Below are 178,035 nucleotides of genomic sequence, written 5' to 3' on the forward strand. Positions count from 1 at the left end.
GCTAACTATTACTATTGGAAAACGACGCACCAAACGAAGTTATTCTAACAAACCGCCGTATACCGAACGGTACGTACGGTGGTGTGAGGAGACAGCAGGGAAACTAATTCCCTGCTTCTTACTCGATATTTTTTTTGGTAATTGTTTGTTTATCAGTTATTTGTTAGTTTTGTTGTCAAATTTGGTGTTTATAAGCCTACCAATTGTGGAAAAAAACGATTTAGGGGGGCATCTTTTTATTCTTCTAAAATTTTTTTATTTCGTTAAACCCTTTAAATTAGATAATTAAATCTAAAACTTTAAAAAAAACATAGGAGTAATCAAAAAATGAAAAAATTCGAAGAGGTAAAAAGTTTAGTGGCGGCTTTAGAAGCTGATGCAGACAAATTTTATAACAAGGGCAATAGCGCGGCAGGAACCCGTGTACGTAAGGGTATGCAGGATCTTAAAAACTTAGCTCAGGCCATCCGGTTAGAAGTTCAGGAAACCAAAAACAAAGCGTAAGCGATTTTAAAATAGATATTATTCCAGATGGCCTCTTTATGTGAAGAGGCCATTGTTTTTAATAGACAAAATTAGATCATCCCGATTCCCTTATCCTTACCATGAAAAAAATAATTCTACTAGTGTTGCTTGGTTGTACGCAATTGATGTATGCCCAGGAAAATTTAAATTTTGGCCGTCAGAAAGAAATAATATCACCGCAGATGAATACTGATGGTACTGTAACTTTTCGGCTTAAAGCACCAAATGCCAGGAAGGTAGAAATACAGGGGGATTTTTTGGTTTCGAACGGAAACATGCCGCCCACGCGGGAAATGAAATTAGGAACAGATAGTGTTTGGTCATATACATCGGTGGTTTTACCCTCAGAACTTTACAGCTACAGTTTTATTGTTGATGGTTTGAAGATCCGGGATCCAAACAATGTTTATCTGATCAGAGATGTATCATCTGTTGTCAATGTGTTCTTGGTGGGAAATGGCAAGGCAGATTTATATACGGTTAAAGATGTACCGCATGGAACAGTGGCAAAACGTTGGTATCAATCTGCTGGGCTCAAAACGAGTCGCCGACTTACTGTTTATACACCTCCGGGTTATGAGGCATCAAAAGGAAGTTATCCTGTTTTATACCTCTTACATGGCGTTGGGGGAGATGAAGAAGCCTGGATGCAACTCGGCAGAGCTTCTCAGATTTTAGATAACCTCATCGCTTCCAATAAAGCCAGGCCGATGATTGTGGTAATGGCCAATGGCCACACCAGTAACACCGCTGCACCGGGAGAATCATCAAAAGGACTCTATAAACCGATTATGATGACGCCCGATGTTTTTAATGGTGATATGGAATCCTATTTTAAAGAAATTATCGATTTTACAGAGAAAAACTATCGTGCCGGTAAAGAGCAGCATGATCGGGCTATTGCGGGTTTATCAATGGGAGGATTTCACTCCCTCTATATATCGGCCAATTATCCTAAAACTTTTGGTTATGTCGGTTTATTTTCTCCGGCGATATTGCCGCCGGCCAGTGCTGCAAGTCCTATCTACAAAGATTTAGATTTGAAGCTTGAAGCGCAAAAGAAAAATGGCTACGACTTATATTGGATTGCGATAGGCAAAACGGATTTCTTATATAAAACTGTAAGTGAGTTCAGAAAGAAGCTCGATGGAATCGGCCTCAAATATGATTATAAAGAAAGTGAAGGTGGGCATACCTGGGTTAACTGGAGGGACTACTTATCAGAATTTATACCGTTGTTGTTTAAATAATTCCTATCAAAGTAAAAAGGCTTCCAAATTTTAAATTTGAAAGCCTTTTTGATCATCTGATCATGCGATTAAACCGTTTGATTTATTTTATCAAGTTCAGCATTAATCGCTTTTTCTAACATTGAAGAAGCTTTAACCAATGGTAACCTAACCGTATCGCCACAAACACCTAAATGTTTTAGTGCCGCTTTTATCCCAGCCGGATTACCTTCTGCAAAAGCCAAACGGGTGAATTCTATTAATGCTAAATGAGCAGGCAGGGCTGTTCTGTAGTCGCCGGCTAAACAAAGGTTTACCATATCAGAGAATTGCTTAGGTAAAGCGTTTCCGATCACTGAAATAATACCTGCAGCACCTAATGCGATCATCGGCAAAGTAACCGGATCATCTCCTGAAATTAAATGAAAATCTGCAGGCTTGTCTCTCATAATCTGGTTAAATTGATCAAAACTTCCTGACGCTTCTTTAGTTGCAATAATGTTTTTAAAATCGTGAGCCAGTCTGCATGTGGTTTCCGGACTCATATTACTTCCTGTACGTCCTGGTACATTGTATAAGATTAAATCTAAAGGAGAAACTTCAGCCAAATGTTTATAGTGCTGATAAATGCCTTCCTGAGTAGGTTTGTTGTAATAAGGACTTACGGATAAAATAGCGCTATAACCGGCATTATCAAATGATTTAATGTCTTCAGCAACAGCTAACGTATCATTTCCGCCAATGCCGGCAACCAATGGTAACCTGTTATTGTTAATTTCAGCAGTATAAGCCCACACCTTCTTCTTCTCGTCCTTGGTCATTGTAGCGGTTTCGCCGGTTGTACCTAAAGAAACGAGGTAATCTATCCCTCCTTCTGTCAAATGATTAATCAGGTTTTTTAAGCCATTATAATCAACTGATCCATCTGTGTTGAAAGGCGTAACCAACGCTACACCAGTACCCTGAAATTTGTTCATTATATATTTAATTATTATTCTCCAATCACGAAGCCGCAACGGAACGAAGTATTTTTATTTTTGGTTATAAATAGCCATTTATTACCCGTTTAATTCCATCTTTTATGTTTGCCACCTTAAAATTGATTTACAATCTGATAATTTTAAATAGGTAATGGTTTGTGCCAGATGTATCTCATTTAAAGCTTACTGCTTTAATTTCTACCACGACTTTTTGCTCTGCTAAAATATCAATCCTGTAATTACAGTTAGTTAATACCCCGGTATATACGGGAAGTTTTAATTGCCGTAAAACCTGCATTCCTGCATTTTCCTATTCATAAATCAAACCTTGTGGTCAATTTTATTTTATCATTTCCAATAGCTCAGCGTCGCTGATGATGGGAATGTTTAATTTGTTCGCTTTTTCCAATTTAGATGGCCCCATGTTATCGCCTGCTACCAGGTAATTCAATTTCCCTGAAATGCCGCTCAGCATCTTTCCTCCATTGGCTTCAATCATATCTTTGAGCTCATCGCGGCTAAAGTTTTCAAAAACGCCCGAAATTACGAATGTTTTTCCAATAAGTCTATCACTGGCCAGCGTAATTATCTTTTCTTCAATTTCAAACTGCAATCCTGCTGATTTTAATAATTCAACCTGCTTTAAGTGCGCTTCTTTTTCAAAATACTCAACAATGCTCTCTGCAATGCGTTGCCCGATCTCATCAATGGCAATTAATTCCTCTACCGAAGCCTTAGCGAGGTTGTCGATATTTTTTACACCAGCAGCAGTTTTTCTTGCTACAGTTTCACCAACATAACGGATACCCAAGCCAAAAAGCACCTTTTCGAAGGGCATTTCTTTCGATTTTTCGATGCCCTTGAGCATGTTTTCGATTGAACGTTCCCCGAAACGGTCTAAGGTTTTAAGCTGATCTGATTTTTCATGTAGTGTATATAAATCGCTAATGTGCCTTACGAGACCATGCCTGTAAAAAGTTTCGATCGTTTCGTCACCAAGTCCATCAATATTCATGGCCTTGCGCGAAATAAAGTGCTGGATTTTTCCGACTATCTGCGGCGGACAGCCTTCATCATTCGGACAATAGTGTACTGCTTCTCCTTCTTTTCTGATCAGTTCCGTTCCACATTCAGGGCATTTATCCAGGTAGTGTATTTTTGCTGCCCCAGACAACCGTTTAGCTAAATTTACCTTGATGATTTTCGGGATAATTTCGCCACCTTTTTCAACATAAACGGTATCACCTTCATGCAGATCTAAACGTTCGATCTCGTTAGCGTTATGCAAAGTAGCACGTTTAACGGTAGTTCCGGCCAGCAAAACAGGTTTCAGGTTGGCAACAGGTGTAACCGCTCCGGTTCTGCCCACCTGATAGGTTACTTTTTCCAGGACCGTCTCAACCTCTGCGGCTTTATACTTATATGAAATAGCCCAACGTGGAGATTTTGAAGTAAAACCCAATTCCTGTTGTTGTGCGTAACTGTTTACCTTAATTACAATGCCGTCAATATCATAACTCAGTTTAAAACGTTCGTTTTCCCAATGATGGATAAAGTCAAGCACTGCATCAATATCTGGGACCAGTTTATTGTGTTCGCAAACGTGAAAGCCCCATTCTTTTACAGCATTTAAGCTATCCCAGTGTGTTTTAAATTCATTTTTATCGGTGTACAAGAAGTAGATAAAGCCATCTAAAGGCCGTTTGGCTACTTCCTTGCTATCCTGCATTTTAATCGTTCCAGAGGCAAAGTTCCGTGGATTGGCGTAAGGGATTTCACCAAGTTCTTCCCGGTAAGCATTTAAGCGTAAAAAAGCCGCTTTGTGCATAAAAATCTCCCCACGGATTTCGAAATGTTCAGGTGCCACCGCTGATTTGATTTGGTGTGGAATAGTATGAATGGTTTTTACATTATTGGTTACGTCATCACCTTGAGTTCCGTCGCCACGGGTAACCGCACGTAAAAGTTTGCCATTTTCGTAAGTAAGGCTGATGGACAGGCCATCAAACTTTAATTCACATACATATTGGAAATTATCGCCAATGGCCTTGCGGATGCGCTCATCAAAATCGCGGAGATCTTGTTCATTATAGGTATTCCCCAAAGACAACATGGGGTATTTGTGTTTTACCGTAACGAAATTTTTGGTGATATCGCCACCAACCCGCTGGGTGGGCGAATTCGGATCCGCCAAATCAGGATTTGCCTGTTCAAGCTCAGCGAGGTGCTTTAACTTTTTATCAAACTCATAATCGCCGATGGTAGGCATAGCCAGCACATAGTAGTTATAATTATGCTGGTTTAATTCGGCCACCAGGGCATCCATTTCTTCTTTTATTGCAGTTAGCGACATAAGGCAAATATAGAAAAAGGATAAAGTGGTTTTATAGATTGGAAGACAAAAATTGACTTTGGCAATTTTTGTCGGACATGTTATTGATGCTTGGTAAATTAAGTTAAATCACGCTGTTAATACATAAAACCAAAAAGCCAAACAGGAATTATATTACCAAATCCTATTTCAATGCTGTCTTTTGCAACATAAGCATTTTCCACGCCTGTTATTTGCTTTTTTGTTTTATTTTTTCCCCCGATCTCAAACGTATAAGTTTTGTCAACTATAAAATCGGCAACTTTCGAATGGTTTATTTCATGTAGACTTCTGAATTGATTTAAAAAAAATGTCTCTCTCACATTCCCGATATTAATGTTTTCTTTGGCCAGGGCATACATTAAGTTGCTATTGTTAAGATAGAGTTTTTCTGGTTTAGTTAACACACCAATACATGATGTATCTTTGTATAGTTCATTAACCAATCCGGCGTGTTCAAGAATTTTTATGCCCTGAACCAGGGTATTGCGAGAAAGCCCTATTTTTTCGCTCAGTTTAGTGATGTTGGGCGTAAACGGTGCGCTCGAAGCTACGCTGATTAGTAATTTTTTAAGTTTTACCAAGGTTTCATAATTCAAATCTTCAACCGCATTGATGTCTATTTCGATAATGAGATTTATGGTGTTTTGGAGTTTCTGGATATAAAGATCCTCATTTTCCTTATAGTATGGGTATACGCCTACTTTTAGGTATTTTTCAAATAAAGGCAATGGCTTTATATCTTTTAAAAGTTCTGCCGCAATGGTATTGTGGTTTTTTAAAATTTCAGAAAGCGAATAAGCCGGATATGCTATTTTGGATTCAAAAGTGATAAATTCTCTAAAAGACAATTCTTTCAAATAATAAGTGATTGCTCTTCTGCTTAAATCAGATTCCGATTTATAGATTTCCAGCATCGAAGACGAAGTAAAGATGATATTAAGTTCAGGAAAATTATCGTAAATCAATTTGATCTCTCTCGACCAATTGGGATATTTGTGAACTTCATCCAGCAGTAAGTTTGTACCTCCAAATTGAACAAATTGTTTGGCCAGATTATAAAGTTTATGATCAAAAAAATAGATATGATCTAAACTTACATAAAGTGTTGATTTACGAGGTAGATACAATTTCGCAATTTGCAAAAGCAAAGTAGTTTTTCCTGCTCCTCTTGCCCCTTTAATTGCGATCAGGCGATTATTGAAATCTATCTTGCCAATAAGATAACGCTGCAAATCCAAAGACACACGTGTTAAACTTGCTTGAAACTCCAATAGTAATTCTTCCATTTTGCTTTTTGTGATAAGCAAATTTAGTTAATTTTGTTAAATTAAAAAAGCAATTTTTTTAATTATTGCTTTGTATAAAAAGCAATTTTAACATTTGTGTCAACAAAATGATAGATAGCAGTTACCTGGAGCTTGAGTATAAGGTAATGAATTAAATCATAGCTTTATCTCAATCTCCTCAAAGATCTCCATAAAATCTTTTTGTAAAACCGCTTTGAAAATGCCCAGTTCTAAAGTGAGCAGATTTAACTGCCTTTCACTTAATGTTTCTGGCCAAACACGCATACAGATTCTGTTTAGGGCATAACTGATATTCTCAAGTTTTTGATAACTCAACAGGTATTTACTGCTGATGAATTTTGTTAAAAAATCAAAAAATATTTCCTGATCTTTTATTTTACAGTGTTCCAGAAAATCGCTTAATGATTCTTTTTTTACCTTTTCAAGCTTATGATAAAAATGGTTTACCTGGATGAGGTTCTGTTCAACCAGTAAATGGTCTAGCAATAACTCCAGGCCTATATGGGCAAGAAAAGATGGGCGCACTGCTGTGTCTTCTACAATCGGTTTAATGAGTTGCTTAAGTGCGGTGGTTTTTTCCAGGAAAAACGCAGAAGAATGAAAGAGCAGGTCGACAGCTAAATGCCTTTTCCAGCCCAGAAGCAGACTTTCTTCGTCAGGATTGCCTTTAAACAGGAATTCATTTTTCTGTGGATATAAATTTGCTTCTTTTGAAGCATTTTTAATCAGATCAGGTAAAACCGTTCCCATTACCACATAGGCATCATCACTTGTCCGGTCGAAATAATAATGGGATAAAAAGTTCATTTCGCAAGGTAATGTTTTCCGGCAGGCTTGTAAAGAGCAGATAGTAAAATGTTGGTCAGGATACGGTGCTGCAAAAATCATTGGCGATAACTCGTTTACAAAACCAACTAATTTGCTTTAAACTAAGCTAAAATTTTATCTTTGCACGCACATTATTAAAGTGTTTGTACAATGACGAATTTTGTTGAAGAGTTAAGATGGCGTGGCATGCTGCATGATATTATGCCGAATACGGAGGAAAAGTTAAACGAAGGTATGACTTCTGGTTATATCGGTTTCGACCCTACTGCAGATTCGTTGCACGTTGGCCACTTAACACAGATCATGACACTGATTCATTTTCAAAATGCCGGGCACAAGCCATTTGCTTTAGTTGGTGGTGCTACTGGTATGGTGGGCGATCCATCAGGTAAGTCTGATGAACGTAATCTTCAAACACCTGAGATGATTGAGCATAACCTGAAAGGGATGAAAAAGCAATTGGCTAAATTCTTAAAATTTGAAGAAGGCGGAAACGGTGCGGTAATGGTTAACAATGCCGATTGGTTTAAGGATATGAACCTTTTTACCTTTATCAGGGATGTAGGTAAACACATTACCGTAAACTACATGATGGCGAAAGATAGCGTGAAAAGACGTTTGGAAGGCGATTCAGGGCTGTCTTTTACCGAGTTTTGCTACCAGTTGATTCAAGGGTACGATTTCTATCATTTATGGAAAAACGAAAACTGTCTGGTACAGATGGGGGGCTCTGACCAATGGGGAAACATTGTTACCGGTACAGAGTTGATCAGAAGAAAAGATGGCGGAACTGCTTATGCCATTACTACACAATTAATTAAAAAAGCCGATGGAACTAAGTTTGGTAAAACTGAAAGTGGTGCCGTTTGGCTGGATCCGGAGAAAACTTCTCCATATAAATTTTACCAGTTTTGGTTAAATGCATCAGATGATGATGTGAAAAAATGGATCCGGATTTTTACGCTCAAAAATAAGGAGGAAATAGAAGCCTTAGAGAAAGAACATGATGCGGCGCCACATTTGCGTATCCTTCAAAAAGCTTTGGCCGAAGATATTACGATCAAAACTCACTCTGCAGAAGCTTTGGAAACAGCTATTAAAACATCTGAATTTTTGTTTGGTAACGGATCATTGGAATTTTTGAAAACATTGACCGAAAATCAGGTATTGGAAATGTTTGAGGGTATTCCACAATTTAATATATCAAAATCTGATTTAGCTGAAGGCATTGATGCAGCTACTTTACTTGCGGAAAAAACCAATGTATTCCCTTCTAAAGGCGAAACCAAGAAACTGATCCAGGGCGGAGGTGTTTCTGTAAATAAAGAAAAAGTAGCGGATGTAATGCAGGTGTTTGATACAGCAAACCTGATCAATGATAAATTTATTGTGGTACAAAAGGGAAAGAAAAATTATTTTCTTTTAATCGCCGGATAATATTTACAAGCCCAATGAAACTGATCATAAAAGATCGTTCATTGGGCTTGAATTTAAATTGAAAAGACGACTGGCCCCAGAGCGCTTCTGTTAAGCCAATTTGTTCTTGAATTAATAACAATGACTATGACGTTTTTGATTATTAATTGAATACCATCAATCTCAGCATGCCGTTGCTATTTATAATACAAACCGGCGAGGGCGGTTAGATCGCTAATTAAATACGTGAAATTTATTTAAACATTTAAAGCATACATAACGTTTAACGGGCAACCATGGCGTCAGTGTTTTAAATATAAAACTCCTGGGTATCCTGTAGGTCTCGGGATTTTTGCATTTTTTACAGGGCGGGCAGTTTAAAGCATCAGATAATTCTTTAGGCGATGTCATAATACGAATAGTTGTTTGGGAACTCAAATTTACCAAATAAAAAGCATTTTGTATTATAAGACTGATAATTTTATTCTTTTAAGGAATGTTTACGGGTGTTGAAAAAGTACATTCTCAAATGGGTTCGTAAAACCATTGCCTGCCTGGTACTCTTTAATTTCACTGTCATTTAACACACAGGTACTTAACGATTTTTTCAATTCTTCACTATCCATTTCCTGCCCGATAAAAACCAGTTCGTTTTTACGGTCTCCAAAATCTTTATCCCATTCAGCATCAATATCCATTTTGTTTTCCAGGTAGTCCGCGTATTGCTCACGCTCATGCTGTTGCATACTTGCCCACCAAACCCCAGCCAGATCGATGCGTAAAGAGCCACCTGCTTGCGAGAAATTAATAGCCTGATTGGGCATGGCCGCTAAATAGAAAATTCCCTTTGAACGGATAATATTCTGTGGAAATCCCTTGTTAAGATAATGCCATAACCTTTCAGGGTGAAAAGGTTTTTTAGAACGGAATACAGTCGAACTTATCCCGTATTCTTCAGTTTCCGGTTGATGGATTTCTTCCAGTTCTTTTTTCCATCCAGCTCCATCTGAAGCCGATTCGAAATCAAATAAACCAGTATTCAAAATTAAAGCCGGGTTTATTTCTCCAAAAAGGGTGTGGTATATTTTAGCCGTTGGGTTAAGTTTTGCAATTAATGCCTTTAATACTTTAAGGTCGGTGTCGCTTACCAGATCGATTTTATTTAATAAAATTACATTGGCAAATTCAATCTGGTCGGTAAGCAGATTTACAATAGTACGTTTGTCTGCTAAGTCATCCACCATCTTCCGGTCGGTAAGTTTGTCTGCCGAACCAAAATCCCGATAAAAATTAAAAGCGTCCACAACCGTTACCATCGTATCCAACCGGCTAAATCTGCTGAGGTCTATACCTGAAGCTTCATCAATAAATGAAAACGTTTGCGCTACCGGGATGGGTTCGGATATTCCGGTGCTTTCAATCAGCAGGTAATCGAACCGGTTTTCTTTTGCCAATCTCTCTACTTCAATCATCAGGTCTTCACGCAGGGTGCAGCAGATACAGCCATTGCTCATCTCTACCAGTTTTTCATCCGTTTTAGACAAAGTGTGCTGATTTTTAACCAAAGCGGCGTCAACGTTTACCTCACTCATATCATTTACGATAACGGCTACCTTTAAATCCTGCTTATTTCTCAATATGGCGTTAAGAAGCGTCGTTTTTCCGCTGCCTAAAAAACCGCTCAATACGGTTACGGGTAATTTCTTTATCATTTTAATGCAATTATGTTGCAAATATAATATGTATAATTTCAAATGCAACTAAATTGCTTTTATATTTGACCATAAATTTTTATGGAATGAAACAAAGGAGCTACAAAATCAACCTCGACCGTATCGGCATTACAGCCTCAACATTGTGTGCCATACATTGTGCTGCATTACCGTTTTTAATTACCATTTTACCTTTATGGGGCATGGGTTTTTTGGCTAATGAAGCCGTGGAGATTACTATGATTGCATTTTCATTAATCATCGGTATTTGGAGTTTAAGTGCTGCATATCGCAAACAGCATTGCCGCATAACACCAATTCTGGTATTGATTACCGGCTTTGCCTGTATCGCTTTTGGGCATTTTTCGGGTATTGAATTGTTAGAACCCGTCTTGATCCCTATTGGTGGCCTAACCGTCGCCGCTGCCCATTACATTAATTTACGAATGCTTAAATCCTGTCCATTGGGGCATCGATAATCAATTATACCATGAGATATAAAATCTTCTTTGTCACTGCATTATTCTTTATTTCAGTGTTAAGCCCTGCCTGTAAACATGGCACAAACGATGGGATAGAACTTTACAGGCGTTATGCGATAAAAAATCTGGTTATTAAAAAAGTGCAAAAAGTAGTTCGCCATGATTAGGATCAGTTCATTAGTGCATGTTTATGATCAGGGGAGGAGTTTGAAGTTTCCGGATTGGGAAATCGGCGATATGGAGCAATGGCTGTTATTAGGTGCATCAGGCAGTGGCAAGAGTACACTTCTTAATATTATTGCCGGTCTTTTAAAGCCGGGACAGGGTGAAGTTTTAATTAACGGGACCGATTTGTATGCTCTGTCTGCACGTGAGCGCGATAGTTTCCGGGGGAAGCATATTGGCATTGTTTTTCAAAAACCACATCTTATCCGTTCTTTAGACGTACTTGATAACCTGGAGCTTGCTGCTGTAATGGCCGGTTTGCCGGTAGATCATGAACGAAACCTTTCGCTTTTAGCTGATCTGGGTATTAGCGAGCTGGCAAAAAATTATCCTGATCACTTAAGTCAGGGCCAGCTACAAAGGGTTTCGGTAGCACGTGCATTGGTAAATAAACCCGATCTCCTGATCGCTGATGAGCCAACTTCCAGTTTAGATGACGAAAACGCCAGTCAGGTAATCAGGATGTTGGCTATTCGGGCTAAAGACAATGGTGCGGCGCTGCTCATCGCTACCCACGATGCAAGGGTTCGGGATCACTTTACTAAAACCTATCTACTCTAATGAATATCTTTAAAATCAGCGGCAAAAATCTCATCAGGAATAAGTTAACCACCATTCTGAATATTATTTTAGTGGCTTTTGGTGTGGGCATCCTTTCTGTTCTTTTTCTCGCTTCTGCACAGATAAACAATAAACTGGAGAAAAATGCAAAGGATATTGATCTGGTTGTGGGCGCAAAAGGAAGTCCGTTGCAATTAATATTAAGCAGTATTTACCATATTGATAACCCAACCGGAAATATTCCAGCCAAAGATGCCTACAAATTGATGCACAACCCCATGGTAAAAAGGGCTGTTCCATTGGCATTAGGCGATAATTATAAGGGTTACCGCATTGTAGGTACCGATACCACTTTCAGCCACCTTTATGGTTTAGCTGTTCAGCAGGGAAATTTCTGGCAAAAAGATTTGGAGGTAACCATCGGCAGTGCAGTAGCTTCTGAATCGAAACTGAAAGTTGGCGATTCGTTTTTCGGAGCGCACGGATTAACGGGCAATGGCGATATCCATAAGCAGCACGCATACCTGGTTAAGGGAATCTTGAAACCACAGGGTAACATAACTGATAACCTGATTCTTACCAATATTGGCAGTGTGTACAAAATGCATGAAGCGAAGCATGACGAAAACCATAACCATACAACAACAGAAGAGGCCAGAGAAATTAGCGATAAACAGATTACAGCATTGTTGATCCAGTATAAATCACCAATGTCAGTAATTGTTTTCCCTCGGATGGTTAACCAGAGTACCAATATGCAGGCAGCCTCTCCGGCAATGGAAAGTGCAAGGCTATTTTCGCTTATCGGGGTTGGAATTGATACCTTAAAATGGTTTGCCATTTTTATTATGGGAGTTGCGGCGCTGAGCATTTTTATCGGCCTTTATAATGCGATGAAAGAACGGAAATACGACCTGGCCATTATGCGTTGTTTAGGTGCATCAAAATTTAAAGTATTCTTCCTGGTCCTGTTTGAAGGGATTCTGGTGACATTTATCGGTACCTGTTTGGGTTTGTTCATCGGGCATGTCGCCCTGGAGGTGATTGGGGCCTGTCAGGGAGCTTCTCAGGCCAGATTAACAGGATTTAGTGCTTTCCCTCAAGAGATATACCTGATCTGGACCGGTCTTTTTATCGGCGCTTTGGCTTCGCTTATTCCGGCCATGCAGATTTACAAAGTTGATATAGCGGAAACATTAACGAAAGACCGTTAAATGATTAAGACATTGATTTTTTTAGTTTTCTTATGTTTAGGTTACCAGAAATTGGCTGCGCAGGTTAAGGTACATACCGACATGCGCACGCCAACCTGGAATTTAATCGGGCTGAGGTACGATGCCGAAATTGCGCCCCGTAAATGGGGGAGTGTTTTTCCGCCAGCATTGAAAGCACTAAACAATAAGATAATTGAATTGCCCGGTTACATCATCCCAACAAAGGTGGGATCGAAATTCAGCGAGTTCATGCTCTCCATAGTGCCTATTGCTTCCTGTCCATATTGTGGTTCAGGTGATATTCCGTCAATGGTGCAGGTAAAAATGCTAAATGCGATACCTATTACCGAAAAACCCATTAAACTTAAGGGAATCTTCGTCATCAACGATTCAGGCGATGACAGGAGTGAATTCTTTCTCTTAAACGCAAAACAGTTATAAACCCGATTTGTGATGAAGAAATACATGCTGTTACTCTTTTTTTTAATTTCCAATACTACGTTTGCTCAGGTACCTGTTCATCGTGAAACACGGACCGCTACCTGGAATCTTATCGGTCTGAAATACGATAAGCAGGTAAAACCCCTTGTTTGGCAGGCTGTTTTTCCACCCGCACTAAAGGCTATACATAATAAGATAATTGAGCTTCCGGGGTACATTATTCCTACTAAGGTTGGTAATAGCTTTAATGAATTTATGTTTTCTATGGTTCCGGTTGCTTCTTGTCCTTATTGTGGCACGGGTGATATACCCTCAATGATAGAAGTGAAAACTTTAAAACCCATCAACTGGACTGAGACACCCATTACCCTTCGTGGTAAATTTATAATCAATGATTCGGGCGATAGCCGGTCTACGTTTTTTCTTTTAGATGCAGTAAAAAAATGAAGTATTTATATGTTGTTATAATTCTGTTTTTAGTTTGCTCAGCTCAGGCACAAACGAAAAAGCATAACCCGAATGACCAGTTACGCTCTTTAAACTGGGACGTGATTGGCTCGGTAAAGTTTGAACTGACTGATAAGAATGAAATTCTCCCTCTTTTTACAGAAACAATCAGGCGTTTTGAAAACAGGGAATTTGATTTAAACGGTTACCTGATTCCTATCAAAAGCGGACAGAAACAGCAGAAATTTCTTTTGGCCACCTTGCCTATTAATCAATGTTATTTTTGCGGACAAAATGGTGTTCCGGTGATGATTATGATTGAAATGACTGATGCGGTTCCTTATTCTGAAAAGCCCATCCATGTACAGGGCATTTTAAAATTAGAAGAAAAGGATGCGAGCTATAAGCCACCAATAACCATCAAAAATGCCAAACTCATTGATTAATTGCTTATTTTTGTATTGCTATGGAAGATAATACTGCACGTTTTGAAAAACTTTTGGTTAAAAACGGACTAAAAAGAACCGCCCCGCGTTTGCAGGTGCTGGAAATTTTGAGTGGGAGGGATTCTGCCACATCTCAACCGTATTTAGAGCAGGTGATGGGAAAGGATGCAGACCGTGTTACCCTTTACCGTGTTTTGCAGGCTTTTGAAGAGAAGGGAATTATCCATAAGGTTTTAGACCAGCAGGGCACGGCCAATTATGCCATTTGTTCGGATGGTTGCAGTGCGCACGAGCATCATGATGAGCATGTGCATTTTAACTGCGATAACTGCCATAAAATTTACTGTTTGGATACCGTTAAAATTCCGGCATTAAAAGTTCCCGCAGGATTTAAGGTAAATCATCTTAATCTGATTGCCACAGGCTTATGCGCCAGTTGTGCTGATAAGGTGAACTAGAATTACTGTACCAAAAGATTACATCCCCTGATATCGGAATGATCAAACCGGCCCAGTACTTCAAAACTTTGATCGGGATTGATTCTGCCCAGGTCCTGAGTGGCAATAAATGAACAGGAATTGATATTGGCCAGGTCGATTACATTGATGCCACCGGTCCTGCCGGTTTCCATTAAGCTTAAAGGATCATTGGTGTCTCGGATCAAAATCTGCATCCAGCCAGGGCAATTGAAAATGCCTTCACCCAAAGAATAAGCCTGAGAAAGCAATTCGGTCATTCCATATTCGCTATGGATATTTTTTACACCAAATCCTTTGGTCAGCTGCTCATGAAGCTCTTCGCGTACCATTTCCTTACGTTTTCCCTTCATTCCGCCGGTTTCCATTACGATGAGCTCAGGAAACTCGATATCATATTGTTCTATAAAATCAAGCAACGCATAGGTTACGCCAATTAAAACTGTTTTCTGTTTTTTGATCTTCAGATCGAGCAGCGTTTGTAACAGCTCTTCATGGTTATATAAAAAGTAACCACTTTGCGGATGACCGCTTTTTTCGATCAGGTCGTTTACCATGTAGATTAACGACGAACCCGACCTTTGTTGATAGGAAGGTAACAATGCCAGGAAGCAATAGTCGGTAATGTTACCATAAAACCGGGCAAATGCCTGCAGGTAACTCTGTTCATATAACATAACATCGGTTACATGATGACTGCTTTGGATCATACCCGTTGTACCTGAGCTGCTAAAGGTAATTTCAACGGGTTCATTGCTGCTGAGAACAGCATGGCTTTTAAAAAAGCTGATGGGTAAAAACGGAATAGCTGAAATGTCGGTTACCAACTCGGCATCAATACCAAGGTGAAATATATATTCGCGGTAAATATTACAATTTTGGGCCTGTAACTTAAAAATATTTAAAGCAAGGGCATTAAATGCATTACTGTCTTTTACAGAGAAAATCTCGTTAGCGGTTAAATTCACAAGGCAAAAATACAAAGCATTATGCTATTTTCTCGTCAGTTTTTTTAGCCAGCATAGCCATTCTGAACTGATAGCCGCAATAACCACTAATTCCTGCTACCAAGCCACTTAAAATTCCGGTAAGCAATAGCAATGCCCACCATATTTTTATGCCCGTCATTACGGCTACACGGCCGGCAAGTACATTGTCATTAGGCAGGCTTTTAAATAAAGAGTAGCCGATCCAAAGCAAAAAAATGGCAAAAAATGATTGCCAAAAGGCTATTTTTCCTGTTTTGCCAATAATACCACAGGTAGCAAAAGAAATGACGATGATGACCCACCACGGGGCAATCATTTGTAAAAGGAAACAAATAATTAATATAACGATGAAAACCATTTTAAACTATTTAGATATTTTTAAACGAGAAATAACTGTGCCCGATTTATCATCAGGATTTTGCATGTAAAACAGATCGTATAATTTGCCATTTGCCCAGGTATCGATCATATTATCATAAAATTTGCTTCCCGGGTTACCCGACTGTCCACCCGGATAAACACCATGGCCTTTTGGTGTTTTGCCCAGCTCAATCACCATCCGCCAGGAAGGTCCGTTGGTTTCGCTCAAAGCGTTAATGGTGCTTTTGGCACCACCAATCTGTAAAACTTTCGAACCAAATCCCGGTATTTTGGCCAGGTGCGGTACGTTGGTCTGTTTTACATTTGCCCAGGCCCAATCTTTGTTTATAGGGCCAAAACGCCTTTCTAAACTATCGCAGCTAAATTTAAAAGCTTCGTTAACCAGATCAGATAACGTCTCTTTTTTGCTGGTGTTGATGTTATCGTACCAGGTTGCGTTGGGTTCTTTTAAGATCATCTCTACCGTACGGTCTCTTGAAGGGTAACGCATCGGGATGCCTTTCACTTCAAATTCGTCTGCCCAGATATCATACGATAAGCGTTTAGTCCAGATTTCAAATACGCTGGCTGCAATTTCATGGGCATCATAACGTTTGTTCCATTTGCGCAGGTAAGCCAATGCTTCTTTTTGCGTGGCATTTAACTGTTCATTATTCAGTAAAGGCAATAAAGCTGGAACCAGGTTCTGCGCCATGATGCTGTAATTATCGGTTTGCATGAGGCGGATACTGTCTAAATTAGCCTTCTTCATTACCGATAAACGGTCGTTAATACGTTTGCCTCGCTCATAGGGTGCAAATTCCCAGTTGATGTAGTATGGATAGGTGTTGTCGGTAGAAGACTGGTTGGCTGAACTCACAAAACCACGCGGCGGATTTTTAACCGTTGGATTCTGTGCATTTGGGATCCAGCCCTGCCAATCGTAAGCAGGATCGGTACCATCCAGAATAAATTTACCCTGGTCTTTCCATTTTAAAGGGAATTTACCATTTGGCGTAATGGCGATATCATTATCTATACTGGCGAAAACAAAATTCTGCGCAGGAGCGGTATAAAAAGTTAACGCTTTGCGGTAATCGTTATAATTTTTACCCCGGTTAAGGTAATAAAAAGTCATGAGTTCATTTGATTCATCATGTGCGATCCACCTGAGTGCATCGCCAACAGGCACATTGTCGGCCCTGCCATATTTTGGTTTCTGGAAATAAACAACCGGGCCGTGATGGGTGTAATAAACGGTATCTACTTCATCTTTTCCGCCACGTACTTTAATGGTTTCGAGTCTTTTGCTGGTAGCGTTCCATTTATTGTTATACCAATATTCATGATGGGTCGAATCCTTAAATTTGATCTGATAAAAATCGAGTACATCAGCAGCAACATTGGTTACTCCCCAGGCTATTTTTTGGTTAAAGCCGATGATTACCCCAGGGGCACCAGGTAAAGAAACCCCATAGGTGTTTACCCCAGGCGCATGTAACTGAATCTGATACCAGATTGATGGAAGTGTTAAATCCAAATGGGGGTCGTTTGCTAAGATCGGATATCCTGATGCAGTTTTTGTACCGGATAATGCCCAGTTATTACTGCCAATACCTTCTACTTTTTGAGCGGTCTTCACTTCGCCGGTTTGTGCCTGCGTGAAGCTTTCTGGCGTTTTAGGTATTGGTAAAGGAGAGAAATTCCATTTCGTGCCAACGGGGATAATGGGATCTTCGCGAAAAGGATAATCCGGAAAAAGGTTTTTAGTCACCTCAGGGCCAAATTTTTTGAGGATATTGGTCATGTAAAATTCATCTGAACCCATTGCTAATACGGCCGACATCTGCTTCAGCAACAAAGCACATTTTACAGGTGTCCAATTTTCGGGTTTAAAATCCAGAATTTTATATTCTATCGGATAATTTGCTTTAGAAAGTGTTTTAATGTAGGCATTAATTCCTTCGGTATAGGCTAAAATCATTTCTTTAGCTTTTGGATCGGCCATCATCCCCTTCAATGAACGTTCTGCGCCATAAACCATGCCCATCCGGCGTTGATACCGGTCTACCTCTATCGCTTTATCGCCCACCACTTCACTAATTCTTCCGGCGGCAAAACGGGTCTGGAAATCCATTTGCCAAAGGCGGTGCATAGCTGTAACATAACCTTGTGCCAAATACAGATCGTGATCATTCTGCGCAAAAATATGCGGGATCATGCGATCGTCGAAAACGATTTCAATTTTATCAATCGCTCCTTTTATTTTCGCTTTATGGTTAAACATAAAATGATTGTTCTCTGCATTTTGCCAGAAACCCATAAAAGGGTTTAGAAATTTTAACAATGGAGGCATGTTGCCTAATTTGGTGTTAAATAAAAAAGCTAATGCGATCGGGATTACGATGCAGAACAGGGCTTTAACTTTATTCATAATGGCTAGCTAACAAGTCTTTTGCTAAGATAGGGCAAAATGACGGTTTATGTCTAATGCAAAATACAACAAACTGTATATCAATCAAAATTATAATTTGTTTTGAAAATATTATGCTTACATAATTTGTTTAATTCAAAAAAAGAAATTAAGTTTATATAACTAATAATACAAATAACCAAATTAACAATCGCATATGAGCAGAATTTTTACACAGATTTTCTATGTGTTCTTATTTGTGTTTGCTGGTAATATGGCGGCACGGGCACAGGGTATTACGGTAAGCGGAACCGTAAAAGACAAGCAGACTAAAGAAGGATTGGCTGGAGTTAGTTTAACCATAAAGGGCCAGTCAGGCGGTACGGCATCTACAGCCAATGGAACTTTCAATTTTAGTACAACGGCAAAATTACCTTTTACTTTAGTGGCATCTTATGTAGGTTATGGTACGGTTGAGCAGCAAATTACAGGGAGTACTTCAGGTATTAATCTCGAAATGGAAACCGCAATTGTATTAGGCGGGGATGTGGTGGTTTCTGCTTCGCGTACACCGGAACGTATTTTAGAATCGCCGGTTTCTATCGAACGGATGAGTGCAGCCACAATCAGGGAGATCGCTGCACCGTCGTTTTACGATGCCTTGAACAATATGAAAGGGGTAGAGAGCAGCATGCAGAGTTTAACTTTCAAGTCGATCAATACCCGCGGTTTTAATTCAAATGGTAATACGCGCTTTAACCAATATATAGATGGAATGGATAACCAGGCTCCCGGATTAAATTTCTCGGTAGGTAACATTGTGGGTATTACCGAACTTGATGTGGATAATGTGGAACTTTTGCCAGGTGCTTCATCTGCACTTTACGGAGCGGGCGGCATCAGCGGTACCTTATTAATGACTTCAAAAGATCCTTTCAAATATCCTGGTGCTAGTTTTCAATACAAAACCGGTGTTAACCATGTTAATGATAATAACAGTACGGTACAGCCTTTCAATCAATTGGATGTACGCATGGCAAAATCATGGAACAATAAATTTGGGGTGAAAGCTGCGTTTTCATTTCTTCAGGCCAAAGACTGGTTTGGAAATAACTATTCAAATTTCGACAGGATTGCCAGGACCGCTAAAGCTGGCGACCGCAACAGCGACACCAATTACGATGGGATAAATGTTTATGGAGATGAGGTAAGCCAGAATATGCGAAATGTGGCGCTAAGCGTTCAAAATGCCACCATTTCAGGAATTAATGCAGGTTCGGGTGGTTTAATCCCTAACATCAAAGCCGCTATGGACGGCGCTTTCGGGGCAACTATTCCAAATACGGCGCAACAGGCTGGTTTTCTTGCCGGTCTGCCTGCAGCATTACGTCCGGCAGTACAAAATTATCTGCCCTTTTATGTGGGCTTAAAGGCTAACTTAATTCCTGATCAAAATGTATCAAGAACGGGCTATAATGAAGAAAATCTTGTTGATTATGGCACTAAATCACTAAAAGCTTCCGGGGCATTATATTACAATATCAGCAATACAGTGCAGGCAGTAGCGCAAGCCAATTGGGGTACAGGAACTTCAGTTTATACCGGCTCTGATCGTTACTCGTTACGTAATTTTAATATTGGCCAGTATAAATTGGAAATAAAGGGCGAAGATTTCTTTGTTAAAGCATATACTACTCAGGAGCGCTCGGGCGATTCTTATATTTCATCTATTTTAGGTAGTTATATTAATGAACTTTCAAAACCATCTACCACATGGTTTCCACAATATATCGGCAATTATGTAGGTGCCAGGGCTGCCGGACAAAGTGATGCAGCCGCACATGCTTTAGCCAGAACGGCCGCTAACCAGGGCCGTTTTGAGCCAGGTTCGCCTCAGTTTAATCAGGCAAAAGATCAGATTATGAATACCACCATCAGTGCTTCTGATCCATCCAAAGGTATTTATGGTGCTAAATTCGATGATAAATCCAATTTATACCACTACGAAGGAATGTACAACTTTACCAATCTTTTTGATAATGTGGTAGAATTTCAGGTTGGTGCCTCTTACCGTCTTTATGATTTAAATTCGGCAGGAACCATTTTCAATGACTTAATTAATTCCATCGACATTAAAGAATATGGTGCATTTGGACAGATCGGTAAAAAGTTCTTTAATGATAAGGTTAAATTTACCTTCGCCGGCCGTTATGATAAAAGCCAGAACTTTGAAGGCCGTTTTACACCAAGAGTAACCGGAGTATTTACAGTTGCCAAAAATAACAACATCAGGGTTTCCTATCAAACCGGTTATCGTAACCCAACTACGCAAAACCAATATATAGATCTATCTGTTGGTGGTGGTTCGCAGCGCTTAATTGGTGGTTTGCCACAAATTATCTTCGACAAATACCACTTAGATGCCAACAAACCTTATACTGATGTGAGCTACCGTGCATTTCTGGCATCGGCTGCGGCTACGGGAACGCCAAATCCGGCGCTTTTGCAACAATATAATTTTGACGCCAAAGGTGTACGTCCTGAAAGTGTACAGTCTTATGAGTTGGGCTATAAAGGTTTGATCTTGCCTAATTTATTGATTGATGCTTATGGTTATTACAATATTTATAAAGATTTTATCACAGCTGTCGACTTTTATCAGAATGTAAACGGAAGTTTTGTGAAATTCGGTGTTCCAGTTAATGCCGAAGGAGAAGTGACTTCTTACGGCGCTGCTTTAGGTCTTGATTACCTGGTAGGCAAATGGAACATGAGCGGTAACGTTTCTTACAACCAGATCGGGGATTTGCCGGTTAACTACATTAACGATTTCAATACGCCGAAAATCCGTTATAATCTGGGCCTGGGTAATAAAGAGATTATTAAAAATTTTGGTTTCAATGTTGCTTACCGTTGGCAAGATCAATTCTATTGGAATTCATCTTTTGCTTCTGGTCAGGTACCTGCCTACAGTTCTCTGGATGCCCAGGTCAGCTTAAGGATTCCTTCGGTGCAATCAGTTGTTAAATTGGGTGGTTCTAACGTGTTGAATAAATATTATATCACTTCTTATGGTAACCCTATGGCAGGTGCAATCTACTATGTTGGGTTGACTTTTAATCCGTAATTAACTTATTGATTTTTAAGCCCGCTGTATACCAACTCAGCGGGCTTTTTTGTTTAAAATGAATTTGAGTTTATCAGATCGCTCTCATACAATCAAAATGATATGCAATCGGATATAATTTTGCTTTTTATCTAATTTTTATATTCGATCGCATATAGTTTTAGTTTTTTTGTTATTTTTTATATCCGATCGAATATATTTTAAACTAAAATTATTATTTTTATATTCGATAGTATATAATATGAAACCAATAAGGACTTTTGTAAAAGCGAAACGGAAAGAATTGGGTTTAACCCAGGAAGATTTAGCTTTAAATGCAGGTGTCGGATTAAATTTCGTTCGAGATTTAGAGCAGGGTAAGAAAACCCTTCGATTAGATAAGGTAAATGATGTTTTGGCCTTATTTGGTAAGGAAGTTGGTATTGTTAACCGTACTGATGAAAATGATTAGAAAAGCGAAAATATATTATCAAAATCAGTTGGCCGGACATCTTTCAGAAACAGATGATGGATACGCATTTCAATATGATCTGGAGTATTTAAAAAGTGAAAATGCTTTTGCAATTAGTCTGACATTACCTCTTGCTGAGCATCAATACCGTAATAAAGTATTATTCCCTTTTTTTGATGGGCTGATACCAGAAGGCTGGTTGTTGGATATTGGTGAAAAATATTGGAAACTTAACCCGAATGATCGCTTCGAGCTATTGATAAATTTATGTAGAGATACAATTGGAGCGGTTTCCGTGTATCCAATGGAGGAAGAAGAAAATGGCTAATTGTTTGTTTTGCTATCAAGCACTTGAAACAGGGGAATATCATGTGGCCTGCTCAAAAAAGTTTTTTGGAACAGCAGAAGTGCCAAAACTAGAATTGGATAAGGAAAAGTTAAGACAATTGGCGCAATTTACTGTAAATGAAAGATTGGCAGTTACAGGAGTTCAGCCTAAAATATCATTGAGTTTAACAGGAGAGAAGGCTAACAAAAGGTTAACTTTAGTTGGGTTGTGGGGCGATTTCATATTGAAGCCACAATCAACAGATTTTAAATTTATGCCAGAAGTAGAAGATCTGACAATGCACCTGGCCAGGCTTTTTAAAATTGAAACTGCACAACATGCTTTAATCAAAACTTCAACAAATGAACTTGCTTATATAACAAAAAGATTTGACCGTGTTGAGGATAGGAAAGTTCATGTAGAAGATTTGTGCCAGCTTTCTGAATTATTAACTGAACAAAAATATAAAAGCTCCTATGAACGTGTAGGAAAGGTCATTAAACATTACGCATCAAATTCAGGACTGGATGTAATTAAATTTTTTCGATTGGTACTATTTTCATTTTTAACAGGAAATAATGATATGCATCTTAAAAACTTTTCCCTTTTGCATACTGATCGGGGAATTCTGTTTTCGCCAGCTTATGATTTGCTGAATGTTAATTTGATTTACCCAAAAGATCAGGAAGATTTAGCCTTGACATTAGGGGGCAGAAAACGAAAAATAAAGAAGGCTGACTTTGATCAATTTACGGTTAGTTTAGGGATTTCAAATAAGGTTAGGGACAACATCTATAAGGAATTTTCAAAGCAATTTGACAATGTTCGGGACTTGATTGAAAGGAGCTTTTTAACAGAAGAGTATAAACAGGGTTATTCGAAAATATTTCAAAATAAGATGAGGCAAATAAACCTGCTCATCCAATAGTGATACCATAAACTATGTTTCTTAGTGTAAATAATACACTTTACTAAACAGGCCTTGAAAAAAAGCTTGATCCCTTTTAATAAAATATTTGTATTATAGTGCTTTCTTAAACGAATCCCGGTTTTGGGACTGTTTGTTAGATTATAGATACAAAAGGATGGAAGCGCAAAACGATAAAAGCAACGAAACAAATGATTTGATTGATAAGGAGCAGGAAATACAGCACCTGAACAATCCGGTAGATATATCTGTAAAGCCAATTGTTAAACAATACCTTGGTGAAGTAAAAAAAGTTAAGAAAGAAGGTAATCGTTTTTATTTCTCAGACGGTGATGCGAGGGTAGAAATACGGGTGGTAAGTGATGAGATGATTAGGGTCCGTCTGGCGCCCCATGGTGTCTTTTTAGATGATTTTTCTTACGCGGTACCCGAAGTAGATCAAAAAGTTTCGGTATTCAAAATGCAGGAACATGATGATCATTATACGATTTCTACCCACTCTGTAACCTGCAAAATAGAAAAAGCCAATTTCCATATTTCTTTCCATGATAATATTACCAATGTGATGATGGTTGATGAAGCCAACTCAATGCACTGGGAAGAAAATGTAGATTTTGGTGGTTATTATATCTATGCAACAAAAAAATGCCATCCGGAGGAAAATTTCTTCGGTTTGGGTGATAAATCGGGTAATTTCAACCTTCGTGGCCGTCGTTTCGAAAACTGGAATACCGATGCTTATTCTTATGGCTGGAACCAGGATCCGCTGTACCGTACCATACCATTCTATATTGGTTTGCATAACCAGGCTGCATACGGTATCTTCTTCGATAATACTTTTAAATCGTACTTCGATTTCGGATCTGAAGATGTAAATAAAACCAGTTTCTGGGCCGATGGTGGTGAATTGCAGTATTACTATATCCACGGACCACATATCATGGATGTAGTTAAACGTTATGCTACCTTGACAGGTACGCATCCAATGCCACCAAAATGGACTTTAGGCTATCAGCAATGCCGCTGGAGCTACTATCCGGAAACTAAAGTTAAAGAAATCGCCAGGCAGTTTCGGGAACGTAAAATTCCTTGCGACGCCATTTACCTGGATATCGATTATATGGATGGCTACCGCTGTTTTACCTGGAATAAAAAGTACTTTCCGGATCCGCAGAGGATGATAAAGGAACTTTCTGATGATGGTTTTAAAACCGTGGTGATGATTGATCCGGGGATCAAAGTTGATGATGATTACTGGGTGTTCAAAGAAGGTAAAGAAAAAAGGTTTTTCTGCCGCCGCAGCGATGATTATTATATGGAAGGGCATGTTTGGCCCGGCCGTTGCCAGTTTCCTGATTTTACCAACCCAAAGGTGCGTACCTGGTGGGGCAATTTATACAAAGAACTGGTAGATATGGGCGTTGCAGGTTTCTGGAACGACATGAATGAGCCTGCGGTATTTGGCTCGGGTACCTTCCCGAACGATGTACGCCACAATTACGACGGCTATCGCGGCTCTCATCGCAAAGCACACAATGTTTATGGTATGCAGATGGTTCGTTCTACTTACGAAGGGCTTAAAAAACTTATGCGTAATAAACGCCCCTTTACCATTACAAGGGCTGGCTATTCGGGCATGCAGCGTTACGCAAGTGTGTGGACTGGCGATAATATTGCCACCTGGGAACACCTAAAGATCGGAAACATCCAATGTCAGCGTTTATCGGTGTCGGGTGTGCCTTTCTGCGGAACGGACATCGGTGGATTTAGTGGTGAGCCTGATGGCGAGTTGTTTACCCGATGGATTCAGCTGGGTACTTTCTCACCGTTTATGCGTGCGCACTCTGCTGGTGATACTGCCGAGCGGGAGCCCTGGAGCTTTGGTGAGTTTTTTGAAAACATTAACCGCAAATTTATTGAGTTAAGGTACCGTTTAATGCCTTATCTATATTCAGTATTCTGGGAGCACCACCGTTATGGCTTTCCGATTTTAAGGCCATTGGTTATGCTTGAGCAGGAAAACATCAGCAACAGCTTCCGTCAGGATGAGTTTTGCTATGGCGATAAACTTCTGATCTGTCCCGTATTGGAGCAGGGAGCCATTTCGCGTAAAGTTTACCTGCCTAAAGGCACCTGGTATAATTTCTGGACCAATGAGACTTTAGAAGGCGGTAACGAATATACCGTTGATGCCAAGATAGACAGCATGCCAATGTTTGTGCGTGCAGGTTCTGCTTTACCAGAATATCCGGTAATGCAATATGTAGATGAAAAATCGATTACAGAAGTAATTTTGAATATCTATCATAGTGATTATGAGGTGAATTCATATATGTACGAGGACCATGGAGACACCTTTGCGTATGAACAGGATATTTACCTCGAAAAAAAGTTTACCGTAAAAGGTGATACACAAGCTATAAAGATAAATCAGCGTATTGAAGGCTTGTATACGCCGAATTATGAGTTTTATGTATGTAACGTTATTGGTGTAAAATTCCAGGTGAGAAAAATTATTATCGATAATAAAGAAGTCACTGATTTTTATACGGATGACAAGCAAGTACTGCATTTCAAATGCAATAAAAATTTCTCTGAGATACAGATTTTAAGTCTGTAAATCTTTTAGCCCCAAATGTTGTTTAGCATTTGGGGCTAAATTTATCTAGCCAAAAAACAGCTATGCCATCAGCAAAAAAAGTTACTGCAAAAAAAGCAGTTTTAGCCAAAACCGATCATACAAAAGCGGTTTGGGTACACAGTTTATTTACCGATTACGATATTGATCTTTTTCTGGTTGGAAAGCATTTCAGGCTTTATGAGAAAATGGGTTCTCACCTCATTTCGGTTAATGGTACAGCAGGGGTTTATTTTTCGGTATGGGCGCCTAATGCTACTGCTGTGAGCGTTGTGGGTAACTTTAACAGTTGGACCAATACCTCACATGGCCTGAACAAAAGGTGGGATAGGTCAGGTATTTGGGAAGGTTTTATTCCAGGTATAGCAAAAGGTGAAGTTTATAAATATTTTGTAAAAGGCTTTGATGAATCTGAACATTTAAAAGGCGATCCTTATGCGCGCAGGTGGGAACATCCGCCGCAAACCGCTTCTATTGTTTGGGACACCGATTATACATGGAAAGACAAGAGCTGGTTAATTAAGAGAGCAAAGCTGAATACTTTAGACCAACCGATATCGGTATATGAAATACATTTAGGCTCATGGGAGCGCGATCCGGATAATCCGAAACGTGTTTTAACCTGCAGGGAAGTGGCCGGCAGGCTAGTGCCTTATGTAAAGGAGATGGGTTTTACGCATGTAGAGCTAATGCCTGTAATGGAGTTTCCATTTTTCCCAAGCTGGGGCTACCAGATAACCGGCTATTTTGGGGCAAGCTCACGCTACGGCTCTCCACAGGATTTGATGTACCTTATCGATGCATTGCATAAAGCCAATATTGCGGTAATATTGGATTGGGTGCCTTCTCATTTTCCTGGTGATCGACATGGTTTATATGAGTTTGATGGCACCCATCTTTACGAACATGCTGATATGCGCAAAGGATTCCATCCGGACTGGAAATCATACATTTTTAATTACGACAGGAATGAAGTCAGATCTTTTCTGATCAGCAATGCCGTATTCTGGCTGGATCAGTATCATGCCGACGGATTAAGGGTGGATGCGGTGGCTTCGATGTTGTATTTTACTTTTTCCCGGGAGGAAGGAGAATCTGCAACCAATGAATATGGTGGAAGTGAAAACCTGGGAGCAATACAGTTTTTGCAAGATCTGAACATTGCTGTTTATGGAAATTTTGAAGGCGTACAAACTATTGCAGAAGAAAGCAGTACTTACCCTGGTGTTACGCATCCGGTACATGCTGGTGGATTGGGTTTTGGTATGAAATGGATGATGGGATGGATGAACGATACTTTAAAGTATTTCAAGGTAGATACATTAAATAGAAAACACCATCATAATCAGTTGAGTTTTAGCATGACTTATGCATTTACCGAAAACTTTATGCTTCCGTTTTCTCACGATGAAGTGGTGCATGGTAAGTCGCCGATGCTTTATAAAATGCCTGGTGATGATTGGCAGAAGTTCGCCAACTTAAGGGCACTTTATGGTTATATGTTTACACATCCCGGAGCAAAACTGTTATTTATGGGTAATGAGTTTGCTCAAACCAAAGAGTGGAATTTTACACAATCACTGGATTGGCATTTATTACAGTATGCTCCCCATAAAGGCATGCAGGAAACAGTCAAAGCCTTAAATTTTTTATACCGCAAAGAGCCTGCATTATATCATTTCAACTTTAGTTATGAAGGTTTTCAATGGATTGATGCCGATAATGCAAACGAATCTGTATTTGTGTATATGCGCAAAGGACCGAAAGCTAAAGATACTTTGATTATTGCAATAAATTTAACCCCGGTAGTTCGGGAAAATTATCGGATTGGCGTGCCGTTTAAAACGAAATGGAAAGAGATTTTTAATACTGATGATATTGGCTTTTATGGTGGCGGTATCAACAACAGGGGAGATATTGTTCCCGATCTGAAAGACTATAATGGGCAAAAATATTCAATTGTCGTCGATTTACCACCCTTAGCGGTAGTGATTTTTAAAAGCAAATAAAGTATTACCTGCTTTATCCCTTCCAAACCTTGTAATTCGGTTTGGAAGGGTAACCAATTACTTTAAATAAGAAAAGCTTCCCATTGCTGGAAAGCTTTCTTAAACTCCGGACTGGAAGCTTCCAGAGTGGGTGCAAAGATACAATAAACACCGTCTCTTGCAATATTATTTTTTAAATACTAGGAAGCTAAAATATTGCTATCATAATCTCCTCTATATAGATTACAAGGTCTAATTTTTTTTTATTCTGGTACCCCATTAATTGGTTTGATGCCAGGCGCTATAAAGCACTCATCAAAGCCACTTTGCCGACCAAATTTGCCTGCTGTGGTAAATGCAGCGTTAAGTGCTATAAAGTAACCCGATACGGATAATTCTGATATAAGCTGATCAATTGGATAGCATGAAACCAAAGCGTTTGATACGGATATCAAATTTCTTTTGCTGAAAGCAAATACAGCATTACCTTAAGGTTCCTGTTTTTCGATGATGGTATCAGCTGGTTACGCTCTTACTTTTTGATAAATGATTTAATGAATAAAGTGAACGGATAATGTAGCGTTTGTCAGTAGTATGTTTGTACTGGCAAACAGACAAATTTATTTTTCACATTATTTCAAACTCACATTGAAAAGGCGCTCTTGTCAATTTTTCTTGGTATTTCTGTTATTTTTTATGCCTGCGTATTTATATGCACAGTGTGAAAATACGGGGCGCACATACGCAAACTTTCAGGGGGCCTACCTCGATGGATTGAGTGTTTTAGGTGGAAATTTATACGGTAACATCGCCAATGCTTCAAATGCTGTAAATGGGCAAGTTAAAGATGCATCAACCTTATCAGTTCCAATTGGAGTGCTTGGGCTTACAGGTTCTGCCACACAATTTCTGGAATTTACCAATGATGGTACCAATGCTGGTAAACGCACAATTGCCGCAAATACGACAGTAACAGTTAAACTAGCGCTACCCAAAGAACTTCTCGGGCTCCTGAGCAATTTTGAAATTGGAAGTTTTACGGATCTACATCCCGTTTCAGCAAGTAAGCCTTTGGTAGGTTATGGATACGATTCTGGATATGATGCGACAAAGAACCCGATTTATGCAGCTGCAAATATTGCCGGGTTGATTGGCGGGGCGGGAGAGATGGAAATTACGGTTACCCCTACACAAGCCTTTAATGGGATATATATTAAGATTGTGGGTGCGGTAGCTTCTACAGCTTTATCAATAAAAATTTTCCATGCGTATATTTTGGAACTCAATACAGGTTCAGTCAATTGTGATGAGGCAATTGATGTATTATCGGGAGTGAAACCAACTTCTTTAGGCGGTATTGCAAATCTAACAGGAAATGTTACTAACCCTTTCAATGCCATTGATGCTGATCTAAATAGCTTTGCACTGATCGATGTGGGTACTTCCGTACTCAATCAGGTATATCTGACAGCTGTATTCAATAAACCCTCGCAACCAGCAGATTCGGTTAGTATTATACTTGAAAATCCTGGTGGTGGACTGTTGGATCTCAGTCTTGTAACAGGTTTTACCATACAGCCTTATCTGAATGGAGTTAAAGCCGGGTCAGCATTTGCAAACACAAGTACGTTTTTAGACCTTAAATTACTTCCTGGATCAAGCAGTAAATATAGCTTAAAGTTTGTGGTAGCTAGTGTTTACGATCGCCTTGAGATTTCGATGGGCGGACTTACTGGCGCTTTCAGCCGTTTAAGGATATATGATATTAAACGTAAGCTGGTAAAACCGCGCACATTGGCCGATCCTTCATCTACAGACGAAAAAATGGTTTGTCAGGGGCAAACGGCAACATTTGCTGTTCAGAACGCACAAACCTGCACCGAATACAAATGGTACGATGCTGAAACGGGGGGTAATTTGATACATACCGGCCTAACTTTCGCTCCGCCAAATACGCTTACACCAGGCGATTATAACTATTATGTTCAGGCAAACAGAACCTATTGCGTTACCTCCGTTTCTGAACGTTTAAGGGTAAAATTCAAGGTGAATGCGTTGCCTGTGGTTACCGTACCAGGCACGATAATCTGTAGTGGTTCTTCTGCTACACTTTCAGTTACGGCACCTGATGCGGGTTACACTTATAATTGGTATTCTTCGTCCTCTGGCGTTACGCCATTTTATACGGGTACTACATACACTACACCCCTTTTAACTGCAAGTACTATTTATTATGTAGAAGCGGTTAATACAGCAACAGGATGTAAAAATGCCGGTGGCGCTCAAGCTGTAGAAGTCAAAGTAAAACAATATGCCCCTGTCCCCGCAATAAGTGGTGCAACTGTTATGTGCGCAGGAACAAGTACAACATTTACCAATGTTTATCCAAATGGAGTTTGGAGTACAACTGATGCTGGAACTGCAACGATAGATGCCGCCGGTAAGGTTACTGCAATAGCTGCTGGTAATGCCGTAATAAGTTATACCGTTGCTGAAGATGCGACTTATTGTGCCAAAAAAGTAGATATCCCATTAGCTGTAAATCCCCAGCCAAATTTAACATTGGGTTCGGAAATAAGTATTTGTGAAGGGTTAGCCGCAACCAAAATTACTTACTCCAATGCCGTTTTTAACCCCGTAAATTATAGTATTTCTTGGACAGGTGATTTATTGCCTGCCGTCTTAAATCAGGCTTTACCGGCAAATGAAATTACCATTAACATACCGCCAACTACTCCTGTTGCGGTGTACCAGGGAGTTTTAAACATTAAAAATGAAAATGGCTGTGAACGCGCTATCCCTTTTAGTTTGAGGGTTAAGCTGGTGCCACATAAACCAACAGTATCCATTAACTAAAAAGAAAATAAATTATTCACTCAAACCATTTAAAATTATGACAAAAAGAACTAAAAAACGTAACCTGAAAATCTTTGTATTTTTAATTTGCTTATTGCCGGTAAGTGCTCTTGCACAAAGCCCAAGTGTATATCTGTGCGGAACGAATACCGTGAAATTGAATCCTGCTTTCCCTGGGTATACACCAGCTAACGGCGATAGAATTGTATGGACGGTTGACGGAACTGCGGAAGCTCCGGTAGTCTATAACGGTTCAAATGCTTTCTATCAGATTGCTGCCGGCCTGGCTGTCGGAAGCCATACGTATTCAGTTCAGGTTATACCGGCTGATGCAAATCTTTGTCCCAGCGATGCTTCTGATAATACCGTTGTGGAAAAATTGCCTGCACCTGTTATCGCTGTAGCAGCGCCTGGAAGTACTTATTGTACCGACCAAACAGCGACCACTGTAATTACAGCAAGCAAGGATGCTTCAATAACACTACCGGCCGGGGTAACCATGACCTATACCTGGTCAGCAACGCTAGGCGGTACCGCGGTAACCGATATTAGCACTTTGGGTACAGCATCTGGTTCAGGAGATACTTTTACGCTTAAAGCTGGCGTGGCTCCGGGTGATTATGTTTTCGCTGCTGTTGGAAGTTATGCTACTGGTACTGTCCCGATTGTAGATGCAGCAACTTGTACGGCAACTGCAAGTAAAGCCATAACGGTTACTGCTAAACCAGGTAAAGCAACAATTTCTGTAGCACCATAGGTATTACTGCTGAGTTGTTTTCATTATCGTGATGTTTAACAGAATTGGAATAATTGCGTTCAGTGTGCCGCTGCTTTATGCAACGGCATGCTTTGCGCAATCGCCTGATCCGAACAGATTAAACCTTAAACCAGGTGCTACTGTTAAACTCAGGGCCAACGGTACAGGTGCTGCATCTTATCAATGGTTTAGAAATGGAGAAGCTATTTTAGGTGCTACTTTGCAAGATTATGTGGTAAATGCAGCCGGAAAATACACCGTTATTACCTTTAGTTCAGGTGGATGTAGTTCCGACCGCTCTGAAGAGATGGAAGTGATTATGGAACCAAGGGTGTTAGCCGATGTTTCCATTATTAAAAGATCTGAAAGCAGGCAGGTAATGAATACGGAAGTATTTAAATACAATCTATTGGTTCGCAATAACGGACTGGGCATGGCAACTAACCTGCAGGTTAAAGACGAGCTTCCGGAAAATCTAATCTTTGTTAGTGTTGATCCTGCTATTATTGGTGCCGTTAATTATAATCAGCAAACCAAAACGTTATTCTGGACTATACCATCTCTTGCTAATGGCAGTTTTGTTGAGCTGATCATTAATGTAAGATCAGTTAAACCTGGTAAAGTGATTAATCGTGCTTCGGTTACCATTAATGAAACCGATCCGGATCTATCAAACAACGTATCTGTAGATAATAAGGACGTTATCGGACTTAAAATCCCAAATGTATTTACACCAAATGGTGATGGAAAGAATGAAACCTTTTTTATTGAGGGTTTGGATCTTTATAACGAAAATCAGCTTACCATTATTAACCGCTGGGGAAGCACTGTTTATGAAAAGAAGGGCTATCTAAACGATTGGACTGCAGATGGTTTGACAGATGGGACTTATTTTTATGTGATTAGGGTGAAAACTGCAAATACGCAATGGCAGGAATTTAAAGGTTACGTAACCGTAATGAGATAAATGAAAGTTAAAAGGTGAGGATATGAAAAAGATATTTTTAACAATATTGTTTAATTTGCTTTGTCTCTGTCTGTTCGCGCAGCAGAATGCCCAGTTTGGACAATATATGTTCAATGGTCTTTATATCAATCCGGCTTATGCCGGCTATAAAGAAGAGCTTTATATGCAGGCCTTTGTCCGGTCGCAATGGGCAGGTATTCAGGGGGCACCACAAACGCTTTCTTTATCTGTAGATGCTGCGGTTAAAGAAGAAAGTTTAGGGTTGGGTTTATTGGTGTCCAAAGATAAAATCGGCGCGCAGAATTCCCTGAATTTATCAGGTAATTTTGCATACCGGATTAAACTGGACCATACTGCAACCAATATCCTGGCATTTGGTGTTGGCATTGGCATAGTACAAATGGGGTTGAACGGCAGTTTATTGAATCCTACAGAAACTGGCGATAACCGGATTCCAACCGGATATGAAAGCAGAACTGTACCAGATATCAGGGCAGGGGTGCATTATTCGAACCAGAAATTATTTGTGGGGTTTTCTGCCAATAACCTGCTTACGCAGTATCTTCCAGTTTTTAGGAATAATAATCTCCTTAGTATTGCCGCAAAGCCACATTTTTATTTAACGGCCGGCATGTTATTTCCCATGGATAATGACTTTACATTCAAACCCACTTTTTTAATTAAAGACGATTTAAACGGGCCAACCTCATTAGATCTGAATGCTTTTTTATTGATCAGGGAAAAGTTTTGGTTAGGTGCCGCGTATCGAACCTCCGTAAAACTTTATCCTAAACCAGCATTGTCAAATGATTTACGTGCAAGAAGTGCCGTTGGACTGATTACCGAATTCTTTGTCCGCAACAACCTCAGGGTTGGTTACGGTTACGATTATAGTTTAAATAAGCTGGGTAACTATGATTATGGCTCTCACGAGATATCTATTGGTTATTACCTGCAAACAGCAAAAAGCAGAAAGCCAAAGTGTTATTTTTGATGCCCTGGTTTTTATAATATCATTGTCTATAGTCGTTTACATCGCTGAGCATATAGGGCAAGCCCCCTGTTTATTCTGAAGAAATATCAGGGAGTCAATCTTCATGACTTTATTTTCGGAAGCTGTACGTTTCTTACTCCATTCGGTTGTTTGATTTTGTTCCCTTGCATAAACAAACAGAATGTCGATGTGTTATTATCCCATATCAAATTACTCATGCAACCGTTATATAAAAGAAATACCCATCAAGAAGTAAATGTTGGCGGTAACGCTGATTTATCAGATGATCAATTCTTTTTTACGACACTACAGCCCTATGACGGTGCTGCATTCAAAGCGCTCTATCAGAAATATTCTGCCGCTATTTATGGGAATATTATCAGGCATGTAGATAATGAAGAAAAAGCTAAACTAATTTTACAGCAAACATTTTGTGAAGTTTGGGAAGCTTTTCCGCAATTTGATCAAACTAAATTCAGAATTTTTACCTGGATAAATCAATTTGCCCTTCAAGCCATCAAGAAGTTTACGCTTTAAAAAGCGGTTTATAATCTGTAACATTTTTATATTCCATTCGAAATTGCTATAATTAAGGGTCTAAAGTCTAACCCAATTTGTATGCTCGAATCTCAAAAGGTGTTTTTGGTAAACGCTGTGTTAAACTATTTCAGCCAGTTGTCTCCGATATCATCAGAATTTATCCAGGAAATAGAAAAAAATGTGGAGCCTCTTCTTATTAAGAAGAATAAACACATTCTATCGCCTATTGATAATAATAATTGCGTTTTTTTTGTGGTATCAGGCTTAGTAAGAGGTTTTATTAGAGAAGGCAATAAAGAAATTACCACCTGGATTAGCGCAGGCAATGAATTTGTTGGTGCCATTCAGCATCCGGGTGCTCCTCCCAAACCTTCTATTGAATATATACAGGCCTTGGCGAAATCAGAATTAGTTGCAATTCCATACTTATTAATTGATGAGCTTTATTCAAATTATCCGGAAACAAACATCATATGGCGAAAAATACTCCAATTCCAGTACCATGCAGCTTCAGAACGATCAATGCTGGCACGTATCCCGTCTGCCGAAAGGCGTTACGAGAAATTTATGGAGCTAAATTCTGTTGATGCATCCAGGGTTCCTTTGCGCTGTATGGCTACTTACCTAGGTATGCGCCTCGAAACCTTGAGCAGAATACGGAGTAAAATGGTCAGGCAGGTAGTATAATAGATCTAGTTGCAGAAAAATACAACGCAGATGGCATTAGCATTAATTTTTAAAAATAATTGATCAAAAATACATTTCTTCATCAAATCTTAATCTTTCTACCGTAATATTGTAGGCATAAGGGGTGAGAGCCTTATACAACTTCATAAGTTGAGAGCGTTAATTTAGATAAGGATGTAGCCAACTGGTTACATCCTTTTTTCTTGGCTAGGGTATTTGGGGCGTATACGTTATTTCAATCACTTTTTTCCGGTAATAACATGTGTCATTTATATTGTCAGGTCCCTGAAGTTGAAGGCTGTCCCAGCGGGAAACCGAATCCGTTGATGTAGTGGCCAATTGATCAGTATTGATGGCTACTTCCGTATCCTGCGAAGCGAATCTGGGTCGAACTCACTGAATAAAAGGTGAAATAAAATGGAAAGGAATTTTATGCTAATCCGTAATGGGTAAGCTTTCTTGTTTTGGCAGGGAAATAAAAAAGGAACTGCCTAAATTTTTACCGGCGCTGCTTGCCCATACTTTACCGCCATGCAGTTGCACCAGTGTTTTAACGATATATAGCCCAATGCCGTTAGAGCGTTCTTTTGCAGTCGGTACCGATGAGAGCCTGGCAAATTTCGTAAACAACTTGGTAATGTCTTCCCTGGTCAGGCCTAAACCGTTGTCTTTAAATTCGAATATAATACTATTGGCTTCCTCGCTGCAGATAATCTCTATGGTTGCTCCTTCATGCGAATATTTAATTGCATTACTCAATAGGTTATTTAAAACGTCATTTATACGTTCCTGATCTACCTGGATATAGCCATCCGTTTGGCAGCTGATTTTAAGCGTTTGCTGTTTTTCTTTTAATGTGGAATCAAAAGTTGCAGCCGCTGCATTGATCAGGTCGATTACTTCAACCGTTTCGAATCTGAGATCTATGGCAGCATTCTCATTTTTAGCTTCATTCAGCAGATTGTTCATCGTTTGTTCGATGTTCCGGCCGGTTTGCTCAATTTTTTTACCTAGTGAAACAAGTTTTTCCTGAGAGAGCAAGCCTTTATCTAAAAGTTGTCCGTAAGCAATCAGCGATGTGGCCGGGTTTTTCATGTCGTGTGCCAGTCGGTGCAAACGGTCATCGTAAGCGCGTACCGAAATACGGTTAATTAGTCGAGATTCCAATTTTTCCAGGGTGATCCTGGCCAGCCATTTCAGTACCAACAGTTGGTCTTGTTCAATGTCATGCCTTGGCTTTTCGTCTATTACGCTTACGGTTCCAATTATAAAGCCTTCCATGGTGATTATTGGTACGGCAGCATAAAATCTGATTCCATTGTTCATTTTAACGTAAGCATTATTGCAGATTTCAGGATAGGAATGGGTGTCCTCAATTAGGGTAATCTCCGTCGCTTGTGAAGCTACTGCGCATAAGCTATCTTCTTTTTCAATAACTGAGATCGGTATCGGGCTGGTATTTGCCTTAAAATATACTTTTGCTTCATCAATAAATGAAATAAATGATCCCGATGCTTTAAAAGTAGTCTTCGCTATTTCTGCAATCAGATCAAAGAGAAGTTCTGGAGGCGAATCAATAATGTCATACCGCCTAAGTTTGTTTAGACGCTGTAATTCATATTCTGTTGTGTTATCTGAGGGTTTGCTAAACTTACTCATTAATGGAGGTTGTTTTAAAATTGTTAGATGGCCAAGGTTTCTAACAAATATAAACCAAAGAAGTTTTATTCTGTAATTTAGCTTAGCCAGATCAGGAATGTTTTAAATGGTTAATTGTAATCGTAAATATTTAGGTTGAGGTAAAAGGGGAGGAAGCATTTTATTTATTTTGAAGCAATTGTAATGTTGGGTCGTCCCTTAATGATTTGGCTTGATGAGGTGTGATTAAACGGGCTAATAAATCAAAACTCTGTATAAAAGAAAAGAGATACTCCATCCAGACGTATCTCTTTTTTCTAACCAAATATAAACCTGTTATGAGCCAGGCTTTGTCTTTAACTTTCTTTCTAAACCTGGGTTTATCCGGAAAGTGATTTTTATCTATTTCTATTGATAACAAACATCGTTCCGTTTATTATGATACAAATATAGTAAAAAAAATGATAGTGTAAAAAATACACTAAGAAAATTTTAAGTATTTTTTTTGTCATTTTTTATTTCCTGTTCTTTTTTCAGAAGATTTCCGGAATTAAAATCATGATACAGCAAAGATAATGTTAAAATGTGTTAATAAATTGTTAAATATGCTTGAATTGGATGTTTTATTTTTGAATTTTACGTCTCTTTTGCTTTAAAACAGATTTAAAACATATTTTTGACGTATGCTTTTACTTTTTTAGTTTAATTAGTGAAATAACAAGCTGCGTTTTTTTGCTAATTAAATTTTTTTGTATGTTTTCAGGACGCACTTTTATTGGTGAAACGTGTTTTCAAAATAAAAAGGCAACATTATTTAATTAATGTTGCCTTTTATGATGTTGAAATTGCTTAAAGCAATTTTTTTGTTATAAACTAGCGTAGTATTCTACAAATTTAGCTAGTGCAGAAGAGTAACCCCATTCGTTATCGTACCAAGATACCACTTTAACGAAGTTATCATTTAATGAAATACCAGCTTTAGCATCAAAAATCGAAGCGTGGTCATCGCCAATAAAGTCAGAAGAAACAACTTCGTCTTCAGTATAAGCCAATACACCTTTTAATTCACCTTCAGAAGCTGCTTTCATAGCGGCTTTAATTTGCTCGTAAGTAGCTGGTTTTTCTAAACGCGCAGTTAAATCTACTACTGAAACATCAGCAACAGGAACGCGGAAAGACATACCTGTTAATTTACCTTTTAACTCAGGTAATACCATGCCTACTGCTTTAGCAGCACCGGTAGAAGAAGGGATGATGTTAGAAAAACCACCACGTCCACCTCTCCAGTCTTTAGCAGAAGGACCATCAACTGTTTTTTGAGTTGCTGTTACCGCGTGGATCGTGCTCATTAAACCTTCAACAATACCAAAGTTATCGTTTAAAACTTTAGCAATTGGTGCTAAACAGTTTGTAGTACAAGATGCGTTAGAAACAATTGTTTGATCTGCAGTTAATTTATCGTGGTTAACACCCATTACATAAGTAGGGATGTCGCTATCTTTAGCTGGAGCTGAGAAAACTACTTTTTTGGCACCTGCAGCAATGTGTTTTTCAGCGTCAACGCGGGTTAAGAATAAACCTGTTGATTCGATCACGACTTCAACACCTACAGCATCCCATTTTAAATCAGCAGGATTTCTTTCTGCAGTTACGCGGATGGTTTTACCGTTAACAACTAAGTTACCGTCAACAACATCAATAGTACCATCAAATTTGCCATGTGTAGTATCATATTTTAACATGTATGCCATATAATCAGGCTCGATCAAATCGTTAATCGCTACAATATCCAATCCTCTTTTTAATGCGGCTCTGAAAACCAGTCTGCCAATACGGCCAAAGCCGTTTATTCCAATTTTGCTCATTGTTTGTTAATTAATGTAATGTTTTAATAAATTTTGTATTGGTTCTTTAATGATGCTTTTAATGTTCAGGTCATACTTGCTGGCCGCCAACCTTAACCGGTCTTCGAGTTCGGCAGCTACCTTGCCTACAATATGCAGTTCACTATCTTTATGTTTCAGCCATGTAGGTAAAATATATATTTCGAAATATTTTTCAAACCCCTCATCAATCAATTTACAGATATACTCATGTTTACTGTTATGGGTAATAAAATCGAAAAACGAAGTCAGAAATATATTGGCCTGCGGCTTATTATAAATACGTTCTAAGATCTGAGGACGATCCAGATTGTAGGTCAGTATAAATTTTGCTTCAATATCCTTTGGCATTTTCTTGCTTAAAAATTCTTTCAGGAGTATTTTTCCGAAATAATTTGATGAGCCTTCATCTCCCAGGATATAGCCTAAGCCAAAATTGTTATTCAGTGGTTTTTTTCCATCGAAATAGGCGCAATGTGCACCGCTGCCCAGCATACCAACAATACCCGGCTGATTATAACAGGCGGCTTTAGCTGCACCGAATAAATCATTTTCGACTACAATTTTGCTGTATCTGAAAAATGACGCCAGGGTTTTGGCCAGTACCTCTTTTCTATCTGATGATGATGCCCCGGCTGCGAAAAAATAGATTTTTTTGATATTTTCTGCATGGTTAACGAGGACGACCTTTTTATTTAGTATCTGTAAAATTGTTTTCGGATCAACAAAGCAGGGGTTTAAGCCTGTAGTATTGCAATGGGCTACTACCTGTCCATTTCGGGTTATTTTCCAAAATGCTGTTTTTGATCCGCTATAAACAACTGCTACCATATTATATTGAAAGTACCTCTGTCATTTCCATTAAATCGGGTTCGAGTTTAAAGGAATGAGCCGTTAACGCCTCTCTTATGCTGGTTAATTTTATCTCGTTTCCTTTTAAACCTACCATTTGCTCCGTTTCGCCTGCAATTAACGCATTTACTGCCGCAAAACCTAAACGACTGCCCAAAATTCTGTCGAAACTGCTGGGGCTTCCGCCTCTTTGAAGGTGGCCCAGAATCGTTACTTTGGTATCATAATGATCAAAGGTTTCTTTTACCTTTTTGGCAATATCGTAAGCACCGCCCTGTTTATGGCCTTCAGCTACGATGACAATGCTCGATGATTTTTTTGTTGCCGCACCTACAGCCAGTTTATCAATTAATTCATGAACACTGGTTTCTCTTTCCGGCAATAATACCGCTTCTGCACCACTTGCAATCGAACTTCTTAGGGCAATACAGCCAGAATCACGGCCCATTACTTCTATAAAAAACAAACGGTCGTGTGCATCGGCAGTATCCCTGATTTTGTCAATGGCTTCAATTACGGTATTAATAGCAGTATCATAACCTAACGTAAAGTCAGATCCTACTAAATCGTTATCAATTGTTCCCGGTATACCAATTACCTTAACCCCAAAAGTTTCTGAAAAACGTTTAGCTCCGGTAAATGTCCCGTCTCCACCAATAACCACCAGGCCATCAATGTCATTTTTCTTTAAATTGTTGTAGGCAATTTGCTGGCCTTCGTCTGTTTTAAATTCTAAACAGCGCGCAGTTTTTAAAATCGTACCACCCAGGTGTAAAATATTACTTACAGAACGGGCATCCATTGGTTTTATGTTGTCGGTTATTAAACCCTGGTAACCTTGCATTACCCCAAACATGTTAATGCCGTGGTAAATTCCGGTACGAACAACAGCTCTGATTGCTGCATTCATCCCAGGGGCATCGCCTCCAGAAGTTAGTACAGCTATATTTTTTATATTTGGCTTCATCTTTATAATACGAATATAGTGTGTATTTTTTACACTAAGTAATTTATTTTATTTTTTTTACTTAATATTGAAAGTTATACCTTTATCTGCTTAAAATAACTAATTTTTACTTTGGAACAAATTTTACCTCATTTAGATTCCGTATTCTCGATAGATTGCGTTTTGTTCGGATTTGATGGTAAGGAATTAAAAATCCTGCTAATCGAAAGGAATGAAGAACCGTTTAAAGATTGGTGGGCATTGCCCGGTAATATTGTTGGTCCTGATGAAAGTTTAGATCAATCAGCCTCCAGGATTTTGTATGAACTTACCGGTTTGCGTGGTATTTACATGGAGCAGTATTATGCTTTTGGTGATCCGAACAGGCACCCGCAAGGGCGGGTAATCACTTTGGCCTACTATGCCTTGATCCGTTTGGGCGGAGACAAGGAATTACGCCCGATCAGCACTTATGCCAAGCGGGCCAATTGGCTGCCGATTACCGATCTGCCTAAATTGGCTTTTGATCACCAGAAAATTTACGATAAAGGATTAGAAAAAATAAAACGGCGGATCAAACACCAACCTATTGCGTTTGAACTCTTGCCAGAGAAATTCACCCTAACACAATTGCAGCACGTTTACGAACTGGTGCTGGGTAAAAAACTTGATAAAAGGAATTTTAGAAAGAAAATTGTAAGCTTTGGTGTGCTCAAAGAACTTGATGAAAAACAAAAAGGAGTTTCCTATCGTGCAGCTACCCTATATCGTTTTGATAAGCGGAAATATGCAAAACTTTTTGGCAAGGAGATTTCGTTCTAGCGGGTTAGATTTGAGGGGTTAGATTTGAGGGGTTAGATTTGAGATGTTAGATTTGAGATGTTAGATTTGAGATGTGAGATTTGAGATGTGAGGTGGAAGGGTGCCAAAAGATAAAAACGAAAGCAGCATCGTCTGTTATGACCAAAAAAATCCCGGTTTGAATTTCAAACCGGGATTTTTTTGCTTGTATAATATGTTTTATAGGAATCTGGACTAAGGACTCCAGACTTAGGACTAAAGACTAAGCCTTAGGTGCCAACTCTAAATGGTAATGTACCAAGTCATCTATAGGCGAACGGATAATTTTGCCTACACCCATTTCGTAACGGTCGGCTACAATACTTAAAATATCGCGGAAACTATAACCTACAGAACCCACACAGTTTAATTTGTGATCTTTATAGTTTGGATAGTGGATAACCAAAGCTTCAAAAAATGCGGTAAATGCATAATCGATCGTGCTGAAAGCATAATCTTCATAGTTATCTTTAAAATCGTATAAAAATTTACTAAAGCTTGCGCAGAAACGGTTCGGCAACGGCTTATTGTAAATATTATCGAAAATATCTTCGTTGGTTAAGGCATAATTATCATAAAAAGCTTCACGTAATCCTTTTGGCATATAACCTTTCATGTAATCGCTTAAAATGCGTTTACCAATATAAGAACCACTACCCTCATCGCCAAGGAAATAACCCAGAGAATCGATGTTCATGGTAATTTCAGTTCCATCGTAAAGGCATGAATTTGTACCTGTGCCTAAAATAGCGGCAAATCCTGGTTCATTTCTAAGCAATGCTCTGCAGGAAGCAAGTAAATCATGGCCCACAAAGATATTTGCATTGGTGAAAATCTGTTGCATGGCATCGGATACTATCTTAACATTTGCAGGTGTAGAACAACCGGCACCGTAGTAATAAACCGCTGTCAATTTTTCTCTTTCCAAGTGGTCTGGAAGAGTCTCATTCAAAGACTTTACAATGTACTCTCCTTTTGAAAAATATGGATTGTAACCTTCGGTGTTAAAGTAAATTTTTCTGCCGGCCTCGTTAATCAAACACCAATTTGTTTTGGTAGATCCGCCGTCTGCAATTACTATCATTTTTATTTATTTTTGGTTTTAGCACGATAAAAGTATAAAAAGTCTTATATTTTGTATCCTTTTTTTTAATAAATTTTTAACAATTTGTTGTTGCTGAAAATTAAGTGTGTAAAAAATACACTATATAAGGCGTTTAATCGCCGAAAAACCTTAAGATTATACCAGAAAGGGCAGTGGTCTTTTTTTTAACGTCAACAATATTTTACAATAAGATAGCCAGATGAACAAGCGTTTTTTAGATTTTAGGAGTGATACGGTGACCAGGCCAACTGCCGGAATGTTGGATGCCATGATGAATGCAAAAGTAGGCGATGACGTTTTTGGTGAAGATGAAACGGTGCATGCTTTGGAGACGAAATTGGCCTCGATTTTTAATATGGAAGCCGGGCTTTTCTGCCCATCCGGAACGATGACCAACCAGATTGCCATCAAGTGTTTTACACAGCCGATGGATGAGGTCATTTGTGATCAGACTGCACATGTTTACCGCTATGAAATCGGAGGCATTGCTTTTCACTCTGGCGCATCGGTCAGGCTACTTTACGGTGAACGTGGAATTCTGACACCGGAGCTGATCGAGCCTGAAATTAATGAAGACAATATCCATTATCCTACATCCAGTTTGGTTGTTTTGGAAAATACAGTAAATAAAGGTGGCGGAAGTTGTTATACCTTATCGCAAATTGCACCCATTCATCACCTCTGTAACATAAAAGGATTAAAGCTACATTTGGATGGTGCCCGTGTTTTTAATGCACTCATGGCTACCGGCGATCAGGCCAGCGAATACGGTAAATATTTTGACGGGATTTCAGTTTGTTTATCTAAAGGACTCGGTGCACCAGTGGGTTCGGTATTGTTAGGTACTAAACAAATGATCCATAAAGCGCGAAAAATCAGGAAGGCTTTTGGTGGGGGCATGCGCCAGGCGGGTTTTCTAGCGGCAGCAGGTATTTATGCACTCGATCATCATGTAACACGGTTAAAAGAGGATCATGCCCATGCGCAGGCCTTGGCCAATGCACTGGCCTGCGCAAAATATGTAAAATCGGTAATGCCTGTTGAAACCAATATCGTTATTTTTGAAGTCGGAAAGGGATCGGCAGAGAAGGTTGTTCACCAATTAAAGGAAAAAGGGTTATATTGCAATACCACCAGCGACAGTACCATCCGTTTGGTTACTCACCTTGATCTGACTCCGGAAATGATTGATCAGGCAATTGAAATAATATTACATTTGTCTTAGATAGCGTCCTAAGTCGCAAGTATTCAGTCCTGAGTCAATATGTCTAATGAAATGCTAACCCAAATGTCCGAAAACTCCAAACTTCAAACCCCAATCTCCAAACTTCTAATCGCTAACCGTGGCGAAATCGCTTTGCGTATTATGCGTTCGGCAAAGGAAATGGGAGTTAAAACAGTAGCTGTTTATTCTGAAGCAGACCGGAATGCGCTGCATGTGCGTTATGCCGATGAGGCCGTATGTATTGGCCCTGCGCCCTCTAACCAGAGTTATTTGGTGGGGGAAAAGATTATAGACGCCTGTAAACTAACCGGCGCTGAGGCCATCCATCCGGGTTATGGGTTTTTATCAGAAAATGCCAGTTTTGCACAAATGGTTGCTGATGCCGGCCTTGTTCTGGTTGGTCCTTCGCCGCAGGCTATGGAAACCATGGGCAATAAATTAGCTGCAAAAGCCGCAGCATTAAAATATAATATCCCGATGGTTCCCGGAACGGAAGAGGCCGTTCAGGAGGTAGATGAGGCAAAGCAACGTGCCATAGAAGTTGGTTTTCCGATCTTAATCAAAGCAGCTGCAGGAGGCGGCGGTAAGGGAATGCGCATTGTGGAGCGGGCTGAAGATTTTGAAGAACAGATGCAGCTTGCCGTAAGCGAAGCTACTTCGGCATTTGGCGATGGCGCAGTTTTTATCGAACGTTATGTTACCTCTCCGAGGCACATTGAAATACAGGTTTTAGGCGATAGCCATGGTAATATTGTTCATTTATTTGAGCGGGAGTGTTCTGTGCAGCGCCGACACCAGAAGGTAGTAGAAGAAGCCCCCTCATCTGTGTTAACTGAAGAAATCAGGCAAAAAATGGGGCAATGTGCGGTAGATGTTGCCCGTTCTGTAAATTATACCGGAGCGGGTACAGTCGAATTTATTCTTGATGAAAACCTCGACTTCTTTTTCCTCGAAATGAATACCCGCTTGCAGGTAGAACATCCGGTAACGGAGCTGATTACAGGCATAGATCTGGTAAAAGAGCAGATCAAAATTGCTTCAGGAGAAAAAATGAGTTTTAGTCAGGATGACTTAAAAATCAGCGGACATGCCATCGAACTGAGGGTTTATGCTGAAGATCCGGCCAATAATTTCCTTCCTGATATCGGAACTTTGCAAACTTATAATACACCCAAAGGGAACGGGGTAAGGGTAGATGATGGCTTTGAGCAGGGAATGGAAATCCCTATTTATTATGATCCGATGATTGCCAAACTGGTTACTTACGGCAAAGATAGAGGAGAAGCAATGGAGCGGATGATTAGGGCTATTGAAGAATATGATATTACCGGGATAGAGACTACTTTGGGTTTTGGTAAATTTGTAATGCAACACGAGGCTTTCAGAACAGGTAATTTTGACACACACTTTGTAGGTAAATACTTTAAAGCAGAAAGTTTAAAAAAACAGGATGAAACAGAAGCACTGATTGCCGCTGTAATCGCTGCAAAACTGTTTGCTGAAAAAGAAGTGGGGTTAGGAGGTACAGCAGTTAAAAATAGCTCCGATTGGAGAAAAAATAGATTAAAATATTAAATAGACGAATCGTCATTGCGAGAAGGCTTTTTCAGCCGACGAAGCAATCTTACACCTCTAGCTGGTAGCGAACGCATTAAGATTGCTTCGTACCTCGCAATGACGACCTTTGTTATTGTAATATGTCAACGGCAGTGAAGTGTAATGCAGTGGAGAAATTTATCCAGGTAGATCTCTCTCCCGAACGTTCGGGACTGCGCTCCAGTCGAGATGACGAACAGTTGCGCGGGAATAACGGACTTTAAATAAATAACAAAATGTTCACAGGAATTATAGAAACACTTGGCGAGGTTACTGCCATTAAAAACGATCATACCAATATCCACTTTACCATATCATCGGCAATTAGCCATGAACTGAAAATTGACCAGAGCGTAGCCCATAACGGGGTATGTTTAACCGTTGTGGCTTTACATGATGGAACGCATACGGTTACCGCAATTGATGAAACCCTTAACAAAACCAATTTAGGTGGTTTGAAAGTGGGTAGTAAAGTGAACCTTGAGCGTTGTATGCAGATGAATGCCCGCTTAGATGGCCATATTGTGCAGGGCCACGTAGACCAGACTGCGGTTTGTGTGAAACGCGAAGAACTTGATGGCAGCTGGGAGTACCGTTTTAAATATGATGCCGGCGCCGGAAATGTAACTGTAGAAAAAGGTTCAGCATGTGTAAACGGGATCAGCTTAACTGTTGTAAATTCAGCTGATAACGAATTTTCAGTATTTATCATCCCTTATACTTTCGAACATACCAATTTACAGGAAGTTTATGTAGGCGATACGGTAAATTTGGAGTTTGATATTATCGGCAAGTATGTGGCCAGGTTGATGAATCGGTAAGCTGTTTATTTTCAGTTTTTAAAATTCGTTCTGTCAATTTATTGACGTTGTGCCGGCGTTTATTTTCATAACAGTGCAGGATGGTTAGTTTAAAAATATTGCTGATTATCGCATTGTTAAGATTGAAAATTAACGCTAACCAATATGAACAAAAACTTATTTGTACCCTTTGCCAGTCTTATCTTGTTGTTTTTATTTACAACGGATACCTTCAGTCAGAAAGTTTCGGTAAAAGATTTAACGGTAGAGCATTTAATAAATCCTTTAAGTGTTGATCATCCAAAACCCAGATTCAGCTGGAAAATAATTTCGGACATCAAAAATACCAAACAGCGTAATTATGAAATCAGGCTGGGCACAACGGCCACTATTGGTAAAGTTTTATGGAAAGCAGGGGTAAGCAGTGACCAGTCTGTGCTGGTTGCCTATGACGGCCCAAAACTGTCATCGAAAACCAGATATTACTGGCAGGTTAGGGTAAAAGATAATCACGGAAGCACATCCGCATGGTCGCCGGTACAATATTTTCAAACCGGTTTAAAACCTGAAGATTGGCAGGCGAAATGGATCTCTGTAGCCGGAAAAGATACTTCGTTAGCGAGCCCATTGTTCAGAAAAGAAATTAACCTTAAAAAACGGGTAAAATCTGCATTGGTTTACATTACCGCCAAAGGCTTATATGAGGCGAGTATTAACGGCAATCGGGTTGGTAATGCGTATTTTGCCCCAGGCTGGACCAGTTATAAAGATCATATTCAATATCAGGTTTATGATGTTAAACAATCGCTGAAGACAGGTGGCAATGTAATTGGTGTTTCGCTGGGCGATGGCTGGTACAAAGGGCGTATCGGATTTAATCATCAGAAGCAATTTTATGGCGACACCAGGGCTTTGTTAATGCAGCTGGAAGTAGAATTTGCTGATGGGAGCAAAGAAACCATCGTAACAGATAATACCTGGAAAACAAGTTACGGACCCATTTTAGCCGCTAATATTTATGACGGTGAAACTTATGACGCCCGTTTGGAACGCCAAGGCTGGAATAATACAGGTTTTAAAGAAGACCTGAACTGGGAGCCGGTACAGGAATTAGCCTTTGGCCCTGAAAAACTGGTTGGAATGAGCGGACCACAGGTAACCAAACATGAAGAATTTAAAGCCTTAAAAATATTTAAAACACCCAAAGGTGAAACTGTTGTTGATTTTGGTCAGAATTTAGTAGGCTGGGTAATGCTGAAAGCGAAAGGCCCGGCGGGGACAAAAATCTCCATCAGCCATGCTGAAGTATTAACCAAAGAAGGGAATTTTTATACAACTAACCTGAGAACAGCAAGGCAACAGCATAATTATATCTTAAAGGGCGGAACTGAGCAGACATTCGAACCGCATTTTTCCTTTCAGGGCTTTAGGTATGTTAAAGTAGATGGATACCCTGGCGAACTGAGATTAGACGACCTTACTGCGGTAGCGGTGTATTCAGACATGAAAACCACTGGAAAATTCAGCACATCCAGTCCTTTGCTAAACCAGTTGCAGCACAACATTACCTGGGGGCAGAAAGGGAATTTTGTTGATTTGCCAACAGATTGTCCGCAGAGAGACGAACGTTTAGGCTGGACCGGCGATGCCCAGGCGTTTGCTTTAACTGCCGCATATAATATGGATGTATCGGGCTTTTTTACCAAATGGCTAAAAGATGTTGCTGCAGATCAGCTCCCCAATGGTAGTGTACCTTTTGTGATACCAAATGTATTGACACAGAATGATGCCGGTTCTGCCGGATGGGCTGATGTAGCCACCATTGTTCCATGGGATATGTATGTATCATATGGCGACAAAGGAATACTGGAAACACAGTACAACAGCATGAAAAAATGGGTAGATTATATTTCTTCAGTAGCAAAAAATAACCTCTGGAATACGGGCTTCCACTTTGGTGATTGGTTATTTTACCGGCCTAATGATGATAACGATGGTCGTGCAGCAGTGACTGATAAGTATATGATAGCCCAAACATTTTACGCACATTCAACCCAGTTGCTGATTAATGCTGCAAAGGTATTAGGTAGAACGGAAGATGTAGTGAAGTACCAGGCACTTTTAGATCAGGTTAAAGCGGCTTACCTCAAAGAAAATATGACACCAAGCGGCAAATTGGTTTCTGCTACGCAAACAGCATATGTTTTAGCGTTGCAATTCGATATGCTGCCCGAAAACTTACGCGCACAGGCTGCGCAAAGATTGGTGGATAATGTAAAAGATTACGGCAACCACCTCACCACGGGTTTTTTAGGTACCCCATACCTGTGCCATGTACTGAGCCGTTTTGGGCATGAAGACGTAGCTTATGACTTATTATTGCAGGAAAGTTATCCTTCCTGGTTATATCCGGTTAAAATGGGAGCTACCACCATCTGGGAACGTTGGGATGGTATTAAACCGGATGGCTCATTTCAAACCGCAGATATGAACTCTTTTAACCATTATGCTTATGGCGCCATTGGCGATTGGATGTATAAAAACATAGCAGGCATCAACCCGGTTGTTACAAGGCCTGGCTATAAAGATATTTTGATTGCGCCCAGACCTGGAGGTAAGTTAACCAGTGCTTCAGCAGCGCTGGAAACGGTGTATGGAACGATAAAATCTTCCTGGACTTTAACTAATGGAAACTTTAAGCTGGACGTAACAGTTCCCGCCAATGCCTCCGCAACCGTTGTACTGCCTGGTGCCCTAAAAAGAGAAGAGATCGGCTCCGGGACTTACCATTTTGAAAGTAAATATTAATCGCTAATATTGCAGCTTTGTAAGGAGACATCGTGAATATTTTTTTACAGGAAGTCGTCATTCCCAACTTGAGTGGGAATCCTAATGCATTTGCTTTAAGATTCCGCCTGCGCGGGAATGACGATTTAGGTTAACGATGATAAGGCCTTTATCAGATGCTAAAAAAATAAATGTACAGTAAAGAGGAATCAGCGAAATTACGTCAACAGTTTTGGATCAGTTTTGGGCAATACATGAAGCCTGTGCCATCAGCGAGCGGTTCGACAGTAAACTGGACCAACTATAAAACCGGTGTGAAGAACATTTTCTTTAAGATGGATGTTGATGGCAAAAAAGCCTTCATCAGCATTCAGCTTTCTCATCCTGATCCCGATATCAGGCATCTTATTTTCGAACAGTTTGAAGAATTTAAACGTTTATTTACCAACACATTGAACGAGGAATGGGAATGGATTAAAGACGCAACCGATGATTTCGGTAAAACGGTATCTAAGATTTCCATCAGCATCGCTGGGGTGAGCATCTTTAATCAACAACATTGGCCAACCTTAATTTCCTTTTTTAAACCACGAATAATCGCCCTGGACGAATTTTGGGATAACGTAAAACCTGTGTTCGAAGATCTGGTTTAATTGGTCAGTTTGAGTTGTTCAATCCTGCTTTTTGAAAATTTAATCTCTTCTTTATCATCCGTTGGACTGGGCTTGCTTTTTATATAAAGATTATAGTAGTTGAGTGCATTTTTGCCTTGTTTTAAACTGGTGTCATAGAATACGGCCAGGCGATAATACAATGTGGGAGTTGCTTTAAATTGCAACCCTTTTTTATAAGCCGCGCCTGCCAGCGCAAATTGTTTATTTTCTTCATAAACCAATCCTAATAAGGCATAATAACTGGAGGTATTGGGCGAGATGGCCGCATCGATGGTTTTCTGGGAATAAAGTGCTGACTGGTGATAATCTTTTAAAGCCCGGTAACTTAATGATGTGTAGTATAAGGTAGCTTCGTTCTCCATCTTTATCTCTTCCAGCTGTTTAAAAAGCGTTATCGCTTTTTGATACTTTTTGGTATAGTAATAGGCTTTTGCGGTGTCCTTTATTACTCCTGCATCTGCATTATCTTTCAATAATTTCTCACCTGATGCAATCACTTCACCATATTTTTTCAGCTGGTTGGCAATAGGCAGTTTTGCTCTTTGAAGTACCAGGTTATCACTATCACCGTTAATGGCAATATTGAGCACCTGATAAGCTTTTTCGTATTGCTGATAGCTGGTATGCATTTCAGCAAGGTCAGCGGCAACATCGCCTTCCAGTGGATTAATAAAGTTAGCTTTTAAAAGGTAGTTGAGTTTGAGCGAGTCATCTTGCGGAGAATTGTAAAGATTGGCCAATAGTTTATATACATTGAAATTACTGCTGTCTATCTTTACAATTTCGCCATAATACAGTTTGGCTTTTTCGGTATTGCCTCTTTTAGTATTAATGTTACCAAGACTAAAAAGAATGGATAGGTTCTGCGGCTGTACGGTATTGGCCTTGCTATAAAATTTTTCTGCTTCTGCATTATTACCAGCCATTAAAAAACAATAACCCATTTGGCTTAGGATTTTAAAATCATTTACTTCATCTCCATAAGTATTTTTCAGGTACTGCGCTGCATCTGCATAGCGTTGGTTTTGATAAAGGTCGAAGAGCTTCTCCTTATCTACCGTTTTTGCATCCTGTGCATAACTTGTTAAAGCTAAAATGAATAAGACCAATAGCGTAAATGGGTTTTTCATGACTGATGATTTTTAACTAAATTATTAGTTATTTTTGTTAGTTCCAAATCGGCGAGTAAAAAATCGAGAAATAAAACAAAAACTATACAAAGGGGTTTATAAGGAATAGTTTAACTAAAATAAGAACCTATGAATACTTTAAAGAAGTTTGAATTAATGGAGAAGATCGTGCGTGAATTGGAAGATTTGCAAAATTCTAAGCAGGCACTTATTCAGAAAATTGCGAAGATTGAAGTAGATAATATTGAATTGGGCGATAGCCGTCTGGAAAAAGATTTGCCGGAAATTCATCAAAACTTAGCTGATAACTTAGAAACTATTTCGGGAATTTTAGATTATTTTGCAGGTAAAACCCAAAACTTTGGTGATAAAAATAATATTGATTCTTTAAAAGAACAGGAAGCCATTAACAATGCCACCAGCTAAATTTAATTGTATATGAAATTTTTATCATTAACTGTTGCCTTTTTACTGGTTGGCTTATTTGCCAGCGCACAGGTACTGCCATCGTTCCAGCTGGGTGTTAAAGCTGGTGCAAATTTTTCGAAATTTGATAGTGAAAACACTTTTAACAGCAACAACCGTACTGGTTTTTATGGCGGCCTTTGGGCCAGGGTAGGTGCTGCAGGCGTTTATTTTCAACCTGAGCTTTACCTGTCAGGAAAAAAAGCCGATTTGGTAAGTGATGCAACAGGAGAGGTAAACAAAGTGCGCTTTACCAGCTTAGATGTGCCGTTATTGGTAGGTACAAAGTTTGGTGCAGCTGGTGTAGGACTTCGTTTAAACACGGGGCCCATGTTCTCGCTGATATTAGATGAAAACCAAAGCTTTGGTCAGGCGGCAGGAAATGTTTTCCGTGCCGACTTTAAAAATCAGGCCCTGGCCTGGCAATTTGGAGCAGGTTTAGATCTTAAAAAGCTGAGTTTTGATGCCCGTTACGAGTTGGGACTGTCTAAAATTAATAAGGCTGGTTATCCAGGTACTAAACTGAATTTATTTACAATCGGTTTAGGTTATAGAATTTTATAAAAAATCAATCTAAAAAAATGGAAGGTGTTTATTTCTAATAAACACCTTTTTTATGCCTGATACTTTTTTCTTCGATCCCCAATAGAAGCCCATATCAGTTTCCTGGAATAATTTGCTTTTTTTAAAATAGTTGTTTATATTTGTATCGTAAGCGATATAATCGTTTGCGATTAAAATCAAAAAGATAATATGAAAAAGTTATATGAAACAAGCGCTACGGTAACTGGCGGACGTAATGGAAAAATAACAAGTGAAAACGGAGTTCTGGAACTTGAAGTGAGAATGCCAAAAGAGCTGGGTGGTAATGGCGGGGAATATACCAATCCGGAACAGCTTTTTGCTGCGGGTTATGCCGCTTGCTTTGATAGTGCATTAAACTTAGTGATGCATCAGGAAAAAGTTAAGCCTGAACAACCATCTTCAGTTAAAGCAAGTGTTTCGCTACATCCTGATGAAAAAGGTGGCTTCAAATTAGGCGTTTCGTTGCAAGTGCAGATTCCGGGAATAGAAACTACACAGGCTCAACAATTGGTAGAGAAAGCACATAAAATATGTCCGTACTCTAATGCAACGCGTGGTAATATTGATGTTAAACTGGAAGTGATTTAATTATTGACTCCAGCATGGAACAAGTGTTAGGTGGAGTGTCATTCCAACTACAGTGTTCCAAAGCAAATTTTTTAACCTGAGCTCGATTAATAATCTGTTCTGAAGATGTTTATGGGCGTTTTTATTTTCTGGTCGTCACCCTGAATTTATTTCAGGGTCTATCTCGTATAAAAGATGCTGAAATAAATTCAGCATGACGATATCGTCATTATAAACATTTAAAAATAGACTATTTATATTAAGCAAATAATCGAACTCAGGTTTTTAGGATGAGAGAAAATGATTTACTTAGCTGAAGATTTTATTATTAAAGAAAATAAGTGATGGATATAGATGAGTTTTTAAAACTGGAGAATCAGTTGTGTTTTCCGCTTTATGCTGCCTCGAGGTTAGTAACCAAATGTTACCAGCCTGTGCTGGATACCTTAGGTATAACCTATCCGCAATACCTGGTTTTAATGGTATTGTGGGAAAATGACGCTGTTAACTTAAGCTTGCTTTCAGAAAAATTAATGCTGCAATCAAATACCTTAACCCCGTTGCTTAAGCGGATGCAGGAAACTGGTCTTGTAGCGCGTGTCAGATCTTTAAAGGATGAGAGAAGCATCGTTATATCGCTCACAGAAAAGGGAATAGCGTTGAAAGAAAAAGCACCAGCTTTACGCGCTCAACTTGGAGAGCAGTTGGGGATTAGCTTAGAAGAAAGTATTCAACTCAAAAGCCTGCTTGATAAACTGATTCAAAATCTGGTTGTATAATGGTATTTAATGTTCCTTTTTCAATCCAACCTCGGTCAGCTCATAGGCGAAAGACCCGTTTTTTGGTACAATAGGGGTGGCGCGTCCAACACTTAATGCTTTTATAAATGAAGCCCCAAAATAGAATATCAGGGAAGAGTAGAATACAAAAAGCATAATAACAATAATCGATCCCGCCGACCCGTAAATATTACTGATGTTGCTTAGCGGCAATAAAATCCTTAAGATATACTTTCCGGCGGTGAACAGGCATCCGGTTAACAAGCCTCCTGAGATAGCCGCCCGCCAGGTAGGTCTACCATTGGTTAAATACCTGAAAAGGATGGTAAACCAGGTAGTTACGATAATTACAAAAACCAATTGATTAATAATTGAGGTTAAAATTAATCCAAAAGATGGCGCTCCATTTTTAAGAAAAGCACCTATGTAGGCCTGCACACTATCAGCCAACAGGCCTATAAAAAATAATATTCCGGCCAACAAAATAATGGTAACGGATATGGCTCTCGATTTAAGGGTATTAATAATTCCCTTTTTATCTTTCTGACCAATGTTCCAGATTTGTTCCAGGGAGTTTTTGATCACATTAAATAATGTGGTGGCTACAAAAAGAAAAAATATAAAACTAAACAAGGTAACATACCAGGCCTGATCAATCCCCCGGATATTTTTTAGGGTGTTTCGGATCTGTAATATGCTTTCATTGTCCAGGATATTCGCCAAACGTTCAAAAAGGTGTGTAGCCAGTAACCTCCTATCGGTAAACATGCCGAAAAGCCTGATCAGGATGATCAATATTGGGGGTAAAGCGAAATTGGTAAAAAATGCAGTCGCGCCGGCCAATCGCAAGGGATCATTCTGCTGAAATAAATTAAATGCTTTTCTTATGGTAGAGAAAAAAAACTTCAGATCTAGTATCATCAATGGCATTGCTCCTGCGTTAAACTCAAAAGGCCGAAAATAGTAAAAATACTTTATTCAGCCTTTTTATCATTGTAAAGATTCTAGTTGGTTTTGGTGAAAACCGTTAGCGTTTTATCACCATTTAACAACTGTAGCTTATCATCAGTTATTTTGGCGTTATTCACCTGGTTAAGGGCATGTAAGTAAGCACGTTCAGCAGCGTCAGTTTCCTGGCAGAACATTTTTGTGCTAAAAACATTTTTAACGTTTATTTTATGATCAGTAATTTCGCCTTGTCCGCCATAACTGTTGCAAAATGATTTTCCGCTAAATTTAAGGCTGTCTGCAAAGTTGAGTGTTGCTTTTGCGTTTGAAGGCAAAGTTAATCCTGGCAGCGAGATTAATTCCCATTTGGTATTGGTGAATTTTGCCGGATCTAATTTTTCTTTGCAAGAACTAAGTAATAAGATCAAAATGCCGCAGTAAATAAGGTTTTTCATAACAAAAAGTTTATATCATTTACTTTTTATCATCAAAAACTAAACCAATAAAAGATAAAATCATCTTTTAATCAAGCCAGGCTGATTTTCAATTTTCATCCAGACGTGTTTTGTACCATCATAATCGAAAACAGATACGCGCTTTAAACCAACTTTTTCGAGCACATAGATAGATCCCAGGTTATTAATGTCTGCAATACCAATAATCTCATTCAATTTTAGTTCAGTAAATCCATAGTCTATCACGGCCATTGCTGTTTCTGTGGCATATCCCTTTCCCCAAAACCGTTTGCTGAACCGATAGCCCAGATCGTAATAATTGATATGGTTGTTTGTAGTTTCTGTAATCAGTTTTAAGCCTGACCACCCTAGAAAATTGCCCGATGTTTTTTCGATAACAGCCCATCTCCCAATACCATTTTCTACATATTGTTTTCTGATAAACTCAATTTCTGCTATACTTTGCTCAATTGACGTTACGGGTTTATTACCGAGATACCGGTGAACGTCAGGGTCGCTGTTCAATTCAAACATACCTTCAGCATCGGCAGGCATGAGTTCGCGTAAAATTAAACGTTCGGTTTCGGCAAAAATCTTCATACTGTAGATCTCAATTGATCAAAATTAACATAAAGTATTTAAGTTTAATATGATAAGATTTAATATGGAAGAGGGATGATGGAATAGATCTGCGTTAATTTGCTAAATCGGCGTGGTATATGTGTGTGATGGTCCCGCGGATGTAAAACGAAGAGGGCAGAAGGTAACGCTCGTCTAAACCGCCTGGGTTTTCACCGTGTTGATTGGCTTTTTTCTCAGTATTAATGCGGCCACCAGTGAAGTCAGCACCCCGACAGGCAATATTTCCATATAGGTAAAGAGTACAACCATAACCGGATTTTTATACATTTCCTGATTAAAAGCCAATTCTTTGCTCAATTTTGCTAATTCTAATGCCGATGCACCATTAGTTTTGGCTTCCCTTAATGCTTGAGCAACATATTTAGCCATAAAATCAGGCATAAATAAATAATAATCAACAAGCCAAACAACAACGTATATAGTTGAGGCTATTAAACTGATCAGCGCACCTATTTTAAAGGCTTTGCCGAAAGTAATCAACCCGTCGTTGCACTTATCCCGGTAGTTTTTGATTCCAACAAAAATAAAAGAGAAAGCCAACAACATCGAAGCATAACCGATGAGCATGCTGTGCTCCAGGTTAGGGTCGTTATAACATCTCATCATCGAGAGTACCATTAACACCGATACAATTACGCCTGCAACTAATCCGAATACCATTACATTTTTTTTCATGTTTCAATTATTATGGGTTTATGCCACAAAATTGGCCCAAATAGTTGTTCCCGCCTTCATACTTTAGGGTGATTTTCAAATCAACATAATTTTTCATGCCAAAGTATTAACGGGATTGTGGGATAAGGCCGAGTTTTTTAGCTATTTCTATAGCCTGGGTTCTGCGTTTTACTTCTAGTTTTCCAAAAAGCCTGGCATTATGTGCTTTAATGGTATTCAATGAAACAAAAAGGCGCTCTGCTATTTCCTGATTGCTCAATCCCTCCGACATCAATTGTAAAACTTCCAGTTCTCTTTTGCTGATATTTAGCCTGATTATTTCTTTTTCATTAATGACAAATGTTTCCGGTTTTTCAGACAAGACTTCTTTTTCGATCAGAATGGTTTTAGGTTTTGTTAATTTTAACGCCAGCCAAATGCCTAAGCCTGTAAAAATAACTGCAATAGCGCCTGCATAGATTTCAAAGGCATGATTGATCACGATAAACCTAAGCTCCAACCATTTTAATAAACAGAGCATTATAGCCAAAAATAACCCATATAGTATGACACTTTTATTTTTGGTTAGAAAATTTGTTGAGCCGCGCATTGGTTAATAATCGTTTATCTAAAGTAGGAAATTTAGTTTTAACTAGGCAGGTGAAAGTGTGTTAGATTAAAGAGGGGGATGGAAGAGGTGATCAGGATAATGTATTAATCTGCAGTGTTTTTACGAAATTGGTGGGATACTGCCAGCCATTTGCTCCTCAGATCATGTTGTTTTTTGATCCTAACGCCATTTCCTGGTTAGCGGCTGGAAGGTCTGACAACAATTACAATACCGAGCCAGTAGTTGAACCAGGTAATTTTCTGGTGATTTTGTAATAGAAAGCAATAAAGGTTTTAAATTAGCGCAAAATATAAATAGTTAAACCATGAAAATTACGCTTTATGCACTCTTATTATCCGTTGTTTTATTCGGCTGCGGAGGAAATTCTGAAAAAATCTTTAAAGCACGCGCATTTGCGGCAAGTGATGATTTTAATGTATTCCCGAAATCAAAAACAGACATATTAACCATCGTAAAAACTGACTCCGGAAAACTAGCCACTGACGATCGTTTCAGCATCAAATCTAAAGATACAGCTATCATTGTAGATGATGCGCCAAACGCTGAAGTAAAGAAATTTAAGGTTGCATCTTTTATCAATACGCAAAGAACAGCGGTATTGGTTCAGAGTGATAATGGAAAGGATAAAATGAATCCTTTTTATGTCATTTATGTAAATGGCGGAAAAACAGAGGTGGTGAGCCTGGACAAGCCATCAAAAGGTGCTGAAGATAAAAAATATACTAAAGGCCTGGAAGAATTAACCAGAAGCAATTGGTTGGTGAACAACGATTTTTTTATCACCACCATTAATTCAAGGGTTTACCCGATCAAGCGTCAAAAAGAGGATGAGCGAATCCAGGGTAAATTCTTTATGTACTCGAGCGATAAAACAACGTTGGTGTTTTTAACCGCTAATTCTCTGTACCAGGTAAATACAGCAACTGGAGAAACTTTTAATCTGCCTTTGCCAGCAGCGTTGACAAACCAACCTGAAACCCTTGTTGGCAATATCCAGAGCGATTATACCTGGGTGAAAAATGCTAACGGAACATCGTTTTTAAAGAAAAATGCCGATGATGACCGTATTGTAGATATTAGTGAGTTTAAACGTTAAGATTTTATAGATTATTAACAATTATTATAAATGTACTTTTAACTCCAATCGAAAAATTGTTATTGGGGCCTTTTGAACAATTTTTCCGCTGGAATAAAAACCTTTTATTATACACTTGCTATTGATCAATCTATAATAAAAATAGTCATTGCGAGGAGGAACGACGAAGCAATCTCTATCATAGAGATTGCTTCTCTTATTATATATCAATCTTTTTGCTGTAAGTTTTTGTTTTTTACAGGCTAATTGTCATGCTGATCAGATAGCTGTCAGATTCATTTTACAAGCAGTGCTTCCGTTTTCAATTGCCTCATAGCTACTACCTGGTCAACATATTTTCTATATAACGTTGCCCTGAAATAAATTCAGGGCGACATTCAGAAAATAAAAAGTAAAAAAAATCTCAAGATCAGATGATTAATTCAAGTGAGGTTGTATTCCTAAACCACCATTGTTCTAAAAGTGAGGTTTATCCTCGGCTTATATACCTTCTTGCTTGTCGGTAATCTGTGTAGCCATTTCGTCTGCGTTTCATCCTTCATCACCAGTAAACTTCCGTTTTCTAAAAACAGGGTTACCTTTTCGTTAGTGGTTTTGTGTTTAAATAGAAATCTTCGCTCTGCACCAAAACTTAGTGATGCAATGGCAGAATCTTTTGCCAAGGCCTTTTCGTCATCACTATGGTAAGCCATGCCTTCATCGCCGTTATGGTATAAATTCAGTAAGCATGAGTTAAATGTTGTGCCAGCTTGTTCTTCTGAAATCTTTTTCAATTGCAGTAATTCCTTTGTCCATGGTAAGGCGGTTTTCGATTTATTTGAGTAGGTGTAAGAATACGCCTCATCTCCGTACCAGGCTACTTTCCGTTTGGTAACGATGTGTTTGCCCATAATAAAGGCTTCGTCGTTTTTCCACTCAATCGTTTTCATCAGCACATCAAAATAATGATCCGCTTCTGATTGCTGGAATAATTTGCCGTAATAATTTACTGTTCCGTCATGCGGGAGCAGGTTTTGGCTACGATCTGGTGTGCTGTTGAATAAATCCATTGTTTATAAGCTGTTTTTAGGCAATGTCCGCAGGGGCGATAGCCGTGCTGAAATGCTTCTTCTTTAGAACGAAAAAAAACACGGTTTTCTTTTTTTATTCGCTTTCCGGAACTGCATTTAAGCAGTCCGTAAATTTTCAATCGGGCATTTCCACCGAAGCAGATTTCTCTGTTTTTGAATTTTTTTTTAAATTCTTCAGTTGAAATATTGATGTGTTTAATCATACCGTTTGGTTATTGGTTTTAGCGGCTTCCCAACCAATCATGGCTGTTTTTCGGTTCACTCCCCAATGATAGCCGCCCAATGCACCGCTTGATTGTATTACCCGGTGGCAGGGAATGAGAAAAGCCACCGGATTATCGCCAATGGCAGTGCCCACCGCTCTTGATGCCTTTGGGTTTTCCAGTTGTTTCGCAATCTTACCATAAGTTGCTAATTTGCCCATTGGGATTTTTAATAAAGCTTCCCAAACTTTTAACTGGAAGTCGGATCCTTTTAAATGCAATTTAATCTTTTGTAATTTGCTCCAGTCGTGACCAAAAATAGCTAAAGCATTTTGCTGTTCCTTGTCCATTATCTGTTGATACTGAGCAGACGGAAATTGGCGTTGCAAATTCATCAAAGCCATGTTTTCATCGTCATAAAAGGCAATATGGCAAATTCCTTTTGAAGTACTGGCTACAATAATGTTCCCAAATGGACTTTCTGCAAAGCTGTAATTGATGATAAGGTTTTCGCCCCCGTTCTTATATTCGCCTGGTGTCATTCCTTCAATGTTTACAAAAAGATCGTGTAGCCTGCTGGTTCCCGACAAGCCGGTTGCTAATGCGGTATCGAATAAACTTTCGTTTTCTTTCAACATTTCTTTAGCGTAACCAATGCTGATATATTGCAGAAAACGTTTTGGGGTAGTGCCTGCCCACTCGCTAAATAATCTTTGGAAATGAAAAGGGCTTAAGTTTACTTTTTCTGCAATTTCTTCTAAACCGGGCTGTGTTTTGAAATTCGTTTTGATATAACTGATGGCTTCAGCTATGCGGTTAAAATTGATTTTTTCCTGTACTTTCATGGTCTTGAATAATTCACATCCAAAGTAGTTGTTAAAGAAAAGGCAAACTACCCGAAACTTGCTAAGTTTAACCAGATCTGATAACTTGTTTATTTTATTTCGTCACCAATTAGTTTCCCTGCTTTTGCAAGGTCGGTACTTCCATTGATATCGATCTGAAGGAAATAAGTCACTTGCCACTTTTGGGTTTTCGCGGCCTGTTTATTTGCTGCTACATCCCAGGGTGCATAAACCCTGATCCCCCTTTTACCTGCTATTCCGTTTGCAGTGATTATTTTATGGTGTGCCAAAATTGCTTTTGGAAAAATAAATTGTCCGGATCGTTCAGCATCATTAACAGATATGATCAATAGATCAAATTCATCCTGATCAGTATAGGGAGTCGTAATTCCAGCTTCATTCCTCTTCCATAAGCTTACAAATCGACCCGTTTTGGTTGGGGTGACTTTAGCAGTCCGGTGTTTGATTTTCAGGGTGTTTAATTTAAAAGTACAGGCGTCGTATTCCCGACTTTCATCCTCGATCTGCAAGTTATACATTTGATAACCCATCGGACTGTAAACTAAATCCAATGCAGTTTGTAATACAGATAAAATACGACCAGTGAGATTTTTTAACAGCATATTGGACTTATCAACCGGGAAAGAATTTATTGTTCGTCAATAATAGATTGCCCTTTCGATTGATCTCCTGATGTCCATTGCCAGGTTTCATGAAGTCTGATTTTGCCATTGGCCAATAGTTCAGGTTTTGAGCTACAGGTTCCAGTCATTAATTCGCCTTCCTGGTTTATTTGGTGATAGCGCATTTCGATGTTTCCTTCATGGTCTACCAAGCCAAGCAAATGGCCATAAACAATTTTTCCACCCTCGTATTCGGCGGTCAGGATATTTTCCCTTTGTTTATATTTGAAGATGGTTTCATTTGATGTTTCGCTATTTTCTGTAGTGTTTACAGGTTTAAAAAGCTTGTCATTATAATTGATCATAAGTCGATAAAACTAATCATCTCCGGTCGAATAAAAAAATACATATGCTTTCACCCGCCGCGCTAATTCTTGGTGAAAATTAAGATTTCAAACAGACTTAACCCAGGCTTTCTTCTCTTTTTACCAGGAGGTAGCTATCTTCATTTAGGGCTAAATAACCATATTCATAACAGAAGGTATAGGTATTGCCATTTTGGGTTTCGTAACTGGAGGTATGGAATTCAAACTTAAAGCCAGCCGAAACCAGCTTTTTACCGGAAACCTTTGTTTTACCGTTTGGATTTAGCGTAGCGAGAATAGCACGATTCTTTTTGAGTATATTATTTACCCGTTTAATCACGAGGTTATCCTCAGTATTTAAGCGATTGTTGTAATTGCTGCGGCAAGAATCATCGCAATATTTTTTGTCGGCCCTGCCTCTTATCGGGCTTCCGCAGTCTAAGCATAAACGTTCCATAATAATTGCTTTTTTTATTATGGGATGATGACCTAATTTATAAAATAAAATAGTGAATAAAAAATAAATAGCTTTAATGATGCTTAAAAGTACATTATCCGTTTATAAACGTTTATAAACGGCTATAAATGTTTACCATCCGACTAATTTTTGACGCTGTTTGCAATTTTGTCCTGTCGGTTGTCGAGGTGATGACTGTTCGTTAAACATTTAGAAACTTAAATTTAAAAATTATGGAAAGTGCAGTTAACAAAGTGGTATTAAGCGGATTTGCAGGAGCAGATGCAGAGGTTAAAAATTTTGGAAGTCAAAAATTAGCTAAGGTTAATCTGGCAATAAACGAAAACTACAGAAATTCATCCGGAGAGGAAGTAAAAAGAGTACAATGGTTTAATTTAATTTTTTGGAATGCGAAAGCCGAACTTGCTGAAGCGCAGGTTAAAAAGGGGACGGCTTTAACCATTGAAGGTAGATTGCAAACCAATAGTTATGATGGGGCAGACGGAAAGAAACGCTATGCAATCGAAATCGTTGTTGGCGATGTCGTGATTAAGGAAAAAGAAAAGAAAGAAATGTTTTAGTTTATAGTAAAATCGCATCATATAGACAGATCATTTATATGATGCGATTTAGCAATTACAATTTGACAGCAAGGCCTGTATAAAAATTAATGCCTGGGGCTGTGTTAAAATACCTTCCGTTTGCCGCGTTTAAATCGTTGCCTAAACTGTATTGTACGTTCAGCAGGTTATTTACTCCTGCAAAAAGTCCTAAACGGATTTTGTTTATCTTTAAATTTCTGACACCAAATTTGCCTTCAACCAAATGATATCTGTTCGCAAAGACGGTATTGGCATCATTCAAAGGGATTGAAGAGGTATAATTATGTTGCACAAAAAGGTAAATTGCTTTTGGAAAGTCAAATTCTAAACTATTGATTAAGACGTTTTCTGGAACTCCTGTAAGTTTATTGCCATCAAAAACATTCATACCACTTGTAAAATTTTCGAATCTAAAATGGTTATAAGTGTAATTGGCTCTCCATTGTAAGCCGGTTAAAAATGATGGGTTATTTCTGATTATCCAAATGGCAGTTTCCAGTTCAAATCCTTGTTGCCTGGTTCCGCCGGCATTGGTAAAGTATTCCGTGTCGTTTTGATTTAACCTTCTGACAATAGCATCTTTCAAATGATAAGTGAATAGGTTAGCACTGGCGTAAAAGCGGTTGTTTTTGGCTTTATAACGTAAACCCAATTCATAGTTCCAGCCAAGCTCGGCCTGCAGGTCATTATTGATATTATTATCTGACGCCCTTACTTCCGCAATAGTTGGTGGCGAATAGCCCTTACTGACCGAAGCCCTGGCTGAAAAATCATAAGTGATCAGATAAGATACTGCTGCCTTTGGCATAAACTGGGCATTGAATTTTCTTTGCTTAGCGGCCACAACATTGGGAAAATAACTCTCGTAATGGTATCTGTAAAAGTTTAAACTCGACGCAAGTTCGATCAGAAGTTTGTTATTAATATCGAAATTTAACCTCAGATAAGCAAAATCCTGTCCTGCCTTTAACCGATCAGAAGCTTGTAGAGCAGCAGCTTCTCCGCCATTATTATTAAAGTTTTTGATCTGGCTTTTAGTGCCTGAACTTTCTAACCCGATCTGTGCATTAAGCCTTATGTTTTCTTTAACCTGTGCATAATCCAGAAATGTCCTTAAACCGAGTGTACTTTCATAGCGTTTTTCGTAATTGGTAATAAAAGGATTTTTAAAGTCGGTATAAGAAGTAAATAAAGCAATTACATGTTTCAAGCGCTTGCTGATCTGATAGGCGTTGGATATTCCCCCAAAAATGGTTTTGTTGTAGATAGCAGCTTGCTGAGAAAGGGCGCCAGGTAAAGTAGCGGTTGCCGGACGTGCCAGTCTAGGATTTTGATCTAACTGCGAAGCCGTTAATCCTCCTGGTGTCTGGTAGGTTAAATCGCTATAAAAAGCAAAAGCCTTTAAACTCCCCGCATTGCTATAATCCCATTGCTGCAAGGTTTGAAAATATTTTCTATCCATTGCACTGTTTTGCCGATAGCCATCACTTCGCTGATAGCCTTCATTAACACTAAAGCTGTATTTTTTATACTGCTGCCTGATTGATGCATTTTGATGGAAGAGGCCATAAGAACCACCAGTGGCCGACACATTTATCTCATTGTTATTGATGGTAAAAGGGTTAATTAAAATGGCGCCACCGGTATTTGCTCCAAAGATATTGGCTTCCGGACCCTTATAAATTTCCATTGTACCTATTGCGGAAGCATCTAGTGCATTCAAGTAAGTATTTCCTCCTGCATCAGTTAATGGAAAATCATCAATATAAATTTTTACATTTCTTATGCCGAAAGGGGAGCGAAGTAAACTGCCCCGAAGTGACAGGCGATAGCTCCCCGGTGAGCGTTCCTCCATGCGTACTCCTGGTACGGTGTTTAACATACTCACTAATGAGCTGTTCGGTTGATTTTTTATCAAACTGCTATCTATCAGGTTTACAGCTGATACTGATCTGAGTAAAGTTTGGTGGTTATAATAGCCTTTTACGGTAACTTCTTCGAGTTTTTTGATCGAATCGGGTTTGATGTGCTGCGCTAAGGCAGTAGAAAAGAATAGGGTAAACAGTAGGGTAAAGTTCGATTTCAAATTGGGAAAAGTTAGTGTTAAGCCACAGATTAGCGAATAAATTTACTGCATATTCTGATAATCTGTGGCTAATTTTAAATTATTTTGCAGCTACTTTCCAAATTACACCGCTCACATCGTCTGCCACCAATAAAGCACCGTCAGGCGTTAAGGTAATGCCAACCGGACGGCCATAAACTTCTGCCTTTTCCTTGTCAGCGATAAAACCGGTTAAAAAATCTTCCAGTTTTCCAATTGGTTTTCCATTTTTGCAAGGTACGAAAGCTACTTTATAACCAGAAATAGCTGATCGGTTCCATGAACCATGCTGGCCTATAAACGCACCTCCCTGATATTTCTGCGGGAATTTTTTGTCCTTGTAGAAAGCCAGCCCTAATGATGCCGTATGTGCACCAACCGCAACATCCGGAGCAATTGCTTTTTTAACCATTTCCGGGTTCTGTCCTTTTAAGCGGGGATCTTCATTCTGACCATAATAGGAATATGGCCAACCGTAAAATGCACCTTGTTTAACACTTGTGATGTAATCTGGAACGAGATCGTCGCCTAATCCATCGCGTTCGTTGACCGCTGTCCACAGCATATTGGTTTCCGGTGCCCAATCTATCCCGACAGGATTCCGCAAACCGCTGGCATAAATCTTTTCACCGGTTCCATCAGGATTAATTTCTAAGATATTGGCCCTTCTTACCTCATTTTCCATTCCATTTTCACCTATATTGCTGCCCGATCCAACAGTTACATAAATCTTGCTTTTATCTGCATTGGCAATCAGATTCCTTGTCCAGTGGTTATTATAACCACCAGCAGGAAGGCTCAAAATCTTTTTACCTGTGGCAGTTATTTTGGTATCGCCTGGTTTATAAGGATATTGCCAGATGCCATCGGTATTAGCGACATAAAATGAATTGCCGATAATCAGCATGCCGAAAGGCTGGTTCAGGCCATTTAAAAAAGTTGTCACCAATTCGGGTTTACCATCCTTATTTTCATCACGATAGAGAAGGATGGTATTGGCGCTTTTTCCTGGTACTTCTGACTTTGCTTTGCCCGTTACCTTATTGGCCACCGCTTCGACGGTACTTCTCTCTGAGTTGGAAAGTGCTACCAATACATCGCCATTTGGTGTGATGTAGGTGTTGCGTGGGCTTTTAATGTTGGCTGCAAATTTCGTAACCACAAAGCCTTCAGGCGCAACAGGTGTTTTCCCGTCAGGCCAGCCAATTACTTTGCTGAATTTGTTTTTGGCCGCATTGGTATCTGGCGCAGGCAAATCTACCGCTCCGATTTTGGTAGTTACCGTAGTATCTTCTCCTTGTTTTTGCGAATTCGAATTGGATTGACATCCAAACAGGAAGGCAGTAGAAAGTACTGATGCGTAAAAAATATTATTTTTCATGTTAACCGGTTTTTGATTAAGGTTTTTATCTTAAAAAGATAACATCGAAAAAGGGGAGAAGTTTTTAGCGCAAGCATAATTGCCAAGGCTTAAATAATAAAAGGAAAGCACCCGAGAGCACCTTCCTGGAGAGCGCATATTATTTTCCCTGTTAATAACGGCAGGAAAGTACTTTCATGGCATACATTTAAATTGAAATCGTTGTTTGGTGTACAAGAACGGACAACAAAAAAGGCGTTATTTTTAGCTTAAGGCATTAAACATTAGGTTCTGGTTATTCATTTGAAAGCGATTAATAAAAACCAAATTACGAACATTAACCTAATGTTTTAGTTAAATTTTGTTAAATTCAAGGTTGATTTTTTTTAGCCTTATTTCATGTTAACTTAACTATGTATTTCTTCGTGTTGATGTATGACTAGCCCACCTGGCATAAAACATCTTGTAAGTAGTCTATCTTTTTTAGTTTAGTAAGGTTGATTTATCGCCCAATTGTTATGTGTCTCCAAACTGCAATTACGTTAGTGTCTGCGTAGTGTTCTTCCGGGTTGTTTTCTAACAGCCTTTTTTTTATATCATATGCTTTTTTAAAGTCGTAAATAAGTCCTTTGTCGGTTAGATCGGTTGGTTGAAATGTTTCGTCAAAACCGCCACAGTTTGTTAAAGCACTAATGTTAAAGTCCTGATCTAACAGATCATAGCCAACAAATTCATAATTTTCGATTTTTATATCTTTACAATCTATGTTTGGCTCTACGACAACCATTAATAAATTGAATTTGTCCTTGTGTATCATTCTCTTAAAAACATATTCAGGTGTTGTGAAAAAATCTGTCTGATATTGCCCAATAGTCTGAATATAATTCCAATCATCGGGGTTTTCGTAGTCCGGTTCAACCAATATTTCATTTAACATTCCGTCAAGCGAAACAAGTTCTGTTAAATGTCAGTTTAGACCATTCAATATAATGGATCCAAGACATTCCGGTTTCTTCATAAGTTTTGTCGTATGATCCCCGGGCGGTATATAAAAATGTCATCTCCTTTATTGTATTTAACTGATTAGTTAATGGGATTTAATATTATATGTTTGGTAATCAATAAATTATAGTAAAAATCTTAGATAAATTCCAACTAATTTATCTAATTGATGTTACCCCTGTTGGCGCGGCAATCTCTACGTTATTTTAGTATTTACTGCTTTGGTATTCTTGTTATTTGGGGGGCGAATTTCTTTCCAATATTCTTCCCTTACATCATTTGCTCATCCGCCCTTAGTAAATTCCTGGTACCAAGTGGTTAATCTTCTAACAGTTTTCTATATCTTTCTACTTTACAACCTTCTGTTACCATAATATTTTTTTCATAGTCGAAAAAAGGTTCAAGTTGCCAGTCTTCACATCCTGCAAATCCAATACTTGAATAGAAGTCAAGAAAATTCCATAAGTTGTCACCAAGGGTTTTGCCATGCATAATATCCCCTTCATGAGAAAAATATACGATCTCAGAGGGATTATTTCCAATAGCGATTATATCCCCATTGGAAACATCCATTAAAGGCAATTTATCATGCCACAGTTTTTCTGTGATTTCAATTGCTTCTCTGTCGTTATATTCTGGATTAAGGGATGCTTTTATCCATTTTTGAAAATTAGCGTATTGTTTTGCAAGAGAATTTAAATTCCAATAAATTTCACCAGAAAAATTCTGTCTAAACTCTTCTGAAAGAGTTTCGTCGAATTGATAGCTGAATTCTAAATGTCTGGAAAAAAGAAATAACTTTCTCAAGTCGTCAGGTATAGCCTTACCAATCTGCTTTTCAACGGAATCTATTTCTGCCACAGTCGCAGGATTGTCGATGAAAGGCTTAAGTTTAATTTTCCAGTTTTTTCGCTTAGCAATGTCTAATATCCAATCGATTTTGCTTATTACTTGTTTGTATATCTTTATTTCTTTCATTATAACAACCCATAATATTTGGGGCTTTGCGTTCGCCCCAAATTACAGCGCTTTAATTTGCAATATCAGCCCGTCTTAAAAATTTTAGCAATCAAAGATTATCTAACCAAATTTTCCTGTAATTTTTGCTCAATATCTTTGGCATTTAAAATCAGCGCAGAAAATTGCGGATCTGATTTCACCAGTAGAAATTTTCCGTTAGGAAGGATAATAGCTGAAGTTCCGCAGGTAGTAACCTCTTTAAATAATAATTTTCTAAGGAAGCCCGAATCAGTTTCAATTTCTAAACCCTTCGATTTAATCGGGCTGAAACTTTCTCCCGGTTCCCGGTATTGATAAATAGCAACTTTTGGCCTGGCCTCCGCTTTTTCCTGAATGTTTTTTTGAAAGGCCCACCTCACATTGTTCAGGAATTCTGCGTTTTGGTAGCTTAGGTCATTCCAACAAACGTCTTTATTGAAATCGTATTTAATAATGATGGTATCTTTTAGACTGAGCCTTTCGTTTTGTTTTAAGAAAGTATGCAGCGAATCGATTTGTGTTTCAGATAATGTACCCGCCTGATAACGTTTACTTTCGTCAACATACAATTTCGGAGAACAGGCGTATATAAAGATGGAGAGTAGAAGAAGGCTAATTAATGGTGATCTGATTTTAGTAAGATTTTTCATTTGTGTGAGCATTATATTGTCGAATAAATTTAGAACTAAAAATTTATCCGACAATACCTTTCAATAGAAATTTTAAACCTTGCTAGGCGCAGCGAAATGCCCGCCTGTACAGGCCGGGAGAAATTCACATTTATAGATCCCTCGACTACGTTGCTCTCCGCTCGAGGACGGCTTCTATGGGAGTAATCTTTACAAATTTAACTCGTTTATATTTTTTATGAAATAAATTAAACCCAAATTGATGACTGCGGGATTAACTTAACCTTTCAAAATCTTCGCTTTCTCTGCATCAAATTCTTCCTGTGATAAAATTCCGGCGTCCAATAATTCTTTTAAATCCAATAAGGCTTGCTTTTTAGTTGCCATATCGTTTTTCGGAACTTCAACAGCATTTTCTGCAGATTTTATATTTGAAGCCTGAACCTGTGGATTGGCGGCAGGGCCGTATTTTAAAAGGAGCTCCGTAATTTCATTAAAGCCTTTAATATTCGAATAATCAATGGCTTTTTGCTCTTTCACATTTACAATAGATGGATCCGCAGATTTTTCGAGCAAAAACTTAACGGCATCCTTTTTACCATTTGCTGCGGCATAATGTAGTGCTGTGTTCCCGCTTTCATCCTGGATATTTACGTTTGCACCTTTCTCTATCAGCAGCTTTAACATGCTCAAATGTCCACTTTTCGCGGCTACATGTAACATGCTTTCGCCTCCGTAGTTGTAATTGTTATCAAAAGAGAAACTGGCCGAAATGGATATGTTGTTAGCTGTTTCTACCCACTCCAGATACGAATACATGGAATCATCGTTGCCAGAAAGAGGCTTGGCGTAATTTACATCCACACCGTTGGCCAAAAATAAATCAACAATCTCTTTTTGGTTGTTGGCACAGGCATACCAGATCGGCGACAAGCCATTTTTTGAAGATACAAAAACATCTGCGCCTTTTTCTACCAATGTTTTGGTTAACATCCGGTTGGCATCGTAACAGGCCAGCAACAGTGCTGATTCACCAGCATGGTTAATATGGTTGATGTTGGCGCCCTTATCAATCAACAGCTCAACCATAGGAACATTTTTAGATTTAACTGCAAAAATCAGTGGCGAATCGCCATTTTTATTGGTGGTATTAATATTGGCACTAAAATCCAATAGTTTTTGTACAACTTCTTTGTTTCTCCAGGCTGATGCAATAAGCAGGGGCGTTTCTGCCTCGTTATTTTCATTGTCAACATCAAGTCCCTTATCAAGCAACTTTTCTGAAACTTCAATCTGTCCGTTTTGGGCAGTTAAATGCAATAAACTATTTCCTTTAAGGTCTTTAATGTCAACCCTTGCTCCTTTATCTAATAGGTATAGCGCGGTTTGTTTCTGTTTTTGCAGACAGGCAAAATAAAAAGGTGTTTCCCCATCGTGGTCTTCGTAATCTAAATCTGCGCCGCGTTCGATTAAAATTTTTACCAGATCTGAGTAGCCATGATGTGCAGCGTAATGCAGTGCAGTTCGGCCTTTCTCATCCGTATAACCTACTTCTACTTCATTATTGGTCAATAAAAGTTCGGCGATTTTCCGTTTGCCGCTTTCGCAGGCAATAATAAATGACATCGACATATTAAGATTGTTTCATGAGTAATTCAACAGTTTTTATTTTCAGGTTATCATCCGATGCCAGCATTAAAGCTGTTTGATCCTTATCATTGCTCAGGTTGGTATCAGCGCCATTTTCGATCAGGAGTTTCACTTTCCGGTAAGTTTCTTTTGCTTTTTCAGGCTCATAGTTTACATTATATGCGCAAACTTTGTGCAGCAAGGTATTGCCCTGGTCATCGGTTCTGTTAATATCTACCTGTCCGCTTTCTAAAACGGCTTCCAAAATACCGGCTTGTTTTTCGGCGATTACATCCAGAGGGGTTTTATCCGCGCTGTACCAGGTACTGGGTTGATATAAATCGGCACCATCATTCAGCAGCTTTTTGAGGAAGTTAATGCTGCTTTCACTGTCAGACATCATACGCACGTATTCAAACAACAGGGTTTCCCCTTTTTTATTTACCTGATCAAATGCCGGGGAGTCAAAATTCCGAAGGATGTCGTACATGCTTTCGCTTTGGGCATGTGCCACCGCATAGAAAAAAGCTGAATTACCATCGCGGTCGATATGGTTTGGATCTGCACCCTTTTCGAGCAAGTATCCGATTAAATTTTTCTTGTTAAACTTTATTGCAATAATTAAAGGGGTTTCCTGTACAATATTTCCTTCATTGATATCAACACCATCATTAATAAGGATGTCGATATATCCTTTTAATAAATCGGTAGTTTGTTCTTCATTCAGGTTATACCGGCGCAAATTGCTTTTTACTACCTGGTGGATATAGTTTTCTTCTGCATTGTTTTTAAAATTTACATTGCATCCGGCGGCGATACAGGCTTTGATTACACCTAAATCAACACCATTTTCTAAAAGATAACCCAATAAGGTTTTTGCATTCACTTCATCGTTCAGGTTATCGAAATGGCCAATAAATTCGTTGAAGAAACTGATATCTTCCTCTTCATTGCCGAGATTGCGGACAATACTCTGGAAAATGCTTTTATCAAAATTGTCGAATTCATAAATGTCGGTTTCGATGGTTTTATCTTTCACCATCATATTCAGGATTTCGTACTGTTTCTCTTTAAGAAGGTTGTCGAAAATGGATGACTTCTGATAGTCCTGCAGGTTTTTGGAGAGTTTTTCGCCGTTTTGCATGAAGCTTTTGGCTTCGTCAAATTTCCGGACATTTAATAGTTGATCTAAGGTAGTTTCGCTCATTTCAATTAAAATATTTAAAATAGATAGTTACTGGCAGTTTCTGCTACAAAAGTTTAGCCAAAGAATTTGAGTAATTTAAAATAGTTGAGAATGTTGCAGTAAATCAGAATGATAAATAATTGATGTTAGTTGCTTTTTTGGAAAGCAATTGCAGCATTCCATAGGTTAATATCGTCCTGCTCTACCTTCTGCCATGAAAAATGGCATTCGTCCGATCAGGTTTAGCCTGGTTGTTTTTCTGCTGCTATGCTAGTTTTCCGTGCCACAGGCCTAAGTTTATAGCCCTGATCTTAGCGGCATCCTGGCTTTTCGCCGGGATATAGCGGAGAGCAGGAGTAACTTTAAAAAAAGCGAATGACGTTGCGCTCCAAATACAGACCATCTTAAATTTATGATTTCTGTTTTTAGAAAAGCAATTGCAGTATTCCATTGGTTATTTTCTTCCTGCTCTACCTCCTGCCATGAAAAATGGCATCCGTTCGATCAGGTTTAGCCTGGTTGTTTTTCTGCTACTATGCCAGATTTCCGTGCCAGAAACCTAAGTTTATAGCCCTGATCGCAGCGGGCATCCCGGCTTTTCGCCGGGATAAAGCAGAGAGCAAGAATAACATTAAAAAATGCGAATGACCCTGCGCTCCAAAAAAAGATATCATCTTTTTACGCTATAGTGGATTATGGATTTTTAATAAATGAATTGCACATCCAAACCATAAATAACATTACTATGTTCCTTAATTCATTCGATTATTTTATCTTTAGGCGATTTTAAAAAGATTGGTTTGCAATGCAATTAACCGATCGAATAATTAAACGTAATAAGCAAAATCAATATAATATGTCAAATACATCAAAAATTATCTACACCAAAACCGATGAGGCGCCAATGCTGGCAACCTACTCACTTTTACCTATCGTACAAGCTTTCACTGCGTCAGCGGGTATTGATGTAGAAACCAGAGATATTTCTTTAGCAGGAAGAATTTTGGCCAACTTTCCGGAGTATTTAAAAGACGATCAAAAAATTGGTGATGCACTGGCAGAGCTTGGTACATTAGCAACCACGCCAGAAGCAAACATTATCAAATTACCAAATATTTCTGCTTCTATCCCACAATTGGTAGGTGCAATAACCGAACTTCAGTCGCAGGGCTTTGCTCTTCCAAATTATCCTGATAATGCACAAAGCGATGAAGAAAAAGCAATAAAAGCTAAATATGCCAAAGTTTTAGGATCGGCTGTAAACCCGGTTTTACGTGAAGGTAACTCCGATCGCAGAGCGCCTAAAGCGGTTAAAAATTACGCTAAACAAAACCCGCACTCCATGGGTAAATGGTCTGCAGATTCGAAAACCAAAGTAGCCAGCATGACTGAAGGCGATTTTTATGGTTCAGAAAAGTCGGCTACTGTTGCTGAAGCGAGTCAGTTTAAAATAGAATTTGTAGCTGCTGATGGTACGGTAACCGAATTAAAAGGTTTATCGCCATTAAAAGCAGGAGAAGTGATTGATAGCTCGGCATTGAGCTTATCGGCTTTAAAAACTTTTGTAGCTAAAGAAATTGCTGAAGCCAGGGCCGCTGGCGTGTTATTATCTGCACACTTAAAGGCAACCATGATGAAGGTTTCTGATCCGATTATTTTCGGAGCCATTGTTGAGGTTTATTTTGCAGATGTTTTTGCTAAATATGCCGATCTTTTTAAAGAATTAAATATTGATACCCGCAACGGTTTAGGTGATGTTTATGCAAAAATTGCAGGCAACCCAAAACAGGCTGAAGTAGAAGCTGCATTAGCGCAGGCTATTGAAAACGGTCCCGCTTTGGCTATGGTTAATTCTGATAAAGGAATTACGAATTTACATGTGCCCAGTGATGTGATTGTTGATGCTTCTATGCCGGCTATGATCCGTACTTCAGGACAAATGTGGAATAAGGAAGGTAAACTTCAGGATACTATCGCTTTGATTCCAGATCGTTGTTATGCCGGTGTTTATACCGCAACCATCGATGACTGTAAGGCCCATGGCGCGTTCGACGTAACTACGATAGGTTCGGTACCAAATGTTGGTTTAATGGCACAGAAAGCTGAAGAATACGGTTCGCACGATAAAACTTTCCAGGCTACCGGCGCAGGAACTATCCGTGTTACTGATGCTGATGGTAAGGTGTTTTTTGATCAGAAAGTAGAAAAAGGCGATATCTTCCGCATGTGCCAAACTAAGGATGCGCCGATCCAGGATTGGGTAAAATTAGCCGTAAACAGGGCGCGTTTGTCAGAAACGCCGGCAGTTTTCTGGTTAGATGAGCAAAGAGCACACGACAGAGAGATTATTGCTAAAGTAAATACTTATTTAAAAGATCACGATACCACAGGTTTAGATATCCGCATTTTAGCTCCTATCGAAGCTACTAAATTTACTTTGGAGCGTATCCGCAAAGGTTTAGATACCATTTCGGTTACCGGTAACGTACTGCGTGATTATCTGACAGATTTATTCCCGATTTTAGAATTAGGAACGTCTGCTAAAATGTTATCTATCGTTCCTTTGATGAACGGTGGCGGTTTGTTCGAAACCGGTGCCGGTGGTTCTGCGCCAAAACATATTGAGCAGTTTATTGAGGAAGGTTATTTGCGTTGGGATTCGTTAGGCGAGTTCCTGGCGCTTCAGGCTTCTTTAGAGCATTTATCGCAAACCCAAAATAATGCAAAAGCGCAGGTTTTGGCCGATGCTTTAGATGAGGCTAATGCGAAATTTTTGGCAACTGATAAATCGCCGGGCAGAAAGTTAGGTACCATCGATAACCGTGGTTCTCATTTCTATTTGGCATTATATTGGGCCGAAGCTTTGGCTGCACAAAGTAAAGATGCTGATTTACAAGCTAGATTTGCCCCATTGGCAAAAGCTTTGTTAGAAAATGAAGCAAAAATTAATGAAGAACTGATTGGTGCACAGGGTAAACCTCAAAACATTGGCGGTTACTATAACCCTGATGATGAATTAGCCAGCAAAGCGATGCGTCCAAGTGAAACATTAAATACGGCTTTGGCAAGTTTGTAAACCCAATTGTCAGCTTAACAGGCTTCCAGCATGGAAGTTGGCAACTCCTGAAATATTTAGCGTCCTGATGTAAAAATCGGGACGCTTTTTTGTGAGTTGTCAACTTTAATATGCCTTTTGTATGGAAGTTGACAACTCTTTTATATTGTTTCTTCCTGCGAGGCATGAACCGATAGAATAATGAGTTGGTTTTATCTCATACGTTCTTGAGCTTCGATTTGTTCATCATACCAAAATTTTTGAGTTGTAAAGTCAAGGGGCCAATCTTGTTGAGCCTTGGCTTTTATTGAATTATTTTCGATAGTTAACATATATTCATAAGCATTAATTTGCTCATTAATCCAAAATTCCTGTGTGGTATAATCATCAGGCCAATCTTTTCTCGCTTTTGCCTTTAATTTTTGGATAATTTCTTCTTTTGCTACGTCAATCACGTCCTTTTCGGTATTTTTAACTGTTTCAGCTTTTATAGAAGGATTTGGTTGTTCTTTTTCAACTCTATTTTGAGTTTCCGTTTGGGGTTTAGCTTTATCACCTAAATTTGATAATACAATCGACGATATTATTATAGTTATTCCAATTTTCCATCCTTTAGATATAGATGAGTTTTTCCATAAGGCATAAAGGCCCACAGGGAAAAAGATTATACATAAAATTATTGTTAACCAGGTTTTTTCGTACCAGGGATTTGAATTGCCGGGACGTGTAAAGTTTGGATTTAACTTTGTCTGGAAATCATCTGTTTGAAAAGACAATAAATTTGTTTCATGTATTTTTGGTTGATTTTCAGATGATAATATTCTGGAGGTACTTGAAAGAATATTTTCAATGTTTTTCCTGTTTTTCCCCCTGTCGAATGCTCCACCAAACATAATCCCTGTTTTAGGCGATGAGGTAATTTGAACTTTGGTTCTGTTTTCTGCAATCTCACTTAGTTGTATGGGTATATTTTCGCCCCAACTGTATAAGCTAACTCCTGCCTTTACCATAAACCGACCTTGTAGTTTATCTGCGTTTTCGATCTGTAATCCTTTAATTGTTGGAACTGCAATTAACATTGCTTCAAAAACTTTGTCTTTCGACATTGGAAATTCACTTTCCCCATTGTGATCTAAAAATGCCATAGTTTGTTTTTTGTTATTATATTCAAAACTATATACTTGATAATGATATATTTTACGGTTTTCCTTAGCAAAGGGCAGGTTTGGTTTAGCAGAAATGTGATAGATATTGTTTTTATAAAGTATAAAATTGTTATTGCTCTCTGAAATCATCTATACAGATCCCTCCATTTCGCTGTGCTCCAGTCGGGATGACGACCGGTGGGTAACAATTATTAGAGAAATAAAACGTGATTAAGATATATCAATCTCTATTATTTAACCGACTTATAAATCGCATTTTCCATGCGTGAGGGATAGCAACGGAAAGCCCACAGCCATGAGGAACGAATGGCGAGGACTTGTAGTGTATAGCCCGACCCTTGCGCAGCTTGGGGCACGCCCAAATAATAACAGAATTTACGGTTAAAGAAAAACCATATCTATACCGCTTTGTTATACAGTATAAATTAAAGGAAACTTATATCATGGAAATTAACGAAAATAAAGGATCGCAGGATAAAATACACAGCACCACAGAAAATAGCGAAATTAATAAAGAAAATCTTGCTTATGATGAAACTAAGCATAGTTACGAACTCGATGTAAAGGGAACAGATAAAGAATACGATCATCCGATGGGGTATGAGACTGTTGCAGCAGGTGCCAGAGATGATGATTCTACCTATGATGAGGCTAACCCTTATGTTGGCGATGAGTATGCGCGAAATGAGGAGATTGCTGAAGATAATTTAGAGGAACTCGGCATGCACGTAGATAACGGGGAAAGTGTAAAACTTAGTCCTGAAGATGAAATTCTTGCCCGTACACCAGAAGATAACCGTGACGATTTAGATGAAGAAGGTTATCCGGTTAATGATGCTGAGCAATAATTAACAGTATACAGTTTACAGTGGGCATCTTAAGGTTAAGTTTATCTAAAAGCTGCCCACTGTAAACTGACTAAGGGTTAATGTCTAAATTAAATCTCCGACGTAATTCGTCCAGCTTAGGATTTTTGTTTACCAGATAATCATACTTCTCCCGATTACCATAAAGCCTGTTTTCTATTTTACGTTCTACCAGTTTATAGGTAACCTCTATACCAAAGTTCCGGAGTTCGTTCCGTAAAAAATTTAAAAGCTCAACAGATTCCTGTTGAACAAGATGCTCCTGCGTTTTACTCTCCACCGAAATCTCAATCAGTTCGGGATTTAGCAGGGTAGGGGCAAAATTGTTTAAAATGGTAAAAAGGTTAATTTTATCAGCAGCTTTAAGTTTTTGTGTATATATGCTCCAGATTTCCAGTAGGCGGTCATAGCTAAAAACCTCGCGGGCTTCACCGGTTGCTTTTTTTGGTCCTTTATCTTCTTCCTCCTGCGCAATGCGGTCGAAATCGTTTAAAGATGGGATTAACATGCCCGTTGCTTTAGCCTTTGGGATATTGATGCTGATGGAAGTTGCAGAGGGCGGGGGAATGCTTCCTCCCAGGCTTTCTTTCGCTTTTCCTTCTATAGTTATATTCGGCTTAACAGGGATATTAACAGCAGGTGTCGGCGAAGCAATAGTTTTTTCGCTTTCAGCTTTCAGCTTTGGACTTTCAGCTTGTTCAGCTACGACATTAGTTTTTTTTTTATCCTGATCTGCGTCAGTTGCTGTGTTACTAGTGTTTAAAGGCTGTTGTACTAAATTGACGACCGATCGGATATGGCACATTTTAATGAGTGCCAACTCTACCTGTAAGCGCTGATTTTTAGAGTTCTTATAATTTAAATCGCAGGTATTGGCTAAATTCAATGCGGTTAACAGAAATGATAATTCGGTTTGCCTGCACTGCTCAAGATATTTTTGTTTAATATTTTCGCTAACTTCTAACAATTTAATGGTAGCGGCATCTTTACCTACTAATAAATTACGGAAGTGGCTGGCCAATCCATTGATGAAGTTGTTGCCATCAAAACCATTGTTCAGAATTTCGTCAAACAAGAGCAGTGTCTGACTCACTTCTGCTGCGGTTAAATAAGAGGTAAGCTTGAAAAAATAGTCGTAATCTAAAATATTGAGGTTGTCAATTACCGCTTTATAGGTAATGTTCTTGTTTGCATAACTGGCAATCTGATCGAACATGGAAAGGGCATCACGTAATCCTCCATCAGCTTTTTGCGCGATAATGTGTAAACCATCGCTCTCGAAAGCAATATTTTCACGCTGTGCTATTTTTGACAGGTGATTCGCAATATCTTCTACCTGGATACGGTTGAAATCAAAAATCTGACAACGTGATAAGATAGTTGGCAGGATTTTATGTTTTTCGGTTGTAGCCAGGATAAAAATAGCATAAGATGGTGGCTCTTCCAAAGTTTTCAGAAAGGCATTAAATGCGCTTTGCGATAACATGTGGACCTCATCAATGATATAGATTTTGTATTTTCCCGCTTGTGGCGGTATTCTGACCTGCTCAATTAAACTACGGATATCATCAACAGAGTTGTTGGAGGCTGCATCTAATTCGTGTACATTAAATGAATGTCCGTTCTGAAAAGATTGGCAATTGTCGCATTGGCCACAAGCTTCCATATCGGCTGTAGGGTTGGTACAGTTAATGGTTTTCGCGAGGATCCGTGCACAGGTAGTTTTACCGACTCCGCGCGGTCCGCAAAATAAAAATGCCTGGGCAAGCTGGTTATTTTTAATGGCGTTTTTTAACGTGCCGGTAATATGCTGCTGACCAACAACGGTTTCGAAGGTGGCTGGGCGGTATTTACGGGCAGAAACGATAAAATTTTCCATCGGCACGAAAATAGGAAAAATTTAGGTGTTGTAAGATTGAAAAGTTGGAATGTGGAAAAGTTGAAATATTGAAATAGTTTATAAAAGATTACGTAACATTTAATAAGAGGTTTTATCTAACCGTAAAGTTTTATATATGAGAATATTAATTTTTATTAGCGCGATAGTATTATCTTTTTCAGGCACTTCGAAGGCACAGGTTGATACTGTAAATGCACAAAACCATAAACTGGTCATGAGCAATCTGAAAGAGGGAAAAAACAGTTATTTGGTTTATATGACCGATTCTCTTGAAACAAAACGGACTGTCGGAGATATATGGGAAAGGACAACCACCTTTACAAAAAGGGATAAAAATGAAGTTGTAGAATTTGGTTGGAAATGGCTTCACAACGATTCACTTTTCGCTACAATAACAAATATATGCGACCGCAAAACGATGTCTCCGATTTATCATTATGCCAATTATAAACGCAGGGGCATTTTGGCATATGATTATAAAAATGGCTTGATGCAGCCATCTGACACCGTAAAAAATAATGAGGCAACAAAAAGAGGTTCGGTTAAATTGGATATTCCGGTCATTTCATGGGAGCTGGATTTGGAAACCTATGCCTTATTGCCAATTAAAAAAGTTGGTCAGCAGTTTGACATTTCCTTTTTCGATACCAACGAAAAGGTAGCCACCTACCATCGTTACGAAGTGGTCGGTAAAGATGATCTGAAATTGAATGCAGATTTAACAGCTAAGTGCTGGCTGCTAAAAATTAATTATAGCCCGGATAGTTATGCCGTTTTCTGGCTAACCGAGAAATCAAAAGAGGTAATTAAAATGAAGGAATATTATAAAGGTAGCTATCGTATAAAAGTGAAGCAATATTAGTATTTTAACAATTTAGGTTATAAAACTGTTTATATCTTTCTTCAAACTTGTCAAAACTGCCAAAAACTAAATCTATCTTTGAAAAAATAATCTTTATGAAACGCCAAACGCTCATCCCTTTCATTTTATCCTGCTTATTGTTAATTGTATGTTCCTGTAAAAAGGAGCCGGTAGATGATTTTAAAAGTAAAATTATTGGCGATTGGAAATATGAAAAATTGGTGGAGAAAAACTATGATTATATGGGTAAATTGCTAAATGAAACGACTACGTTGGCAAAAAGAGGTGAGTATTACCACTTTAACAAGGATGGGACAGCAATTCAATATTTTGATCAGATTTCTAACAATACTTATACCATCATTTCAGAAAGCAGATTTGAACTAAAAACAGGTTTAGTAAACCCATGCAGATTAGTAAGTATCGATAAAAATACTTTTGTCTTCGTTGTTGAAGGGCCTAAGCGAGATCAGTTGGATTATAAAGAATACACCCATTATTTGAAGAAATAATCACTATTTGATTACCGCTTTCAATTCATTTCTGTATTCCGAAGCGCTTTTGCCCGTAAACTCTTTAAATAATTTATTAAAATGGCTAAAGTTATTGAATCCGCTTTCGTAAGAAATATTGGCAATGCTGGTTTGCTTTTCGGCCAAAAGTTTAGAGGCATGCACCACACGGTATTCGTTTACGAAATGGGTAAATGTTTTCTTCGTAATCTTTTTAAAATAACGGCAAAAGGATGGAACGGTCATGCTCGACATTTCGGCAACATGCTGTAAACTGATCTGCTCCTGAAAATGATCTTTTACAAAATTAAAAATCATATTAATACGGTCGTTATCCTGCACCTGCATTTCCATCGAAAAACCATCGGCGTTTAATATTTTATAATCTTTAGCCAGTTCAAGTTCTTTTAAGACACTCAATAAGGTTAAAAGTCGCTCGAAAGGTAACTGCTCGTCCATCATTTCTATCCGGTGGCCAACTGCCAGCATGGTTTCCCTGCCAAAAGCTATCCCTGCCTTTGCTTTATCAAACAGCTCTTGTATGCCTCTGATTTCCTGCAGCCCCAAAAAAATACTGCCCAAAAAATCGGGTTTCATCTGGATGACGGTTTCGTTTTTGTTTCCGGTATTGGTGTCGGTGAAGCCGCAATGGGGCAGGTTGCTGCCAATTAAAATCAGGTCGCCTTCGGTATAATAGGAAACGTGACTTCCGATCTGTCTTTTTCCGGCACCGCCATTAACAAACACCATTTCAATTTCAGGATGGTAATGCCAGAGATGCGCCATATTATTAGCATTCTCCACATATTTTGAATAATAAAACGAACTTCCGAAAGAAGGTTCAACAACCTCAAAGCTTGGCTTCATGTTTTGCTGGATTACGTTTCTAAAATAGATAAAAAATATGCTTTATTATAGGTTTTGTTAAAATAACAGGTAATGGAGGGTAATATAGCATAGATATTGGAAAATATGCAGTCACCTATCTTTCAACTGCCTCCGTACCTTAGTGGTGTCATATAATGATTAACTCTTTAAAAATATTGGTTATGAAAAAGTTCTTAAAAATCGGTTTAATAGCAGCGCTAATTTTTACTGCTACGGGTGTACACGCTAACGATGGTGATTTTACATTGAAGATAAAAGGTGAAAAGGAAAAATTCATCCGTTTCTCTGTAGACAAAGCAGAAAATATCAATTTATCACTAATTGATGCATACGATGAGGTTTTGTTTGAAGAAAGTATCCATGCTCCGGCGGCATCCAGCAAAATCTATGACCTGAATGAACTTCCTGATGGAAAGTATACGTTAAAGGCAGAATCGGATGTAAAGGTTGCTAAATATAATATTGTGATTAAAAATGGTGAAGCAATTGTTTCTGAGCCAAAGATATCTAACGTATTTAAACCTGTTTATACAAAAAATGATCAGGTCATCACGCTTAATCTTGAAAACCTGGAAAACAATCCGGTAGAAGTTAGCGTGTATAACGAATACAATGATGTGGTTTATAATGAAGTGTTCAAGGATAAATCGCAACTGGTAAAAAAATTCAATATCAGCAAAACTGATTCTAAAGAATTAACCTTTGTGGTTAAATATAATGATGATAGTTTTGTAAAAACGATAGAAACGTACTAAAATCTTTACAGCTAATTGATTCAGGGAGATTGTCGGATAGACGAACTCCCTTTTTTATGGAAGATGGGGTATGTAAGATGGATGATGTTGCAAGACTGCCATCGATAGATAAAATTTGATTACCTTTATGTAAGATGAGGGTAGGTAAGATGGATGATGTTATGCGACTTTATTATTTCCATTTTCTTCTCTCAATTCGCTTTCCATCTTCCATTTTACGTCTTCCCTTAACCATTTTCCTTCATCCGTTTTCTTTCATCCGTTTTACCTCAATGTGTTTCAGGATATAAAATCCAATTAATCATTTGATTTTAAGAAATATATTATTACTTTTGCAACCCCGTAATATACCTCGGGATAAAAAATTAAAAACATAATTATAACAATGAATCAGTACGAAACTGTTATCGTTCTAACCCCGTTGTTATCTGAAGAGGCTGCGAAAGAGGCATTAGCTAAATTCAAAGCAGTTCTAACTGATAACGGAGCCGAAATTATCCAGGAAGATAATTGGGGTTTGAGAAAATTAGCGTATCCAATTGCAAAAAAATCAAATGGATTCTTCAACTTAACTGAATACAAAGCTTCAGGAGATTTGATCGCAAAATTAGAGCTTGAATTAAAACGCGATGAGCGTGTGTTACGTTTCTTAACTATCCGTTTAGACAAACACGCTGTTGCTTACAATGAGAAAAAGCGTAGTGGTGCTTTTAACAAAAAAACTAAGGAGGTTGCAGCGTAATGGCAAGAGAACAAATACAATACGTAACTGCCCCTAAAGTAGAGGATAACCGTAAAAAATATTGCCGTTTCAAGAAAAACGGAATTAAATACATCGATTACAAGGATGCAAACTTCTTGTTGAAATTTATTAACGATCAAGGTAAATTGTTACCACGCCGTTTAACCGGTACTTCGTTAAAATTCCAACGTAAAGTGGCTCAGGCTGTTAAACGCGCCCGTCATATCGGTTTGTTACCTTTTGTTGCTGATCAATTAAAATAGGAGGCTAGAGATATGGAAATTATTTTAAAACAAGATATTAAAGGCCTTGGTGAGAAAGATGATGTAGTTACAGTAAAGCCAGGTTTTGGCCGTAACTATTTAATCCCTCAAGGATTTGCTGCATTAGCTACTTCTTCTGCTAAAAAAGTATTGGCAGAAAACTTAAAGCAAGCTGCTTTTAAACAAGATAAAATTAAGAAAGATGCTGAAGGTGTTGCTGAGCGTTTAGCTGAGGTTAAACTTTCAATCGGTGCCAAAGCAGGCGAAAGCGGAAAAATCTTCGGAGCGGTTAACACCATCCAGATTGCTGAAGCATTAAAAGCCCAAGGCTTTGACGTAGATCGTCGCCGTATTACTTTCGAAACTGAACCTAAGTTTGTTGGCGAATATGTTGCTAACTTAAACTTACACAAAGAAGTTAAAGTTCAGGTTCCTTTTGAAGTAATCGCTGAATAAGCATTCTTTAATCAATAAAAAAGGCCTCTTGATCAAATCGAAAGGCCTTTTTTATTGGATGTAAGAATGTAAGATGGATGATGGTGAAGATTAAGTGAGCTATAATTACTGATCTATTAAGTTTTATTCAATAAATTGTTTAAACTTAACTACATCTTCCATTTTCCATCACACATCATCCTTCCTTTTTTATCCTTTCGGTGTAGTAGGTCTGATTTCCACCTTGCTGGGCAGTGTTCTTGCCGGCATGGCCAATAAATCAACAATCAGTTTGCCCATATCCTCTGGCTGGATTTTCCAGGCATCGTTTTCACTGTCAGGCTGATGATCATTAAAGTGGCTCGCAACCGATCCAGGCATAATGGTACTTACCTTAACACCATACTTTCTTAAATCAAGCATCACTGATTGGGTAAAGCCTGTTAAGCCGAATTTACTGGCATTATAAGCAGATCCTCCTGCAAAAAAGTTCGTGCCTGCCAGGCTCGAAATGGTAAATATATGGCCCCTGGTCTTTTTAAGCTCTTCAACTGAAGCTTTGATACTATAGAAAACACCCGTTAAATTAGTATCAATCGTTTCTTTCCACAAATTAATGTCTAATTCGTCAACCGGTGCAAAATGTCCAATACCAGCATTGGCAATCAGTACATCTAATTGTCCCCATTTTTCGAGTATCAGATTTACAGCATCCTGCTGAGATTTAAAATCTACAACATCTGCTTCAATAGCCAATACATCTCCATGTGTTACCAATTGAGATGCAGCCTGATTTGCGCTGGCAATCGTTCTGCTTGTAATGGCTACCTTATAGCCTTCTTTTAAAAGTGATTCGGCAATGCCAAAACCAATTCCTTTGCTTCCGCCTGTAATTAATGCAACTTTCATGTTGTTGTAACGTATGATATTGAAAAATGTTTACTTAGATTTTTTCATATTGTGGTGAGGAAGTTCCATGATCTGGATATCTTTAAAATCGACAGGCTGACCTTCGCTTTGTAAAGCAATAAAACCAGATTGGAGTGCTTTGCCATCTATTTTAATTTTGGGGTCGTAACGGTTAGCCACGTCTCCACCAATTTGGGGTTTGCTATATTGTAACACGGTATCGCCATTGATGATGTGCGTAACCAGCGAATCCCCAAGCACAATCAGTTCAGCAGATACCCACTGGTCGCCATCGTATGTTTTTGATTTAGAATCCAGGCAATGGCCATCATACAATTTACCTTTATAAAAAATATCGGTACCTGGCGAACACATATTTCCTGTCGGGCGCGGCCTACCGTCGCTCAAACCACCTAAAAACTGCATTTCAATCGAAATTGGCCAGTCTTGTTCCTTAGGCATTGTTTTCGGATCCTGCGAATGGAACATTAAACCGCTATTACGTAGCGTATAACTGGGTGCCCCTTTCTGCAACTCACCTACAAAACGGTACTTTAACTTTAAATGGTAATAGGAGAAAGGCGTTTTGTAGTAAAGATGGCCAAACTGATCATTGAAATCACCATATTGGTCGTACCGCACCTGTATTATACCATCAACCACCCTAAAGGTATTTCCAAAATTTACATTGTAATCGTGGTGGTGGATTTTAACATTCCAGTCTTTAATGTCTTTTCCATTAAAAAGTGTTATCCACTTTTCAGGTTTGTTATTGGTGTTTTTAATGGTGCTGCAGCCCCAAAAACAAAGGGCAAGCAATAGGTAGCTTGGTATTTTCATTTATTTAATTATTGGTGGTTCTGCTATCAGGTTTTTGTGGTTTAGTGAATGGAAAATGGTTAATTCACAGTCACGGACTAAAATACATAAACAAACTTATTTATTGGTTATAAGTTAAGTCTGGTATAAAATAATTGCTGTCATGTGCTTTTGCTGATGATTATTATCGGTATAATTAAGACTATTATTAACAATGTCATTTCCGTCTCTTTAGTTACCTTTGTACCCATGGCAAAAACACGGGCAACCAAGACGAAAAGTAAAGCAAAACATCCCCTGCTCAAGAGGATTACTAACGTGGCTACAAAAGTATTTATATATTTTTTATTGGTTTCTGTATTTTGGGTCATTGCCCTTCGCTTCATCAATCCGCCTATTACCCTTTTAATGGTACTTCGGAATATTGAGCGTAAAGCAGATGGAAAACCTTTTAAGACAGAAAAAAAATGGGTAAAATTTGATGATATTTCTGATAATATGAAAAGGGCTGCTGTTTCTGCAGAAGATCAGCTTTTTTTAACCCATATCGGTTTTGATATGAAAGCCATTGAAAAAGCTTTTGCCAGTAATGCCAAAGGGAAGAAGATAAAAGGTGGAAGTACCATTTCGCAGCAAACTGCTAAGAATGTTTTTCTTTGGCCTGGCCGATCGTGGATCAGAAAAGGTTTTGAAGCTTATTTTACGTTATTGATAGAACTGTTCTGGAGCAAAGAGAGAATATTAGAAGTTTACCTGAACGTTATTGAAATGGGCGACGGGATTTATGGTGCCGAAGCTGCCGCCCGGGAGTATTATGGCAAATCGTGCACAAAATTAACCAAAAAACAAGCTGCTTTAATTGCTTCCTGTTTTCCAAACCCCAGAAGATGGACGCCTAAAAACGCAACTCCATACATCAGGCACCGTCAATACCTGATTTTAAGAAATATGAACAGGTTGGGACCGCTTGATTTTTAGTCTGAAGTCGAAAGCCCTGAGTCTTCAGTCCATTTTTCGACTTAGGATTTTGGACTTGAGACTATGGACTAACACTAGTCATGATCTTTGTTCCACCTGATTTTTATTCCGCCTTTTTCGTCGTCAATGGCTTTCAGGTGCAACACGATGCCACGCATACGGGCTTCTCTTCTTTCTGATCTGGTCAGGTTTTCATCTCCCTTTGGATTTCTGAGTGGAATGTCCATCTGAACATTTGTACCGGTACCCAAAGCATAAATACCCTTTACATTAAAGTTTAAAGCACTGGAGTTGATCTGCATCGGACTGATTTCTACCTTGTCGCCACGGATATTAAGGGTTCCATCAAGATTTTTGATCTCCACGTTTGATAGGTTTCTGTTGGCAAAAGCAAATTTACCTACCTTAACCATCGGCTCGAAATTAACCAGGGCAGCATTGTTCAGGTTAAATACCACTTTACCATTGATTGATCGCGGAAGAATTTTTCCTGCGTGCGATATCCTTCCCGAAATGTTAACCAACGATGATAAGTAACCTTTTAAATTTTTATTGGTAATGGTATTTTGACCGAAGTTATCAAACGAATAGAAAAAATCTTTCACGCTTACATGGCTGATCTTTGAGTTGACCTTAAAACTATTTGATGCCGCTTCCTGCATAATATTTCCATTTAGGGATAACTGACCTCCTGCATGCATTACACTGATTTTGTTAAAGAATATGCCTCCGCCACGTAGAGAAATGTTGGCATCAAGATTTTTGGCCAGAAAATGGTCATAAATGGCTTTATCTACCGTTAAGCGGATATCCATTTTAGAAAGTTCCAGCACATTGCTTAGTTCTTTCGAAACAACTTGTTTATTGTTGCCCGATTTTTTCTTAGCCGTTCTCGGACCTAAGAAAGGTAAAAACTCTTTTAGGTAAAGCTGCGGGCTCGACATTTTTAAGTTCACCAATATTTTTTCAGGAGCTGTATAATAGAGGTTGGCAAAATTGGCGATACTACAGCTCACATTCAACTCACTTTTGCCCAGTTGAAAATGCCCATTTTGTATGGATAAATCATTTTGGTTAAAATCGATATTTAAAGCGCTCTTTACTAAATGAAGTTTTCTGGGGATATAAACGATATCGGCGTCGGCAATTCGTATTTTACCGGAAACCACCGGTTTGGTGAACCTGAAATTATCGATATCGGCCTTGCAATAAAGCCTTAAGTCGGCTGTTCCACTTTTAAAATCGAAGTCGTTCGTACCTAATGAATGGTTTAAGTTCGTTAGTGGAAATTGCGAGGTAACCAATCCGGTTGCAATAGGGCGGGAGAGATTGTTAACCGTAAACGTATCGATCTTAAGCGGTGCATTAAAATATTTTGCCGTAAGCCTGTGAAATTTGATGGACGAGTTTTCATCGCCAATAATGCCGCCAACGGTATCGCGGTTGGTGAATGAACCATCGAAATTACACGCCGTTAGTTTACCCGCCGGGATGGAAACCACATTATCCCTCACGGTTATGCCTACATTGATCAAAGGATCTCCATATTTTCCTGATCCGTCATCAACGATATTTCCGCGGATATCAATGGGTTTTTCAATTCCAAATTTTAGCAGTTTGGAAGAAATGTTGGGTGATAAGAGTAAAGCAACATCTCTGAAGAGGATGTCATCAACAGCAATGCTAATGGCAAAAGCAGATTTAGCGAGTTCTATTTTGGCGCCAATTTTAAAAGGGTGACCACCAATGTTAAGGATTTCAGGACTCAGGATTATCGCATCCAGATCTCTGCTATAATGTGCATTTAAAGTGCCTTCCAGGGTTTTATCTTTTAAAAAGCTACCTTTTCGGGTATTAAAGGCAAAACTGTTTACTTTGGTGATCAACTTAATGTTACCCGTCCAGCCGCTATCCGGATATTCCATCCTGCCCTTAATCTGATCAATATTAAAATTAAACAGCTTAAATCTTTTCTTATTATCTAAAACCAAACTCACCTTGTTAAAATCAATTTTTTTCACCTCAAGTGCTGAAGATTTCGTTGGGGATTTTTTATCGGTTTTAGGTTTGCTTTTAAAGATACTGGTATTGCTATAGCCTGTTGAATCAGTATAGATATAAATGGAAGCATTGTTAATGGAAATCTGTCTAATATTGATGTTGCCTGTAATAAGGGAGAGTATGTTTAAAGATACATCAATATCCTGTGCCTTTAACAGGTCGTGTTTGTGCTGCGCCCACAGGCTATCCCTTAACAAAACGCCATTCAAAGAAACAGAAACCCCCGGAAAGCTTTTCAAAAGCGTAGGCTCCATGCTGGTGGCGGTAATCTGTCCGTTTAAGTTTTTATTTAATTGCGATAGGATAGAAGCCAATACTTCTTTTTTAGTTCTGCTGATGTAAAAAGCACCCGCCAGCCAGGTTAATATAATCAGTACAACTAAAACCGATACAATTTTTAAAGAGATTTTAAGCCAGCGCTTCATAAACAAGATTTGATTGAACCAATATAATGTTTTTTGCCAGCTAATTGTTTGGCTAACAATAAAAATAGCTGTAATAGTAGCAGCTCTTATCAATCAGTTAGCCCAGAAGAGATTCCAGATCCGGGTGGTATTGTGATGTGAGGAAATGAGTAATCTTGAAATCGGCCAAACGGTGTTTATAAAAGGGGTCTTCCATCAGGATTTTTTTTAATTCAGTCTCATCTTTGGCAAGTGCCAAAATGATTCCACCGGTTCGGGGCACCTTTCTGCCCGAGGCCACAAAAACGTTCTGTTTATAATATTTTTTAAGGTACCTAACGTGTGCCTCCATATGCTCATCCAGTTCTTCTAAAGGAACAATATATTTCAGATCAACAATAAACATATTACTCATAGCAAGTGCGCAAAAACAGTAGAATGCCAGCTGTTTTTAAAGGGAACTTCCCACTTCGTTTCCAGCTCGGCCAGGTTTTGTACCATATTGTTGAATACGGTAGTTTCTGGGGTAACCTGTTTAATATTTACCAAAGTTTCAAAGTCCTCTTTGTTGTTTACCACTACCTCTCCATTTACTTTATAGGCAATATTGAAACGGTTAAAAAGATCCACATGGTATTCCTGTTCAATTTCTTTCATTAAGCGAACAGAGCTATCAATAGAGCAGCCGGTAACGCCAGCCCTGCTCTCATCAACGATCAGAATGATAAAAAAGCCATAGCGTATTTCTGCCTTGGCTAACAATTCATTTCCATGTGCTTTCCACTGGTTAGTAAAGGCGGTTAGCTTGTTTAAGATCTCAGTTTCTTCGCCTGAAGTAAATTTGCGATCGCTTTGGTATATCCAAACTCTTGATTGTGGAGAAAAACTCATATACAAATTTACGATTTTAATTAAATTGCTGTGTTAAAAACGCTAGCCCGATGAAAAAGTTTACATGCTGCTTGAAAATATCCCTAATTCCGGCTTCTTGTCTGTTTTTATGCTCTTTTTCTGACCCCGAATCCATGGAGCAATGTGCCAGCTATCTTCAAAAAACCTTTACCGACCACTACGATAGCAGCCAGGAAAGTGACCGGATAAAACGCTACGAATTAAATGTTACCAACAACGGCTTTTGCCGGTACAAGCGATATTTTAATAACGGTAAAACGGAGTATTTCGCATTTAAGCTGTCGAAATTTAAAGATATGGACTATTATGGTACAACCACCGCAGGAAAATTATATATCCATACCAGGGGTGATGATGTGATTGTGCAGACTTATAAAGACAGGGGAGGTGATGTAGACTCGATGGCGACACAGATTATTATTCCATTAAAAAATATTGAAGCCGAAGATTTAAACCTGATCCGCGATAACCTGAATAAAATCAATGCAGAGGTTTCAATTCTTCAGAAGCCATAGGTAAAGAATTAACATTGGTGATATTACAATTGCTTTGAAAGAATAAACATGAGTTACATGGCGATGTAAAGATTTTTGATTGTTTTTGGAGCGCAGTGTCATTCGCTTTTTTTAAAGTTATTCCTGCTCTCCGCTTTATCCCCGATGAAGGATCGGGCGATGCACGCTCCGATCAGGGCTATGAACTTGGGCCTGTTGTACGGAAAAACCAACATAGTAGCAAAAAATGAGTAAATTAAACCTGATCGAACGGATGCCATTTTTCATGGCAGGAGGTAGAGCAGGAAGAAATTAGCCTATGGAGAACTGCAATTGCTTTCCTGAAAAGTAAGGAAGCACTAAACCTCTTGTTGGTCAAAAATTAATAAATAAAAATTAGAATTGTTGATCGTTTTTTGGAGCGCAATGTCATTCGCTTTTTTTAAAGTTATTCCTGCTCTCCGCTTTATCCCGGCGAAAAGCCGGGATGCACGCTCCGATCAGGGCTATGAACTTGGGCCTGTTGTACGGAAAAACCAACATAGTAGCAAAAAATGAGTAAATTAAACCTGATTGAACGGATGCCATTTTTCATGGCAGGAGGTAGAGCAGGAAGAAATTAACCTATGGAGAACTGCAATTGCTTTCCTGGAAATAAAGCAGCAGGGGATGATTTTAAGATAATTGTTTGTTTTAGGAGCGCAGTCTCGCTGGGCGTCATTCTTCGCGCAGGCGGGTATCTTAAAACATTTGCATTAAGATTACTCATTAATTTTTTGTTTTGAATTAGTGCTCATGAGTATTACAAGGCTCCAAATTGGGGCAGGAATGACAAAACCTAACCCCCGGGATGACAATTACGCCTAATGATACAGCTTCGTTATGTAGGTTCAACAATGGTTACAGTCCGTTTGCCCTTGCCGTAATCTCCGCAATATCCAACACCTTCACTTCCTGTTCTTTATCTTTTAATTTAACACCATCACTTAGCATCGTCATACAGAATGGACATCCTGCGGCAATAACCTGTGGCCCGGTTTCTAAAGCCTCGTCAATACGTTCTACGTTGATGTCTTTATTTCCCTTTTCTGGTTCTTTAAACATCTGGGCACCGCCGGCACCGCAACATAAGCCATTGCTTTTGCAGCGTTTCATTTCTACCAGCTGCGCATCAAGTACCTCTAAAGCTTTTCTGGGCGCTTCGTAAATTCCATTCCCCCGGCCCAGGTAACATGGATCGTGGTAAGTAATTTTTTTGCCTTTGAAACTTTCACCACCTTCGGCTTTCAGTTTGCCCTCGTTAATTAAATCCTGTATCAATTGCGTATGGTGGATCACTTCGTAAGCGCCACCTAAACCCGGATATTCGTTTTTAATGGTGTTGAAGCAATGCGGGCAGCCTGTAACAATTTTTTTGATGTTATAAGCATTCAATACCTCAATATTGGCCATGGCCTGCATCTGGAAAAGAAATTCATTACCAGCCCTTTTAGCGGGATCACCTGTACAACTCTCTTCTGTTCCTAAAACCGCATATTTAATGCCTACATGATGTAAGATCTTACAAATGTCGCGGGTAATTTTCTGCGCTCTTTCATCATAACTTCCGGCACAGCCTACCCAAAATAATATTTCCGGTTCTTCACCTGCGGCCATTAACTCGGCCATAGTAGGGACTTTAAATTCCATTTGTCTATTATCTAGTATCAAGTATGAAGTATCAGGTATCAAGACTTCATGTAATTATTTAATTTATTGCCAACTGAAAACTGTCAATTGCGAATTGCTAACTGAAAACTGTCAACTGCTAATTGCTAACTCTCCTGCGCCCAGTTAAAACGATCAGCAGGGGAGTATTTCCAAGGGGCCTGGTTATTCTCAATGTTGCCCAGCATCGCATTAATACTTCCTGGTGCCTGCGATTCTTCCATCACAGCAAAACGGCGGAGCTCCATAATAATCTGTAAGGGATCAATATTTACCGGACAGGCTTCAACACAGGCATTGCAGCTGGTGCAGGCCCAAATCTCTTCCCTGCTGATGTAATCGTCCAATAAGGATTTTCCGTCCTGGTGTTCTGCACCGTGTTTATCAATGTTCTGGCCCACTTCAGTAATCCGGTCGCGGGTATCCATCATAATTTTTCTTGGCGATAAAAGTTTGCCCGTAATATTTGCAGGACATACTGAAGTACATCTTCCACATTCAGTGCAGGTATAGGCATTCATCAGGTTTACCCAACTTAAATCAGTTACGTCTTTTGCTCCGAATTTACCTGCTTCTGTTTCTGCCGGTACAAAAGAAGGATCGAGCATTGCTTTTACCTCATTGGTAACCGAAGCCATATTGGTAAACTCCCCCTTAGGTTCCAGATTAGAAAAATAGGTGTTTGGAAAGGCAAAAAGAATATGGAAATGTTTTGAATAGGGCAGGTAATTTAGAAAGGCCAGGATACCTATAATGTGAAACCACCAACAGCTGCGTTCTATCGTGATCAGGGCACTTTCTGATGCTGGCAAAATGCTCATTAAATACTGGCTTACCGGAAATGCACCAGCAGTAACATAATGGCTGGCGCCCATAAGCTGGAGTTTTGCGTCTGCTGCATTCATGAACAGGAAAGCACTCATTAATAAAATTTCGGTAATGAGGATATAGTTGGCATCAGATTTTGGCCAGCTTTTCATCTCTACGCCACTAAAACGTTTGATTTTCAGAATATTCCTTCGTACCAGAAAAATAGCACAGGAAACCCAAACGGTAAAGGCCAGGATTTCGAAAGACCCGATCAGAAAATTATATAAACCACCCAAACCGTTAAAAATACGATGAGTGCCGAATAACCCGTCAATCATGATCTCCAATACTTCGATGTTGATAATGACGAAGCCGATGTAAACAAAAAAATGGAGAAAGGCAGGGATAGGGCGAACAACCATTTTAGACTGCCCAAAAGCAACCCGAAGCATGGTTAATAATCTTTTTTGCGGTTGATCTTGTCGATTTACCGGTTTGCCCAGGCGGATATTGCGAATTATTTTACGCAGGTTAACTGTAAACAGCGCAATTGCTGCAAGTGTAAGTACTAGAAAAATGATCTGTGCTACCATGCAATATTAGATTGTAATGCTAAAATAGGATATTAATCCAAATAAATTACTATGCATGCATAAAAAAATGGTAAAAAATTTTTGTTTGTATTCATTCTAAGCAGAGATGATCTTATAGATTTTGAAAAATTAAAAATTAATTAATTGATAATCAGCTTTACAGTTAAATAATGGAAAAAAAATTTTGCTTTTGAAAAAAGAACACTACATTTGCAATCCCAAACGGATGGTGCCATAGCTCAGTCGGTAGAGCAAAGGACTGAAAATCCTTGTGTCCCTGGTTCGAATCCAGGTGGCACCACTTCCAAAAGCCTTTCAGAAATGAGAGGCTTTTTTGGTTTTTGACGGTTTTTGAAATACGAAATACAGATTCCCTGTCACAAATGATTTTAGGTAAATGAATAAAAATATTTGTAAGATATCTTTCTGCTTATCAAAAAGTTGACGTTTTATCTTTGCGTTTGTATAAAAAAACTGAAATCCTTTTTTGGATTTGAGAAAAAGAACACTACATTTGCAATCCCAAACGGATGGTGCCATAGCTCAGTCGGTAGAGCAAAGGACTGAAAATCCTTGTGTCCCTGGTTCGAATCCAGGTGGCACCACTTCCAAAAGCCTTTCAGTAATGAAAGGCTTTTTTGGTTTTAATATGTTTCGTAAATCTTACCGCTCGGCTATTTCTTTTACTTTTGCTAAGGCTTTTGGCCATGTTTCCTGAAAAAATTCTACCCATTCTTCAACCATATCCATATCGATCAGTAGTTCAGTTTCGCCATTTTTTTCGTTCAAAGTATAATTTTCGAAAGCTTCGCCCCAATTGTGCAACGCTTCTTTGCCATCTTTGATTTCGCCAATATGTTTGATAGACAGGTGTTGATTGGGTATGTTTTCGTGGATCACCGCAAGCATCCCATTTCCTTTGCCATCTCCAAAAATGGCCCGGCTTCCTTTTTTCCAGTCGGTTTCCACTTGCGATCCTTCAGCAAACACAGCGGTCCATTCAGGGTAGGTTTTTAAACCAAAAAGTACCTCCCAAACTTTCGCTCTCGGAGCATTAATCGTGATTTTAAATTGAGTTTTTTCCATAAGTTGTAGTTTAAGTTTTGTGATTCTTTACTAAATTTAATTAAGAATGTATTCAGTATGGTTGACTATTAATTTGTTAGCTCAAATTTGCAACTAAACGGCCTGATTATAGCGGTGCAAAGGCGACAATTTAGGGGGCATAAGGGATAACATTCTTGGTACTTCTTTAAAATATCTTCCTAAATTTAATAATTATCGTTGTGGAAAGTAATTTAATCGGTAGATTTACGTAGTTCATCAATAGCTGGGCATGAGTACACGATATTCTGCATGGGAAGGAACTGTAGATAGATAAAAGTTTGTTTTGGAACAACCCTAACAATGCCTGATCCGTATATTGAACATTATATTATAATAATTTCTATGAGAAATAAGAGATTCCTTCATCTGGCGGTACTAAGTTTTCTAAGCTTTATAGCCGTTAGTGGCTGCAAAAAGAGCAGTACAGTTCCTGAAGAGCCTGAAACACCTCCCGTTGTAACAACGCCTACTGGAACGCGGGATGAATTGACCAAAGATTCTATCTTTTTATACGGAAAGGAACTTTATTACTGGAATACTTCGCTCCCAACCTATGACGTATTTAATCCAAGGAGATTCAGTTCAAATGAAGCTGAACTATACGCCATGACACAGTATTCCTTAGATCCGGCCACAGGTAAGCCATATGAATATGTAAACAATTCTGGGGAACCTAAATATTCGTTTTTCGACTATACTTCAGCTACAACAGGAAAAACAGGGTCACTTAAAGCCGATGTAAATGGCTCGGCAAATGATTATGGTTTTTCTGTTCAGTATAATTATGATAGCACTACAGATTTAAGGGTAAAATATGTATATCCAAACTCGTCAGCGGCATTGCAGGGTTTAACACGGGGTTGTAGGATAACCAGCGTAAACGGAAGAACCGATCTGACCTATCCAGGTGCGGTTAATTTTTTAAACAATGCTATTTTCGGTGCAAACGCTACGGTTACTTTAGCATTTAATGATTTAGCCGGCAATCCGAAGACAGCTGTTGTAACAAGCGGTATATACACGGTTAATCCGATATTGTTTACAAATGTTTATACGGTTGGTACAAAGAAGGTGGGCTACATTGTATTTAATAGTTTCACCAATAATGCCTCTTCAGCCATAAATGCGGTTTTTTCTAATTTTGCTACGCAGGGCGTGAGCGAAGTGGTTGTTGATTTACGCTATAATGGCGGTGGTTATGTTTCTACAGCTATTGAAATGATCAATCTGATGGCGCCAGCGGGAGAAAACGGTAATACGATGTTTACTTCTTATTATAATAACTATTTGCAAAACATTACTACTGCCCAGCGCAAAGCCTCCGTTTTGGCGCACCAACCCCTGTTGGATGATGCAGGTAAATTGCAGACTTTTACCACGGGGGTAAACGGAAAATATGCTACCTATGCTGATTTAAATTACTCGCCAACAGCTGCAGACAATGTTGAAAAATTTGCGAAATCGGGTAGTTTAACGTTGAATAGGGTCTATTTCATCGTAACGGGCGCTACTGCATCTGCCAGCGAACTCACCATTAACAGCTTAAAACCGGTAATGGATGTAAAGTTAATCGGGCGAACAACTTATGGTAAACCAGTGGGTTTCTTTCCCATCAGGATAGATAAAGTAGATATGTATATCCCTGAATTTGAAACCAAAAATAAACTTGGTGAAGGTGGCTATTATAGTGGTCTTACGGTTGATAAAGAATCGCCGGAGGATTTAAGTAAGGCATGGGGCGATGAAACCGAGATTTTGCTGAATTACGCTTTGACTTATGCGAAGAACGGCAATTTTGTGATTACGGCGAAAAAGACATCCAGTTTAAGTACAACCACTACAGCAGTACCCAAATTGTCAATAGCTCAATTAAGGGAGTTGGATGAAAAACTGGATCCAAATGGCTTTAAAGGGATGGTGATGACACCTCACAAGAAATTTTAATGAAGCTTTAATAAAAATGCCCGCTTGACTAAATATGTTAAGCGGGCATTTTTTGTTTAAGATCATATTTACAACAATATTTTACTGCTGATATCTTTGTTAATGGTAATATAACCAGGATATTTAACGGGTGTACTGCCCAGCATAAAAGTCGGTCGTATTTTAATAGTTAACAAGCCTAATTTTTCATCTTTTGATGATGATCCTTTTTGAGCCGCCTTTATTATATCGTTAAAAACATTCCCATTAGAAATCAATCCATAGATGTTGCTCATCAACTGTACCGGAACAGTAACGGTTTGACCTTGTGCAATGCTCACATTTTGATTAACAATGCCTTCTGCCAGATCGGTATTATTAACCAGTATTTTATATTCAAACTGGTTGATGGCTGCTAAATTGCCTGACGGGTTGGTTATTTCCAAATTCAGGTTTGCTTTTAGAGGAATGTCTTTTCTCAACAAGCCTAAGGCCACCCCGGGTAAGCTGGTTAGGCTGAAGCTTTGCTGATCCATTAATTTTTTTACATCTGTTCCTGCTATTGTTACCTGCTTTACTCCGGTAATTTTATAGGTGCAGTCTTCCAGGGCTTTTATCTGTTGCGCCTGCCTGTTTATTCCGCAGCCAAAAATGCTTATGGTCAACAAGAAAAGCAATACTTTATTTTTCATATCATTCATAACGGCAAAATACTAAAACTATTTCAGCCACAAGATGGGTTTAACCAAAATTAACTTAGGCGCTTGGGGTAGCGGTTTCAATGTCATCGCGTTTTTCCTCATCGTCAGTTTTACTTTTTTCAACCGGTTTTTCCGTCATGTCTGCTTTTTTAGCCTGATCATCTGGTTTTGCTTTTTCGTCAACTTCATCTTCTCTGGTTTTTTGCTCTTGTTCATTTGGTTGAACCTTTTCCTTTTCAGTTGAAGGCGTAACGGTTTCTATTTCCAGTTGTACATCATCTGTTGGTTTCGGATGATCACTGTTTGGCGTGATTGCTTTTTTATTTTCCATGGTATAAATCTGTTTTATAGTTATAATGGAATTCAATTGTATTTTGTTTGCTTTTATTTTAAAACAACTGGTCGTTTGTTAATTTTGCACAAAATGATAAGATATGGCCATAACCATTAGGAAGATAACACCAGCAGATAATATTGCTACAGCTTCAATGATCAGAACGGTGTTAAGGGAATTTAAAGTAGACAGGCCAGGCACTGTTTATACCGATCCGACAACCGACGAATTGTCCACACTTTTTGAGCAACCTAAATCGGCTTACTGGCTTGCGGAAGAAGACGGAGCTATTATTGGTGGCTGCGGCATTTATCCAACAGATGGCCTGCCGGATGGTTGTGTTGAACTCGTAAAATTTTATGCCCTTCCAGCTTCACGTGGCAAAGGCATCGGTAGGATGCTGATGGAAAAGAGTATAGAATCTGCCCAGCATTTTGGTTATAATGAGATTTATCTGGAGTCTTTTCCGGAACTGGCCAAAGCCATCACCATGTACGAAAAGGCTGGGTTTAAAAAACTCGCAGGTCCGATGGGTAATTCTGGACACTACGCCTGTAATATTTGGATGTTATTGGTTTTATAACTGGTTTAATTGACGAAATCGGTCAATCGGTTAACTGCAGAAATCCAGCTCAGTTAACCGATTTTATTTTACTTTTATTTTTAATTTTTGCCTACCCTGTTTTCTTCTTCGCCGGTTCCGGTTTGTCTTTTGCGGGCGGTTTTGATTTTCATATTTCCGAATTTATAAGTGAAACTTAGGTTCACCCTCCGACTTTCCCATTCATTTTGCCAGTAGGTTTTAATGTTGTTGTACTCCAGGTTTGCCCTGAATTTACTCGTATTAAAAATATCGTTTACTTTTAGTGCCAGTGTGGCATTTTTATTCCAGAATAATTTTTTAACACCGATATTGAGCTGATAACTTTCTAAGTTACGAAAAAGACCATTAACCGATGGGGAATCGTAAAAGGCATAGGTGGTTAAGCTATAGTTTTTAGGTAAAGTAATGGTATTATCCATAACCACCGACCAGTTCCAGGAGAAAGCATTAAATCCGTTACCTTGTACAGCTGATTGGGTTCGGTTAAATCCCGCCGAAACTTCGGTACTGTTGTTCCACCATTTGGTTATATCGAAAGGATTCCCCGTTGCCATGTAAAAGTTTGTGGTACGGTTCAGGTTTTCTGGTCTGGAAATGCTTTCTTTCGTAATATCGTTCTGATAAACCACCTCCGATATCGAACCATTGTTAACCGAATAACTTAAAGTCAATATCCTGAAGTTTTTAATGGAATAATTCAATTCGAAACTATTTGCGTAAGAGGGCTGTAGTAACGGATTTCCCTGTAGGGCAGTATAGGGATCGGAATAAAATGTAAACGGATTTAAGCTGCTGTATGATGGTCTGTTAATACTCTTACGGTATGCAGCTGTTATCAGGTTGTTTGAGTCGAGTTTTAGGGATACAAAAACTGTTGGAAAAAGCTTCCAGTATTTTCGGTTGATCAGGGTATTGGTACCGGAAGAACTGCCATTGCCTAAAGTCTGTTCTGCACGTAAACCGGCTTTGATCTGTAGATTTTTAAAATTTTGATCAAGGGAAAGATAACCTGCATTAATGTTTTCGTTGTAAGAAAAGGCGTTGGTTCTGCGGGGATCGGTGATCCAGCCAGCGGTTTTGAGTGAATCGAAACGAACATCGCTCTGCGATTCTACCCAGCTGCTTTTCCAGCCGGTTTCCATTTTTAATGTTTTTGAAAAATTTAAGCTATAGTCAGCCTTGATCGAATAGATAGAAACGTTTCCCATCCCTTTGTTACGCAAATCGATTGGATTGCCGATCAGCTGTTCATTTGCATCAAGATAATTATTGGTAAAAGTTTCGTTTTTGCTGTTATCGAACCTCACGTAATCAGCATCAAAGCCCAATTCTCCGCCCAGTGTATCCGTTTTAAAACGGTAGTTCAGGTTAAATGCATGGTTTTTTTCGGTATTGCTTTGTGGGTTGAACATTGATGTACTGCCCATTTTTGCACCAGCCGCATTATAATTTATTGAATTGCTATTAACCTTTGTTTCCTCAGGAGCCGTGAAGCCTTTTACCATCAGCCCTAATGTATGTTTCCCGTTGATGAAATAATCGGCACCGGTAGAATAATTTAAGCTGTTGGTTACCGGATGCCAAAAATTAAGCTGATTATACTGTTCATCGCCTATGGTTCTGTTTAACGTTAGCCTGTTATATGAGTTATAATGTCCGGCGTCTAGGCGCAGATAAGTACTCACCTTGCCGATATTGTAATTCAGGTTGGTACCTCCAAAAGCTTTTTCATAACGCCCATAACCACCGCCCAGATTCATGTTTCCGTTAAATCCCTGCATTTTATTTCTTTTCAGTTTGATATTAATGATGCCTGCTGTACCTGCGGCATCAAAAGAAGATGGGGGATTAGAAATTAATTCTAATTTGCTTAATACAGATCCGGGCAATGATTTTAGGTAAGTGGTCAGTTCCAAGCCCGTCATATAGCTCATCTTACCATCAATCATTATAATAATGCCTTTTTTACCTTTAAGTACGATGTTATCGTCTTTATCCAGTTTTACGCCTGGCGACCTGCTGATTACTTCCAATGCATTATCGCCAGCGGTATTCATCTGTTCTACATTTACAATCACCCGGTCTGCCTTTTGGTCAATTACGGGCATTTTTGATATAATATTTACTTCTTTCAGGTTTTGAGTTTCATCTGACAGTACAATTAATGGGACTTTTACGGCCATAGCTTTTACTTCAAATGGTGCAGACAGGGCTTTTCTATAACCCATCATTACGGCTTTAATAAGATATCTGCCTGGTTTAACATTACTAAATTCGTATAAACCTTGCTGGTTGGTAACCTGTAAAGTAACCGAAGAAGAATCGGGTAAGTGGATTAAGGCTACTGAAGCATAATCAAGGGCTTTATTTCTTTTATCGATAATGGTTCCTGATACCTTAGTGTTTTGAGCAAGAGTAGTTTGAAAATTGAAAATAAATAGAACAAGAAGTAGAGATTTAAAAAAGAGGTTCATCATTGTGTTTGTTTTATATTGATGATTCAAAGATGAAGTGCTGTTAAGTTGTTTGAAATTATATAATCCCAACCCTTTAAAATATTATCCCAATCCAGTTTTGGGGCATAAATGGCATTCATCCTTAATTTACCCGGGTTTGGATAATTATTTGCACGTTTGGAATAAGAAAATAGGCAGTTAAAAAAGCTTTGTCTAGTTTTAGTGCATGAAAACAATCAAAATCATTTCCATTCACATAGTTTGCTGGGTACTTGTTTTAGGATATTTTTACGGCGGAGCAATTATAAAAGGAATTACCTTAAGGCAATCGGCATTCAATATATCCATGAATTTTATCCAGTTGATAGAATTCTATATCTGTTATCTGTGGATTTATCCTAAATATTTAAAAAAGAACAAATTACCCCAGCTAATTGGTGGTATTTTATTTACCATAGCCGTTTTTATATCACTTCGGTATTTAATAGAGGAGATTCTCTATCGAAAATGGTTTGGTTTTCATAATTATGGTGATGGCGTAACGGCATGGAATTATATATCTGATAATATTTATTGGAGTTTAGCTTTTATTGTGGTGCCAGCCGCAGTATATGGAATTGAACAGAGCTTTAAGTCGGAGCAGGTTAACCGGAAATTAAAGGAAGAAGTGGTTAAGGCGGAACTTTCCTTTTTGAAGTCGCAGATCAATCCGCATTTTCTGTACAATACTTTAAATTATGTTTATTCGCTGGCTATTCCTGTTTCAGATCAGCTGGCCAATGCAGTTTTGCGTTTGTCAGACCTGATGCGTTACACCTTGAACGACAGCCCGGATGGTAAAGTAGGTTTAGATAAAGAAGTTGAGTATTTGGAGAGTTATGTGGCGTTGTTCAGGATGCGTTTTGAACCTAATTTTTATGTCGATTTTATTGCAGATGGTATCGCTGATCAAAAAATAGCTTCGCTGATATTGATCCCGTTTGTTGAAAATGCTTTTAAGCATGGCGTGGTTAATGATGCGGCGCAGCCAGTACGCATCAGGCTGAAGGTGCAACAAAAAAGACTAAGTTTTGAAGTGAGCAATAAGATCAGCCATGCGCAGAAAGACCTCTCAAGCGGTGTAGGTATGGTAAATATCCACCGTAGGTTAGATCTGATTTATCCCGATAAGCATGAGTTGTTAATCTCAAACAACGGCAATACTTATAAAAGTACTTTGATCTTAAATCTCTGATGTATAATTTGTATCATTGAAAACTATTCTAATGTTAATTCATGCTAATCGCCAACCCCTAACCGCTAAACCCTAACCCATGATCCGTTGCCTTGCCGTTGATGATGAATCATATGCTTCAGATATTATTGCTGGCTTTATCAGCAAAACCCCATTTTTAGATTTGGTTGGAACCACTACCAATGCTTTTGAAGCACTTAATCTCGTTCAGGAGGGTAAGGTAGACCTTGTTTTCTTAGATATACAGATGCCAGAGTTAACAGGGATCCAGTTTTTGAAGATCTGTGGTGGTAAATGCAAAGTGATTTTAACCACGGCCTACCCCGAGTACGCTTTAGAGGGGTTTGATCTTGATGTGGTAGATTATCTGCTTAAGCCGATTTCCTATGAACGTTTTTATAAGGCTGCTACGAAAGCACAACAGATTTTAATGCCTGTAATGCCTGCTCAGCAGGAAGCTGCTTTAAAGCCGCTAACCCAGGGGAATGATTTTGTTTTTATCAAGGGGGATACTAAAAACAAGTTTATTAAGGTTAATTATGAAGATATTCTTTATATAGAGGGTTTAAAAAACTACGTTTCGGTTTATACCGCCACTCAAAGGGTTGTCACTTACCAGGCACTGCGCGAGCTGGAAACCGAACTGCCTCAGCCACCCTTTTACCGTATCCATAAATCATATATTATTTCTCTTGAAAAAATCAAAATGATAGACGGCAATACAGTTTATATCAACGATCAGGCTATCCCCATTGGTGAAACTTATAAAGAAGAATTTTTTAAAGTGGTGAGGGAAGGGAAGAAGTAGGGTAGTGTGGTTAATTGTATAAATCGGTTAACTGGTTAATTGAGGAATTTAAATATTGTTGAATTGTCAGATTGTTCAATTGCTAGGATTCATCTTTCAATTAACCAGTTTGAACAATTAACCGATTAACCATTCTGAACAGTTTTCAGTTGGCAATTTGCAGTTAATCACTTAGCAATGCAATAATTGAACAATCTTTTAGCAATTCATAATTGCAGTTGGCCAATTTAAACAGTTAGCCGGTTAGCCGACCTGTGTATAAATTCTCCCCAATATTTCTTTGGTTTTTTTTAAGTTTGCTGCATAAAGATCAAATCAATCACCATCATGCAAGAAACCAATTCGCTAAATCAGGTTGCAGAATTTCACACTACGTTTAAACATCCCATTTTGGAAAATCCGATAATTCCTTCAAAGCAGCGGGCAAATTTGCGTATTTCGCTTTTAGCAGAAGAACTGAAAGAATTGCAGGAAGCGGTAGAAAATGACGATCTGGTAGAGGTTGCCGATGCCCTTTGCGATTTGCAATATGTTTTGGCAGGTGCCATCCACGAATTTGGTTTGGGTGGAAAATTTAAAACTTTGTTTGACGAAGTTCACCGTTCTAACATGAGCAAAGCTTGTAAAACAGTAGAAGAGGCTGAGCAAACCATCCGGTTTTATTTAGAAAAAGATGGGACCGAATCTTATTATAAAGAAGTAGACGGACTGTTCCTGGTGTTCAGAAAATCTGATGACAAGACTTTGAAATCGATTAATTATTCGCCAGCTGATTTAAAATCACATTTGGTTTAACTATAGATTAGTTACCGTTGAAAAGGCTAAAACAAATCGTAAATGAGCTTAAACTAACACAGGCCGGGCCTGATGCTGCTTTAATGCGCGAGTTTATTTTTTACTCGCCTAAAATGCCTTTACGCCTGCATCAGGAACAACTTATTGCCGAATCAAAACAATTTAGCCTTCAGGTTTTTGATACCTATTTTACCAAAGCCAACCTAATCATTAAGTGTTTTAGCTGGGGAAATGGAAAACGCAAAGTGTTACTAACACATGGCTGGGCCTCCAAAGCCTTAGATTTTTATGAGCTGATTATTGAACTCCGAAAAATAGAAGACCTGGAAATTATTGCTTTTGATGCTCCTGGTAACGGGAGTTCAATTTCAGAGTTTTCCAACCTGATGTTATATGCAGATTCGGTAAAAGCGATTTCTTTAAACTATGCGAAGCCTGATGTTCTTATCGGGCATTCACTTGGTGGCATGGCTAATGTAATTGCTTTACAGGAATTAGAGATAACTCCTGAATTGCTCGTTAGCATTGCACCATTGATCAGGCTGAAGGAGAACTTTGAACAGAGCTTACATTCGGTAAACGTAGTTGCAAAAGATCAGGAGATTTTTTTTAGCAACTTTGCGAAAGAATTTCCAGTTCCGGCTGAACACTTTAACCTAACGGAACTTTATCAGCCAGGTGCTTATTTAACACACTTGCTGGCTTATGATCCAGCCGATCATATTTCAACCCATCAGTTTCTTAAAGAATTCTTAGATAAAAATCCTGCAATAAATGCTAAATCATTTGAAGAGATAGGACATTATAAAATCCTCAGATCGGTTGACGTGATTGAAGCTATTGTGGAGAGAATAAAAAATGAAAGTCATTTCGAAGCATAGCGGAATGGAGAAATCTTTTAATGCCAAAACAATCATCTGCGCTTATCTTCTTCAATTTGTTAATAACTATAACACCATTTCGGCCCGCAGATTTAAGTAATCAATGCAGACCAAAATCTTCATTTAATTGGAAAATGCAAAGGTTAATTTTTTGCTAACTATTGCTCCCAACCCCTGTCTTTGGACTTATCTAATTCCATCGTCCATCATCCATCCTCCATCTGCCATATTATTTCTCATCCATAACAGTGCATAACAGTTAAAGTTGGTGTATATCCTATTTTTAGAGCAACCAAATATACAATCAGCACATGCAGGCAATTTTAGGCGTAATTTTTCATTTTTTCGGTGGGTTTGCCTCCGGAAGTTTTTATATCCCGTACAAAAAAGTCAGAGGCTGGGCATGGGAGAGTTACTGGATTGTTGGCGGAATTTTCTCCTGGTTAATCGTTCCTCCATTGGCTGCTTTTTTAACCATCCCAAATTTTACAGCAATTATTGCCGGCACTAACGGAAGCATTTTATGGCTGACCTATTTTTTTGGTGTGCTTTGGGGCATTGGTGGCTTAACCTATGGTTTAGGCGTTCGTTATCTGGGCGTGTCGTTGGGCAGTAGCATCATTCTTGGACTATGTATGGTCCTGGGCTCTATTTTACCTTCCATCTATTTTGATTTTTTTCCACAGGCAGGTAAAGATACTTTTACGATGTTTTTGCGTACCGATTGGGGGCGGATGGTGCTGTTGGGGCTTTTAGTGTGCATAGTTGGAATCGTTATCTGCGGTAAAGCAGGTATGATGAAAGAGAAAGAGATAAAATCTGTTGTTGCTGATCCGCATGGTATGGAGGTGAAAACCGAATACAAATTCGGGCTGGGCTTAATTGTAGGGATTGTTTCGGGTATTTTAAGTGCGTGCTTCAACTTTGGTATCGAAGCGGGAAAACCAATGGCTGATGCAGCCAACTCGATTTGGAAAGCGGCAAATCCTGCTGAAAACGGTAATTTTTTATTTCAGAATAATGTTACTTATGTGGTTGTGCTTTGGGGCGGTTTAACCACCAATTTTATCTGGTGTATGGTACTAAACGCCAGGAATAAAACTTTTAGCGATTACACCAATGCAAAGAGTCCGCTGATTAAAAACTATGTTTTTTCCGCACTGGCAGGTACCACCTGGTTTTTGCAGTTTTTTTTCTATGGTATGGGAGAAAGCAAAATGGGTAATGGAGCCAGTTCATGGATATTGCATATGGCCTTTATTATTTTAATTGCAAATGTTTGGGGGCTGATATTAAAAGAGTGGAAAGGTGTATCTCGTAAAACACTGGTAACGATTTTGGCTGGTATTTTAACCATCATCATTTCGGTGTTTATTGTGGGTTATGGTAATTCAATAAAAAATTAAAATTTAAACAAAAATATAAGAATGTCAATCAATACGAAAAGTTATAAACACGTAAGTTATCTGTGGGATGAAGAGGAAGCGACGAAACTGGCTGGCGATGAAGTTGCCCTCTTGATATATCGCTCTAATTTATTGGGTGCAGATTTACGTCTAACCAACTATGGTGGCGGGAATACCTCATGTAAGCTATTGGAAAAGGATCCGCTTACCGGTTTAGAAACAGAAGTAATGTGGGTTAAAGGTTCGGGAGGAGATTTAGGTACCTTAAAGAAAAACGGGCTTGCAGCATTATATGTTGATCGTTTACGTAGCCTGAAAAATATTTACCGTGGTGTAGAACATGAAGATGAAATGGTTGAACTATTTAACCACTGCATTTTCGATTTAAGTTCTAAAGCACCATCAATAGATACACCTTTGCATGGTTTTCTGCCATTTGCGCACATCGATCACCTGCATCCAGATGCGGCTATTGCTATTGCGGCCGCTAAAGATGGTAAACGCATTACTCAGGAATTGTTTAATGGTACGATTGGCTGGGTAGAGTGGAAAAAACCTGGTTTCGAACTGGGCTTGCAGTTAAAGCAGTGTTTAGACGAAAATCCAGGTATCCGTGGTATTATGCTGGGATCGCATGGTTTGTTTACCTGGGGTGATACGGCTTACGAAAGTTACCTGAATACCCTGGAAGTAATCGAAATCTGTTCAGAGTACCTCCATCAGAATTATGGCAAAAAAGGGCCTGTTTTCGGTGGACAGAAAATAGAAAGCGCTGAAGCCGGTAAACGTAAAAAACAAGCGGCTGCAATAGCACCTGTACTAAGGGGGCTGTGTTCTTCAAAACAGCACATGGTTGGTCATTTTACTGATGATACCCGAGTTTTAGAATTCATCAATTCTAATGATTTGGAGCGATTGGCGCCAATGGGTACAAGCTGTCCTGATCACTTTTTACGTACTAAAATAAGCCCCCTGGTTTTAGATTTAGCCAGCGATGCCGATTTATCAGATATTAAGGCATTGAAAGTTAGCTTGATGCCTGCTTTTGAAGCTTACAGGGCGATGTATACTGATTATTATGAAACCTGTAAGCATCCAAACAGTCCGGCTATTCGCGATACCAACCCGGTGGTAATTTTATATCCGGGTATTGGGATGTTTACTTTCTCGAAGGATAAACAAACGGCGAGGGTTGCGGCAGAATTTTACATCAACGCCATAAACGTAATGAAAGGGGCTGAGGCCATTTCAGCATACACTTCTTTGCCCCACCAGGAAGCTTTTAATATCGAATACTGGTTACTGGAAGAGGCAAAATTACAGCGTATGCCCAAACCTAAACCGCTTACAGGTAAAATTGCACTAATTACAGGTAGCGCCGGAGGTATTGGTAAAGCGATTGCTAAAAAGTTTGTGGCAGAAGGTGGCGTAGTGGTTTTAAATGATATGAATGCCGAGCGTTTGGAAGAAGCAGGTAGGGAATTTGAGGGCCTATATGGTAAAGATTCGTACAGTACTGTTATTTTAAATGTAACCAGTGAAGCAGCTATTAAAAATGCATTTGATGCCGCTGCACTGGCATTTGGGGGAGTAGATGTTGTGGTAAATAATGCAGGATTATCCATTTCCAAAACCATTGCCGATCACACTGAAAAAGATTGGGATTTGTTATATGATGTTTTGGTAAAAGGCCAGTTTTTTGTAACCCAGGCTGCAACAAATACGATGCAAAAGCAGGATATTGGTGGCGATATCATTAATATTGTAAGTAAGAATGCTTTGGTAAGTGGACCAAATAATGCAGGTTATGGCAGTGCAAAAGCTGCACAATTACATTTAAGCAGATTAAACGCGGCTGAACTAGGTGCCGATAATATCCGCGTAAATGTGGTTAACCCTGATGCCGTGATTAGCGATAGCAATATATGGGCTGGTGGCTGGGCCGAAGGCCGTGCAAAAGCTTACGGCGTTACGGTTGAAGAACTGCCGGCCTATTATGCAAAACGTACCTTATTAAACCAGATCATATTACCAGATGATATTGCCAATGCCTGTTTCGCTTTTGTAGGTGGTTTGTTGCAAAAATCAACCGGAAATGTACTGAATGTTGATGGCGGTGTGGCCATGGCATTTGTAAGATAACTTAACCCTCGGTCTGTGTCCCCACAGATCGAAAAGAAGATAAGATTAAATGGTCTGTGATGACACAGACCATGGTACCATAGTTTTAAATTCAGTTTTAGTGAGTTATTTCCTAGGTCTGTGCCCCCACAGGCCGAAAAATAACTTTTAAACACATTAAAGAAATAATCATCATCGTTGGTCACAAACAGATTCCTTTGGAATAATGAAGATGAGGCAGAATGGCGATCGTATCACCAAAATAATTAACCTAACTAAACCAAATATTCTCATGAATATCGAGCAGAACCAAATAGAAAAACATAACGATTCTCTTTTAACGGCGCATCAACGCAAATTTGCTTTTTTACAAGAAGAATGGGAGCATGCTGATATCGAAAGCGTAATCAAAAAACTGGTCGATTTTCAGATTGCCATTCCAAGCTGGGCATTAGGTACAGGTGGAACACGCTTCGGGCGTTTTGCCATTGCCGGTGGTGAGCCGCGTAATATCGAAGAAAAAATTGAAGATGTGGGGCTGCTACATGCGCTAAATGGTTCAAGTGGCGCTATTTCACTTCATATTCCTTGGGATATTCCCCAAAATGCAGAACAATTAAGGCAACTGGCTTCGGGTTATGGCCTTAAGTTCGATGCCATGAATTCGAACACCTTTCAAGATCAGGCTGGTTCAGCACATAGTTACAAATTTGGTTCACTGCAAAATGTAAATAAAGATGTCCGTAAGCAGGCCATTGAACACAATATTGAAGTAATTAAGCACGGTATTGCGCTTGGTTCTGACGCATTAACCGTATGGCTTGCAGATGGATCTTGTTTCCCTGGTCAGCTTAATTTTCGCAGGGCTTTTGAGAATACATTAGAGAGCCTGCAAGAAATTTATTCAGCTTTGCCTGAGGATTGGAAAATGTTTGTAGAGTACAAGGCTTTTGAGCCTAACTTTTATTCAACAACAGTTGGTGATTGGGGCCAATCGTTATTATATGCCAGTAAGCTGGGTAAAAAAGCTTACACGCTGGTTGATTTGGGGCACCATCTGCCTAATGCCAACATTGAGCAGATTGTTGCTTTATTGTTGATGGAAGGAAAATTAGGTGGTTTCCATTTCAACGATTCTAAATATGGTGATGATGACCTGACTGCCGGAAGCATTAAACCTTACCAGTTGTTCTTGATTTTTAACGAACTGGTAGAGGGTATGGATGCAAAAGGCATGAACCATGCAAGAGATTTAGGATGGATGATCGATGCTTCACACAATGTGAAAGATCCATTAGAAGATTTATTACAATCAGTTGAAGCCATTATGATTGCCTATGCACAAGCGCTATTGGTTGATAGAAAAGCGTTAAGCGAAGCACAGCAGAATAACGACGTAACCAAAGCACAGGAAATTTTGCAAAATACTTTCCGTAGCGATTTAAGGGCATTAGTGGCCGAAGCCAGGTTAAGAGCAGGTGCAGCTTTATCGCCAATTGGGTTATACCGTGACTTGAATGTACGCAATAGTTTGGTGAATCACCGTGGTAAAACTACTGCTACCGGTTTATAAAAAGAGATAAAAATGCCTAAACCTGTTATTGCGATATTTGACGTTGGGAAAACGAATAAAAAACTCTTTCTGATCGATGAAAATTACCAGATCGTTTACGAGCGTTCTGCGCGTTTTGTAGAAATTGTTGATGAAGATGGAGAACCATGCGAGAATCTTGAGAGCCTGCGTTCTTCTGTTTATGATTCCTTGCATCAGGTTTTGCAGTTAAAAGAGTTTGATGTTAAGGCCGTTAATTTTTCTACCTATGGGGCCAGTTTTGTGTACCTTGATGAAGATGGTGAACCGTTGACTCCACTTTATAACTACTTAAAATCATACCCTGACGCACTTAAAGATTCTTTTTATGTAAAATATGGAGGTGAAGACAAGGTTTCGTTGGAAACCGCTTCGCCGGTTTTAGGTAGCTTAAATTCCGGTATGCAATTGTACCGATTGAAAAATGAAAAGCCCGAAATATTTAACAGAGTGAAGTGGGCTTTACACTTGCCTCAGTATTTAAGTTATTTGATTACAGGCAAGGCTGTAGCCGATATCACCAGCATCGGTTGCCATACCCAGCTTTGGGATTTTAATAAAAACCAATACCACGAGTGGGTTTCTGCAGAAGAGATTGATGGTAAGTTCGGGACCTTTGCGCCTGCCGATTCGAGTCTGAAAACTGATTTTGAAGGAAAAAGTCTTGAGGTTGGAGTAGGCCTGCACGACAGTTCTGCAGCATTGATCCCCTATCTGGCCAATTTTAACGCGCCATTTGTACTTATCTCAACCGGTACCTGGTGCATCAGCTTAAACCCTTTTAATCAGGAACCTTTGACTGCCGAAGAGCTTAAACAGGATTGCCTGTGTTACATGCACTTTAAAGGTAAGGCAATTAAGGCATCGCGAATTTTTGCTGGTTACGAGCATGAGGTTCAGCTTAAGCGCATTGCCGGGCATTTCGATCGTGCGGCTTATTTGTTCAAACATTTGAAGTTTAATCCTGCCGTTATTTTGAGGCTGGCCAATAAAATTCCCGAAAACTCAGTCGAACAGCAAGGGTTTTCGGCAAATTCCGCGTTTCCGGCTCGTGATCTCAGCCTCTTCCAAACTGCAGAGGAAGCCTATCACCAACTGATTTTCGACCTTATCAAACAGCAGGTTTATTCGTTAAAACTTGTTTTAAATACTGGGGTGAAAAGAGTTTTTGTAGATGGCGGCTTCGGTAAAAATGCCATATATATGCATCTTCTGGCTATCGCTATCCCCGAAATTGAGGTTTATGCCTCTTCCGTTTCGCAAGCTACGGCAATCGGTACAGCTTTAGCAATAAATGATGCATGGAACAAAAATCCTGCTCCAACGGATATGATCCAGTTAAAATACTATTCGGCGATACAGCGTGCGACACATGTTTAGGAATTTACTTATCTTAGAATTTGCAATATCCATACCGCCATTTTGAAGCCAGAAGATTTAATCCCCTACCTTAATGTTGACGAATATTCGTCAACCCCAAAATATAAGCAACTAACCAATGCCATTTTTGCCGCCATTGAAAGTGGTAAATTGCTTAAAAATAGTTTGTTGCCCTCTATAAATGAATTGAGTTTTAGCCTGGAAATATCAAGAGATACTGCTGAAAAAGGCTACCGTAACCTGAAGAAACTTGGCATAGTAGATTCTGTACCTGGCAAGGGTTATTTTATTGTCAATACCGATTTTTCCCGTAAATTAAAGGTTTGTCTGCTTTTTAATAAACTCAGCACACACAAAAAGATTATTTACGATTCTTTTACCAAAACCCTGGGTGAGCGCGCTGCCGTTGATTTTTATATCTACAACAATGATTTTGCGCTGTTTAAAAAAATGATTGTGGCCAAACGTGATGATTATTCACACTTCGTAATCATTCCGCATTTTTTGGAGGGAGGAGAAAATGCGCATGAAATTATCAATACTATACCAAAAGAAAAACTCATTATCCTTGATAAACTGTTACCTGGTGTAACGGGCGATTATGCTGCGGCCTATGAAAATTTCGCTCTGGATATTTATGCAGCTTTAGAACAGGCTTTAGACCGCCTTTCGCATTACCGCACCTTGAAAATTATTTTTCCAAAAAACAGTTATTTTCCGCACGAAATACTCACCGGTTTTTACCGGTTTTGCCAGCAGTATGCTTTTGATCATAAGGTAATTCATAACATCAAAGACGAGGAAATTAGTTTAGGTGATGTGTATATTAACTTAATGGAAGATGATCTGGTGACACTGATTGAACGCTTAATTGCACAGCAACTCAGAATCGGAAAAGATGTTGGGGTAATTTCCTATAATGAAACACCTTTAAAGAAGATCATACTGGATGGTATTACCACCATTTCGACTGATTTTAGCGAGCTCGGTGTTCAGGCTGCTGGGTTTGTATTAAGCGGTAAGACTGAAAGGGTAGAGGTTCCTTTCTATCTGAACCTGCGCAAATCGTTGTAACATAGCTAAAATTCTTTAACATAGTACATTAAACTGAAAAAGTTGAAAGTTGTTACCTAATTAGTTAACTTTGTTTTGGCATAATTTGGGTAATGAAAGAAGAATTTATCAGGGATATTCTCTATTTCGAAGCGTATTATTTGGATTTTTATGAAAAGCTAAAGCCGAATGTAAAGAAGAAATTTAACTGGACCTTGCAATTAATTGCTACGCTTGAAAAAATCCCCGAAAATATTTTAAGCATATTACTGGATCTACGGGGCTTTTTGAAATTAGGGTTGAAGTTGGTTCTGATATATACAAGGTGTTCAGTTTTTGTGATAAGGGGCAACTGATCATCCTGGTAAATGGATTTCAGAAGAAAAGTCCAAAAACGCCAAAAGGTGAGATCGAATTAGCAGAGAAACTTAAAAAGAAATATTTCGATGGAAAAGAAAAAGAATAAATTGACATCATTTGCTGATCATCTAGACAGCGAATATGGTAAGCGCGGTACTGAAAGTAGAGAAAATTATGAACAAGAATTCGAAAGTTTTAAACTTGGCGCAATGCTACAGGAGCTCCGAAAGGAAAAAGGTATGACACAGGAGCAACTCGCTGAAAAATGTGGTACTACAAAAACCTATATTTCAAGAATTGAGAATAACGCAAGCGACATTAGACTTTCCACTTTAATGAGAATTATCAAAGTTGGCTTAGGTGGACATTTGGATCTCAGCGTGAGTTTATAAAGTCAATTATCCTATTTTAGTTTAATGAGTGAACAGGTAACAGCACATCCGGTAGCAGAACAAAATCCTTATGACTATATTTTAAAGGATTTCAACCTGAAAGATCTGAGCCAGATTGTGATCCTTAAACATTTGAGTGGAATGGTCCATACCGATGTTAAAGGATTTTATCAGCTTCATCCGGAACAGATTGAGATTGATTTTGCCGCCTTTAGCGATGAAGCTTCTGGACTACCTTTTCCGATTGTCCAGGTTCAGCAAAATGAAAATACTGTAAAACTCTCCTGCAGATGTACTACACCTAAGCATAAACTCTGCGAGCACCAGGCGAGGGTTTTGTATAACATCCTTCAAAGGCAGGAGCTGCTCATTTTTTTCGACAGTAACCTGCGGCAACAAAAGCTTGCCAAAATCGCAATCGATTACGGACTGGAAAAAGAAGCGAATCTTGATCTCCTGTTCAATCTCCGTTATGAAAACGGTCAGGTTGCCATCCGGCCCAAAATGGACTCGCTTCAGCCTTTCAACAAAGAAGTTCAGCAAAATCTACAGGAGCTTTTATTGCCGGTAAGTAAAAACAAGGCAAAAGTCCCAATCAAAAGCGACTCCGATAAAATGATTCTGGTCTTTGGTCAGCATCGCTATTATAATAATTTAATTGTAGAATTATTCGAAGCCAACACCACCAAAAGTGGTAAGGTCAAAAATCCTCTTAGAGGAATTAATCCGGCCGATTTGCTGTTTAAAACCAGTGATCTTGACCAGTTAAAGTTTTATAGTGGCATAACCACTTTTCAACAGCATTATAATCAAGAACAAAGCGAGGTAGAAATTGAAGCGTTGAAATCGATTGTGAAAAATCCACTAAAGATTCCTTTTTATCTACAGAATAGTAAGCAGTCCGGGACGATTCAGGCCAATACCATCAGCGCAGTTGAGGCATATCTGCTGGAAGTGGACTTACATCTTTCGGTGAACCAACGTGATGATTATTATGACATTACGGGCAGGTTAATTATTGAGGGAAAATCATACGAGTTGGATAGCCTGGTATTGGTTCATCAGTATTTTGTAAAACTACACCATCAACTTTATTTAATTGGCAGACTAGATTTTTTGCGGGTAATCGGTTTTTTTAAAAAACAGAGTAACAGGCTTATCCTGCACAAAACAAAATATCTGGAGTTTCAAAAAATTATTCTGGTGCCTTTAGAAGGAAGTATTCGCGTGGATTATTCTTATTTAAAGCCCGCCACCAAAAACCAGATTGAAGAAAAAGGTTTTGATCTCGAAAACGAACAATTGATTTACCTTTCAGAATCTGAAGATTATATTCTCCTTACACCGGTAATGCGTTATGGAAACCTGGAGATTCCCGTACGCTCGAAAAAGCAGATTCAGGCACAGGATAAATTAGGCAATCTCTTTACCTTGCAACGTGATGAAGCGGCCGAGCTGCAGTTTATTGGGAACGTTTTGAAGCAGCATCCGTATTTCTACGAGCAGGAAACCAATGATTCTTTTTATCTGCACCGCAAACGTTTTATGGAAGAAACCTGGTTCCTTAACGCTTTTGAAGAATGGCGGAATAAAGGCATTCATATTTTAGGGTTCAATCAACTCAAAAACAATAAACTGAGTGAATTTAAGGCTGAAATTAATATTGAGGTATTAAGCGGAACTGATTGGTTCGAAACCAAGGTAAAAGTGAAGTTTGGCAAAAAACAGGTGGCACTTAAATACCTCCATAAATCGATTAGAAACAAAAGTAAGTTTGTAACACTTGATGACGGAACCCAAGGCATACTGCCACATGAATGGATAGAGAAATTTGCAGCTTATTTCAGCGCTGGTGAATTAACGGAAGATACCATTCTCACACCAAAAATTAAGTTTGCTTCAATAAATGAGCTTTACGAGGATGCCCTGTTGGATGGGGAAGTTAAGAATGAATTAATACTGTATAAGCAGAAATTTGAAGGAAGCAATTCCATCCAGGAGGTTGAGGTGCCGAAAGGTTTAACCGCAAGCTTACGTCATTACCAGAAAGATGGTTTAAACTGGCTCAACTTTTTAGATGACTTTAACTTTGGTGCCTGTTTGGCCGATGATATGGGATTGGGTAAAACCATTCAGGTTTTGGCCTTCATTTTATCACAGCGTGAAAAAGTTAAACACAATACCAATCTGGTGGTCGTACCCGCCTCTCTGATATTTAATTGGAAAGCAGAAGTAAAGAAGTTTGCACCATCCATAAAAGTGAAAACCATTTATGCTGGCGAAAGGACGAAAACCACGGACACTTTTGATGATTATGAAATTATTTTAACCTCATACGGAACTTTGCTTTCTGATATCCGTTTCCTAAAGGATTATCGCTTTAATTATATCTTTTTGGATGAATCGCAACTGATCAAGAACCCGGATTCGCAGCGTTATAAAGCGGTTAGGATGTTGCAATCCCGTAATAAAGTGGTAATGACGGGAACGCCGATCGAGAATAATACCTTTGATTTATACGGGCAATTGTCATTTGCCTGCCCGGGTTTGTTTGGAAGTAAACAACAGTTTGCCGATTTATATTCTACCCCGATCGATCAGTTTAAAGATAGTAAAAGAGCAGAGGAACTCCAGAAAAAAATAAGGCCGTTTATTCTACGCAGAACGAAAGAACAGGTTGCGAAAGAGCTTCCGGATAAAACTGAAATTGTGCTGTATTGCGAAATGGGTGAGGAGCAGCGCGAAGTATATGAAGCCAATAAAAAGGAAATCCAGGATTACATTTTGGGTAAACAGGAAGATGAACTGCCTAAAAGTTCGATGCATGTATTGAAAAGCATCACCACCTTAAGGCAGATCTGCAATTCGGCAGCTTTACTGGCCGATGGAAAATCTTATGTGCAGGCTTCGTCAAAAATTGATGTGCTGATGGAACAGATCGAAAGTAAGGCCGGAAGACATAAAATTCTTGTTTTTTCTCAGTTTGTAACCATGCTCGATCTGATTAAAAAGCAATTGGAAAATAAAGGGATCAGGTATGAATACCTTACCGGACAAACGCGAAAAAGAGCTGAAGCGGTTGCCTCTTTTCAGGAAAATGCAGATATTCCGGTTTTTCTGATCAGTTTAAAAGCCGGTGGTATCGGGCTGAATCTAACTGAAGCCGATTATGTTTATCTGGTTGACCCCTGGTGGAACCCCGCAGTAGAAAACCAGGCTATCGATAGAGCATACCGGATAGGCCAGCATAAAAATGTTATGGCCGTACGTTTAATCTGTCCTGATACTATTGAAGAAAAGATCATGACACTTCAGGCAACTAAAAAGGATTTGGTTAAGAATCTGATCCGAACAGAGGGTAGTTTCTTTAAAAATTTAACTAAGAAAGAGCTTTTGGGCTTGTTGAGTTAATTACGGGATTCGTCATTGCGAGATGGCCATTTCGGCCGACGAAGCAATCTTTACAGAGCATAGATAGCTAGCAGGACAGATTGCTTCGTCGTTCCTCCTCGCAATGACGTATAAATGTATTTTCAAATCCAAATTCATACCCCAAAAACTCGGGCACATTTATACTCTCCACAATCTTCCAATTTTTCTTTTCGGCAATAAATTCAGGGATAGCTAAGCCCGATGTTTTGGCCGCCTCCACATAGAAATCCATTTTTGCAGGATGGTTTGGAGAGCAGGCATTGTATGTTTGACCGAATGCCTGTTTTTCCAAAAGTTTTACCGCAATGCCTGCAGCATCTGCCTGATGAATCAGGTTTACCGGAGCCAAACCATTCGGAACGTTTGTTTTTCCGGCAAAAAATCTACCTGGGTTACGGTCTGGACCAATCAAACCCGCAAAGCGGATGATCGTGTGATTTTCCGGAAATCGTTCTTTAAATAACATTTCTGCAGCTAAAACAACCTTTCCTGAATCCGTATCCGGAATGGTTTCGCTGTTTTCATTTACTATTTTATCGTCATCAGCATAAACACTGGTCGAACTGATCAATACCACATGTTTTGATTTTTTTTCCGCTGCGGCTAGAATAGAATTGATCTTATTTGGATAGTCAATTAGTTCAGCAGAGTTACGCTTCGGCGGAATACAGATAAACAGCACATCAGCTTCAAAAAAAGTAGCATTGGCAACAACCGATTCTGCCGTAAAATTAACGATAAAGGGTTGTATCTGCTCCGCTTGAAGGATTGCTAATTTCTCCTGACTGGTGGTAGAACCTTTAACGGTATAATTTAATCCGATCAGTTTTTTGGCTAAAGCCAGGCCAAACCAACCGCAGCCCAAAATCGATACGGTTTTAATATTGCTATCCTTTATAATATCTTGAATCATTTGCGCTAAAGATAGGCAGTTAGCGTTATAATTAGCACCTACTTACATTAATTCTGTTTTTTATACATTGTTTTTGATAGTTTTAAAATCCCATCATGATAAGAAGTAGGCTTAAAGTTAAAGGCCTTTTCAAATTTGGTAGAATCGAAATGATAATGGTGATCATACTGGTAATACATTTCTACAGTACCCGCAACTACTTTTTTAAATAAACCGACCAGGCGTAGCATCAGTTTATTAATCCTAAGGTATTGAGGTTTGGTTTCATAAATCTTGGCGGCCATTTCTATAAAAGCTTTTCCTTTCATAGGAGCGGCAGTGGGCAGGTGCCAGATCTGGTTGCCCGAATCAGGAGTTTGTCCCAACAGGAATAAAGCTTTTGCTGCATCTTCAATATAGGTAAAACTGTGTAGGGTACCTGGGTTTCCGATCCATTGCGCTTTTTCTTTTTTGGCAAACTTATCAAGTACCATCATATCAAAAAAGCTGTTCATGGAATCTGCTCCATAAAAATCTGCAGCGCGGGCAATGGTGACGTTTATTTGTCCCATTCTAGCTTCGCTCATTAATTGTTCAGCTAACTTTGCCCTAACTTCTCCTTTTAAACTGCATGGACGGTAAGGCGTATCTTCTGTCATAGGGCCATTTACCAGGCCATACATATAAACATTATCAAAAAAAATTAACCTTGCTCCGGTGTGTTTAGTTAGGTTAATTACATTTTTAATAATAACCGGCCATTGTTGTTGCCATATTTTGATGTCATAAACGAGACCAGCGCAGAGGTAGATTACTTTCGAACCTTCGGCTGCTGCGAAAAGTTCAGTTTCATTTAATAAATCAGCCTTAACCCAGCTTACTTTTGGGTTGTTTGTGGCTACTGGTTTTCGGCTAACTAGTCTAACGGTTTCTTTAGCATGGATTAATTCTTTAGTAAGTGCGTTTGCGATTGGTCCGCCGGCGCCAAGTATCGTATGCATATCTTTGTTTTTTGATTGGTTCAAAGTTATGCGACGTGGAACGATGAAAACGTTAACAAAAGATAAGGATTCTGGATTATTCAGCATTGAGAACTTCTATAGCTCATTTGCTAAAAAGTTGTCCGCGCTTTTATTGCAAAAGTGTTCTTTTACGGATACGGGAAAGCGAGACAGGCGTGATGCCTAAAAAGTTGGCAATAAAATGTTGTGGGATGCGCTGGAAAATGTCTCTGGCTGTTTTTTCAAGGATAATGTAACGCTCTTCAGGTGTTTGCGTAATAAAGGCGGTTACGCGGTCTTCGTAACAGCAGATGTAATATTCAGCAATTAAACGACCAAAACGCTCCATTTTTAAAGCCAATAGCGGGTGATTTAACATTTGCTGAAGATTTTGATAGGAGATCATGACCAATGCTGTTTCTTCAAGTGCCTGAATGTAGTTGGTGTTGGGCGTGCGTTTCAGGAAACTTTTATAAGCACTCATCCACTCATTTTCAAAGCTAAAATATCCGGTAATTTCCTGCCCATCTTTAATATGGTAGTAACGAACGGCGCCACGGGTAATAAAGCACATGTAGTCGCATACTTTTCCTTCAACTGCAAAATGTTCTTTTTTGCCTAAGCCGGAAAAACTAAGGTACCGAGTAAAAGCTTCCCATTCTGTATCGTTAAACGTTACAAATTGGGCAATACCTTTTCTAAATGCTTCCAGTTGAGCTTGTTTGTCCATATCGGTAATTAACTGGCTTAAAGATACGAATTAATCAATTATGGCTAACCTTTGTCAAGATTATAACAGGCCCTGCAGCGTGGCTCGTAACTTTCCTTTTCGCCCAGTAAAACGGTAGCTTCATCAGCAACTGTACGGTAACTATATAGCGCAGGGTTACCACAGCAAACACAAACCGCATTTACTTTGGTTACATGTTCGGCAATGGCCATTAAAGCCGGCATAGGACCAAAAGGCTTGCCTGTAAAATCCATATCCAGGCCGGCAACAATAACGCGTATGCCTTTAAGGGCCAGTTTGTTGCACACCTCAGGCAATTCATTATCAAAAAACTGTGCTTCATCTATACCCACCACCTGGGTATTGGTACCCAATAGTAGAATAGCCGAAGCGCTATCTACGGGAGTAGAGTTGATCGAGTTTAAATCGTGCGAAACCACAGCTGTTTCATGATAGCGGGTATCGGTACGCGGTTTAAAAATTTCGACATTTAGTTTAGCAATCTGTGCCCGCTTTAGCCTCCGGATCAGTTCTTCCGTTTTACCAGAAAACATAGAGCCACATACTACTTCTATACTTCCTGAAAATTCGCCCCTTCTCCTAAAATTTTGTTCGCTAAATAACATGTTGCTTTTTATTTCCCTTAGTCCGTTCTATAATTTTAAACCGAACAAATATGAGAATTATGCATGATTTTTGGCTACTTAGTTACCAACATGATTGGTTAAAATTTTAATTGTTTCCGCAATAAAGATCTGAAATTCTTTTGGGTGAAGTTGGATCAAATTTTAATAATGCTTTTTAAAGAAAAAGGAAATAATGATAAATGCGATAAGGGGTGTAGTAAGTATCCCCAATAGTATGGAGCCTCCAAAACCAAACCAGGTATCTCTTCCATACCTACCCAACGCGTATAAGATAGCGACAGTTATTAAAATAAGTAATATTTCTATTATACCCATAAGCCAAATATAATTATTTATGATTATGGTTAATCATTGGCAAACAATGAAAGATATTATTGGGTTTGTGATATATAATGACCTATTTTAGCAAAAAAGATGTTTATTAAAGGTACTGAAACATCCCACGCAAGGATACCAGGGATAAAATAAATATGAAAATTATATCTTATTTTTGAACACATAGTTACCAACATAAATCGACTAAAAATTCGTTTTAATTTTATGATGAACCAACAAGATATTTTCAGAAAGATCGGTAGTATTTTAACAGAGTTGAATGAACAATACCAGTTTTTGGCTCAAAACCCTCAACAATTAAATGAATTGGAACTGGAACTTTTTTTGGCCAATGCCCATTTCCTTTCTGATCATGTGAACATCGTCAAAAAATTAAATGCCACAACCGAAAATAAGCCGACTGAAAATGTAAAGCATACCTTATTGGCCGAACAAAATACCATTGTATTGCCAGAACCTGAAAAAAGTTATGCAAAAGAAGATGAATCTTTCGATCCGCAGGAGTTGGAAGAAGTGGTAACGGCACAGGAAGAGGAGGAACGGATTGATGTAAAACCTGAGCAGGAAGTGCTTGATGATGAAATGATTGAAGAGGAAAAGGCTGCCTCACTTTTGAATAAGGATTTTTTTAAGCCTGACCAGGACGACCATACTTTCGAATTTGTACTAAATACACATCATAAAAATGATCAGTTTGATTATGAGGCAAATCCGGTTGCGCATGGATCTGTTGACGAAATTTTTGATCGCCCGCTAAGCAAGGAAGAAGCAGAAATTTTGGCACGTAAAAAGATTATTCATGATAAGGAGGCTACCTTAGGGGTTCAAGAGGAGCCATTGCAAACTGAGGAAGATGAAATTGGTCCTGAGCCTTTTTTAATTCCGCATGAAGAAGCAGCCGCTGAAACAATTGCTAAAGAGGGGCCCATCCTGACTGAAAAGGTGGAAGAGCCTGTTGTGGCCGTTAAAGCAGAAGAACCCATCACGGTAGCGACTACCCAGCCAATTGACGCACTAAAGGATGTAAAACTGGATGATCCCGTTATTTCGCCTCCGGTGGAAGAGGAGCGCCCCATATTCACACCTGAAGCTGTTCCTGTAAAACCTATTCCGCAACCTGAGGTGATTAAGCCAGCACTAAGTTTAAACGATTTGCTTGCCAAAACAAACGCAAAAAGCAATGAGCCTGTCAAAGCGCCAATTGCCGATTTAAAACAGGCTATTAATTTAAATGAGAAGTTACTTTTTATTAAAGATCTTTTTAACGGTTACAACTTGGCCTATTCGGAAGTCATTGATATCATTAACAAAATGAGCAGTTTCAAAGCCGCAGATAGTTACCTGCAACATAATTATGCAGCCAAAAATAACTGGGCCAATAAACAGGCAACGGTTGATCAGTTTTACGAACTGTTAAATAGGAGGTTTAGTAAGTAATAGGGAAGAGCGGTTAGCGGCTGGCGTTAAGCGGTTTGGTAAATGATATTAGCCGCTGTTGTCGTCATACTGAGGGATAATTTATTGTATAAAAATCAATATGATTGACGTTTTTTCCTTCGCACAATTCTTGCCTCGGCTCGCCGCCGCCGAAAGGCTCTTACTTTTTGACATCAAAAAGTAACAAAAAATGCCGGCTGAAAATTTTTCTTTTGAAGGCAGTAGTATGGCTGGAACAGTGCAGTCCGAAAAATTTATTAGGCCGGTTTTGAGTAGAACGATGATACGGTGCTATGGCCTAGCTATACGGAAATGAATGATGCCACATTCTACTCATTAATAGGTGATTATAAAGTAACTTCAATGGTAACTTAGTATCTATCATGCTTCGTTTTTTTGTAACATGATAGATAAAGTTTGCATTTGTTTGCCTCATCAGCGCTATTCTCTAGTGATGACATTACTGAAGGAAATCGTCCTCGTTTTTAACGAGGATGTATGAGGTTGGCATTTGTAATGCTGGTTATCTTTCATTATGGAGCATTTTTTCAGGTTCTGAACAAATTTTTGATGAAGGTATTTAACGAGGCACATTGTTCCAAAAAGGATTTCTGTTTTGTCGGGTTTATTTACTGCGGATAGTAGCATAGCATTGCCCCACCAAAACCCGATAAAAGCGAACACAAAGTAAAGCGGTTAGCGGGAGCATACCTTAATCTGATTGCAGGTTTTGCTTTCCAAAAAAAAATCGATATCTCCTGATGTACAATATTTAAATGTCTAAATATCGACTTCAGACTAAAGACTCCGGACGCCAGACTCTTTAAATAAATCCCATCCGGTTAGAATCCAGTTTCAAAAATATAAACAAGAGGATAGTAAAACTCCATAATGAGGAACCGCCATAGCTGATAAAAGGTAAGGGAATCCCGATTACGGGAATGATTCCGATGGTCATTCCGATGTTGATGAATACGTGGAAAAAAAGGATACAGGCCACACTGTAGCCGTAAACCCTTGAGAAAGTAGATCGCTGCCTTTCTGCCAGATTGATCAACCTGAGCAATAAAAACATATACAAGCCGATTACAACCGAACAACCCACAAAACCCCATTCCTCACCAATGGTAGAAAATATAAAGTCGGTACTCTGTGCAGGTACATAACCATATTTGGTCTGCGTACCCTGTAAAAAACCGCGTCCCGTTACCTGACCGGAGCCAATGGCAATCTGCGATTGGATGACGTTATAACCGGCACCCTTATTGTCGGCTTTAAGGCCTAACATAAGCTCAATCCGGCTACGCTGATGCGGTGCTAAAACCTTTTCATAAGCAATTTTAACTATAAATAAATAGGCGATGGCAATAACGGTGACCAATACGGTCGAAATAATAATCTTCTGTTTCCGCCTGTTGTTATAGATAAAAAGTCCGCCGATTGTGGTTAGGATAAGAATTAAGATGTAAGTTGGTACCAGGAAATCCGCTATAAATAGTACAATCATGCCTAGAAAAATCAGCAGGAAATAACCCGATAACCCCTCCCGGTATAATGGGAACATAAAGGCCAGGAAAACCAGCGCAGACCCTGTATCAGGCTGTAACATGATCAGTAAAAGCGGGGCTAACACGATTAAGCCGGCGATAAAGATTGATTTTATATCCCTGAATTTTGGATTAAATGTGCTCACATACCTGGCTAAAAGTAAGGCTGTACCAAACTTGGCGAATTCTGAAGGCTGCAGCCTGAAAGAGCCTATGGGGATCCAGGCCTGGTTTCCACCTACATTTCTCCCTACAAAAAGTACCACAACGAGTAAAAATAAAGTGGCTCCGTAAATAAATGGTGCAAATACATTAAACAACCTGCCGTCAAACAATAAGATTGATAGACCTAATATTAAGCTGGTAATAACAAAAATTAACTGTTTTCCATAACTGCTTCCAAAATCGAATCCCGTTGCTTTATCTGGATTGTAGATAGAAGCATAAACATTGATAAAACCAACTGCACACAAGGCAATATAGATTAAAACAGTAATCCAGTCTACATTAAAAAAGAAACGGTTTCCCTGTTGTTGCATCTTATTTAGGGGTTACAGGTTTATGGTTTATATCGGGTTGATTTACCTTTAGCCTATTAGCAACGGTTTGTTTAAGTAAGGCCGGTTTTACTTTGAGGCTGTCTTTAACTTTTTTTAGTGAATCGGCCCTTTTCAGTTTTAAACTATCCAATCTGGTCGGTTTAAACTTTTTTGTCTTATCAATCAAAGCCGGTAAAAGATTGGTTTCTGCGAATGCTTTTACCGTATAGCCATTGGCACGTGGTTTAATGCTATCGGTTAGATATTTTTCAACAATGAAACTTGATATCGGTGCCGCATAAGAACCTCCATAGCCGCCATTTTCTACAATTACGGCGATGGCAATTTTAGGATTGTTCATAGGCGCGAAACCAATAAAAACAGAATGGTTTTTGCCATGTGGATTTTGCACGGTTCCGGTTTTACCGCACATCAGAATGTTGGGTATCTGCGATTCTTTTGCTGTTCCCCAGGGGCTGTTCACCGCATCCCGCATGCCATCAATTACGATAGGAAAGTATTTTTCATCTACACCCACATAATTTTTAACCACATACTCTTTTTTTACTACATTTTTATCGCCAATACCTTTAATCAAGTGGGGCTTTAAATAATAACCACGGTTGGCGATAGCTGCCATTACATTGGCCATTTGTAATGGGGTAGAGGTAATCTCTCCCTGACCAATGGCCTGCGAAATTACAGTGGTATATCCCCAGCGTTTGCCATAAATCTTATCGTAATGATCAGCCTGATAAAATATACCCTTTTTTTCAAAAGGCATATCAATACCCAATTTCTGGCCAAAACCCCATTTAGAAATCTGCTCATGCCATTTTGCGTATGTCTGACGCTGGTTTTTCATGCCGTTTTTAGTAATGATGTTCTGAAAAACATGGCAGAAATAGGTGTTGCAGGAGCGGGCAATACCACGTTGCATGTTAATGGTACCATCAACGTGTTCGCATTTTACTTTGTGGTTTCCGGCCATGTAATAACCAGGGCAGAAAAAAGTCGTATTTGGATCGATGGCACCATCTTGCAGGGCAACCAGTGCGTCAACCGGTTTAAATGATGAGCCAGGAGAATACTGTCCGGCAATAGGCCTTACAATCTGCGGGCGGTAGGGGTTTGCAATCAGGCTCATGTAGTTTTTTCCCCAATCTTTACCCACTAACTGGTTAGGGTCATAACCCGGGCTGCTCACAAATGCCAGAATTTCTCCTGTTGAAGGCTCAATGGCCACAATAGCCCCTACCTTATTTTTCATTAATTCTTCGCCAAGGCGTTGGATCCTGATGTCTAATGAAGAAATTAATCGGTCACCTGAAACAGCATTTATATCATATTTACCATTGGCATAACTCCCTTGAGCAACATTTTTAGCATCGTACAGTGTATTGATTACGCCTTTCTCACCTCTCAAAAAATCTTCATATGAGCGTTCCAGTCCACTTTTTCCAATAAAATCGCCCGGTTTATAATAACCTTCTGATTTTTCAATATCATCCGGACTCACCTCCTTAACATAGCCAAAAAGCTGTCCGGCAATGCTATCAGGATAATGCCTGATCGTTCGATCCTGCGTTCTGAAGCCTGGAAAACGGTACATGATTTCCTGTAAGCGGGCATAACTCTGTACCGAAATCTGCCTTTCAAAAAATGTAGACTGGTAAGGGGATTGCGCTTTTGCTTTTTTTAACTTTTTACGAACATCCTCTATGGTAATTTCTAAAGCGTTGGCCAGTCCGAGGGTATCAAAAGGTTTAACCTCGTTTGGGATCACCATTAAATCGTAAACAGGTTCATTCTGCACAATCACTTTCATGTTCCGATCGAGGATCGCACCGCGGGCAGGGTATTTGTAAATTTTACGGAGTACGTTACTTTCGGCAGAGCTAAAGGCTTTATCGCTAATAATCTGGATATAGAATAGCTTTCCCAATAAAATCAGGGCTACTACAATAAATAATCCCTGAACGATATATTTTCGATTAAATAACTGATCCATTTAGCGTGGTGTTCTTTTATAGAATATAAACTCTACCAGAAAAATAATAAGCAGTGTAAAGATACAACTTAAGCCGCATCTCATTAAGGTATAACCAATTTCGGTGAGCCTAAATGTTTCCAGAAAAAACAATACCAGGTGGTGTGCTGCAACGCAAAGAAAAGCATAAAGAGAAAACCACTGGAAACCCATATAACTTAAGGACGGCTCAGGGTCGTCAATAGCATCGCGGTTTAAACTGATGGAAATAAAAGAAATCCTTACAAACGCCAAAACTACGCAAGCTGTGGCATGTACGCCCATGGTGTCGTAAAAGGCATCAAGTGCCAATCCGGTTGCAAAGGCCAGTACGTACAATAAAATATTAGGGATGCCAAATGGAAGTAGAAGTAAAAACAGTACGTAGATGAAAGGAGTGGAGAGATCGTAAAAACCCATATTCTTGAGCAGAAAAATCTGCACAAAAAGCAGTAAAAACCACCTGATCACATTTACAATTATGATTCTACTATTCATTCGGTTTAGCCATGCTCTCTAAAGCTTTTTGCTCATCAGCTCTTTTATCTTTAACCACATATACATATTGCAATGTGCTAAAGTCAGTAAACAAATTTAATTCTGCCGATAAAAAATTATCATTTGTAGCCACATTCGCTTTGCTGATTTTTCCAATCAGGACCCCTGCAGGAAAAGAGCCATAACCGGAAGTAATAACAGTATCGCCAACGTACATTTTAATATGGTTGGGTACCTCTTTTACAAATGCCTTTTTAATATCAAAATTCCCGTCGCCCCAAACCAATGAGCCAAGTGCATGGTTCTTTTTCAGGGTTACACTGATCTTGGTATCTTTATGCAGTAAAGACTGAATGGTGGCCAAATGTGCGGAAACATCACGGATAAATCCAACTACTCCACGTTGAGGTGCAATAACGGCCATACCACTTTTAATTCCATCATCCGTGCCTTTGTTAATCGTCATGATGTTATTGCGCAAAGTAACCGAGTTTTTTACCACTTTGGCTGCCAGATAAGTATATTGTTGATTGGTTACCGTATCCACCACTTTAACATCTTTGGCTGTATCTACGGTAGTTAATCCGAGTAACTGACTTTTAAGTTTAGCGTTTTCTGCGGCCAGACTATCGTTAACCATTCCCAGGTTTAAATACCGTTTAAAAACATTTAACCTTTCATACGCGGTACCCACGATCTCATTGCTAGAGTTTAGGGTTACGCTCCGCTGATAAGCATTGTTTTTAACCGTGAGGTAGATGCCAACGAAGAAAAAAATGATAAACAAGAAAAATGCGTTGTATCTGCTGATGAAAATCCAAAGGTTACGCATTTGAGTTTGGAGTTAAAAGTTCGGAGTTAGGAGTTAATCGTTTGGTGTATGAGTGGAAACTCCAAGCTCACAACCCCAAACTCCAAACTGAATGTTATTGCATTAAAAATTTATATCCGCCAATGTTTTTAAGGGCGATGCCGGTGCCGCGCACTACTGCACGAAGTGGATCTTCTGCAACGTGAACAGGTAATTTTGTTTTGGCTGCAACACGCTTATCCAAACCTCTAAGCAATGCACCACCACCGGTTAAATAAATACCTGTTTGGTAAATATCTGCTGAAAGTTCAGGAGGGGTAATTTCTAAAGCTTTTAAAATCGCTTCTTCAATTTTAGAGATTGATTTGTCTAAACAGTGTGCAATTTCAGTGTAAGAAACAGTAATCTGCTTTGGTACACCCGTCATTAAATCGCGGCCCTGAACGGCGAAATCAGCAGGGGCATCCTGTAATTCCGGTAAAGCTGCACCAACTTCAATTTTAATTTTTTCCGCGGTACGGTCTCCAATCATGATATTGTGCTGACGGCGGATATAATTTACGATATCAGAATCGAAGTTATCTCCCGCAACGCGGATAGACTGATCGCAAACAATACCTGATAAAGCAATAACTGCAATTTCGGTAGTACCGCCACCTATGTCAATAATCATGTTACCCATTGGCTCTTCCACATCAATCCCGATACCTACGGCAGCGGCCATTGGTTCGTGGATCAAATAAACTTCTTTTGCACCGGCAATTTCGGCAGAATCGCGCACGGCACGTTTTTCTACTTCAGTAATACCAGATGGAATACAGATTACCATACGTAAAGAAGGAAACATCCAGCCCTTACCGCCGTTAAGCATACGGATCATTCCCTTAATCATCGCTTCAGCAGCATTAAAATCGGCAATTACCCCATCTTTTAATGGACGGACAGTTTTAATATTATCGTGGGTTTTTCCCTCCATTTGCATGGCCTGGCGGCCAATTGCAATAACTTTATTTGTAGTACGATCGAAAGCAACAATAGATGGCTCATCTACCACTACTTTGTCGTTATGTATAATCAGGGTATTCGCGGTGCCTAAGTCAATGGCAACTTCTTGCGTAAACCAGTTAAATAATCCCATGTATAAGGTATGTTTTCTTTATTTGATCAAATCTATACTATTCCTAATGTAAAAATAGGATTTTTATTGTTTTAAGTTTTATTTTCTCCTGTTATTAAATTGTTTTTAAGGCAATTAAAATATTGGGAAAATAAAGCTCATCATTTTTAGTTTCGGATTCTTGTGAAGGTAAGGTATGGATATATAACCTTTCGCCTTCAAAGCCTCAACCTTCTACCTTTTTTAGTGTTTAAAGTGTCTTACCCCGGTGGTTACCATTGCAATACCTTTTTCGTTTGCTTTTGCAACAGAATCTGCATCTTTGATTGATCCACCTGGTTGCAGGACAGCAGTAATTCCGGCATCGGCAGCAATCTCCACACAGTCCGGGAAAGGGAAGAAAGCATCAGAAGCCATTGCGGCACCCTTAACGCTGAAACCGAAAGAAGCCGCTTTTTCAATCGCCTGTCTTAAGGCATCAACACGCGAAGTCTGGCCCACACCACTTGCAATTAACACATCATCCTTAACCAAAACAATGGTATTCGATTTGGTGTGTTTTACAATTTTGTTGGCAAAGAATAAGTCTTTCAGTTCTTGTTCGGTTGGCGCTTTATCGGTAACCGTTGTCATTTGCTCCGGACCTTCAATAATTAAATCTTTATCCTGCTCAATTACACCGTTTAATAAGGTTTTAAATTGTTTTTTGCTCAATTCAACCTCATTGCGCTGTAAAATAACACGGTTTTTCTTTTTGCTGAACAGCTCTACTGCTTCTGCCTGATAAGAAGGCGCAATCAATACCTCAAAAAACAGGTTATTGATTTCTTCTGCGGTTTCAAGGTCAACTTCAACGTTGGTAATCAGTACCCCACCGAAAGCCGAAACCGGGTCACAGGCTAAAGCATCAATCCATGCTTGTTTAACCGTTGGACGTGAGGCAATACCACAGGCATTGGTGTGTTTCAAAATGGCAAAAGTTGGGTCTTCAAATTCGTCGATTAAAGCAACAGCTGCATCTACATCAACCAGGTTGTTGTAAGAAAGTTCTTTACCATTAAGCTTGGTGAACATGGCATCTAAATCGCCATAAAATACCCCACCTTGATGGGGGTTTTCGCCATAACGTAAAGTTTTGGCTTCCGTAACACTCTGTTTAAAAACATCAAGTGGCTCTTCGGTATTAAAATAATTGAAAATGGCAGTATCGTAATGAGAAGAAGTATGGAATGCTTTTTTAGCATATGCCTTACGCTGTGCTAAAGTGGTTTCGCCATTCTGTTCAGCCAATTGAGCTTCTAAAGTAGGATAGTCATTTTTTGATGCGATAATCACCACATCATTGAAATTTTTTGCTGCGGCACGGATCAGTGAAATACCACCGATGTCTATTTTCTCGATAATTTCTTCAGGTGTTCCACCTGCTTTTACAGTTTCTTCAAATGGATATAAGTCAACAATAACCAGGTCAATTTCAGGAATTTCATATTCAGCAATCTGCTCCTGGTCGCCAGTTAACGCCCTACGGTTTAAGATTCCGCCAAATACTTTTGGGTGTAAGGTTTTAACACGTCCGCCTAAAATAGATGGATAACCGGTTAAATCTTCAACCGCCGTAACAGGAAGGTTTAAATCTTTGATGAATTGTTCTGTTCCGCCCGTAGAAAATAATTGTACCCCTTGTGCGGCCAACAATTTTACCAATGGCTCTAAACCATCTTTATAATATACTGAGATTAAAGCGTTTTTGATTTTAATGGATTGACTCATTCTACTGAAAATTTTGAGCCGCAAAGGTAGTAAAATCGGATGGTTTTTTTATTATGTTGGATAGGCAAAAAAACAATAAGGTTTGCCACGGCTGTTTTGGTTTTGTCTAAGGTCGAGTTGATACTAGCTACTTCAAAAACACAGAGAAAGGAACTGATAGATCAAATGTTTAAAGGGTTACGGTAAACCTTTGAGTTAGATCTTTTTTAATAATTGGGAATAGCGGGGCTGTATAGACTTTTTACTAAGAAAAATTAATAAATAGATTGTTGGGTTTTATTATTCTAAAATTAAGGTTTTCCATAGCCTTATTTTTAGTCGAAATGTTCCATTCTATTGATTAATGCTCATTTCTGCCAAATGATAAAATATGATAAACTAATCGATAGGTCATTGGACTTGTGGCGAAAGTATATTGAAAGTATGGCAGTTGTTTTCAAGCTAATGTATATTGCACAGTATTTACCTTTATAAAAATATTTCAGTATATTTTTATCATGCCAAAAAAAGATACTATATTTGTACTAATAGTACTCGCCAAGCTACCCGTCAGAACAGCGTCCCAGGGCGGGTCTTTTGCTTTTATAGCGTTTTCATTCTTTCAAAATGAACTCCCCAATTCGATTTTAAAAACGTTTTTCAGCGGGTTTCTATTTTTGTTGTAAAACTATCTCTCCATGATTTATAATAAAAAAACATTTACCATTGAGGAGCACATTGCACAACTTAAAGAAAGGGGATTGGCCATCGCAGACCATGCCCTAGCTATCCATTACCTGTCGCATGTAAGTTATTATCGTTTAGCAGGCTATTGGTGGCCCATGCAATTGGATAAAGAACAGCATATATTTAAACCAAATAGTAAATTTGAAGATGTTATTCACCTTTATAATTTTGATAGGGAACTACGGATTTTAATTTTTGACGCGATCGAAAAGATTGAGATTAGTTTACGTACAAAGTTAATTTACCACTTGTCTCATGAATTTGATCCCTGGTGGTTCCTAAACATAGCTATATTTAAAGATAGCGGCGCTCTTATAGAAACACTTGCCAGTTTGAAAGAGGAAATAGACCGATCGAAAGACATTTTCATCAAAGAACATAAAAAGAAATATAAAGAAGATTTAAGGTTTCCTCCAGCCTGGAAATCTTTAGAAATGACCAGTTTCGGTTCACTTTCTAAACTGTATGGCAATCTTAAAAATACTGTCGAATCAAAAGATGTTATTGCCGAAGAATTAGGAGCCGTAAACCATACTTACCTTCCCAGTTGGTTACAATCTATTGCACAAATAAGAAATTACTGTGCACATCACAGTAGATTATGGAATAAAAATCTTCCTGGAACTCCTAAAATATTGTCTAAGCCTCCTTTTCATTGGCTGATTGATGTGCCAACAGATACACAAAAGTTGTACCTTCATTTATGTATTATCAGGTACATGCTTAATATCATAGCGCCAGAAAATTCATTTGCGCTAAAAATGAAAGAATTGTTAATCAAATACCCATCGGTAGATCCAAATGCATTAGGCTTTAAGGCAGATTGGAAAAACGAAGCACTTTGGAATTAAATTGCTAAACAAAGCGAGCAAATGTTAGAAGAACAGTTAATTGCCAATCTGCAGAAGTTTGGTTGCGGTTATATTATCATCTTTTTATCTGATCAAAATTTCTACGCTAACTTTGGTATCCCAATAACTTTCTGATTTGGTATAAAAACCGTTCTATTAACCTTAAATCCTGGGTTACAATTTCTGCATTGCCCTTTAATTCTTTGTCAAAAGTAAGGGTTTTATTATACGAGGTGGTTAAACCTTTTGGTAAGTTCACGTCTACATAGTAGTTTCCTTTTTCATTTGGGGTGAAAGAAATGTTCTGCACGCTGCCTTCTAAAATCCCATATTCCTGAAAACGGTAATTGTCCAGTTTGATTAGCACTTTTTCGCCCCGTGTTATTTTACCTGAGTTGGTGGCTGGCACAAGTAGCCTGCCAATGAGCGCCTTTTTATTATCCGGAAGAATGGTTAATATGGCATCGCCTCGTTTTAAAAACTGATTTTCGCCCCAGAATTGCTGGAAACTTGCGATACCGTCTGTTGATGACGTGATTAAATAATTTTGCTGCCATTGCCTCAAAGATTTTTTTAATTGTTCAAATAACTGTAAGGTTTGTAAAGCAAAATTACTCTTGTCTTTCTCATGATTGATGTTTATTCCACTTCTGGTTTTATTAAGGTTTGCGATGGCCTCCTGGGTTTGCGACAGGGAAATTTCTATGTTTTGTATGCTTTGCTCGGCCTGTATAAATTTAATTTTTTCATTTTCGAATTCGGCGGTAGAGATTACTTTTTGATTAACAAGCTGCAACGTTCGCTGATAATTTTTTTTAATCAGTTCAAATTTGGCCAGTTCCAGTTTTTTTTGATTTTTTAGCGCAAGTTCCCTGCTTCTGTTGGCTGTGATATTTTGCTCGGTCGCTTTGTTTTCTGGTTCGTAGGGTTTAAGTGATGCAAATAACTTTTCGTCCTGGAATGCCTTTTCGAAACTGTTATAATCGCTCTGGAGCTCGCCCAATTTAAATGTTGATACCTTATTTACCGGAAAAGACGCCATCTGGGCCGGAGATGTTGAGTCGATTATTTTGCTGAGTTGTAAAATGTCGTCATAGTTTGCAGTCGATTGCAGCACCATTAAAACCTGATTTTTATGAACCCGTTCGTGATCTTTGATCAAAATTTTTTCCAGTTTAGAATCTATTCTCGCTTCAAGCTTTTCTGGCGGGTTTTGTGAGGTTATTACAATGGTAGCAGGTACAAATTCCGGGTATTTGATGAAGTAGCTCATCAGCAAAATCATGAACAGAATACCCAGTATGACGGCATTGCCCCAGCGGAACATCCAATGTGGAGGGTCTGATAATACATCCTGAACAGCTTCAGAACGAAGCTGTATCTCGTCTAGTTTATCTTTTTTAGTTTCCAAGTTCGAGCTGATTTTTGATTAATCGATAATATTCACCTTTTTTTGCCACCAGTTGATGGTGGTTGCCTTCCTCTACCACTATCCCTTTATCCAGCACAATAATCTTATCGGCATGTTTAACTGTTGATAGCCGGTGTGCAATAACTACCGCAGTTTTTCCCTTAAAGAACTGCGCTAAATTTTCAATAATGATTTTTTCATTGTTGGCATCCAATGCACTCGTCGCTTCATCAAAAAAGATATAATCCGGGCTTTTGTAAACTGCCCGGGCAATAAATAATCTTTGTTTTTGGCCACCGCTCATGCCAATACCTTCGTTGCCTATTTTAGTGTTGTAGCTTAAGGGTAAATCTTCAATAAACTCCTTGATATTGGCTATCTCGATCGCTTTTCTCAGTTTTTGCTTATCGATCATATCTTCGCCGATGGCTATATTATTGGCAATGGTATCATTGAACACATAACTTTCCTGCATCACTACGCCGCATTGCTTTCGCCAATGGCTAGGCGATATACTTTTGAGGTCTGCTCCGCCAATCTGAACATCACCTTTTTCCGGATCGTAAAATTTGGTAAGCAGTTTTAATAGCGTGGTTTTGCCGCTGCCGCTGGTGCCCACAATTGCTGTGGTTTTTTGATAAGGGATAATTAGGTTCAAATCCTGGAAAATGAATGTATCTGAGCCAACATATCTAAAGGATACCTTATTTAGTGTAATGTCTTTTTGTGGGATTTCTGTAATATATTGTTCATCAGTGTCTTCTTCGTCTTTTTTATCATGAATTTCACCAAGTCTTTCCAAAGATATTTTGGCATCCTGAGTTTGTTTGATAAAATCGATCAATTGTAACAATGGGCTATTCAACTGACCGATAATGTATTGCACAGAAAGCATCATACCTAGTGTGAGATTTCCATCCAGTACCAGTTTTGCTGAAAGAAAACTTACTAAAATATCTTTAATCTGGTTGATAAAACCACCGCCAACAGATTGCCACTGCTCTAAGGAAAGGGCCTTTATTCTAATTTTAAACAACTTTACCTGTAAAAATTCCCATCCCCATCTTTTTTGCTTCTCCGCATTATGCATTTTTATTTCCTGCATGCCGTTAATAAGCTCAATTACTGTGCTCTGCTCCTGCGAAACCTGTGAGAACATTTTGTAGTCCAGTTCTTTTCTTTTTTTGAGGAAAAAGGTAATCCACGCCACATATAGGATAGCGCCGATTAAATAAACTGCAAAGAGGCGATAATCATACATGAGCAATACAATGCTGAAAATGATCAGGTTAACCATAGAAAACAGTGTGCTTAGCGAAGAGCTTGTCAGCAATTGTTCTATCCTATGGTGGTCGTTGATGCGTTGCATAATGTCTCCCGTCATTCTGGTATCAAAGAAACTGATGGGAAGTTTCATTAACTTGATGAAGAAATCGGAAACGATAGAGATATTTATTCTGGTAGAAAGATGCAGTAAGATCCAGCTACGGATAATATCAATGCCCATTTTACCTATAAAAAGCATTACCTGTGCCAGCAAAACCAGGTAAATAAAATTGATATCCTGATTTTGTATTCCCACATCTACCACACTTTGGGTAAGAAAAGGAAAAATCAGCGATAGCAAACTTCCGGCAAGTAAGCCAAAGGCAAGCTGTATAACGAGCGATTTATACTTTAACAGATATCTGGATAGAAAAGCGAAACTTGTCTTCTTTTCTTCATCTTCAAAGTTATCCTGATAGAATGAGGGGCTGGTTTCCAGAACAAGTGCAATGCCTTCCTCGGTCTCGTCGTTTGCATTTTCACCAATCCAATGTTTAATAAATTCCTCTTTTTTATAAGTAATTAAGCCATAGCTAGGGTCTGAAATATAAACTTTTTCGGCTTTATCAATTTTATAAACCACCGCATAATGATTTTTGTTCCAGTGTACAATGCAAGGTAAAGGCGCATCTGCAACCAGGGTTTTAAAATCTATTTTAACCCCTAAAGTTCTAAAACCTAAATTTTCGGCTGCATTGCTAAGCCCCTGAAGGCCGCTACCTTCTCTGGTTGTTTCAGTAAGTGTTCTCAGATGCTGAAGCGGAATACTTTTATTATAGTGTTTAGCTATAATACGTAAACAAGTAGGGCCACAGTCTTTTGCATCGGGTTGTTTATAAAAAGGGAATTTTTTAGGCATCGTAGTTTAATTGCTGCATGCTGTAACTTTGTATTGCTTTTTGCTTAAGCGGATTTAAGCTCCATTCTTCCCACTGGCTGGTATAGGGGTTGTAACCACATTTTAAGGGTTTTGAAATGTCTAAGCCATCATTATTTTTATGGGTTTGCTCTGTAAAAGCTCTGCAATCTGTGCAGATGTTTCGAAATTCGCAGTCTTTGCAAATCTGAATTCCGGACTTGGTTAGGTTCCAGTATTTTTTAAAATCTTCATGGAGGATGGCTTCTTCTAAAGTGGTCGTGTTGATGTTTCCGAAGCTATTGCACATTGCAGGACAGTTTTTAATATTGCCATTTATATCAATACCTATTTTTTTATGAAGGCAAGAATTATGGTTAATGGCTTCTAAAACCTTCAGCATGTTTGTTTCAAAGTATTTTAGATCTACTTTTCCGCAAGAATTTATTTTTAAATATTGATCGGTAAAAACCAGGTTGAATTTAAAAGTATCTGTAACCTCGAAAGCAGCATTATCACACTTATGGAATATCAAGCTATAGATTCTTACACATTTTTCATCCAGTTTTTTTACGAAATCATCATTTACGTCCTCATGGTACAACGAAAAAATTTCTATGCTTTCTAAGCACGAGTCGTTAAATGTGTCTTCTAATGTCAAAAAATTCATCAATGAAAGTTTGCTTTCACAATAGATTACCAAATGTCTTATTCCTAAATTTTCAATAGATTGCACCAACTGTGGCGAAAACATTAAATCAGCAGTTTCGATAAATATATTAGAGATGGTGCTGCTATCGCTAAAGTCCGTTTGTAATGGTGGAAAGTTTTCGTCCCAACTGTTTTCAGTAATAAAACCGTACTCTTTTTCTACTAAAAAGTTCAGGTATTCCTGTAGCATTTCTTTTGATTCCTGATCATAAAGCGCAAATACATCTTCAATGGAATTCGATTTTAACTCTTCAATTATATTATTCAATTCTAAAGACTGCAACTCAGAATAGTTACGTTGTAAATCAGAAATTAAGATTCTGTTAACGCCTTTTGTGATCAGGATATCACTAAATAAGTTGAAGTACCTCATAATAATCTGCTAATGGGTTTATATGGTTTTACCAGCATAAGGAAGTTGGTTTGATATCGCTTGCACGGGGCATAAAGCACATCATTACCTTTTTGACTATTTTTTTTACCCCTATATTCATCTACAAATTTGAATGTTAGCGGCAGCTTATTTTTATCTTCGATTTTATATCTCATAAATATTCGGCTATAGCTTTCTCTGCACCATAATTACACATGGAGCTGACTCCTAAAAATTGACCAACGGTGTTGACCTCCAAAAAATAAAATTTCTCTTCACTTTTTATGAAATCTATTGAGCCACAGTTTATATCCAGTAACTCCATTAATTGACGGGTTTTCTTTTCAATTTCTATAGGAAGATTGTATCTCACATTTCGGTTGGGTTTTTCAAGATTGTACTTTCTGAAATCGGTTTTGGTTCGCTCATCATTTTGAGAGATTATTGCCGTGGAAAAAAACCTTCCGTTCAGGTAAAAGCTTCTGATTTCGAAATCCTTTTCAATTTTTTCCTGAAAAAAGGTAATAAAGAAGCTATCTTCTTCCTGGCGATCGATAACATGCGTATACATAATGCTTTCCCCATAATTCTGGTAAGCGTCAATCGTTATATTTCCGGTCAATGGCTTTATTATTGTTTTATCCAAAACCACATCACACGTATTCTCCGCAAGGTAATATTCGGGAACATCCAGCCCTGTTTTTTTTGCCTGCTCTAATACAAACAGTTTGTTTACAGCGCTATTGCTTTGTTTATTGATGTGCTTTTTGGATTCAAGTGTTTTGATTACATAATCATGCAGCCAATGTTGGTGCTCCTGCATGTGAATGTTTACCGAATGATTGCCGTAGTGGAAATTTTTAAATTTTAAACCTCCTCTTCTGTACCATACACTACTGATTTCATCGAGGTAAAAACAGTTCCTATCGCTTTCTATATAAATCCTTTTCTCTTTGGTTTTGATCTCAAAAACTTCGTCTTCCTGTACCCGGATAAATTTTTTACCCATTGCCAAAAGCCATTTGATCACTTCATTGGTGGTGGTCTCCTGTTTCTTGGATATAATTAAAATCATCTTTATTTAATTGGCCAGTGAATGATTTTGATAGGGCGCCCCTGTTAAGAAGGCAGCCCGTATCTTTTCATAGGATTTGATTAAATGTAACTTCTGCAGAAGTGATGGCAGAAATTACATTTAAACAATTTTAGTAGTTGTGAACAGGTTCACCGGGTGCAAGACGACGGATTTCCCTGTAAATATATCCACCTGTACCATTCGGTCCCTCATAGTGATCATACTCTATACATCCTTCACCCACAAATACATTGGATTGAATAGAGGTGTAGCCCCCCATTGCTCTTCCGCCGTTGGTTGAAGATAAATCAGTAAGTTTTTTGTTTTCAAGTGAAGAAAAGTCTTTCTTCATTCCTTTTAAGTTTTTCATTTTACTAGTTTTTATTGTGAGCAGAATCCAAAATCCTGTTCTGCAGACTTTGGTACATTTTCCTGTCAAACCTTAGTCGTTTATAAATGACACGAGTTGAGGCTCAACTTAAATTTGCTTAGTTAGCGCCGTTCCAGTTTCCTATGTCAGAACTTGGGGCTGAAACAGCAGATTGACATGTTCTTCCGATATACTTGCCGCCATTGCTTTCGTAAGCGTCATATTCCACAGTTTCACTTGGGTATTGGCCCGGACAGGCAACGTTTGATCTGATAAGGTACAAACCACCTTGTACTGTGCTTAAATCTTGGAGTCTTTTGTTCTCCAAAGAAGAAAGGCTCTTCTGCATTCCTTTTAAGTTTTTCATTTTATACAGTTTTATTGATTAGGTAAACCCGCCATCTCACCCTGGCGTTTGGGCTTTTGCTTACAGGCTTTATTGATATGATTTGTACGTCTACAAAAAATATATACTTAGCCTATTTCATTTTGTGATTTGGAAGCAAGCACGCGTTATTGCTTAACCACATTTAAACTTCTCTAAAAAGGAACACCGATACAAGGGGGAATTGATATATGGTAGAGTTGAACTTACATTCGTTAATGTTTTAAATAAAAGCGCTAAACATTAAAGAGGTGGTGTTTCCAATTTTTAATTGGATTAGTTGATCGGGGTAATTGAATCCATTATCGAAACCCCGCCGTGAAATTTTTCAGCTCTTAGCAAGATTTTTGATTGTTTAAATAGCAGATTGCATCGTTCATGCTTATCTACTCTTTTATAGAAGGTGCGGTAGGATTTGCCGGAAAGAAAGACTCGGTTTTAAATGCGATTGGTCATTAATCGTCTTTTAAGACGACAAACGAAAAGCAATTGTTGCCGGTTGCTGGCACTTACAAATTATAAATTTGAGTATAATTCGCTAAAAGGCGGATGATTAATAAGGCCGGGTAGTTTCCAGAATGTAGGAAACATCTTGCGGCCAATTAATGATGTATCACATTAAAAACAGTGTTAGTTCGGATCTTTTACCAGTACTGTGTTAATGCTTTAGCATCTTAACTATTTGCTGATTTTTTTGACAATGCTTTCCACCACGCGCGGATAATGCAGGTGCTCCAGTTGCTGTCCCTTAAATTTTATCATTTCCAGACTGTCGTTTTTGTCTATCCGGTAGCGGGCCTGGTGAATGTACTCGCCTTCATCGTAATTTTCGTTAACATAATGAATGGTTATTCCGCCTTCAGTTTCGCCAGCAGCCATTACCGCTTGGTGAACATGGTCGCCGTACATGCCCTTTCCCCCAAACTTAGGAAGGATTGCAGGGTGGATATTCACAATTCTGCCTGGATAAGCATGGATCAGGTTTTTAGGGATTAGCCAAAGGAAACCTGCCAGCACGATAAAATCAATTTCAAGATTTTTCAGCAGGTCTACTACCTCATCGGTTTGGTAGAACTCATTTCGATCGAAGATATGGGTGGGAATTTCAAAATTATCAGCTCTTTGCAATACATATGCATCGGCATTGTTCGTTAACACCAAAGATATTTCTATTTCATTGCTCCGCTTAAAATGCTCCATCAGCTTTTGGGCATTAGAGCCGGAACCTGATGCAAAGATGGCTATTCTCTTTTTCACTCAAAATCGTTTTGCCCAAAAATAGTATTTTTAAGACTGTTTTCTCTATGTAAAAGAATTTTTATTCAATCAGGTTAAAGTATTATTAATGAATAATTTTAACTTATTTTTGCTGTTCGAAAACAGCGTTTGGTTTTAATGAAAAAAAAGTTAAAAGTGTTTTGTGATTTAAAAACATTAATCCTATATTTGCAACCCGAATTATAGGAAACGAATAAGAAAAATAAAAGGCTAAATAGAAATGGCAAATCATAAATCTTCATTAAAAAGAATTAGAGCAAACGCAACAAAACGTTTACGTAACAGATATCAGGCAAAAACTACGCGTACTTTCATTAAAAGATTACGTGCTGCAGAAGATAAAAAATCTGCATCGGATTTATTGCCTAAAGTAATCTCTATGTTAGATCGTTTAGCTAAAAAGAACATCATCCACAAAAATAAAGCGGCAAATAACAAATCAAAATTAACGAAATTCGTTAACGGTTTAAAATAAGCCATTTTTTTACGATATTAGGAAGGCATCCCAACGATAAGTTAGGATGCCTTTTTTTATCTTCAAAAATGGAAAACTACGAACAGAAGCTAGGTATAAAGTTATGGGCTGAAGAAGATCGGCCCCGCGAAAAACTTTTGTTGCATGGCAGAAGACATTTAACGGATGCTGAACTCATCGCCATTTTAATTGGCTCAGGTAATAAAAACGAAACCGCTGTTGATTTAAGTAAAAGAATTTTATCTTTTTACGATAACAATTTAACCAAACTGGGTAAGGCTTCCATTCTGGAACTTTCGAGGTTTAAAGGAATCGGAGAAGCCAAAGCATTAACGATTATTGCTGCTTTAGAGCTTGGCTTACGACGGAAAGAAACCACGGAGGAAGTGATTACGCATGTAACGACCTCTAACGATGTATATAAATATTTGCATCAAACCTTTGCCAATCTCAATCATGAAGAATTCTGGATATTACTGTTAAATAGGTCCAACCGCGTGATCGGTAAATTCTTGATCAGCAAAGGCGGACAGGCTGGTACGGTAGCCGATCCGAAAATTATCTTTAAAACGGCTTTAGAAAACAATGCGGCTAATATTGTGTTGGCACATAATCACCCCTCCGGAAATTTAAAGCCCAGCGAGAGTGATGATAAATTGACCAGAGATATGGTCGCTTCAGGTAATTTGTTGAGTTTGTATGTGGTCGATCACCTGATTTTTGCCAATAACCGCTATTATAGTTACAGAGATGAAGATTTAATTTAAAAGATATTTGGATGTTAAGCTGCAATTAAAGTTAAAATAGTATAATAGCGGCTCAGAAATAGGTGGTGCAATTCACCTTATTAATTAAACAGTGAAATTACATTTTATGAATGCTTTAAAAATCATCCCTATTTTTCTTTTATTAACCATTGCGGCTTTTGCTCAGAAAAAAGGCGTTCCAATTAATCTCATTACCTATAATATCCGCTTAAATGTTGCATCAGATGGAATCAATGCCTGGCCAAACCGAAAAGATAATGTCAAAGCACTGGTTAAGTTTCACGATGCCGATATCCTTTGCGTACAGGAAGCCCTGCCTGAACAATTTGATGCCCTGCTGGAAAATTCCAATTTTGATGTAGTGGGTGTTGGACGCGATGACGGCAAAAGAAAAGGAGAATTTTCGGCAGTTTATTTTGATAAAGACCGTTTCACCAGAAAAGATGGTGGAACATTCTGGTTATCAGAAACGCCTGATGTGCCATCAAAAGGGTGGGATGCTGCACTCAACCGCGTGTGTAGCTGGGTGAAACTTTACGATAAGCTGAATAAAAAGGAATTTATCGTTTTCAATACCCATTACGATCATATTGGGGTGAAAGCGAGAATTGAATCAGCTAAATTGTTGAAACAAAAGATACAGCAGATTGCGCCAAATTTACCGGTTGTTTTTACGGGTGATTTGAACGTGACGCCAGAAACAGAGGCCATTGCAACCATCAAATCTTTTCTTATTGATGCAAAAGACGTTTCTGTAGAGCCTCCATATGGGCCAACTGGTACCTTCAATGGTTTTCATTTCGATAGCGACCTTAAAGACAGGATCGATTATATTTTCGTAAACAAAGGTTTTAAAGTGCAAAAGTTTGCCGTGTTAACAGATAGTAAGGATAAAAGGTATTATTCAGATCATTTACCCGTTTTTTGCCGGTTATTCTTTTAATAGATGCTGTTAAAATCTGTATCACCATTTCCTTTTCAATTCGGGCTTTTTGGTCATCAATACCATTATCATTACATTTTTGAAACCCTCGCTTTTATCATCGGCGTGAGGTTATATTACCATTATAAAAAAGGAATTGCAGATCCGATATCTGACGAAAACAGATTATGGATTATGTTAGGGGCCATGCTTGGTGCCCTGGTTGGCTCGCGGGTAGTGGCCGTACTGGAAACGCCGGAAGTAGTCTATCATCTTACGTTTTCGGTTCTTTATCAAAGTAAAACCATTGTTGGTGGTTTACTTGGTGGCTTATTTGGTGTTGAGCTGATTAAAAAGATCATTGGAGTAAATATCGCCTCGGGAGATGTATATGTGGTCCCGATTTTAGTTGCATTGATTATAGGACGGATCGGTTGCTTTTCAATGGGAATCGATGAACCCACTTATGGTATTCCTACCCGCTTTTTTATGGGTATGGATCTTGGTGACGGTATACCCAGACATCCGATCATGCTCTATGAAATGATTTATCTGGTACTTTTGATTTTTCTTTTTAATGGTTTGAAACATAGAGAATTGATTAACGGCGACCGTTTTAAATTATTTATGGTGCTTTATTTCTTATTTAGGTTTTTGATAGAGTTTATAAAGCCTTACCATTCGTTATTTTTAAATTTAAGCAGCATTCATTGGTCTGCATTGTTTATTTTTATTTATTATTATAAATTCATTTTTCGAATTTCTAAAAGAATCTTACCTAACCTGTAACATGATGGCCAATACCAGAGATTACATATATTACGATTATACCAAAAGCCTTTGTCCTGAATGTTTACAGCTTTGCGATGCGAAAATTGTTTTTCAAGATGGTAAGGTGTTTATGCTGAAAAATTGCAGGACACATGGTGATAGTAAAGTGATGATTGCTGATGATGTTGAATATTATAAACAGATCAGGAATTACAATAAACAGTCTGAAATGCCACTTAAGTTTAATACCAAAGTGCATTACGGTTGCCCTTACGATTGTGGTTTGTGTACCGATCATGAACAGCATTCGTGTTTAACGGTAATAGAGGTTACTGATCGGTGCAACCTGGCCTGTCCAACCTGTTATGCCATGTCGTCACCAAATTATGGCAGACACAGAACTTTGGCAGAAATAGAGCGGATGATGGATGTGGTAGTGGCCAACGAAGGCGAACCTGATGTGGTTCAGCTCTCAGGCGGAGAACCAACCGTGCACCCTGAGTTTTTTAAGATTTTAGATCTCGCCAAAACCAAACCTATAAAACATTTAATGGTGAACACCAACGGTATCAGGATTGCCAAGGATATCAATTTTGTGGAAAAGCTGGCCACTTATATGCCCGATTTCGAAATTTACCTGCAGTTTGATAGTTTTAATGCAGATGTATTGACGAGGCTAAGAGGCGAAGACCTTACTGAGGTAAGGAAAAAAGCCATTGATCATTTAAATCAGTTTAATGTATCGACCACCTTGGTTGTTACTTTGCAAAAAGGGCTAAACGATCATGAAATTGGCGATATTTTAGATTATGCGCTCAAACAGAAATGTGTACGTGGGGTTACTTTCCAACCGACCCAGGTTGCCGGAAGAAACGATGATTATAATGATCAGCAGGGAAGGATTACCTTAACCGAGGTGCGCAGAAAGATTTATGAGCAATATCCAACCTTCACCCCGCAGGATTTGATTCCCGTACCCTGCAATCCTGATGCATTATGTATGGCTTATGCTTTAAAAATCGGCGATGAAGTCATCCCGATGACACACCTGATCAACCCTGAAGATTTGCTCAATAATTCGAAAAATACCATCGTGTTCGAACATGATGAAAAGCTGAAAGAACATATGCTCAACTTGTTTAGCACAGGTGTTTCGGTCGATTGTGCCGAAGATACTTTCGGCGAATTGATGTGCTGCCTGCCAAGAGTAAAATCAGATAGTTTGAGTTACGATAATCTATTTCGGATCATTATCATGAATTTTATGGATCCGCTTGATTTTGATGTGCGGGCGGTTAAAAAATCTTGTGTGCACATTGTAAGCGATAAATATAAAATAGTGCCTTTCGAGACCATGAATATTTTTTACCGCGATAATAAAATAGATCTGATCAGGGAAAAATTAAATATGAATTAATATGGATGGTTTATTCGGCCTATTTGTGATTTACATTCTTACTGCAATTGTACTTTTTGTAGTGGGGATCATTCAGATTATCATTAAATCTTCCAGGAACGAACCGGTGAAACCCGGATTGAAACTGCTTATTATTTCGGTAATAATGGCTGTAATCGGTTTTGGTGCTTGTGCCGTATTGCTTTTTAACAGTTAATATCAAAATAAGCATATGGGAATTTTTATTATATATTGGGTAATTGCGGTGTTGTTGTTTGTAATTGGCATCGTGCAGATTATCATAAAAGCTGTAAGAAATCAGCCCGTTAAACCTGGACTTCAGTTAGTTATCGCTTCGGTTATTATGCTGGTAATAGGAGCAGGGGCATGTGCGGTCATTCTATCCAATCTGAAAATCGGCCATTAGTTACTTTTTGGTGTGTTTGCACCATTTTTAGGTTTTGTTATCTCTCACGTCTCACATCTCCTGTCTCAAATCTCAATAATTAACTTCCTCCTTTGACCTTTAAATAATATCTTTGCGTTTTAATAAAATTGATCATCATCCGGGCTTGTCCCGATACTTGATACTCATTACTTGATTCTCTAAAATGAAAATATCATATAACTGGTTAAAGCAATTCGTACAAATTGAAAAAACACCTCAGGAGCTTTCTTTAATTCTTACCAATGTAGGTTTGGAGGTAGAAAGTGTAGAAAAAGTGCAGCCTGTTGTGGGCGGTTTAGAGGGCTTGGTTATTGGCGAAGTATTAACCTGTATTCAGCATCCCAATGCCGATCGGTTACGTATTACCACTGTAAATGTTGGTGGTAAAGAAAATCTTCAGATTGTTTGCGGTGCGCCAAATGTAGGCGCCGGCCAAAAAGTGGTGGTAGCTACCGTGGGTACTACGGTATATCCCTTAGCGGGAGAACCTTTTAAGATAAAAGAATCAAAAATCAGAGGAGAACTTTCGCAGGGAATGATCTGTGCCGAAGATGAAATCGGTTTGGGTAAATCACATGATGGGATTATGATCCTGGCTGAAGATACCGAAGTTGGAATCCGTGCAAAAGATCATTTTAAAATGGATGACGATTTTGTTTTCGAAATCGGATTAACACCTAACCGTGCTGATGCGGCTTCGCATTTGGGCGTGGCGAGAGATGTTGCTGCTTATTTCAGGAGTGAGTATGAAATGCCCGATATTTCCGCATTCAAAACGGACAACGAAAATCTGGTTATTCCGGTTGAAGTAGAAGATTTGGCCGCTTGTCCGCGTTACAGTAGCGTTACCATTTCGGGCGTTACCGTGGCAGAATCGCCTGACTGGTTAAAAGATAAACTAAAGGTAATTGGTGTACGTCCGATTAATAATGTGGTAGACATCACCAATTATGTGCTTCATGGTTTGGGTCAGCCTTTACATGCTTTCGATGCTGATAAAATTACCGGTGGAAAAGTAATCGTTAAAAAAGCGGAAGAAGGAACTCCTTTTGTAACGCTTGATGATGTGGAGCGCAAGTTGAGTGCAGATGATCTGATGATCTGCAATGCTGAAGCACCAATGTGTATTGCAGGGGTGTTTGGTGGCAAATCTTCTGGTGTAGATACGAATACTAAAAATATTTTCCTCGAAAGTGCTTACTTCAATTCTGTTTCTGTGCGTAAAACGTCTAAAAGACATGGTTTAAAAACCGATGCCTCTTTCCGGTACGAGCGTGGTACTGATCCTGAGATTACAGTTACCGCATTAAAATATGCAGCCATGTTGATTAAAGAACTGGCTGGCGGCGAAATTTCCTCACCGGTTGCTGATATTTATCCAAACCACATCAAGCCCTTTGAGTTTGAGGTAAGTTATACCAATATCAATAAATTGATCGGTGCAAATATCCCATCTGCCGAAATCAAACAAATCATAACCGCGTTAGGTATTTCCGCTACCAATACCGCTGACGATACTTTGGCTTTAAGGGTACCATCATTTAAAGTAGACGTAACCCGCGAATGCGACATTACAGAAGAAGTACTGCGTATTTACGGTTATAACAATATTGAAATCCCTTCAAAGGTAAATGCATCACTTTCTTACAGTGTCAAACCTGAAAAGGAAAATACACATAACGTAATTGCAGATATGCTTACCGCGAATGGTTATGCCGAGATTATGTGCAACTCGTTAACCAAATCGGCCTATTCAAAAAAATTAGACGAAGCCGTATTTATTTTAAATCCGTTAAGCAGTGATCTAAATGTAATGCGCCAGAATTTACTGATGCCTGCGCTGGAAAGTGTAGCATACAATCAAAACCGGAAGAACTCGGATGTGAAGTTTTATGAATTTGGTAAAACCTATCATTTGATTAACGAAAAGTATGTTGAGCGGCCAAGGTTGTTATTGTTGATTGCTGGTGCCAGGCAAAGTGAGCAATGGAACCACCAGGCTAAACCGGCAACTTTTTATAATTTAAAATCAGCTGTTGATGCAGTTATATCACGTTTGGGGATTGCCAGTTATCAGTCGGATGTTTTAAACGATGAAAACTTTGCTTATGGAATTAAATATTTCCGTGGAGATAAAACTTTGGTAAGTTTCGGTGCTGTTTCAAAAGCTGATCGTAAAGTAGCTGATGTGAATACTGAAGTATTTTATGCGGATTTTGATTGGGCTGTTTTGTTGGATATTGTAAGGAAAAATAAAATCGTGCACAAAGATGTTGCTAAATATCCGCAGGTACGTCGTGATCTTTCCTTATTAATTGACCAAAATGTAACTTTCGATACCTTAAAAGGGATTGCCTTTAAAACGGATAAAAAGCTGATTAAAGAAGTGGGGGTATTTGATGTGTATGTTGGTGATAAATTGCCGGGAGGGAAAAAATCTTATGCGCTGAATTTCATCCTGCAGGATGAGGAACAAACCCTGACCGATAAGCAGATTGAGCATACCATGCAGAAGCTTATCACGAATTTAACGGCACAAGCTGGTGCAGAAATTAGGAAATAAAATATAAATTCGTATTTTTAGAAATAAATTCATGGCTTCTGTTGCAGATCAATTAGATAAAGTATTACAAAAAACGGCTCGGGTAATTGAGTTATGTAATGCGCTACAGGAAGAAAATGATTTATTAAAGCTTGAAAACCAATCGTTAAAGGTAGCACTTGATACAGCGAAAGAAAAAAATGTAGAACTTGATGAAAAATTGAGGGTTACAAAATTGGCTAAAAGTATCGAGGGGACAAGTGAAAAATCGCTTGACATTAAACAAAAAATTAACGATTTTGTGCGGGAGATTGATAAAAGTATTGCATTATTAAAAAAATAGTGATGCAAGGAAATCAGAAACTAAGCTAACAAATGGGAGAAATCTCGATTAAAATAACCATTTCCGACCGTATTTACCCATTAAAGGTGAACATGGAAGAGGAAGAAATTGTGAGACGGGCAGCGAAAATGATCAATGAGCGCATAAAAGATTACCAGGATAATTATGCGGTTAGAGATAAGCAAGACCTTCTTTCTATGGCCGTATTGCATTATGCAACAGCCGTGTTAAGAACAGAAAACAAAGTACAGAGCCAGGATACTGCTGTTGCCGATAAAGTTGAAGAATTGGATGTTTTACTCAGTAATTTCTTTGCAAAATAAGGTTCGTTCTTTCGGCATTTCATTACGCTGACCTGTTCAGCGCTTAAATAATGCCAATATTTAGCATAAAAACATAGCCGCGGCTGGTTTTTGAGTTTCAAATTTTATAAAACTTAACACTTCAATATCTATAGGGTTAAGAGGGCGTATTTCATTTGCTATTGCACCTGAAAATGGCTTAAACCCTAATTATGCTTAGTTGAGGTTTAAAATGTATGAGACTTTAAAAATTAGTTGCGGTTTTTTTTTACATAAAAAACAAAATGGAAATAGTTGAAATATTAGGATACGTATTTGCCGTGATAGCGGGTATAGCTATCGGAGTAGTAATAGGAAGATTTCTCCTGCGTAACTTGCTTAAACAGCAGGAAATTGCCGCACAGAACAAAGTGAAAAAGATTTTAAAAGATGCAGAAAACAATGCAGAAATTTTAAAAAAGAATAAACTTTTAGAAGCAAAAGAGAAATTTTTACAGTTAAAAGCCGAGCACGAACAAGAAGTTAGTGCCAGAAACAATACCATTAACCAGCGCGAAAATACCATTAAGCAAAAAGAGCAATCGGTAAATCAGCGCATGGAAAATTTTAATAGAAAAGAGCAGGAACTCGAAAAGCATAAAATTAACCTCGAAAAACAGACTGAACTTGCGGTTAAAAAGCAGGAAGAAGTAGAGGTGCTTAAAAACCAGCATTTAAAGCAATTGGAAACCATTGCCGGCCTTTCTGCCGAAGAAGCCAAAGAACAATTGGTAGAAAATCTGAAACAAGAAGCCCGCACCCAGGCCATGATGCAGGTGAAGGATATTGTGGATGAAGCCAAATTAACGGCGAGTAAAGAAGCTAAAAAAGTAGTTATCCAAACCATCCAGCGTACTGCTACAGAGGCGGCAATTGAAAATTCTGTCTCTATTTTCCACATCGAAAGTGACGAGATCAAAGGTCGCGTTATTGGTAGAGAAGGTAGAAATATCCGGGCTTTGGAAGCAGCAACCGGTATCGAAATTATTGTAGACGATACGCCGGAAGCCATCATTTTATCAGGTTTTGACCCGGTAAGAAGAGAGATAGCCCGTTTGGCTTTACATCGTTTGGTAACAGATGGTCGTATCCACCCGGCACGTATTGAAGAAATTGTAGCCAAAACCAAAAAACAGATTGAAGATGAGATTGTAGAGATCGGCGAGCGTACCGTAATCGATTTGGGTATTCACGGCTTGCATCCTGAATTGATCCGTATGGTTGGCCGTATGCGTTACCGTTCATCTTATGGACAAAACTTATTACATCACTCACGTGAAGTAGCTAATTTCTGTGCTACCATGGCCGCAGAATTAGGTCTGAACGCTAAAATGGCTAAACGTGCAGGTTTATTACATGATATTGGTAAAGTGCCTGATGACAATCCTGAATTGCCACACGCCATTTTAGGTATGCAGCTGGCTGAAAAGTATAAAGAACACCCTGAAATTTGTAATGCCATTGGTGCTCACCACGATGAAATTGAGATGACTTCAATGATCTCACCAATTGTACAGGCTTGTGATGCCATTTCTGGCGCCCGTCCGGGTGCACGCCGTGAGGTAGTGGAAAGTTATATTAAACGCCTTAAGGATTTAGAAGAGTTGGCTCTTTCTTATCCAGGTGTTGAGAAAACTTTCGCCATTCAGGCCGGTAGAGAACTACGTGTAATTGTAGAAAGCGAGCGCATTACCGATGCGCAGGCTGAATTGTTAGCAGCTGATATTTCTACCCGTATCCAAACAGAAATGACCTATCCGGGACAGATTAAGGTTACCGTAATCAGGGAAACCCGTTCTGTAGCCTTTGCGAAGTAATATTTTAAGACCTTATAGGTTTCCAAAACCTATAAGGTCTATGAATTAAACAAAATATAAAGCGATGGATATTCCATCGCTTTTTTTATTTTTACATAATGAGCAAGCAAACCATTAAAATTGAACCTAAGAGACCTGTTGATGTACTTTTTGACAAGTACGCCGAAAGTCATCAAAATCCGACTAACAAACTGGTACACTGGATCTGTGTTCCATTAATTGTATTTAGCTTATTGGGTTTGGTATGGCAGATTCCTTTTCCGCATTTGGGCTTTCTAGGCAGTTATAATGGCTTCTTTAACTGGGCTTCCTTTTTATTGGCCTTTAGTCTGTATTATTATTTTACATTGTCTCCGGTATTGTTTTTCATGATGATCTGGGTGGTGGGAATAATGAGTTACGTTATCGTCAAAATTGAACAGGCTGTAGGTTTAGGGAGCGGGACCGCTTATGTCATTTATGCTGCAATATTTGTAGCGGCCTGGGTTGGTCAGTTTATCGGCCATAAAATAGAGGGAAAAAAACCATCTTTCTTAGATGATGTTAAATTCCTGTTAATTGGTCCGATTTGGTTACTGCACTTTATTTGCAAAAAAACAGGCATCCGTTACTGATCAAAAATACTTGTTAATATTTAATTAACTTTAAAGTAAAGTAATCTTAATTAACATCTAACTTACAGTTAACACTGTGGTAATAATTTTGCCCTTATCAAATAAAGGCAAATTGGACTTACTAAACTCTTTTAAAAGGGCGGCACTTACTGTGTTCGCGCTAACGATCAGCATACTTTCGTATGCACAGACCGGAAAAATTTCTGGTAAAATAACGGATAAATCTACGGGGCAAACGTTGGTGGGCCTATCTGTATTGATAGAAGGAACATCAATTGGTACTACCAGTGATGCTGATGGTAATTATATTTTAAATACTGTAAAACCAGGAACTTACCGTGTAAGTTTTTCTTTTATTTCCTTTAAAAAACAGGTAATTCCTAATGTAAAAGTTACTCCAGGAAAAACAACTGTGATAGATGTTGTGATGGAAGATGATCAATCTACCCTTAACGATGTTGTAATTACAGGCGCCAGGAAATCAGGTACTGAAGTATCTCTTTTGGCAGAGCTGAAAAAATCTCAGTCAATCGCAAACGGAGTTTCCGCTCAAACCATTCAGCGATCCGGTGATACAGATGCTGCGCAAGTAGTAAAACGTGTTCCCGGTATTACGATTGTAGACAATCGTTTTATTAATATCCGTGGTCTGGCAGAACGTTATAATAATGTTCAGTTAAACAATGTAACCGCACCCAGCTTAGAAACGGATGTTCGGTCTTTTTCATTTGATTTAATACCAAGCAATCAAATTGATCGTGTATTGGTTTATAAAAGTCCTTCGGCTGATATTCCCGCAGATTTTGCAGGAGGTGTTGTTAAGGTTTTTCTTAAAAGCATACCTGATGATGATCGATTAACAATCGATTATGGAACTAGTTACCGTCAAAATGCTACTTTTAAAGATTTCAAAAGAACTAATACTGGAAGCTTATATTTTACTGGCTTTAATACAGGTGAAAATGATTTACCTGTTAATTTCCCTTCAAATTTAAACCAGGTTAGTGCCAGTAAATTGAACGCGGCCGGGCATGCACTTAGGAATAACTGGTTACCAGAAGTTAATACGGCTAATTTGGATCAAAAGTTAAATATTTACGGTAGCAAACGATTTAACATCAACAATAAATTATTGGGAAATATTACGGCGATTACCTACAGCAACAGCAAAACAAATAATGCCGTGTTTAGAGGAAATTACGAGGTTTATGAGCCAATTTCGAAAATCGCTGAAGAAAATTACAGATATAATGACGATCAGTATACCTACAATGTTCGTTTAGGGCTTGTACATAACTGGGCCTTTAAATTGAATAATAACAATACTTTCGAGTTTAAAAACCTGTATAATCAATTAAGTACATCACAATATGTTAGTCGCCTTGGTTCTGAAAAACAGCAGGAGTACGCCAATTATGCATCGAATGTTTTATATCGTGGCATTTATTCAGGGCAATTATCTGGTGTTCATAAATTTAATGAAGAGCATACCAAGTTTGACTGGGTATTAGGTTATAGTAAATCATTCAGAGATCAGCCAGATTACTCGCGTTACAGAACACTTGCTAATGGAGATGGTACTTATAATATCTTCGTGCCAACTGGTGGTGCCCAGCCAGAGTTCTTGGGTCGGTTTTATTCCAAAATGAATGAAGACATTAAAACCGGTGCATTTAATGTTGAACAGGCACTTGCTCCAAAATCTGAGGGTTTTAAGCCTTCAATAAAAGTTGGTGGTTATTATGAAGATAAGCAAAGAACATTTTCTTCGAGAAACATCGGTTACGTGCGGGCAAATTCATTACAATTTGATCAGTCGTTGTTAAAGGGAACTATAGAAGAACTTTTCGACTGGAAAAATATTAATACAACAACGGGAATCAGATTGGACGAAAAATCTAATCCATATGACAACTATGATGCTTCAAATAAACTATTAGCTGGATTCGCCAATTTTGTTCTGCCATATAAAGATAAATTAACCGTATTTGCAGGTGCAAGAGTAGAAAATAACGTTCAGAAACTGAATAGTTTTGATACTGGAGGCCCTGTTAACGTTAATAATGATATTACTAGGGTACTTCCTTCGGCAAACATCCAGTTTAATATAAACGAAAAATCTTTATTCAGACTGGCTTATGGTAAAACATTAAACAGACCAGAATTTAGAGAGATTGCACCCTTTTCATTTTATGATTTTGATCAGAATTTCAATGTTGCCGGAAATCCAAATTTAAAAACAGCAAAGATTGATAATTACGATTTAAAATATGAATTCTATCCGTCAACAAGCGAACTGATCAGTATTTCAGGTTTCTACAAAAAATTTAAAGACGCCATCGAGATGACTGCTATACCAGGTTCTAATGCGCAGTCTTTTAATTTCAATAACGCTCAGAACGTTAGAAATATAGGAGTAGAACTAGAAATGCGTAAATCGCTTGCAGGGTTAAGTGAAAGTAAGTTTTTAAACGATATCACCATTTTGCTAAATGCCTCATACATTAATAGTAAAGTGATGTTTGATGGTGCCAGCGCAATTGGACAATCTAATAATCGCCCTATGCAAGGACAATCACCATATATTTTAAACGCAGCGATATTCTATAATAACATTAAATCTAAATTCCAGGTTAACCTGCTTTATAATGTTGCTGGAAAACGTATTGCATTTGTTGGCACAGATCTGATCAGGGATATTTATGAGATGCCGAGAAACGTGGTTGATTTAGTTGTGACGAAAAATTTCACCAATAAACTATCCCTAAAAGCCAACTTCAACGATTTGCTCAACCAAAACTTTACATTGATGCAAGACGGAAATCAAGATGGAAAATTCGATCAATCAGAAGATCAGGTTACGGCCCAATTTAGGAGTGGCCGTCAGTTCGGATTAACGCTTTCTTACAAAATATTTTAAATAAAAATAAAGACTTAAATAGGAAAAATGAATATGAAAAAGCTTTACAAGCCAAAATTTGGTACTAACGGATTCAAAACAATGGTATTTGTTTTGGCAGGAACATTAATTTTTAGTTCATGTAAAAGAACAACTATTATCGAATACAATGAAGCTGGATATAATTCTGGTAACGGATCTGGTACAGGTACAAATCCAGCTACCGGGTTTACTAAACCAATAGTAGAAGTTGCAAATGGAAGTATTACCACCAATACCAAGTGGACTAAAGACAAAATTTACAGACTTAATGGTTTTGTTAGAGTGGGTAGAGATGCAAAAAATAAAGCAGGTTTAGCAGCAATTGAAGGAGTTACCTTAGAGATTGAAGCGGGTACGGTGATTATCGGAGACAGAGAGACAAAAGGTACTTTGGTTGTACAAAGAGGAAATAAAATAATTGCCGAAGGTACTGCATCTCAACCAATTATTTTTACTTCAGAACGTGCTCCGGGATTACGTGAGCCAGGAGATTGGGGTGGTGTTGTATTATGTGGAAAAGCAACTAACAATCAATCAGGTGGTGAAGCCGAATTAGAAGGCGCTTACGAAGGCTGGCACGGTGGCACGGTTGATACAGATAATTCTGGTATTTTAAAATATGTAAGAATTGATTATGCTGGTACGCCGATTAACCCTAACCAGGAGGTTAACTCATTAACAATGGGTTCAGTAGGTTCTGGAACTGTAATTGATTACGTGCAATGTTCTTATGGTCTAGATGATGCTTTTGAATGGTTTGGTGGAACTGTAAATGCGAAACACTTGATCGCTTACCGTGGGCTTGATGATGATTTTGACGTTGATTTTGGTTTCCGAGGTACCGTACAGTTTGCTATTGGCATCCGTGATGCAAATTCTGCCGACCAATCTGGTTCTAATGGTTTTGAAGTTGATAATGATGGAACTGGATCAAGTGTTACACCTTACACATCACCTCAGTTTTCGAATGTAACTATTATTGGCCCAAAGAAAGACAGAACAAAAACCATTTCAACTCAATTTCAAAATGCGATGCATTTGAGAAGAAATAATAAAATAAAAATCTACAATTCTGTATTTACAGCATACCCTAATGGATTGTTTATTGATGGGGCAACCACTTTGGCCAATGCTGCAAATGGCGAATTAGTATTAAAAAATATTGTTTTGGCAGGCGTCGATGGCTGGGGAGCAAACGGTTATGGTACAGGAGGTACAACGACATTCCCTAACCCAGTGGGTGTTGAAACGAAATCAACTGGCAATGTAGGTACTCAGGCAATTGATGTTTGGTTTAAAACAGCATCATTTGGAAATGAAACATATGGGAAATGGCAGGATTTAGGAATCGATGAAACTATTTTTGATTTAGGTGCTACTCCTAAATTCACATTAAATACGGGGTCAATTTTATTAGCAGGCGCTAGTTTTACAGGCTTAACTGGCTTTGATGTCGTAACTTATCGTGGTGCATTCGGCACTTCAGACTGGACATCAGGTTGGGCTAACTTTACGCCTCAAACTAATGTCTATTAAGATTTTTAGAATATAATTTAAAAGAGGCTGTCTCATTTATTTTGAGACAGCCTTTTTTTTTAAATCTATTTTAATTCTGCCTCTTCTTTTTCCGTCACTTTGGCTTTTTTGGTAACGGTTTTTACTGCTGAGGATTTTGTTGGCTTTTCTTTAACGGGTGGTGCAGCTTGTTCTTCTTCCTTAATAAACGGCACAATAGAATCATCTACAGCAGGAATAGTTACCTTTTTAGCAAGTTGTTTGGCAAACTTCTCAATTACTTTGTCGGTTTTTTTTGCTTTGCCATATTGATTAACTAATTCATTAAATGCAAAGGTTAATTTCGATTCTAATTCTTTACGTAGCTTTTTATTGGTCGAATGATTTTTCGACTTGGATTTATTCTTTTTCATCTACTTATGGGTTTTTACAAAAGTAGAAAAACAGAAAGTTAAGTTAATATTATGATTATGTTAACACTCGGATGGCTGCTTAACATACAAAATATTTGTCATAACTTAGGTTAAATTGCATAGACTGGTATTTAATCGAACAAATATGAATTATCCGATAGTAATAGGCGTTGCAGTTCTGGTCATTATTTTAATTGTTTATCTGATCGTCAGAAACCAAAAAGACAAAAAGGAGTTTGAGGAGGAGTTAATCCAATCAGAACTTCCCGCGGAGAAAGACGATAAAGAAAATAATTAAAAAGCATTTCCTGGTGCTACTTCACCACCTAAATCCAATGTATTTTGAAAGGCCTCCAGGTAGCCCAACAAATGGCGTTCTGCATTGGTATAAGAGGTAAATGTGGAAGCCGGTACATTGGCTTCCTGTCCGCTGGTATTTTTAAAGTGCGAACTGACCTGAAATGTAAAGGTTTTATCGTCATTAATTGGGGATAGAATCCTGGCCTTTACCGGATAGCCGTGAATTTCGACAAAGAATTCCTTGATAACAGTATAGATGATGGCGGCCATGTGTTTTTTCAGATTAACCCTTAAAAATACGGTAAATAAAGTGTTAATATACTTCTTATTGATAAGATAACATCATCTTAACTTATGGTTAACCTTAGCTTAACCTGTCTGGTCTTTTATTTGTTGCCAGGCTCATAAGCATATACCACCTCATACTTCAGGTTTTTCAGGTTGGTGGCAATTTGCCCTATTTTTAAGTTTTGTGCCTGAGGGGTAGGTTCACAGTAAGAATATTTTTTGCCCTTATAAGTAACTGCTTCACCCACTGGTTTGTCAAACTGTACCGCAATGGTTAAATGTTTGGGGTATAGTAATGCAATCATTGGCAGGTTATATATTTCCTTTACCAGGTAAAAGAATAATGCGGCCCGGTCGTCGCAGTCGCTATATGTACTCAATAAGGTTTGTTCTGGAGAAAAGCGTTTTTCCTTACCATAGTTTTCATTGTCATCTTCATATAGAAAGCCATAACGTGTAAATCTCATCAGGTAATCCACACCTTTTTTCTGATCCATGTTTTTCAGATTTTCTTTCAGTGTGGGAATAAGAGAACTGTATGTTTCTCTGCTCAGCGGGATATTGAAATAACTCTCAAAATCAACTACCGGATAATTTTTAAAAATGATCTGTACATCCTGATTAACTTTAAGTTTAAAATGATGTATTTTCTGTCGGTAGCTAAATTCAATGTCTTTTTCCTCGTAATTTTCAGGCTTAAAATCGGGCATTCTGGTTACCTTATAGGAAAATGGATTCTTGGCTTCTGGAATCGATATCTTCACGGGCTTGTAAGCATCCGCCTGTTTAAATAGTTTGCCGTAATCATGGTAGTTCAGGCATATAAACTTTTGCCCGTCAATCATAAAAAACGGAATATCGCTGATGTCTTCTTCGTTTCTTACATAGAAAATGACCTGCTCGTTGCCTACCGCCAACCTTGCATCGTAGCCGCATTTACTTAGTAAAAACCATTTATATAATGTATATCCAAAATAGTTGTTGGCTTTGGGACTAATCTGTTCTGCTGTTTTGCGGATCAGTTGATAATAGATCCAGTCGTTTAAATTAAATTTTTTCTGGTAGGTTTCTAAAGATGAGATAAGGGAAGCGTATCGTCCGGAAGAGATTTGATGATAAAAGTTCGAAACTGCTGAAGCTGTTGCCGTTTGAGGTATGGGAAAAACTATTGTGGAATCGACATTGAAATTAAAAGTCCCTTCATAAAAATCGAAAGCATATTGTTGTCCTTTTGAGCTGATGGCATTTGTCATCAGGCCAGCGAACAAAATAGACCTCAAAATGTAAATGTAAATTCCTCTTTTCAAACCGTGCCATATTTGGTTACATTAAATTTACTTATTATTAATATAAAATCAACAATTTCTTTATGTGAACCATTTAGACGGTACTTAATATTGTGTTAACATAATTGGCCGGCCTGCTGAAGCCGAAGTTTTTTTCTTATCAATCACTGGTGTAAGCAAATTTAGTCAGTCATTAATAAATTTCTATAAATAACATTTCATTAATACCAATTTAACATGGTCAGCCTACTTTTGTGGCATAAATATTTGGTTAGTATTTATAAAGTTTAGGTTAGTTGATAATAAAAAACCCAGATGGATGTCTGGGTTTTTTATTGCCTTAAATTATAGGTTTTTGCCGAGTTTTTCCAAAATTTCTGCTGGAATACTGTGGGTATCTACCACTAAGAAACCATCTAAACAATCAGAAAACTTAGGGTCGATATTGAATGAGATGATCTTTGCATTCAGGTTCATGTACTGCCTCAACAATACCGGGATTTTAATGTGCGTGTTTTCGATGTCTCCGATGATGCTGTCCAGATCTTTAAAAGATTCGCTGCTGTCAACCAGGGTATCGGTAGAAATAGGCAATAAATCGGCTTTAAATTTGTTTCGCGGTTTAACGTATTTGGCCATTTCGTAATCGAAATGGTTCTTGGTGATGTAATCTACAATTAAAGCCTTGCTGAATTTCGAGAAATTATTACTGATACTTACAGGACCGAACATATAGCGGTACTGTGGATTATCGATCAGGTATTTTAAAATTCCTTTCCATAACAGGAATAGCGGAAGTGGTTTGCCCTGGTATTCTTTTCTGATCCATGATCTGCCCAATTCAATACCCTGTCTCAACATCGGGTAGAATTGATCTTTCATTTTAAAGAGTTCAGAAAGGTAAAAACCACGGCGTCCCATGCTTTCTAAAATCTCATCACCTTTTCCAATCCGGTAAGCACCTACAATATTTTCTAAATCTTTATCCCATATAAATAAATGGTTATAGTAAATATCGTAATTATCCAGATCGATTTTTTTATTGGTCCCCTCGCCAACCTCACGGAAAGTGATTTCGCGTAAACGGCCGATTTCCCTTAAAATATTCGGTATTTTTAAAGTTGGGACAATGTATACCTCATAATTTTTCTCCGTCCAGACCCTGAAATCTTCCAGAGCTGCTACCTCATTTTTAATTAGGAGCCTTGAGGTTTCTTCAATTACCTCCGCAGGTTTCTTTTTAATTTTAAACAGGTTTAACGGATTAAACAGTTTTTTCTCTGTATCTAAACCAATACCAAGCGCATAGGTACGGGCCCTTAAAAAGTCCATCAGCTTATTGCTGCTGTTCATGTGCGAAATTTCAGAAACGGCTATTGGCTTACCAATCCGGACCTTGATGGTTCGTCCATGTTTGTTTAAAAATTCTGAAGGTAGTTTTGCCGTGCGCAGGGTAGGGTGTATAAAGCTTAAAATATTAAAGAAAACGCCATTATTACCATGGAAATAAATCGGTACAACGGGCACTTTAGCTTTAGCAATCAGTTTTCCAACAACAGGGTGCCACATCCTGTCGGTTACCTGCTGAGCATCTAACTTAAAGGTAGATACTTCTCCGGCAGGGAAAATGCCAATCGGTGTGCCGTTTCTGAGCAGGTCAAAAGTAGTTTTTAATCCGCTGATGCTGGAAGAATGCTGCACATTTTCGAAAGGATTAACCGCCACAAAAAACTCATCAAGGTTTGGTATTTTTTTCAGAATAAAATTGACCATTACCTTGGCATCTGGCCTAACGGTACACAATAGTTTAACCAGGGCCAAACCTTCTACACCGCCATAAGGGTGATTTGCAATAGCGATAAAAGGTCCTGTTTTTGGGATACTATTTAAGTCATCATCGTCGAATTCTATAGAAACACCAATGGTTTCCAATATCTTGTCTACAAATTCTAAGCCTTTAAAGTGTTGATTTTGAGCAAATACATCATTAATGTCGTTCAGTTTCATGATCTCCATCATCAAACCTGCTAAACCTGGTACACCTAGCTTATCTATCTTTGTTGCTTTCGCAAACTCAGATGTAGTTATGATTTTCATATAATTCTTAGATTGTTGATAGGCAAAACCTATGCAGTTTTGCAATTCCAAAAATAAGATTTATATTTATAATCCACATGTCATATCGCATCAATGAGAATTTGGTTCAACAAAAATTTTGGTGTTAGCAAAAGTGAATTCAACGGGCTGTTGTTCCTGGTCTTTATTATTATTGTGATTAAGGCTATCCCGATTTTGTATACCCGTTTCCAGCCGGTTTCGAAGGATGATCCTGATCTTTTGGCGCAGATTCAACAGATTAGTATAACAGACAAAGCGTATGATCATGTTGTTCGAGATAGGATTGAAGCTTCCAGCTATAAAAAAACAGGCAGACTTTTTAAATTTAACCCCAACACTTTAAATAAGGAAGGTTGGGAAACTTTAGGCTTATCGGCAAAACAGGCCCAATCGGTTGTAAACTATACGGCTAAGGGTGGCAGATTTTACAAACCCGAAGATCTTCAGAAGATGTATACCATTTCGCCGGAAATGTATAAAAAGATATTGCCTTATGCCCATATACCCGAGTCAACTAAGGTGTACAAAAATGATCCGCCTTCCGAAAGAAAAAAATATGTTAAAAAAGCTTTTGTAATTGTTGATATTAATACGGCAGATTCTACTCAATTGGATGAGATTAAAGGTATCGGCGAAACTTTTGCACGTAGAATTATAAAATATAGGGAACGTTTGGGTGGTTTTTACAAAAAAGAGCAGCTTCTTGAGGTTTATGGCTTAGACTCCGTTAAGTATGCGGAGATTAAAGACCAGATTAAAATTGGCGATACACCGCTAAAAACAATCAATATCAATAAGGCAGGTTTTAACGATTTAAAGCGTAGTCCATATCTGAGTTTCAAACAGATCAATGCCATTATTCAATATCGTAGGCAGCATGGCCATTATACAGGTGTAGCTGATTTAAAAAAGATTATTTTATTAAATCAGGAAGTGATCGATAAAATTACGCCTTATATTTCTTTCCAGAAAGAATATTAATTTTTGGTTTTGGAAAGCAAAACCTGTATTCCATAGTCAGGTTTCTTCCTGCTCTTCGCTTTACACCGTTGCACTCCGTGTTCGCTGTGATCAGGTTTAGTTACGGAGGACAGTGCAGCAAGCCTTTGCGCATAACTAAAGGCAGGTTGTTTCTGCACCCTGCAACCCCCAATCTGATTACCGGCCGTGCCACCTAAACCCAATGGAAGCGGGCACGCAGTAAAGCGGACAGTGGGACTGCGTGATCCTGAATGCTCCCAACTTGCTTTCCTAAAAAAAGCGTATTTAAGAGTTCCTTTGTTTTGGAAAGTAAAACCTGTATTCCATAGTCAGGTTTCTTCCTGCTCTTCGCTTTACTCCGTTGCACTCCGTGTTCGCTGCGATCAGGTTTAGATACGCAGGACAGTGCTGCGAGCCTTTGCGCATAATTAAAACAGCTTATTTCTGCACCCTGTAACCCCCAATCTGATTACCGGCCGTGCCACCTAAACCCAATGGAAGCGTGCACGCAGTAAAGCGGACAGTGGGACTGCGTGATCCTAGTGCTTCCGATTTGCTTTCCAAAAAAAAAGCGTATTTAAGAGTTCCGTTGTTTTGGAAAGCAAAACCTGTATTCCATCGTCAGGTTTCTTCCTGCTCTTCGCTTTACTCCGTTGCACTCCGTGTTCGCTGCGATCAGGTTTAGATACGCAGGACAGTGCTTCAAGCCTTTGCGCATAACTAAAGGCAGGTTGTTTCTGCACCCTGCAACCCCCAATCTGATTACCGGCAGTGCCACCTAAACCCAATGGAAGCGGGCACGCAGTAAAGCGGACAGTGGGACTGCGTGATCCTAGTGCTTCCGATTTGCTTTCCTAAAAAAAGCGTATTTAAGAGTTCCGTTGTTTTGGAAAGCAAAACCTGTATTCCATCGTCAGGTTTCTTCCTGCTCTTCGCTTTACTCCGTTGCACTCCGTGTTCGCTGCGATCAGGTTTAGTTACCCTGGACAATGCTGCAAGCCTTTGTGCATAACTAAAGGCAGGTTGTTTCTGCACCCTGCAACCCCCAATCTGATTACCGGCCGTGCCACCTAAACCCAATGGAAGCGGGCACGCAGTAAAGCGGACAGTGGGACTGCGTGATCCTGAATGCTTCCAACTTGCTTTCATAAAAAAACACGTTTAAGTATTTTAAGCTGTTAATCTTTTATCCGTATTCAAATGAATCTATTTTCCAAAATATTCGGTTACCTTTTTAAAAAATCATAAAAAACTTTACTCCTTAATTTTCGATGTTTAAAATTAACCGGGAAACTTATTGAACCGAATACCATTTCATTCTGTACTGGCACAAATATTTAATGATAACTAACTATCAAATAATTGTTTATAATTGCCTCAACTAACTATAAAAATATATATTTAATGAGCGTAAGCTTCGATTTTTCAGAAACAGAAACTCAGCAAAGTGTAAAGGCCATGGTCCGCGATTTTGCAGAGAAAAACATCCGTCCGCATATCATGGAATGGGATGAAGCACAGCATTTTCCTATAGATTTGTTTAAGCAGCTCGGGGCATTAGGGTTGATGGGTGTTTTGGTTCCCGAAGAATATGGCGGCTCTGGATTAGGCTATCAGGAATATGTTGACATCATTGTAGAAGTAGCCCGGGTTTGTGGTTCAATCGGTTTGTCGTTAGCAGCACATAACTCTTTATGTACGGGGCATATCCTCGCATTTGCCAGTGAAGAACAGAAACAGAAATGGCTTCCTAAACTGGCTACAGCCGAATGGATTGGTGCCTGGGGATTAACAGAGGCCAATACTGGTTCAGATGCCTTAAGAATGATGACTACGGCCGTTGAAGATGGTGATGATTACATTATAAACGGTGCCAAAAATTGGATTACCCATGGTAAAAGCGGCGATATTGCGGTGGTGATGGTAAGAACAGGTGAGCAGGGAAGTTCAAAAGGAATTTCGGCCATTGTAGTAGAGCGTGGTACGCCGGGTTTCTCCGCTGGAAAAAAAGAAAACAAACTCGGCATGCGGGCATCAGAAACTACGGAAATGATTTTTGATAATTGCCGTGTACCCAAAACCAACCTGTTAGGCAATGTTGGCGAAGGTTTTAAACAGGCCATGAAAGTGTTGGACGGCGGAAGGATTTCTATTGCCGCCTTGGCTTTAGGCATTGCAAAGGGTGCTTTTGATGCAGCGGTAGCTTATTCTAAACAACGGCAACAGTTTGGTCAACCTATTTCCAGTTTCCAGGCCATTAGTTTCAAGCTTGCTGATATGGCTACAGAGATTGAAGCTGCAGCGCTATTGATCCGCCAGGCAGCTGATTTAAAGAACAGGCACTTACCTATGACAAAAGAATCGGCTATGGCAAAATATTTTGCCTCGGAGGTTTCAGTGAAAGTTGCTACAGATGCCGTTCAGATTTTTGGCGGATATGGTTATACAAAAGATTTTCCGGTAGAGAAATTTTATCGTGATAGTAAATTATGTACAATAGGAGAGGGCACCTCAGAAATACAAAAGATTGTGATTGCCCGCGAAGTATTATCGAGGTAGTGGTAAAAGTATAGGGTTTAAGGCTAATATCAATCACGCTAAACCCTATGCCCTAAACCTTACACCTTATTAAAAACCAAATATATTATGAGTAATCCGGACGGTTTAACCACCTCCGGATTTTTTATTTAAAATTTTAAAACCGCTGATCTTGATATGCTGTTTTGAATAAAGACTTTAACAGTTTTCAGTTGGCGATTACCAATGAATAAATGATCACTGAATTAATGAACGATAAAAATGGCAAAGTATTCAGAAAAAGCTGGTGAGAAAGTAGAAAAAACCATGCACGAAATGAAAGAAGGTAAGCTTAAGAGCGGGACCGGTAAAAAAGTAACTTCCAAAAAGCAGGCAATTGCTATCGGGTTATCGGAAGCCAGAAAAGCAGGAGCCAAGGTGCCTAAAAAAGGTTAGGAGGTGGAAGGTTTATGGTATAAGGTTAAAACTAAACGTCAAAATAATAATTTCCCCTAAACCCTAAACCCTAAACCCTAAACCCTAAACCCTAAACCCTAAACCCTAAACCCTAAACCCTAAACCCTAAACCGCTTATTGCGGTATATCCTTGGAAGTTAAAATGCTATCAACTACGTAAACACTAAATCCGCGCCATGGCAGAGAGTGTTTATATTCTTTGTAGTGTAATTCGAAAAACCTGCCACTATTGGCCATCATTTTTTCAGCAATTTCCTTGTTGGCAATAGAAAATTCGAATTCGTTGTTTTGTAGTGTTCCTGTTTGTCGCGATTTTATGCCACTCTGGATTAATTTGCCTTCATAGGTTTTAAAAACGTAGCCTTTTTTCACCACATAGTTTAATTCGCCTGCTTTAACACCTTCACCAAAGACAAAGAAATACCGATAGTAACAAGTTGCTATTAATATAATAACCACGATAACGGCGATAATCGAGCCTACTTTTTTACCTGTTGTCATAAAGTATAATGTATATATAAATGTAGGTAAACAATAGTTTAGTTTAATCGATGATTTAAATAATATTTCTTTTTATAAAATCTTTCTCATTTTCAATATTTTGCTTACATTTGCAGCCCCGATAATACGGGAAAATTTAAAAACCACGAGAGGAGGTATTTCAGCGTTATGATCATTATCAACATTAAAGACGGCGAATCATTAGATAAAGCCCTTAAACGTTTCAAGAAAAAGTTTGAAAAAACTGGTGTATTGAGAGAATTACGTAGCCGCCAGGCATACGAGAAAAAATCCGTTGCACGCCGTACTGAAATTAAACATGCTGTTTACATTCAGAATATGAATCAAGATACAACTGCATAGTTGTTTAAGATATAATATATTAAAGTCTTCCGATTAACATCGGGAGACTTTTTTGTTTTTGGGGTCACTCAAAACTTTACAATAAACAATTAATGATTTCTTTATATCAAAACAATTTGTAACTTCATATCAATGCCCCATAAAAGATATTGAATGTTGCTAAAAAGTTTTATTACCTATTTAACTCACGAGAAGCGCTATTCTCAGCACACTGTCACATCTTATCAAACCGATTTAGATCAGTTTGAAGAATTTGTTAAAGCATTGGAACTTGATTTTTCTGAAGTAAAACATAGTCACCTGCGCAGTTACCTGGTGGAGCTGATGGAAAAGGAAAATTCAGAAAATACCATCAACAGAAAAATTTCTGCTTTAAGAAGTTTTTACAAGTTTTTGCACCGCTCAGGAAAAATCGATCAAAATCCCAGCCTTTTAATTAAAGCACCTAAAATACCGAAAAGACTACCTGTGTTTGTGGACGCCCGGAAAATGGACCAACTGTTGGATTCTGAGCGTTATTTCGATGAAAGTTTCCCTTCTGTCCGCGATCATTTGGTTATCGAACTGCTTTTCGGAACGGGTATACGTTTAACCGAACTATTGCAGTTAAAAGATACTGATATTGATCTATATTCAGGAACGATAAAGGTATTGGGTAAAAGAAACAAGGAAAGAATAGTGCCTATAAATAAACAGCTTATCAATCAGGTAAATACCTATATTGACTTAAAAAAGTTGCAAAACTTTAATAACAATTCACTAATATTAATCGTTACCAATACAGGTGCAGCGGCATATCCGAAATTAATATACCGCATTGTTACCTCATACCTAAACCATGTATCAACCAATGAAAAGAAAAGCCCCCACGTGTTGCGGCACAGCTATGCAACCAGCCTGTTAAATGCAGGTGCAGATTTAAATGCTATTAAGGAACTCCTGGGCCATTCCAGTTTAGCGGCTACCCAGGTTTACACCCACAATTCGATCGAAAGATTAAAAACAATTTATAAACAAGCCCATCCAAAGGCATAAAAAAAGGAGGAAAAATGAAAATCGGAGTTCAATCAATCCACTTCAATGCAGATAGTAAGTTGTTAGATTTTATACAGAAAAAAGCAAATAAGCTTGATCAGTTTTTTGACCAGATCATTAGCGGAGAAGTGTATTTAAAGTTAGAGAACGTAGAGGACGAGGCGAATAAGATCAGTGAGATAAAACTCATTGTACCCGGAGGCACCCTCTTCGCGAAGGAACAATGTAAATCATTTGAAGAAGCCACCGATCTGGCCATCGAGTCGTTAAGAAAGCAGATTACTAAACATAAAGATAAAACACGTGCAAAATTAAGTGAGCATAAGGCAATTTTAAGTGAGATTGAAGCTACTGATTATTAAGTAAATATTGCTTAAAAAATAAATTTCAAAATAGCGAACCTAAAAAATTCGCTATTTTTTTTCAAAATACTTTTGAAGTAATAATTAAATTTTTTTACTTTTAAAAATATCTAAATTTTCATTCTCACCACTTCGAAATATCATGTTTTGTTTTTTTTGATAGATTATGAAAATAAAAAATGCTTAATTAATCAAAATTATATGAAACGATTCAAAAACAATTCAAAAACAATTCAAAAACAATTCAAAAACAATTCAAAAACTCTTAGCAGTTTTGTTAACCACAATTTTATTTTTTACAAGCTGTAAAAAGACACAGCCTGATTCTGATGCTGTAATTTGGAACGCAAGAAAAATAGCTATTCAAAATAAAGTAAAAACTGATATTGCTAATCTTAAAGTGCTGCTACCCTATACAATTTCCAGAGCAGTTAACGGCAATATTTCTTTGGATAATCAAAAAATTAATGAATATTTTAGCATTAATAGTTCGTCATTAAATAAGGTTTCTACAGTTATAAAGCCAAAAAATACTAATGATATTATTGCTAACATAAAAGCAAAACAGTTAAGTTCTACAACTCCTATTGTTGGCGAGCCAGGAGATCCGGTAGATGAAGAAGATCCTTATGAGGTATTAACCAGCGTCGGTTATAGGAATAATTATAGGATTGCTACTGAAAACTATACAGATCTTAACTCGTATATTTTTACTTTGAATGCAATTAGCCAAGATATAATTAATACTGCATTATTAACTGTTGATGAAAAAGTGATGATGTATACTGAAATTGAATTTTTAAAACAATTTGCAACAGATTTGGAAACCAATCCTGATTATTGGATAACTATGTATGCACCCATTGAGTATAGAAATCAAACAAGTTTTATAAAAAATAGTTCATTAATGTCGATCGGAAATATAGATTTAACAGGGAAAACTATTATGGCCGGTGCTAAACCAAATCAAGGATGTAAGATTGATACTCGTAGTGTTTTAATTGGAGGTGTAGTCAGTGGTTTTTGGGCTGCTGTAGGAGCTGCTAAAGTTGGCGCTTTGGCTGGAACGGTAACTGTCCCAGGCATAGGTACTGTGACTGGTGCAGTTAGTGGTTTTATGGCTGGATTTGCTAGTGGATTTACTGTTGGGGTAGTAACAGGTGTAGTAGGGAGCTTATTATATACTTGTGGTAGATAAATAAACCATATTAATGAAAAAATTTGAGACAAAAAAGCTAAATAGAAGGCAATATATTTGGTCATTTATCGATGGTTACTTATCAATGTTTTTTTTAATATTTATTGGAGAGATAGTTTTTGCGCCATACGGAACGGCAGACTATACCAATGGTTGGTTTTACATCTGTTTGATTACTGCTTTAATAATTACATTTTGGTTTAATTATTATAGTATTCGTTGGCTTGTTAAATTTATTAGAAATAAAGAACCTATGCCAGAATAGCCAGTGTAATGAAAAAACACGTGCAAAGTTAATTGAGGTTGTAATGAAAGATTATTAGTAAAATCTCTCCAATATTACAATGTAGCGGAGCGGTACAATTTAATGTGCCGCTCTTTTTATTTTCCTTTGCTATCGTCATCTCGAGCGGAGTGTAACGTAGCCGAGAGATCTATCTTGAGAATACTTTTTATTTAGATCTCTCTCCCGAACGATCGTGACTGCGCTTCAGTCGAGATCACGACTTTCCTTATATTAGTTTCTTCAAATAATTTAAGGAAACAGGAAGCTATTCATACAATTTCTATGGACCTAATTTAATTTTCCAATTTCCCTCGCCGTCGAAAAACAGTCTTCGACGCATAAATTTTAACCTTTATTTGGCTTAATTTTATTTTTTATTCACCGTTAATAATTGTGATTACAGTTTATAACCTTGTCAAGGTTGAAAATGACCATAAAAAAAATGAAAAAAATATTCAATTTTAAGAGATTGATTATGAAGCTTCTTCAGGTAGATGACGGGCTTTGATCTGAATAACTTCATTATTTTTTTTCAAAATTATTTTGAAGTGAAATATAAGTGTGTATATTTGCATTCCCTTTCGGAAACGGTGTTAGGCTAGGAAGAAAAGGATAGTTCTGTGAAAAGATAAAAGTTTTAAAAAAACACGTTAATAGTATGAAAAATGAAGATTTTTCGTATCATTGCAGAAAATTTAAAGCCTCCTTAGCTCAGCTGGTAGAGCAACTGACTTGTAATCAGTAGGTCATTGGTTCGATTCCGATAGGAGGCTCTTTTTATGTTAAAGTGTTAGCATTTTAAAGTAAAAAACGGGGAGATACCAGAGCGGCCAAATGGGACAGACTGTAACTCTGTTGTCGTAAGACTTCGAAGGTTCGAATCCTTCTCTCCCCACACTTTAAATGAATGACCAAATGTTTTAATGGCAGAATAAATCTCTCATTCTTTCATTCAATCAATCACTAGTTTTAAAAGCGGAAGTAGCTCAGTTGGTAGAGCGATAGCCTTCCAAGCTATAGGTCGCGAGTTCGAACCTCGTCTTCCGCTCTAAAAATAAAGTGAGCAGTTAATGGTTGTCAGTTTGGTGGTTTTGCTAAAACTGAATGCTGAAACTAGAAACTAAAAAGCCGAAGTAGCTCAGCGGTAGAGCACTTCCTTGGTAAGGAAGAGGTCGTGGGTTCAAGTCCCATCTTTGGCTCAAGGATAATAAAGCTTTGTTAAATCTGTTTAATATGCAGGGTAGACAAGGTTTTTTGTGTTGCATTGCATCAAAACAATTAATAAAAATAATAAAAAGTTAACCTACTAATTAGTTATAAATAAAATGGCAAAAGAAAAATTTGACCGCAGTAAACCGCACTTAAACATCGGTACAATCGGTCACGTGGATCACGGTAAAACAACTTTAACAGCGGCTATTACAAAAGTTTTAGCTGATGCTGGTTTAACTGAGGCACGTTCATTCGATTCAATTGACTCTGCTCCAGAGGAAAAAGAAAGAGGTATTACAATCAATACAGCTCACGTTGAGTATTCAACAGCTAACCGTCACTATGCACACGTTGACTGTCCAGGTCACGCGGATTACGTGAAAAACATGGTTACTGGTGCTGCTCAGATGGACGGTGCAATTATCGTTGTTGCTGCTACTGATGGTCCAATGCCACAAACTCGCGAGCACATCCTATTAGCTCGTCAGGTTGGTGTTCCTTCATTGGTTGTATTCATGAATAAAGTGGATATGGTTGATGATCCTGAATTATTAGAATTAGTAGAAATGGAAGTTCGTGAATTATTATCATTCTACGAATTCCCAGGTGATGATATTCCTGTAATCCAAGGTTCTGCACTAGGTGGATTAAACGGAGATGCTAAATGGGTTGGTAAAATCATGGAATTAATGGATGCTGTAGATAGCTACATTCCAATTCCTCCACGTTTAACTGATCTTCCTTTCTTAATGCCTGTTGAAGACGTATTCTCAATCACTGGTCGTGGTACTGTTGCTACTGGTCGTATTGAGCGTGGTGTAATCAACTCTGGAGATCCGGTTGAGATCTTAGGTATGGGTGCTGAGAACTTAAAATCTACAGTAACTGGTGTTGAGATGTTCCGTAAAATCTTAGATTACGGTGAAGCTGGTGATAACGTAGGTTTATTGTTACGTGGTATTGAGAAAACTGATATCCGTCGTGGTATGGTAATCTGTAAACCAGGTTCAGTAACTCCTCACACTGATTTCAAAGCTGAGATCTATGTATTATCAAAAGCTGAAGGTGGTCGTCATACTCCATTCTTCAACAAATATCGTCCTCAATTCTATTTCCGTACTACAGACGTAACTGGTGAGATCTCACTAGCTGAAGGAACTGAAATGGTTATGCCAGGTGATAACGTTACAATCACTGTTAAATTAATTAACGCGATTGCAATGGAAAAAGGTCTACGTTTCGCTATCCGTGAAGGTGGTAGAACAGTAGGTGCTGGTCAGGTAACTGAAATCTTAGCTTAATTTTAAGCTACAACAATACAAAAGAGAGCTGGTTTAGGCTAGCTCTCTTTTAAATACACGGGAATAGTTCAACGGTAGAATAGAGGTCTCCAAAACCTTTGATCAGGGTTCGAATCCTTGTTCCCGTGCTTAATATTGATTGAGTACAAGAATGAGTGAATGATTGAATTTGAGGCTTCGTTTCAAGTAATATCATCCACTCATTTACTCATTCATTCATTCAATAATTTGATATGGCTAAAGTAGTTGAGTTTATAAAAGAATCGTACGATGAAATGACCCAAAAGGTTACCTGGCCTACCTGGGGCGAACTGCAAAGTTCTGCAATTCTCGTATTAGTGGCTTCTTTAATTATTGCATTGGTTATTTTTGCAATGGATAAAGGATCGACATTTGTGTTAGATACTTTTTATAAATCACTTTCTAATTAATATTTACTAATGAGCGATCTAAAGTGGTACGTTGTAAGGGCGGTTAGCGGTAAGGAAAAGAAAGTAAAACAGTACATTGATGCTGAGATCAGCCGTTTAGGTTTCTCTCATTTGGTTCCCCAGGTTTTAATACCGATGGAAAAATATTACCAGATGAAAGATGGTAAAAAAATTGCCAAAGAACGTAACTTTTATCCGGGTTATGTTTTAATCGAAGCAACATTGGATGGAGAATTAGAACATATCATTAAAGGTATAAACAGTGTAATTGGTTTCTTAGGCGATAAAGCTGGTAATCCAATCCCAATGCGCCAGGCAGAAGTTAACCGTATTTTAGGTGTGGTTGATGAGATGAGCGAGCAGGGCGAAACGATGAATGTCCCTTACTACGTTGGCGAAGGCATCAAAGTAATGGACGGACCTTTCAATGGTTTCTCCGGTATTATTGAAGAGGTAAACGAAGAGAAGAAAAAACTAAAAGTAATGGTTAAAATCTTCGGTCGTAAAACACCACTGGAACTTAACTACATGCAGGTAGAAAAAGAATAATAAAAATATTAAACATTAAAAGCTCCGGATTACCGGGGCTTTTTTTATGATCATGAATTTGCTGAGGTTATGTTGTAATAAGTAATAAATTTTAGTATTTGCTCGTTAAATATATAATAATCGAATTCAGATCCTGGTTCTGCGTAAAAACTACAATAAATTAATTTATTAATACTATTGTTTTACTGTAAGTTAATCCATATCTTTGCAGTCCTTTAAGTTTTATAGGAACTCTAAGGAATTAAATGTTACATGCTTCCAATATTTAACATTGAGTTTTAAATAAACAAAAAACACAAAATGGCAAAAGAAGTCAGTGCAATGATCAAATTACAGATCAAAGGCGGAGCGGCAAATCCATCGCCACCAGTAGGACCTGCATTAGGTGCTAAAGGGGTGAACATTATGGAGTTTTGCAAACAGTACAACGCTCGTACCCAAGATAAAGCAGGTAAAGTATTGCCAGTTGTAATTACTGTTTATGCTGATAAGTCATTCGATTTCATCATCAAAACCCCTCCGGTAGCTATTCAGTTAAAAGATGCTACTAAATTACAGAGTGGTTCTGCTGAGCCTAACCGTAAAAAAGTTGGGTCGGTGACCTGGGACCAGATTAAAGTTATTGCTGAGGATAAAATGCCTGATTTAAATGCATTTACAATCGAATCAGCAATGAGTATGGTTGCTGGAACAGCACGCAGTATGGGAATCACCGTTTCTGGTGACGCACCCTGGAACAATTAATTAAAAAACAGTTTACAACAGTGGCGAAATTAACTAAAAATCAAAAAAAGGCACATGCTAAAATAGAAGCTGGTAAAGCTTATACTTTGAAGGATGCTGCTGCTTTGGTAAAAGAAATCACTACTACTAAATTCGATGCTTCAGTTGATATTGATGTATCTTTAGGTGTAGATCCGCGTAAAGCCAATCAAATGGTACGTGGTATTGCTACTTTACCACACGGAACAGGTAAAACTGTACGTGTTTTAGCTTTGGTAACTCCTGATAAGGAAGAAGAAGCAAAAGCAGCTGGCGCAGACTTCGTAGGTTTAGACGAGTATGTAGCTAAAATTGAAGGTGGTTGGACCGATGTAGACATTATTATCACTACACCAGCTTGTATGGCTAAGGTAGGTAAATTGGGCCGTGTTTTAGGTCCAAGGAACTTAATGCCTAACCCAAAATCAGGAACAGTAACTAACGAAGTTGGTAAAGCTGTAACAGAGGTTAAAGCAGGTAAAATTGATTTTAAAGTAGACAAAACGGGTATCATACACGCCTCGATAGGAAAAGTATCATTCCCAGCAGACAAAATTTATGAGAACGCACTTGAGATTATTCAAGTAATTTCTAAATTAAAACCATCTGCTGCAAAAGGAACTTATTTTAAGAGCATTCACGTGTCTTCAACAATGAGTCCTGGGATTGCAATTGAAACAAAATCAGTAGCGGGGATCTAATCATGAACAGAGAAGAAAAAAACGAAGTAGTTTTAGAACTACAAGGACAAATGCAGGAATTTGGCAATTTTTATATTGCTGATACTTCCAGTCTTTCTGTTGAGCAGATCAATAACATCCGTCGCAAATGTTTTGAAGGCGATATCGTGATGAAGGTTGCTAAAAATTCTTTAATCCGTAAAGCGATTGAAGGTTTAGATGGCGATGCTTCTGAGATATACGAAGCGCTTAAAGGTTCATCATCATTATTATTCTCAAAAACAGCTAATGCTCCGGCTAAGTTGATTAAAGCTTTGAGAAAAACATCTGATAAACCAGTGCTTAAAGCAGCGTTCATAGATTCATCAGTATATGTTGGCGATGACCAATTGAATAACTTAGTAAGCTTGAAATCAAGAGAAGAGCTTATCGGAGATATCGTTGGATTATTACAATCACCAGCTAAAAATGTTCTATCTGCGCTTCAATCAGGCGGTAGCAAAATTGCAGGAATTGTTAAAACTCTTCAGGAAAGAGAAGGTTAACGGACACCTTAAGTTCGCAAATTAAACACAATTATTTTTACGTAAATTTTTAAAATCTTAATAAAATGGCAGATTTAAAAGCGTTTGCTGAGCAATTGGTAAACTTAACAGTTAAAGAAGTTAATGAATTAGCTCAAATCTTAAAAGATGAGTACGGTATTGAGCCTGCAGCTGCTGCTGTAGTTGCTGGTCCTGCTGCTGGTGGTGATGCACCTGCTGCTGCTGCAGAAAAAACATCTTTTGATGTAATCTTAAAAGAAGCTGGTGGTCAGAAATTAGCAGTTGTAAAACTTGTTAAAGACTTAACTGGTTTAGGTTTGAAAGAAGCTAAAGACTTAGTAGACGGTGCACCAAAAGAATTAAAAGCTGGTGTTGCTAAAGACGAAGCAGAAGCTCTTAAAAAACAATTAGAAGAAGCTGGAGCAGTAGTTGAGATTAAGTAATCACTTAACTTAGCTAAGCTAAAAATGTATTAGACACCGACTGAAAATGTCGGTGTCTTTACCTGTTTATAAACACCTCATTTTGTTTGGTTAATGAGCCTGTTTGAAATTCGAACCAAACAAATAGTTTATTCTTAAACTAAAATCTTTTAGTCCATTGGCAAAGACAGTCGAACAAAGAGTAAATTTTGCAACAAGTAAGCACATTATAGACTATCCGGATTTTCTGGATGTGCAATTGCAATCATTCAGAGAATTTTTCCAGATAGATACCACATCAGACGATCGCTCTAGCGAAGGTTTGTTCAAAGTGTTTGCTGAAAACTTTCCAATAACAGATTCAAGAAATATCTTCGTATTAGAGTTTCTTGATTATTTTGTTGATCCGCCACGTTATGATATACATGAGTGTATTGAGCGTGGATTAACCTACAATGTTCCATTAAAAGCAAAGCTTAAGCTTTCTTGTAATGATGTAGAACATGAAGATTTTGAAACCATTATCCAGGATGTGTACTTAGGTACAATCCCGTATATGACACCAAAAGGTACATTTGTAATCAACGGTGCAGAACGTGTTATCGTTTCGCAATTACACCGTTCTCCGGGCGTGTTCTTCGGCCAAAGCCGTCACACTAACGGAACCAAATTGTACTCTGCACGTGTAATCCCTTTCAAAGGTTCATGGATCGAGTTCGCAACAGACGTTAATAACGTAATGTATGCTTATATCGATCGGAAGAAAAAATTTCCGGTTACCACTTTATTACGTGCTATCGGTTACGATTCTGATAAAGATATCTTGGAACTTTTTGATCTTGCTGACGAAGTAAAAGTTAGTAAATCAGGTTTAAAGAAATACATCGGTCGTAAACTGGCGGCAAGGGTATTGAAAAAATGGGTAGAAGATTTTGTTGATGAAGATACTGGTGAGGTAGTTTCTATCGACCGTAATGAAGTGATTCTCGAAAGAGAAACCGTTTTAGAAGACGAACACATTGATATGGTTATCGAAGCTGGCGTAAAAAGCATCATCTTATCAAAAGAAGATGGCGCAAGTCAGGCTGATTATACCATTATATATAATACCTTACAAAAGGATACCTCAAACTCAGAAAAAGAGGCTGTAGAAAACATCTATCGTGCTTTGCGTAACGCAGAACCACCTGATGAGGAAACAGCCCGTGGTATCATTGATCGTTTATTCTTTTCAGATAAACGTTACGATTTAGGAGATGTTGGTCGTTACCGCATTAACCGTAAATTGAAAATGAATACCCCTGATGAGGTTAAGGTATTAACAAAAGCAGATATCATTGCGATTGTAAAATACCTGATCAAGTTGATCAACTCTAAAGAAGAGGTGGATGATATCGATCACTTATCTAACCGTCGTGTACGTACGGTAGGTGAGCAGTTGTACGCACAATTTGGTGTGGGTTTAGCCCGTATGGCCAGAACCATCCGTGAGCGTATGAACATCCGCGATAACGAGGTTTTTACCCCAACTGATTTGATTAACGCACGTACGTTATCATCAGTAATCAACTCTTTCTTTGGTACCAATCAGTTATCTCAGTTCATGGATCAAACCAATCCATTGGCAGAGATTACGCACAAACGCCGTTTATCGGCTTTAGGTCCAGGTGGTTTATCACGTGAGCGTGCCGGTTTCGAGGTACGTGACGTTCACTATACGCACTATGGCCGTTTATGTACGATTGAAACACCAGAGGGACCGAATATTGGTTTGATTTCATCACTTTGTGTGCATGCAAAAATCAATAATCTAGGTTTTATTGAAACACCATACAAACGTGTTGAAGATGGTAAAGTAGTTGTAGATTCAGAGGTTATTTATTTGTCTGCAGAAGATGAAGATGGTAAAACCATTGCACAGGCCAATGCAGAGTATGATGATAATGGTAACTTTACTACACCACGTGTTAAAGCGCGTTACGAGGGCGACTTCCCGATTATTGAGCCTGAGAAATTAGACTTAATGGACGTTGCGCCTAACCAGATTACTTCAATTGCTGCTTCGTTAATTCCGTTCCTGGAACATGATGATGCGAACAGGGCTTTGATGGGATCAAACATGCAACGTCAGGCCGTACCATTGTTACGTCCTGAAGCACCGATTGTGGGTACAGGTTTGGAAGGTCGCGTTGCACGTGACTCAAGAACTTTGATCAATGCAGAAGGTGATGGTGTTGTAGAGTACGTTGATGCCAACGAAATTACCATTAAATATGAGCGTAACGAAGATGATCGTTTAGTTTCATTTGAAGGTGATAGCAAAACTTACCGTTTAATTAAATTCAAAAAAACCAACCAAAATACTTGTATCAACTTAAAACCAATCGTTAAGAAGGGTCAGAAAGTAACTAAAGGACAAGTGCTTTGTGAAGGTTATGCTACTGAAAATGGTGAGTTGGCCTTAGGGAGAAACTTAAAAGTGGCGTTCATGCCATGGCAGGGTTTCAACTTTGAGGATGCGATTGTAATCAACGAGCGTATTGTTCGTGATGACGTTTTCACTTCATTGCATATTGAAGAGTTTGAATTAGAAGTACGTGATACTAAACGTGGAGAAGAGGAATTGACACCTGATATCCCGAACGTTTCTGAAGAGGCTACTAAAGACCTTGATGAAAATGGTATTATCCGTATTGGTGCTGATGTAAAAGAAGGTGATATTTTAATTGGTAAAATTACACCTAAAGGAGAGTCTGATCCTTCACCGGAAGAGAAATTACTACGCGCAATTTTTGGAGATAAAGCAGGTGATGTTAAAGATGCATCTTTAAAAACTCCTCCTTCTATCCAGGGTGTGGTAATTGATACCAAATTATTCAGCCGTGCTAAGAAAACTACAAAAGCTGAGGAAAAATCAGCAATTGAGAAATTAGACAAGGCATATAATAATATCACTGAGAAATTAAAGGCAGAATTAGTAGACAAATTATTCGCTATCGTAAATGGAAAAACATCACAAGGTGTATACAATATTTACAAGGAATTATTAGTTGCTAAAGGTGCTAAGTTTACGCAGAAAATTTTAGCCGAGCTTAATTACGAGCACATTAGCCCTAACAAGTGGACTACTGATGATGATAAAAATGAGCTGATTAAAATGTTGCTTCACAACTACGGTATCCGTGTTAACGAAGAGCTGGGTGCTTACAAACGCGATAAATTCGCGATCAGTGTAGGTGATGAGCTTCCTTCAGGAATCGTACAGATGGCAAAAGTTTATGTGGCTAAAAAACGTAAATTGAAAGTAGGTGATAAAATGGCAGGTCGCCACGGTAACAAAGGTATTGTTGCACGTATTGTACGTGATGAAGATATGCCTTTCTTAGCTGATGGTAGCCCGGTTGATATCGTGTTGAACCCGCTGGGTGTACCTTCACGTATGAACCTTGGCCAGATCTATGAAACCGTATTGGCATGGGCCGGTAAAGAATTGGGTGTTAAATTTGCCACGCCGATTTTTGATGGTGCTACGCACGATGAGGTGGAAGAGTGGATTGCTAAAGCGGGTGTTCCTGCTTCAGGAAAAACCTACTTGTACAATGGTTTAACAGGTGAGCGTTTCGATCAGACTACAACTGTAGGTATTATCTACATGTTGAAATTAGGTCACATGGTTGATGATAAGATGCACGCCCGTTCAATCGGACCATACTCATTGATTACACAACAGCCATTGGGTGGTAAAGCCCAGTTCGGTGGTCAGCGTTTTGGTGAGATGGAGGTTTGGGCATTAGAGGCATTCGGTGCAGCTAACATTCTTCAGGAGATCTTAACCGTTAAATCGGATGATGTAATCGGAAGAGCCAAAACTTACGAAGCCATTGTTAAAGGTGAAAACCTACCAACGCCGGGTGTACCAGAATCGTTTAACGTATTGGTACATGAGTTACGCGGATTAGGTTTAGATATTACATTAGATTAATTAAGGTAGAGGGTTAAAAGGTAGAAGGTTGAGGGTTCAAACGCCCTCCGCCTTCCGCCTTCCGCCTTCCGCCTTTAACCTTACATAAGTATGTCTTACAAAAAGGATAATAAATTAAAAAGCAATTTCACATCCATCACAATTAGCTTATCGTCTCCGGAAATTATTTTGGAACGTTCAAGCGGTGAGGTGTTGAAACCAGAAACCATTAACTACCGTACTTACAAACCTGAGCGTGATGGTTTGTTCTGTGAGCGTATTTTTGGTCCGGTAAAAGATTACGAATGTCATTGCGGTAAATACAAACGGATCCGTTACAAAGGGATAGTTTGTGATCGTTGTGGTGTTGAAGTAACAGAAAAGAAAGTACGTCGTGAGCGTATGGGACACATCGCTTTGGTGGTTCCTGTTGCACACATCTGGTATTTCCGTTCTTTACCAAATAAAATCGGTTATTTATTAGGTTTACCTACTAAAAAATTAGATTTAATTATCTATTACGAGCGTTACGTAGTTATCCAATCAGGCTTAATGGCTGAAGAAGGTATCAACTATATGGACTTCTTAACTGAAGAAGAATATTTAGATATCTTAGATAAATTACCTAAAGAAAACCAATATTTAGATGATAAAGATCCTAATAAATTCATCGCCAAAATGGGTGCTGAAGCATTAGAAGATTTATTAAAACGTATTGATTTAGATACTTTATCTTATGACTTACGTCACCAGGCTGCTAACGAAACTTCTCAACAACGTAAAAATGAGGCTTTAAAACGTCTTCAGGTTGTTGAAGCTTTCCGTGGTGCCAATACACGTATCGAGAATCGCCCTGAATGGATGATTGTTAAAATCGTTCCGGTTATTCCACCAGAATTACGTCCTTTGGTTCCATTAGAAGGTGGCCGTTTCGCTACTTCAGATTTAAATGATTTATACCGTCGTGTAATTATCCGTAACAACCGTTTAAAACGTTTAATCGAGATTAAAGCACCAGAGGTAATTTTACGTAACGAAAAACGGATGTTACAGGAAGCTGTAGATTCGTTATTCGATAACTCACGTAAAGTTAACGCGGTAAAAACTGAAGGTAACCGTGCTTTGAAATCACTTTCTGATATTTTGAAAGGTAAACAAGGTCGTTTCCGTCAGAACTTATTAGGTAAACGTGTGGATTATTCAGCTCGTTCGGTAATTGTTGTAGGGCCTAGCCTTAAATTACACGAGTGCGGTATTCCTAAAGATATGGCTGCTGAGCTTTACAAACCGTTCATTATCCGTAAGATGATTGAGCGTGGTGTGGTAAAAACAGTTAAATCTGCTAAGAAAATCGTTGATAGAAAAGATCCATTGGTTTGGGATATCTTGGAAAATGTATTAAAAGGTCACCCGGTATTATTAAACCGTGCACCTACGCTACACAGACTAGGTATTCAGGCTTTCCAGCCAAAATTAATCGAAGGAAAAGCGATCCAGTTACACCCATTAGTTTGTACCGCATTCAACGCCGATTTTGACGGTGACCAGATGGCTGTGCACTTGCCATTAGGTAACGCAGCAATTTTGGAAGCCCAGGTGTTAATGTTGGCTGCTCACAACATCTTAAACCCTGCAAACGGTACGCCGATTACAGTACCATCACAGGATATGGTTTTAGGTCTTTATTATATTACTAAAGGCCGTAGAACAGATGAAACCAGAGTGGTTAAAGGACAGGATTCTGCTTTCTATTCTCCAGAAGAGGTTATTATTGCTTATAACGAGAAAGAATTAGACTTGCATGCATTTATCAAAGTAAGGGTAAATGTTAAACAAGCCGATGGTTCTATCGTTAATAAATTAACTGAAACTACTGTAGGTAGGGTATTGTTCAACCAGATGGTTCCTGAAGAGGTTGGTTATATCAATGAATTATTAACCAAAAAATCTTTAAGAGATATTATTGGTGAAGTAGTGAAAATGACTGGTATGGCCCGTGCTTCACAATTCCTGGATGATATCAAAGAATTAGGTTTCAAAATGGCATTCCAGGGAGGTTTATCGTTCAACTTACAAGACGTAAACATTCCGGTTGAAAAACATACATTATTAGAACAGGCAGCAGCTGAAGTTGAAGAGGTAAGAAACAACTATAACATGGGTTTCATTACCAACAACGAGCGTTACAACCAGATTATCGATATCTGGACCCGTATCAACAACAGGTTAACTACTTTCGTTATGACTCAGTTATCTTCAGATAACCAAGGTTTTAACTCTGTTTACATGATGCTTGATTCAGGTGCACGTGGATCTAAAGAGCAGATTCGTCAGCTTTGCGGAATGCGTGGTTTGATGGCTAAACCTCAAAAATCAGGTTCAGGTGGCGATATCATCGAAAACCCGATCTTATCAAACTTTAAAGAAGGTTTATCGGTATTAGAGTACTTTATCTCTACTCACGGTGCACGTAAAGGTTTGGCGGATACGGCGTTAAAAACGGCGGATGCGGGTTACTTAACCCGTCGTTTACATGATGTGGCACAGGATATGATTGTTAACGATGATGATTGTGGTACTTTAAGAGGTATGTACACAACCGCATTAAAAGATAACGAAGATATTGTTGAGCCATTGTATGAACGTATTTTAGGTCGTACATCATTACATGATGTGTACAATCCTTTAAATGGCGAGTTATTGGTCGCTGCTGGTCAGGATATTGATGAGGATGTAGCTAAAGCGATTGAAGAGTCGCCGCTTGAAGGCATCGAAATCCGTTCGGTGTTAACCTGCGAGTCTAAACGTGGTGTTTGTGCATTATGTTATGGACGTAACTTAGCATCTGGTAAACGCGTTCAAAGAGGTGAGGCAGTTGGTGTAATTGCAGCACAATCAATCGGTGAGCCGGGTACACAGTTAACACTTCGTACTTTCCACGTGGGTGGTACTGCATCAAACATTGCTGCAGAATCAAATATCGTAGCCAAGTTTGATGGTGTAATCGAATTCGAAAACATCCGTACTGTGGATACACAAACAGAAGATGGTACGGTACAGGTAGTATTGGGTCGTTCAGGTGAGTTTAGAATTGTTGAGCCGGGAAGCGGTCGTGTGATCGTAACCAATAACATCCCTTACGGAGCTTTCTTATTTGTTAAAGAAGGTGATAAAGTAACCAAAGGCGACAAAATTTGTTCATGGGATCCGTACAACGCGGTTATCCTTTCAGAATTTGCCGGTAAAGCACAATTCGATGCCATTATCGATGGTGTAACTTACCGTGAGGAATCTGATGAACAAACTGGTCACAGAGAAAAAGTAATTATTGATACCCGTGATAAAACGAAAAACCCTTCTATTCAAATCGTTGACAAGAAAGGTGAGTTTATCAAAGGTTATAACATTCCGGTAGGTGCGCACGTTTCAGTTGATGAAGGTGAAGCGATCCAAACCGGTCAGATTATTGCTAAAATCCCACGTGCAACTGGTAAAACCCGGGATATTACAGGTGGTTTACCTCGTGTAACAGAATTATTTGAAGCCCGTAACCCATCTAACCCAGCTGTAGTAACTGAGATTGATGGTGTGGTAACTTTAGGTGGTGTTAAACGTGGTAACCGTGAGATTACCATCGAATCTAAAGATGGTGAAGTTAAAAAATACCTTGTTCCATTGTCTAAACACATCCTTGTACAGGATAACGACTTTGTGAAAGCAGGTATGCCATTATCTGATGGTTCAATTTCTCCTGCTGATATCCTTGCCATTAAAGGACCTGCTGCAGTTCAGGAATACTTAGTAAATGGTATCCAGGAGGTTTACCGTTTACAAGGTGTGAAAATTAACGATAAACACTTCGAGGTGATTGTTCACCAGATGATGCAGAAAGTTCACATCGAAGATCCTGGAGATACTATTTTCTTGGAAAACAATGCAGTAGACCGTTGGGACTTCTCAGAAGAAAACGATGCCATGTACGACAAGAAAGTTGTTGAAGATGCAGGTGATTCAACCGAATTCAAACCAGGTCAGATTGTATCGTTACGTAAATTAAGAGACGAAAACTCTCAATTGAAACGTAAAGATTTGAGACAGATCACAGTTAGAGATGCAAGACCAGCAACTGCAAGTTCTATCTTACAAGGTATTACCCGTGCATCATTAGGTACTAAATCGTTCATTTCTGCGGCTTCGTTCCAGGAAACTACGAAAGTATTAAATGAGGCAGCTATTGCGGGTAAACGCGATAATATGTTAGGCTTGAAAGAAAACGTGATCGTTGGTCACCTAATCCCTTCAGGTACTGGTGTACGTGGTTACGAAAGAATCATCGTTGGTTCACAAGAAGAATACGATAAATTATTAGCTTCGAAACAAGAAGAAGTAGAAGCTTAATATTTTTTGATATTTTGTTTTAAAACTCCCTCCATATTGAGGGAGTTTTTTGTTTGGAATAGATTTTGTAACTTTAGTTGTATTAGTGATAATTATGATGTCAGGTTTTTAGCACCAATACCTAATTCGATCGTCATGCTGAACTTGTTTCACTGTTGTCCGGTTAAAATTTACAAAGAAGAAAATACTTTGTTTTTAGGCTAATTGGGTTAGGTTATGTTTTAAAATCAATTTCCAAGGCGCCTCTTTTTAGACCGCTGTTATCTCTCCGTCC

At 38.6% G+C, this 178,035-nt stretch carries 162 protein-coding genes and 7 tRNA genes; 100 read left to right on the top strand and 69 right to left on the bottom strand.

Going from position 1 to position 178,035, the window contains the following annotated elements:
- Window positions 1-327: 327 nt before the first annotated feature.
- Together ACFE6N_RS13955 and ACFE6N_RS13960 are read left to right on the top strand one after the other, a co-directional pair.
- Window positions 328-504 (top strand): histone H1, encoded by a 177-nt coding sequence (locus tag ACFE6N_RS13955; RefSeq protein ID WP_090982499.1) that lies wholly within the window; start codon window positions 328-330, stop codon window positions 502-504.
- Window positions 505-605: 101 nt separating this feature from the next.
- On the top strand, window positions 606-1,775 hold the full coding sequence (locus ACFE6N_RS13960) for an alpha/beta hydrolase-fold protein (RefSeq protein ID WP_378937398.1): 1,170 nt from the start codon (window positions 606-608) through the stop codon (window positions 1,773-1,775).
- A 68-nt stretch (window positions 1,776-1,843) separates the two neighbouring features.
- Here ACFE6N_RS13960 and dapA read toward each other — a convergent pair whose 3' ends face one another.
- From dapA to ACFE6N_RS13985, 5 genes are all read right to left on the bottom strand, one after another.
- Complete coding sequence (gene dapA, locus ACFE6N_RS13965) at window positions 1,844-2,731, bottom strand: 4-hydroxy-tetrahydrodipicolinate synthase (protein ID WP_378937400.1); 888 nt, start codon at window positions 2,729-2,731, stop codon at window positions 1,844-1,846.
- Window positions 2,732-2,906: 175 nt separating this feature from the next.
- Window positions 2,907-3,032 carry a GxxExxY protein gene (locus ACFE6N_RS13970; RefSeq protein WP_378937402.1) on the bottom strand — a complete coding sequence of 42 codons (126 nt, stop codon included), beginning with the start codon at window positions 3,030-3,032 and terminating at the stop codon, window positions 2,907-2,909.
- 42 nt (window positions 3,033-3,074) lie between these two features.
- A complete protein-coding gene (gene ligA, locus ACFE6N_RS13975) occupies window positions 3,075-5,087 on the bottom strand; it encodes an NAD-dependent DNA ligase LigA (protein ID WP_378937404.1) in 2,013 nt (670 codons plus the stop codon).
- Window positions 5,088-5,203: 116 nt separating this feature from the next.
- Window positions 5,204-6,394, bottom strand: coding sequence for an ATP-binding protein (locus tag ACFE6N_RS13980; protein WP_378937406.1), 1,191 nt, complete (start codon window positions 6,392-6,394; stop codon window positions 5,204-5,206).
- Between the two features lie 156 nt (window positions 6,395-6,550).
- On the bottom strand, window positions 6,551-7,222 hold the full coding sequence (locus ACFE6N_RS13985; protein WP_378937408.1) for a hypothetical protein: 672 nt from the start codon (window positions 7,220-7,222) through the stop codon (window positions 6,551-6,553).
- Between the two features lie 171 nt (window positions 7,223-7,393).
- Between ACFE6N_RS13985 and tyrS the strand changes: the two genes are divergently transcribed.
- Window positions 7,394-8,680, top strand: a complete 1,287-nt coding sequence (gene tyrS / locus ACFE6N_RS13990; RefSeq protein ID WP_378937410.1) for a tyrosine--tRNA ligase — start codon at window positions 7,394-7,396, stop codon at window positions 8,678-8,680.
- Window positions 8,681-9,159: 479 nt separating this feature from the next.
- Here the strand turns inward: tyrS and ACFE6N_RS13995 are convergent, their stop codons facing one another.
- Window positions 9,160-10,371, bottom strand: coding sequence for a GTP-binding protein (locus ACFE6N_RS13995; RefSeq protein ID WP_378937412.1), 1,212 nt, complete (start codon window positions 10,369-10,371; stop codon window positions 9,160-9,162).
- A gap of 86 nt (window positions 10,372-10,457) precedes the next feature.
- Between ACFE6N_RS13995 and ACFE6N_RS14000 the strand changes: the two genes are divergently transcribed.
- From ACFE6N_RS14000 to ACFE6N_RS14035, 8 genes are read left to right on the top strand one after another with little or no spacing between them, the layout of a single operon-like run.
- Window positions 10,458-10,850, top strand: a complete 393-nt coding sequence (locus ACFE6N_RS14000; protein ID WP_378937414.1) for a MerC domain-containing protein — start codon at window positions 10,458-10,460, stop codon at window positions 10,848-10,850.
- Window positions 10,851-10,861: 11 nt separating this feature from the next.
- Window positions 10,862-11,020: a hypothetical protein gene (locus ACFE6N_RS14005; RefSeq protein ID WP_378937416.1), complete on the top strand. Its 159-nt coding sequence runs from the start codon at window positions 10,862-10,864 to the stop codon at window positions 11,018-11,020.
- Window positions 11,013-11,639 carry an ABC transporter ATP-binding protein gene (locus ACFE6N_RS14010; RefSeq protein ID WP_378937418.1) on the top strand — a complete coding sequence of 209 codons (627 nt, stop codon included), beginning with the start codon at window positions 11,013-11,015 and terminating at the stop codon, window positions 11,637-11,639. Before ACFE6N_RS14005 ends, ACFE6N_RS14010 begins: the two co-directional genes overlap by 8 nt.
- Complete coding sequence (locus ACFE6N_RS14015; protein ID WP_378937420.1) at window positions 11,639-12,853, top strand: ABC transporter permease; 1,215 nt, start codon at window positions 11,639-11,641, stop codon at window positions 12,851-12,853. Before ACFE6N_RS14010 ends, ACFE6N_RS14015 begins: the two co-directional genes overlap by 1 nt.
- On the top strand, window positions 12,854-13,294 hold the full coding sequence (locus ACFE6N_RS14020) for a hypothetical protein (protein WP_378937422.1): 441 nt from the start codon (window positions 12,854-12,856) through the stop codon (window positions 13,292-13,294).
- A gap of 12 nt (window positions 13,295-13,306) precedes the next feature.
- Window positions 13,307-13,741, top strand: coding sequence for a hypothetical protein (locus ACFE6N_RS14025; RefSeq protein ID WP_378937424.1), 435 nt, complete (start codon window positions 13,307-13,309; stop codon window positions 13,739-13,741).
- Window positions 13,738-14,187 (top strand): hypothetical protein, encoded by a 450-nt coding sequence (locus tag ACFE6N_RS14030; RefSeq protein ID WP_378937426.1) that lies wholly within the window; start codon window positions 13,738-13,740, stop codon window positions 14,185-14,187. The genes ACFE6N_RS14025 and ACFE6N_RS14030 overlap by 4 nt, the downstream gene beginning before the upstream one ends.
- A 20-nt stretch (window positions 14,188-14,207) precedes the next feature.
- Window positions 14,208-14,645, top strand: coding sequence for a Fur family transcriptional regulator (locus tag ACFE6N_RS14035; RefSeq protein WP_090982523.1), 438 nt, complete (start codon window positions 14,208-14,210; stop codon window positions 14,643-14,645).
- A 2-nt stretch (window positions 14,646-14,647) separates the two neighbouring features.
- Here the strand turns inward: ACFE6N_RS14035 and ACFE6N_RS14040 are convergent, their stop codons facing one another.
- Genes ACFE6N_RS14040 through ACFE6N_RS14050 form a run of 3 tightly spaced genes read right to left on the bottom strand, consistent with a single transcriptional unit; the run spans window position 14,648 to window position 18,446 of the window.
- Complete coding sequence (locus tag ACFE6N_RS14040) at window positions 14,648-15,631, bottom strand: acyl transferase (RefSeq protein WP_134204010.1); 984 nt, start codon at window positions 15,629-15,631, stop codon at window positions 14,648-14,650.
- Between the two features lie 19 nt (window positions 15,632-15,650).
- A complete protein-coding gene (locus ACFE6N_RS14045) occupies window positions 15,651-16,010 on the bottom strand; it encodes a hypothetical protein (RefSeq protein ID WP_378937429.1) in 360 nt (119 codons plus the stop codon).
- Between the two features lie 6 nt (window positions 16,011-16,016).
- Window positions 16,017-18,446: a penicillin acylase family protein gene (locus ACFE6N_RS14050; protein ID WP_378937431.1), complete on the bottom strand. Its 2,430-nt coding sequence runs from the start codon at window positions 18,444-18,446 to the stop codon at window positions 16,017-16,019.
- Between the two features lie 196 nt (window positions 18,447-18,642).
- Here ACFE6N_RS14050 and ACFE6N_RS14055 point away from each other — a divergent pair, with 196 nt between their 5' ends.
- The 12 genes from ACFE6N_RS14055 (at window position 18,643) to ACFE6N_RS14110 (ending at window position 34,686) form a co-directional block, all read left to right on the top strand.
- Window positions 18,643-21,552 carry a TonB-dependent receptor domain-containing protein gene (locus tag ACFE6N_RS14055; protein WP_378937433.1) on the top strand — a complete coding sequence of 970 codons (2,910 nt, stop codon included), beginning with the start codon at window positions 18,643-18,645 and terminating at the stop codon, window positions 21,550-21,552.
- Window positions 21,553-21,793: 241 nt separating this feature from the next.
- Window positions 21,794-22,003 carry a helix-turn-helix transcriptional regulator gene (locus ACFE6N_RS14060; protein ID WP_378937435.1) on the top strand — a complete coding sequence of 70 codons (210 nt, stop codon included), beginning with the start codon at window positions 21,794-21,796 and terminating at the stop codon, window positions 22,001-22,003.
- Complete coding sequence (locus ACFE6N_RS14065; protein ID WP_378937437.1) at window positions 21,990-22,331, top strand: HipA N-terminal domain-containing protein; 342 nt, start codon at window positions 21,990-21,992, stop codon at window positions 22,329-22,331. The genes ACFE6N_RS14060 and ACFE6N_RS14065 overlap by 14 nt, the downstream gene beginning before the upstream one ends.
- On the top strand, window positions 22,324-23,259 hold the full coding sequence (locus tag ACFE6N_RS14070) for a HipA domain-containing protein (protein ID WP_378937439.1): 936 nt from the start codon (window positions 22,324-22,326) through the stop codon (window positions 23,257-23,259). The genes ACFE6N_RS14065 and ACFE6N_RS14070 overlap by 8 nt, the downstream gene beginning before the upstream one ends.
- Before the next feature lie 157 nt (window positions 23,260-23,416).
- The gene (locus tag ACFE6N_RS14075) at window positions 23,417-25,879 is read left to right on the top strand and encodes a glycoside hydrolase family 31 protein (RefSeq protein WP_378937441.1); all 2,463 of its coding nucleotides are present in this window, start codon (window positions 23,417-23,419) and stop codon (window positions 25,877-25,879) included.
- Between the two features lie 62 nt (window positions 25,880-25,941).
- Complete coding sequence (gene glgB / locus ACFE6N_RS14080) at window positions 25,942-27,906, top strand: 1,4-alpha-glucan branching protein GlgB (protein WP_378937444.1); 1,965 nt, start codon at window positions 25,942-25,944, stop codon at window positions 27,904-27,906.
- 675 nt (window positions 27,907-28,581) lie between these two features.
- Complete coding sequence (locus ACFE6N_RS14085) at window positions 28,582-30,741, top strand: hypothetical protein (protein ID WP_378937446.1); 2,160 nt, start codon at window positions 28,582-28,584, stop codon at window positions 30,739-30,741.
- A gap of 37 nt (window positions 30,742-30,778) precedes the next feature.
- Window positions 30,779-31,498, top strand: a complete 720-nt coding sequence (locus ACFE6N_RS14090) for a hypothetical protein (protein WP_378937448.1) — start codon at window positions 30,779-30,781, stop codon at window positions 31,496-31,498.
- A gap of 31 nt (window positions 31,499-31,529) precedes the next feature.
- Window positions 31,530-32,465 (top strand): gliding motility-associated C-terminal domain-containing protein, encoded by a 936-nt coding sequence (locus ACFE6N_RS14095; RefSeq protein WP_378937450.1) that lies wholly within the window; start codon window positions 31,530-31,532, stop codon window positions 32,463-32,465.
- 22 nt (window positions 32,466-32,487) lie between these two features.
- On the top strand, window positions 32,488-33,459 hold the full coding sequence (locus tag ACFE6N_RS14100) for a type IX secretion system membrane protein PorP/SprF (protein WP_378937452.1): 972 nt from the start codon (window positions 32,488-32,490) through the stop codon (window positions 33,457-33,459).
- 216 nt (window positions 33,460-33,675) lie between these two features.
- On the top strand, window positions 33,676-33,996 hold the full coding sequence (locus ACFE6N_RS14105) for a hypothetical protein (RefSeq protein WP_090982546.1): 321 nt from the start codon (window positions 33,676-33,678) through the stop codon (window positions 33,994-33,996).
- A gap of 81 nt (window positions 33,997-34,077) precedes the next feature.
- Window positions 34,078-34,686, top strand: a complete 609-nt coding sequence (locus ACFE6N_RS14110; RefSeq protein ID WP_090982548.1) for a Crp/Fnr family transcriptional regulator — start codon at window positions 34,078-34,080, stop codon at window positions 34,684-34,686.
- 435 nt (window positions 34,687-35,121) lie between these two features.
- Here ACFE6N_RS14110 and ACFE6N_RS14115 read toward each other — a convergent pair whose 3' ends face one another.
- The 4 genes from ACFE6N_RS14115 to pfkA form a co-directional block, all read right to left on the bottom strand.
- Window positions 35,122-36,345 (bottom strand): ATP-binding protein, encoded by a 1,224-nt coding sequence (locus tag ACFE6N_RS14115; RefSeq protein ID WP_378937454.1) that lies wholly within the window; start codon window positions 36,343-36,345, stop codon window positions 35,122-35,124.
- Window positions 36,346-37,190: 845 nt separating this feature from the next.
- A complete protein-coding gene (gene gap, locus ACFE6N_RS14120; protein WP_090982552.1) occupies window positions 37,191-38,189 on the bottom strand; it encodes a type I glyceraldehyde-3-phosphate dehydrogenase in 999 nt (332 codons plus the stop codon).
- A gap of 6 nt (window positions 38,190-38,195) precedes the next feature.
- Window positions 38,196-39,038 carry a hypothetical protein gene (locus tag ACFE6N_RS14125; RefSeq protein ID WP_378937457.1) on the bottom strand — a complete coding sequence of 281 codons (843 nt, stop codon included), beginning with the start codon at window positions 39,036-39,038 and terminating at the stop codon, window positions 38,196-38,198.
- A gap of 1 nt (window position 39,039) precedes the next feature.
- Window positions 39,040-40,026 (bottom strand): 6-phosphofructokinase, encoded by a 987-nt coding sequence (pfkA, locus tag ACFE6N_RS14130; RefSeq protein ID WP_090982556.1) that lies wholly within the window; start codon window positions 40,024-40,026, stop codon window positions 39,040-39,042.
- Window positions 40,027-40,137: 111 nt separating this feature from the next.
- Here pfkA and ACFE6N_RS14135 point away from each other — a divergent pair, with 111 nt between their 5' ends.
- The gene (locus tag ACFE6N_RS14135; RefSeq protein ID WP_090982558.1) at window positions 40,138-40,827 is read left to right on the top strand and encodes an NrtR DNA-binding winged helix domain-containing protein; all 690 of its coding nucleotides are present in this window, start codon (window positions 40,138-40,140) and stop codon (window positions 40,825-40,827) included.
- A 241-nt stretch (window positions 40,828-41,068) separates the two neighbouring features.
- Here the strand turns inward: ACFE6N_RS14135 and ACFE6N_RS14140 are convergent, their stop codons facing one another.
- The gene (locus tag ACFE6N_RS14140; RefSeq protein ID WP_378937460.1) at window positions 41,069-41,929 is read right to left on the bottom strand and encodes a BadF/BadG/BcrA/BcrD ATPase family protein; all 861 of its coding nucleotides are present in this window, start codon (window positions 41,927-41,929) and stop codon (window positions 41,069-41,071) included.
- Window positions 41,930-42,149: 220 nt separating this feature from the next.
- Between ACFE6N_RS14140 and ACFE6N_RS14145 the strand changes: the two genes are divergently transcribed.
- The 5 genes from ACFE6N_RS14145 (at window position 42,150) to ACFE6N_RS14165 (ending at window position 49,011) form a co-directional block, all read left to right on the top strand.
- Complete coding sequence (locus ACFE6N_RS14145; protein ID WP_378937462.1) at window positions 42,150-43,175, top strand: threonine aldolase family protein; 1,026 nt, start codon at window positions 42,150-42,152, stop codon at window positions 43,173-43,175.
- A 63-nt stretch (window positions 43,176-43,238) separates the two neighbouring features.
- Complete coding sequence (gene accC, locus ACFE6N_RS14150) at window positions 43,239-44,750, top strand: acetyl-CoA carboxylase biotin carboxylase subunit (RefSeq protein ID WP_378937464.1); 1,512 nt, start codon at window positions 43,239-43,241, stop codon at window positions 44,748-44,750.
- A 257-nt stretch (window positions 44,751-45,007) separates the two neighbouring features.
- Complete coding sequence (locus ACFE6N_RS14155) at window positions 45,008-45,592, top strand: riboflavin synthase (RefSeq protein ID WP_378937466.1); 585 nt, start codon at window positions 45,008-45,010, stop codon at window positions 45,590-45,592.
- Between the two features lie 144 nt (window positions 45,593-45,736).
- Window positions 45,737-48,379 carry a family 78 glycoside hydrolase catalytic domain gene (locus tag ACFE6N_RS14160; RefSeq protein ID WP_378937468.1) on the top strand — a complete coding sequence of 881 codons (2,643 nt, stop codon included), beginning with the start codon at window positions 45,737-45,739 and terminating at the stop codon, window positions 48,377-48,379.
- Window positions 48,380-48,549: 170 nt separating this feature from the next.
- Window positions 48,550-49,011: a DUF4268 domain-containing protein gene (locus ACFE6N_RS14165; protein WP_378937470.1), complete on the top strand. Its 462-nt coding sequence runs from the start codon at window positions 48,550-48,552 to the stop codon at window positions 49,009-49,011.
- On the opposite strand, the gene ACFE6N_RS14170 is transcribed toward ACFE6N_RS14165, so the two are convergent.
- Window positions 49,008-50,162: a tetratricopeptide repeat protein gene (locus tag ACFE6N_RS14170; RefSeq protein WP_378937472.1), complete on the bottom strand. Its 1,155-nt coding sequence runs from the start codon at window positions 50,160-50,162 to the stop codon at window positions 49,008-49,010. The two genes, ACFE6N_RS14165 and ACFE6N_RS14170, sit on opposite strands and share 4 nt — an antisense overlap.
- Before the next feature lie 129 nt (window positions 50,163-50,291).
- On the opposite strand from ACFE6N_RS14170, the gene ACFE6N_RS14175 reads away from it, so the two are divergent.
- The 4 genes from ACFE6N_RS14175 to ACFE6N_RS14190 all read left to right on the top strand — a co-directional run bounded on the left by ACFE6N_RS14175 (window position 50,292) and on the right by ACFE6N_RS14190 (window position 52,558).
- The gene (locus ACFE6N_RS14175) at window positions 50,292-50,588 is read left to right on the top strand and encodes a hypothetical protein (RefSeq protein ID WP_293741823.1); all 297 of its coding nucleotides are present in this window, start codon (window positions 50,292-50,294) and stop codon (window positions 50,586-50,588) included.
- Window positions 50,589-50,600: 12 nt separating this feature from the next.
- On the top strand, window positions 50,601-51,191 hold the full coding sequence (locus ACFE6N_RS14180) for a porin family protein (RefSeq protein WP_145856328.1): 591 nt from the start codon (window positions 50,601-50,603) through the stop codon (window positions 51,189-51,191).
- Between the two features lie 189 nt (window positions 51,192-51,380).
- Complete coding sequence (locus ACFE6N_RS14185) at window positions 51,381-51,800, top strand: organic hydroperoxide resistance protein (protein ID WP_378937475.1); 420 nt, start codon at window positions 51,381-51,383, stop codon at window positions 51,798-51,800.
- A gap of 323 nt (window positions 51,801-52,123) precedes the next feature.
- Window positions 52,124-52,558, top strand: coding sequence for a MarR family winged helix-turn-helix transcriptional regulator (locus ACFE6N_RS14190; RefSeq protein ID WP_378937645.1), 435 nt, complete (start codon window positions 52,124-52,126; stop codon window positions 52,556-52,558).
- Window positions 52,559-52,564: 6 nt separating this feature from the next.
- Here the strand turns inward: ACFE6N_RS14190 and ACFE6N_RS14195 are convergent, their stop codons facing one another.
- The 5 genes from ACFE6N_RS14195 to ACFE6N_RS14215 all read right to left on the bottom strand — a co-directional run bounded on the left by ACFE6N_RS14195 (window position 52,565) and on the right by ACFE6N_RS14215 (window position 55,798).
- Window positions 52,565-53,488, bottom strand: a complete 924-nt coding sequence (locus tag ACFE6N_RS14195) for a YihY/virulence factor BrkB family protein (RefSeq protein WP_090982579.1) — start codon at window positions 53,486-53,488, stop codon at window positions 52,565-52,567.
- 74 nt (window positions 53,489-53,562) lie between these two features.
- Complete coding sequence (locus ACFE6N_RS14200; protein ID WP_378937477.1) at window positions 53,563-53,961, bottom strand: META domain-containing protein; 399 nt, start codon at window positions 53,959-53,961, stop codon at window positions 53,563-53,565.
- A gap of 60 nt (window positions 53,962-54,021) precedes the next feature.
- Entirely contained in the window at window positions 54,022-54,561 is a 540-nt protein-coding gene (locus ACFE6N_RS14205) for a GNAT family N-acetyltransferase (RefSeq protein ID WP_378937479.1), read from the bottom strand.
- A gap of 174 nt (window positions 54,562-54,735) precedes the next feature.
- The gene (locus tag ACFE6N_RS14210; protein ID WP_378937481.1) at window positions 54,736-55,278 is read right to left on the bottom strand and encodes a DUF4199 domain-containing protein; all 543 of its coding nucleotides are present in this window, start codon (window positions 55,276-55,278) and stop codon (window positions 54,736-54,738) included.
- Between the two features lie 106 nt (window positions 55,279-55,384).
- On the bottom strand, window positions 55,385-55,798 hold the full coding sequence (locus ACFE6N_RS14215) for a response regulator transcription factor (protein WP_378937483.1): 414 nt from the start codon (window positions 55,796-55,798) through the stop codon (window positions 55,385-55,387).
- Window positions 55,799-56,192: 394 nt separating this feature from the next.
- Between ACFE6N_RS14215 and ACFE6N_RS14220 the strand changes: the two genes are divergently transcribed.
- The gene (locus tag ACFE6N_RS14220; protein ID WP_378937485.1) at window positions 56,193-56,984 is read left to right on the top strand and encodes a hypothetical protein; all 792 of its coding nucleotides are present in this window, start codon (window positions 56,193-56,195) and stop codon (window positions 56,982-56,984) included.
- 440 nt (window positions 56,985-57,424) lie between these two features.
- Here ACFE6N_RS14220 and ACFE6N_RS14225 read toward each other — a convergent pair whose 3' ends face one another.
- From ACFE6N_RS14225 to ACFE6N_RS14250, 6 genes are all read right to left on the bottom strand, one after another.
- Window positions 57,425-58,033, bottom strand: coding sequence for an alpha-ketoglutarate-dependent dioxygenase AlkB family protein (locus ACFE6N_RS14225; RefSeq protein ID WP_378937487.1), 609 nt, complete (start codon window positions 58,031-58,033; stop codon window positions 57,425-57,427).
- Window positions 57,970-58,257 carry an Ada metal-binding domain-containing protein gene (locus tag ACFE6N_RS14230; protein WP_378937489.1) on the bottom strand — a complete coding sequence of 96 codons (288 nt, stop codon included), beginning with the start codon at window positions 58,255-58,257 and terminating at the stop codon, window positions 57,970-57,972. Before ACFE6N_RS14230 ends, ACFE6N_RS14225 begins: the two co-directional genes overlap by 64 nt.
- Complete coding sequence (locus ACFE6N_RS14235) at window positions 58,254-59,102, bottom strand: bifunctional helix-turn-helix domain-containing protein/methylated-DNA--[protein]-cysteine S-methyltransferase (RefSeq protein ID WP_378937491.1); 849 nt, start codon at window positions 59,100-59,102, stop codon at window positions 58,254-58,256. Before ACFE6N_RS14235 ends, ACFE6N_RS14230 begins: the two co-directional genes overlap by 4 nt.
- A gap of 89 nt (window positions 59,103-59,191) precedes the next feature.
- On the bottom strand, window positions 59,192-59,725 hold the full coding sequence (locus ACFE6N_RS14240; protein ID WP_378937493.1) for a MepB family protein: 534 nt from the start codon (window positions 59,723-59,725) through the stop codon (window positions 59,192-59,194).
- Window positions 59,726-59,751: 26 nt separating this feature from the next.
- Window positions 59,752-60,090 carry a n-acetylglutamate synthase gene (locus ACFE6N_RS14245; protein ID WP_378937495.1) on the bottom strand — a complete coding sequence of 113 codons (339 nt, stop codon included), beginning with the start codon at window positions 60,088-60,090 and terminating at the stop codon, window positions 59,752-59,754.
- Window positions 60,091-60,187: 97 nt separating this feature from the next.
- A complete protein-coding gene (locus ACFE6N_RS14250) occupies window positions 60,188-60,547 on the bottom strand; it encodes a hypothetical protein (RefSeq protein ID WP_090982604.1) in 360 nt (119 codons plus the stop codon).
- A 233-nt stretch (window positions 60,548-60,780) separates the two neighbouring features.
- Here ACFE6N_RS14250 and ACFE6N_RS14255 point away from each other — a divergent pair, with 233 nt between their 5' ends.
- The gene (locus ACFE6N_RS14255) at window positions 60,781-61,128 is read left to right on the top strand and encodes a single-stranded DNA-binding protein (RefSeq protein WP_090982605.1); all 348 of its coding nucleotides are present in this window, start codon (window positions 60,781-60,783) and stop codon (window positions 61,126-61,128) included.
- Between the two features lie 55 nt (window positions 61,129-61,183).
- On the opposite strand, the gene ACFE6N_RS14260 is transcribed toward ACFE6N_RS14255, so the two are convergent.
- The 7 genes from ACFE6N_RS14260 to ACFE6N_RS14290 all read right to left on the bottom strand — a co-directional run bounded on the left by ACFE6N_RS14260 (window position 61,184) and on the right by ACFE6N_RS14290 (window position 70,079).
- Window positions 61,184-63,235 (bottom strand): TonB-dependent receptor, encoded by a 2,052-nt coding sequence (locus tag ACFE6N_RS14260; RefSeq protein ID WP_378937497.1) that lies wholly within the window; start codon window positions 63,233-63,235, stop codon window positions 61,184-61,186.
- A 79-nt stretch (window positions 63,236-63,314) separates the two neighbouring features.
- Window positions 63,315-64,634: a PQQ-dependent sugar dehydrogenase gene (locus tag ACFE6N_RS14265; RefSeq protein WP_378937499.1), complete on the bottom strand. Its 1,320-nt coding sequence runs from the start codon at window positions 64,632-64,634 to the stop codon at window positions 63,315-63,317.
- A gap of 481 nt (window positions 64,635-65,115) precedes the next feature.
- Window positions 65,116-65,550, bottom strand: coding sequence for a hypothetical protein (locus ACFE6N_RS14270; protein ID WP_378937501.1), 435 nt, complete (start codon window positions 65,548-65,550; stop codon window positions 65,116-65,118).
- Between the two features lie 383 nt (window positions 65,551-65,933).
- Window positions 65,934-66,593 (bottom strand): SMI1/KNR4 family protein, encoded by a 660-nt coding sequence (locus tag ACFE6N_RS14275; protein ID WP_378937503.1) that lies wholly within the window; start codon window positions 66,591-66,593, stop codon window positions 65,934-65,936.
- 98 nt (window positions 66,594-66,691) lie between these two features.
- Window positions 66,692-67,264, bottom strand: a complete 573-nt coding sequence (locus ACFE6N_RS14280) for a hypothetical protein (RefSeq protein ID WP_378937505.1) — start codon at window positions 67,262-67,264, stop codon at window positions 66,692-66,694.
- A gap of 258 nt (window positions 67,265-67,522) precedes the next feature.
- On the bottom strand, window positions 67,523-68,875 hold the full coding sequence (locus ACFE6N_RS14285) for an ankyrin repeat domain-containing protein (protein ID WP_378937507.1): 1,353 nt from the start codon (window positions 68,873-68,875) through the stop codon (window positions 67,523-67,525).
- 1 nt (window position 68,876) lies between these two features.
- The gene (locus ACFE6N_RS14290) at window positions 68,877-70,079 is read right to left on the bottom strand and encodes an ankyrin repeat domain-containing protein (protein WP_378937509.1); all 1,203 of its coding nucleotides are present in this window, start codon (window positions 70,077-70,079) and stop codon (window positions 68,877-68,879) included.
- 835 nt (window positions 70,080-70,914) lie between these two features.
- On the opposite strand from ACFE6N_RS14290, the gene ACFE6N_RS14295 reads away from it, so the two are divergent.
- Entirely contained in the window at window positions 70,915-73,134 is a 2,220-nt protein-coding gene (locus tag ACFE6N_RS14295) for an NADP-dependent isocitrate dehydrogenase (protein WP_378937511.1), read from the top strand.
- 191 nt (window positions 73,135-73,325) lie between these two features.
- Here the strand turns inward: ACFE6N_RS14295 and ACFE6N_RS14300 are convergent, their stop codons facing one another.
- Complete coding sequence (locus ACFE6N_RS14300; protein WP_378937513.1) at window positions 73,326-74,408, bottom strand: hypothetical protein; 1,083 nt, start codon at window positions 74,406-74,408, stop codon at window positions 73,326-73,328.
- A 314-nt stretch (window positions 74,409-74,722) separates the two neighbouring features.
- Here ACFE6N_RS14300 and ACFE6N_RS14305 point away from each other — a divergent pair, with 314 nt between their 5' ends.
- A complete protein-coding gene (locus tag ACFE6N_RS14305; protein WP_378937515.1) occupies window positions 74,723-75,127 on the top strand; it encodes a hypothetical protein in 405 nt (134 codons plus the stop codon).
- A gap of 70 nt (window positions 75,128-75,197) precedes the next feature.
- Here the strand turns inward: ACFE6N_RS14305 and ACFE6N_RS14310 are convergent, their stop codons facing one another.
- A complete protein-coding gene (locus tag ACFE6N_RS14310; protein WP_378937517.1) occupies window positions 75,198-77,024 on the bottom strand; it encodes a DNA polymerase III subunit gamma/tau in 1,827 nt (608 codons plus the stop codon).
- A 136-nt stretch (window positions 77,025-77,160) separates the two neighbouring features.
- On the opposite strand from ACFE6N_RS14310, the gene ACFE6N_RS14315 reads away from it, so the two are divergent.
- Entirely contained in the window at window positions 77,161-77,907 is a 747-nt protein-coding gene (locus ACFE6N_RS14315) for a hypothetical protein (RefSeq protein WP_378937519.1), read from the top strand.
- A 95-nt stretch (window positions 77,908-78,002) separates the two neighbouring features.
- Window positions 78,003-78,419, top strand: a complete 417-nt coding sequence (locus tag ACFE6N_RS14320) for a hypothetical protein (protein ID WP_378937522.1) — start codon at window positions 78,003-78,005, stop codon at window positions 78,417-78,419.
- Between the two features lie 3 nt (window positions 78,420-78,422).
- Here the strand turns inward: ACFE6N_RS14320 and ACFE6N_RS14325 are convergent, their stop codons facing one another.
- Window positions 78,423-79,286 carry an AraC family transcriptional regulator gene (locus tag ACFE6N_RS14325; RefSeq protein ID WP_378937524.1) on the bottom strand — a complete coding sequence of 288 codons (864 nt, stop codon included), beginning with the start codon at window positions 79,284-79,286 and terminating at the stop codon, window positions 78,423-78,425.
- 182 nt (window positions 79,287-79,468) lie between these two features.
- Here ACFE6N_RS14325 and ACFE6N_RS14330 point away from each other — a divergent pair, with 182 nt between their 5' ends.
- The 4 genes from ACFE6N_RS14330 (at window position 79,469) to rplI (ending at window position 81,523) form a co-directional block, all read left to right on the top strand.
- Complete coding sequence (locus ACFE6N_RS14330) at window positions 79,469-80,062, top strand: hypothetical protein (protein ID WP_378937526.1); 594 nt, start codon at window positions 79,469-79,471, stop codon at window positions 80,060-80,062.
- A gap of 385 nt (window positions 80,063-80,447) precedes the next feature.
- Window positions 80,448-80,804 (top strand): 30S ribosomal protein S6, encoded by a 357-nt coding sequence (gene rpsF, locus ACFE6N_RS14335; protein ID WP_090982636.1) that lies wholly within the window; start codon window positions 80,448-80,450, stop codon window positions 80,802-80,804.
- A complete protein-coding gene (gene rpsR / locus ACFE6N_RS14340) occupies window positions 80,804-81,067 on the top strand; it encodes a 30S ribosomal protein S18 (RefSeq protein ID WP_010599582.1) in 264 nt (87 codons plus the stop codon). The genes rpsF and rpsR overlap by 1 nt, the downstream gene beginning before the upstream one ends.
- Before the next feature lie 12 nt (window positions 81,068-81,079).
- Complete coding sequence (gene rplI, locus ACFE6N_RS14345) at window positions 81,080-81,523, top strand: 50S ribosomal protein L9 (RefSeq protein ID WP_090982638.1); 444 nt, start codon at window positions 81,080-81,082, stop codon at window positions 81,521-81,523.
- Window positions 81,524-81,712: 189 nt separating this feature from the next.
- On the opposite strand, the gene ACFE6N_RS14350 is transcribed toward rplI, so the two are convergent.
- Together ACFE6N_RS14350 and ACFE6N_RS14355 are read right to left on the bottom strand one after the other, a co-directional pair.
- On the bottom strand, window positions 81,713-82,411 hold the full coding sequence (locus tag ACFE6N_RS14350) for an SDR family oxidoreductase (protein ID WP_378937530.1): 699 nt from the start codon (window positions 82,409-82,411) through the stop codon (window positions 81,713-81,715).
- A gap of 30 nt (window positions 82,412-82,441) precedes the next feature.
- Window positions 82,442-83,251 (bottom strand): DUF1080 domain-containing protein, encoded by an 810-nt coding sequence (locus tag ACFE6N_RS14355; protein WP_378937532.1) that lies wholly within the window; start codon window positions 83,249-83,251, stop codon window positions 82,442-82,444.
- Between the two features lie 228 nt (window positions 83,252-83,479).
- Between ACFE6N_RS14355 and mtgA the strand changes: the two genes are divergently transcribed.
- Window positions 83,480-84,208 (top strand): monofunctional biosynthetic peptidoglycan transglycosylase, encoded by a 729-nt coding sequence (mtgA, locus tag ACFE6N_RS14360; protein WP_090982646.1) that lies wholly within the window; start codon window positions 83,480-83,482, stop codon window positions 84,206-84,208.
- Window positions 84,209-84,282: 74 nt separating this feature from the next.
- Here the strand turns inward: mtgA and ACFE6N_RS14365 are convergent, their stop codons facing one another.
- The 3 genes from ACFE6N_RS14365 to ACFE6N_RS14375 form a co-directional block, all read right to left on the bottom strand.
- The gene (locus ACFE6N_RS14365) at window positions 84,283-86,694 is read right to left on the bottom strand and encodes an AsmA family protein (RefSeq protein WP_378937534.1); all 2,412 of its coding nucleotides are present in this window, start codon (window positions 86,692-86,694) and stop codon (window positions 84,283-84,285) included.
- 97 nt (window positions 86,695-86,791) lie between these two features.
- The gene (locus ACFE6N_RS14370; RefSeq protein WP_378937536.1) at window positions 86,792-87,088 is read right to left on the bottom strand and encodes a YciI family protein; all 297 of its coding nucleotides are present in this window, start codon (window positions 87,086-87,088) and stop codon (window positions 86,792-86,794) included.
- Window positions 87,085-87,564, bottom strand: a complete 480-nt coding sequence (locus tag ACFE6N_RS14375; protein WP_090982652.1) for an ABC transporter ATPase — start codon at window positions 87,562-87,564, stop codon at window positions 87,085-87,087. Before ACFE6N_RS14375 ends, ACFE6N_RS14370 begins: the two co-directional genes overlap by 4 nt.
- Before the next feature lie 50 nt (window positions 87,565-87,614).
- Between ACFE6N_RS14375 and ACFE6N_RS14380 the strand changes: the two genes are divergently transcribed.
- Window positions 87,615-88,100, top strand: coding sequence for a hypothetical protein (locus ACFE6N_RS14380; protein WP_378937538.1), 486 nt, complete (start codon window positions 87,615-87,617; stop codon window positions 88,098-88,100).
- Window positions 88,101-88,979: 879 nt separating this feature from the next.
- Here the strand turns inward: ACFE6N_RS14380 and ACFE6N_RS14385 are convergent.
- Window positions 88,980-89,768, bottom strand: a complete 789-nt coding sequence (locus ACFE6N_RS14385) for a (Fe-S)-binding protein (RefSeq protein WP_378937540.1) — start codon at window positions 89,766-89,768, stop codon at window positions 88,980-88,982.
- A 125-nt stretch (window positions 89,769-89,893) separates the two neighbouring features.
- The gene (locus ACFE6N_RS14390) at window positions 89,894-91,189 is read right to left on the bottom strand and encodes a 4Fe-4S dicluster domain-containing protein (protein ID WP_378937542.1); all 1,296 of its coding nucleotides are present in this window, start codon (window positions 91,187-91,189) and stop codon (window positions 89,894-89,896) included.
- 228 nt (window positions 91,190-91,417) lie between these two features.
- Here ACFE6N_RS14390 and ACFE6N_RS14395 point away from each other — a divergent pair.
- Window positions 91,418-91,490: transfer RNA gene (locus ACFE6N_RS14395), tRNA-Phe, on the top strand.
- Window positions 91,491-91,721: 231 nt separating this feature from the next.
- Window positions 91,722-91,794: transfer RNA gene (locus tag ACFE6N_RS14400), tRNA-Phe, on the top strand.
- 58 nt (window positions 91,795-91,852) lie between these two features.
- Here ACFE6N_RS14400 and ACFE6N_RS14405 read toward each other — a convergent pair.
- The gene (locus tag ACFE6N_RS14405; protein ID WP_378937544.1) at window positions 91,853-92,275 is read right to left on the bottom strand and encodes an SRPBCC domain-containing protein; all 423 of its coding nucleotides are present in this window, start codon (window positions 92,273-92,275) and stop codon (window positions 91,853-91,855) included.
- Window positions 92,276-92,638: 363 nt separating this feature from the next.
- On the opposite strand from ACFE6N_RS14405, the gene ACFE6N_RS14410 reads away from it, so the two are divergent.
- Complete coding sequence (locus ACFE6N_RS14410; protein ID WP_378937546.1) at window positions 92,639-94,240, top strand: S41 family peptidase; 1,602 nt, start codon at window positions 92,639-92,641, stop codon at window positions 94,238-94,240.
- A gap of 68 nt (window positions 94,241-94,308) precedes the next feature.
- On the opposite strand, the gene ACFE6N_RS14415 is transcribed toward ACFE6N_RS14410, so the two are convergent.
- On the bottom strand, window positions 94,309-94,911 hold the full coding sequence (locus ACFE6N_RS14415; protein ID WP_378937548.1) for a hypothetical protein: 603 nt from the start codon (window positions 94,909-94,911) through the stop codon (window positions 94,309-94,311).
- A 64-nt stretch (window positions 94,912-94,975) separates the two neighbouring features.
- A complete protein-coding gene (locus tag ACFE6N_RS14420; protein ID WP_378937550.1) occupies window positions 94,976-95,251 on the bottom strand; it encodes a hypothetical protein in 276 nt (91 codons plus the stop codon).
- Window positions 95,252-95,354: 103 nt separating this feature from the next.
- On the opposite strand from ACFE6N_RS14420, the gene ACFE6N_RS14425 reads away from it, so the two are divergent.
- Window positions 95,355-95,837 (top strand): GNAT family N-acetyltransferase, encoded by a 483-nt coding sequence (locus ACFE6N_RS14425; RefSeq protein ID WP_378937552.1) that lies wholly within the window; start codon window positions 95,355-95,357, stop codon window positions 95,835-95,837.
- A gap of 80 nt (window positions 95,838-95,917) precedes the next feature.
- On the opposite strand, the gene ACFE6N_RS14430 is transcribed toward ACFE6N_RS14425, so the two are convergent.
- Window positions 95,918-98,335: an outer membrane beta-barrel family protein gene (locus ACFE6N_RS14430; RefSeq protein ID WP_378937554.1), complete on the bottom strand. Its 2,418-nt coding sequence runs from the start codon at window positions 98,333-98,335 to the stop codon at window positions 95,918-95,920.
- 205 nt (window positions 98,336-98,540) lie between these two features.
- Here ACFE6N_RS14430 and ACFE6N_RS14435 point away from each other — a divergent pair, with 205 nt between their 5' ends.
- The 12 genes from ACFE6N_RS14435 (at window position 98,541) to ACFE6N_RS14490 (ending at window position 113,746) form a co-directional block, all read left to right on the top strand.
- Window positions 98,541-99,548 (top strand): sensor histidine kinase, encoded by a 1,008-nt coding sequence (locus ACFE6N_RS14435; RefSeq protein ID WP_378937557.1) that lies wholly within the window; start codon window positions 98,541-98,543, stop codon window positions 99,546-99,548.
- Between the two features lie 79 nt (window positions 99,549-99,627).
- A complete protein-coding gene (locus ACFE6N_RS14440; RefSeq protein ID WP_378937559.1) occupies window positions 99,628-100,356 on the top strand; it encodes a LytR/AlgR family response regulator transcription factor in 729 nt (242 codons plus the stop codon).
- Between the two features lie 327 nt (window positions 100,357-100,683).
- Entirely contained in the window at window positions 100,684-101,151 is a 468-nt protein-coding gene (locus ACFE6N_RS14445) for a nucleoside triphosphate pyrophosphohydrolase family protein (protein ID WP_145856252.1), read from the top strand.
- Between the two features lie 17 nt (window positions 101,152-101,168).
- The gene (locus ACFE6N_RS14450; protein WP_378937561.1) at window positions 101,169-102,032 is read left to right on the top strand and encodes an alpha/beta fold hydrolase; all 864 of its coding nucleotides are present in this window, start codon (window positions 101,169-101,171) and stop codon (window positions 102,030-102,032) included.
- A 311-nt stretch (window positions 102,033-102,343) separates the two neighbouring features.
- Window positions 102,344-103,438 (top strand): L-rhamnose/proton symporter RhaT, encoded by a 1,095-nt coding sequence (gene rhaT / locus ACFE6N_RS14455; protein ID WP_378937563.1) that lies wholly within the window; start codon window positions 102,344-102,346, stop codon window positions 103,436-103,438.
- A 21-nt stretch (window positions 103,439-103,459) separates the two neighbouring features.
- Window positions 103,460-105,580, top strand: coding sequence for a bifunctional aldolase/short-chain dehydrogenase (locus ACFE6N_RS14460; RefSeq protein WP_378937565.1), 2,121 nt, complete (start codon window positions 103,460-103,462; stop codon window positions 105,578-105,580).
- Window positions 105,581-105,851: 271 nt separating this feature from the next.
- Window positions 105,852-107,132 (top strand): sugar isomerase, encoded by a 1,281-nt coding sequence (locus ACFE6N_RS14465; RefSeq protein WP_378937567.1) that lies wholly within the window; start codon window positions 105,852-105,854, stop codon window positions 107,130-107,132.
- Between the two features lie 12 nt (window positions 107,133-107,144).
- Window positions 107,145-108,530, top strand: a complete 1,386-nt coding sequence (locus ACFE6N_RS14470) for an FGGY-family carbohydrate kinase (protein WP_378937569.1) — start codon at window positions 107,145-107,147, stop codon at window positions 108,528-108,530.
- A gap of 42 nt (window positions 108,531-108,572) precedes the next feature.
- On the top strand, window positions 108,573-109,604 hold the full coding sequence (locus tag ACFE6N_RS14475) for a GntR family transcriptional regulator (protein WP_378937571.1): 1,032 nt from the start codon (window positions 108,573-108,575) through the stop codon (window positions 109,602-109,604).
- A gap of 271 nt (window positions 109,605-109,875) precedes the next feature.
- Window positions 109,876-110,049: a type II toxin-antitoxin system RelE/ParE family toxin gene (locus ACFE6N_RS14480; RefSeq protein WP_378937647.1), complete on the top strand. Its 174-nt coding sequence runs from the start codon at window positions 109,876-109,878 to the stop codon at window positions 110,047-110,049.
- Entirely contained in the window at window positions 110,030-110,335 is a 306-nt protein-coding gene (locus ACFE6N_RS14485) for a helix-turn-helix domain-containing protein (protein WP_090982688.1), read from the top strand. The genes ACFE6N_RS14480 and ACFE6N_RS14485 overlap by 20 nt, the downstream gene beginning before the upstream one ends.
- 24 nt (window positions 110,336-110,359) lie before the next feature.
- A complete protein-coding gene (locus ACFE6N_RS14490) occupies window positions 110,360-113,746 on the top strand; it encodes a DEAD/DEAH box helicase (RefSeq protein WP_378937573.1) in 3,387 nt (1,128 codons plus the stop codon).
- A gap of 67 nt (window positions 113,747-113,813) precedes the next feature.
- Here the strand turns inward: ACFE6N_RS14490 and ACFE6N_RS14495 are convergent, their stop codons facing one another.
- The 4 genes from ACFE6N_RS14495 to ACFE6N_RS14510 form a co-directional block, all read right to left on the bottom strand.
- Window positions 113,814-114,680: an NAD(P)-binding domain-containing protein gene (locus ACFE6N_RS14495; RefSeq protein ID WP_378937575.1), complete on the bottom strand. Its 867-nt coding sequence runs from the start codon at window positions 114,678-114,680 to the stop codon at window positions 113,814-113,816.
- A 47-nt stretch (window positions 114,681-114,727) separates the two neighbouring features.
- Window positions 114,728-115,660 carry an NAD-dependent epimerase/dehydratase family protein gene (locus ACFE6N_RS14500; RefSeq protein WP_378937577.1) on the bottom strand — a complete coding sequence of 311 codons (933 nt, stop codon included), beginning with the start codon at window positions 115,658-115,660 and terminating at the stop codon, window positions 114,728-114,730.
- 130 nt (window positions 115,661-115,790) lie between these two features.
- Window positions 115,791-116,390 carry a Crp/Fnr family transcriptional regulator gene (locus ACFE6N_RS14505; RefSeq protein WP_378937579.1) on the bottom strand — a complete coding sequence of 200 codons (600 nt, stop codon included), beginning with the start codon at window positions 116,388-116,390 and terminating at the stop codon, window positions 115,791-115,793.
- Between the two features lie 44 nt (window positions 116,391-116,434).
- Window positions 116,435-117,016: a thymidine kinase gene (locus ACFE6N_RS14510; protein ID WP_090982699.1), complete on the bottom strand. Its 582-nt coding sequence runs from the start codon at window positions 117,014-117,016 to the stop codon at window positions 116,435-116,437.
- Window positions 117,017-117,577: 561 nt separating this feature from the next.
- Here ACFE6N_RS14510 and ACFE6N_RS14515 point away from each other — a divergent pair.
- The gene (locus tag ACFE6N_RS14515; protein ID WP_378937582.1) at window positions 117,578-118,810 is read left to right on the top strand and encodes a hypothetical protein; all 1,233 of its coding nucleotides are present in this window, start codon (window positions 117,578-117,580) and stop codon (window positions 118,808-118,810) included.
- A gap of 823 nt (window positions 118,811-119,633) precedes the next feature.
- On the opposite strand, the gene rodA is transcribed toward ACFE6N_RS14515, so the two are convergent.
- From rodA to purH, 6 genes are all read right to left on the bottom strand, one after another.
- Window positions 119,634-120,896 (bottom strand): rod shape-determining protein RodA, encoded by a 1,263-nt coding sequence (gene rodA / locus ACFE6N_RS14520; RefSeq protein ID WP_378937584.1) that lies wholly within the window; start codon window positions 120,894-120,896, stop codon window positions 119,634-119,636.
- A gap of 1 nt (window position 120,897) precedes the next feature.
- The gene (gene mrdA / locus ACFE6N_RS14525) at window positions 120,898-122,907 is read right to left on the bottom strand and encodes a penicillin-binding protein 2 (RefSeq protein ID WP_378937587.1); all 2,010 of its coding nucleotides are present in this window, start codon (window positions 122,905-122,907) and stop codon (window positions 120,898-120,900) included.
- Complete coding sequence (locus ACFE6N_RS14530) at window positions 122,908-123,423, bottom strand: rod shape-determining protein MreD (RefSeq protein WP_090982708.1); 516 nt, start codon at window positions 123,421-123,423, stop codon at window positions 122,908-122,910. It abuts the gene before it with no gap.
- Window positions 123,416-124,255 carry a rod shape-determining protein MreC gene (gene mreC, locus ACFE6N_RS14535; protein ID WP_378937590.1) on the bottom strand — a complete coding sequence of 280 codons (840 nt, stop codon included), beginning with the start codon at window positions 124,253-124,255 and terminating at the stop codon, window positions 123,416-123,418. Before mreC ends, ACFE6N_RS14530 begins: the two co-directional genes overlap by 8 nt.
- A gap of 94 nt (window positions 124,256-124,349) precedes the next feature.
- The gene (locus ACFE6N_RS14540) at window positions 124,350-125,372 is read right to left on the bottom strand and encodes a rod shape-determining protein (RefSeq protein ID WP_010601761.1); all 1,023 of its coding nucleotides are present in this window, start codon (window positions 125,370-125,372) and stop codon (window positions 124,350-124,352) included.
- Between the two features lie 222 nt (window positions 125,373-125,594).
- On the bottom strand, window positions 125,595-127,121 hold the full coding sequence (gene purH, locus ACFE6N_RS14545; protein ID WP_090982712.1) for a bifunctional phosphoribosylaminoimidazolecarboxamide formyltransferase/IMP cyclohydrolase: 1,527 nt from the start codon (window positions 127,119-127,121) through the stop codon (window positions 125,595-125,597).
- A gap of 677 nt (window positions 127,122-127,798) precedes the next feature.
- Between purH and ACFE6N_RS14550 the strand changes: the two genes are divergently transcribed.
- Window positions 127,799-128,698 (top strand): Abi family protein, encoded by a 900-nt coding sequence (locus tag ACFE6N_RS14550; RefSeq protein ID WP_378937593.1) that lies wholly within the window; start codon window positions 127,799-127,801, stop codon window positions 128,696-128,698.
- Between the two features lie 106 nt (window positions 128,699-128,804).
- On the opposite strand, the gene ACFE6N_RS14555 is transcribed toward ACFE6N_RS14550, so the two are convergent.
- The 7 genes from ACFE6N_RS14555 to ACFE6N_RS14585 all read right to left on the bottom strand — a co-directional run bounded on the left by ACFE6N_RS14555 (window position 128,805) and on the right by ACFE6N_RS14585 (window position 136,462).
- Window positions 128,805-130,109: an HlyD family secretion protein gene (locus ACFE6N_RS14555; protein ID WP_378937595.1), complete on the bottom strand. Its 1,305-nt coding sequence runs from the start codon at window positions 130,107-130,109 to the stop codon at window positions 128,805-128,807.
- Window positions 130,099-132,294, bottom strand: a complete 2,196-nt coding sequence (locus ACFE6N_RS14560; RefSeq protein ID WP_378937597.1) for a peptidase domain-containing ABC transporter — start codon at window positions 132,292-132,294, stop codon at window positions 130,099-130,101. The genes ACFE6N_RS14555 and ACFE6N_RS14560 overlap by 11 nt, the downstream gene beginning before the upstream one ends.
- Window positions 132,287-133,375: a grasp-with-spasm system SPASM domain peptide maturase gene (gene gwsS, locus ACFE6N_RS14565; RefSeq protein ID WP_378937599.1), complete on the bottom strand. Its 1,089-nt coding sequence runs from the start codon at window positions 133,373-133,375 to the stop codon at window positions 132,287-132,289. The genes ACFE6N_RS14560 and gwsS overlap by 8 nt, the downstream gene beginning before the upstream one ends.
- A gap of 172 nt (window positions 133,376-133,547) precedes the next feature.
- Window positions 133,548-134,450, bottom strand: coding sequence for a grasp-with-spasm system ATP-grasp peptide maturase (gwsG, locus tag ACFE6N_RS14570; RefSeq protein ID WP_378937601.1), 903 nt, complete (start codon window positions 134,448-134,450; stop codon window positions 133,548-133,550).
- A gap of 130 nt (window positions 134,451-134,580) precedes the next feature.
- The gene (locus tag ACFE6N_RS14575; RefSeq protein ID WP_145856209.1) at window positions 134,581-134,820 is read right to left on the bottom strand and encodes a TIGR04139 family peptide modification target; all 240 of its coding nucleotides are present in this window, start codon (window positions 134,818-134,820) and stop codon (window positions 134,581-134,583) included.
- A 118-nt stretch (window positions 134,821-134,938) separates the two neighbouring features.
- A complete protein-coding gene (locus tag ACFE6N_RS14580; RefSeq protein ID WP_090982726.1) occupies window positions 134,939-135,187 on the bottom strand; it encodes a hypothetical protein in 249 nt (82 codons plus the stop codon).
- A 696-nt stretch (window positions 135,188-135,883) separates the two neighbouring features.
- The gene (locus tag ACFE6N_RS14585; RefSeq protein ID WP_090982729.1) at window positions 135,884-136,462 is read right to left on the bottom strand and encodes a phosphoribosylglycinamide formyltransferase; all 579 of its coding nucleotides are present in this window, start codon (window positions 136,460-136,462) and stop codon (window positions 135,884-135,886) included.
- A 241-nt stretch (window positions 136,463-136,703) separates the two neighbouring features.
- On the opposite strand from ACFE6N_RS14585, the gene rpsT reads away from it, so the two are divergent.
- The 14 genes from rpsT (at window position 136,704) to ACFE6N_RS14655 (ending at window position 151,396) form a co-directional block, all read left to right on the top strand.
- The gene (gene rpsT, locus ACFE6N_RS14590) at window positions 136,704-136,958 is read left to right on the top strand and encodes a 30S ribosomal protein S20 (protein WP_029277289.1); all 255 of its coding nucleotides are present in this window, start codon (window positions 136,704-136,706) and stop codon (window positions 136,956-136,958) included.
- A gap of 68 nt (window positions 136,959-137,026) precedes the next feature.
- Window positions 137,027-137,725 carry a DNA repair protein RadC gene (radC, locus tag ACFE6N_RS14595; RefSeq protein WP_090982731.1) on the top strand — a complete coding sequence of 233 codons (699 nt, stop codon included), beginning with the start codon at window positions 137,027-137,029 and terminating at the stop codon, window positions 137,723-137,725.
- Window positions 137,726-137,831: 106 nt separating this feature from the next.
- A complete protein-coding gene (locus tag ACFE6N_RS14600; protein WP_378937605.1) occupies window positions 137,832-138,668 on the top strand; it encodes an endonuclease/exonuclease/phosphatase family protein in 837 nt (278 codons plus the stop codon).
- Between the two features lie 3 nt (window positions 138,669-138,671).
- A complete protein-coding gene (locus tag ACFE6N_RS14605; protein WP_378937607.1) occupies window positions 138,672-139,436 on the top strand; it encodes a prolipoprotein diacylglyceryl transferase in 765 nt (254 codons plus the stop codon).
- 1 nt (window position 139,437) lies between these two features.
- Window positions 139,438-140,835 (top strand): radical SAM protein, encoded by a 1,398-nt coding sequence (locus ACFE6N_RS14610; protein ID WP_378937609.1) that lies wholly within the window; start codon window positions 139,438-139,440, stop codon window positions 140,833-140,835.
- A gap of 1 nt (window position 140,836) precedes the next feature.
- Window positions 140,837-141,031, top strand: coding sequence for a hypothetical protein (locus ACFE6N_RS14615; RefSeq protein WP_090982737.1), 195 nt, complete (start codon window positions 140,837-140,839; stop codon window positions 141,029-141,031).
- Between the two features lie 15 nt (window positions 141,032-141,046).
- Window positions 141,047-141,241 carry a hypothetical protein gene (locus tag ACFE6N_RS14620; protein WP_134203970.1) on the top strand — a complete coding sequence of 65 codons (195 nt, stop codon included), beginning with the start codon at window positions 141,047-141,049 and terminating at the stop codon, window positions 141,239-141,241.
- Window positions 141,242-141,425: 184 nt separating this feature from the next.
- Window positions 141,426-143,825 (top strand): phenylalanine--tRNA ligase subunit beta, encoded by a 2,400-nt coding sequence (gene pheT / locus ACFE6N_RS14625; RefSeq protein WP_378937612.1) that lies wholly within the window; start codon window positions 141,426-141,428, stop codon window positions 143,823-143,825.
- A gap of 31 nt (window positions 143,826-143,856) precedes the next feature.
- Entirely contained in the window at window positions 143,857-144,147 is a 291-nt protein-coding gene (locus ACFE6N_RS14630; protein WP_090982743.1) for a hypothetical protein, read from the top strand.
- Between the two features lie 32 nt (window positions 144,148-144,179).
- Window positions 144,180-144,470, top strand: a complete 291-nt coding sequence (locus ACFE6N_RS14635; protein WP_090982746.1) for a cell division protein ZapA — start codon at window positions 144,180-144,182, stop codon at window positions 144,468-144,470.
- Between the two features lie 263 nt (window positions 144,471-144,733).
- Entirely contained in the window at window positions 144,734-146,305 is a 1,572-nt protein-coding gene (rny, locus tag ACFE6N_RS14640) for a ribonuclease Y (RefSeq protein ID WP_090982748.1), read from the top strand.
- A 98-nt stretch (window positions 146,306-146,403) separates the two neighbouring features.
- Window positions 146,404-146,919 carry an Mpo1-like protein gene (locus tag ACFE6N_RS14645; RefSeq protein WP_134203968.1) on the top strand — a complete coding sequence of 172 codons (516 nt, stop codon included), beginning with the start codon at window positions 146,404-146,406 and terminating at the stop codon, window positions 146,917-146,919.
- Between the two features lie 112 nt (window positions 146,920-147,031).
- Window positions 147,032-149,839 carry a TonB-dependent receptor domain-containing protein gene (locus ACFE6N_RS14650; RefSeq protein WP_378937615.1) on the top strand — a complete coding sequence of 936 codons (2,808 nt, stop codon included), beginning with the start codon at window positions 147,032-147,034 and terminating at the stop codon, window positions 149,837-149,839.
- A gap of 33 nt (window positions 149,840-149,872) precedes the next feature.
- Window positions 149,873-151,396 (top strand): hypothetical protein, encoded by a 1,524-nt coding sequence (locus ACFE6N_RS14655; protein ID WP_378937617.1) that lies wholly within the window; start codon window positions 149,873-149,875, stop codon window positions 151,394-151,396.
- A gap of 65 nt (window positions 151,397-151,461) precedes the next feature.
- Here ACFE6N_RS14655 and ACFE6N_RS14660 read toward each other — a convergent pair whose 3' ends face one another.
- Entirely contained in the window at window positions 151,462-151,788 is a 327-nt protein-coding gene (locus ACFE6N_RS14660; protein ID WP_378937619.1) for a hypothetical protein, read from the bottom strand.
- A gap of 145 nt (window positions 151,789-151,933) precedes the next feature.
- Between ACFE6N_RS14660 and ACFE6N_RS14665 the strand changes: the two genes are divergently transcribed.
- Window positions 151,934-152,086, top strand: coding sequence for a hypothetical protein (locus ACFE6N_RS14665; protein ID WP_378937621.1), 153 nt, complete (start codon window positions 151,934-151,936; stop codon window positions 152,084-152,086).
- Here ACFE6N_RS14665 and ACFE6N_RS14670 read toward each other — a convergent pair.
- The 3 genes from ACFE6N_RS14670 to ACFE6N_RS14680 all read right to left on the bottom strand — a co-directional run bounded on the left by ACFE6N_RS14670 (window position 152,083) and on the right by ACFE6N_RS14680 (window position 155,759).
- Entirely contained in the window at window positions 152,083-152,358 is a 276-nt protein-coding gene (locus ACFE6N_RS14670) for a hypothetical protein (RefSeq protein ID WP_378937623.1), read from the bottom strand. The two genes, ACFE6N_RS14665 and ACFE6N_RS14670, sit on opposite strands and share 4 nt — an antisense overlap.
- Before the next feature lie 116 nt (window positions 152,359-152,474).
- Window positions 152,475-153,683, bottom strand: a complete 1,209-nt coding sequence (locus ACFE6N_RS14675) for a hypothetical protein (RefSeq protein WP_378937625.1) — start codon at window positions 153,681-153,683, stop codon at window positions 152,475-152,477.
- A gap of 324 nt (window positions 153,684-154,007) precedes the next feature.
- A complete protein-coding gene (locus ACFE6N_RS14680) occupies window positions 154,008-155,759 on the bottom strand; it encodes a lysophospholipid acyltransferase family protein (protein WP_090982762.1) in 1,752 nt (583 codons plus the stop codon).
- Window positions 155,760-155,852: 93 nt separating this feature from the next.
- Between ACFE6N_RS14680 and ACFE6N_RS14685 the strand changes: the two genes are divergently transcribed.
- From ACFE6N_RS14685 to ACFE6N_RS14695, 3 genes are all read left to right on the top strand, one after another.
- Window positions 155,853-156,761 (top strand): ComEA family DNA-binding protein, encoded by a 909-nt coding sequence (locus tag ACFE6N_RS14685; RefSeq protein WP_378937628.1) that lies wholly within the window; start codon window positions 155,853-155,855, stop codon window positions 156,759-156,761.
- Window positions 156,762-158,165: 1,404 nt separating this feature from the next.
- A complete protein-coding gene (locus ACFE6N_RS14690) occupies window positions 158,166-159,320 on the top strand; it encodes an acyl-CoA dehydrogenase family protein (RefSeq protein WP_378937630.1) in 1,155 nt (384 codons plus the stop codon).
- A 240-nt stretch (window positions 159,321-159,560) separates the two neighbouring features.
- A complete protein-coding gene (locus ACFE6N_RS14695; RefSeq protein WP_166672317.1) occupies window positions 159,561-159,734 on the top strand; it encodes a DUF6496 domain-containing protein in 174 nt (57 codons plus the stop codon).
- A gap of 135 nt (window positions 159,735-159,869) precedes the next feature.
- Here ACFE6N_RS14695 and ACFE6N_RS14700 read toward each other — a convergent pair whose 3' ends face one another.
- Complete coding sequence (locus tag ACFE6N_RS14700; RefSeq protein ID WP_090982775.1) at window positions 159,870-160,256, bottom strand: hypothetical protein; 387 nt, start codon at window positions 160,254-160,256, stop codon at window positions 159,870-159,872.
- A gap of 168 nt (window positions 160,257-160,424) precedes the next feature.
- Between ACFE6N_RS14700 and rpsU the strand changes: the two genes are divergently transcribed.
- The 19 genes from rpsU (at window position 160,425) to rpoC (ending at window position 177,761) form a co-directional block, all read left to right on the top strand.
- Window positions 160,425-160,619, top strand: coding sequence for a 30S ribosomal protein S21 (gene rpsU / locus ACFE6N_RS14705; protein ID WP_086549247.1), 195 nt, complete (start codon window positions 160,425-160,427; stop codon window positions 160,617-160,619).
- 153 nt (window positions 160,620-160,772) lie between these two features.
- Window positions 160,773-161,654, top strand: coding sequence for a tyrosine-type recombinase/integrase (locus ACFE6N_RS14710; RefSeq protein ID WP_378937633.1), 882 nt, complete (start codon window positions 160,773-160,775; stop codon window positions 161,652-161,654).
- A gap of 14 nt (window positions 161,655-161,668) precedes the next feature.
- Complete coding sequence (hpf, locus tag ACFE6N_RS14715) at window positions 161,669-162,016, top strand: ribosome hibernation-promoting factor, HPF/YfiA family (protein ID WP_090982779.1); 348 nt, start codon at window positions 161,669-161,671, stop codon at window positions 162,014-162,016.
- A 274-nt stretch (window positions 162,017-162,290) separates the two neighbouring features.
- Window positions 162,291-163,214, top strand: a complete 924-nt coding sequence (locus ACFE6N_RS14720) for a hypothetical protein (RefSeq protein ID WP_378937635.1) — start codon at window positions 162,291-162,293, stop codon at window positions 163,212-163,214.
- 13 nt (window positions 163,215-163,227) lie between these two features.
- Window positions 163,228-163,479, top strand: coding sequence for a hypothetical protein (locus ACFE6N_RS14725; RefSeq protein WP_378937637.1), 252 nt, complete (start codon window positions 163,228-163,230; stop codon window positions 163,477-163,479).
- Window positions 163,480-164,200: 721 nt separating this feature from the next.
- Window positions 164,201-164,273: transfer RNA gene (locus ACFE6N_RS14730), tRNA-Thr, on the top strand.
- A 39-nt stretch (window positions 164,274-164,312) separates the two neighbouring features.
- A tRNA-Tyr gene (locus tag ACFE6N_RS14735) sits at window positions 164,313-164,395 on the top strand.
- A gap of 80 nt (window positions 164,396-164,475) precedes the next feature.
- Window positions 164,476-164,548, top strand: a tRNA-Gly gene (locus tag ACFE6N_RS14740).
- 79 nt (window positions 164,549-164,627) lie between these two features.
- Window positions 164,628-164,699 (top strand) — tRNA-Thr (locus tag ACFE6N_RS14745).
- 126 nt (window positions 164,700-164,825) lie between these two features.
- Window positions 164,826-166,013, top strand: a complete 1,188-nt coding sequence (tuf, locus tag ACFE6N_RS14750) for an elongation factor Tu (RefSeq protein ID WP_010601091.1) — start codon at window positions 164,826-164,828, stop codon at window positions 166,011-166,013.
- A 57-nt stretch (window positions 166,014-166,070) separates the two neighbouring features.
- Window positions 166,071-166,141: transfer RNA gene (locus ACFE6N_RS14755), tRNA-Trp, on the top strand.
- A gap of 105 nt (window positions 166,142-166,246) precedes the next feature.
- A complete protein-coding gene (secE, locus tag ACFE6N_RS14760) occupies window positions 166,247-166,444 on the top strand; it encodes a preprotein translocase subunit SecE (protein WP_029279332.1) in 198 nt (65 codons plus the stop codon).
- 9 nt (window positions 166,445-166,453) lie between these two features.
- Window positions 166,454-166,993 (top strand): transcription termination/antitermination protein NusG, encoded by a 540-nt coding sequence (gene nusG / locus ACFE6N_RS14765; RefSeq protein ID WP_025143263.1) that lies wholly within the window; start codon window positions 166,454-166,456, stop codon window positions 166,991-166,993.
- A gap of 300 nt (window positions 166,994-167,293) precedes the next feature.
- Window positions 167,294-167,737 (top strand): 50S ribosomal protein L11, encoded by a 444-nt coding sequence (gene rplK, locus ACFE6N_RS14770; protein WP_010601094.1) that lies wholly within the window; start codon window positions 167,294-167,296, stop codon window positions 167,735-167,737.
- Between the two features lie 20 nt (window positions 167,738-167,757).
- Window positions 167,758-168,456, top strand: coding sequence for a 50S ribosomal protein L1 (gene rplA / locus ACFE6N_RS14775; RefSeq protein WP_025143259.1), 699 nt, complete (start codon window positions 167,758-167,760; stop codon window positions 168,454-168,456).
- A 2-nt stretch (window positions 168,457-168,458) separates the two neighbouring features.
- Window positions 168,459-168,980 carry a 50S ribosomal protein L10 gene (rplJ, locus tag ACFE6N_RS14780; RefSeq protein WP_090502367.1) on the top strand — a complete coding sequence of 174 codons (522 nt, stop codon included), beginning with the start codon at window positions 168,459-168,461 and terminating at the stop codon, window positions 168,978-168,980.
- A 65-nt stretch (window positions 168,981-169,045) separates the two neighbouring features.
- Window positions 169,046-169,423 (top strand): 50S ribosomal protein L7/L12, encoded by a 378-nt coding sequence (gene rplL / locus ACFE6N_RS14785; RefSeq protein ID WP_010601097.1) that lies wholly within the window; start codon window positions 169,046-169,048, stop codon window positions 169,421-169,423.
- A 157-nt stretch (window positions 169,424-169,580) separates the two neighbouring features.
- Entirely contained in the window at window positions 169,581-173,384 is a 3,804-nt protein-coding gene (gene rpoB, locus ACFE6N_RS14790) for a DNA-directed RNA polymerase subunit beta (protein ID WP_378937643.1), read from the top strand.
- A gap of 90 nt (window positions 173,385-173,474) precedes the next feature.
- The gene (rpoC, locus tag ACFE6N_RS14795; RefSeq protein WP_090982783.1) at window positions 173,475-177,761 is read left to right on the top strand and encodes a DNA-directed RNA polymerase subunit beta'; all 4,287 of its coding nucleotides are present in this window, start codon (window positions 173,475-173,477) and stop codon (window positions 177,759-177,761) included.
- Window positions 177,762-178,035: the final 274 nt, after the last annotated feature.

It is taken from the genome of Pedobacter sp. BG31, assembly GCF_042464845.1.
Taxonomy (GTDB): domain Bacteria; phylum Bacteroidota; class Bacteroidia; order Sphingobacteriales; family Sphingobacteriaceae; genus Pedobacter; species Pedobacter suwonensis.

Excerpts from the sequence above, each read along its gene's own strand:
- ACFE6N_RS13955 (WP_090982499.1), top strand. The coding sequence starts at position 328 with ATGAAAAAATTCGAAGAGGTAAAAAGTTTAGTGGCGGCTTTAGAAGCT.
- ACFE6N_RS13960 (WP_378937398.1), top strand. The coding sequence starts at position 606 with ATGAAAAAAATAATTCTACTAGTGTTGCTTGGTTGTACGCAATTGATG.
- dapA (WP_378937400.1), bottom strand. The coding sequence starts at position 2,731 with ATGAACAAATTTCAGGGTACTGGTGTAGCGTTGGTTACGCCTTTCAAC.
- ACFE6N_RS13970 (WP_378937402.1), bottom strand. The coding sequence starts at position 3,032 with ATGCAGGTTTTACGGCAATTAAAACTTCCCGTATATACCGGGGTATTA.
- ligA (WP_378937404.1), bottom strand. The coding sequence starts at position 5,087 with ATGTCGCTAACTGCAATAAAAGAAGAAATGGATGCCCTGGTGGCCGAA.
- ACFE6N_RS13980 (WP_378937406.1), bottom strand. The coding sequence starts at position 6,394 with ATGGAAGAATTACTATTGGAGTTTCAAGCAAGTTTAACACGTGTGTCT.
- ACFE6N_RS13985 (WP_378937408.1), bottom strand. The coding sequence starts at position 7,222 with ATGAACTTTTTATCCCATTATTATTTCGACCGGACAAGTGATGATGCC.
- tyrS (WP_378937410.1), top strand. The coding sequence starts at position 7,394 with ATGACGAATTTTGTTGAAGAGTTAAGATGGCGTGGCATGCTGCATGAT.
- ACFE6N_RS13995 (WP_378937412.1), bottom strand. The coding sequence starts at position 10,371 with ATGATAAAGAAATTACCCGTAACCGTATTGAGCGGTTTTTTAGGCAGC.
- ACFE6N_RS14000 (WP_378937414.1), top strand. The coding sequence starts at position 10,458 with ATGAAACAAAGGAGCTACAAAATCAACCTCGACCGTATCGGCATTACA.
- ACFE6N_RS14005 (WP_378937416.1), top strand. The coding sequence starts at position 10,862 with ATGAGATATAAAATCTTCTTTGTCACTGCATTATTCTTTATTTCAGTG.
- ACFE6N_RS14010 (WP_378937418.1), top strand. The coding sequence starts at position 11,013 with ATGATTAGGATCAGTTCATTAGTGCATGTTTATGATCAGGGGAGGAGT.
- ACFE6N_RS14015 (WP_378937420.1), top strand. The coding sequence starts at position 11,639 with ATGAATATCTTTAAAATCAGCGGCAAAAATCTCATCAGGAATAAGTTA.
- ACFE6N_RS14020 (WP_378937422.1), top strand. The coding sequence starts at position 12,854 with ATGATTAAGACATTGATTTTTTTAGTTTTCTTATGTTTAGGTTACCAG.
- ACFE6N_RS14025 (WP_378937424.1), top strand. The coding sequence starts at position 13,307 with ATGAAGAAATACATGCTGTTACTCTTTTTTTTAATTTCCAATACTACG.
- ACFE6N_RS14030 (WP_378937426.1), top strand. The coding sequence starts at position 13,738 with ATGAAGTATTTATATGTTGTTATAATTCTGTTTTTAGTTTGCTCAGCT.
- ACFE6N_RS14035 (WP_090982523.1), top strand. The coding sequence starts at position 14,208 with ATGGAAGATAATACTGCACGTTTTGAAAAACTTTTGGTTAAAAACGGA.
- ACFE6N_RS14045 (WP_378937429.1), bottom strand. The coding sequence starts at position 16,010 with ATGGTTTTCATCGTTATATTAATTATTTGTTTCCTTTTACAAATGATT.
- ACFE6N_RS14050 (WP_378937431.1), bottom strand. The coding sequence starts at position 18,446 with ATGAATAAAGTTAAAGCCCTGTTCTGCATCGTAATCCCGATCGCATTA.
- ACFE6N_RS14055 (WP_378937433.1), top strand. The coding sequence starts at position 18,643 with ATGAGCAGAATTTTTACACAGATTTTCTATGTGTTCTTATTTGTGTTT.
- ACFE6N_RS14060 (WP_378937435.1), top strand. The coding sequence starts at position 21,794 with ATGAAACCAATAAGGACTTTTGTAAAAGCGAAACGGAAAGAATTGGGT.
- ACFE6N_RS14065 (WP_378937437.1), top strand. The coding sequence starts at position 21,990 with ATGAAAATGATTAGAAAAGCGAAAATATATTATCAAAATCAGTTGGCC.
- ACFE6N_RS14070 (WP_378937439.1), top strand. The coding sequence starts at position 22,324 with ATGGCTAATTGTTTGTTTTGCTATCAAGCACTTGAAACAGGGGAATAT.
- ACFE6N_RS14075 (WP_378937441.1), top strand. The coding sequence starts at position 23,417 with ATGGAAGCGCAAAACGATAAAAGCAACGAAACAAATGATTTGATTGAT.
- glgB (WP_378937444.1), top strand. The coding sequence starts at position 25,942 with ATGCCATCAGCAAAAAAAGTTACTGCAAAAAAAGCAGTTTTAGCCAAA.
- ACFE6N_RS14085 (WP_378937446.1), top strand. The coding sequence starts at position 28,582 with ATGCCTGCGTATTTATATGCACAGTGTGAAAATACGGGGCGCACATAC.
- ACFE6N_RS14090 (WP_378937448.1), top strand. The coding sequence starts at position 30,779 with ATGACAAAAAGAACTAAAAAACGTAACCTGAAAATCTTTGTATTTTTA.
- ACFE6N_RS14095 (WP_378937450.1), top strand. The coding sequence starts at position 31,530 with ATGTTTAACAGAATTGGAATAATTGCGTTCAGTGTGCCGCTGCTTTAT.
- ACFE6N_RS14100 (WP_378937452.1), top strand. The coding sequence starts at position 32,488 with ATGAAAAAGATATTTTTAACAATATTGTTTAATTTGCTTTGTCTCTGT.
- ACFE6N_RS14105 (WP_090982546.1), top strand. The coding sequence starts at position 33,676 with ATGCAACCGTTATATAAAAGAAATACCCATCAAGAAGTAAATGTTGGC.
- ACFE6N_RS14110 (WP_090982548.1), top strand. The coding sequence starts at position 34,078 with ATGCTCGAATCTCAAAAGGTGTTTTTGGTAAACGCTGTGTTAAACTAT.
- ACFE6N_RS14115 (WP_378937454.1), bottom strand. The coding sequence starts at position 36,345 with ATGAGTAAGTTTAGCAAACCCTCAGATAACACAACAGAATATGAATTA.
- gap (WP_090982552.1), bottom strand. The coding sequence starts at position 38,189 with ATGAGCAAAATTGGAATAAACGGCTTTGGCCGTATTGGCAGACTGGTT.
- ACFE6N_RS14125 (WP_378937457.1), bottom strand. The coding sequence starts at position 39,038 with ATGGTAGCAGTTGTTTATAGCGGATCAAAAACAGCATTTTGGAAAATA.
- pfkA (WP_090982556.1), bottom strand. The coding sequence starts at position 40,026 with ATGAAGCCAAATATAAAAAATATAGCTGTACTAACTTCTGGAGGCGAT.
- ACFE6N_RS14140 (WP_378937460.1), bottom strand. The coding sequence starts at position 41,929 with ATGATAGTAATTGCAGACGGCGGATCTACCAAAACAAATTGGTGTTTG.
- ACFE6N_RS14145 (WP_378937462.1), top strand. The coding sequence starts at position 42,150 with ATGAACAAGCGTTTTTTAGATTTTAGGAGTGATACGGTGACCAGGCCA.
- accC (WP_378937464.1), top strand. The coding sequence starts at position 43,239 with ATGTCCGAAAACTCCAAACTTCAAACCCCAATCTCCAAACTTCTAATC.
- ACFE6N_RS14155 (WP_378937466.1), top strand. The coding sequence starts at position 45,008 with ATGTTCACAGGAATTATAGAAACACTTGGCGAGGTTACTGCCATTAAA.
- ACFE6N_RS14160 (WP_378937468.1), top strand. The coding sequence starts at position 45,737 with ATGAACAAAAACTTATTTGTACCCTTTGCCAGTCTTATCTTGTTGTTT.
- ACFE6N_RS14165 (WP_378937470.1), top strand. The coding sequence starts at position 48,550 with ATGTACAGTAAAGAGGAATCAGCGAAATTACGTCAACAGTTTTGGATC.
- ACFE6N_RS14170 (WP_378937472.1), bottom strand. The coding sequence starts at position 50,162 with ATGAAAAACCCATTTACGCTATTGGTCTTATTCATTTTAGCTTTAACA.
- ACFE6N_RS14175 (WP_293741823.1), top strand. The coding sequence starts at position 50,292 with ATGAATACTTTAAAGAAGTTTGAATTAATGGAGAAGATCGTGCGTGAA.
- ACFE6N_RS14180 (WP_145856328.1), top strand. The coding sequence starts at position 50,601 with ATGAAATTTTTATCATTAACTGTTGCCTTTTTACTGGTTGGCTTATTT.
- ACFE6N_RS14185 (WP_378937475.1), top strand. The coding sequence starts at position 51,381 with ATGAAAAAGTTATATGAAACAAGCGCTACGGTAACTGGCGGACGTAAT.
- ACFE6N_RS14190 (WP_378937645.1), top strand. The coding sequence starts at position 52,124 with ATGGATATAGATGAGTTTTTAAAACTGGAGAATCAGTTGTGTTTTCCG.
- ACFE6N_RS14195 (WP_090982579.1), bottom strand. The coding sequence starts at position 53,488 with ATGCCATTGATGATACTAGATCTGAAGTTTTTTTTCTCTACCATAAGA.
- ACFE6N_RS14200 (WP_378937477.1), bottom strand. The coding sequence starts at position 53,961 with ATGAAAAACCTTATTTACTGCGGCATTTTGATCTTATTACTTAGTTCT.
- ACFE6N_RS14205 (WP_378937479.1), bottom strand. The coding sequence starts at position 54,561 with ATGAAGATTTTTGCCGAAACCGAACGTTTAATTTTACGCGAACTCATG.
- ACFE6N_RS14210 (WP_378937481.1), bottom strand. The coding sequence starts at position 55,278 with ATGAAAAAAAATGTAATGGTATTCGGATTAGTTGCAGGCGTAATTGTA.
- ACFE6N_RS14215 (WP_378937483.1), bottom strand. The coding sequence starts at position 55,798 with ATGCTCTGTTTATTAAAATGGTTGGAGCTTAGGTTTATCGTGATCAAT.
- ACFE6N_RS14220 (WP_378937485.1), top strand. The coding sequence starts at position 56,193 with ATGAAAATTACGCTTTATGCACTCTTATTATCCGTTGTTTTATTCGGC.
- ACFE6N_RS14225 (WP_378937487.1), bottom strand. The coding sequence starts at position 58,033 with ATGGATTTATTCAACAGCACACCAGATCGTAGCCAAAACCTGCTCCCG.
- ACFE6N_RS14230 (WP_378937489.1), bottom strand. The coding sequence starts at position 58,257 with ATGATTAAACACATCAATATTTCAACTGAAGAATTTAAAAAAAAATTC.
- ACFE6N_RS14235 (WP_378937491.1), bottom strand. The coding sequence starts at position 59,102 with ATGAAAGTACAGGAAAAAATCAATTTTAACCGCATAGCTGAAGCCATC.
- ACFE6N_RS14240 (WP_378937493.1), bottom strand. The coding sequence starts at position 59,725 with ATGCTGTTAAAAAATCTCACTGGTCGTATTTTATCTGTATTACAAACT.
- ACFE6N_RS14245 (WP_378937495.1), bottom strand. The coding sequence starts at position 60,090 with ATGATCAATTATAATGACAAGCTTTTTAAACCTGTAAACACTACAGAA.
- ACFE6N_RS14250 (WP_090982604.1), bottom strand. The coding sequence starts at position 60,547 with ATGGAACGTTTATGCTTAGACTGCGGAAGCCCGATAAGAGGCAGGGCC.
- ACFE6N_RS14255 (WP_090982605.1), top strand. The coding sequence starts at position 60,781 with ATGGAAAGTGCAGTTAACAAAGTGGTATTAAGCGGATTTGCAGGAGCA.
- ACFE6N_RS14265 (WP_378937499.1), bottom strand. The coding sequence starts at position 64,634 with ATGAAAAATAATATTTTTTACGCATCAGTACTTTCTACTGCCTTCCTG.
- ACFE6N_RS14270 (WP_378937501.1), bottom strand. The coding sequence starts at position 65,550 with ATGTTAAATGAAATATTGGTTGAACCGGACTACGAAAACCCCGATGAT.
- ACFE6N_RS14275 (WP_378937503.1), bottom strand. The coding sequence starts at position 66,593 with ATGAAAGAAATAAAGATATACAAACAAGTAATAAGCAAAATCGATTGG.
- ACFE6N_RS14280 (WP_378937505.1), bottom strand. The coding sequence starts at position 67,264 with ATGAAAAATCTTACTAAAATCAGATCACCATTAATTAGCCTTCTTCTA.
- ACFE6N_RS14285 (WP_378937507.1), bottom strand. The coding sequence starts at position 68,875 with ATGTCGATGTCATTTATTATTGCCTGCGAAAGCGGCAAACGGAAAATC.
- ACFE6N_RS14290 (WP_378937509.1), bottom strand. The coding sequence starts at position 70,079 with ATGAGCGAAACTACCTTAGATCAACTATTAAATGTCCGGAAATTTGAC.
- ACFE6N_RS14295 (WP_378937511.1), top strand. The coding sequence starts at position 70,915 with ATGTCAAATACATCAAAAATTATCTACACCAAAACCGATGAGGCGCCA.
- ACFE6N_RS14300 (WP_378937513.1), bottom strand. The coding sequence starts at position 74,408 with ATGATTTCAGAGAGCAATAACAATTTTATACTTTATAAAAACAATATC.
- ACFE6N_RS14305 (WP_378937515.1), top strand. The coding sequence starts at position 74,723 with ATGGAAATTAACGAAAATAAAGGATCGCAGGATAAAATACACAGCACC.
- ACFE6N_RS14310 (WP_378937517.1), bottom strand. The coding sequence starts at position 77,024 with ATGGAAAATTTTATCGTTTCTGCCCGTAAATACCGCCCAGCCACCTTC.
- ACFE6N_RS14315 (WP_378937519.1), top strand. The coding sequence starts at position 77,161 with ATGAGAATATTAATTTTTATTAGCGCGATAGTATTATCTTTTTCAGGC.
- ACFE6N_RS14320 (WP_378937522.1), top strand. The coding sequence starts at position 78,003 with ATGAAACGCCAAACGCTCATCCCTTTCATTTTATCCTGCTTATTGTTA.
- ACFE6N_RS14325 (WP_378937524.1), bottom strand. The coding sequence starts at position 79,286 with ATGAAGCCAAGCTTTGAGGTTGTTGAACCTTCTTTCGGAAGTTCGTTT.
- ACFE6N_RS14330 (WP_378937526.1), top strand. The coding sequence starts at position 79,469 with ATGAAAAAGTTCTTAAAAATCGGTTTAATAGCAGCGCTAATTTTTACT.
- rpsF (WP_090982636.1), top strand. The coding sequence starts at position 80,448 with ATGAATCAGTACGAAACTGTTATCGTTCTAACCCCGTTGTTATCTGAA.
- rpsR (WP_010599582.1), top strand. The coding sequence starts at position 80,804 with ATGGCAAGAGAACAAATACAATACGTAACTGCCCCTAAAGTAGAGGAT.
- rplI (WP_090982638.1), top strand. The coding sequence starts at position 81,080 with ATGGAAATTATTTTAAAACAAGATATTAAAGGCCTTGGTGAGAAAGAT.
- ACFE6N_RS14350 (WP_378937530.1), bottom strand. The coding sequence starts at position 82,411 with ATGAAAGTTGCATTAATTACAGGCGGAAGCAAAGGAATTGGTTTTGGC.
- ACFE6N_RS14355 (WP_378937532.1), bottom strand. The coding sequence starts at position 83,251 with ATGAAAATACCAAGCTACCTATTGCTTGCCCTTTGTTTTTGGGGCTGC.
- mtgA (WP_090982646.1), top strand. The coding sequence starts at position 83,480 with ATGGCAAAAACACGGGCAACCAAGACGAAAAGTAAAGCAAAACATCCC.
- ACFE6N_RS14365 (WP_378937534.1), bottom strand. The coding sequence starts at position 86,694 with ATGAAGCGCTGGCTTAAAATCTCTTTAAAAATTGTATCGGTTTTAGTT.
- ACFE6N_RS14370 (WP_378937536.1), bottom strand. The coding sequence starts at position 87,088 with ATGAGTAATATGTTTATTGTTGATCTGAAATATATTGTTCCTTTAGAA.
- ACFE6N_RS14375 (WP_090982652.1), bottom strand. The coding sequence starts at position 87,564 with ATGAGTTTTTCTCCACAATCAAGAGTTTGGATATACCAAAGCGATCGC.
- ACFE6N_RS14380 (WP_378937538.1), top strand. The coding sequence starts at position 87,615 with ATGAAAAAGTTTACATGCTGCTTGAAAATATCCCTAATTCCGGCTTCT.
- ACFE6N_RS14385 (WP_378937540.1), bottom strand. The coding sequence starts at position 89,768 with ATGGAATTTAAAGTCCCTACTATGGCCGAGTTAATGGCCGCAGGTGAA.
- ACFE6N_RS14390 (WP_378937542.1), bottom strand. The coding sequence starts at position 91,189 with ATGGTAGCACAGATCATTTTTCTAGTACTTACACTTGCAGCAATTGCG.
- ACFE6N_RS14405 (WP_378937544.1), bottom strand. The coding sequence starts at position 92,275 with ATGGAAAAAACTCAATTTAAAATCACGATTAATGCTCCGAGAGCGAAA.
- ACFE6N_RS14410 (WP_378937546.1), top strand. The coding sequence starts at position 92,639 with ATGAGAAATAAGAGATTCCTTCATCTGGCGGTACTAAGTTTTCTAAGC.
- ACFE6N_RS14415 (WP_378937548.1), bottom strand. The coding sequence starts at position 94,911 with ATGAAAAATAAAGTATTGCTTTTCTTGTTGACCATAAGCATTTTTGGC.
- ACFE6N_RS14420 (WP_378937550.1), bottom strand. The coding sequence starts at position 95,251 with ATGGAAAATAAAAAAGCAATCACGCCAAACAGTGATCATCCGAAACCA.
- ACFE6N_RS14425 (WP_378937552.1), top strand. The coding sequence starts at position 95,355 with ATGGCCATAACCATTAGGAAGATAACACCAGCAGATAATATTGCTACA.
- ACFE6N_RS14430 (WP_378937554.1), bottom strand. The coding sequence starts at position 98,335 with ATGATGAACCTCTTTTTTAAATCTCTACTTCTTGTTCTATTTATTTTC.
- ACFE6N_RS14435 (WP_378937557.1), top strand. The coding sequence starts at position 98,541 with ATGAAAACAATCAAAATCATTTCCATTCACATAGTTTGCTGGGTACTT.
- ACFE6N_RS14440 (WP_378937559.1), top strand. The coding sequence starts at position 99,628 with ATGATCCGTTGCCTTGCCGTTGATGATGAATCATATGCTTCAGATATT.
- ACFE6N_RS14445 (WP_145856252.1), top strand. The coding sequence starts at position 100,684 with ATGCAAGAAACCAATTCGCTAAATCAGGTTGCAGAATTTCACACTACG.
- rhaT (WP_378937563.1), top strand. The coding sequence starts at position 102,344 with ATGCAGGCAATTTTAGGCGTAATTTTTCATTTTTTCGGTGGGTTTGCC.
- ACFE6N_RS14460 (WP_378937565.1), top strand. The coding sequence starts at position 103,460 with ATGTCAATCAATACGAAAAGTTATAAACACGTAAGTTATCTGTGGGAT.
- ACFE6N_RS14465 (WP_378937567.1), top strand. The coding sequence starts at position 105,852 with ATGAATATCGAGCAGAACCAAATAGAAAAACATAACGATTCTCTTTTA.
- ACFE6N_RS14470 (WP_378937569.1), top strand. The coding sequence starts at position 107,145 with ATGCCTAAACCTGTTATTGCGATATTTGACGTTGGGAAAACGAATAAA.
- ACFE6N_RS14485 (WP_090982688.1), top strand. The coding sequence starts at position 110,030 with ATGGAAAAGAAAAAGAATAAATTGACATCATTTGCTGATCATCTAGAC.
- ACFE6N_RS14490 (WP_378937573.1), top strand. The coding sequence starts at position 110,360 with ATGAGTGAACAGGTAACAGCACATCCGGTAGCAGAACAAAATCCTTAT.
- ACFE6N_RS14495 (WP_378937575.1), bottom strand. The coding sequence starts at position 114,680 with ATGATTCAAGATATTATAAAGGATAGCAATATTAAAACCGTATCGATT.
- ACFE6N_RS14500 (WP_378937577.1), bottom strand. The coding sequence starts at position 115,660 with ATGCATACGATACTTGGCGCCGGCGGACCAATCGCAAACGCACTTACT.
- ACFE6N_RS14505 (WP_378937579.1), bottom strand. The coding sequence starts at position 116,390 with ATGGACAAACAAGCTCAACTGGAAGCATTTAGAAAAGGTATTGCCCAA.
- ACFE6N_RS14510 (WP_090982699.1), bottom strand. The coding sequence starts at position 117,016 with ATGTTATTTAGCGAACAAAATTTTAGGAGAAGGGGCGAATTTTCAGGA.
- ACFE6N_RS14515 (WP_378937582.1), top strand. The coding sequence starts at position 117,578 with ATGATGAACCAACAAGATATTTTCAGAAAGATCGGTAGTATTTTAACA.
- rodA (WP_378937584.1), bottom strand. The coding sequence starts at position 120,896 with ATGCAACAACAGGGAAACCGTTTCTTTTTTAATGTAGACTGGATTACT.
- mrdA (WP_378937587.1), bottom strand. The coding sequence starts at position 122,907 with ATGGATCAGTTATTTAATCGAAAATATATCGTTCAGGGATTATTTATT.
- ACFE6N_RS14530 (WP_090982708.1), bottom strand. The coding sequence starts at position 123,423 with ATGAATAGTAGAATCATAATTGTAAATGTGATCAGGTGGTTTTTACTG.
- mreC (WP_378937590.1), bottom strand. The coding sequence starts at position 124,255 with ATGCGTAACCTTTGGATTTTCATCAGCAGATACAACGCATTTTTCTTG.
- ACFE6N_RS14540 (WP_010601761.1), bottom strand. The coding sequence starts at position 125,372 with ATGGGATTATTTAACTGGTTTACGCAAGAAGTTGCCATTGACTTAGGC.
- purH (WP_090982712.1), bottom strand. The coding sequence starts at position 127,121 with ATGAGTCAATCCATTAAAATCAAAAACGCTTTAATCTCAGTATATTAT.
- ACFE6N_RS14550 (WP_378937593.1), top strand. The coding sequence starts at position 127,799 with ATGATTTATAATAAAAAAACATTTACCATTGAGGAGCACATTGCACAA.
- ACFE6N_RS14560 (WP_378937597.1), bottom strand. The coding sequence starts at position 132,294 with ATGCCTAAAAAATTCCCTTTTTATAAACAACCCGATGCAAAAGACTGT.
- gwsS (WP_378937599.1), bottom strand. The coding sequence starts at position 133,375 with ATGAGGTACTTCAACTTATTTAGTGATATCCTGATCACAAAAGGCGTT.
- gwsG (WP_378937601.1), bottom strand. The coding sequence starts at position 134,450 with ATGATTTTAATTATATCCAAGAAACAGGAGACCACCACCAATGAAGTG.
- ACFE6N_RS14575 (WP_145856209.1), bottom strand. The coding sequence starts at position 134,820 with ATGAAAAACTTAAAAGGAATGAAGAAAGACTTTTCTTCACTTGAAAAC.
- ACFE6N_RS14580 (WP_090982726.1), bottom strand. The coding sequence starts at position 135,187 with ATGAAAAACTTAAAAGGAATGCAGAAGAGCCTTTCTTCTTTGGAGAAC.
- rpsT (WP_029277289.1), top strand. The coding sequence starts at position 136,704 with ATGGCAAATCATAAATCTTCATTAAAAAGAATTAGAGCAAACGCAACA.
- radC (WP_090982731.1), top strand. The coding sequence starts at position 137,027 with ATGGAAAACTACGAACAGAAGCTAGGTATAAAGTTATGGGCTGAAGAA.
- ACFE6N_RS14600 (WP_378937605.1), top strand. The coding sequence starts at position 137,832 with ATGAATGCTTTAAAAATCATCCCTATTTTTCTTTTATTAACCATTGCG.
- ACFE6N_RS14605 (WP_378937607.1), top strand. The coding sequence starts at position 138,672 with ATGCTGTTAAAATCTGTATCACCATTTCCTTTTCAATTCGGGCTTTTT.
- ACFE6N_RS14610 (WP_378937609.1), top strand. The coding sequence starts at position 139,438 with ATGATGGCCAATACCAGAGATTACATATATTACGATTATACCAAAAGC.
- ACFE6N_RS14615 (WP_090982737.1), top strand. The coding sequence starts at position 140,837 with ATGGATGGTTTATTCGGCCTATTTGTGATTTACATTCTTACTGCAATT.
- ACFE6N_RS14620 (WP_134203970.1), top strand. The coding sequence starts at position 141,047 with ATGGGAATTTTTATTATATATTGGGTAATTGCGGTGTTGTTGTTTGTA.
- pheT (WP_378937612.1), top strand. The coding sequence starts at position 141,426 with ATGAAAATATCATATAACTGGTTAAAGCAATTCGTACAAATTGAAAAA.
- ACFE6N_RS14630 (WP_090982743.1), top strand. The coding sequence starts at position 143,857 with ATGGCTTCTGTTGCAGATCAATTAGATAAAGTATTACAAAAAACGGCT.
- ACFE6N_RS14635 (WP_090982746.1), top strand. The coding sequence starts at position 144,180 with ATGGGAGAAATCTCGATTAAAATAACCATTTCCGACCGTATTTACCCA.
- rny (WP_090982748.1), top strand. The coding sequence starts at position 144,734 with ATGGAAATAGTTGAAATATTAGGATACGTATTTGCCGTGATAGCGGGT.
- ACFE6N_RS14645 (WP_134203968.1), top strand. The coding sequence starts at position 146,404 with ATGAGCAAGCAAACCATTAAAATTGAACCTAAGAGACCTGTTGATGTA.
- ACFE6N_RS14655 (WP_378937617.1), top strand. The coding sequence starts at position 149,873 with ATGAAAAAGCTTTACAAGCCAAAATTTGGTACTAACGGATTCAAAACA.
- ACFE6N_RS14660 (WP_378937619.1), bottom strand. The coding sequence starts at position 151,788 with ATGAAAAAGAATAAATCCAAGTCGAAAAATCATTCGACCAATAAAAAG.
- ACFE6N_RS14665 (WP_378937621.1), top strand. The coding sequence starts at position 151,934 with ATGAATTATCCGATAGTAATAGGCGTTGCAGTTCTGGTCATTATTTTA.
- ACFE6N_RS14670 (WP_378937623.1), bottom strand. The coding sequence starts at position 152,358 with ATGGCCGCCATCATCTATACTGTTATCAAGGAATTCTTTGTCGAAATT.
- ACFE6N_RS14680 (WP_090982762.1), bottom strand. The coding sequence starts at position 155,759 with ATGAAAATCATAACTACATCTGAGTTTGCGAAAGCAACAAAGATAGAT.
- ACFE6N_RS14685 (WP_378937628.1), top strand. The coding sequence starts at position 155,853 with ATGAGAATTTGGTTCAACAAAAATTTTGGTGTTAGCAAAAGTGAATTC.
- ACFE6N_RS14690 (WP_378937630.1), top strand. The coding sequence starts at position 158,166 with ATGAGCGTAAGCTTCGATTTTTCAGAAACAGAAACTCAGCAAAGTGTA.
- ACFE6N_RS14695 (WP_166672317.1), top strand. The coding sequence starts at position 159,561 with ATGGCAAAGTATTCAGAAAAAGCTGGTGAGAAAGTAGAAAAAACCATG.
- ACFE6N_RS14700 (WP_090982775.1), bottom strand. The coding sequence starts at position 160,256 with ATGACAACAGGTAAAAAAGTAGGCTCGATTATCGCCGTTATCGTGGTT.
- rpsU (WP_086549247.1), top strand. The coding sequence starts at position 160,425 with ATGATCATTATCAACATTAAAGACGGCGAATCATTAGATAAAGCCCTT.
- ACFE6N_RS14710 (WP_378937633.1), top strand. The coding sequence starts at position 160,773 with ATGTTGCTAAAAAGTTTTATTACCTATTTAACTCACGAGAAGCGCTAT.
- hpf (WP_090982779.1), top strand. The coding sequence starts at position 161,669 with ATGAAAATCGGAGTTCAATCAATCCACTTCAATGCAGATAGTAAGTTG.
- ACFE6N_RS14725 (WP_378937637.1), top strand. The coding sequence starts at position 163,228 with ATGAAAAAATTTGAGACAAAAAAGCTAAATAGAAGGCAATATATTTGG.
- tuf (WP_010601091.1), top strand. The coding sequence starts at position 164,826 with ATGGCAAAAGAAAAATTTGACCGCAGTAAACCGCACTTAAACATCGGT.
- secE (WP_029279332.1), top strand. The coding sequence starts at position 166,247 with ATGGCTAAAGTAGTTGAGTTTATAAAAGAATCGTACGATGAAATGACC.
- nusG (WP_025143263.1), top strand. The coding sequence starts at position 166,454 with ATGAGCGATCTAAAGTGGTACGTTGTAAGGGCGGTTAGCGGTAAGGAA.
- rplK (WP_010601094.1), top strand. The coding sequence starts at position 167,294 with ATGGCAAAAGAAGTCAGTGCAATGATCAAATTACAGATCAAAGGCGGA.
- rplJ (WP_090502367.1), top strand. The coding sequence starts at position 168,459 with ATGAACAGAGAAGAAAAAAACGAAGTAGTTTTAGAACTACAAGGACAA.
- rplL (WP_010601097.1), top strand. The coding sequence starts at position 169,046 with ATGGCAGATTTAAAAGCGTTTGCTGAGCAATTGGTAAACTTAACAGTT.
- rpoC (WP_090982783.1), top strand. The coding sequence starts at position 173,475 with ATGTCTTACAAAAAGGATAATAAATTAAAAAGCAATTTCACATCCATC.